Below are 230686 nucleotides of genomic sequence, written 5' to 3' on the forward strand. Positions count from 1 at the left end.
ATGCCGATATTCTCGAGACCTACTGTGTTAGTTTTATCTCCAGATTGTTTCATTGAAAATTATGGGTTTGATTAAAATGATAGGTTTTTCGCAACTATTACACAAAAATATAAAAAATAGTATATACTTACAGGTGTCTATTTTATTTTAAGTGTTTACTCACACTTTTTTACTTATCAAAGAAAAAAAGCCAGGCCTCTGACAAAATCATGCTACACCCTCTGCAAAAGGAATAGCTATGCAGGAGTATAACGTTTTGGTATACAGGCGTATACACGTATGCATACATGCAGATGTTATCTTAGGCAAGACATATCTTTAACGCTTAATACGGGTTACATAGGCATGTGTTTGAGCACGATTTGAAATAAAAAACCGATTTTTTGTTATAGTTATAGGTATATTTAATCGCGTAAACAGAATGCCTTTCTTATTTATACTACTGCTTTACAGCAGGGGTTTTATACTTGCAGGTCGGTTACCGGCCAAAATTATAGCCAATATGGGAGCCGCTGAACTGTGTTCTGCATGAGTAAAGAATTCTTTTGAAATGCTTCTTGTTATTTCATAACACAGGAAGATGTAACTTGTAATAATCGTTCTCACATCGTATTTTTAGCTTTATTTTGCGCTAACCGTTTTTTACAGAAACAACCATTTTATGTCAACATCTCAGAATATCTCTGGAGGGAGAGCGCCGAGTTTTATGGATAAACAAGGCACGTTTTTCGGTCATCCGAAAGGATTGATGATACTATTTTTTACCGAAATGTGGGAGCGCTTCAGCTACTATGGTATGCGCGGCATTTTGGTTCTGTTCCTGGTTTCAAATACCAAAGGCGGGTACGGGTGGACGGACGAGCAGGCATTGCAGCTGTATGGTACCTATACGATGTTCGTGTACCTGATGTCTATACCGGGAGGTATTCTGGCAGATAAGTTTCTGGGTCAGAAAAATGCGGTAATCATTGGTGGCTTCACGCTGGTGGCTGGCCACTTGCTCATGGCTTACCCTCCGGAGTGGGCCTTTTATACGGCACTTGTTCTGATTGTGCTGGGCACCGGTCTTCTTAAGCCTAACATTTCTACCATGGTGGGTGGCTTGTACAGAGATGGCGATGCCCGCCGCGATTCAGGTTTTACTATCTTCTATATGGGTATCAACCTTGGTGCCCTCCTGGCATCCCTGATTGTGGGCTATGTGGGCGAAGTATACGGTTGGCACTATGGCTTTAGCCTGGCTGGCTTTGGTATGGTACTGGGCCAGATCGTGTTTATCTGGGGCCGCAAATACTTGACTGGTGTAGGTAACCTGGAGAAAAATTCTATCAAAGACGAAGACGTAATCTTTACTAAGGACCAAGCGGAGTCTCAGGCTGCCAAAGGCTTTCTTGGTTTTACTAAGCACGAGTGGGATAGAATCATTGTAATTCTGCTATCCTTTATTATTGTGCTTGTGTTCTGGGCTTCGTTTGAGCAGGCCGGGGGACTGATGAACCTGTTCGCTAAACAGTATACAGACCGTACGGTGTTCGGCTGGGAGATCCCTACTGCCTGGTTACAGGGGCTCAACTCTTTCTTCATCCTGACGCTGGGTGGTATTGTGGCTGCCATTTGGGTAGCATTGGCCAAACGTGGAAAGAACCTGCCTTCTATCTTTAAAATGGGCCTTGGTACTTCCATTCTGGGTATTGGCTTCATTTTCATGGTGTTCGCATCGCTGCAGCGTACCTCATCTCCTGATGGACTTTCTTCGCTGCACTGGCTGGTGTTCGCCTACATGTTCCATACTATCGGTGAGTTGGCTCTGTCGCCCGTTTCACTTTCCTTTATCACCAAAGTTGCCCCTAAGCGCATTGTAGCCTCTATGATGGGCTTATACTTTGCGGTAACTGGTTTGGCCAACAAGCTGGCTTCCCTGATCGGCATTTGGGCGGTTAGACTAGGTGAGCTGGAGGTATTTATGTACATCGCTGGCTTTACGATCTTCCTGGGTATTGTGTTGATGGTGCTGACGAAACGAATCAACAAACTGACACATGGTATGGAAGATCAGAAGATGAAGGAGGAGCAAGCGCAGACTGGGCAACTTCTGGAAGCAGAGGTCAGCTAACTTTTATCAAATATAAAATTAAGGAAGCCCCTGATGAAATACATCAGGGGCTTTTTTATAATTTATTTTATACTTGGTGCAGCAGTGTAGAACCAATAAGACTCTGTTTGGTGTTTTGCCGGGGTAACAACACTTAATATTTATACTTTTAGCCATGTTATTTACTGTAAAGCCTCTTCGGGCGCTGCTGTCGTTGTCGTTTATACTTTGCCTGGCCGCTTGCACAACCGAAAAAGCCGTTAGCCCGAAAAAAGAGGAAAAGCCTGCCGTTGTACATACTATCAAAAAGGGGGCACATTATTCGGATAAGAATACGATGAAGCAGGTGAGTGCAACTGCGCTTCGCTTTGAAGTGACATTTGACAACTCGGCCATTTATACTTCGGCAAAGCCTAACAACCAGGCCGACATCAACAAACTGTATGGGTTCTCGGACTGCAGCACCAGCCACCAGGTGAACAGTGCGCGCTTTGGCTGGCGATGGCACAACAACAGGCTGGAAGTGCTGGCCTATACTTACCTGAACAAGAAGTGGGATTATAAATTACTAGGAGCCGTGCCGTTGGGGCAGCCAGTTCCACTGGAACTGCGCGTGGAAGAGGGCAGGTATGTTTTTGTGATGTATGGGCAGGAGGTAGCGATGCCACGCGCCTGCACCGGGGCAGCAGAGGGCTATCAGCTTTACCCATACTTTGGCGGTGACGAAACAGCTCCGCATGATATCACCATCCGCATTAAGGAGCTCCAATAGCCGCGTTGATACTTTACGTATGATAAAAAAAGGCCTAAGCTTATTGCTTAGGCCTTTTTTTATACTTTAAGCGCGGGGGCTTATTACATCATGCCGCCCATGCCGCCCATGCCACCTGGCATAGCTGGAGCAGCACCTTCCTCAGCAGGCTCTTCAGAAACTACACACTCGGTAGTAAGCAGAAGACCAGCGATAGAGGCTGCGTTCTCCAGGGCAAGACGCGTAACTTTAGTTGGGTCGATGATACCGGCCGCAAACATATTCTCATACTTGTCGGTGCGGGCATTGTAACCGAAGTCACCTTTGCCTTCACGCACAGCCTGCACAACCACAGAACCTTCGCCACCAGCGTTCGCCACGATAGTTCTCAGAGGAGCCTCAATGGCAGTTCTGATGATCTGAATACCAGTCTTCTGGTCAGCGTTCTCAACTTCCAGGCTCTCCAGGGCATCAATAGCGCGGATTAGGGCCACGCCACCACCCGCCACGATACCTTCCTCCACGGCAGCACGTGTTGCGTGCAGGGCATCGTCTACGCGGTCTTTCTTCTCCTTCATTTCTACTTCTGTAGAAGCACCAATGTAAAGAATGGCTACACCACCGGCAAGCTTGGCAAGGCGCTCCTGCAGCTTCTCTCTGTCGTAGTCAGATGTAGTTGTCTCCATCTGCGCTTTGATCTGGTTGATGCGAGCCGTGATATCGTCTTTTGTACCGGCACCGTTCACGATGGTGGTGTTGTCTTTGTCGATGATCACTTTCTCCGCCTGGCCCAGGTAATCCAGGGTAGCGTTCTCCAGCTTGTAGCCGCGCTCCTCAGAGATTACAGTACCGCCAGTCAGGATAGCGATGTCCTCCAGCATGGCTTTTCTTCTGTCACCGAAGCCAGGGGCTTTCACAGCAGCGATTTTCAGGGAGCCGCGCAGCTTGTTTACAACCAATGTTGCAAGCGCTTCGCCGTCTACATCCTCAGCCACTATTACCAGGCCTTTACCAGTCTGAACCACTTGCTCCAGAACAGGAAGCAGCTCTTTCATGGTAGATACTTTCTTGTCGTAGATCAGGATGAACGGGTTGTCGAAGTCAGCTTCCATTTTCTCCGCGTTCGTCACGAAGTATGGAGACAGGTAACCGCGGTCAAACTGCATACCTTCCACCGTTTTTACCTCAGTCTCAGTTCCTTTGGCCTCTTCAACGGTAATCACACCGTCTTTGCCCACTTTATCCATCGCATCAGCGATCATCTTACCGATCTCAGCGTCGTTGTTGGCAGAGATAGTACCCACCTGAGAAATCTCAGAAGAATTCTCGATTTTCTTTGACTGCGAACGCAGGTTCTCTACTACAGCCTCAACAGCCTTGTCAATACCACGCTTCAGGTCCATTGGGTTGGCACCTGCAGCCACGTTCTTAATACCGGCAGTGTAAATTGCCTGCGCCAGCACGGTAGCGGTAGTAGTACCGTCACCAGCCTGATCAGCTGTTTTAGAGGCAACCTCTTTTACCAGCTGCGCGCCCATGTTTTCGATAGCGTCTTTCAGCTCTATTTCCTTCGCTACAGAAACACCGTCCTTGGTGATGGTGGGGGCACCGAATTTCTTGTCGATGATAACGTTTCTGCCTTTAGGGCCCAGGGTTACTTTAACAGCGTTAGCCAGTTTATCTACACCAGACTTAATTTTGGTGCGTGCATCGGCATCGAATGTGATGTTTTTAGCCATATCTTTATTTTTTATGGATTAGGTTTAAGTTTGGGTTGATTAGAGAACAGCCAGGATGTCAGACTCGCGCATGATCAGGTAATCATTGCCATCGATGGATATCTCCGTACCGGCATACTTGCCGTACAACACGGTATCGCCAACGTTAACCTGTGGCTTCATCAGGGCACCTTGCTCTGATACTTTGCCTTCACCAACGGCTACCACCTCACCACGCTGAGGTTTCTCTTTAGCAGTGTCAGGAATAATGATACCAGACTTAGTCTTTTCTTCTGCTGCAGCAGGAGCCACAATCACTCTGTCTGCTAATGGTTTGATGTTGATCGACATAGTTTTTGGTTATTTAGTTATGTTATGTTGTTATGAATCTACAATAACTACCGGTGTATTATCATTTCCTGTGCCAATGCGGCAAGGCTGCCATTTTAAGCCAATTTTTCAGTCTATAACGCCCTTTTGCCTGTCAGGTTTGTCATTTTCTGCCACTATCAGGAACTTTTTTGTAATTCTGTCAGACTGCGGCAGGAGGGGAGCAAATAAAAAAGCCGGCTCTTGGCAGAACCGGCTTTTCACCCGATGGGCTATATGTCTTTAGTTGGCAGCGGTGTCAATCATTGTTGGAATTTCACCGGCACCTGGTATGGCAGCAGTCGTATCAGTGGCAGCACCTGGCAGTGCTCCCGGAGCAGCCGGTAACTGAGATTGGCGGGCACGCTCTTCGTTAACACTTCTTACGGCTCCACTTCCAGAGCTACCCAGCATGTGCGTAGCCAGCGTGAGTACCACAAGGCCAATAGCAAAGCCCCATGTCAGTTTCTCGAGCAGGTCGCCGGTGCGCTTAACGCCCATTAGCTGGCTGGTGCTACCGCCAAACTGGCTTGAGAGGCCGCCTCCCTTAGGGTTCTGAGCAAGTACAACCAATACAAGCAGCACGCAGATAAAGATAATGATACTAATAAGGGCGATATACATGTTAGCTTATGTTTTGTAATTTTTCGATCTGTTCGGCAAAGTAACTCTTTTTTTCCGGATATTTCAAAATGAGTTGCTCATATATTTTGATGGCTTTCTTCGCCTTTCCCTGCTTTACAAAGATGTTGGCGAGGCTCTCGGAGGCGATTCCCCGCTTTATTTTGGTGCTTTTCAGCGACAAGTCTTCCTGGGGCTCAGGCTTTAGCTTAATGTTGTTAAGCGTTTTAAGGCGCGGGCTGATTTTGAGGAACTGGTCAATGATGTCCTGTTGCCCGTGCAGGGCAGGCGTGCGGTCGTCTTCCACCTTTAAAAGGCCATGCACCTTGCTGTACTCCAGTATAAGCTCCGGATGGAAAGCAGCAGGCCGCTCGCGCACAAACTCATTTCCTTCTTTCAGCACCAGCACCTCGCCCGTCCGGCTCGACGACATCCAGTAACCCAGCACATCCTGCTGGTACATCATGTCTATCTCATCAAAGGCATACTTCACCTCGGCCTCTTCCGGCTCCGGGCTTTTCGCCTCCGGCTCCGTATGGGGCGGGGTAGGAATAGCCTCTTCTTCGGTATCTTCTATACTATAGTATGTCCTTGCTGCTAAAGCGGCCTCTGTTGCAATGATGGTGGCCAGGTCATCGGCAGGCGGGGTAACAACTTGCGTTTCTTCTTCCTGCTGCGGTTCAATAGCCTCTTGCTGTAGTGTCTGCTGCGGCAGCTCGGTTACTGGCAAGGTCGGTGCTGGAGCTACATCGGGCTTTCGGGCCAGCAGGTCGGTGAAGGAGGGGCTCAGGCTCTTTATGGTTAGCAGCAGGGCAAGCTCAGAGTCAAGCTTCTCCATCGGCTGCTCCAGAATGGCCTTGTCAGACGGGAAGTCGTTTTTTATACTTTCCTCTTCCGGATCCTCCGGCAAGATGGCATCCTCCACATCCTCTTCCTCGTTTATACTTTCCAGTGGTGCCTTCGCTATACTTTCAGCCGTTGTTACTTCTGCCTGCACAGGATCAACTACTTCCGGCTCCTCAACTGACTCTGAAAGTATAACTTCTTCTGTAATAGAATTGTTATGCTCTTCAGGTTCATCTATTACTACAGAAACAGCATGTGGCTGTGGAAGTTCCTCGACCTGGGCTATGTACTGCTCCTCCACTGCGGCCTCGTCAAACTGCGGCTCGGCTACCGGCGAAGTATAAATGATGCGCTTGAGCAGTTGGCGGTTGGTGGCGTAGGCGGAGGCCCGACGCAGGCGTTGCGTGGATAGCATGCTTCCCTTGTCGTAGGCTGACTTAGCCAGCAGCAGGTGCGCCGTCTGGCAGTAGGGGAAGGTAGCCGCCACCTTCTCCAGCTCTTCCGTCTGTTGGTCGGAGATGCTGGAGGCCTGCTTGATCAGTTGTAAAAATGCCGATTTATTCATACTTGCTTAGGTTCCGGAAAAAACGGCATTACCAATCTGCCACGGTTTTGTTGAAAACATCTACCACCAGCTGCTCGGTCAGCTGCTCTATCTGCGCCGTTGAAAGCTGGGTGACGTCCACGTTCTGCGGGAAGTCCTGCGAAATGGTAAATGTTCTCTCAAAATCCTTCTCTGGCTGCTTCACGTTGGCGAATCTAATTTGAATACCCAGCGTCAGGCGGTTTAGAGAGGCAATGTCTTGCTGCCCGTCGCGCTGAATAGCGGCCGGAGAGTAAGTAAAGCTAACAATCTGACCGGCTAATTGCAAGTCTCCCTCGCTCTGCACAATGGTAAGATTGGTGTTGCGGCGGAAATAATCCTTCATGTTGTCGGTCACTACCTGCGTCAGGTTTGAAGGCCCTTCTCCGGTGCTGTTCTCAATGTTCTGGATGGACATTGTCCTGATATCCGGGGAGAGGTTGGTGCCGGTAAAGGAATAGATGCCACAGCCACTGCTGCTTATAAACAGCAGCAACAGCAATATCTGGCCTAAAAAGCGGGATTTAATCTTCGATGTCATACTGCTTTAGTTTGCGGTAAAGGGTGCGCTCCGATATGCCCAGGTCCTGGGCGGCATACTTGCGCTTGTTGTTGTGCTTTTTCAGCGCCTTTAAAATCAGCTCGCGCTCCTTATCTTCCAAGGAGAGGCTTTCTTCCTCGGTCTCGTGCGGAATATCCTCCACCTTTTCCTCCTCATACTCCCGCGCCGGGCTTTGCTTGATGGGCAGGTACAGGGGCTCGCTTTGCACAGGCTCGGGTTTGTACGATCGCCCGTTAAACTGCGGCTGCTCCATGTTCTCAAACAAGTGGCTGTGCTCGCGCAGCAGGTCTTCATCGTTTGGCTGATGGGCCAGCATGTTAAAAACAAGCTTCTTAAGCTCAGATACATCGCGGCGCATGTCGAAGAGCACCTTGTAGAGCAGGTCCCGCTCGGAGAAAGCCCCCTCGCCAGTACCCTCTTTCTGTTGTATCACGGCCAGTGAGGAGCTGGTTTCCTTGGGCAGGTAGCGGCGCAGCGTGTCGGCATTTACCAGCCGGTCATACTCCAGTACCGAAATCTGCTCTACAATATTCTTCAGCTGGCGGATATTGCCGGGCCAGCGGTACGCCTGCAGTTCCTGCACCGCCTCCGGGGTCAGCTGGATGGGCTGCATTTTATACTTCTCAGAGAAGTCGGCGGCGAATTTGCGGAAGAGCAGGTGAATGTCGTCCCCGCGGTCGCGGAGGGACGGCACCGTAATCGGCACCGTGTTCAGCCTGTAGTACAGGTCTTCGCGGAACTCGCCCTTCTCCACCGCCTTTAGCAGGTTCACGTTCGTGGCAGCCACCACCCGCACATCAGTTTTCTGTACTTTGGAGGAGCCAACTTTAATGAACTCGCCGTTTTCCAGCACCCGCAGCAGGCGCGACTGCGTGCCCAGCGGCATTTCCCCGATCTCGTCGAGGAAAATAGTGCCGCCGTCCGTCACCTCGAAATAACCCTTGCGGGTATCATGTGCGCCGGTAAAGGAGCCCTTTTCATGGCCGAACAGTTCGGAGTCGATTGTACCCTCTGGGATGGCGCCGCAGTTGATGGCGATAAACTGGCCATGCTTGCGCGGGCTCAGCTGGTGGATGATCTTGGAGAAAGACTCCTTGCCGCTGCCGCTCTCGCCGGTAATAAGCACCGTCATATCGGTGGGGGCTACCTGCGCGGCCACCTGGATGGCATAATTCAGCAAGGGCGAGTTGCCGATGATGCCGAACCGTTGTTTTATACTTTGAATATCGATATTGCGCATGTTTTAGATTTGAAGATTAGACTATTTGGAAATTTGAAGATGAGGTGTTGTGAAGACTTTTATGTTCAAATCCTCACATTTCCAAATCTCCAAATCTAATCTACCGCCTCGCCAAACAGGGTGCCTACAGAGCAGTCGTTCACGAACACGTTCACGTAATCGCCTTTCTTGTAGTGCTTTTTCGGGAAGATAACCACCTTGTTCTGGTCGTTGCGGCCGCTCAGGAACTCGTCTGATTTCTTGGAGAAGTTCTCTACCAGCACCTTGTGCACCTTGCCCACGTCGCGCTTGTTGCGGTTGTGCGACGTTTCGCGCTGCTTGTCGATGATTTCCTGGAGGCGGCGTTTTTTTACCTCCAGCGGCACGTCATCCTCCAGTTTGCGCGCTGCCAGCGTGCCGGGGCGCTCAGAGTAGAAGAACATGTAGGAGTAATCGTACTGCACGTAGTCCATAAGCGAGAGCGTATCCTGGTGCTCTTCCTCAGTTTCGGAGCAGAAGCCTGCAATCATATCTGAGGAGATGCCGCAGTCCTCGCCCAAAATGCGTCGGATGGCGTCCACGCGGTTGATGTACCAATCGCGGTCGTAGGTACGGTTCATAAGCTCCAGCACACGGGAGTTTCCGCTCTGGGCCGGCAGGTGGATGTATTTACAGATGTTGTCATACTTTTTCATCGTATACAACACCTCGTCGGTAATGTCTTTCGGGTGGGAGGTGGAGAAGCGCACGCGCAGATCCGGCGATACCAAAGCCACCTTTTCCAGCAGCTGGGCAAAATTTACGTGCTCGGAGCCGTCTTCAGAGGCCCATTTATAGGAGTCCACGTTCTGACCCAGCAGTGTCACTTCTTTATAACCCTGTGCTACCAATGCTTCTGCCTCTCGCACAATCGAGTGCGCATCGCGGGAGCGCTCGCGGCCGCGGGTAAACGGCACCACGCAGAAAGAGCACATGTTATCGCAGCCACGCATGATGGAGATAAAGGCGCTCACGCCGTTGCTGTTCAGGCGAATCGGGTTGATGTCGGCATACGTTTCCTCGCGCGACAGGAGTACGTTCACGGCTTTCTGGCCACCGTCCACATGATTCACCAGGTTCGGCAGGTCGCGGTAAGCGTCCGGACCTACTACCAGATCCACAATCTTCTCTTCTTCCAGCAATGATTTTTTGAGGCGCTCGGCCATACAGCCAAGTATGCCCACCATCATTTCCGGCTTTTTCTTCTTATAGTAGTTTATCTGGCCCAAACGGTTGCGCACGGTTTGCTCCGCCTTCTCGCGGATGGAGCAGGTGTTCAGAAACACCAGGTCGGCCTGCTCGATGTCGGAAGTCGTGTCGAAACCCTGATCAAACATAATCGATGACACAATCTCGCTGTCAGAGAAGTTCATCTGGCAGCCGTAGCTCTCAATGTATAGTTTGCGGCTTTTACCTGTGTTTGTTTCCTCGGTTACTTTGGTATCGCAGGAGGCGGCAGCGGCTGCGGCCTGCTCCGGTGTGCGGTTATCAATAAAGTCTAAATCTACTATTGGCTCCATAATACGTTAGTATAGCTGCAAATATACTATAATGAATTCAAAAACGTGACAGAATGGCAGAGAAGAAGTGGTTAGTAATTGATAATGAAGGATGAATAATGAGGAATGAACTGATATGGAAGGAGAATCCCGGCTTCTGGCATTCTAAATTGGCCTGTTAAATGCCTTCTTAGTCTTCCGGGCACAATGGCTACTTATTAATCATTACTCATTATTGGTTATTCATTAGAAAGAACCTTAAACATGGCTTTTGCCTTGAGCAGGCACTCTTCATACTCCAGTTCCGGGTCAGAGTCGTAGGTGATGGCGCTGCCCACCATAAAACTAAGATAGCCGCTGCTGGCGTTGTACTGTATACTCCGGATTACCACATTAAAATCGCAGTCGCCGTTGGGTTTGATGTAGCCGAAAGCGCCAGAGTACAGCCCGCGCCTGGTGTCTTCCAATTCCTCAATCAGTTGCATGGCGCTGATTTTAGGGGCTCCGGTCATACTTCCCATCGGAAAAGCACCCCTTAAGGCGTCCACCAAGTCCTTCTGTGGCTTCAGCTCGCCAACCACCGTCGAAATCATCTGCCAGACCTGCTGGAAGCCATAAATCCCGAACATTTCTTCTACGTGCACGGTTCCGGTGGCGCAGGAGCGGCTTAAATCGTTGCGGACCAGGTCCACGATCATCATGTTCTCGGCAAGTTCCTTCTCGTCATGCCGAAGCCGGTGCTTTAGCTCTAGATCTTCCTCCGGTGTATTGCCTCGGCGAATAGTGCCCTTGATGGGTTGGGAGATCAGCTTTTGGCCTTCTTTTTTGAGGAAACGCTCGGGCGAGGCACACAGGAGGTACTTGTCGTGCAGCTTCAGGTAACCGGAAAAAGGAGTGGGGGAAGCGGCATTCAGAGCCAAATAAAGTGGCAAAGGTTGCAGTCGCACCTGCTCCGCAAAGAACTCCATGCAGTAGTTCAGCTCATACACATCCCCCTCTAAAATATGCTGCTGTACCCGTTTCACCTGCGCTACATACCGCTGCCTGGATACCCGCTGCCGCAGTTTTATACTTTGTGGTGCATCCGGTTTGGCCGTGGGAGTGGCGAGTATGGTGTCAAGTATAGAGGAGGTATTATTATGTAAAGTATAGATAGTTATACTTGATGCGTTAAAGTATAAATATACTTTTGGGGCAAAGAAAGCCAGCAGGGGAAAGCCAAGACCGTCAGGGTTGTGGCTGCTGAGGCGCTCGGTCTGGTTTTTAAGGTCGTAGCCCAGGAAGCCGCACAGCAGCGGGTGTTGCGCATCCAGGAGCCGGTGCAGGTCCTCAAAAGCGTTTTCCTGCTGCAGCGGCAGCAGTTCGTCAGACACAGCCAGGATCTCTTCAAAGCCGTGGTGGGGATAGGCGATGCCGTTGGAAGTATAGTATGCCGCCAACGGGTGCGCGTCTGCCCAGGCAAGTGCCTTCAGCCGGAACTCCGCCACTGGTACCGGTAAATCAGTTAGCCTTATGTCTATTTTATACTTCATGAACCTTGCATGGCCGCCAGGGCCAGTTTTGCTTTGGCGTCGATACTGTTTTTATACTCGTGGTTTTTATAACTGATTGCCTGCTTAAAATATACTTTGGCTTTTTGTGGTTGATGTAGCTCCTGGTAAATATAGCCTGCCTGCAGGGCAGCACTCGGGGCAAAGTATAAATCGGTGCCCTGGCACAGTTCGATGGCTCGCTTATATAATGGTAGTGCCTGCTGCAACGAGTCGGTGCCGTGGTAGATGCGGGCCTTGCGGTAAAAATACTCCGCCTGCACAGCTGCCGGTGTGGCCGGAGTAAGTTCTAACTGCTGCAGGGCCAGCAGCGCCTCCGGAAAGTACCCGCCATCGGAGTGGAGACGGGCCTGCATGAGCGGCTTTACCAGGGCTTCCTGTTTTTGGGCATACTTGGCTGCATAGCGGTCTTCTTCCGTGTCTTCAATGCCTACTTCAGTTATTTGCTGAAAATGCCACTGTGCCTGTGGTTTATGGTTGCTAAGTGCATAGGCCAGGTATAGTTTATAGTTGGCCGACTTCAGGTAATGCTGCCCCTGATGCAGTTTCAGAAACTGCCGGTTCTCCCGGATAGACTCGTTATAATCGGCGCGGTACAAGTATAAATCGGCGGCCATGTGGTGGAGGTACGGGAAGGTAAGGTAAGCGCTTCCCTGCGGACGGCGCAGGTAAACTTTCAGGGCCGCCTCGCTGGCCTGCGTTTTCTTGAGCAGGTGCATCGCCACAAACTGAAACAACAGATTGTCGGGCTCTTGCTTAGCCAGGGCGGTTGCCTGCCGTACGGCCTGCTCCTGTTTCTCCGGTTCGGTCAGGTGAAGTATAACGGCGTGCAGTAACCGGGCCTCCTGGTAAAATGGGTTATCAGTGGAGGAGGCTGCCTTTAGGTTGGCCACTCCCTGTTTTATACTTCCCTTTAAACCGATGATGTTCAGGAACCATTTATACTTGTCCGGTACAGAACCGATGAGCACTTGTAATACCCCCAGGTTCTTTTTATTGGCGAGGAAGTCCGGGTACTGTTGCTCGTTGTGGCGGTACTGCAGGTAGGCTTTCCGGATATCCCATGCAGCGGATAACCTATTTCCGAATAGCAGTTTAGACATGCCTGTATGAAGTCTTACTTCGGCCAGCGTATAGTCGCGCCATACTTCCTTAGGCAGGTCTGCCAGTTTCTCGAGTCGTGCTTCCTGTGCCGCCAGCAGTGGCTCGTACTTTCTCTGATCCTGCTGCACGCAAAGCTCCAGGAAGTCGGCGTAGTTGGCCAGCAGCAGGGTAGTGGACTTGTGTTGGGCCTGCTGCTGTAGCAGGGCACGGGCCTGAGGTACTTTCAGCTTCAGCACATGCTGGTAAATGCCGTTGTGCTGGGGGGAGATGGTCGGAGAGGCGAACAAAGTATGGCTCAGGAGCCAGAGGGCTGGCAACAAAAAAAAAGGATGGGGTTTAGCCATCCTTTTTCTGTTTGTTGTATGCAAGCGGTGTTCGCTCAAGATAGATACAAATTAATAAGCACGCAGCTCCACGCCAGACAGAATACGACCGCAGTGCTCGCAAACGATGATTTTCTTCTGAGCCGCGATGTCAGCCTGGCGCTGAGGCGGCACGGTGTTAAAGCAACCACCGCACGCGTCGCGCTTCACCGTTACCACGGCCAGTCCGTTGCGCACGTTCTTGCGGATACGGCTGTAGGCGCTCAACAGACGGTCTTCTACCACAGAGGCAGCCTCCTGGCGCTCTTCCTCCAGTTTTTTCTCCTCCTCCTGGCTCTCCGCCACGATCTGTTCCAGCTCTTTCTGCTTGTTATCCAGGTCTTTGCGGCGCTCTTCGAGGCGGTGCTTTGTTTCTTCTATTTCAGAGTTTTTCTGCTCTATCTGGTAGTGGGCTTCCTTTATCTTCTTCTCCGAGATCTGGATTTCCAGTTTCTGAAGCTCAATTTCTTTTGTGATGGCGTCGTACTCACGGTTGTTGCGTACGTTCTGCTGCTGATCCTCGTACTTGCGGATAAGGCCTTCAGAATCTTTGATAGCCTGACGGCGCTGCGCGATGGCATCGTTCAGGGCTGCTACCTCATCATCAAACTTACGTACCCGCACCTCATAGCCTTCAATTTCGTCTTCCAGGTCCTGAACCTCCTCAGGCAGGTCTCCTCTGACTCTTTTAATTTCATCAAGCTGCGAATCGATGCTTTGAAGCTTAGATAGTGCTTCCAGTTTGCTGGCTACAGTACTTTCCATGTATTAAAAAGTGTATCTGACGGGGTTAGTGTTTACTTGCGATATTAAGACTGCAAAATTAGTAAAACTTTTTGAAATAGCGTCATAAAATATCTCCTTTGTGTATACCTCGCTTTCGTAGTGGCCAATGTCTGCAATCATTAATTTCCCCTCGGCATCGAAGAATTCGTGGTATTTTACATCGCCGGTTACGAGCGCGTCAGCCCCTTGCCGCAGAGCGTCTTTTATCAGGAAACTTCCGGCACCGCCGCAAACGGCCACACGCTTCACCTTTTTGCTCCCGATGGAAGTATAACGCAGTCCCTGCAGCCCCATTTTCTCCTTCAGGTAAGCCAAGAACTCCTGCTCTGTCAGCTCCCGTTCCAGTTCGCCAATCATGCCAATGCCCACTTCCTGGTTCTGGTTCTCCAGGTTATAAAGGTAATGGGCCACCTCCTCGTAAGGGTGTGCCTGCTTTAGTGCCGCCATGATTTTACCTTGTAGCACAGCCGGGAAGAGGAGTTCGAGTCGGTCTTCCTGCACCTGCTCCGGCATGTTGGCGCCGCCTATCGTGGGGTTTGCCTGCTCTGAAGGCGTAAAGCGACCGGTGCCGGTAACGCTGAAGCTGCATTCGCTGTACTCTCCGATGTTCCCGGCGCCAGCCGCATGCAGGGCCGCCAGTACCTCTTCCGTATGCTCTGCGGGCACAAAGGTTACCAGTTGCATGAGCGTGTTGGGCTTGTTTACCAGTATCCGCTGCTGCTGCAGGCCCAGTTTATCAGCAATTTTGGTATTCACCCCGTTCAGCACGTTGTCCAGGTTGGTGTGGCTGGCGTAGATGGCGATGTTGTTTTGGATGGCCTTAATGATGGTGCGCTCCACGTAGCTGCGGCCTGTCAGTTGCTTTAACCCTTTAAAGATAACCGGGTGATGGGCCACCACCAGGTTGCAGCCGTTTTCGATAGCCTCTTCCAGCACGTCCTCCGTGCAGTCCAGCGTTACCAGCACGCCTGTAACTTCTGCGTTGGCGTCTCCGGTTTGCAGGCCGGCATTGTCGTAGCTTTCCTGGTAGCGGAGCGGAGCGAGTTGCTCCAAAAGTGCGGTTACCTCGTGTATCTTTGCCATAGTTTTTCTCTTTCGTTGTACCCTTCGGCTCGTTAAAATTAACGTAAATTGCACGCGTTACAAAACCATGCACAAATATCTGCACATACCACTCTGGCCTTTCGCGCAGCTGTACGGGGGCATTATGCGGCTCCGCAACCTGGCGTATGACAAGGGAGTGCGCCCGTCGCGGCGGTTCGGCCTGCCTGTAATCGCAGTCGGGAACCTGACTGTGGGGGGCACGGGCAAGACCCCGCACGTAGAGTACCTGCTGCGCCTGCTGCATAAGTATAAGGTAGCCACGCTTAGCCGGGGCTATAAGCGAAAGAGCAAAGGGTTTATACTTGCCGATGATACAGTAACGGCTTCCATACTAGGAGATGAGCCCTTTCAATACCACCTTGACTTTAAAGATGTTGCCGTGGCTGTGTGCGAGGATCGCGTGAAGGGGGTAGAGCAGCTGCAGCAGCAGGTGCCGGGGCTGCAGGTAGTGGTGCTGGACGATGCCATGCAACACCGGCCGGTAGCACCCTCGCTTAGCCTGCTGATAACGGATTTCAACCGGCCTTTCTACCAGGACCATGTGCTTCCTGCCGGCAGGCTACGCGAGCCTAGAACCGGAGCAAGGCGAGCCGATGCTGTCATTGTCAGCAAGTGCCCGGCGGGGTTGGCGCAGCGGGAGCGTGAGGAGATGGCGCAACAGGTGGCGCAGTATACTAGTGCAGGCACTCCTGTCTTCTTCTCTACATTTACCTACGGAGCACCCGTGGCAGTGGGGGCTGTCGCCATCCCGGGGCAGAAGGTGGTGCTGCTGACGGGCATCGCCAATGCCGAACCGCTTAAAAAATACCTGAGCGGCCAGGGCTATACGTTGCTGCGGCATATTTCGTACCCCGATCATCACCCGTATACTGCCAAAGACCTGCAGGAACTGGAGGCACTGCTGCAGCAGGAGGATTATAAGGGGGCCGCTGTGCTGACGACCAGGAAAGACGCCGTGAAGCTGACGGATGCCGGTTTGCAACCTATTACAAAGCAACTGCCCATCTTTTTTGTGCCGATTGAGGTACAATTCCTGGCAGACGGTGATACGTTTGACATGCTGGTGCTGGAGCACGTAAAACAGCTGTTACCAGCCTAGGGCTGCAGATTTACATTATTATTTCACTATTTTTGAGACGTGAAGAGAAAACTATCCGCCTTTATACTTTTAGTGCTGGGCCTGCTGCTGGTAAACACTGTCAGCTTTGCCCAAATCATCGATGATACCACTAAGATGCTCTACGGGCCTAAAACGGTTCTGAGGTTCTATGAGCAGGATGTGCTGATGGGGCGTTATGAGGCGGTGCCCATCGATACGTCACTGAACAACCACCATAACGAGCGCTACTGGTATAACGACACGGCTTTCTACCAGCACTTGGGTAACATCGGCACGGCGGCCACGCCTATATTTTTCCAGATGCCGGAGAAGATTGGTGTGCGGCTGGGCAAAAATATCTTTGACCGCTATGCCTATGACCCTCACAAAACACTCTACTACAACACCCGCTCCCCTTATACGCACCTAAAGTATGTGCAGGGCGGGCGCGGCGAAACAGTATTCGAGGCCCTGCATACGCGCAACATCAACCCCAACTGGAACTTTGGTGTGGCGTACCAAATCCTGTCCGCCAACCAGCAGATAGGACCTGCTTCGCGCAACAGGCAGCTCCGCGACTTCCTGGACAACCAGTCTGTGAAGATTTTCACGCACTACCGTTCCACGAACGAGAAGTATGACCTCTTCTTCAACTTTACGACCATGAAGGTGGAGCAGGTAGAAACAGGGGGCGTGGACACAACTTTAGTTAATGGCAGGGGTAGAGGCGAACTGGAGCAGTTTGAGGAGGCACCCGTCTACCTGAACCAAGCCCTGAACAACGAAGCAAGAAACAACTTCCACCTGACACACATTTACCGGCTCGCCCAGGAAAACCTGAAAGTATACCACACCTTTGATTTCGGCCGCCAGAAGAACGAGTATGTAGACGATGCATTGCCCAGACGCCTTGTAGTTCCGCCTTCCTATCTTTACCCCAAAATAACTTTAGATTCTATCCGCACCCGCGATGCGACGAATTACAGGGAGTTAGAGAACACCTTTGGACTAACAGGTAATAACAAGCTCTCGTCCTACAAGGCGTATGTGAAGTTGCGGAATGCCAACATCAAGTACAGCGCTATTCAGCAGGTTCCTGAGGAAGAATTGCCAGACACAGTACAGGCTGGTTCGGTATACCGGGACATAACCACAGATGGAAGCTTTAATCAGGTATTGATTGGTGGTGATATCAGGCTGTTCTATAAAGAGCTGGCCGAATTGACGGGCAGCGCTGAATACCAACTACCCGGTGATTACCGCATCAAAGGGATGGCCAGGTTAGGAGGTGCCTATGGCTCGCTTGAACGTGTGTTGTACTCTCCTTCGCGCGTACAGCGCTATATGCTGAGCAATCACTTTACTTGGACTGAAGACTGGGCCAATATTGCTGTAAACCGCATCGGGGCGGGCCTTCATCAGAAAATTGGTAAACGCCAGTACCTGAAGCTGGACGGCCGTTATACAGACATTAGGCGCTGGATATACTTTGATAAGGACGCTAGACCCGATCAGCTAAGCGGCAACCAGTATTTCTGGGGTGCCAGCCTGGCACATAAAATAAACTTTGGTCCGCTATACTTTGATAACTATTTAGTCTATACTAACACCGACGAAGCTAAGTATATCCGGACGCCGGATTGGCTGGTGGAGTCGAAGTTATACTTGCAGGGGCCGCTGTTCAAGAACGCCTTGTTTGTGCAGCTGGGTGTGCAGGGTACATATATGTCTGAGTACTATGGCTATGGCTATATGCCGGTTATTCAGCAGTTCTATGTGCAGGATAACTTTGCCGTGCAGGGCTATCCTGTGGCGGAGGTTTTCCTCAACGCCGACATCAAAACTGTAAACGTGTTCCTGAAAATGAGCCACATCAACCAGGGTTTAACCGAGCCGGTATACTTCCTGACGCCGTTATACCCTGGCCTGCGCCGCAGCTTCACCTTCGGCGTAACCTGGAGGTTCTTTGATTAATAATGGCTATTTGTTAATTGGCTGAGCTGCTACAGGTGGATCAAGGATTTCAGAAGTATCACGAAATGAGGAGCACTGAGGCACTTACCTTATACTTCTAAATGAGCGCTTCTAGTATTCACGCATTCACTCACCCACTCATTCAAAATTAATTACCCATGTCCACGACACAACCAACCAAAACCATACTTCGGCTGGAACTGCCTACCGACCCGCGCTGGGTAAATATTGCCGAGAAGAACATCGAGGAAATTCTGGTAGACCATGCCTATTGCGAGCAGAAAGCGGCTACGTCTGGCATTTCGCTGATTGTGAAATACCCCGACAAGGAGCGCCTGGTAGACGAGATGACGGAATTGGTGGCCGAGGAGTGGAGCCATTTTGAGCGCGTGATGGAGCAACTGAAGAAGCGTGGCTACAAGTTGGGCCGTAACAGACCCGATGAGTATGTGGTGGAACTGGCCAAGCACATTCGTAAAGGCGGCGAGCGCGAGCGGCAACTCATGGACCATCTACTGGTAAACGCCCTTATCGAGGCTCGTAGCTGCGAGCGCTTTAAACTACTCTGGAAGAATATCCAGGACGAGGAGCTACAGAAGTTTTATTACGAACTGATGGTGTCTGAGGCAGGGCACTACGTGAGTTTCGTGAAGCTGGCCAAGGAGTATATGCCTGCCGACGAAGTAGACGCCCGCCTGAAAGAATTGCTGGCCATAGAAGCCGATATCATCCGCAGCCTGGAACCCCGCCCGGACAGGATGCACTAAGTATAGTTTAAAGCTAAGAGTTATGAGTTAATAGTTATCAGAACAATTTAACTCAAAACTTTTAACTCATAACTCTTAACTAAAAATCACGTTTTCTGCTTCTTCTTCTTGGCTGCCGGGAAGAGGATGTTGTTCAGGATGAGGCGATAGCCGGGAGAGTTGGGGTGCAGGGCCAGGTCGGTGGGCTCTTCGCCTACCAGGTGCTGGTAATCCTCCGGGTCGTGGCCGCCATAGAAGGTCCAGGTGCCGCGGCCGTAGGTGCCGTGCATGTAGCGTATCTCGCCCAGTTCCTTGTTCTCGCCCATTACCACCACCTCAGGCTTTACCAGGCTGTTTCGGAAAGCAGTCGTCTGACCCATAAAGCCTTTGATGGTTTTGGCGTGGTTCTGGGTCAGCATCGTCGGGATCGGGTCCCACTTGGCGGAGAAGGTGAAGAGCTGGAAAAAGTCGTTGGCCTCCGTTACAGGCCGCTCCTGCGGTTGCATGTCAATGTCAGAGTACTCATACTCCAGCGGGTTGCGCGAAATCCGGAAGTTATGGAAAGCAAAGGTCTTGCTGAAGTCCAGCTTCTCTTGGGCATTTGGGTCGGCGGCATCACCGTCAAACATGGCCTCCACAATGTCCACGCCCTCGGCGGCCAGGGCAATGTCATACGTGTCGGTGGCCGAGCACATGGCAAACAGGAAGCCCCCGCCCGCGGTAAACTCCTTTATCTTCTTCACCACCCCCAGCTTTAACTGAGATACCTTCGCAAAGCCCAGCTCGGTGGCAGATTCTTCGGACTCGCGTTGCTGTTCCTGGTACCAGGGGTAGTGGCGGTAGCTGGCGTAAAACTTGCCATACTGCCCGGTAAAGTCCTCGTGGTGCAGGTGCAGCCAATCATACTTGGGCAGGGCGCCCTCTATAATCTCCTTATCATAAATGATGTCGTAGGGAATCTCGGCATAGGTCAGAACCAGCGTTACGGCGTCGTCCCAGGGCATTTTGGACTTCGGCGTATACACGGCCACTTTCGGTACCTTCTCCAGCTTCATGATGTCCATGTTGGCTTCCGGGTTGCCTATTTCGCTGAGCACGCCGTTATACTGTGCGTCCGAGATAACGGTATAGCTCACACCGCGCACAATCAGCTCGTTCTCCAGCTGCGGCATGTGGGTAAAGGCAAAGCTGCCCCCCCGGTAGTTCAGCAGCCAGTCCACGGGGATGTTCTGTTCCAGTACCCAGTACGCCATGCCATAAGACTTCAGGTGATCCTTCTGTGTCTCGTCCATCGGAATCAGGATGGTGCTGGCCCAGCCCGGCAGGCAGAAGGTGAGGAGGCAAAGTATAAGAGCGGTGGTACGGAAAAACATCTGTTTGGTCTTTAAAAAGTCAATTACTGTATAAAAGTGGTTCTTTTTTCAGAAAATGCCACTAACTTAGAAGCAGCGTGCCGATTTTTATACTTAACGTAAAAGAAAACAAAAGCGCACATCTTTTCAACCCATGAACCTAGCCGAAAACATTTTAGAGGGCCTCCGGGCAATCCAGAGTAACTTGCTGCGCACTATCCTGACGGGGCTTATCATCTCCATTGGCATCATGTCGTTGGTGGGCATACTTACGGCGGTGGACGGGATGAAGCAGTCGCTTACGCAGACGTTTTCTAACCTCGGCGCCAACGCCTTCGACATCCGCAGGAAAGGAATGGATAACCGGGGAAGCCAGGGAGGGCGTACCGAGCGGGTATATCCCAATATTACTTACGAGCAGGCTATCCAGTACAAGCGCATGATGGAGGGGGACGCGCGCGTGAGCCTCTCGGCCTTTATTTCGGGGGCTACGGTGGTGAAAAGCCAGACCGAGAAAACCAACCCAAACATCAACGTGGTGGGCGTGGACGAGAACTACATGCTCAACAACAACCTGAACCTGGCCAAAGGACGCGATTTCTCAGTTTTTGAGCAGGAGCAGGGGATAAATGTCGCCGTGGTGGGGGATGAAATTGCCACGACACTTTTTAAAGACAAAGACGCGATAGGCGAGTACATTACATTTTTGGGGCGCAGGTTTAAAATAGTGGGACAGATAGAGAAAAAGGGGACCAGCATGGGCGGCGGCAGCGACAGGCGCATTCTCATTCCGCTGGAAACCGGGCGGCAAATTCCCCGCAGCGGCAACGCCCTGCTTAATTTCGATATCAAGACAGCAATCTATAGAGCCGATGAGCTGAACTATGTGATGGGGGAGGCGACAGGCAAAATGCGCAGTATACGGCAGGATGGCCTGGGGCAGGAGGATTCCTTCGAAATTCGCCGCTCCGACTCGCTGGTGCAAAGCCTGGATGAGATTTCCGGTTACCTGAAGCTGGGTGGCGGTGTGATTGGCTTTATTACCTTGCTGGGTGCCTCCGTGGGCCTGATGAACATTATGATGGTGTCGGTGAACGAGCGCACCCGCGAAATTGGCGTACGTAAGGCCTTAGGTGCCACCTCTTTCCAGATTCGCCAGCAGTTTCTGATTGAGGCAATTGTGATTTGTGTACTGGGTGGACTGGTGGGGATATTACTTGGTATACTGATGGGCAATGGCATTGCATCCCTGATTGCGGAAGGTTCAGGATTTTTCGTGCCTTGGCTGTGGGTTATCACTGGCCTCACTATTTGTGTGCTGGTAGGGGTAGTATCCGGATATTACCCGGCTTATAAAGCTTCCAAGCTTGATCCGATTGAATCGTTGCGGTATGAGTAGTGCTTTTACCAGCTAACAGCCAAACAAGAAGAGACGCATATACTGCGTCTCTTTCTGTTTGGACCCTTTATACTTTAAAAGTATAACTTACTGAGCTACGGCTATTTTCCCGCTGCTCCCTGCCATTGAGCCAACAACTCATCCAGGCCTTCCATGGCCATGGTCAGTCCTTCCTTGAAGCCCATTTGGATGGTGGTTTCCAATTGTGCCAGGTCATCAAACGTTATGCTATTCTCTACCAAAGTGACATTGCCGTTGTCGGTAAAAGTCACTTCCCATCTTGATTGGGGCAATTCTTCGTTGATGTTCCCTTCAGCGTCTGCAAATGCGTCCAGAACGGTAAAGCCTTTATGGGGCTGAATGCGTTTGTAATTGGCCAAAGCCCAGTGCTCTTCTCCCTCTGGCCCGACCATGGCGTAAAGCCACGAGCCGCCTTCCCTGAAGTCCATCGTTTTGGTTTTTGCCTTCCATGGCTTGGGTGCCCACCACTGGTCAAGAAGCTCGCTTTTGGTGTAGGCATCCCACACGAGCGCAAGCTCCGCTGCAAATTCTCTTTTCACGGTAATCGTTTTGCTTTCCTTGTCCACAGAAAAGTCAAAGGCTAATGCTTCTTTCATCGTTTATTTTGTTTTAAAGTGGATAATACATTATCGAGCTCCTGGAAGCGGCCTTCCCAAATACTCCTGAACTGCTCCAGCCACTGATCCACCTCCTTCATTTTACTTGCTTCGAGGTGATAGTATACTTCCCTTCCCTGCTGCTCTTGCTTTACCAGTTGGCACTCGGTCAGTATTTGCAGGTGCTTTGACACGGCTTGTCTGCTGCTGTTAAAATGCGCTGCTATGGCATTGGGTGTCATCGCCTGCACCGCAATTAGGCCGATGATGGCCCTTCGGGTAGGATCTGCTATGGCTTGAAATACGTCTCGTCTCATGTAGTATAATACGCAACTGAATGGTTGCAAGTTATGTGCAACTAAACGATTGTGCAATATTTTTTTAGATTTTTTCGGAAGAAGTATAGCTAAGGCAAAATGGACCTGTTATCGGTGGGGGATGCTAACTTTTATATTGGCAGCATGAACTGCAGAACAGTTTGGATCTTGTACCGATATTATACAAGCTGATGTGCGCCATACTGACTTAGTAAAGGTATAATATGCTGAAAGTATAAATAGAAGTATAAAATGCCGAAGGGTTAGGGGATGTGATGCCTCAGATATGGCATGTACAGCAGAAAACAAAAAAGCCTGTAGCACTTAAGCTACAGGCTTTTTTATACTTGCTTCAGGAAAGCTATTTCTTCTTTTCTGCTTCTTTCTTCTTGTCGGCCTCGGCCTTCTCAGACTCGTAGGTCTTGTTCAGGGCGTCCACCACTTCCTTGGTCACGTCCAGGGTAGAGTCGCCGTACAGGATGGCGCTGTTGCCGCGCTGGTACGTAAGCACCATTTTATAACCTTGCTCGGTGCTCAGTTGCTTCAGATACTCTTCTACACGGTCGTAGATTTTATTCATCTCCTCAGACTCCTCTGTCATCAGCTCGTTGCCGGAGCTCTGCTGGAGTGCCTGTAGTTGCTGCTGCTTCTGCATCAGGCGCTGCTCGGTGGCCTGAGCCTGTTGCTGCGTCATAGTAGGGGCGTTCTGCTGGAAGCGCTGCACTTCTTTCTGGAAAGACTCGGCCTGGGTGCGCAGGTCTTTTTCCTTCTGCTCAGCCTTCTTCTGCAGGCGGTTGCGCACATCTTTAAAGTATTCGTAGTTGGCCAGCAGCGAATCAGAGTTTACGTAAACGATATCCGGATTGGCGGCTGTGGTTGTCTCAGTGGCAGGTGATGCAGCTGTTGGGGTGCTATCCTTCTGGTTGCAGGCTACCATCATGGCAGAGGCAGCAGCCAGACCTAATGTCATTTTTAAAAGTTTCACGCTTTAGCTTAATTTTTGGTTGGAATATTTCGCAGCCTAAATATAAATGATTTCTGAGGCAAAAACCTAATGCCGGAGCACCTCCTGGTAAGTTTCCTCGGCTTCCATCAGTCCCTGGGCGTTAATTTGGGTCAGGCGCACGTGCTTCATTTCGTTTACCAGCACAGGGTCATACTTGGCTACCACGCGCACGTAGTTCTCCGTCCAGCCCTCCATTTGCCCGTCTTTCACATCGTCCTCGAACAGCACCGTAAACTCACGGCCAATGTTTTGTTCGTAGAAGCGGCGTTTTTTCTTCTCAGAAAGTATGCGGAGCATATCGGCGCGGCGGTTGCGGTCTTTTATACTTACCTTGCCCTCCATTTCCGGGGCCAGGGTGTTCTCGCGTTCCGAGTAAGGGAACACGTGCAGGTAACTCACATCGAGGCCGTTGATGAAGTTATAGGTCTCCAGGAAATCCTCCTCCGTCTCGCCCGGGAAACCCACGATCACGTCCACGCCAATGCAGCAGTGCGGCATCAGCGATTTGATTTTGGCCACACGGTCGGCGTACAGCTCGCGGAGGTAGCGGCGGCGCATGAGCCTGAGGATTTTGTTGGAGCCCGACTGCAGCGGGATATGGAAGTGCGGCATAAAGCGGCGGCTGCCGGCCACAAACTCAATCACCTCGTCTTTCAGCAGGTTTGGCTCGATGGAGGAGATGCGGAAACGCTCAATGCCTTCCACCTTGTCCAACTCCTGAATCAGCTCGTAGAAAGTCTCCACACGCTTTCCGTCCTGCAGGCCGAAATCGCCGGTGTTCACGCCGGTCAGCACAATCTCCTTCACACCCGACTCTGCAATCTCGTTTGCCGATCTCACAACGTTTTCGATGCTGTCGGAGCGGCTGTTGCCACGCGCCAGCGGAATGGTGCAGAAGGTGCAGGAGTAGTCGCAGCCGTCCTGTACTTTCAGAAAGGTGCGGGTGCGGTCGCCGAAGGAGTAGGAGTTATGGAAAGTATTGGCCTCCGATATCGGGCTGGCGTAGATTTCGGCCTTGTCTTTCTTTTCGAAGGTTTCCAGGATGTCCACCAACTGGAATTTCTCGGCAGCGCCCAGCACGGCATCGACCCCCGGAATCTCGGAAATTTCCTTCGGCTTAAGCTGCGCGTAGCATCCGAGGATGGCGATAAAGGCATTAGGGGAGTGCTTCTGCGCCTCCTTCACAATCTTGCGGCACTTCTTGTCGGCGTTATCGGTTACCGAGCAGGTATTGATAACGTAAATATCCGGCGCATCGGTAAACTCTACTTTCTCAAACCCGCGCTCCTGGAAAATACGCCCGATCGTGCTGGTTTCGGAGTAGTTAAGCTTACAACCTAAAGTATAAAAAGCTACTTTCTTCTTCATAATCAGGGGGCAAAGTTACGAAAATTAATTTTTAGATGTGCGGATTAGGGAATTGAAATGAACGCTGTTACAAAGTATAAACTAAGTATAGTTGGGGCCATACTTCAGCCAAATCCATCAGCACCTTATCCGCATTCCGATCTCCTGAACAACCCTACTTCCGCACAAAATCCTCAAACGACGCCTGCATGTACGCCTGCCCTTGCTTTAGCTGCGCGTCCGTTACGCCTTCTTCCCAGATGATGGGCTGTTTGGCTACGTTGTCATAGGTGAGCACGCCGTTGGGGGTGATGTAGCCAAAGCCATCGTTAAAGACATAAAAGGCAAAAGGTAAGGCCGTAGGCGAGAGCAGGTTGCGGCTCCAGGTAAACTGCTGGTGCGGCAGCTGCAGTTGCGCGAGTAAGGTCGCGGCAATGTCAGCCTGGCTTCCGATGGCGTCTATGGTAATGCCTCCCTTAGCCAATGCCCCTCCAGTAAGTATAAACGGAATCTTGAACTTAGAGGGAACGTGGTTGGGGTCGTTGCCCGGCAGGCGGTGGCCATGGTCGGCGGCCAGCACCACAAGCGTGTTTTGCCACCAATCCTGCTGCTTAGCTTCTTCTATAAACTTGCCCAGCGCCCAGTCGGTATAGTATACGCTGTTGCGGAATTGCGCCTCCTCATCGGTGCCCGGAAATTTGGCCGGTATTGGAATCTCGAAGGGCTCATGGCTACTCAACGTATAAACGGTGCAGAAAAACGGCTGCTTTTCCGTTTTTAGATCCTCTTGCACGCGGGCAAACAGCACATGGTCGTGGGTGCCCCACTTGGAGTTATAGGTGCTCGGGTCGAAGTCATACTTGTCGATCAGCCGTTTGTAGCCGCCGTTGCGCAGGTACGACTTGATATTGGCAAACTCCAGCTCGCCGCCATAATAATAGCTGGTGCTGTAGCCCTGCTCCTGCAAAATCTGGCTCAGCTGGGGTAGTTTTTCCGTTTTCTGCGGATACTTTATAATAGAGGTCGTCGTCTGCACCGGGTAACCACTTAACAGGGCTACCATGCCTTTCTCGCTGCGGTCGCCGGAGGCGTAGATGTTAGTAAAATTAACCCCTTGGGCAGCGAGTTTGTCCAGGTTTGGCGTTACGCCCTTCTCGCCGCCCAGGCTCCCTACAAACTTAGCGGTATAGCTTTCCAGGATAATGAAAAGCACATTCGGTTGCTGCACCCGCAGCAGGTTTTCAGCAGAATCTGGTGAGGCAGAAGTATATAGCGCCTGCACCAGTTCCGCAGCCTCTCCCTCGGGCATATATTGATAGGGGTTACTGCCCGATTTCTCATACTTGAGCAGGGCGTGCATCAGGTTCCAGGGCATGTTGATGCCGGCGTGGTTGGCGAAAGGCTTCTCCGAGAAGTATACCACGCTCTGGTTTATCGGAATCTGCTGCCACCCGCCGCGCAACGGGAGCACCAGCAAGGCAGCGAAAAGCAGCGAAAAGCCGGCCAGCACCCATGGCTTGGGGTCTGGTTTATACTTTGGCAGGTCGAAGAAACGGCGGAAGAAGAGTATAAATACCGCAGCGACGGCAAAAGTTACGATGAAAAGTATAAACAGGGGGGCGGCGGCAGCGGAGGCAGCCATTTCGGCCGGGGAGCTCAGGTACTGCAGCGGCGAAGCATCCAGCCTAAACCCCCAGTGGCTATACAACTCCAAATCCACCGTGAGCAGGGCAGACAGCAGCACCAGTAGGATGGTGGTGTAGTAGCGGATAATTTTTGCTACCTGCAGGCGCTTCCACAGGCTTGCAACCAGCAGGAGCAGGAAGGGCACTATACTTATATAGGCGGCAAAAGAGGCATCCATCCGCAGGCCATACACAAAAGTATAGAGCACTTCCGAGGAGCTTAAGTCGGCGCTGCGGTCGAGGTGGTAAACCAGGAAGATGGCTCTGGCTACTATAAAGTAAAGTATCCAGAACAGAAAGTATAAGGGTTGGTAGAAGATACGGCGTTTCACGACACAAATATAGAGTATAACTCTGCAGCCGTCTACAAGAGTTTCCTGAAAGCGTTTGTTTATGCGAAAGTATGGAGGGTTATCTTTTAATAGGGGTATTTGGCAAATATGAGAGCTTTGTTGTGATAGGGGTATGCAAAGAAAGGGGGTGTTAGATGTTAAGTCAAAAAAAATGCAGATACCCCCTAAAAAAATAGGGGGTAGATAATTTGGTTTTAAATTTTGTGCTTAAATTTGGTGCAGATTTAAAACCCAAACCCACACGCCCATGGCAACCATCCGTATCAAAGCGCTGGAGCAGGCTAACCAGCACAAACCAGGAGAGGTAAAACTGCCTTCTCACATCATCTCGGACTTTTTCGGCGAAAACGTATTTGGCAACGGTGCCCTGCGTTCTACCATGTCCTCGGAGAACTACAAGCGCCTGCAGCGCACCATCGAGGCAGGGGAGCGGGTAGACCGCGACCTGGCCGATGCTGTGGCTGCCGCCATGAAAACCTGGGCTATCAGCAAAGGGGCCACGCACTACACGCACTGGTTTCAGCCACTAAATGGCGCCACTGCCGAGAAGCACGACTCCTTTTTCGACCTTTCCGGCGATGGTGAGGCCATCGAGACCTTTAAAGGCAGCGCGCTGGTGCAACAGGAGCCCGACGCTTCTTCGTTCCCGAGCGGTGGCATCCGTAACACCTTCGAGGCACGTGGGTACAGCGCCTGGGACCCGTCTTCCCCTGCCTTCCTGATAGAGAACGCCGGATCCAAGACCCTTTGTATCCCAACCATCTTCGTTTCTTACACCGGTGAGGCCCTCGACTATAAAACGCCGCTTCTTAAATCGCTGAAGCTACTCAATGATTCGGCTGTTCCGGTTTGCCAGTACTTTGACAAGGACGTGGTGAAGGTAAACACTACACTGGGTATCGAGCAGGAGTACTTCCTGGTAGACAAGGCGCTGTACGAGGCGCGCCCGGACCTTGTGATTACAGGACGCACCATTTTCGGACACGCGCCGGCAAAAGGGCAGCAGCTCGAGGACCACTACTTCGGCAGCATCCCAAGCCGTGTGCACGCCTTCATGGTTGACTTCGAGAGATCGGCCCTGCGCCTGGGCATTCCCCTGAGAACACGCCACAACGAAGTGGCCCCCAACCAGTATGAGTGCGCCCCAACTTTTGAGGACGCCAACCTGGCCGTTGACCACAACCAGCTGCTGATGGACATTATGGGCCGTGTGGCGGAGCGCCATAACTTTAAGGTGTTGTTGCACGAGAAGCCCTTTAAGGGCGTAAACGGCAGCGGTAAGCACAACAACTGGGCCATGAGCACCAACACCGGTGTAAACCTGCTGAGCCCGGGCAAGAAGCCGAAGGAAAACCTGCAATTCCTGACTTTCTTCATTAATACCATCATGGCCGTGCATAAGCACGCCGACCTGCTGCGCGCCAGCATCGCCTCTGCCAGCAACGACCACCGCCTGGGTGCCAACGAGGCACCTCCGGCCATCATGTCGGTTTTTATCGGGCAGCAGCTTTCTGCGGTGCTCGATGAGTTTGAGCGCACGTCCAAGATTCCGATTGAGAAAGGCGACAACATGTACCTGAAGCTGGGTATCGACAGGATTCCGGAGGTATTGCGCGACAACACCGACCGCAACCGTACTTCTCCGTTCGCCTTCACGGGTAATAAGTTTGAGTTCCGTGCTGTGGGCTCTTCTGCCAACTCTTCTTCGCCGGTTACGGCCCTGAACACCATCGTGGCCGATCAGCTGCAGGAGTTCCGCAAGTCGGTGGATGAGCTGATTGAAAGCGGCATGAAGAAAGAGCTGGCCATTATTCAGATACTGCGTGAGTACGTGGCAGCCTCCAAGAACATCATTTTCGAAGGCAACGGTTACTCCAAAGAGTGGGAAGAAGAAGCTGCCAGTCGCGGACTTTCCAACATCAAGTCGACACCGCGCGCGCTGGATGTGTACGGCAGGGAAGAAGTGAAAGAAGTTTTCAGTAAGCACGGCATCTACTCGGAGCTGGAGCTGGAGGCCCGCCACGAGATTCTGCTGGAGGAGTACGTGAAGAAGATTCAGATCGAATCACGCATTATGGGCGACCTGGCCATGAACCACGTGGTACCGACAGCCATTGCCTATCAGAACAAGCTGATCCAGAACGTGCGCGGCCTGAAGGAACTTGGTCTGGAGGATGAGTACACTGAAAGCACCATCCAGGGAATCAAGAAAATGTCCGGCTACATCACCGCCATTCAGAAAAACGTGCGCGACATGGTGAATTCCCGTAAGGTGGCCAACAAGATAGAGGATGCCCGTGAGCGTGCGATCATGTACAACGAGGAGGTGCTAAGCTACTTCGAGCCTATCCGCTACGCTGTAGACAAGCTGGAGCTGATGGTAGACGACAACGATTGGCCGCTGGTAAAATACCGCGAGCTGCTGTTCCGCCACTAAGTCTATACTTTACGATGAAGAAAGGCACCCGCACCGGGTGCCTTTTTTATTGCCTGATGCGCCTGAGCAGCTCACCGGCCACTTGGGCAAGTATAACCGGAAGCAATACCATGGCCAGGCCAACCGCAATAATCTTGCGCAAACCCAGCCGCATGATCAGTTTTCCAATTACCCGGTCGCGGAGCTCGTGGTAGAGGAACTGTCCTGCCCGTGTCATAGGCTTGCCCCGAAGCACCTCCTGCACCTCACGCCAGTTGCCGCGCTCCAGCTGCCGGCGCAGAAACTGAAGCACGGTATCTTTGGTGAGATAGTAGGCCTGGCCAACCTGCTCTTGCCGCAGCCGGCCCCAGTGCTGCAGCTGCTGCAGCCGATGGGATGCATTTCGGGGGATGAACTGGTGCATGTAAATCATGGTTTTTGTCGTTTTATCCTTTGTACGTAAATCAGGCAGCATCGGGGAGGAGGCTTTTATGCTATACTTCCGTAGGTTCAGCTATACTTTAATCCAGCCTTTTAGCAGGAGGTTGCCCGGAAAATTACGTATTTTGCCAATTGAACAAAGCAGACGATACATTAGTTAGAGACATATGGAGTGTCAACTTGATCGCACAGATAAATCTTACTGCCCTAGCCTGGTAGAATATAAGCGCCGCAGAACGCGCGTTGTAAATATTGGAGGAGTACCCGTGGGAGGCGATTACCCCATCCGGGTGCAGTCGATGACCACGGTAGACACCATGGACACCATGGGCTCCGTGGAGCAGTGCATCCGCATGATTGAGGCGGGCTGTGAGTATATCCGCATCACGGCGCCAAGTATAAAAGAGGCCGAAAACCTGCAAAACATCAAGGACGAACTCCGCAAGCGCGGCTATAGTGTTCCGCTTATTGCCGACATCCACTTCACGCCAAACGCCGCCGAGGTGGCCGCCCGCATCGTAGAGAAAGTGCGCGTAAACCCCGGCAACTACGCCGACAAGAAGAAATTCCAGGTCATAGAGTATGACGATGCTTCGTATCAGGCCGAGCTGGACCGGATCCGGGAGCGCTTTGTGCCGCTGGTGCGCATCTGCAAGGAGCACGGCACGGCCATGCGCATCGGTACCAACCACGGCTCGCTTTCGGACCGCATCCTGAGCCGCTACGGCGACACCCCGCTGGGCATGGTGGAGAGCGCGCTGGAGTTTATCCGCATCTGTGAGGATGAGGGGTACTACGACATTGTGATCTCGATGAAGGCCTCCAATACGCAGGTGATGGTGCAGGCGTACCGTCTGCTGGTGCAGAAGCTAGACGAGGAGGGGCTGCAGCCATACCCGCTGCACCTGGGCGTAACAGAGGCCGGTGAGGCAGAGGACGGGCGCATCAAGTCGGCTGTGGGCATTGGCACTTTGCTGGAGGACGGTTTGGGCGATACCGTACGCGTGTCGCTGACAGAGGCGCCGGAGGCGGAGGCACCCGTCGCGCAGGCGCTGATAGACCGTTATACGCACCGCGCTGAAAAGGCACAGCCTATTAAACCTATCTGCCATAACCCAATTGACCCGTTCCAGTACCATCGCCGGGAGACAATAGAGGTGGAGAATCTGGGCGCGCTGAACGTGCCGCGCGTGGTAGCCGACCTGAGCCGACTGACGGATGTAAAGTATGCTGACCTGAAAGCCGTTGGCCACCTGTACTCCATGCTGCTCGACAAGTTCAACATGAATGACCTGGGGGCGGATTATATCTTTACCGGCGATAACCCTGTCTCTTTTATGCTGCCCAACGGACTGAAGGAGATAGTGAATTACACTGCCTGGCAGCAGGCAGAGCACCAGGAGGATCGGCATCCGCTCTTGACTCCGGAGGTATACCTGAGCGACGCCCGCAGGCACAGCAAGCTGAACTTTATACTTGCCACCGTGCACGATCTGACGCCGGAGCTAATGGACGCACTGAAGAAAGACAACACCGCCGTGCTGGTGCTGCACACGCAGAATGGGCACGCCATGCCGGAGTTGCGCAAGGGCTTTATCCGCCTGATAAATAACGGGGTGCAAACGCCTTGCATCGTGAAGCGGGGGTATGGCCAACTGACACCGGACCAGGTGCAACTGTACGCCGCTACTGATGTAGGTGGTTTGCTTATTGATGGGTTGGGCGACGGCATCCTGCTGAGCACCGAACTGCTGCCCGCACAGGAGAAACAGGACGAGCTGCAGACCATCGACACCCTGAACAAACTGAGCTTCGGCATCCTGCAGGCGGCCCGTACCCGGATGAGCAAAACGGAGTACATCAGCTGCCCGAGCTGTGGCCGTACCCTGTTCGACCTGCAGGAAACCACCGCCATGATCCGCAAACGTACCGATCACCTGAAAGGCGTGAAAATCGGCATCATGGGGTGCATTGTAAACGGGCCCGGCGAAATGGCAGACGCAGACTATGGCTACGTGGGCGTGGGCAAAGACAAGATTGCGCTCTATCGCGGGCAAACGGTGGTAAAGAAATCGGTGCCTGCCGAGCGAGCCGTGGACGAGCTGATTGAACTGATTCGGGAAGATAACCGCTGGATTGAGCCTGTTAAACTGGAGGAGGAAGTATAAACCTTTTTTAACAAGCCATCCTGGCACAAAGAACACAGTGGAAAGTATAAGGCAAACCGAACGCTTTATACTTCCTCAACATACAAAACACCATATAATATGAAAAAGGGACTTTTTGACCTGACGGAGGTGGCTACTTATTTTTTCCGGAAGAAGGACCCCAACCGCAAAACTAATTTTAACCTGCGCACGATGCATACCATCAATAAAATATCTATCCTGATGTTTTTGGCAGGAGTCATTTACTTCATCATCAAGCACATTTAAATCAAGTACAAGTATAAAAGCCGGTGCCTGCTAAGAGGAGAGGACGCGAAGGAGGCAGGCAGCTTTGCTATTGAAGGGAAAACACTGATGTAATCACATCAATGTTGTAATGTTAAACGCCTGGCTTTCAATGTTATGGTAGCAATATAACGTTATTGCGATTAATTTATTGTGTTAAAAGTTCATCAATTGTTTTTTTTTTCTTATAATTGGTAAACTCACCTTAACACAACCATGAACCTTAACGAACAACTAAGCATTACAACTTTCCGGAATGACTGGCAAAAAGCCAGTATGAGCCTGTTGTACACATATGGCTTCTTAAGCAACGGGTATGAGAACTTCTTTAAAAAATTCTCGCTGACAAACCAGCAGTACAATGCCCTGCGCATTCTGAGAGGTCAGTATCCCACACCTGTCTCTACTTCCTTCCTGCGTGAGAAGATGCTCGACAAAATGTCTGATGCCTCTCGCCTGGTAAGCCGCCTGAACGCCAAAGGATTTGTTACCGTAGCACAGAACCCGGCCGACAAGCGTCTGGTAAACATTGTGATCTCGGATAAAGGCCTGGAGTTGCTCGAAGCGATAGACATAGACTTATACCAACTGGATGGCCTGTTGCAAGGGCTGACCGAGCAGGAGGCCAGCGTTCTGGTGGACCTGCTGCAGAAAGTACGCGACTCTATTGTGACGGCTGAAGAGAGATTAGCCGCCTACGAAACCTTAACCGCATAAACCATCTCACTTTACTAACCTTACACCTTAAAACAAACCAGAGTTGACCAGAGAGGCCATGGCTTCTTTCGTCAACTCTTTTTTGTTGCATGCTCTCTCCGATAACCTGCATAGGCGGAAAATGAAGAAGCCGCTTTCGCTAAATCTGCGAAAGCGGCTTCTTGATAAAAGTTAGTTGGTATAATGGGGATCCTTTATACTACCACGTTGATGATTTTGTTAGGCACGATAATTATTTTCTTTGGTGCTTTTCCATCAAAAAACTTGGTAACCTGTTCTTCCGCCAATACTGCCTTCTCAATCTCCTCGCGTGGCGCATCTAAAGCAAAGGAAAGCTTGGCACGCATCTTACCATTCACCGACACGGGGTACTCGAAGGTGTTCTCCACCAGGTACTCTTCCTTCCACTGCGGGAAAGCGGCGTTGCTTATACTTTCCTGATGCCCCAGCTGCTGCCAAAGCTCCTCGGTGATGTGTGGCGCGTAAGGGGAGAGGATAACCGTGAGTGGCTCCAGAATAGCGCGTTTGTGGCACTTGAGCTGGCTCAGCTCGTTCACGCAGATCATGAAGGTAGATACGGAGGTGTTGAACGAGAAACGCTCGATGTCTTCCTCCACTTTCTTGATTGTCTTGTGCAGCGACTTCAGCTCCTCAGCCGTCGGTTCCTCGTCCGTTACCTGCAGGTTGCCTTCCTTGTCGAAGAACAGCTTCCAGTACTTTTTCAGGAACTTATGCACGCCGTCCATACCGTTGGTGTTCCAGGGCTTGAACTGCTCGAGCGGGCCCAGGAACATTTCGTACATGCGCAGCGTGTCTGCCCCCTGGCGCTCCACAATGTCATCCGGGTTCACCACGTTATACTTCGACTTCGACATTTTCTCGATCTCGACGCCACAGATATACTTGCCATCCTCCAGTATAAACTCCGCATCGGCGTTCTCTGGTCGCCACTTTTTAAAGGCTTCCAGGTCCAGCACGTCGTTCTCCACAATGTTCACGTCTACGTGCAGCGGCGTTACCTCATACTGTTCTTTCAGGCCGAAGGAAACATACTTGTTCGAGTCTTTGATGCGGTATACAAAGTTCGAACGGCCCTGGATCATGCCCTGGTTGATGAGCTTTTTGAAGGGTTCCTGCTCCACCACCAGGCCCAGATCAAACATGAATTTGTTCCAGAAGCGCGAGTAGAGCAGGTGGCCGGTGGCATGCTCAGAACCTCCGATGTATAAATCCACGCTTCGCCAGTATGCCACTTTGTCTTTCGCGGCAAATGCAGCGTCGTTTTGCGGATCCATGTAGCGGTACCAGTACCAACTGCTGCCCGCCCAACCTGGCATGGTGCTCAGCTCATACTCATACTGTCCGTTATACTTCCAATCCACGGCGCGGCCCAGCGGCGGCTCACCAGTTTCGGTAGGCAGGTAAGCGTCGATCTTAGGCAGCTCCAGCGGCAAGTCCTCTTCCTTAAGCAGGTGCGGCACGCCGTCTTTGAAGTATACCGGCACCGGCTCACCCCAGTAACGCTGGCGGCTGAACACGGCATCGCGCATGCGGTACTTCGTGCGGCCTTTGCCTACGCCCAGTTCCTCAGCCTTAGCGATACCTGCCTGGATGGCCTCTTTCACGTCCAGCCCGTTCAGGAAACCGGAGTTGATGATTTTTCCTTCTTTGGCGGCATAAGCCTCTTCTTCCAGGTTTCCGCCTGCTACCACCTCTCTTATAGGCAGGTTGAAATGTTTGGCAAACGCATAGTCGCGGCTATCGTGGCCCGGAACGGCCATTACAGCGCCGGTGCCATAACCGGCCAGCACATAGTCTGCTGTCCAAATCGGAACGCGCTCGTTGGAGAGCGGGTTGATGGCGTAAGCACCGGTAAATACCCCGCTCACGGTTTTCACGTCCGTCATACGCTCGCGCTCCGAACGGTTTTTGGCCACATTCACGTAGGCTTCCACCTGCTCACGCTGCTCATCCGTAGTAATTTGCGCCACCAGGTCATGCTCCGGAGCCAGCACCACAAACGTTGCCCCGAAAATCGTATCGATGCGGGTCGTAAAGACCTTGATCTTTTCTTCGTTGCCTTCTACCGCAAAATCCAGCTCAGCGCCTACGGATTTGCCAATCCAGTTGCGCTGCATTTCTTTGATTGGCTCCGGCCAGTCAATCTCTTCCAGGCCTTGCAGCAGGCGCTCGGCGTAGGCAGTGATGCGCATCATCCACTGGCGCATTTTCTTGCGCTCCACCGGGTAGCCGCCACGCTCCGACACGCCACCCACCACTTCGTCGTTGGCCAGCACCGTGCCCAGGGCAGGGCACCAGTTAACCACCGCTTCGGCCACATAGGTCAGCCTATACTTCAGCAGCATCTCAGATTTTTGCTGTTCATCGAACCCAGCCCAATCTTCCGAAGAAAAAGCCGGGGTATCCTCGTCGCAAGCGGCGTTTACTTTCTCGTTTCCGCTTTGCTCAAACACACGCACCAGGGCATCAATCGGCTCGGCCTTATCGGTGCTATAGTTGTAGTAGCTGTTGAAAAGCTGCATGAAGATCCACTGCGTCCACTTGTAGTAGCTGGGGTCTGAGGTGCGCACCTCGCGCTGCCAGTCAAAGGAGAAGCCAATGTTTTTGAGCTGCTCCACGTAACGGGCAATGTTCTGCTCGGTCGTGATGGCCGGGTGCTGCCCGGTTTGGATAGCGTACTGCTCAGCAGGCAGACCGAAGGAGTCGAAGCCCATCGGGTGCAGCACGTTGAAGCCTTTGAGGCGCTTGTAACGGCTCACGATGTCAGAGGCGATGTAGCCGAGCGGGTGACCAACGTGCAGTCCGGCGCCGGACGGATACGGGAACATATCCAGGGCATAGTACTTTGGCTTATCGTCACTTTCCTTGGCTTTAAACGTCTGGTTTTCTTCCCAGTAGCGTTGCCATTTCTTCTCAATCTGATTGAAATTATACTCTGACATAGTTTATCGTGTATTCGCTTGTTCCTAGTTAAGCTGCTAAGATAATTGTTAATTGTTGGATTGTTAAATTGCTGCCCGGCTAAAATGTGAAGTAGCAGGCGCTGGGGCTGTTTTTCTTAGGTTGTTAGTGTTGGTTTGCCAGCAGAGAAGTACAAGTTCGAGTGCCTGGAGCAGGGGAGGAGCTTTGGCAGTACCGGATCCAACTACAACTGCGCGAGCATTAACCCCAGCCCTCCCCTAAGAACAGGGTGGGAGTTCTATTACTTCTACTGTCATCTCGAACATTTTTGAGGCGAGAGCCGAAATGAGCCAGCGTAGCAGTGAGAGATCTATTGGGAATTTATGCGGAACTTTTCCAAAGGGCGAGGTAACATCAGGGGTGGAGATTCTATGTCTTAGGTAAGCAATTTACAGCATTACCGGGTCCAACCACCCCTAACCCCTCCTTGTCTAAGGCGGGGAGTTTATACTTCATACTTTCCCTGTCATCTCGAGCAGCGCGAGAGATCTATCCGGAATTCTAAAGAGATCTCTCCCGATGGTCGAGATGACAGTAATGGCCATGGCTATCGATTCTCTTCCCAGCCTTTGGGTTGAGCGCCTCGAGAGGTTCCGGTGCCTGCAAGGCAGCCCGAGGCACGAGGGCAGGAAGCGAAAGCAGCGCGATGCCTGAAGGCGAGCCCTCTCGGGCTTGAGAGCTCCAAAGCCAGAGATGCAACAAGACGTTTGTGGGAACTAGAGGATGAACGGTAGTTTGAAAGGATAGCTTGCCTCAATTGGAAGGAAGCAGGGGCACAGCAAGTATAGTATAAATCAGCAAGTATAAAAGTATAGCCAAAGTATAAGTAGGCACAAGCGGACGCTTGCGCCAGTCTTGGCAGATCATTGCAATTAACCACTATCAAACCACTCCACAGCCATTCCCAACGTAAAACCAAGTATAAATCCTCCAAAAAGCTACCTTTGCGCCATGGAACAGAAGAAACATGATTTACTCGACGTCATCCACCTGATTTACGTGATGGACCCGATGTGCTCCTGGTGCTATGGGTTCGCGCCGGTTTTCAAGCAACTGGTGGCTGAGAACGAGGATAAAATACAGTTCAAACTCGTGATGGGCGGGCTGCGACCGGGCACGGAAAAGCCGCTGGAAGAGCAGATGAAGGAGGGGATAAAGCAGCACTGGCAGGACGTGGAGAAAATAACGGAACAGCCTTTCGATTATACTTTCTTTGACCGGGATGACTTTGTGTATGACACAGAGCCCGCCTGTCGCGCCGTGGTGACGGTGCGTTACCTCAAGCCTGAGCAGGAGCTGCAGATGGCGGAGGCCGTACAAAGCGCCTTCTACGCCAAGAACAACGATGTTACCCGGCCGGAGGTGCTAGCCAGCATCGCCACCTCACTGGGCGTAGAAGAAGACGAGTTTCTGGAGAAGTTTAACTCCGAGGAGATGCAGGAGAAGACAAAGCAGGACTTCACCATCGCCAGGCACCTGCAGGCAACAGCCTTCCCGAGTTTATACTTGCTCAACGGCACCAGCATCCACCTCATCAACCGCGGTTACCGCCCTTACGACGGCATGAAGGCCCACCTGGAGCGGGTGCTGCAGGAGCTTGCCCCGGATCAGAACCCTTTAGGCGCCTAAACTGGTATATAGTAGCGTCAGGGCTCTTTCTTTCTGTTTATGCGCCACCATCACGATCCGTTCGGTATTTGCCAGATTACCAAAAAGAGGTTGCCGCAACACCTCCTGGTTCCTGGTAAAGCCATCCGGCCGGGCCTGCTCAAGCTTATTGTAGCCGATTACCCGGATTTTGATGAGTCGAAGCCGGTTGCCTCCCATATTCTTACCAAGTACCGCAAACTATACCTGGAGCAAATGCTGCGGCAGGAGCTGGGCGAGCTGACAGAATTGGAGGAAGATGTTGTAAAAAGTATCAACCAGCAGGAGCTTCTGTCGAGCAACGTGGAGGAGGAGCTGGAGGAGCGAATCAGCTTAGGAGATCGCGCGGCAGACAGGATTGCCAGTTTCGGGGGCAGTTGGACGTTTATCCTGCTTTTTTTCTCGTTCCTGCTGCTGTGGATGGCCGTGAACGTGTACTTGCTGGTAAACAGGCCTTTCGACCCTTACCCGTTTATACTTCTAAACCTGATTTTGTCGTGCCTGGCAGCCATTCAGGCGCCTATCATCATGATGAGCCAGAACCGGCAGGAAGCCAAAGACCGCCTGCGCTCAGAGCACGACTACAAAATTAACCTGAAAGCCGAACTGGAGATACGCCTGCTGCACGAAAAGCTCGACCACCTGCTGATGCACCAGAACCAGCACCTGGTGGAGATACAGCAGCTGCAGCTGGACATGCTGGAGGATATTATGGAGCACCTTAAGAAGCACAAGCATAAATAAATTACCCTTTCTGCGTCTTTTATGGTCTGCCGCCGTCTTCTGATCAAAAAACAAGCTCATGGAAGTATTGAAAGCATTCGTTTTCGGGGTGACCTTGGCGGTGGCGGTTGGGCCCATCGCCATACTTATCATCAACCGTGGCCTTACCCTGGGTCTCAAAAGCGGGCTGTCTAGTGGCCTGGGCGCGGCGCTGGCCGATTTCACCTATGGCCTTGTCGCCTTCACAATTGGTTCTGTGATAGTCGGATACCTTAACCTGAACGCTCGTCTTTTCGAACTGCTAACTTCGTTCATACTTTTGGTATTCGGCCTCTGGATGTTACGTGGCAGCCTGAAAGCGACAAAAGATGCGCAGCCTGAGCAGCACAGCGGCAAGAAGCGAAGCGATATCGGATACCTGCTGTCGACGTACCTGCTGACGGTGGTTAATCCCCTGACCATTGTCGCATTTGTCGGGTTTTCAGGGCAACTCGTTTCTCCGGTGAGCGGGGCGGGGCACATAGTTATACTTGCCCTGGCAATTTTTGCAGGAAGTGTTCTGATTCAGTTTGTGCTGGCCCTTTTCGGGGCTACGCTGGGCCGATTCCTGAAAAACCAAAGGGTGGTGAGCCTCTTAAACATGGGCAGCAGCATCTGTATTATACTTTTTGGCCTGGCAGGGATGTTTTAGACATAGCGGTTTGCCAACGCAACCTGCAGCGGGTCTACGCCATTCCAGGAGCCGGAGCTGCCGATAGGTTTGAAGCGGGCGAAAAGCTCCTCGCTGTACCAGTTCTCGGCGCGGGTGCGGCGCATCACCTCGCGGTGCAGAGGGTTTTTGTACGCATAAGCTTTCATCGCCTCCTCCGACTCCCACACACTGAAAGTCGCCTGCCGCACGAGCGGCAGTTCGCCAAGTCCGATAGAGCAAAGCAGGCCCTCTGCCGCGTCCAGCGCCCGGCTTGCCTGGGGTACAAAGCGCCAGAAGGAGGGAAGGGCGCGCCAGTTTATACTTGCCCGCGTCAGCACGGCCATGGGGCCGCCCGTATACTTTTCCGTCAGCGTGGGGGCGAAGGGCTCCTGCCCGTCCCACTGCCCATGCGATTGGAAAGGCAGCAGCTTCACGGTCCATACTTCGTCTATATGAAGTTTATACTCCTGCATCAACGCGGATTCCTGCAGAAAGGCGTCTGCGGCGGCTTCGTTCTCCCAGGTGCACAGCAAGCCGTACCTTCTGAAGTTGGGTTTCATACTGAAGCCTTTGCCATGCCCGCTCCCCAGCAGTTTGAAGAACTGCAGCCCGGGTACCTGTTGCAGTTTTGGGCCGGAGGTACCCATCTGAGCCAGCCCCCAGGGGAGGTGCCCGCTCCGGATGCCAAAAAGGGTGAGGGTGGTGAGTCGGGGTGCGGAGGTTTGCATGCCGGGTTTATACTTTAGGGAGAGGCTTAGGTCCAAAAAAACACCTGCCGTTACCAAGGTAAGGCAGGTGCTGCAGAGAGATGCAATCTTTATCCAAATTACAGGTTTATTTTCTTGTTTTCGCCGCCTTTAGATGGTTCACCGGTGATGGCGGCTTTGGCTATGCCTATCAGGGTCACCATGGTGTTGCTTGGTGTATCCCAATACTCGGCTTTCTCAATCTTCACGCGGATTAAACCAATGTTCTTGTCTTCTTTGCCGTTCGGGAACCAGGCTTTCAGGTCGGGACTCCACAGCTGGTCAATCTTTTGCTGGTCGCGCAGCACCTGCGCTCTGCCCGAAACCGACACGTAGAGGTTGTCATCGGGGTTGGCGTAGCTCAGGTTCACGTGGGCATCATGCCCAATCTCGTGCGACTTGCCCGATTCATAGCCTGTAAAAAACCACAGGTTGCCGTCCGCCTCCGACTGCTGGGTTTTCATGGGGCGGCTGCGCAGGGTGCCATCATCATCCACGGTGGTCATCATGGCGATTTTCACATCCTTGATTCTCGATATCAGTTTGTCCAGGTTTTCCTTCGTATTTGGATCGTTATTCATAGCTTTATCTTTTTCTGTTGAGTACGGGGCACCGCAAGCAAGGGTTTATACTTTGCCGCCCGGCCAGCTCCCGCTGAAACCTTAGGAGCCGAAGCGGGTTTATACTTTTAACCTTATTGCAACACCCTTGAACTACCTCGCACATATCTACCTTTCGGGCACTGACGACGAGCTGCTGCTGGGCAATTTTATGGCCGACGCCGTGAAAGGCAAAAAGGCCGAGCTTTACGCGCCCGGGGTGGCCAAAGGCATCTACCTGCACCGCCTCATCGACACCTACACCGACACGCACCCGGTGGTGGCCGAAACCAAGGCCCGGCTGCGCCCCAAGTATAGAAAATTTGCGCCGGTGGTGGCCGATATGTACTTCGACCATTTTCTTGCCCGCAATTTTGAGCAGTATGCCCGTGAGCCGCTTCATGCGTTTGTGCAGCGTTCCTATACGTTGATTGGCAGGCATTACGAGCTGCTGCCGCAGCGGGTGCAGCACCTGTTCAGCTACATGCGCCGCGACAACTGGCTGGTGTCGTATGCCGAACTGCAGGGGATTGCGCAGGCGCTGGAGGGCATGAGCCGCCGGACTTCCTTTGCCTCAGGTATGGAGACAGCCGCACAGGAGCTGGAGGAGCAGTATGCGCTATACCTGGCAGATTTTCAGCGCTTTTTTCCGGACCTGGAGCGCTATGTGCAGGAGGTAAAGGAGCAGCTATAGTTAGTTAAGCGGAAGAGGGTAAACCTTTTAGTGACTTATACTTATACTTTGTAAAAGTATACTTTTCTATCCCTTTTCTATGAAACAAACTGACTTTTACTTCCGCCATAACCGCAGAGAATTTCTGAAAGATTTTTCCCTGGCCCTCGGGGTAACGAGCCTTGGGCTTCCGCTTGCCTCCTTTGCTACTTCCTGCCAACCCAAAGGCGAAGAGAAACAAGCGCAAACCACACAGGGCACCTCTCAAAATAAGAAGCTAGGCATTGCCTTAGTAGGCTTGGGCTCTTATGCTACCAATCAATTGGCTCCGGCCCTGCAGGAAACAGAGCACTGCTACCTGGCCGGCATCGTAACGGGTACCCCCGCCAAGGCCGAGGAGTGGAAGCGCAAGTATAAAATCCCCGACAAGAACATCTACAGCTACGAGACCTACGACCAGATAGCCGATAACCCGGATATTGACATCATCTACATTGTATTGCCCAACGGCTTGCATGCCGAGTATACTGTACGGGGTGCAAAGGCCAGGAAGCACATCATCTCGGAGAAGCCCATGGCCACCTCCGCAGCCGATTGCCAGCGCATGCTCGATGCCTGCCGGGAAAATAACGTGAAGCTATCCATCGGGTATCGCCTGCATTTTGAGCCGCACAACCAACGGGTGATGGAGCTGGGCCAGCAGCAGGTATACGGGCATGTAAAGGAGGTGGAAGCCGCCGACAGTTTCGTGTTTACGGGTAACCCCAAGGCCTGGCGCCTGGATAAAAAGCTGGCAGGAGGAGGGCCGCTGATGGACCTAGGCATCTACTGTGTGCAGGGAGCTATTTATACCGTGGGGCAAGCACCGGTAGCCATCACGGCAAAGTATGGTCAGGTGACCAGGCCCGATTACTTTGATGATGTGGAGCAGTCGATCAGCTGGCAAATGGAGTTTCCGAATGGCGCGGTAGCCAGGTGCCGCACCAGCTACAATGAAAACGAAAGCTTACTGTCCGGCAAAGCGGAGAAAGGCTGGTGGAAGCTGGACCCGGCTTACAGTTATTCAGGCATCCAGGGAGAGACCAGCGAGGGACCTATGGACCTGCCCCAGGTAAACCAACAGGCGCGGCAAATGGACGATTTCGCCCTATGTGTGAAAGAGAACAAGGAAACCCGGGTACCCGGGGAGATGGGCCTTCGGGACATGAAGATTCTGGAGGCAATTTATGAGGCAGCCAGAACGGGCAAGCGGGTGGAGGTTAAAGTATAAGCTATAGTAACGTTATTACCAAGATGTAATTCACATGTTTCTTTTTATTAGTTCGCTCGTTATGGCGCGAGCGTCCACGCTCGTGACTGGCTATCGTTGGGCCTCTGGCCCAGTCGGATTACAAATCCGACCTCATAGTTAGGCACGGGTTGCAAACCCGCGCCAGCAAATGGAGTTACCATTCTTGAGGGATAAGCTGTTTCGTTCTGTTCACAACAGCATTAAACTATCTGCCATTCTTTGTAGAAACCTGGTAGAAGGGAGGTGAAGCTTTTGCCACTTGCCACCAAGATCCTTTCAGGATGACAAAATGAAAAGAATGAGTCGGCCCTGCCCCCTGAGGGGATAGGGTGGGGTGGGCAAATGGCTTGCAAAAGAATCGTTAGAAGCCCTAGGGTGTGTCTGAAAAATATGGTTTGAGGCAGATTTTCATAAAGGCTAGTTGAACGAAAGCCAGATAGCTGTCAGCGAGCTTTTCGAATCTGCAGGCAAACCGCCTCATTTCCTTGAGCCTGCCAAAGAGCCTTTCAATGATGTTTCTTTGGCGGTACATCTGCCTGCTCACTTTGGGCGGCCTTCCTTTTCTTCTGCGTTTGTTTCCCTCCGGCAGGCCCCTTTCCGGTATCTGGGCCCTGATGGACTGCTCCCGCAGCACCTTGCGGACGACCTGGCTGTCATAGCCTTTGTCAGCCACCAATACTTTAGGCTTTTTCTCTTCCAGTTCCAGGAGCCTGGGCAACTGTGGGGCTTCACCGGCCTGGCCACCGGTCAAGAGCACCTGCAGCGGGAAGCCCCTGCCACAGCACAAAAGGTGCACCTTCGTAGAGAAGCCACCCCTGGACCTGCCTAGAGCCTGGTCTTCTTTTTTTTAGCCCCCGCGGTAGCTTTGTGCGCCTTGTTGATGGTGGCGTCCACAAACCAGGTGTTCAGGTCCAGGTAACCGTCCTGCAGCAGGCGCAGCCTTAGCTTCTTCAGGATCTTCTCAAACACTCCCAACTGCTGCCACTTCCTGAACCTGTCATATACCGTCTGCCAAGGGCCATACTTGGCCGGCAAGTCTCGCCAGGGGCTGCCAGAACACAGGATCCAGAAGACACCGTTGAGGATTTTCCTATCAGACCGGCTGGGCCTGCCCCTGCCGTCTTCTCTGATTACTGGCTGCGGCAGCTCCTCTTCTATAAGCTCCCACTGCCGCTGACTTAGCTCGTATCTGCCGTGACTCATCCGCTATCCTTCCTCCAAATGCTAAAACCACAGCAGATTTAACTAAATTCCATTTTTCAGACACAGCCTAGGACAACCAATGGTTCACAAAAAAAAACGGCGCGGCAGAAATATCCTGCCGCGCCGTTTCTATACTTTGAATTTATACTTCTTAGTGATGCACACCGCCTTCGCCGTGTACGTGGCCGTGTGATAGCTCGTCTGGCGTGGCTTCGCGCACTTTCTCCACCTTGCCTTTAAAGTAGAGTTCTTTGCCGGCCAGCGGGTGGTTAAAGTCCATCTTTACGGTATCAGCGGTTACTTCCACAACACGGCCCTGCAGCTGGTTGCCTTCTGCGTCTGTCATTGGGATGTAGTTGCCGATTTCCAGCATATCCTCAGGCACGGCGCCTTCCACCTCGAAAGCGGCCTTCGGCAGGTCCACAATCGCCTCAGCGTCCTGGCTGCCGTAACCTTCTTCAGCGTCCAGTTTAAAATCAAATGTATCGCCAGCAGACAGACCGTCCAGCTTCTCCTCGAACTGCTCTGGCAGACCGCTCATGCCGAAGATAAACACCATCGGGTGCTCGTTGTCGGCGGTTTCAATCAGGCTTGGTTCGCCCTGCTCGTTCATGATGCGCAGTTCATAGGTGAGCGTGACTACTCTGTTTTTTTCAATTTTCATCTTGTGTTGCTTTGTTCTAATTTCAGAAAGGTATGGATTTATATGCATACCTCTAAACGATGCACAATGTTTTACGCCATCAACTCCTGTAGCTCCCAGGCACTACGGTAGGCATTTATACTTTCAACGTATTGCAGGAAAGCAGCATAAAACGGGTGCTGGCTCAGCGTAGCGCTGTCGCCCACAATCACCATTTTTTTCTTAGCCCGTGTCATGGCCACGTTCATGCGGCGGATATCGCCCAGGAAGCCAATCTCGCCCTGGTCGTTGCTGCGCGTCATGCTGATGTAGATGATGTCGCGTTCCTGCCCCTGAAAACTATCCACCGTACCCACCGACAGGTGGCGCCGCTGGCGTAGCTCGTGCAAATGCGGCATGTGCTCCACGCGGTCCTCCAGGTAATTTATCTGGGCGCGGTAAGGGGCAATGACGCCAATGCGCAGGTGCTCCACTTCCTCGTCGGCGTGGCTGTAGTCCTTGAGCAGGTGGGCCAGGTGGTTAAGGAGCAAGTTTGCCTCATCGGGGTTAGCCGAGCTGGTGCTCTCCGGCGTCTCCACCTCGTTGTAGCCGCAGCCGGCCGTATCGACGAACTCCACGGCCAGGCCTGGCGTAAAGTGAGCGTTGTATTCGTGCAGGTCGCTACTGTGCACGCTTTCGTGGGCCATCAGCTCGCCTTTGTAAAACTGCTGGTTCGAGAACTCCATGATGTGGTGGTGCATGCGGTACTGCGTTTTCAGCATCACCGACACGTCCTGCTGCCTCTCAATACATTTCTCGAACAGTGTTTTGCCCAGGCCTTTCTGCTCCGCCTCAAATGATTTAACGGTAGGGGGGAGCTGGCAGTGGTCGCCGGCCAGCACCACGCGCTTGGCGCGGGAAATCGGAATCCAGCAGGCGGGTTCCAGCGCCTGCGCCGCCTCATCTATAAACACGGTATCGTACTCCAGGTGACGGATGGCTTTGTTGGCCGCGCCTACCAGCGTACAGGTAATAACCTGCACGTTGTTGAGCAGATCTTCGGTAATATACTCCTCCACACGGTCAGCCTCGTCGAGCAGGCGCTTGCTCTCGGCCCGAAAAAACTGGCGCTGCATCCGCTCCTCATGCCCGAACTTGCGCTTAAACTGCCCGGCCATGCGCTTATACTCTTCGGCTGTTTTGCGGTAATCCTTCAGGCTTTTAAACGAGCGGTGCTCCATTATCTGGGCGTCCAGCGTGTGCTCCAGCAGCACATCCGACACACGCGAGGGGTTGCCAATGCGAATCACATTCACACCCTCGTTAGCCAACTTTTCGGTCAACAGGTCTACAGCAGTGTTGGAAGGAGCCGTCACGAGCAGGCGCTTCTGCGTTTCCAGTGTTCTAAGGATGGCCTGTACGAGCGTGGTGGTTTTGCCCGTGCCGGGAGGTCCGTGGATGATAGCCACATCCTTAGCCTGCACAATTTTGCGCACCGCCTCATTCTGTGAAGGGTTCAGGACCGGAATTTCTTTCGTGGTATCCTCCGTAAAACGGGCCGGTACATCCCCCAGCAGGATGTCGCGCAGCTCGGCCAGCCTGGTTTTGTAGGCTTCCGTCACCTTCTTCATGGCTATCTCCATCTCGCGGTAGCTCATCTCGTCGAAGGTCAGGTCGATGCCCAGGCGGCCGTCCTCCACCCAGTCGGGCAGGTCTTCCTTGTTGGTGGCCAGCTGCACTTTGTTGCGCTTGAGGCCCACAATCACGCCGTTTATACTTTGACGCTCCCCGGAGTTGCTGAAAAGGGCTGCGGTTTTCCCCACCTGGAACAGGTGCAGCTGGTCGCGGTCTTTGGTACGCTCCAGTTCCACTACCACCTTGTTGCCAAAGCCAAGCTCTTCCTTTGCAATCATTACCGGGTACCAGCAGAAGCCCATTTCCTTGCGCTCGGCAATGGTGCTCTTCAGGCTCTTGATTTTATACTGCTGGCGGTCTTCTTCCTGTTCTATTTTAAGCAGTTCCTGTACCTGCTTGAGTTCAAATAATATTTCGCTCATGTATATCAATAAGAAAGGCTGGTCGTGTAGCTCCAGCCTTTATACTTTTAAATAAGTGGTAGCAGGTGTTACGTTGTACCTGCTTTTATACTTTCTCTGTAGCGTTAGTATAACAAAAACCGCACCGGATAAGATTCATACTTACCGAACTATACGTGTACGTATGATGAGAGCCTCCTCCTTTTTTGTCATCCTGTAAGGATCTTGTGGGCAAGTTGTATCAGCATAACTTACCTGCCACCAAGTATCTTTCAGAATGACAGCGTATGATCGTTCAATTAATTTATACTTTAAAACTATGCTTTCTTCTTTTTACGGGCTTTGGAGCTGGCCTTGTTCAGGCGCACCTGCAGGAACACGGCGTACATGAGCAGGATAAAGGCCCCCACGGCCAGCACGCTGATCACCTTATCCTTGCCATACTTGATGTCGTAGCCAGCTTTTACCTGCGTCTTTAAATCGGCCAGCTCTTTGTCTTTCTTGCGGAGAGTGCTCTCCAGGGTTTTTACCTCGCTTTTCAGGCTGCTAACCTGCTTTTCGAAATTGCGCTGGTCTTCCAGGGTGAGCTTGCCCTCACGCTTGGTCTGCACGGCTGTTTTGGCATACTCGCGCAGGCTGCTCTCCTTCACCGCTGCCACCAGCTCAGAATCCAGGTTGATGATTTTTTTGAGGGTTTCGATGATGTTGAGCAGGTCTTTCTTGGATTGAGTGCCCCAGAAACTGCTGTTCTGCTGCCGCAGGTACTGGTACTCCAAAATCAGCTGCTCCCGCTCGCTCATCAGCCGCGACAATTTGTCTTCCTGCTGTACTTCGGTTTGCGCCTGCGCCCCCGCCACCAGGAGGCAAAGCATGATAACGGCAAAAATCTTCTTCATCTTCTCACTTCTATACTTATCCCACAAATTACACGCAAATATGGTCAAGGTTATTGGATTAGGCCTAATTAATTTTTTTAACAAGGTTAGAAAGTATGGCGGTCAGGGGCTTGTAGAGGTATAGGAGAAAGGGATTATACTTTGTTGAAAAATGGCCGTATCGCCGTTAGGAATTAATGGCTATATTTAAGCCTCCACAATAAGACTTTCCGCACCATGAAACAATATTTAGACCTGATGCAGCACATCCTGGACAACGGGGTGAAGAAGGAAGATCGCACCGGCACCGGCACGCTGAGCGTGTTTGGCTACCAGATGCGTTTCGATTTGCAGCAGGGCTTCCCGCTCGTGACCACCAAAAAAGTACACCTGCGCTCCATCATCCATGAGCTACTCTGGTTTCTGAAGGGCGATACCAACATCCAATACCTCAAAGAGAATGGGGTGAGCATTTGGGATGAGTGGGCTGACGAGAACGGCAACCTGGGGCCGGTGTACGGCTCGCAGTGGCGCAACTGGCCCACACCGGACGGCCGCCACATCGACCAGATTACGCAGGTGGTGAACCAACTCAAAAATAACCCGGACTCACGCCGCATCATTGTGAGCGCCTGGAATGTGGCCGAAATTGAAAACATGAAGCTGCCGCCCTGCCATGCCTTTTTCCAGTTTTACGTGGCCGAAGGAAAGCTTTCCTGCCAGCTCTACCAGCGCTCCGCCGATGTGTTCCTGGGCGTGCCGTTCAATATTGCCTCGTATGCGCTGCTGGTGCTTATGATGGCGCAGGTAACCGGCCTGGAGCCAGGTGAGTTTATCTGGACGGGCGGCGACACGCACCTCTACCTCAACCACCTGGAGCAGGCCCAACTGCAACTGAGCCGCGAGCCGCGTGAGCTGCCAAAGATGAAGCTTAACCCGGACGTGAAAGCCATCTTTGACTTCAAGTATGAAGATTTTGAGCTGGTAAACTACAACCCGCATCCAGGTATTAAGGCGCCGGTAGCCGTTTAATGGTTTTTGGTTGAGAGATTATACTTTCTAACTCCATATCGCCTTAAGCGTATGTTAGAAAGTATAAAATTTATACTATGAAACTAAAAACCATACTTACCCTGGCCTTTCTGCTTGCCTTTGCGCAGGTGCAGGCGCAGCAGCTGGCCAAACCGGACACTGTTAAAACCAGCGGAGGCCCACTGGTGATTCAGCCCATTACGCATGGTACTCTGGCGCTAACGTATAAAGCCAAAACGATCTACGTGGACCCATACGGCGGGGCGGAGCTCTTTAAAGGGCTACCTAAGCCAGACCTGATCCTAATCACCGACATCCACCCCGACCACCTGGACACGACCACGTTGGCTGCCCTGGACACGGAAAAAGTACGGATGGTGGTGCCGCGAGCGGTGGCTGAAATGATGCCGGAGCGGTATAAGAAGCAATTGGTGGTGCTGGACAATGGCGGGCAGAGTACGCAGCAAGGCATCGGTATTTTGGCCATGCCCATGTATAACCTGCCTGACACGGCAGATGCGCGCCACCCGAAAGGCAGGGGCAATGGCTATGTATTGCAGGTAGGTGATAAGCGCGTGTACATCTCCGGCGATACGGAGGGTATTCCTGAAATGCGCCGCCTGGAGAATATCGACGTAGCCTTTGTATGTATGAATTTGCCCTACACCATGGATGTGGACCAAGCCGCCGACGCTGTGCTGGAATTTAAGCCGAAGATGGTGTACCCGTACCATTTCCGGGGCCAAAACGGCTTTAGCGACGTGGAGAAGTTCAAGCAGCTGGTAAACGCCAGGGACAAAAACATTGAGGTGCGCCTGAAAGAGTGGTATCCGAAGAATTAAGTTATACTTAAGATGAAAGGAAAAGCACAGGCCTGGGGTCTGTGCTTTTTTTATGGATGTTAGGGATATTCATGCTAGTTTAGGGACGGGTAACCATACTTAATTTGTACCAATTTGAAACAAACTTTACACGTAACATCCTCCAGCAAATTAGCTGTCAGCTTTTCGCTTTGTTTTAGTTTTCTTAGCCTCTCTGCATCGGCACAAACCACTGCAGCTGATAGCCTTGTCACGGGGCTTGGCACACATAGAGTAAGCGAAATTACAGAGTCTGTCAGTCAGCTACGGCCCGAAAATTTAAATAAAGGATTCATTACCTCCCCAGAGCAATTGCTGGTTGGCCGGATACCAGGTTTACGGGTTATTTCAAATGGAGGAGCCCCAGGGGCCGGAGCTGAAATGCTGCTGAGAACCGGAAGCTCGCTCACAGCCAGCAGTTCACCTCTGATTATTTTAGATGGCGTCCCGTTCTCAGGGAATGGTGCATCTGATCATGCAGGTGTGCTCACCTTCCTGAACCCTGCGGATATTGCCTCAATTACTCTTTTAAAAGATGCCCCACAGGCAGCAATGTATGGTGGGAGGGCGTCAAACGGTGTACTCTACATTACAACCAAAAAAGGAGCTAAAAATGAAAAAATAAGGCTGCATTACAGTGCAACAGCAGCCATATCGACACTACGCCGGAAAGCCCCTGTGCTTGATGCGAACAGTTTCAGGGACATCGTAAAAGACCTTTACCCGGACCAGGACCACTTGCTGGGCGCAAGCAACACCGATTGGCAGGATGTCATTTACCGCAAGGCCTTTAGCCACGATCAACACCTGCAAATGAGCGGTGCCCTTCTTAAAGCAGTGCCTTTTAGTATGTCAGTAGGGCATCTGAAGGAGAACGGCATCCTAAAGGGTTCGAACCAAAGGAGGAATTCTTTCTCTGCATCGCTTAACCCAAGCTTACTGAAGGACCACCTGAGCCTGAATTTATACTTTGCGCAGGTAAACCAGAAGCTCCGGGTGGCAGACAAAGAGGCCATAACCGGCGCCTGGGCTTTCGACCCAACACAGCCCGTGCACCAGGATAACAAGTATGGCGGATATTTCATATACCCGAAATACGGCGTCGAGAATCCGCTGAGTATGCTGGAGCAGCGCCACGATTCAGATGAAACCAGGCACCTGCTGGGGCAGGCGCACCTGCAGTATAAGTTCCATTTTTTCCCTTCGCTTAGCATTAACGCGCGCCATGCTTTCCAAAAGCAGGATAACGAATTTGTAACTTTCAGACCTGCAGACATGTACGCTGTAGCGCACTATAAAGGGTGGGTGCAACGCAACACGTGGGAGCATAACTGGCATCTAACGGAGTTATTTCTGAACCTGGAGCACGAAATTAAACTTTTGCAGAGCCGCCTGCAGGTAACTTTTGGCAGTAGGGGAAGAGAAACGGTTCAAAGAGGCCACGACTACGCTCCCCATACTGAAGAGGGCAAAATTATTATGGACCAAGCACGTGAGCGCCACTACCAGAGTGAATCGGCATCAGCAGGGATGTTTGGAAGTGCTTCGTTCACCTATAAAGATAAGTATACGCTGCATGCTGCAGGCTCCCGGCATGATTTCTCAGCGTTGAACATGCATACAAAACCTTTGCTCTCCGGAGGTTTGGGCGCATCCTGGGACATTGCCAGCGAAACTTTTCTCAAGGGCAACCCCTGGCTTTCGGAGCTCCGGGTATACACGAACTATGGCAGGCATGCAAACCCCGATGCCATGGGACGCAAGCATTTTAGGGACAGGCAAATAACGGCAGAAACTACCACTAAGTGGAACGCAGGCATGCATGGAGCTTTCTGGGATGGCAAACTGCAGGGCAACATAAACTTTTATACTTCTATAACCGATGATATGGTGCTAAATGCACTCGTACCCTTTGCATCAAGCCAATTCCGTCTTCCTTTAAACTTAGGTAAGTATAAGGCAACAGGAGTAGAGGTAGACTTGAATTATGTGCTTCGGGAATCCTCTTCTTTTTATTGGCAGGTTGGGACTCATTTAACCACAACCAACTCTGAGGTGCTAGAACTTGCTGATGGGTACCGTTATTTCCAGTATCCTGATGAAAGGTTTGCATTAGGCTTGGAGAAAGGCTCCCAGGTGCGTGCCTTTTACCTGCTGGAGCAGCTTTACGACGAAGAGGGATTACCAATACCGGGTAAGTATAAACCAAATGAATACGGCCACGTTCTTCCGCGCTTATCTCGTTCGTCGGATCCGGCTTATTTGGTTGGGTTCAGCACTGATGTAAAGTATAAAAAGCTCGGGGCGAGCTTGTTGCTGAACGGTGCGGTTGGTCAGCATATTTACAATCATGCCGGTGATAGGGCGAGTCGAGTTTCCCCCAATTTTGATAAGGGGTACCTTGTAAACGGTACAAGAACCTTCGTGGAGACTGAGTACAGAAGCCCACTCTATCAAAGTGATTTTTATTTAGAGAAAGGCTCATTCCTGCGCTTGCAGTACCTTAACTTTAGCTATGACTTCAGTAGTGGCTCTTCAGAAAAAGTCGGGTTGAGAGGAATGGCCACAGTGCAAAATGCCTTTGTTTTGACAAAGTATAGCGGCCAGGATCCCGAAGTTAAAGATGGCATCGACTATGGCCAGTATCCGCAGCCAACTACTTTCTCACTAGGCATTAGCATGCAGCTGTAAAGCAACAGCCTGAAGCGATAACTTCAGGCTGTTGCGTTTTTATACTTTAGAAGAATAAGCTTACGGATTAGTAGACCAGATACCGGCCTCTTTCACAAACACGCGACGGTTTAGCTTGAGCTGGGCGATGATGAGTTCGGCGAAGTCCTCGGCTTGCATCACGCGGTCTGGGTTGCCGTCAGTCAGCTTCAGGTCGATGGCCATGTCGGTGGCAACGGTGCTCGGGGTAAGGGTGCTTACGCGGATATTGTGCTTGCGCACCTCCTGCATCAGCGACTCCGACATCCCAATCAAACCGAACTTTGACGCGCTGTAGGCGCTGGTTACCGGGGCACCTTTCTGGCCGGCGGTAGAAGAGATATTCACGATGTCACCGGTCTGGCGCTCGATCATCTCCGGCAGTACGGCACGCGTAACATAGTATGGCCCCAGCAGGTTTACCTTGATGATGCTTTCCCATTTCTCCGGCTCCAGCTCCAGGAACTTGCCAAAAGCGCCCACGCCTGCGTTGTTAATCAGGATGTCGATGGCGCCTAGTTGTGCACGGGCCTCATCCACGGCCTTGTTCACCGCGTTTATATCGGTCACATCAGCGGTTACAACAGCAGCTTTTACGCCTTTGGCCTTCACTTCCCCGGCCACTTGCTCCAGTTGTGCGGTGGTGCGGGCCATCAGCGCCACGTTTACGCCTTCCGCAGCCAGTGCTATCGCGATAGCCCGTCCGATGCCTTTTCCGGCGCCGGTTACCAGGGCGTTCTTACCTTTCAATGATTCCATATGCTTTTATTAAATGTTTGTTACTACAAAGATACTTCAAGATGGGCAGCAATGTTAGTTGCGTCGCGAAAGAAAGGGGTGAAAATCTAAGAAGGCCTCTTATACTTACCTTGGAGCTGGATGCGGAAAGCAGCCTTTTCTTTAACGAGCAGCGGCGTTTATACTTTCCGAAAGAGCGAAACTTCCTGGAGGCGCACCTGACCCTGTTCCACCACCTGCCGCCGCAGCACCTAGAGGAAATCCAGCAGGAGATAACGCAGCTGTGCCAGAAACAGGAAATTATGCTTTTGCAGGTGGCTGAGGTGCGGATGATGGGAAGGGGAGTTGCCTACAAACTCGAGAGCGAAACCTTGCAACAGCTGCACAGGCACTTGCAAGAACTGTGGCAACCCTGGTTAACACCGCAGGATAGGCAAAAGCTATGGGCGCACGTAACGGTGCAGAACAAGGTAGCGCCAGACAAGGCAAGGGAACTGCATCAACACCTTAACGTCACCTTTGAGCCTTTTGCTGCCACCGGCGTGGGGCTGCAGCTTTGGGCGTACCAGGGCGGCCCCTGGCAGTGGCTCAGCAGCTATCCGTTACAAAAATCAGATTTGTAAACCGTTGCGCAGTTCTTCCAGAAAGGAATTTCGTTGGTTTAGCTCCCGGCCATTTATACTTGCCACGGCCCTGATGCCAGTCACGTTGGCCGCAAAAACAGCATCAGCTAAGTATAAACCATCCGGATTGTGTTGTACCTGCGCTACGGCTATACTTTTGCCACTGCACCAGGCCAGAATATTGCGGCGCAAAATACCATTCACACAGCCGGTGGACAGCTCAGGAGTATAGAGCACGCCCTCTTTCAACCAAAAGATATTGGAGGAAATCAACTCAGCTACTTTACCCTGCGGATTGAGGAGCAGCATGTCGTCTTGACCTTGTTTTTCGAGTCCGGCCATCACATAAAGCGGCGCGTTGGGCCCTTTAAAATGCGAAAGCGAAGTATAAGCAGTGCGCACGTGTTGGCAGATGCCCAGGTGCAGCGGCTTGTCTGCCGCAGGCGTGGCAGGGGCAGCGGTGGCCAGCCAATTCACCTGGTTGGTTTGCGGGGTATAAAGCCCGGCGCCGGCACGCCATACTTTCAGCTTGAGCCGGCCATACTTTTCTGCTTTCTGCAGCCGTGCCAGTACCAGCAGTTTTGCTTCCAATTCCCCGGAAAAAAAATAGGAGGGAAGCTCGAGTTGCAGCGCCAGAGCGGCCTCCCCGATGCGCTCCAGGTGGCTGTGCCAGAAGCGGATACGCCCGTCCTGCAGGATAGCCGTCTCAAAAAAACCGTCGTTATACTGAAAAGCCCGGTCGTGGAGCGGCAGGCGCAGCTCGCTTTCGGGCAGCTGCTGGTTGTTGTAAAGTATAAACAAGTGCCTGTTGCGTTGGTTAAGGTATAAAAGTAAGGTATAGCTGCCATACTTCCACGGGGCATTCCTAAAAACCGACCCGCCCTGAAAGCGTACTATAAAGTATAAGCTCCCACTATGATTACCAGAAGTATACTCGTTTACGTGGTCTTGCTTTTCGGCCTGGCCTCCTGCTCTGAATACAGCGCGTCCGAACGCCTGATGATGACCGGCAGCGAAGCGTCCGCAGAACAGGAAGCAGATACCGTTGGCCTGCCCAGCGCTGTGTTTGCCGGCGGGTGTTTCTGGTGCACCGAGGCTTACTTTGAGCGCCTGCAGGGCGTGACAGCGGTTATCTCCGGTTATTCCGGTGGCAAGCAGAAAAAGCCGACCTATGAGCAGGTTAGCTCCGGCCTGACAGACCATGCGGAGGCGGTAGAAGTGTTCTATAACCCGCGCCAGATAAGCTACCAGGAGCTGCTGGAGGTGTTCTTCGCCACCCACGACCCGACTACCCTCAACCGACAGGGCCCCGATGTGGGCAAGCAGTACCGCTCCATTGTCTTTTATAAAACGCCGGAAGAGCAGAAGCAGGCAATGGCCTATATCCGGCAACTGGAAGAAGCAGGCGCTTATAAAAACCCCATCGTAACGAAAGTGCAGCCCTTTGAAAAATTCTGGCCGGCCGAGGCGTACCACCAGGATTATTACCGCCGCAACCCCGACGACCCCTATGTAGTTTCGGTGGCCATGCCGAAAGTGACCAAGTTTGAGGACAACTTCCGGGACAAGCTGAAACCGGAGTATGTAGAATAGGGTATCCGCTATACCTATTTTGCCTGATGCACGTAGTAAAGTCAGAATTTATTATCCACTATATCATAAAACTATGGGATTTATAATTGATTTACTCGTGAGCGCCGGCGTTATACTTCTGCTGTCGTATCTTCTGCCCAGTGTGCATGTCAAAAGTTTCTGGACCGCCCTGTGGGTGGCTTTTCTGATTGGCCTTTTCAATGCCACCATCGGCTGGATCCTGGGAGGCATCCTCAACCTGGTGTCTTTTTTTCTGATTGAGGCCATTGTGAGCATCATCGTGACGGCGCTTATGATCAAGCTCGTTGATAAATTGGTCGGCAATTTTAAGGTGGATGGGTTCCTGCCCGCCATTATCATCGCCATTGCCACGGCGCTGGCCCTTTACCTGGTGGGTATGGCCCGCGGCGAGGATGAGGATTACTCGCTCAAATATCCTAATGATCAACCTAAGGTAGAATATGTGGCGCAAGCCTAACTGTAAAGTATAAAGTATAAAGGCCTGTGCCGCAGTAAGCAGCACAGGCCTTTATTTTCCCCATTAAACGATACTATACCTGTGGCAGCTGCTCCATTTCCTCGGGCGTGAAAATCCGGGAGCGGATGTGAAAACGAACCCCCAGCGGAATCTCCAGCGAGAAGCTGGAGCCGCGGCCAGGTATGACGTCCAGCGTTAGCTGCGTGTGTTTCCAGTACTCATACTGATCCCGGGCGATGTAGAACTTGCAGCCGTGTACCTCGCCGAGCAGCACGTCGCTTTCGCCCACCTTAAATTCGCCTTCCGCAAAGCACATGGGCTGCGAACCGTCGCAACAGCCGCCACTTTGGTGGAACATCAGCGGACCATACTTCTCGCGCAGCTCATCAATTACGGCCTCGGCGGCCTCGGTCACTTTCACGCGCTCAACCTTTTCCATACATTCTGCTTTAAAAAAGTAGCCCCGCCGATTTTGCACCGGCAGGGCTATACTTAACTATCCATTAAAAGAAGCCCAGCTTGTTCTTGTTGTAAGAGATGAGCATGTTCTTGGTCTGGCGGTAGTGGTTGAGCATCATCTTGTGTGTCTCGCGGCCAAAACCCGACTTCTTGTAGCCTCCAAACGGTGCGTGCGCCGGATAGGCATGGTAGCAGTTCACCCACACGCGGCCTGCCTGTATGGCACGCGGTATCTGGTAAATCTCGTGTGCGTCGCGGGTCCAGAGACCGGCTCCCAGGCCGTAGAGCGTATCATTGGCAATGGACACAGCCTCTTCCGCAGTCTTGAACGTGGTGGCCGATACCACCGGTCCGAAGATTTCTTCCTGAAACACGCGCATTTTGTTGTGGCCCTTAAAGATGGTCGGCTCGATGTAGTAACCGTTCTCCAGTCCGTTGTTGAGTTTGGCCACGCCTCCGCCTACCAGCACCTCTGCGCCTTCCTGCTTACCGATGTCCATGTAGGAGAGGATTTTCTCGAACTGGTCGTTGGAGGCCTGGGCGCCCATGGTGGTGTCTTCGGAAAGCGGGTTGCCCACTTTGATGGCCTTGGTACGCGCCACCACGCGCTCCATAAAGCGGTCGAAAATGCTCTCGTGGATAATCAAACGGGATGGACAGGTGCAGATCTCGCCCTGGTTGAGGGCAAACATCACCGCGCCTTCCACGCATTTATCGAAGAACTCGTCGTCGGCCTGGGCAATGCTGGGCATGAAAATGTTCGGCGACTTGCCTCCTAGCTCCATCGTTACCGGAACCAGGTTTTCGGAGGCATATTGCATGATTAGGCGGCCAGTCGTGGTTTCGCCGGTAAAAGCTACTTTGGCTACGCGTGGGGAGGAAGCTAAAGGCTTGCCCGCTTCCGGTCCGAAGCCGGTGACCACATTCAATACACCTGGGGGCAAGAGGTCCTGGATAAGCTCCATCAGCACCATGATGCTGGTCGGCGTTTGCTCGGCAGGCTTCAGCACCACGGTACAGCCGGCAGCCAGGGCAGGGGCCATTTTCCAAGTGGCCATCAACAGCGGGAAGTTCCAGGGAATAATCTGGCCCACCACGCCAATCGGCTCCTGCAGGTTTATACTTACGGTGTGCTCATCCAGCTCCGACATGGTACTCTCATCGGCGCGGATAACGCCGGCAAAATAACGGAAATGGTCAATGGCCAGCGGAATATCGGCTGCGCGGGTTTCGCGGATGGCCTTGCCGTTGTCCACGGTTTCCACGCGGGCCAGCATCTCCAGGTTCTTTTCCATGCGGTCGGCGATTTCGAGCAGGATTTTACTGCGGGTGCCCGCCGAGGTTCTGGACCAGGAAGGGAAGGCGCGGTGGGCGGCATCCAGGGCCCGGTCGATGTCTTCTTTGGTGCCGCGGGCGGCTTTGGTAAAGGGTTTGCCGTCGATGGGCGAGATGTTGTCGAAGTACTCCCCGTTGGCAGGGGCCACCCATTCGCCGCCTATAAAATGCTCATACTTTTCTTTGAACTGCGGCCGCTCCAGTACGGCAGACTGTTCCTGTGGCATTGCTACTGAATCCATAGGTTATAGTTTTTTAGGTTAAAGAACGATACCCCAAGGTCAGCTTTTCCCTTATTTCTTTCTCAACTTATCGTCTCATTCTTTCTTCTTATCGTATCATGTTAAGTATAAAATTTTAGACTTTGCTTATGCCCATCAAGTATAACCTGCAACCAGTGGCCCTGCGCGAGGAGCGATCTCTGTTCACCTTGGTCGAAAACAGGTCGGTGTATAGTATGGATTCCTGTGAGCTGAACGTGTTTGAGACGCACCAGCAAGCAGAAGGTGTGCAGCTGCAGTTTGATGATTGGGTGCTGACCAGCATGTTGCGCGGCAAAAAAGTCATGCATCTCTCGGATGGCCCCGGCTTTGACTACCTGCCCGGTGAATCGGTGCTAGTGCCGCCACGCGAGCTGATGACGATTGACTTTCCGGAGGCAAAAAAGGAGACGCCGACGCAATGCCTGGCCCTGGCTATCTCCGCGGAACAGATACAGGATACGATTGGCTTGCTGAACGAGCGGCATACCAAGGCAGAGGCAGGAGAGGAGTGGCAAATCAGCAAGGAGCACCTGCACCTGGCCAACAACCTGGAACTGGCCGAGATCATTAACCGCCTTATTCGGCTCGGCCTGCACGAGCAAAGCCGTGAGAAAGACATCTTGGTGGATCTGGCGCTACGGGAACTGCTGGTGAGGCTGATGCAGACGCAGGCGCGGGCATTTTTTGAGCATAACTACAAACGGCTGGCCAGTAGCAATCGCTTCGGCTACATCATTCAATATATTAAGGAGAACATCACCTCCAAGATTGATGCCGACAAACTGAGCGAGAAAGCTTGCATGAGCCGCGCCAATTTTTTCCGCAAGTTTAAAGAGGAGCTGGGCTTTACGCCCGCCGATTATATTCTGAAAGAGCGCATCCGGCTGGCCAAAACTTACTTGCAGAATCCGCTAAACTCTGTGACCCAGGCCTGCTATATGGCCGGTTTCCAGAACCTCAATTACTTTATCCGGGCCTTTAAAAAAGAAGTCGGCCTGACGCCTAAGGCTTTTCAGCTGAGTTATTTGAATTGAGGGAAAGTATAAAAGTATACTTTTAAATAGGGTGCTGTTCGTGAAATTGTTTCGGCAGTAGAAGCCTTGCTATTTGCCTGGCCATCCAGCATAATCATGTCTGCTCAGCTAAAACTATACGCTGTTTCCCTTCATGGTCAATGTAGATTTTATAAAAATTACACCAATCCGTGTCCGGTACACATACAGTGGCAAACAGGGTAATGATATTTTCTTCCCGATTGAATTCATTCAGCCAAATTTGGTTGAGCCGTGAAGCTCTTCCGAATTCATCCGTAAAGTCAATGCTTGGCAAATTTTCTTTGGTGAAAGTCTCCGAATAAATCAATGAATCTCCCAGACTCAATTTTATGTCGGATGCATGATGCCTGAAATGGATTCTCTCCCTGGTGCCGTTCTCATAGACATACACTGTGTCAATTCCTCTATCCATTAGGCTATAGTTTTTTAAGACTAACCTTAGGTTTGCCTCTTGGTTAAGAACTGTGTCTACTATGTCTTCTTCATATTGCTCCGGATGATAGGTGATTTTTTCACTTTTGAGCCCCAATGGAGCAAGGTCAGAAGCTTGAAGAGGAGTTATTTCTGCATCTTGATTCCCTTTTACAATGTTCTGAGAACTTTCTGAACAGCATGTAAAGAAGAAACTCAGAATTACAAAATAGACAAAGGTGTTTGCTCTCATTTAGATGAATTAGATAGGGCTATCGTAAGGATTAAGAACCTTAGGCAACGGACTTCTAAAGTATAGCAATTCAAGAAGGATGTCAGGCTATTCTATACCTAACTATACTTTTACCCTACGCTTTTCCGAGCTGCTTTGCATGGCCAGCTCAATAATGCGGATGGTGTTGCGTGCCTGATCCGGTTTTACCACTAACTCCTCCTGGCCCAGTATGGCTTTGTATACATTATGGTAGAGGCCGGTATAGTCGCCGGGTTCGCTGGTGAGTTTGCCTTTGTAATGCATGCCCTGCACGGTGGTGTTTAGCGTGCCCCACAGGTGCTCTGGCTCCACGCCCCAGTTTGGGGTATCGGCGGGAAAGCGGCTTGCCTTCAGGTTCTCCTCCTGCACATCCATGCCATACTTTATAAAGGAGCCCTCGGTGCCATGAAGTATAAAATGCGGTCCCTGCTCGCGCACCAGCATGCCGGCTTTCAGAATGGCCTTCATGCCTTCATAGAAGAGCACCACCTCAAAATAATCCGGCACCTGCGAGTGCTCGCGCTGCACCTGCACATCGGCGAATACTTCCAGCGGTTCCCCGAACAAGTATAAAGCCTGGTCGATGAGGTGGGCGCCCAGGTCGTACAGGATACCGGCGCCGGGCAATGGCTCCTCTTTCCAGCTGTTGGGCTTTAGCTCGTTACGGTAGCGGTCGAAGTGGGCCTCATACTCTACCAGTCTGCCCAGTAGCCTTGCCTGCACTACCTTCTGCACCGTTTTAAAGTCGGAATCCCAGCGGCGGTTCTGGTACACGGTCAACACTTTTTGCTTTTCCTGTGCCAGCGCGATTAACTCCTCGGCTTCAGCGCTGGTGATGGTGAAAGGCTTGTCGACCAGCACGTGCTTGCCGGCCTGCAACGCGGCTTTGGCCAGGGGATAATGCGTAGGGTTGGCCGTGGCAATCACCACCAGGTCTATACTTGCATCGCTGAAAATATCCTCCTCGCTTGGCACAATCTGCGCCTCCGGGAAACGGGTGCGGGCCAGGGCTATACTTTCTTCGCGGTTGACTTTTATCTTTTTCAGGTGGAGGCCCGGCACGTTCGAAATAAAAGGAGCGTGAAAAGTTCTTCCGGCCATTCCGAAGCCCAGCAGGCCGACGTTTATAGATTGATTCATGTGGTTTCTGGTTCAATTTTAGCGAAGCCCCGGCAGAAGCAAGCCAAAGGCGTGTATTCCTTCAGACGCCTCCGAGGCATCCGCGTAAACTATAGCTGTCCTTTTAAAGGGCGCGTGTAAATTTCACCTACAAGATACTAAACTACGGATGAAAAAAAGAAAGCTAGGAAAACAAGGATTGGAAGTATCGGCACTGGGGCTGGGCTGCATGGGCATGTCGGACTTCTACTCGGACCGCGATGATACCGAATCGATTGCCACCATTCACCTGGCGCTGGAACTGGGCGTAAATTTTCTGGACACCGCCGATATGTATGGCGTAGGCGCCAACGAAGAGCTGGTGGGCAAAGCCATTGCCGATAGGCGCGACCAGGTGATTATTGCCACCAAGTTTGGCAATGTGCGCGGCAAAGACGGCAGCTTTTTGGGCATCAACGGAAAACCGGAATATGTAAAGCAGGCCTGCGAGGCTAGCCTGAAGCGCTTGGGGGTAGAGTATATTGATTTATACTATCAGCACCGGGTAGATAAAAACACGCCCATAGAAGACACCGTGTGCGCTATGGCCGAACTGGTGAAAGAAGGCAAGGTGCGTTACCTGGGCCTCTCTGAAGCCGGGGTAGAAACGATCAGGCGCGCGCACAAAGTGCACCCCATTACAGCCCTGCAAACGGAGTACTCGCTTTGGAGCCGCGATGTGGAAGACGAAATACTCCCTGCCTGCCGCGAGCTGGGCATCGGCTTTGTGCCCTACAGTCCCCTGGGCCGGGGCTTCCTGACGGGGCAGATTAAGCGGTTTGAAGACCTGGCCGAAGATGATTACCGGCGCCAGTCGCCGCGTTTCCAGGGCGAGAACTTCCAGAAGAACCTGGACCTGGTGCAGAAAATTGAGGAACTGGCCGAGCACAAAGGCTGCACGCCGTCGCAGTTGGCGCTGGCCTGGCTGCTGGCGCAAGGGGAGGACCTGGTGCCGATACCAGGTACCAAACGCCGTAAGTACCTGGAGGAAAATGTGAAGGCGCTGGAGGTATCGCTGACGCAGGAGGAATTGCAGCAGATTGATGCCATTGCCCCGAAAGGCGCAGCCGCCGGCGGCAGGTACCAGGACGCGCAAATGGCCCATGTGAATGTGTAACCCGTGTCTTTTAAGTTAAGCCCAGCGTCTTAAAGTATGGCCCTGGGCTTAGCTTACTTCCTTCTGGGTCGGATCAGGCTCAAGCAGTTCTTCTTGTTCAGCTGCCGGCCGTTCTGTTTCCGAAACAATACGGCGCAGGTCAGTGAGGATGCTGCCCATGTCCTGCAGCACAGGCAGCGAAGTGATGTTGGTGAGCGTTTCCAAACTGCGGGCTTGTTCCTGCCTTGCCAACCGGACAGCCTCGTTAAGCCTGGCTGTCTTTTCTTCCGAAGGATTCACTATTGTTTCGCCGAATGCGTCGATGCAGTCGGCCGTGGCGTGCAGGCTCTGTATCAGTTGCTCCCGTCCGGTGTAATCAATCAGGAAGGAGGTGTTCAGCTGCAGGTCGGCCAGGCTTCTGCGGATGCCCCGGATTTGTATCATGATGCTGTGGAGCAGCCGGATGTCAGCCGCCAGGCGGCTCAGCTTTTCGCGTTTGTGGGTGAGCAGGGGGTTATACTTCAGGCTTTGCTCGGCCAGCTCAAGCGCCTTGCGGCTCTCCGTCGCTATTTTGGTGAGTGCCTCCACTTCGGAGCGGCCTGTTTTCCGGCGGCCGCCGGAGTCTATCAGCAGCGCGGTAAGCCCTCTCAGGGTGGCAGCAGCCCGCTTGCTGTACGTCATCATACTTCTCTCCACATCCGGAAGGGCATCCTGCGGAATGATCAAGGCGTTAATGAGGACAGCGATTCCAGAGCCCAGTATGGTTTCGATGATCCGCTCGTAGGCGTACCCGGACTTGGCCTCACCAAACGCCAGCACCAAAAGCGAGCTAATCGCCACCTGCGATATGATCTGCGGGTTCATCCGGAAGGCCTTGGCAATTCCCATTCCTATCAGAATGATAAAGAAGATGGACAGGGCGCTGACCTGGAACCAATGCCCCAGGAGCATGCTCAGCAACACACCGCCAATAATCCCGATGATGCGCTGCGTAGCCTTGTTCACGGAATCAGCCACCGTAACCTGAACCGTAATAATGGCCGCTACCGCCGCGAAGTAAGGGTACTCGGAGTGCAGCAGGCTGGAGGCTATAAACCAGGAAAGAGCCGCGGCAAAGGCCGTTTTTACGATCTGCAGCGTCAGCCCGAGTTTGCCAAGTATTTCTAAAATCCTCTTCACAGGAGTAAATACTTATACTTTAGCGTTAAGTTAGGTTTGCATGGTTTAAAGCAACCGGAGAAGAGGGCTAAGGTGAAAGTATGATACCCCCGCTTCCACTAAAAAGAAAGTATAAAAGTATAGTTTTCTGGCACGAACTGATTCGAATTGCCCTTGGCTGATTTGCTTATTGCTTTGTAAAAAGGTAGCTGAGGCTTACTTGCAAAGCATTATACTTAAGTGATGAATTCATGCCTGGTTTTAAGCTATAGAAATACGTAACCCCCAGGTCATATTTATCTGATTTGACAACGCCAGCTTTCAGCGGCACCGTATACCACAGGCTGTACAAACCTAAGTAGTTATCCCGGGTGGTAGTATAGTCTGGTTCCCCTGTGATGTCATCATGATAAAACCTGCTGGTCGTATTCTTATTCTGGGTGTAATGCGAGTAGTGTACGCTAAAGCCTCCTCCCACATATACTTTCAGAGCATCTGTGCTGTAGGCATGGTAAATAAGTTGGGGGCTATAGGTGAAAGTATAGGAATCCAGTTCATAGTCGTTGTGCTCCCGACTTTTGGTACCGGGCCAGGTTCTCTCTTTGTGCAGGTTGTAGCTGGCTTTGGCAGCGTATAGTTCGGAGCGGACAAGCAGGCGCCTGGTATTCCGGTTCAGAAAAGTATCAAAGCCCAGGAGGAGGGCAGGAGAGTAGGCAACCGAGGCCTCTTGTGTTTCCCTGGAGGCATCCAGGGTCTGGTAACTCAGAGTGGATCTGTTTATACCCATACCAGCCAGAAACCGAATTTTAGAGTTGTTCTTTTTGAGCTGTTTATGCTCGTGCGCGCTAAGGCCATTAATCTGGCTCACGATCTGTCGCAGGTCTGACTCGCTATACCTTATGCGTTTAATATTGCCTTCCAGTGCTGCTGTGCCGCGTTCATACTTAGTAGCTAATCCCCACAGTTGTCCCCTGTATGGTGTCAGCACTTTTATATCCCGTCCCATCTCATAGCTAAAGTACCTTACATAAAGCATTTCTTGCACGGCATCACCTGCTACATCTTTCAGAAAATACCGGGTTTTAACGGCATCTGCGTAGGAAAGCAGGGCAGCGTAAGGGCCATGTACCAGCTCTTTCAGGAAGACAGTATCGGTCACGGCAGCAATGTCCGGGCTGGAGGGGAGGTTGGCTGTTTTCAACTCATTCATACTTACCGGACCCACGTAGCGGTGATATGCCTCCAGCCCCGTTATTTCAAAGTATGTGCAATTGTGTACGGTAAACGTCTGCTGCTCTTGGCTAGTTAGTGCGTGTTTGAAAAGTATAGCCTCCGGGTTTTTAATCCATTCCTGGTAATTGATGTATCCCTTTAAGGTATCGCCGTTTGTCACGACCAGCCCAGGTTTGAAATTCACTTGGCCGAGGCTTAGGAATGGGGCAGCGAGGAGAAAAAAGAGAAGCGTAAAGGTTTGTCTCATAGGTTATGCTTGTTTGCGTTTTAACAGCTGATTCACTCAGACTTAAGTGGCTCTCTAGTGCAGGTTTTCCTCAAGTACGATAAATAGAGAAAATATTTACCTGGCACAAATCCCTCGGTAAGCACACCACTGGCATACGTCCAGATCGCGTGTTTTCTGAATGGGTTCCTCCGGGTCCAGCATGCGGCGCACGAAGTCTCCCAGCAGTTCTTCCGAGGCCGCTACAAAATCCTTTGGCGTGGCACCGCCCTCTTCCACAAAGTTAAACTCTGACGAGAGCACGCCCGGCTCCAGGTTTCGGAAAGAGATAATGCCGGACTTCGGGGCTATACTTAATGGGGAGATATGGCCGGCATTGCGAAGTATCGTTTCGGGTTGATCCTCCAGCACCCGCTTCAGCACGTACTCGTAGAGCCACAGCTGGCGCGCTTTGCCATACTTGGGGTCGGTGAGGAAATGCAGATCCACATCCTCCGGCTTCACCTTTAGCTGGTTCTGCTCCACTTTGCCGGTTTTATAGTCAATCACGCGTAGTTCATGGCCCGTCAGGTCGATGCGGTCCGCTTTACCGGCGATGCGCACGTTTACCACCTCCGAGCCCACCTGCACCGGAAGTATGGTCGCCAGCGTGTCCTCCAGGCGCAACACGTACAGGGGTAGTTCGTCGGAGTCTTTAAGCTTTTGCAGGTATTTTTCCAGCACCTCCACAGCCACTTTATACAGCAGGTAATTCATGCCGCGTTCCGGTTTGGCACCCAGCGTTATCTTGCTAAACTCTGCTTTCACTTTCTCCGGCAGCGCCTGCAGCATCAGCTCCACGTGTTCGGCAAGTATAGGCTCGCCGCTTTGCGCGTGGGGGCGGAAGAAATCCTCCAGCACCTGGTGCACGATGGTACCGAACTGGTCGGCGCCGAGCTGTTCCTCCACCTCGTCCATCTCCTGCATTTTGGCGATGCGGGTAAAGTAGTACTGCAGCGAGCAGTTGATGTACATGTTCAGGTGCGAAGGGTAGAGGCCGCGCTCCAGTTCCTGCCGCAGTTGGGCAATGGTCTCCGGCGACTTGGGTACCACAATATCCTCCTCGTACTGCCGCATCTCCTGTTGCTCCACCGCCGCAATCATATCCCGGAAAGTTATTTTCGGGTTGCGCAGCGCCAAATCGTTCTGCAGCTGAAGTATAAACCGGCTCTTCTCGCCCGAGCCGTAGGTGTCGGAGGGGAGCACGTAGAGCAGGTTGATTTTTTTGGCGCGCTGCAGCAGGCGGTAAAAGTTGTAGGCCATAGCACCTTCGGTCTCGGCATAGGTCGGCAGCCCGAACTCGCGCAGCACGTCATACGGCATCAGGCTCTCCTGCCGCTTGGGCGCCGGCAGCACGTTCTCGTTTACCGACAGGATAATCAGGTTCTCAAAGTCGAGCGCGCGCGTTTCGAGCATACCCATAATCTGCACTTCGGAGATAGGCTCCCCACTAAAAGGCAGGCGCGTTTGCCCGATCAGCTCATAGAGAAACTTGCGGAAACTGCGCACCGATATCTTATGCTCGCGGCAGTCGAAAATGGTGTCGAGGCGCTTGACTAACGTATAAAAAATGTACAGGTACTCCGTTTCGATGCTGTTGCGGCCGTGCGTGTAGACCTGGCGCAGCAGCTCGATGAGCTCGTACAGGGCCACGATGATGTCGTCGCAATCGCGCCAGGTGCGGAAAAGCGTTTCGAAGAGCGGGTGGTGCTGGCTCAGGTCAATGAGTTCCTGCGCCGTGATGAGTACCCGGTTCTCCTGCACCATTTTGTCCAGCACCTGCTGAATCATACCGTGGTAGCGAGCCTGCTCCGGGTCATCATTCAGGGATAGCTCATAGCGCCGGATGAACGGATGGGTGAGCAGCTTGGTGACGCTCAGGTGGTGGTACTGGTATACTTTGTAACCCGAACTTTGCAGCTGCGTGACGCCCGTCAGGTGCACCTCAAAAAGCAAATCGATGAGGTTAAAAAGGGGCGTGCCCCGGAAACTGAGGCCCATGGTGACGTTATAGGTCGGCACATCTTGCGGAATAGAGTGCAGCACCGGCAGCAAAAGTGTTTCGTCGGGCAGCACGATGGCCGTTTGGGCATGCGGGTTTTGTTCGCGTATTTCCTGCAGCAGCTGCCCCGCCAGCTTGCCCTGCATGCTGGCATTGGCCACCCCAATTACGTCGATTTCCTTCTCATCCGTTAGCAGCAGATTTTGTTGCCAGCGCCATTCGGGTAAATTCCAGGTGCTTTTATACTTGCGCAAAAAACTTCCGGCGCGGTTACTCTGGCCCTGCTCGTCCATGTAAAAGTCATCCGTATCAAACAGCACCTCGGCCTTCTCGTGCTTAAGCAGCGTGCGGATAATCTTTTCCTCAGAAAGGGTGAGGCTGTTCAGGCCGATGAAGATGAACTGGTGGCACTCGCTTTCCTTGGCGATCCGCTCGATGTCTTTGGCCACTTTCCGGAAGGCCATTCCCGTATAGGCCTGCTTGTTCTCCAACAGACGCTTCTGCAGGTTGTGGTACGTTTTTTCAATATTATCCCAGAGACTGAAGTACTTTTTTAGGGTAGGAGAGAGTTCTTTGCCCAGGAATTTTGGGTCCCACCGCTCCAGTGCCTTGGCCTCGCCCAGGTACTCGAACAACTTCTTTGTGTCCACCAGGTTCTGATCGATGCGGCTGAAGTCCTCCAGCAAGGTGCCGGCCCAGGTCACAAAGTTATCGAAGTCGAGCTTGGGGTCCTGCTCGCGCATGAGGTCAAAGAGCTCCAACTGTAAGTTAATTGGCTCCAGTACCTCGGTTTTGGAGAGGCTGCGGATAAAGTCCTCCATCGCATATACCTCCGGCGACCAAATCGGCTCTGGCGAGGCCTGTGCCAGCGCAGTTTTAAAGAAAAAGCTTGCACGCCGCGACGGCAGTACAATGCACAGGTCACTGATGTGCTCTTTATACTTCTCGAAAACGTATTTGGCCGTTAGCTCCAGAAAAGTTGGACTAGGATTCATGGGATATAAGGATGAATAGGATATATGGAAATAGGGGGCACCCTTTTTTGTCATCCTAAAAGGATCTTGTGGGCGAGCTGTGAAGGCCTTAGCTCAATCAACCAAGATCCTTTCAGGATGACAATTTAAGATATAGCTTTTATATTATACCGCTGGCGCAAGCGTCCGCTTCTGCCAATTATATTAATCTTGTAAATTCTTTAATCCTGTAAATCTTAGTCTAGTGAATAGAAGTGTGCCTGTGCCCCTTTGGCTCATCCGGCAGCAGAAACGGGTTGTAAGCAATCTCCCACAGGTTATCATCCGGGTCAGAAATGTAGCTGCTGTAGCCGCCCCAGAAAACTTTCTCCGGCCGCTTTACCACCGTAGCACCTTTCTCCTCCAGTTGCGCCACCAGCTCATCCACTTCCTGCTCCGAGCGCACATTGTAGGCCAGCGAGAACTTTTTAAATCCGCTGCCTTCCGGAGACACGCCTGCATCGTCAGCCAAAGATTCCTGCGGGAAAAGGGCCAGCTGCATGCCGTTCAGCTGAAAGAAGACTATTCCCTCGGAGTCGCTCTCCGTAGGTTGCCAGCCAAATACGTTCTGGTAAAATTCCCTGGCGCGTTGCAGGTTCCGCACCCCTAAGGTGATGAGTGTTAATCGTTGTTCCATGGTTACCTCCCCCTTGCCCCCTCCTAAAAACAGGAGGGGGTGTTCCGGTTTACTTGTTATTTATACTTATACTTTTGTTTACTATTTTCTCAACCTCTCCTGCTTTTAGGGGAGGGTTGGGTTGGGGTTAAAATAACCCCAACTGCTCTGCTTTTTTACCGCCATACTGCCACTCCAGCACCTGTTCAGTCTCGAAGTAGTAGAGCACGCATTTCACCTGCTGATACCCCAGCTGGCGGAAGCGCACGGCATAATGGTCGAGTTTATACTTGTGCTCCGGCTCGGGTGGCGGCGTTTTGAACTCCATCAACACCACAGCCTCACCGTCGAATACGATGCGATCCGGTTTGTAGAGGTAGGCGCGGGCGTCAAGCACTTCCTTTTCATGCTCCACTACCACCTGGTTGGTGAAGTAGCGGCCCAGCTTCGGGTGGTTGAGCACCTGCGTCAGTTTCTGTTTCAGCTCCGGTTTTTCGCGCTCACTGATAATGCCTTCGTAGCCCATCTGGCGCAGCACCTTATCCAGCTCTGGGGCAAAGGCGATGCGGGCCAGGGCGTAGTGCAGCTTGCGGTTCTGCTGGCGCTGCACGGTCTGCGTCTCAAAGTCGAACACGTTATTGGCGTGCTGCTTTATTTTCAGGCGCTGCTCCCAGTCGGCCGAGGTCAGGTGGTCGAGGAAGTAGGCTTTCTCATCAGTAGGACGATGATTTATACTTTGGGGCCTGCCTTGCGCCAGCTGGTAGCAGTGCTGGCCGAATGCCCACACTTCTTTATACACCAGGTAGCGGTACAGGATATGGCTCACGTTTTTAGCCTGGCCGTCCAGCTTGGGTGCCTTTCGCTCCTCCAGCAGGTCCTTGGCATTGCCGATCAAGTATAACCTGTCGATAGGGCGGGTGAGGGCCACGTAGAGCATGTTCAGGTTCTCGATAAAAGTTTTCTCTAGCTCGGTGCTGTACTGTTTGGCCAGTGTCGTGTTCTCCAGTTTGGAACTTATGTTAACTGCCACGCTGCGCAGCTTGCCCGTCACGCTTACCTCCTGTGGCAAGGCGCTCCACATCAGTGAGCCGCGCTTTGGCTCCGTGCTCCAGTCGGCAAAAGGGATGATGACGATCGGGTAGGCCAGGCCTTTGGACTTGTGGATGCTCGTAATCGTGACGGCGTCACGGTCCTTGGGCGTATTTATACTTAGCTTTTCCTTCTGCACATCCCAGTAAGCCAGGAAGTTGTTGAGGTTGTTGCTGTGCTTGAGGCTATACTCCAGCACCAGGTCCAGGAAGCGGAAAAGGTACTCACTTTCGTTGTTCTTGCCCAGCAAATCAAAAATGCGGATCAGCTTCTCCGTCAGCTCATAAATAGAAAGATTGCCCGTTTCGCGCTCCTGCACCTCAAAACCGAACACGCGCAGCTGGTCGAAAAACGATTGGTTCTCCCTGTCGTTGGCAATGTCGGCAATGGTTTTGGTCATCTCCACATCCGGAATCACGCCCAGCGATACTTTGCAGACTAAGTACAGCGCCTCTGATTTGGCCAGTGAATCGTTGGGGCGGTTGAAAACCCGGAACATGGCAATGATCAGGTTGATGACCTCGGCAAACTGCAGCGAGAGCGAGTCCTGGGAAATGATGTCATACTTGCGCTCCTTCAGAAACTTGGCAATGAGCTTACTCTTCTGGTTGGTACGGCAAAGTATGGCGATGTCTTTCAACGTATAGCCTTCGGCTTTTGCCTGCTGCACCAGCTGCAGCACCATGTTCAGCGTGCTTTCGTCGTAGGTAAGCAGCTCTTTGTGCTGATAGCCCTCATACAATTCCCCCGTACGCTCACAGTTGTTGAGGTTATACTTGTAGTTCAGGTCATCGTCGTGCGTGAACATGATCTGGATATGGCCGCCGCTCTTGTCGCTGCCCTTGGGCACCTGCTGCGTAAAGTCCTTGTCGTATATGGACGTGAACATACCGAACTCCTGGTGTCCCTGGCTGATGAAGGTGAAGAGCTCGTTGTTAAAGTCGATGATCTCGGAGCGGCTTCGGAAGTTCACGCTCAGGTTCTGCGGCTGCAGCGCCTGGTCCACCGACTCATAGCGTTCGCGAATGAGGGGCCCGTGGCGGCGGTTTTCGTAGAGCTGGCGCGTGGAGTTTTTATACAGGTGCAGAATCTGCTCCATCTCGCCGCCGCGCCAGCGGTAAATGGCCTGCTTGGCATCGCCCACCACCATGCTGAAATGGCCCGAAGCCAGGGCGTTGTCTACGAGCGGCAGCAGGTTGTTCCACTGCAGCACCGAGGTATCCTGGAACTCATCAATCAGGATGTGCCTGTACTTCTCGCCCAGGCGCTCATAAATAAAGGGCACCGGCTCTTTGAGCACAATATCGATGATGCGCTTGTTAAACTCTGAGATGTGCACCGTGTTCTTGTCGAGCTTGATTTCCTGCAGGCACTTCTCCAGCTCGTTCAGCAGCGATACTTTATAGAGATGCGGCACCACCTGCTGCACCAGCGTAAAGGTGGCGGCGTACTGTTCTTTTATACTTTCGATGTGGTAGTATAAATCGGTCAGCGGCTGCTTTATACTTTCTATCTGCGCCTTGGCATAGGCAGAGGCCTTGCCGGCATACCATTTATCATCTTCTATGGTCTGGCGGGCGTAGTTGTTGCCATAGTTCAGGTCCACCGACCTGAGCCAGGTGTTAAAGTAAGACCAGATGCCCCGGTTGCCCTGGTAGAGGTCGGCAGGGGAGACGTCGGCCTGCTCGAAAAGCTGCATGGCCTGCTGCGCCGCCTCCTGCACCGTTTCGGCTACTTGCTGCTGCACCAGGTATAACTGTTCGCGCACTTCCTTAAAGTCCTCCAGGCTCAGCTGTTGCAGGTCGGTGATGGCCTCGTATACTTGCTCGTTGAGCAGGTTGCGGGCAAAGTCCATCAGGTCATCGGGCAACAGGGTCCAGCTTTTGCCTTCGCGCGCCTTCTCCAGCGCATACTGCTCCAGCGTCTGCGAGAGCAGGTCGTCCTTCGAGTCCGTTACTTTGTCCAGCAGCAGCGACACGGCCGTGCTAAGCAAAGTGTTGGAGTCCAGGTCCACCTCAAAGTTCTGCGGGATGTTCAGCTCGCGGGTAAAGGCCTGCACAATCTTGTTCACGAAGCTATCGATGGTGCTCACGCTGAAGTCGGAGTAGTTGTAGAGAATCTGGCGGAAGAGGGTGGCTGCGCGGCGGCGTACTTCCTCCAGGTCATACTGCTCCTGCGGGTAATCGGCCTGCAGTTCTTCCGTTATCTGTCGCAGCAGGCTTTCACTTTTTTGCTTCTCTTTCTCTGAAAGCGTGGCATCATTGAAATTACGCAAGGCCCCCAGGATACGCTCCTTCATCTCAGCGGCCGCGTCGTTGGTGAAGGTGATGGCCAGTATGCCGCGGTAATAATCCGGATCCGAGGTGTGCAGGGCCAGCTTCAGGTATTCCTTCGTCAGGTTATAGGTTTTGCCCGAACCGGCAGAGGAGGAGTATATCTTGAAAACAGATGGCATGGCGTTGTATCTATACTTTAAAGATACAGTTTTGCCAGCTCACCAATCAAGTGTTAAGCTAAAAATATTAGCAAGAACTATAAAGTATAAAGCCACATAAAAGTATAGCAGCCTCTGCCAGTTGCGCGACAGAGGCTGCTATGCTTTTCTTTAGCAGGCGTGGTTAGGCTACGTATACCAGCTCGCCCTTGGACTCCTGCATTATTGGAGCGAAGTCTTTTACACATACATGGTACATGATGCGGGCCATGGAGAGCGAGTAGTCCGTTATCAGGCAGTGTTGCTGCTCGGCGCTCATCAGTACCTTGCCATTTCCGAAACTGAACTTGTTCAGTTCAATCACCTCATCAAAATTCTGGCGGAGTGTTTTCAGGGCCTTGAACGAAGGCTCGTTGTAGTAGAGCGGGATGACCTGGCACACGGCATAACTGCCTTTCTTGCGCTCCTGCGCAATCATCTTGCAAAGGTCCTCCACATTGGTGCGGTCAACATCCGAGAGGATAACATAGAAGACATTGCGCTTGTCTGCCGTCATGGCTTTGGCAGGCACACTGCCCAGCAGCATGTTCCGGCTGATTTTGGTTCCTTTTGTGAACGTGTCATCCTTGAGGATTTTGTTGTGAATTTTAAAGGCCAGCGCTCCAGACGCGATCAGGTTGAAATCCTTGCCTTTAGAGGAGATTTTGGAAAAGTGCAACATAGTAAAAAGCTTAAGGGATTAGGGATGTTTATTATATCTTTTCTCATGCTGCATGGGGATAGGGCATACGCCTCCCACACGATGCAATAGTGAATACTCTGTTATGGTTACCAGTAGTAATAGCCTGCAAAAGTTTTTGCTAGTAGTGCAATGAGAGAACGCGTGCATAGCGCATATGAATACGCGATTGCTAAAAGTTTTTCTTTATATGTTTCTATTACGCTGGTTTGCCAAAAGTAATTCCCGGTAAACCTTATATTATGGCGAATAGGGCTTTTCTGTTAGCGAATATAGCTATTTAACGTGCGACTCTCTCAGTTGTTGACTTATTTGGATAAATTTTTATAAATAAGGCGTAATTTAAGCATAAAATTTAAGTATATATATTTTTTTTATAAATACTGGTGAAAGTACTGATTTTTAATCTGTTATTTGTACAGATCTGTCCTATACTAGCTTATACTTATTTTGGAGTGGTTTTGAAGATTTGATTAGTTTTTATGAGGGATATGTTGTAACTTTGCGCCCGATTTGGAACAGTCTGCGTTCTTGGATAACTGGTTACTACACTGTTGGCTACTTAGTTGTTTTTATTTTGTCGTTCTCTTGAGTAAGGGAAATTCGGTATAGACAGGCTGCCTCCAGAAGTACAGTTATAACATATTAGATGAACAAGATCAGATTTGACGAGCTTCCGCTTTCGCAGGAAGTACAGCGTGCTATCGCTGACATGGGCTTTGAAGAAGCCTCTCCCATCCAACAAGAAGCCATTCCGGTTGTTTTAGAAGGAAAAGACATCATTGGCCAGGCCCAGACAGGCACTGGAAAAACGGCCGCTTTCGGTATCCCTACCGTTGAGACCATTGACCCAAACAACCGTAGCGTACAGGCGCTTATACTTTGCCCCACCCGTGAGCTGGCCATCCAGGTGTCCGGCGAGATTCAGAAGCTGGCCAAGTATAAGCAGAACATCAGCGTGGTGCCTATCTATGGCGGCCAGAGCTACGACCGCCAGCTGCGCGCCCTGAAGCAAGGGGTGCAGATTGTGATCGGTACGCCGGGCCGTGTGATGGACCACATCAACCGCGGCACCCTGGTGCTCGACAACGTGAAGAAGATTATCCTGGACGAGGCCGATGAAATGCTTGACATGGGCTTCCGCGAGGACATTGAGTACGTGCTGGAGCGAATCCCGGAGGACAGACAGACCATCTTCTTCTCGGCCACGATGTCCAAGCCGATTATGGAGCTGACCAAACGCTACCAAACCGACCCTGTGCTGGTAAAGGTGGTACGCCAGGAGCTGACAGTAACCAACATCGACCAGGCCTACTTTGAGGTGCGTAACAGCGCCAAGCAGGAAGTATTGTCCCGCTTGCTGGACATGTACAACATGAAGTCGGTGATTATTTTCTGCAACACCAAACGCATGGTGGACGACCTGGTAGCAGGCCTGCAGGCGCGTGGCTACTTTGCCGAAGGACTGCACGGTGACCTGAACCAGAACCAGCGTACCACCGTGATGAATAAATTCCGAAACGGCACCCTCGAGGTACTGGTGGCGACTGACGTGGCTGCCCGTGGCCTGGATGTGGAGAACGTGGAGGCCGTGTTTAACTACGACCTGCCGCAGGACGAGGAATCCTACGTGCACCGCATTGGCCGTACCGGCCGCGCCGGCAAGTCAGGCAAGGCGTTCTCGTTTGTGGGCGGCCGTTCCGACGGCTACAAGCTGAAAGACATCATGCGCTATACCAAGGCCAAGATTGTGCTGCAGCAGGTGCCGTCGCTGGAAGACGTGAATGAAATCCGCACCAACATCTTCTTCGACAAGGTGAAGGAAGTACTGGATAAAGGTCATCTGGCCAAGCACGTAGCACGCATCGAACGCTTCGTGAACGAGACAGAGGGCTTTACTCCGCTTGATGTGGCCGCCGCGCTCCTGAAAATGAGCCTGAAGGAGCAGAAAGTCAAGGAGAAGGGCGCTGAGGCGGAGAAAGAACTTTCAGCCACGAAAGAAGGCATGGACCGCCTGTTCATCACCATCGGCAAGAAAGACCGCGTGCACCCGCGAGACCTCATCGACCTGCTGGCCCAGAACTCCAGCATCCCGGAAGGGCGCGTTGGCGACATCGACCTTTACGATAAGTTCAGCTTTGTAGAGGTGCCGAGCGAGTATACGGCAGAGATCGTGGAGAACATCGGGCGCGTGGAATACGATGGCCGAATGGTGATCGTTGAGAAGTCGCAGAAGAAAGGCTCCGGCCCGAAAGAAGGCCGTGGCGATAAGGAAGACTTTGGCTTTGGCGGCGGCGGAGACCGCGACAGAGACAGGGGCGACCGCAGAAGTGGTGGCTTCCGCGACGGCGGAGGTTTCCGTGGCGGTGACCGCGACAGAGGCGGTTTCAGGGACAGACGCAGTGGCGGCGACCGTGACCGCGGCGGTGACAGAAGAAGTGGCGGAGGGTTCCGAAAAAGAAGATTTTAATCTTATTTATTCCTGAAACACTGCAATTTGTTTTGCGTAAATATTAATGTAATCAGCGCAAGAAGTTTAAACTTCCGAGCTTGAAGAAAAAGCCGGCCGAAAAGCCGGCTTTTTTGATGCAAAAATTTTCGGAACCATAACCTTTCTTTCGGGTGCCCGTTAAAGAGGGTATCATAAAAAGGTTGGAAGATTAAGCTGACTGTTTAAACAGTTAGATAAGACAAGGGTAATATCAGACGGATGTTACCCTTGTTCTTTTTTAGGGCCAGCCGGTGAGGTTATATTTTATACTCTTTATACTTGCCCTGAAGTACTCATAATCGTGCCCGCCGGGCATGTGCCACACGGCCCGCACCACGGTAGGGATCTTACATTCTCCCAGTGGTCTGTACCTGTCCAGCAAGGCTGACCATTCCCAGTTCTGATAGCTTTTTCCGTCTGTAGAATAGTACCTGTCCCTGGTGCGGAACGAGGTTATCTCGCCACGGCCGTTAAATTGGAACGCTCCACCCACTGTTATGCCCGCATCCGTTATACTTGCGCCAATGCGTCCGGGGCTCAACGCTTGCCAGGTGGTGTGCTGCTGAAAAAAAAGGCCCGGGAGCAGGGGAGCCTCCGCCAGAAAAGTAACGAGTGCCGCCTGGTCCATTTTAGGCCCGCGGGCATTGCTGATGGTCAGCCCTGCCAGCTTTATGAGCATGTTGCCCTGGCCGTGCTGGTACTCGTCTCTGGCCCCGAACGGAACAAAGTCATACATTTTCGCCTGCATCAGGGCAAGCCGGGTAGCGGGAGCCACCGAATTAAACTGCATGCAGCGCAAGTTCAGCCATTCTCCTGCAGGGTTAAGTTTTATCTGGGCATGGTCATACTCCACGAAGAAATTGCGGATGCGGGGCTTGCCCACGTAGCCGCAGGAAGAGAGGTAGCCCTGAACAGCAGCGGGCAGGGGAGCTAGCGCCTCCGGTGTGACGGTTTCCTGGCCAAGCTGCTGGCTATACTGGGCGAGCGCCTGCCGTACCTCTGTTTCGAATAGATTTTTGAGCGACACGGAACGAGGAAGTATACTTGTTCAACTGTAGGAAAACTGTGCTGGCGGGAACTAAAAAAGAGCCCCGAAAGGCTCTTTTATACTTCACAGAAATCATTGCCTATTCTCTTGCGGCGTCACGGAGCGCGCGAATGTGATCGTGCGCATGTTTTACGTCGCGGTACTGCTGCTCCACAATCTTCTTCAGATCGGCGGGCAGGTTCTTTTGCAGCGCCTCTTCGTAAGCCTTCACGGCATAGTCCTCGCCACGCTCGCATTCTTCCAGCACCCGCACGCGATCCTTTGAGGTCAGAGCTGATTTCAGGTCTATCCAGGCGCGGTGCAGCGTGCCCTCTATGGAGCTCGATTCATCATCGGTGTGGCCCAGGCGGTGCATTTGGTCCTGTAGCTCGGTAATCATGCTGTCGCGCTGCACGGCATACTTTAGGAAGAGGTCCTTCAGGTCCTGGTCTTCAATATCCTCCGAAGCGGTTTTATAGCCCTTGGCCCCATCTTTACAGCGCTCTATCAGGTGGTGCACAGTGGATTTAAGTTCTTTATTAATTTCCATAGTTTTATCAGTTTTGTTCTAATATGCATTCATACTGATATGGCTGTACTTTGGTTTCCAAAAACCTGATCTACCGTGGGTTAAGCCATGGCTTTCCCGGCCAGGTAGCCTGTCGTCCAGGCGGCCTGGAAGTTGAAGCCACCGGTGATGCCGTCGATGTCCAGCACCTCGCCGGCAAAGTATAGACCGGGCTGCAGACGGCTTTCCATCGTTTTCATGTTTACCTCTTTCAGGTCGATTCCGCCGCAGGTAACAAACTCCTCTTTAAAGGTGGTTTTGCCGTTTACCGCCACCGGCATCCGAAGCAGCGCCTCCACCAGCTTGTTTGTGTTTTTGGCCGGCAGCTCTGCCCACCGTACCTCCTCCGGCACCTCGGCCAGTTGTGCAAGCCCCTGCCATAGCCGCTGCGGCAGCCCGAAAAGCGGGTTGCTGCTTACGATTTTCTTGGGGTGGGATTGCCTGAAGGTTTGCAGCTCCTGCCGCAGGCGCTCTTCCGTTTGCCCGGGCACCCACTGGATAAGAGCCGTGAAGTTATACTTCTGCTCATGGAACAGCCGGGCTCCCCAGGCCGACAGCTTTAGAACGGCGGGGCCGGAGTAGCCCCAATGGGTAATCAGCAGCGGGCCTTCATACTCCAGTTTTTGCCCGGCAATGCGCACCCGCGCCTGCGGTACCGACACGCCCAGCAGCTCTTTTAGCGGAGAGCCTGGTACATTGAACGTGAAAAGGGAGGGAACGGGCTCCTGAATGGCGTGCCCCAACTGCCGCAGCCAATCGTAGCCCTGGCTCTTGGGGTTGCCACCGGTGCTCACCAGCACTTTGTCTGCTTTTATACTTTCGCCACCGGCCAGCTGAAGTATGAAATGCTGGGTACCATCCTGCTGCACGGGTAAAATGCTCTCGACGCTGGCGCTGGTCCTAATGTGCACACCTGCCCGCCTGGCCTGTTGCAGCAGGCATTCAATGATAGTCTCAGCGTTGTCAGTCACCGGAAACATACGCCCATCTGCCTCGGCCTTGAGCTTGACACCGCGCTGCGCAAACCAATCCACCGTTTCGCGGGCACCGAACAGCTTGAAAGCCTCTTTCAGTTGCTTGGCGCCGCGTGGGTAGTTTTGGGCAAACACAGCAGGAGTGAAGCAGTGGTGGGTAACGTTGCAGCGGCCTCCCCCGGAAACGCGCACCTTGGCCAGTAGCTTACTCGTCTTCTCCAGCAGCAATACCCTGGCCTTTGGGTTGGCCTCTGCACAGGTGATGGCGGCAAAGAAACCGGCGGCCCCACCGCCAATAATGGCTATCTGCATTAATTTCACGTTAATTGTTTTTGTTGATTGCCGGTATTTTTCCTGCCCTTGATTGTGAAAAGGGTGGAATCACTGCTGTCATTTTGGTTATACTTTAACCATGAGGCAATGCAACCATTCAGCCGCAAAGTTACGAAAAGAATGCCATCGGGTCGGGGTGGATGAAGGTATAGGAGAGATCGTCCTTTAGCTTTTGGCTGCTGATGAGCTTGAACTTTGTCTCCACCATGTCCTGGAACTGCGGCGGCGTAAGCCCCAGCGAATGGGCAGCCGAAGTATAAAGTTCTTTCCGGAGCGGGTGCAGATCGGAGCAGGCGTTGTACACAGCGCCCCATTTTTCCTGCTCTATGATGCGGTAAAGTATGCTGACGCAGTCCTCCAGGTGGATCAGGTTTACCGGGGCGTCGCCGTCCGGCACATTTTGTTTTCCTGCCAGCCAGCGACCCGGGTGCCGCGCGCCGCCTACCAGTCCGGCGAAACGCACTACGGTTGTTACCCAATCCTCACGGTCCTGGAACATCCTTTCGGCCTTCAGCAGGGTATTTGCGGGCTCCAGCTCATCTGTAAAAACAATGTCCTCTTCTGTTACCACGCGGTTCAGGTCCTGGTACACGGAGGTGGAGGAAACGAACAGCAGGCGGCTAACCGGCGAGCTGAGCAAGGACTTCAGGAGGAGCTGCATCTGGTTCATATAGGCCTCCCCGCCATCCGAGCGCAGGTGCGGCGGGATGTTGAGCACAAGCACGTCTGTTTCCAGGAAGTTCTCCAGGGCGGCGCGATCCAGCTGCTCCTCATTTGCCAGGTTGAGCAAGTAGGGCTGAATGCCCTTTTCGAGCATCACCTCTATTTTGTCCGGCGAGGTGGTAGAGCCTTTTACCGAATACCCGTGCCGTAGCAGCTGCTCTGCCAGCGGCATGCCGAGCCAGCCGCAGCCCATGATGCTAATCCTTCTTTTGTCCTCCATTATACTTTCAAAGTCTATACTGCTACAACATTACAAACGCCACTTGGTTATTAGTGGCATATACTACTGCTTAAGCCGCCACAAAGTAAAGTATAAATGAGGTACGATGTAGCCATTATCGGATCAGGATTTGGATCGCTGACGGCCGCGGCCCTGCTGGCCAAGTATGGACTGAGGGTTTGTGTGCTGGAGCAGGCCAAATATCCCGGCGGCTGTGCCACTTCTTACCGCCGGAAAGGCCACTGGTTCGAGACCGGCGCCACCACGCTGGTCGGGTTAGACGAGCATATGCCCCTGCGCTACCTGCTGGACCAGACAGGCATTAAAGTGCCGTTGCAGGTGCTGGAAACGCCCATGCAGGTGCACCTGCCCGATGGCCAGTTGCTTACGCGGTATGGCAACCTGGAGTTGTGGATAGCGGAGGCGGAGCGGGTGTTTGGAAAGTATAAGCAGCGGGAGTTCTGGGAGCATTGCTACGGCATCAGCCGGGAAGTATGGCGCACCTCCCTGCGCCAGCGCAGCTTTCCTTTCTCCAACACAAAGGACCTGCTGCTTTCGGGCATGCGCGTAACCCCTGGCCAGATTAGGTTGCTGCCCGGCGCCTTCCGGACCATGGAGCAGGTCCTGCAAAAGTATGGGCTGCACCAGAACGGGCTTTTCACCCGGTTCGTGAACGAGCAGCTGCTGATAACGGCGCAGAACTACCTGCCGGAAGTGAATGAGCTTTTCGGGGCCACAGCGCTGTGCTATACGTTGTACTCCAACTATTACGTGCCGGGCGGCCTGATAAACCTGGTAAAGCCCGTGGAGCAGTTTATACTTGCCAAGGGAGCCACGCTAAGTTATGGCCACGAGGTGCAGGAAGTAATAACCTTACCGGAAGGCTACCGGCTGAAGACAAGCAGGGAAGAGGTGGAGTGCCGCTTCGTTATTTCCGGCATCCCGCTGAACAATACAGCGCAGTTATTTCAGGAGGAGAAAATCAAGCGGAGCCTGACGCCATACTTGCTGGAGTCTGACAAGCTGAACGGGGCCTTTACCATGGCGCTGGTGCTGCAGGCCGGGGAGGCCAGGGAGGTACTCCACCACCAGGTGCTCCTACCGCAGCCGCTGCCACAGACGGGCAGCAAAAGTATCTTCATCAGCTTCAGTCACCCTTCCGACAGGTTGAGGGCACCGGATGGAACCGTTGTGGCAAGTATAAGCACGCACCTGCATCATCCGCAGGCGCACCTGATTGAGGATAAGGCTGCCCTGGAGCAGGCGATTGTGCAGGAACTGGAGAGGCGTGGCCTGGTGCGTCCGGAAAGTATACTTTCAGTGCAGTCGGCCACGCCGGGGGGCTGGATTTTCTGGACCAAACGAGCCTTCGGGGCTGTGGGAGGTTATCCGCAGTACCGCCACATAAAACCCTGGCAAATGAAAGACGCGCGCCTCGACCACCGGGGCGCTTACCTCTGCGGCGATACGGTTTATCCCGGGCAGGGCATTCCGGGCGTCTGCCTGAGCGGCATCATCGCGGCGAATAAATTATTACAGGACCACTTTTAGCTTTCGTCCCGTTCTTCAATCGAGGACTCGTCGAGCACCACCATACTTTTGTAGCCGGCGTAATTGCCATCCTCCGCTCTGCCAAGTATATAGGCCTCTGTTCCGATTTGGGTGATGGTGTATACTTTCACATCCTGCAGCAGGCGCTGCAGGGTGCCAAACAGTTGCCGGGTCGCTGAATCGGGCCCTTTGCGGGCGTCTGAAGTAATGCCCTGCAGCAGCTGCATGAAGCCTTCGAGGTCATACGCTTTCACGGCCATTCCTGAGGGTTTGCCGGCGTACTCCACCACATCCTCGGGTGTTAGTTGCCGCCCCTGCTCCGTTTCCAGGTACACAAACTCCAACGGCGACTCTATCTCGCTGCGCAGCAGAATCCCGTCTGCAGCCTGCATCAGTTCTTTCTGTAATTCTTCCTTGCTCATCTACTTTAATATTTGCTGAAAGTATACGTATGAGTTCAGGGGCTATACTTATATTTAGAGAGATTTGGTTACGTATAGCCGCTTCATTTTAAACGCGAGACCCATGATAAAAGCTGAACCCATGCTAAGGGAGGGAGCCCTGAAAGGCAAAACCATTATTGTGACAGGCGGTGGAACCGGCCTCGGCCGCTCCATGGTGAAATATTTTCTGGAGCTGGGCGCCAACGCCGTTATCTGCAGCCGCAAGCTGGAGGTGCTGGAGCAAGCCGCCAAAGAACTGGAGGCGGAAACTGGGGGTGCTGTGCTGCCCATCGCTTGCGATGTGCGCAAGTATAACGAGATTGAGGCCATGCTGCAGGCCACGCTGGAGCGGTTTGGCAGGGTAGACGTGCTGGTAAACAACGCTGCCGGCAACTTCGTGAGCCCCACCGAACGCCTGAGCCATAAGGCCTTCGACGTGATCACCGACATCGTGCTGAAAGGCAGCTACAACTGCACCCTGGCCCTCGGCAAGCACTGGATAGAACAGAAGCAGGAAGGGACTATCCTCAACATCGTCACGACGTATGCCTGGACGGGCTCCGGTTATGTGGTGCCCTCTGCCTGCGCTAAGGCCGGCGTGCTGGCCATGACGCGCTCCCTGGCCTCCGAGTGGGCCAAGTATGGCATCCGCTCCAACGCCATTGCCCCGGGGCCTTTCCCAACCGAGGGCGCCTGGACGCGCCTGTTCCCCAAGCAGCTGGCCGATAAGCTGGACCCGGTAAACCGCATTCCGGTGGGGCGCTTCGGCGAGCACCAGGAGCTGGCCAACCTGGCAGCTTATCTGGTATCGGACTATGCCTCTTTTGTAAACGGGGAGGTGGTCACGATAGATGGAGGCGAGTGGCTCTACGGCGCCGGCGAGTTCAACGGCTTCGACCAGATACCGCAGGAGATGTGGGACGTGGTGGAGAAGCAGGTGCGCGGAAAGGCGCAGTAACACCGTGTTCAAAGTTAGAAAGACAGGCGAAGTACGGCATCAGTTATACTTCGCCTGTTTGCTTTAAGGAAAATGCAGCCCTTGCCGTTGAGGCCGGGTTATGTTACAACGTGAGGAAAGTATACGTTTTACTAGTTACGGCTGGAGAGCCAAAACCACTCTGTTTATAATTTAAGAACTCAAGTTCTTCTCTACAATTTTGGTAAAGGTGTAAACCCACCCCTAACCCCTCCGAGGAGGGGAATTCCTCCAAGTATATTATGATTCCCATCTTGGAGCAGCGCTATATACTTCTTTTGATTTTGTCATCCTGAAAGGATCTTGGTAGCGAGTTGTATAGGCTTAACCTCCCTGCTACCAAGTTTCTTTACAGAATGACAAGTAGATTAAAACTTTGTATAAAGGATGAAATGGCTCGGAATACAGGAGGCATATGTTCTAAGTAACCTGTGTTATTATACTTTTGAAATGGAGCTTGCCCAAAACCTTGCCTACTTTGGCTGACGACATCATTCCCAAGTAAAGGACGACTTGCAGTAACTATAAAAAACAGCCCCGACTTTAGAAGCCGGGGCTGTTTGCATATGATAGCGATTTAAGATCGTCCTTTATTACGGGTTTACGTAAGCCGGGTCGCCTCCCTCATCTTCATCGGGTTGGCTGTTGCCTTTGGCGCGGAGTTCTTCCAGGCCTTTTTTGCCGTAGGCTAACCTGGTGATAACCACGTAAAGCACCGGCACCACGAAGATGGCCAGGAAGGTTGCGGCCAACATACCGCCAATTACCACCCATCCAATCGTCTGGCGCGACACGGCACCTGCACCTGAGGCCATGGCCAGCGGCGTCACGCCAAGTATAAAGGCCAGCGAGGTCATGATGATAGGACGCAGACGGAGTTTCACCGCCTCAATGGTCGCCTCAATCAACTCCATGCCCCGGTCCACACGCTCCTTGGCAAATTCCACAATCAGAATGGCGTTTTTAGCAGCTAGACCAATCAGCGTAATCATACCTACCTGGGCGTAGACGTTGTTGTCCAGCTTCGGAAGGAGCGTGAGGGCAAGTATGGCGCCGAACATCCCCAGCGGAATCGCAAAGAGAATGGAGAACGGTACCGACCAGCTTTCGTACAGGGCGGCCAGCAAGAGCAGCACCAGCACAATTGAAAGGGCAAAGATGTAGATGGTCGTGCTTCCGGCAGCCTGCTCCTCGCGGCTCAGGCCCGTAAACTCATATCCATAGCCGGCTGGCAGCACCTGCGCCGCCACTTCTTCCAGGGCCTGCAGCGCCTGACCGGAGCTATAACCAGGAGCCGCGCTACCGTTGATGTCCACGGAGCGGAACAGGTTGTAGTGCGAAATCACGGCAGCTCTTTCCTCCACCTCAGCGGTTACGAGCGCGCTCAGCGGCACCGACTGGCCCTGGCGGTTCATCACGTAGTATTGCTTCAGGTTGTCGATGTCCATTCGGTAAGCCGTATCGGCCTGCGCCACCACCCTGAAGTTACGGCCGTAGCGCGTGAAGTCGTTCACGTAGCGGCTACCCATGTAGGTAGAGAGCGTGGTGTAGACATCAGCCACGTTCACGCCCAGTTTCTTGGCTTTCTCGCGGTCAACCTCCACGTGGTAGCCCGGGGTTCTGGTGTTGAAGAAGCTGTAGGCCATGGCGATTTCGGGGCGGGCATTGGCTGCTGCCAGGAACTGCCCCATTACCTGCTCCAACTCCTTAGTAGAACCTGCCTGGCGCTGCTGCAGCACAAAGGTGAAACCACCCGAGGCACCCAGACCAGGAATGGCCGGTGGAGCCACCACAAGCACGTTAGCTTCCTTGATGCCGGCAAACTTCTGCTGCAACGTTGCCATCACCCCCTGTAGCTTGTCCTCCTCATTCTTGCGTTCTGCCCAAGGCTTCAGCTGCATGAAGAAGGTACCACTGTTCGATTTGAAGGAGAAGTTGATGGCGTTCAGGCCGGAAATGGCCGTATAGTTTTGCACCGCCGGCACTGTAGCCATAATCTGGCCCATCTCGTTCAAAATAGCCTCTGTTCTGGCCTTAGAGGCACCTTCCGGCAATTCTACAGACACAAAAAGACGACCCTCATCTTCAGTCGGGATAAAGCCCGACGGCTTGGTCATGAACATAACTGTTGTACCCGCATAAAGCAGGATCAGCAGGATAAGCACCAGCGGGGCGGCTTTGATGCTTCGGCGCACGCCCATCGAGTAAGACTCCGTCGTGCGGGCAAACCAATTGTTGAAACGGTAGAAGAACTTGTTAATGCCTTTAGAGTCCTTTCTTACGTTCATCGGCTTCAGCATAAGCGAGCAAAGCGCCGGCGTAAGGGTAAGGGCCACAAAGGCAGAGATCAGTACCGAGATCGCGATGGTGATGGCAAACTGCTGGTACAAGCGACCCACAATGCCTGGGATAAAGCCCACCGGGATAAACACAGCCGCTAATATAAGGGCAATGGCAATTACCGGGGCCGTAATCTCTTTCATCGCTTTCCGCGTGGCTTCCCGGGCCGAGAGCCCCTCATGGTCTATGTGGTGCTGCACCGCTTCCACCACCACAATGGCGTCGTCCACCACAATACCAATGGAGAGCACGAAACCGAAGAGCGTCAGGGTGTTGATGGTAAAGTCCAGCGGAATGAAGAACACGAACGTACCGATAATAGAAACCGGGATGGCCAGAATCGGAATCAGGGTAGCCCGCCAACTCTGCAGGAACAGGAACACCACCAGGATCACAAGTATGAGCGCCTCTACCAGGGTGCGTACCACCTCGTTAATGGAAGCCTCCACCACCGACACGGACTCGAACGATACGATGTAGTCCAGGTCGGCAGGGAAGGAGCGTTTCAACTCTTCCAGCGCCGCATAAATGCCGTCCGCCGTTTCAAGGGCGTTGCTGCCAGGCGCCTGGTAGATAAGCATCATGGTAGCCGGGTTACCGTTCACCTTCGCACCCCTGTTATAGTCAAAACGACCGAACTCGATGCGGGCAACATCGCGCAGGTATACCAGCGAGCCCGTGGCCGGGTTGGTCCGCACGATGATGTTGCCGAACTCCTCCTGGGTCTGCAGGCGGCCTGTTACCGTGATAGGGTACTGGAACGTCTGATCGCCGTATTGCGGGGCAGAGCCGACGGTACCGGCACCCACCTGCAGGTTCTGCTCCTGGATGGCGGCAATTACCTCGTTTGCACCCATGCCGTACTGCGCCAGCTTGTCAGGCTGCAGCCAGAGGCGCATACTGAAGTCCTGGCCGATGGCGAAAATGTCACCCACGCCCTTCACGCGCATCAAGGCATCCCGGATGTAGATATTGGTGTAGTTATCCAGGTACTCAACGCTGTGCGTTCCGTTCGGGGAGTAGATACCGGCCACCATCATGATACTCGGGTTACGCTTCCGCACGGTTACCCCCAGGCGGCGTACGTCCTCCGGCAGGGCCGGCTCCGCGATACTGGCCCGGTTCTGCACGTCCAGGGTGGCAATGTCGATGTCGGTCCCCACCTCGAAGGTTACCGTCATGCTCAGCATGCCGTTGGTGTTGGTGGAGGTAATGTAGGCCATGCCCGGCGAACCGTTGATCTGCGTCTCCAGCGGTGTGGCAATAATCTGCTCGATTGTCTGGGCATCAGCGCCCGTGTACATGGCCGATACAGATACCGTAGGAGGGGAGATGTCCGGATACTGTGTGACTGGCAAATTCATCATGGCCAGCGTACCCACCAACACGATCACAATCGAGATCACCATGGCGGTGACGGGCCGTCTTATAAAAACATCTGATATCATCTTACTATGCTAAATCTCCTCTTAGTTAGAAATTATTTCTGGCCCGAGGCCTGCGGCTCTTGCTGCGGATCGCCAACCTGTACTTTGGCACCCTGGCGCAGGCGCTGCACGCCTTCCGTCACAATCTGCTGGCCTTCTTTCAGCCCCTCGCGCACCACAACGTCGCGCTTAAACCTGGTACCCAGCTGCACGAGCTGCTGCACCACCGAGTCGCCCTGCACCACGTACACGTAGAACTCGCCCAGCTGCTCGGTCACGGCCTTAAACGGAATCACCAGCTGCTCGCCGATGTCCTGGTTCAACACGTTCATGGTTACCGTCATGCCCGGTATCAGCCGCTCTTCCGGGTTAGGGAACTGCACTCTGACAGTGGTAGTACCAGACTGACGTCCGATAGCCCGGTCGATGGCCAGGAGCTTGCCGTTATGCGGGTAAACCTCCCCGTTGTTCAGGGTGATGGTAAACAGGGAGTCAGGCTGGTTGCCCTGGCGGAGACGGTTAAAACGGCCTATTTCCTGCTCGTTTATCACAAAGTCAACCGAGATGGGATCGGTGGAGGAAATGGTGTTCAGCAGTGGCTGGCCAGGAGAAACCTGCGCACCCACGCGCACCTGCGAAATACCGATCGTTCCATCAAACGGGGCGTTTATCACCGAGTATCCCAAATCAGTGGAAACGCTGCGCACCTGCGCCTGTGCCGAGGCTACCTGTGCCTTGGCGGTCTGCACCTCGGTGCGGGCATAATCGAGCTGCTGCTTGGCGATCGCATCGCGCTCTGCCAGGCGCTCGTAGCGCTCGAGGTCTTTCTGCACCCGGGCCAGGTTCGCCTGCGCGCTTGCCACGTTGGCCTGTGCCTGCTGGTAAGATGCCTGGTACTTGTTGCGGTCTATCTCGTAAAGTTTCTGTCCTTTTTTGACACGCTGGCCATCCTGTACATAGATATCAGTGATATAACCGGAAACCTGCGGACGAAGCTCCACCTCCTGCAGGGCCGTAACCGTGCCGGGGTAAGTGTCTTTGCCTGTTACGCTTTGCTCCGTAACCTTGTAGGTATTCACAGGAACAGCCATGGCGGCTGGGTTCATCTGCTGGCCTGCCTGATCACCACCGCACGACATAAGTATAGTTGGGCTGATGATGGCTGCCGCCAGCCATACGTATTTGCTCTTCATTCTCTTTTTCACTGATTTATGGATTGATATCTATGTTTCCTAAAGCTCTCTGGTAGTCCAGCTTGCTGGCCAGCAGGTTATACAGGGCGTTGTAGTAGTTAATCTGGGTAGCGCGCAATTCGCTTTCAGCCACCACCAGGTCTACGTAAGCTTTCACGCCCTCATCGTACTGCAGCTTAATGATGTCGTACACCTCCTGGGCTATTTCCAGGTTGCTCTGCAGCGTGCGCCAGTCGGTATAGTCGGCCTTGTAATTGGCAAGTGCGGCCTGATACTCGGTGTTGATGGCCTTGCGGGTATCTTCGATGGCTACGTCCAGGCGCTCTTCCTGTAGTTGGGCAATGCGCACGTTCTGCACCCTGCGCATACCCTGGAAGATAGGCAGGGAAACACGCAAACCAACCACAGAGGTAGGGTAAGCCTTGTTGTAAAGATCTTCCAGGCCAGCGCTGCTGTAGTACTGGGAGTTATAGTTGATAAAGGCAGACACCGTTGGCAGGTAGCTCCACTTGTTGTAGGCCGTGTTCAGCTCGAGCAGCTGGCGCTGTGTCTGCAGTTGCTGCAGTTCTATTCTGTTGGCAAACTCCATCACCGTAGCCGTATCCACGAGCACGGTCTGCTCCATCAATTCATAGTCGTACACCAACTCCAGCTCACTCTCAATCGGATAACCCATCAACTGCTTCAGGTAGGCCGTTTTGGCTTTTACGCCTTCCTGGGTACGCTTGATGTCGCTGCGGATGTTGGCCAGGGTGATGGCCGCACGCTGGTAGTCGGTTTTGTCTACCAAGCCTACCTCATAGCGGCTACGGGCATCGTTGTACTGCTTTTCCTGGCGCACCAGGTTCACGTTCAGGATGCGGTACTGCTCCTGCGTCAGCAGCACATCGTAAAACGCCTTGCTCACCTCTACCACCGTGTTTATTTTGGTGTTGGTGATCTGCTGGTCGAGCTGCAGCCTGGAGAAACGGGCGGCCTTGGAGGCCAGCAACAGATCGCTGTTAAACAGGTTCTGGTTCGCTTCAAAGAGGAGGTTGGAGTTATAACGCTGCGCCGAGGTTACAATCTGGTCGCCAACCGGAAACTGCTGCGGCTTGATGTTGTAGGAGCCCCCGAAGCTCGCATTAATCTGCGGGTACCAGCCCGAGAGGTTAGCCCTGATCTCGCGCTCACCAATAGCCTCGTTCAGCAGGGCATTCTCTACGGTGGCCCCGTTCTCCAGCGCATAGTCCACACATTGCTCCAGGGTAAGGCTTGTCGCGGCAGGGGAGGTGCTTCCCTGCGCCCACGCCAGCGCGGGACTTAGCAGGCAGCCCAGTAGCAATGGTTTTAGTTTAGTAATAAATTTCATGTATGTAGTTAATATACTTTTGGTGTTGGGAATAAACTGTGGGGAGGTGCGGAGGCCTGTGCTAGTTAGGCTTTCCACGGGAGCACTCATTCTCTTTTCTCATAGTTAGGCGATTTTTGGGTTGTATACTTTAGCATTATCGGTACTGGTGATGTGTGATTTATACTTTGGTAGTTCTCTCGCCGCTCCTCATACCGTCCCACAAAATCTGCGGGAGCTGCTTTAACTCGCCTTCTTCCAGCACCAGGTGGCCGGAGGAGTACATTTTAACAGTAGAGATGATGTTGGCATGGGCAAGCGTGCCCAGTATCTTCGGGCTAAGCGGCTTCAGGTGGCCTTCCCGTATGCCCCGCTCAAAGAAGCCGAACAGGTGCTTATGAAACTCGCTTTTGCTCGCATCGTTCAGGCAGGTGTTGTAGGGTGAATTAACAAACTGCTCGAAGAACATCAGCACATTCGGGTTCTGGCTGTAGTAATCGTGGAGGCCGTACCAGATGTTGAAAAAGCACTTCTGGAAAGGTACATGAGGGTTGTCTTCACGCTTCAGAACAGCAATTATCTGGTCACGGATGTAGAAGAAGAGTTCTATAATCAGATCCTGCTTGCTTTCGAAGTAGTGGTAGATAGTGCCTGCCGCCACGCCCGCACGTTTGGCTACCAGGCTCATAGGGGTGCCATGGAATCCTTTTTCCCGTACCAGCTCCAGCGTACTCTCAAAGATGGCTTTCTTTTTATCGGCTATAGGCTCCATGCGGCACTAGTGTATTGAACATTCATTCGGTTTGCAAAAATAAAGAGGCAGCGGCAGCGAACAAAAAATTATACTTTACCAAAACGTTAATTGCTGCTGCTCCTGCTGCAAGTATATAAAACCGGCTACCGGGGTGCAGGTTTAAAAAAAGTTAAGATTGTTTTTCCAGCAGGCGCTCCAGCCAGAAGATCAGGAAGAGGGCCACCAGGTTAACCCCCACAAACTTCTGCCCCAAGTCGGAGCCGGCGCTGAAGTGGAAAGAGGAGAGGGCGAATCGGAACTTAAAAATCCACCCCCCGACCATGTCTACCCCCACACCGATACGCAGGCCCGCCACGTACTGGAAGGCCCAGGCCCCAATGCTGAAGTATACCACCTGCAACACCTGGTTCACGAGCGATAGCCGGAGCCCTTTTCTGGGGTTGCGGAAAAGCATGCGCCCGCAAAGGATGGAGAAAATGTACAGCAGACCGGCCAGTATACTAAAGCGAAGCACCTCCTGGGTTACGGTGACCTCCCCGCCAAACATGACCAGCACTAAAAGGGCTATACCAATAACTCCACCCAGTATCTGGTAAATGGCAATGGCTTTGATCTGGATATTTCTACTCAAGGTGCTCAGAAACTAAAAGTTATGTGCAACTACATTTATTGTAGCTACAAAAGTGTGACAAAAGTAAAGAAAATAAGCTTTTGAAGCAGGGGGAGGCTTGCAATATTTGACGAATAGCGGCAGGAGCAAGACGAATAGGAAGCTCAATAATATAAAAGGCAGGTATGCGTACCTGCCTTTTATACTTTGGGGGCAAGTATACTTAGCCTCCGTTCGCACGGAAAACGCGCAGGAAGTTCTCTCCAAGTATTTTCTTCACATCGGCCTCGCTGTAGCCACGGGCCAGCAGGCCTTTGGTCACGTTCGGAAAGTCCTGCACCCCATCCAGTTCTTTGGGAGCGGAGGTAATGCCGTCAAAATCAGAGCCGATGCCCACATAATCCACGCCCACCAGCTTTACGATATGGTCCAGGTGGTCGAGCAGCACGTCCAGGTCCGGACGGATGGCCAGGAACTCCTCGGGGTATTTTTTCTCCATGTAGCCGGCTATGTTGGAGCTGGACCAGCCCTGCGCGCGGAGGGAGTCGAATTCGGGTTTATACTTGTCCCGGAACGCTTTTTCGCGCTTGCTGTAGCCGGGGTCGAGGAAGCCGGAGTAGAAGTTAAGGTGAATCACGCCGCCGTTTTTGGCCACAGCCTTTATCTGCTTATCGGTTAGGTTACGCGATACCGGGTTTATACTGTGCACGCAGCTGTGGGATACAAGTACAGGTTTAGAGGTGGTAGCCATGACATCCCAGAAGGTTTTCTCGCCCACATGGCTCAGGTCCACCAGCATGCCCATTTCGTTCATGCGTTTCACCACCTGCTTGCCAATTCCTTTCAGGCCGCGCTTTGATTTTGGCATTTTACCCGAGGTTTCATCGGCGGCAGAGGAGGCCCAGGGGGTGGAGTTGTTCCAGGTGAGGGTGAGGTAGCGGGCACCACGGTTGTACAGCTGCTCCAGCTTCTGCAGATCGTTGTCGATCATGTGTCCACCTTCCACGCCAATCAGCGCGGCCATCTTGCCTTCCCGCACCGCCTGTTCTATTCCTGCCACATCCGTAGCCAGCATCAACTTATCCGGGTTCCGCTTCACGATAGCCTCCAGAGAGTCTATCTGCTGGTTGGCATAGGCAAAGTTACCCGTTTCGTCGCTCCACACCGAGAAAAACTGCGCATCCACGCCACCTTCCTTAAACCGGCCCAGGTCCGAGTGCGTGCGGCCGCGAAGATCCTTGCTGATATCCATGCCTTCCATCACCGAAATCAGTACATCGTTGTGGGTGTCAATCAGGATGGCCTCCTGGTGTACTTGCCTGTAGTCCTGCGCGGCGAGCGTATGGCTGCCGAGTGCAAGGCCCAGTGCGGCGCTTATACTTAGGTAACGTTGCTTCTTTCTCATAGGGGGAGCGTGTGGTTTATACTTCCGGCTGGCCTTCGCCAGATTTCCATCCTTTAAATATAAGGTTTCTGGAATAATTTACCTAAACACGCTAAGGAATGGCTGGCTAAAGTATAGGAAGTATAAACTGAAGCTCACGTATACTTTACAAGTATAATTGCTCTTCGAACCTCCAAGTAGCAGGGGAGTTTTTTTCTGCAAACGCGCTTGGTATGGCGCGAGCGTCCACGCTCGTGACCGGTTATCGTTGGGCCTCCGCCCAGTCGGATTACAAATCCGACCTCATAAACAAGGCACGGGTTAGAAACCCGCTCCAGCAAAGTAGATGGGAGGTTATGCCTTTACTACTCGCTACCAAGATCCTTTCAGGATGACAGAATAAAGATAAGGAAATGACCATGCTCCAAAGAGGGGAAGATCAGGGAAGTGTTAGAGAGTGCCCAAACTAGAAAGTATAAAGTGTGCCGATTTTTCCAGTACCTGCTCCGGCGCCTCTCGGTGCGGGGTGTGGCCGATGTCCGGAAGTATAAGTTGTTGTACCGGCCCCTGTGCCTGTTGCACGACTGCCTCCACCTGGGCCAGTGTGCCATATTCGTCTTTCTCACCTTGGATGATAAGCGCCGGGCAAAGTATGGCCGGCAGGAAATGCTCAATGTTCCAGCTGCGGAAACTGCTCGAAAGCCAGGTGTCGGTCCAGGCGCGGAAAACGGCCTCAGTTTTGGCACTATGGTATTTCTGTAGCTTCTGCGGCAGGTTGGTCGTTTGGTAAGCTTCCACGGCTTCCCGTATGCCCGCCAGCGTAACCTCTTCCACAAAAACGTGGGCCCCTTCGGTAATGATGGCTTTGATCCTGGATTTATACTTGGCAGCCGCAATCAGGGCGATGCTGCCGCCATCGGAGTGACCGAAAAGTATAGCCTGAGAGATTTGCAGCTTTGCCAGCAGCCTTTCCAGCACATATGCCTCCTGCTCCAGGTAATCCTGCCCGCGGTCTACGCTTCTGAAAGGAGAGGACTCGCCATAGCCTTGCCGGTCGTAGAGGAGGGCGGGGCAACCGGCGGCCTGTGCCAGCTTCTCCGGAAAATCGCGCCACAGCCTGATGCAGCCCAGCGAATCGTGCAGAAAAACCAGCACGGTCTTACTGGCTGTCGCTGCTTCGGGGTAGTACCATTTCAGGCAGATCTCGGTATCATCTACAAGTATAAATTCTTCTTTGGTATAGATGGGAGTGGAGGTCATGGAAAGTATCAGTCGGTGTTAAAGACTGTGAAGATAGCATGGGTCGGGGCGAATACAAAAAAATCCCCACCCGTAGCGACAGGTAGGGATTTTATACGTTATACTTTAAAAAGCTTAGGCCTCAACCTCTGCTTTTTCTTTTTTCTTCTTTTTCTTCAGCTCTTTCTCCAGCTTCTTTTTTTCTTTCTTGGAGAGCTCTTTTTCGGGTTGCTGTTGCTTTCGTGCATCAACCTGCGGCAGGCCGGAAGTATCATCCGTCACCAGTGTCATTTCCTCTACCAGGTGACCAGCACCGGCAAACTTGTCTACAATAAAGAGCATGTAGCGCACATCCACCGAGATGTTGCGCACCTGGTCCGGGTTGTAGACGATGTCGCTCATGGTGCCTTCCCAATTACGGTCGAAGTTGGTGCCAATCAGCTGGCCGTTGGCGTTGATGATCGGGGAGCCCGAGTTACCGCCCGTGGTATGGTTGGAGGCGATAAAGCACACCGGCATCTGCCCGTTTACGCCATAGCGACCGTAGTCCTTTTTCTCGTACAACTCGCGCAGCCTAGGCGGAATGGCATAGTCTTCGGCCACACCAGAGGCAGCTTTCTCCATCACGCCTTCCAAAGTGGTGTAGTACGTATAAATCACGCCATCTACTGGCTTGTAAGGCTCTACTTTGCCATAGGCCACGCGTAGGGTGGAGTTGGCATCCGGGTAGAAGTTCTTGTCGCTCTGCATCTGGCGAAGCCCGGCCACATACTTGCGGTACAGCAGGTTCAGGTTATCGTTTACCGAAGTATACGTCGGCATCACGTTCGCGCTGTAGTAGTCTGCCACACTGCTGGCCAGCACAAAGGCAGGGTCGTTTTTGATGGCGTCCTTGCCTTGTCTTGCCTCAGCCAATACCTTCTTCACGCCTGCCTCAGAAACAAAGGCCGACTTGGCAAACACGTCCTCGGCATACTTGGCAAAGTCGCCTTTATACTTGCTGCGCACCATGCTGAAGATCTCCGGGTGCAGCTTCTGGTCGATGTTATTGTAGTATAACTCCAGCAGGGCGGCAAACACCTTCTTGTCTGATGGGGCGTGGTAGTCTTTAAAGTAACCAGCTGCGTACGTTTCCAGCTTCGCCACCTGCGCGTTGATGTCGCTCTGCGGGGACTTTTTAGCCAGCAAAGCCTGCAACGTGGTAAAGTTATTGGCCAGTTTCACAATCTCCACGCCAAAGGCTGCTTCGTTGATGTAGTCGCGTGAGATGGTGATGCCATCCAGCGCCTTGTAGTTCTTCTCGAAATCGGCCAACAGGCTGCCATACTCTTGCTGGCGCGCCGGGTCGGCAGCCACCCACTGGGCAAACTGCTGCTCCAACTGCTGCTTGTTCTCAATGGCATTGGCCTTGCGGATACCGCGGTTCTCGCCGATCCACTTTTTCCAGGCATTGGCGATGCTGGCATACTTGGCCGCATACTTGATGCGCACCTCGTCAGAGGCCTTCATGTCCTTGTCCAGGATGTTTAGCTTGGTTTCGCGGATGTTGATCTTGTGCGGGTTGGACACCTCGTATATCTCGCGCACCGCCTGCGAAGTAAGGTACTCGTTCGTACGGCCCGGGAAGCCAAACACCATGGTAAAATCGTTTTCCTTGATGCCGCTCAGCGAGATAGGCAGGTGGTGCTTCGGCTTGTACGGCTTGTTCTCTGGCGAGTACTCGGCTGGCTCGTTGTTTGGGCCAGCGTAGATGCGGAACAGCGCGAAGTCGCCGGTGTGGCGTGGCCACATCCAGTTATCCGTATCGCCACCGAATTTACCGATAGAAGACGGCGGGGCACCTACCAATCGGATGTCCTTGAAGGTTTCGGTGATGTACATGTAGTACTCGTTGCCATAGAAGAACGGACGGATAACAGCGTTGTAGTGCGTGCCAACCGTAGCGTCTCTGCCTACTTTGGAGATGTTGCGCTGCACGATGGCCTCGCGCTCAGCCTCGTTTTTGGCAATCTCCGTACCGGCCAGGATCTGCTTGGTTACATCCTCCATGCGCACGATGAAGGTGGCGGTAAGGCCTGGGTTGGGCAGCTCCTGCTCCCGGTTCATGGCCCAGAAGCCCTCAGTAAGGTAATCGTTTTCTACGGAGGAATGCTGCTGAATCTGGCCGTAGCCGCAGTGGTGGTTGGTGAGCAACAGGCCCTCCGGCGAGATCATCTCTCCGGTACAGAAGCCACCGAACGAAACAATGGCATCCTTCAGGCTCGACTGGTTGACGCTGTAGATGTCCTCTGCCGTGAGCTTCATGCCCTTGTCCTGCATCTGCGCCTCGTTCAGTTGCTTGAGCAGCATAGGCAGCCACATGCCTTCATCGGGCACGGCCGTGGAAACGCCAACGCTCAGCAAAGCAGCCGCAAAAAAGGATAATATGCGTTTACTGATCATGTGTAAGTAGATTGATTGTTGTATATAAGTGCCTAAAGTTAGCCATTTTTTACCTCTGATGGATGCGATTTACAGGCTTATCAGGGCTAAGGTGCGCTGGCGACGGAAATGTGACAGCCTCGAAAGCAGGAAATCTTCTAATCCCTACTAAAAGAACAAGGGGCACCTGGCCTGAAGCCAGGGTGCCCCCGTAACAAAAGCGTGTAATCAGCGCTTTACGTTATACTTTTAAGATGCCGCTATCAGAAGCGCCCGATGTTCTCGTAGCTGGTTTGCACCTCCCACTCGCGGTACTTGGTAATCTCTTTGCTGAATGCATCCACAAACCATGCCATTAGGCTGATATCGTCCATCAAACCAAACACAGGTATAAAATCGGGGATAATGTCGAGCGGGGTCACCAGGTAGAGCAGCACTGCCACCCCAATCAGCATTGATTTCCTGGAGATGTCGCGGTAATCGCCCCGCATATAGGCCCTTACCATCCGCATAAAGGTCATCATCACCTCCCGCAGTTGCAGGAATCCGTTTTCCGGTCTGTTTACATCCACCAGCTTATTGTAGGCTGTCGTCAGCAGCAACCCTACTTTCATGGGCTTGGAAAGTAATGCCCCGGCTTTGCCTGTAAACCTCCTGAAAATGGGGTTTTGGGAATACTTGTACCCTTTCTGTATCCAATCTTGCAGCATATAGCATTTCCTATTTAATATCTATCAATATCAATACGTACGCCAACACAGGGAGTTAAGGGAGTTGGGGAGTTTAGGAGTTAGAGAGTTGGGGAGTTAGAAAGTTAGAGGGTTAAAAAGTTAGAAAGTTAAAAACTCATGAGTTATACTTTCCAGCTTTCTAAATATAAAGGCAGGTTATATATCTTTCAATTCCCAAATTCTCTAGCTCTCCGTTTCCACAACTACTAAATTCTCTAAGTCATAAACTCTCTAAGTCATAAACTCTCTAACTCCTAAACTCCTAAACTCCCAAACTCACCCAACTTTCTAACTTCCAAACCTTCTAACTTTTTAACTTCTACAGCAATTCATTTGCCAGATTTGCCAGCTCGGAACGCTCGCCTTTTAAAAGGGTGATGTGGGCGTAGAGCGGGTGGTTGCGGGCACGGTCGATGAGGTAGGAGAGGCCGTTGCTCTGCGAGTCGAGGTAAGGCGTGTCGATTTGATAAATATCCCCGGTGAAGATGATTTTGGTGTTTTCACCAGCTCGGGAGATGATCGTTTTCACCTCGTGCGGCGTGAGGTTCTGGGCCTCATCCACGATAAAGATGATGTTGGAAAGGCTGCGGCCCCGGATATAAGCCAGCGGTGTGATCACCAGTTTTTCCAGCTCCACCATCTCGCGCAGGCGCTGGTATTCCTTACTGGTTTCGGGGTACTGGTTCTGGATATACTTCAGGTTGTCCCAGAGCGGCTCCATGTAGGGGTTCAGCTTAGATTTGATGTCGCCGGGCAGGTAACCGATGTCCTTGTTGCTGAGCGGCACCACCGGCCGGGCCAGGTAAATTTGCTTGTACTCGCGGCGTTGCTCCAGTGCGCTGGCCAGTGCCAGCAGGGTCTTGCCCGTACCGGCCACACCCTGTACACTCACCAGTTTTATCTGCGGGTGGGTGAGGGCATGTAGCGCGAAAGCCTGCTCGGCGTTGCGTGGCTTCACACCGTACGCGGTAATCTTATCCACCCGCTCCAGGCGCTTCTCGGTTCTGTTGTAGAAGCCCAGCACCGAGTTCTTGAAGCTCTTCAGCACAAAGTAGTGGTTGTCTTCAGGCTCTTGCTGCAGCACCTTGTCCATGTCGCAGAAGCCATGCTCGTAGAGCTCGTTTACTGCCTCTGCAGAGATATCCTCCAGGGTGTCGCTGCCGGTATAAAGGCCTGCCACATCCTGGATTTTGCCAGTCTCATAATCCTCTGAAATGATGTTCAGGGCGCGGGCTTTCAGGCGCAGGTTGATGTCCTTGGTAACCAGCACCACTTTTTTGTCCGGCGTTTGCTGCTGCAGGCCAAGCGCTGAGTTGAGGATGTGGTGGTCGTTTTTGTCGCCGAAGGTATGGATGGCATCCACGCCGGAGACGGTGTTGTTCATGAGCACCTTAAAGTTGCCTTTGTTGCGGCCGTTCAGCGGAATCCAGTTCTGCAGTTTGTGCTCGGCCGAGAGCTTGTCGATGAAGCGGATAAACTCCCTGGCCTCAAAGTTCTTGATGTCGTTTCCTTTTTTGAAGTTGTCCAGTTCCTCCAGCACTGTGATGGGTATGGCCACGTCGTGTTCTTTAAAGTTCTGCACGGCGCTGTGGTCGTAAAGTATGACGGAGGTGTCCAGGACGAAGATTTTTTTGTCGTCTGTCTCTGCTGCTTTGGTTTTAGAGGTGCTTGCTTTTGTACGGGTTTTGCTGCCTTGGTTTTTTGGGGTGCTATTAGATTCAACGGCAGCGGCACTGGTTTCGGTTGTTGCTTTGGGCATAAGCGTGTGGTTAGGGTGAAACCTGATTTTAAGTATGTCTGCGAGGCGCTGCCGGTGGGCAGCTATATAGTTGTTTACGATTTATTCGCCTGCCCGGCCGAACTTCCGGAGCTCAGGAGAGGAGATTTTTATAGTTGCTCCTCCTATGCCAATCTATAGACTTGTTATCTAACGCTTTATACTTTCAGTTGAAGTATAACTAAATATTTAGTTACACGTAAAAATTTTTATACTTTAGCCGGCAATCATATCTCAAAACCTCAGGCTCATGGCACATCTTCGGGTTTCTATACTTTGCTTAGGCATGCTGTTGCTGTTCCTGCCAATAGGAGCAGCAGGTCAGGAAAAGGAGCTGCCCAGGCAAGGGGCGTTGAAGGAGAGGCTCGCCTTCTGGAAAAACAACCGCTTTGATAAGGAGGGGCGCTACCACGGGCGCTGGAAAGTATACTTAGGAGATGACAAAAAGCTGATACGGAACGGCCGTTTCCGGCATGGGGTAGAGGTGGGAAAGTGGAAATACTATTACCCGAGCGGCACGCTGTACATGCTCGAGAAGTACAACCGCCGCGACAACAGCATTCAGGTTAGCAAGTACTATGAAAACGGAAGCCTTGCCCGCACCGGGACAGCCCGCATCATCCGCAGCACGTTTAAAGACCATTATTTCTGGTTTGGGGAATGGCAGGTGTACGACGAGCAAGGTGCTTTCTCCCACACCGAAACCTATAAAGAGGGCAACCTGGTGAGCAGCACTAAAAAGTAGAAGTATAGCTAAACAAGTATAAGGATACGGAAATCAGCTTTAAACCAGCGTGTAGTAATCCTCTTTCTCCTTATCGTGGAGCAGCAGGTAGCCGTGGATCACCAGCTTCACCAGGGTACGGTAAGCACGCCGCTCTGACAGGTTGGCCAGCTTCATGAACTGGCGAAGCGTAACGCGCTGGTGCAGGCGCAGGTACTCCAGCACAGCCTCTTCGTGACGGTTGAGTGGCAGGGGCTCAAACTGCTCAGGCTCCTGTTGCAGCACCTTGTCAACCATTTTGCTTGTCTGCACACTGGTATCCTTTACCCGCACGTAGCCGCGCCAGTCGTCCTCTTTTAGCTTGGCAAAGTGCGGTTTGTGGGCGCTCTCCGGAATCGTCACTTTCAGCACCACTTTGCCGCTATCCTGCTCCATCTCCTCATACAGCAACTGTACCGGCGGGTCGCAGTAGAAGTCGGCGGCCAGTTGCAGCGTGTGCTTCTCCTCTTCCGGGTCCACGCCGGTTACGTAACCGTTATCCTTCACACCCACCAGTATAACGCCACCGCGCGTGTTGGCAAAGGAAACCATGGTCCGGGCAATTTTCTCTGGCTTCGTCACGCGTTGCTTAAAGTCTACGCTGTCGTTTTCGCCTTCCCAGATCAGGCGTTGCAGTTCGTCCATAGTTGTAGGAGGGATTTAGATAATAAACTTAAAAGAAAAGCTATTGTTGCAGGGAAAACGGGCGATTCTTTGGTGTGGAAGTATAGTCTGAAGTGTGTATAATTCGATATAAACAAAAAGCGAGCCGAAAAGGCTCGCTTTCAATGTTATACGAATAATGGTTTGCCTTAGAAAGGCAGGTCGTTGTCTGCGTCGCTGCTGTAGAAGGACGGAGCGTCCTGCTGTGGGGCACCCATGCCGGCACCACCGTCAAAACCGTTAGACGCTGGCTCCATTCTCCAGGCCTGCAGGTTGGTAAAGTACATGGTCTGTCCGTTTTTAGTGAAGGGCTTTCCGGTCAGGTTAAAGGTAACTTTCACCTCGTCGCCGTTCTTATAGGAGTCCAGCAGGCTGCACTTGTCCTGCGTGAGTTGGAACTTCACATACTGCGTGTAAGAGCCATCCGGAATCTCCAGAACAAACTCGCGCTTTCTGAACTTGTCGCTGATCTGTTGCTCTTCAAAGACTTCGTACAGCTTACCTTGGATATCAAAAGACATAGTAATTAGGTTATTTTGTGTGTTGTCAATACAGACAAAGATAACTAAAATCCTGCTTATTTAGGTCCATTTCCCGGCATCAAATGTATAAAAAAGTAAACCCGTAAACGCTGCCCGAACGGGTGAGGCTAAAAAGGCGTACAGGGTAGCAAACAAAGTATAAACTGACAAACCATGCATAAAACAGCGATTGCCATACATGGCGGGGCGGGCACCATCACCCAGGCAAACTTATCTCCCGAGCAGGACAAGGCGTACCGTGCCGCCCTGAAAAAAGCGGTGGAGGCGGGACACCAGGTGCTGGAGCGTGGCGGCTCGGCGCTGGATGCGGTGGAACTGGCCGTGGTGCACCTGGAGGACTCGCCTTTGTTTAACGCCGGGCGCGGGTCCGTTTTTACCAAGGAGGGCAAGCACGAGATGGACGCTGCCATTATGTGCGGCAAAACTTTGGAGGCAGGTGCACTGGCCGGCGTGAGAAGTATAAAAAACCCGGTGAAATTGGCCCGTGCCATTATGGAGCATTCCGACCACGTGATACTGAGCGGCTACGGAGCAGAGGAGTTTGCGCTCTCCTACGGGTTGGAGTTCGCCCCCGAGGCCTACTTCTTCGACAAGTATAGGTATGAGCAGTGGAGCGAGGTGCGCGATTCGGATATTTTCATGCTGGACCACACCGCGCAGCGGGATGAGAAATTTGGGACAGTAGGGGCCGTGGCGGTGGATCAAGAGGGCAATGTGGCCTCGGCAACCTCTACGGGTGGCATGACCAACAAGCGCTACAACCGCATCGGCGATACGCCTATTATCGGGTCGGGAACCTACGCCAACAACCAAACCTGCGCCATTTCCTGCACCGGCCACGGGGAGTTTTTCATCCGGGCGGTGGTGGCCTACGACGTGTCCTGCTTGATGGAGTATAAAGGTTATACCTTGCAAAAAGCCTGCGAGGAAGTTGTGCTGAAAAAGCTGGTGAAATTCGGGGGAGAGGGAGGCCTGATCGCGGTAACCCCATCCGCAGAGGTGGCCCTGGTGTTTAACTCCGAAGGCATGTACCGCGCCAGCAAGAGCACCGGCGAAGAGACGCTGGTGGCCATTTACAAAGAGTAGATTTTATACTTTATTTATTGGCTAACAGCTCCCCAAGCTCACTGAAGTGGGAGATGGCATGGGTGGCGTGCGTGGAGTGGTTGCCGTTTTTGCTATAGAGTACGGTAGTCAGGCCCAGTTCCTTTCCTGCCTTTATTTCCGACTCCGGATCGTCGCCCACCACCCATACTTCCGAGGTATCTAAGGTATAACGCTCCAGTATACTTTCAAAGACATCCTTCTTGGTCTGCTTCGTTTTGCTGGGGTCCACGATATGGATTTCGGCAAAGTCCTTTTCCAGACCGAGTTGGTCTACTTTGCTTTGCTGCATTTTGGTGTAGCCGGTGGTTACCAGAAACTTCTGATGCGGCAGCTCGCGCAGGTGGGCGTAATCCTCAAAGGGAGGAAATTCCTTCTCATAAGCCAGGTTCTGCAGAATGCTGTCGCCCTCTTCCTTTAATTCCTTGCTGAACTTATATTTCGCCGCCACTTTCTGGAAAGGGATGCGCATCATGTCCTGCTTAATGTCCTCCAGTTCTCCTTCATAGTCCGAGCTTTGTTGCAGTACATCGAAAACAGGCTTGAATAACTCCTCGCCGATAGACGGCACAGGGTAAATGGTATTGTCCAGGTCCAGGATAAGGGCTTTAACGCTCATAGTACATACTTTCTGGTAAATAGTTTGTTGCTCTCCCTAAATCCCAAGGGGCGGGATATGTTTTTAGCTTCCCGAATAGCGGTCTTATACTTTATGGTTAACTTCCTGCAGGCGGGTTTCCCAGTACGCTTCCTTGCTTTTATAAAAGGTGCGGGCGTTGATGTCATACAGGTTGCCCTTGGCCAGTACGTGCATCACCATGTGGTCGATGGCGACCGGACGACCTTCCTCCACCTCCTGTATGTTGGTGTACCTCACCTCGTGCCCATCGGCAATGACCACCAGGTTTGAGCCAATCGTTTCAATCTTGTGGCCCTCGGTTATCAGTACGCCTGTGTCTTCGCCCAAGCCAATGCCGATGGTTTTAGGGTGTGTTACCACAGCCTCCATCAAACGACCGAAACGGCCCCGGATAACGAAATGGGTGTCGATGATCACGCCGTCGATAAGGCTGAGGCCATGGCCCATTTTCACTGCCCCGCGCAGCAGCGATTCTGTCGCACTGCCGCCCTTTATCATGTGTTTTGACATGGCCATGGCCCCGGCGCTGGTGCCGGCATACACAAAATCCTCGTTCTGGTAGCGGTCTTTCAGGGTGTCCAGCAGTTCGGTGCCCAGGAACATGCGCGTGATGCGCGACTGGTCGCCGCCGCTGAACATGATGCCGTCGCAGTCGCGGACGCGGCGCAGGTACTCCGGCTTCAGGGCATCGTCCTCGTGGCGGATGTGCATCAGGTGCACGTTTTCCACGCCCAGAATGCCAAATGCGCTGGTGTAGCGCTCGCCCACTTCCTCCGGAATCATGGAGGCGGTGGTAACTACTTCTATATGAGGTTTCTTTGCCGGAATCTCTTTCAGAAAACGCTTCAATATGCCCAGCTCAAAAAAGTCGAGGTAGTACTTCTTCTTTGATTTAGGGTTTGGGTAAGAACCTTTATCCTCGTTACCGCCAATCGCAATCAGTTTTCCTTTTGGTTTCTCCACGGGTGTCGTTTTCTCTGTTTTAATTCTTGCCTACAAAGCTGTGGCGCGCAGGGCGAGCACACACTATGATTACAGTATTCCGCCAAAATCGTTTCATTCCGGGCAAAAGTATGGGCAGAGGGGCAGGGCTAACGGGAGAAAGAGCAAAGGTTTATAAAGTCCATATATATGATTAATCATATTAAAAGGTATGTTACTGAGAAAATAAATGTGTTGGCGAATAAAAAGTGATATTGGTAAACCCACCCGACATGAGCCCGTATAGTAGGTCTAAACAAGCAAAAAGCTTATTTAACAAACGCGTAACCTTTCCAAGCTATGAAACTAAACAATTTACAGGATCTCCTGATCCACGAACTCAGAGACATCTACAACGCCGAGCAGCAAATCACCAAAGCGCTGCCTAAGATGATCAAGGCGACATCCTCTACGCAGTTAAAGAGTGCCTTTGAGGAGCACTTGATGGTTACGGAAAAGCAAATAGAGCGTCTCGATAAAGTGTTTGAGATAATAGGAGAGAAGTCCACCGGAGAGAAGTGCAAGGCCATGGAAGGAATCATTCGGGAGGCCGAAACGATGTTGAGCGAGCGGGCCGATAGCAGTGTAATGGATGCCGCCCTGATTGCCTCCGCCCAGCGCGTGGAGCACTACGAGATTGCCGCCTACGGTACAGTTTGTACCTATGCCAAGCAACTGGGTATGAACGATGTGCTGGACCTGCTGCACAAAACGCTGGAGGAAGAGAAAATGACCGATGAGAAGCTTACCATGATTGCAGAGAAATCTGTGAACCTGAAAGCGCAGTAAAGAACCAAAGATACGTAGGAAGGCTCTGTACCTTCACCTGGCTCCACCAAGCAGGTCAGAAGGTTACAGAGCTTTCCGTTTTCAGAAACAAGTATAAAAAAGGGGCTGCCATACGTTGGCAGCCCCTTTTTAGTGTTATGGTACTTGGAAATTATTTAAGCATGTCGTCCAGCGAGACGGTGGCTACAGCGTGGTAGTTCGGACGGGCCTTGGCATAAATGGCCAGGGCTTTTTTCTTGCCTTCCGGCGTGGCAGCCAGCGCCTTATAAATCGGCACCAGGAACTTGCGTCTGCCCACATTCGTCAGGAACGTTTCCAGCGCTTTGTCGGCGGTCGTGTACTTGTTGTTGATGGCGTGGATGAACCAGGCAGCCAGCACCTCGGAGTTGCCGGAGTTGGTGAAGTTAAAGGCCTTGTCCAGGTCAGCCATCTGCTGTTGGCTCATGCCGGCAGGCAGCATGCGGATAAAGTGCAACCACTCGTGGCTCGACCAGTCCTTGGTGTTCAGCTGCGCGGCGGGCGTGCCGCTCTGCCAGCTTCGGAAGGCGTCCTCTACCTTGGCAAAACGTGTGCTGGTAGGCGCCTCAAATCCTTCCGGTAAGCCCGGAGAGAAAATCCAGCCCTCAACATTAATCTGCTTGGCCAGCTGCTCATCACCTTTTATCAACTCGGTGCGCAGGAAGTTCAGGAACTTGTCGGTGTCGGTGCTCTGGAAAGCAAACGTATTGAAGTAGCTGTTCAGGAACGCGTCGAATTTCTCGCGTCCTACTGCTTTCTCTATGTTCTGCAGGAAGAAATTCCCTTTCTCATACGCGATGTCGGTCAATCCTTCGTCCGGGTCGCGGCCTTCCAGGTCCAACTTCAGGCGGGTGTCCTCGCTGTTTGCGCCCAGATCGTTGATGGTGTTTTGCAGGTCCTGGTAGCCCAGCACGTTGAGCATGTCGGCGTAGTCCTTGCCGTATACTTCCTCCATGATGCGGCGCTCAAAGTATACGGTAAAGCCCTCGTTGAGCCAGAAGTCATCCCAGGTGGCGTTGGTAACCAGGTTGCCGCTCCAGCTATGCGCCAGCTCATGCGCAATGAGGCTTGTCAGGGAACGGTCTTTGGCCAGCACCGTAGGTGTCACAAAGGTTAGGCGCGGGTTCTCCATCCCCCCGAACGGGAACGAAGGCGGCAGCACCAACAGGTCGTAGCGGTCCCATCTATACTTGCCGTAGAGCTTCTCGGCGGCTTCCAGCATCTTGTCCATCTCGGCAAACTCGTGGGTAGCGGCTTTAATGGTGGCAGGCTCCGCGTAAATACCTGTCTGCGGCCCGATTTTCTCAAACACCAAATCACCCACCGAAAGCGCCATCAGGTAAGAGGGGATCGGCTGCTTCATCTCAAAAGTATAAACGCCTTCCGCATTCTTTTCCACCGGGTTCTCGGCGCTCATCACGGCCAGCAACTCTTTTGGCACTTTCACCTTGGCACTGTACGTAATGCGTACACCGGGGCTGTCCTGGATCGGAATCCAGGTGCGGGCAAGTATGGCCTGCGACTGCGTGAACAGGAACGGGTGCTTTTTACCGGCTGTCTGCTGCGGGTTGAGCCACTGCAGGGCGGCTGCATCCGGGGAGGTTTTATACTTGATGGTTACCTTCCTGGTGTCCGGCTTAATGGTCACCGTTAAGGGGCGGCCCAGGTACTGCTGCTCCTCACCCAGTTCAAAGGCAGTTTCCTCCTGATTATCGCCCAGGTATACTTTCTCAACCTGCAGGCCCCGCGTGTCAAACACAATTTTGTCGGTGCCGGTCTTGTTTTCGATTAGGTAGGAGGCGGTGCCGCTCAGCACCTTTTCGTTAAAATTAACGTCGATGTCCAGGTCCAGGTGGGTGGCCACGGCCTCAGCCGGTTTGGCGAAGCTGTGAACGTCGTTCGGCGTTTGCTGCGTAGCATTCTGCGCTGCGGTCATAGTCTCAGTTTCGTTAGTGGTGCTGGAGGAACAGGAGGCAAATTGCAAGCTTCCCGCCAGGCCAAGCCCTAGTAAACAACGGTGGTAGTATTTCATGGGTTTTGTTGCGGTAATTTTTGGGTAAGATAGCTAATCCGCGCGAATACTTAAAACAAGGACTGGCGCCGGTGATGGGGCAGGAGGCACTGCAAAGTATAAATCCGCAGCCGGCAAGGGTCCTAACATTGCATCCTGAAAGTATAAAGTATAGCCTGCCGAAGACCGGAAAACATTTTGCCGGATTTTGAAGTACTAAAAGCTAAAATGCATCTGTAACCTTACTCAGCAACTTTAGCATTGCACTAAAATTATATTCTTTCGAAAGTATAAGCTACCCTGGCGGTTGCCGCAATAAAGTATGGCTGAGCAAAAATAATTAAAATGAGCCCTTATACAAGATATACCTTCCTGGCGGCACTAACCCTGCTGCTGTTCGGCTTTATGGCCGGATGTAACCAGAAAGACTCTGGGGATAAAAAGTCTGGCGGGATAGCCGACCTGTTTAAGAAAGACGAGCTGCCGCAGGCCACCACCGACAGCCTCTTTGTAAAAAGCTACCTGGCCAAGCGGCCTGAGTTTAAAGAGCACGAGGAGCTGATGTATCAGTTCTACAGCGACCGCAACTACAAGCTGGCCTGGTTTAAGGAGAACGAGCTGGTGCCGCAAGTGGATAAATTCCTGGGCGTGATAGACTCCTCCTACGCCGAGGGCCTGGACCCAAAGCGCTACAAGCTGGTGAACTTCAACGAGCTGTTTAAAAAGTATGAGGCGCTGGATGCCAAAGACTCCACCCGCCTGCAGCTGCAGCAGGAAATTGACGTGGCCCTCACGGCCTCCTACTTTAACTACGCCTCTGATTTTTACCGTGGCCGCGTAGACCCCACCTCGGACAACAGCGTGAACTGGGAAGTAAAGAAAAACAAAATAAAGCTGCACAAGGCTTTGCAAACCATCCTGGAGGAGCGCGAGAGCACGTACCCTTACTATGAGTTTGAGGCGCTACATGCCGGCTATATCCGGTTGCGCGATGTTCTGCAGGAGTACCGTGCGCTGCAGCAGAAAGGCGGCTGGCCTAAGGTGGAGCTTGGCGGCAAAAAATCCCTGCAGAAAGGTGATAGCGCACAAGCTGTCGCGGTGCTGCGTAAGCGGCTAAACCCAGGTCAGGCCATAGACCCGAGCGACAAACGCTACTGGCACTTTGATGAGAAGCTGGAGACGCAGGTAAAGAAATTCCAGCAGCTGCACGGCCTGAAGGAGGACGGCGTAGTTGGCGGCGGCACGCTGGCCACCATGAACGTGCCCATCGACAGCCGCATCGAGCAGATCATGATCAACATGGAGCGCTGGCGCTGGATTCCGAAACGGATGGTGCCGAAGAACCTGGACCAGAAGTATATCTGGGTAAACATCCCGGAGTATAAACTCTATATCTACGAGGATCCTGACAATGACCCGGAGGCGGAGCGGGATTACAAGGAAGTGCTGAGCATGCGCGTGGTAGTGGGCAAAACCATGAACGCGACGCCGATCTTCAGCGAGAAGATGGAATATGTGGTGCTGGCGCCGTACTGGAACGTGCCCAACAGCATCGTGGAGCGCGAGATAAAGCCTAAGATGCTCAACAATCCCGACTGGCTCGACACGCAGAACATGGAGATCGTAACCAAGGAGCGCAACCCCAAACCAGTCTCACCTTACGACATCGACTGGGAGAGCGTGAACGAGAAGAACTTTCAGTACATGGTGCGCCAGAAGCCGGGCCCTAAGAACTCGCTCGGAAGTATGAAATTCCTGTTCCCCAACGAGCACGCCATTTACCTGCACGACACCCCGGCCAACGCCCTCTTCAGCCAGACAGAGCGTAACTTCAGCCACGGCTGCGTGCGCCTGGAAAAGCCTATGCAACTAGCCAAGTATGTATTGCGGGACATGCCGGAGTGGGATGAGCAAAGTATAGAGGATACTATTAATGCGGGCGAGGAGAAATGGATCACGCTGCCTAAGAAGATACAGGTATACCTGGTATACTTTACCAGCTGGGTAGACGCCGAGGGCAACGTGCATTTCAGGGAGGATCTTTACGGCCACGACAAGGCCCTGAAGAAAGAATACTTTGGATAAGAAACGGGGTAGCCCGTAAGCAGCCCACAGCTTTTAAGTTTATGAAGAAGTTATTGTTAAGCATCCTACCCTTAATGATGATACTTTGGAGTTGCGGCCCGCAGGAGCAGGAAGGTGAATCCGAGGTATTCTCTACCCTGAAAGATACCGCAACCGCCTCCAGCGCCCCGTTGGTAGAGGAGAAGGACACCACCAAACAGGAGGTACAGGAACTGGAACTACATGCCCTCGGCAACACGCTGGAGGAAATAAAGTATGGACAGGATACGCTTCGCGTGAAAACCGGCGCGCTGGTAAAGCTAACCTTCGTGAATGAGGGCATCGACATGCCCATGGTGCACAATGTGGTGTTTACCGCCCCGGGCAAGTATAAACAGGTGGCTTTGGCTGGGGCAAGTATAGGGGCCTCAGGAAACTACGTGCCTGAAAGTGAGGCCGTGATTGCCGCCACTCCGATAGCCCTGCCCGGGCAAACGGTGGAACTGGAGTTTACGGCCCCCACCACGCCCGGTTATTACGATTTCGTGTGTACCTACCCCGGGCATTGGAGCAAAATGCATGGCGTGCTGGAGGTAAAGTAGTATAAACGAGGGCCATCGAACGGAATCTTTAGAAAGCATGTTACCGGGAGTAGAATTTATGGCAGTATTTTGCCTAATTTTGCACCCAACATACTTTACCCCCACATGAAGTTCACACCACCGGATTGCCAACAATGTTTGAGCAGAAAGAACTCGCTTCTGGGCTGTTGCCACGGGCAGGAACTCGAGGACTTATCTGCCAGCAAGTCGAGCTGCCTGTATAAGAAAGGGCAGGTTATCTTTAGCGAAGGCTCCAAGCCTACGGGCCTGCACTGCGTGCATTCCGGCAAGGTAAAGGTGTGCAAGCTGGGCAGCGACGGCAAGGAGCAGATCATACGGCTGGCAAAGCCGGGCGACGTGGTCGGTTACCGCGCCCTGATGGCCGACTCCAACTATTCAGCGTCTGCAGTGGCCCTGGATGATGCCGTGGTGTGCTTTGTACCGAAGTCGCAGTTCATGGACCTCATTCATGAGAACATGGATTTCTCGAACGGCCTGATGAAGCTGCTCTCCAAAGCCCTTGGCGAAGCCGAGGAACGCATGACGCAGATGGCCTACAAGCCGGTGCGCGAGCGTTTGGCCGAGGCGCTGCTGCTGCTCCAGAAGACCTACCAGCAAGGGGAGGGGCAGGACAATTTCACCATCTCCATCTCCCGCGAGGATCTGGCGGCCATTGTCGGCACTGCCAAGGAGACGACTATCCGGCTCCTGTCAGAGTTTAAGGAGGAGCAAATCATCACGACAAAGGGCAGCAGCATCACCATCCTCAACCCGGATAAGCTTTACAGCATCTGCCACCTCTACGATTAAAAGCATAGCCAGGCTGGCATTATGAAGTATACACAAAGCAAAAGGCCGACTGCAGAACAGTCGGCCTTTTTGCGTTCGCATGGTCTATACGATACGCCAACACCATGTATACTTAACTAACTAAACACTAAACTAATCTTTTCTAAGTTGGCTTTGCGCCAAAGCTGTGTCAGAAGTACGGTACACCTCAACAGTTCACTCTCGACCTCTTTCACAGCTTTGGACTTGTAAGCAGCTCTTTGTCTCACCTTAAACCACTGCAGCAAAGCACTTATCTGTAGCTAACCCGGCGCTCGCTTCTCGGGCCGTTATCGTTAACCTTACTGTGACAAAAGTCCGCGTTTTTTAGAGCCTGTGCACTGACAAGGATCAACTTCGAAGCTGATTATTATCATCATTTGCGCGGGGGGCGGCCTCTACCTTTGCAGAAACCATAAAAACCGACAATTGAGATGGAAGCCGCACTCCAAACCAATGTTCAGACCTGTTACCATTGCGGGTACTCCTGCGTGGAAGAGACGATTGTAGCGCATGATAAAACGTTTTGCTGCGATGGCTGCAAGACCGTTTATGAGCTTTTAGAAGAGAACAACCTTTGCAATTACTATAACCTGGAAGAGAACCCGGGGATTACCGGTAAAAAGCCGGTGGCAGAAGCCCGTTTTGCCTATCTGGATGATGCCGGCGTAGAAGCCCAACTGATTAACTTTAAGAGCGACAACATTGCCAAGATCACGTTTTACATTCCGCAGATGCACTGCAGTTCGTGTATCTGGCTGCTGGAAAATCTGTTTAAGCTCAACCCCGGCATCTCGGAGACAACCGTAAACTTCCTGCGAAAAGAAGTGTCGCTGACCTATTTCCCGCAGAAGACGACGCTCCGTGAGGTGGTGACCCTGCTGGCGCGCATCGGGTATGAACCGGAAATAACGCTGGCCAATACCGATGGCAAGAAAACCAGCAAACCAAGCCGAACCATTATCTATAAGTTAGGCATCGCGGGTTTCGCCTTTGGCAATGTCATGCTGCTGGCCTTCCCCGACTACGTGGACTTTACACAAGGGCTGCAGCGCACGTTTGGTTCTTTCTTTGGTTACCTGAGCATTCTCTTGTCGATACCGGTGTTTTTCTACAGTGCCCGGGGCTTTTTCACGTCGGCCTGGGAAGGAATTAAACAGCGCATGGTCAACATCGATTTGCCTATCTCCACTGGTTTGCTGGCACTCTTCTTTGTCTCCATCTTTGACATCGTTACAGGGCGTGGCCCAGGCTACCTCGACTCGTTTACCGGCCTGGTGTTTTTCATGCTGATTGGTAAATACTTCCAGCAGCGCACCTTCGACAGTTTGTCCTTCGACCGGGATTATACTTCCTACTTCCCGGTTTCGATTACAGTACTGAAGGAGGATGGCGAAGAGTCCTCTACAGCGGTACGAAACCTGAAGGTAGGCGACCGTATCCGTATTCGGAACCAGGAGCTTATACCAGCCGATGCCATGCTGCTGCGCGGCGGCGCCATGATAGACTATAGCTTTGTGTCTGGTGAGTCGGAGCCTGTGGAGAAGGTGGTGGGCGAAGTGATTTATGCCGGTGGCCGCCAGATAGGGGAGAGCATCGAGCTGGAAGTTGTGAAAGAGGTATCGCAGGGATACCTGACCCAACTCTGGAACGATACGGTCTTCTCTAAAGACGAAAAGCAGAACCTGCATACTTATTCCAACATAGCGGGCAAGTGGTTTATCATCGTGACCATGATGGTAGCGGCCGGCGCGCTTATTTACTGGGTGCCCCGCGATATGGACATGGCCATGCGCGCTTTCACCTCGGTACTCATCATTGCCTGTCCGTGTGCACTGTCGCTGGCAACACCGTTTGTGCACGGGCACACCATGCGGGTGTTTGGCCGCAACAAATTCTACCTCAAAAACACGGGGGTGGTAGAGCGCCTGGCCAAGATAGACACCGTTGTATTCGACAAGACGGGTACCCTGACCGAGCCGAGTGAAGCTGCGTTAACCTATACAGGGAAAGCACTTTCGCAGGAACAGGAGCAAGCTATACTTTCAGTGCTGCGCCACTCCACACACCCGCTCAGCCAGCGTATCAGTCAGCACTTAAAGGGTACCTCATCTCCCGTAACCAATTTCCAGGAGTATACCGGCAAAGGCCTGGCAGGTGAAGTAAACGGCTTGTTGGTACGGGCGGGCTCTGCAGCATACTTAGGCGTGCCTGCAGAGAAGCAAAAGGACACCCTCAAAACTACGGTCTATGTTTCTATCGACGGTGTGGTGTTGGGTTACTTTACCTTTTACAACGTGTACCGCGAAGGGGTGAAGCAAGTGTTGCAGGAACTGGGCGATAAAAAGATAGCTGTGTTGTCTGGGGATAACGATCATGAGGAAGCCCGCCTGAGAGAGCTGCTCGGTAAGGAGGCTGAGCTAAGCTTCAACCAATCTCCGGTGCAGAAACTGGAATACATTCAGCAACTGAAAGCCCAGGAGAACCGCCAGGTACTGATGGTGGGGGATGGCCTGAACGACGCCGGCGCCCTGAAGCAAAGCGACGCAGGCATTGCCCTGAGCAACAGCGTCACCAACTTCTCGCCATCCTGCGATGCCATCCTCGATGCCAGTGCTTTCGATAGGCTGGGGACTTTTCTCAACTTCTCTAAAACGACCATGACCCTCATCCTGTTGACCTTTGCCGTTTCGCTGGTCTACAACGTGATCGGGTTAACCATGGCAGTGATGGGTCTTTTCACACCTATCGTGTCTGCTATTCTGATGCCAATAAGTACGCTCAGCGTGATGACCTTCGCCACGCTCTCGGTGAAATATGCCGCCAGAAAGGCTGGGTTGTAATGACTAATGATTAGTAAATAATGAGTAGTGACTATTCCAAAGATTGTCCTTCATCACTCTCAACTCTCAACTCTTAACTCTTAACTCTTAACTCTTAACTCTTAACTCTCAACTCTTAACTCTTAACTCTTAACTCTCAACTAGCATGTACATCATATTCTTAATGATAGCTATAAGTGTAACGGTAGCCGCCTGTTTCCTAGGCGCTTTTCTCTGGGCAGTTCGTTCCGGGCAGTACGACGATGACTACACCCCCGCTGTGCGCATGCTCTTCGAGAATGACACGGCGCAGCAGGATACCGCCAGGCAACAGAAAAAAGGGGACAAACTTTATCCTGAGGCTAAAACCTGACAATCCTATACTTTATAAATCATACGTTCCGCCTGCTGTTTTCCTCAGCCCCAGGCTGGCCAGGTGGATTGTATCCTATATAAAAGCATTATGCAGGGGTAGCCGTCAACCTTTGATACTGCTTACTTTAGGGTACGGCATCATAGGTGTAAATCCTGCTATAAACTGAGAGCATGTCACTTACCTGTAACGAGTTCCACCCTTCTTCTAAAGTATAGAATTAGGTTAAGTTGTGTTGGGTACGGCAAAGGCAACTGATATCAATCACCTGCTAAAGTGACTTACGTCATCTTTTAAAAAGGCAAACCTGCCCAATTTTGAATCCTGAAAAAACACAGTATTCCAAATACCGACTTTCCTTTCAGACCGGGTACTGTGACTTTATAGAGTACAAATAATTAACTAGGACACAAACAATTAAACAAATCGGAGGACACCGCACATGTCAACTAATGCAGCTGAAGTCTTGGAGAATGCGCCCGACCGGGTAGTGCCGAAAGGCACGGACCGGGGCGTGACCGACACGTTCTTTTATGACAATAAGATCGTTCGGGATTTTGGTATAGCCACCGTGTTCTGGGGCGTAGCCGGTATGCTGATAGGCGTCATTATCGCCTTCCAGCTGGCTAACCCGGATATGAACATGGGTACACAGTATACCACCTTTGGTCGGGTTAGGCCGCTGCACACCAACGCAGTTATTTTCGCATTTGTGGGCAACGCCATTTTTATGGGTGTCTACTACTCGCTGCAGCGCCTTTGTAAGGCCCGCATGTATTCAGACCTTCTCAGCAAAATTCACTTCTGGGGCTGGCAGCTGATTATTGTGGCCGCAGTTATCACGCTTCCGCTGGGCATGACCTCCTCCAAAGAGTATGCTGAGTTGGAGTGGCCTATAGATATTGCTATTACCCTGATTTGGGTGGTGTTTGGCTGGAACATGTTCGGTACTATTTCCAAGCGCCGCGAAAAGCACATGTACGTAGCCATCTGGTTCTACATTGCCACCTTCTTAACGGTAGCCGTACTGCACATTGTAAACTCCTACGCCCTGCCAGTTGATTTCTTCAAGAGCTATTCTGGCTACGCTGGTGTGCAGGATGCGCTGGTGCAGTGGTGGTATGGCCACAACGCGGTGGCATTCTTCCTGACCACGCCGTTCCTGGGCCTGATGTACTACTTCCTGCCTAAAGCGGCCAACCGCCCGGTATACTCTTACCGCCTGTCCATCATTCACTTCTGGTCCCTGATCTTTATTTACATCTGGGCCGGCCCGCACCACCTGCTTTATACTTCCCTGCCTGACTGGGCACAGTCGCTGGGTGTGGTATTCTCCGTGATGCTGATTGCTCCGAGCTGGGGTGGTATGATTAACGGCCTTTTGACACTGCGCGGCGCCTGGGATAAGGTGCGCGAGGAGCCGGTGCTTAAGTTCATGGTGGTGGCTATCACCGCCTACGGTATGGCTACTTTCGAGGGCCCGATGCTGTCGCTGAAGAACGTAAACGCCATTGCCCACTTTACCGACTGGATCGTAGCACACGTGCACGTGGGTGCCCTGGGCTGGAACGGCTTCCTGACCTTTGCCATACTTTACTGGCTGTTCCCACGCATCTACAAAACCGAGCTATACTCTAAGAAGCTGGCCAACACCCACTTCTGGCTCGGCACACTGGGTATCCTGTTCTACGCCATTCCGATGTACTGGGCCGGATTTACACAAGGCCTGATGTGGAAACAATTCACAGCTGAAGGTACGCTGCAGTATTCTAACTTCCTGGAGACCGTGCTGCAGATTGTGCCGATGTACTACCTGCGTGGTATCGGTGGTATCCTGTACCTGGGTGGTGTGTTCCTGATGGTGTACAACCTGTACAAGACAGCCAAGTCCGGCAGCCTGGTAGCCAACGAAAAAACCGAGGCCCCTGTAATTGTGCTGTCTACTTCCAAGAACGCCGGTCACTGGCACGCCTGGATTGAGAAGCGCCCAACACAAATGGCTATCTGGGCAACCATTGCCATCCTGATTGGCGGTCTGGTAGAGTTCATCCCTGCCTTCGTGATTAAATCCAACGTGCCGACAATCGAGAGCGTGAAGCCTTATACTTCGCTGGAGCTGCAAGGGCGCGACCTGTACATAAAAGAGGGTTGCGTGAACTGCCACACCCAGATGGTACGTCCATTCAGATCCGAGACCGAGCGATACGGAGAGTATTCGAAAGCAGGCGAGTTCGTGTATGACCACAACTTCCTGTGGGGTTCCAAGCGAACCGGTCCGGACCTTCACCGCGTAGGTGGCAAGTATCCGCACAGCTGGCACTACCACCACATGATGGACCCAACCTCTATGTCGCCAGGCTCTATTATGCCAGCTTACCCCTGGTTGTTTGAGCAGGACATCGACCTGAGCTCAACCGAGGCCAAACTGAAGACCCTGAAAAAGCTGGGCGTACCTTACGAGGATGAGTACATCGCCAACGCCAACAAGGAGTTGATGGCACAAGCCACCGGGATTACGGAGCAACTGGCAAAAGAAGGCATCGAGGTGAAACCAGAGGCTGAGATTGTGGCCCTGATAGCTTACCTGCAGCGCCTGGGTACGGACATTAAGGTGAAAGAAGTAACGGAGTAGTTAAAAGCGACACTCGTATTGCGTATCACGACACACGACAAAAAATCGTGATACTTGATTCGAGATACGTGATACGGGTGTCACAAATTCTAAAGAAATGTATAAGAACGTTTTGCAAGCCATAGAAGGCATCGAAATATACCCGCTTATCTCGTTTGTCATCTTCTTCCTGTTCTTTCTGGGCCTGATTCTCTATGTCATCCTGATGGACAAGAAGTATGTGCAAACTATGAGCAGCCTTGCCTGCACCGACGAAAACGAAGACACTACCACTGAATACGCAAGACAATGATCGCTGTAAAGAAAGTACTTGGTAAAGGCAGTCTGGGCCTGGCGGCCGGGCTGCTGCTGATGGGGGCGTCAAACGCCCAGGCACAGGACGCCGTGGCAGGAAAGGCCGTGTTTGATGCGAACTGCGCCGTGTGCCACAGCATTGACGCAGACGTGGTTGGTCCGGCGCTGAAGGACGTGCACGAGCGCAGGGGCGATGAGTGGTTGGCCAAGTTCATCTCCAACTCGCAGGAGATGGTACAAACCGGCGACAAAGACGCAGTAGCGGTGTTTGAGAAGTTCAACAAGGTGCCGATGCCTGCCTTCAACACCTCGCTTTCAGAGGGAGATATCAGCAACGTAATAGCATATATAAAAGAGGCTAGCGCTGCGCCAGTTGCTGCAGCTGTTGAAGAGCCAGCTGCAGAGGCCGCTCCTCCTGCTGTAGCCGCTGAACCGGCCGAGGTAGCCTTCCTGGACCTGCCTCCGGTGCTGCTGTTCACCTTCGCGCTGTCCGCTGCCATTATCGTACTGATGGTGCTGGTGGTCGTGCTGTTGTTCCGCCTCTTCATTCCAATGCTGGGCGACTCCATCTACGATGAGGACTTCCGCAGCTCCTTTGCTGGCCGGGTGCTGTTCCTGCTGCGCGGCGATGCGACAGTAGTGACGGGTAAAGCCAAGGACCACATCCACTCAGACCACGACTTCGACGGCATTCAGGAGTACGACAACGACCTGCCACCATGGTGGAAAGCCCTTTTCTATGTCACCATCGTGTTTGCGGTGGGCTACATGCTGCATTACCACGTGTTTAAGACAGGCGCACTGCAAACCGAAGAGTATGAAATGGAAATGCAACAGGCGGCATTGCTTGCCGCCAAAAATGCCGAAGACCCTAATGCTGAAACCAACTACGAGGTACTGACGGATGCCGCCGCCCTGGAGTCTGGCAAGAGCATCTACACGGCGAACTGTGCTGCCTGCCACGGCGCAGAGGGCCAGGGTACGGTAGGGCCAAACCTGACAGATGAGTACTGGTTGCACGGTGGCGATGTAAACGACATCTTCAAGACAGTGAAGTTTGGTGTGCCGTCCAAAGGCATGGTGCCATGGCAGGGCAAGCTCACCAAAGACCAGATGCTGGAAGTATCCAGCTACATCCTGAGCCTGCAGGGAACCAACCCGGCAAACGCCAAAGAGCCGCAGGGCGAAAAGATGTAGTTATTGCATACCCTAAAGTATAAGTATGGCAGGCCTTTCCCCGGAAAGCGCCTGCCATACTTTTTTATACTTACCTACTGACGATAATCACCTGTGTTCATGACAAAGGTCATCTTTTACCAGTGCCGGAATATGGAATTTTGTAGCAGTAATTTTGAAGTGCGGAGGATGGTTTTCCGCTGTTATTCACGCATTCAAAATTCAGTCATTCAAAATTAAAAACAGGCAGGAATAATATCCGCACAAATTACCACTGCCATGGCAACTAAAGCAAAACCTACCGATGAGTTTCGGGACCACATCTCTACTGTGGATGACCAGGGTAAACGCATTTGGGTGTACCCTAAAAAGCCGAAAGGCAAACTATACAACTACCGCAAGTATGTAAGCTACCTGCTGCTGGCACTGCTGTTTGCAGGGCCTTTTATCAAGATAAACGGGCTGCCGCTGCTCATGCTCAACGTGGTGGAGCGTAAGTTCGTGATATTCGGGGTGTTGTTCTGGCCGCAGGATTTCTTCATTCTGGTGCTGGCTTTCCTCACGCTCGTTGTCTTTATCATACTTTTCACGGTGGTGTACGGCCGCGTGTTCTGCGGCTGGGTCTGCCCCCAGACCATCTTCATGGAAATGATTTTCCGCCGTATTGAGTATGCCATCGAAGGAGACTATACCAAGCAGCGCGCGCTGGACAAAATGCCTTGGAACACGGAAAAGATTCTGAAGAAAGGCTCCAAAATCGGGGTTTTTCTGCTGATATCCTTCCTTATCTCCAACCTGTTTCTGGCCTATATCATTGGCATAGACGAACTGAAGAAGGTGATACTGGATGGGCCGCTGGAGCATAAGGCCGGGTTTGGAGCCCTGCTGCTCTTTACCGGGGTGTTCTTCTGGGTGTTTGCCTGGTTCCGGGAGCAGGTATGTACCATTGTTTGCCCTTACGGCCGCCTGCAGGGGGTGATGCAGGACAAGAAAACCGTGGTAGTGGCCTACGACTATACCCGTGGCGAACCGCGCGGCAAGCTGCGCAAAAACCAGGAGCGCACCGAGGGCGACTGCATCGACTGTAACCAATGCGTGCAGGTTTGCCCTACGGGCATCGATATCCGTAACGGGGCGCAGCAACTCGAGTGCATTAACTGCACAGCCTGCATCGACGCCTGTAACGACATTATGCGCATGATCGACAAGCCGGAAGGACTGATACGCTACGAGTCGGAGGAGGCGCTGGAGACCGGTAAGAAATGGACTTTCTTTACAAACCGCGTGATGGGCTATACGGCTGTGCTGGCTATACTTCTCACAGCGCTTACCACATTGCTGCTCACCCGCGACGAGGCCGAGGCAACCATCCTTCGCACGCCGGGGCAGCTGTACCAGAAAGCGGAGAACGGCCAGATAAAGAACCTCTACAACATCTCCGTAATCAACAAAACAAACCACGAGATGCCGCTCACCCTGAAGCTGCTGGACAAGGAGGGCACCATTAAGGTGGTGGGCAACACGCTTATACTTCCGGCACAGGGCATTGTGGAAGGCGTGTTCTTTGCCGAAATAGCCCAAAAGGAGCTGAAGGGCATGAACTCAGAGATAGAGATTGGGGTGTATAATGGCGAGGAGCTGATTACCTCTACCGATACCAAGTTTTTGGGGCCGGCCAACTAAAGAAGTATAAAACCCTCTTAGAGGGATACAGAAAGTATAAATAAACATCGAGATGAAAACCGCACAAAAAAATAAAAGCTTCACCCTATGGCCCTACATGATTGTGGTGTGCATGGTGAGCTTTATGGGCTATATAGCGCACTTCGTGTACCAGGCCATGAACCAGGATGTAGACCTGGTGAGCAAAGATTACTACGCGCAGGAAATAAAGTATCAAGACCAGATTGAGCGCGTACGGCGCACGCAGGCTTTGGGTGATGTGATGCTCACCTACAAAGCCGGGGACGAGACTATACTTTTGCAGATGCCGTCTACGTACCAGGGCATGGACTTGAGCGGTAGCATTACGCTGTTTCGCCCATCGGATGACAAGCTGGACAAGCAACTACCGCTGCAGCTGGGGCGCGACCACAGCCAGCTGTTGGAGGTAGCCGACCTGGAGAGCGGCCTCTGGAAGGTGCGCGTGAGCTTCAGCGCCAACAACGAGGATTATTACACCGAGAAAACGATACAAATCAAGTAGCCATGGTCTGGGCTGGTTTTCTCTTCGGACTTTTAGGCAGTTTCCATTGCGTCGGGATGTGCGGCCCGATAGCCATGGCCTTACCATTTGGCAGGAGCAGCGGCTGGCGCTATTATGCTGGCCGGCTCCTGTACAATGGGGGGCGCTTGGTTACCTACGCTTTGTTAGGCGCGCTGGCAGGTGCCTTTGGGCAATCGCTACAACTGGCAGGGCTACAGCAGGTAGTCTCCATCATTTCTGGATTGCTCATACTTTTCTTTCTGGTTGCCCCGGCCGCCTTTAAGGGTAGGGCAGGGGCCCTGCTGGGCACCGACAAAGCCGTGGTCTGGGTGCGTCGCAAGCTGGGCTACTTCTTCGGCCGCGACAACCTGGGCGCGCTCTTTATGGTAGGGTCGCTGAACGGATTGCTGCCATGCGGCTTTGTGTATATAGCCCTGGCCGGTGCTATCAGTGCGCCGGGCATACCGGGTGCCATGCTCTACATGGCCTTGTTTGGCCTGGGTACTTTCCCGCTCATGTTTCTCGTCTCGCTCTCGGGTAAGTTTATCAGCCTGAAGCTGCGAGGCACCTTTAACAGAATTGTGCCTTACGTGGGCATGGCGCTGGCTATACTTTTTATAGTGCGTGGTTTAGGGCTGGGCATCCCGTACATAAGCCCTAAGGTAGTGCAGACATCAGCGCACACAACCGAAATGAGCTGCTGCACCAAACCGGGCACGACCGCACAAAAATGACAAAAGTCACCTTTGCGGCTGACATTGCTCAGCACCTGAAATATTAAGTTGGCGTAATTTTACCACAGGTAATTCATCCTGGGCTTAAAAGAGAACACGTCAAGAACTATGAAGCAACTACTGGTACCTGTACAGTTTGATGATGCGAGCGGGAAGCTGGTTTCGTATGCGGGGTCGCTGGCCAAGGCAATCGGGGCTGAGCTTGTACTGCTCCACAACACCGGCACCACTACGCTGACCTTTACGCAGCAGAGCCGCGCGATACAGGCACTACGCGCGTTTGCCGATCACCACTTAAACAGGCACGCTCATTCATGTTATAACCAATTTGAATGTCTGGTAAAGCCTGGGATGCTGCACGAAAGTATAAAAAGCGTGGTGCAGGATTATGCAGTGGATATGGTACTGATGCACGCCCTGCCGGTAGCGGAGCATAAGCAGGCAGACAATGACCACGCTGCCGCCATCATGCACCTGGTGGATGTGCCGGTGATGGTACTGCCTGAAGGAAAAGATTATCAAAAACTGAAGCACCTGGTTTTCGCAACCGATTTCACGGACCGTGACCCGAAGGTACTGCAGCGCATCCTGGCATTTGCCACGCAGGCCAAAACAAAACTCACGCTGGTACAGGTGTATACACTGGCAGATAAACCGCAGCTCAGTATCATGAACCAAGCCATGCGGGAAGTGGAGGCGCTGCTCAACAGCAAGAAGGTAAGCGTAAGGCTGCTGGAGGAAGAGGACGTGCTGGAAGGCATCAGCGACTTCGCAGAACGGGAAAGGGCCGATATGCTGCTAATGGCCACGCAGGACAATTACCTGATGCAGCGTCTATTTAGCAACACCTACCTGAAAACCAGGGCGTACCATACACAGATTCCATTGCTCACCTTTAGGCAGGTAAAGCGCAAACCCTGCTCCGGATGCTGCGCCAACTGCAAAAGCAAAACCAAGCAAGAGGTAATTCCGGGTTTAGTGACGCTGGACAATTTTAAAATATAAATGTAAGTGGCTGTCTGCAAGTAGTTGTGTGTCTTCGCTTATAAGGAAATGCTGAAGAAAGCGATTGAAGAAGGAAAGCTACAGGTACAACAGCGCTGCTTTAGAGCAGGTGCCTGCCTGTACAGGGTGGGCCAGCCGACGGAGCGTTTTTACCTGCTGCTGCAGGGAGCAGCGACGCTAAGTCTACCAAACCTGCCGCACGACACGCTTGTAGCGCAGGGAAACTTACTGGGAATTCAGGATCTGCTGAAAGAGCAGCACAGCCACACGGCTATACTTGCTGAAGACGCCCAACTTGTCGTAATACCGAAGCAGGAGCTGTTGAGAGCCATCCAAGCCATGGCACCCTTGCGGCTGTACCTGATGAGGCTCATGAGCAAACAGCAACACCTGAGCCCCCTGGCATATGAATAATTAATGGCGATTGATTATACCCTGAAGCGGCCGCATCAGCTTGTCTGGTGTGGCTGCTTCTTTTTTACGCCGGCAAATAGACAAAGACTTCAACATCTGCTTCTTATGGCAGAGCTGCAACGTCGTTTTCTGTACAATTGAGCCAACTTAAACTAGGTGCCCTGGCTATTTTTTTTATTTTTGTAGCTCCTACACCACCCAAGTATGCTGCTACAATCCCTTAAAAGACTGCTGAACAACGTGCTGAACATCCAGCACGAAACCGACGAAGAAGGAACAATACGTGAGATAAACGATAAAATTCCAATCCGGGGCAATAACACCTGGATGCTGATCTGCTCGGCTGTGCTTGCTTCCATCGGGCTCGATACCGGCTCAGGCGCTGTGATAATCGGAGCCATGCTTGTCTCCCCGCTTATGTCGCCTATACTGGGTGTAGGGTTGGCGGTAGGCATCAACGACCGGGAAATGCTCATCGACTCGGTAAAGAACCTGGCCCTGGCCGCTGCCGCAGGGCTGGTGGTTAGCTTTTTATACTTTAGTGTCACGCCGCTTGGGGAGCCCACCAATGAGCTGCTGGCCCGCACCACCCCCACTTTGTTAGACGTAGGCGTAGCGTTTTTCGGGGGCGTGGCCGGTATTGTTTCCATTTCCCGCTCCGACAAGTCAAACGCCATTCCGGGGGTAGCCATTGCCACAGCGTTGATGCCCCCGCTCTGTACGGCAGGCTTCGGACTGGCCGTAGGGCGCTACGATTACTTTTTCGGTGGCTTCTACCTGTTCTTCATCAACGCCGTCTTTATCAGCCTGGCCACCTACATGATTGTCAAGTACCTGCATTTCCATACCAAGGCATATGTAGACGCAGCCAAGCAAAAGCGTGTGGCACAGGCCATGGCCGTGGTTTTAATTATTGTGGTGTTGCCAAGCGTATACTTCCTGTATAACATTTACACCGAAATCAAGACAAAAAAGCAGATTGAGCAGCTGGTTATAAACGATTTCACCAAGCGCAACAACGAGATCATCAAGTGGGAGATGCAGACGGAAGACTCGTTAAAGTATGTGAAGATTTACAGCTTAGGCAAGCAGGTGGATGAAAAGTTGGTAAAGCAGTATGACGCGGTACTTGCCGAAAATGACCTCAGAGATTACCGGGTGAAACTCGTTCAACTGGATATATCGCCGGAAGAGGTCCAGAAAATAGCCTATGACGTGACCAACAACGTGACACAGGATTTCCTGAAAGCCCTTGAACTGCAGAAACTGCAGGAGCAACGCGCAGACAGTATACGCAGGCAGCAGCAGCTGGACTTGCACCTTGCCGCCGACCGCGAGCTAAAGCAGCTTTTCCCGGAGATCCAAAATGTGCAGCTAGGGGACATGATCAGCACGACAAACCCAGTAAAGCCTGATACCGTTGCGCTGGTAATGATAGACTGGAGACAGCAGGAGCCATCCGGGCCAGAGAATGCCGGGCAAGGTAAAAAGGCTGCTCTAAGACCGCCAAAACCGAAGCTGCAGCTCCACCAGATTCAGGAGTATGAAGGCCGCATCAGGGGCTACCTAAGCCAGCGATTGCAGCGCGACTCCGTGCATGTTATCTCCACTATGTAGTTTGACAATAAGATTTTATGATTTGTAGTTTAACTTATACTTTAAGCAAGTATAGGTGTCTGTGTAGCTTTGCCGCTAGCCAACCGTATATCCTTTGATTAGATCCCGAATAGCCAATGGTTGCGTTTAGCGAGCGAAGAAAGAAACTTTACCGGATTATTTTTGAAGCTGATACGGCGGCAGGGAAAGCCTTTGATGTTGCCCTGCTCATACTCATTATATCGAGTGTCGTGGTGGTTTCCCTCGAAAGTATAGTTTCCCTGCGCCGCAACTACCTGCAACTCTTCCTCATCCTGGAGTGGGCCTTCACCGTTATCTTTACAATAGAGTATTTCCTGCGCATTTACAGCACTCCAAGGCCTGTAAAGTATATCTTCTCCTTTTTCGGCCTGGTCGATCTGCTGGCCATCCTCCCGACGTACCTGAGCCTGTTTATACTTGGCTCGCAGTATTTGCTGGTGGTGCGGGTGCTCCGTTTGCTGCGCATTGCCCGGATTTTTAAGCTGACGCGGTTCATAAACGAGGGGCAGGTGCTCACCAGAGCATTACGGGCCAGCGCGACTAAAATAGCTGTTTTCCTGGGCACCGTGTCGCTGCTGGTGGTGATAATCGGCTCGCTGATGTATGTGATAGAGGGGCGGGAAAATGGGTTTACCAGCATCCCCAAGAGCATTTACTGGACCATCGTTACCCTTACCACCGTTGGGTACGGCGATATTGCCCCGCAAACGACCCTCGGGCAGTTCGTGGCGAGCCTGGTCATGATTATGGGCTATGGCATCATTGCGGTGCCAACAGGCATTGTAACCGTCGAAATGTCGCGCTCGGACAGAGCCAATCTGACGCAACAGGTTTGCCCCAACTGCCATGCCGAGGGACATCAGGCCGATGCAGCATACTGCTACAGATGCGGGTACAAGTTCTCGGAATTAGCCTGAGCTATACTTTGTAGGCACGTTTTACAAGTATAAAAGTATAGCCATCCCATACTTTTATACTTATAAAACATGCCTGGGAATCAGGAGCGGAAGTAGGCGTAGCGGTCTATTACCCTGAAGTATGCCAGCGAGGCCAGGTAGGCCAGCACCGAACCCAGCAGTGCCCCCAGCAGCACATCGGAAGGGTAGTGTACCCCGAGGTAAATGCGGCTATAAGTCACTATTACGGCCCAGGTTACCAGCAGCACCTTAAAGATAAGGTAGCGGTGGGGGAGCACCATGCTGAAGAAAACCGCCAGCGCAAAGGTGTTGGCCGCATGCGAGGAAATAAACCCGAACTTGCCGCCGCAGTTACGCACGATATTTATGACATCGGCGAGAGCCGGGTCGTGGCAGGGGCGCAGGCGCATAAAGTATGGCTTCATGATGCCGGAGGCAACAAAGTCGGCCAGGCCGATGGAAATGATCACCAGCAGGATCATGGCTATACTTTTCCGCTTGTAGCGCCACACCAGGTATCCGATGAGCCCCAGGTAAAACGGAATCCACACATACTTATCCGACATGAACACCATGATGGTATCCCAGATCGGGCTGTGCATGCCGTTGAGGGAGATAAACAGCTCCCTGTCCAGCTGCTTGAGCGTTTCGAGCATTACTTTCCGGCGTTAATCCAGTCGATGTCTTTTTTGAGCAGGTTGAGCGTCTGCTCTTCGGGGCTGCCCGGCTCTGCCTTAAAGTTGTATACCCAGGATGCATGCGTCGGCAAGCTCATCAGGATAGACTCGATGCGGCCTTTGGTCAGCAGACCGAACTTGGTGCCGCGGTCATACACCAGGTTAAACTCCACGTAGCGGCCCCGGCGGATGAGCTGCCACTGTTTCTCGCGCTCGCCGTAAGGCAGGTCGCGGTTTTGGTTAATGATGGAAGTATAAAACGGGATAAACGCGTAGGCCACGTCGCGCACAAACGCAAAGCGCTCCTCCATGCTGATTTCCCCGGTGGCCATCAGGCGGTCGAAGAAGATGCCGCCCACACCACGCGTCTCGTCGCGGTGCTCGTTGTAGAAATAGTCGTCGGCCCATTTCTTAAACTCGGGGTAGTAGCTGGGGTGGTGCTTGTCGCAAACGGCTTTCATCTGCTCATGGAACTCCCGCGCCTGCCGCTCGTCCACGTAAATCGGGGTCATGTCGATACCGCCGCCAAACCAGGCCTGCCCGTTACCGGCCTCAAAGTAGCGCACGTTCATATGCGAAATGGGCACCATGGGGCTGTGCGGGTGCATCACCACCGACACGCCGGTGGCAAAGTAGTTGGGGTCTGGCATCTGCAAGGCTTTCAGAAACTGGGGCGACAGCTCCCCGCTAACGGCCGAGAAGTTCACGCCTCCTTTCTCCAGCACGCTCCCGTGCTCAATCACCCTGGAAACGCCGCCACCGCCGCCTTCGTGCTCCCACGTATCGGCACTAAACACAGCGCCACCGTCACAGTTTTCAAGGGCCTGGCAAAGGTCTGCCTGAAACTGGCGCATGAACGCCTCAACTTTTTCTCTGAACATAGTCTCTCAAATGATTATTAGACAAAAGACAAAGGACATCACTTTTAGAGATGCCTCCCGCCTATATCATCCTATACTTTGCAGGCACAGGTAAATCGAAGCCTTTTAAAGTTTAGGCGGGTCTCCCAACCTATACCTTTGCTGCCAAGTATAGCTATGCAAAAGTACCTAATCTGACTGGTCTACCCAACTTTACTAAAACAGGGAAAAATTGTATATTCGGGCAAACCTAATCCGAACTATGTCTAAAGAAACACTGGAAGCCACTAAACTAGATCTGGAATTACTAAGAAGGGCTTACCTACTCATGAACACTGCCAAAACCATGGCAGAGACTTACGAAGAGAACAGGGCCATTTGCAGCAAGTATGTGCACAGCACCTCCCGAGGACACGAGGCCATCCAACTGGCAGCCGCCCTGCAACTCAAACCTTACGACTACGCCGCGCTCTATTACCGCGACGACTCCATGTTGCTGGGGATGGGCCTGCAGCCCTACGAACTCATGCTGCAGCTCATGGCCAAGGCCGATGACCCTTTCTCGGGTGGCCGCACTTACTACGGGCACCCATCCCTGAAGCGTGAAGGCTTCCCTACCATTCCGCACCAAAGCTCAGCCACGGGCATGCAAGCCATTCCGGCTACCGGCATGGCGCACGGCATCGCTTACCTGGAAGGACAGGGGCTGCTGAAAGGAGAGGAGAAACCCATCGTACTTTGCTCTTTGGGGGATGGCTCCGTAACAGAGGGCGAAGTAGCTGAGGCCTTTCAGATGGCCGTGCTCAAGGGGCTGCCCATTGTGTACCTGGTGCAGGATAACGACTGGGGCATCTCGGCCACGGGCAAGGAGATGCGCGCCATGGATGCCTTTGAATATGCCGCTGGCTTCAAAGGCATGGAGCGCCTGCGTGTAAACGGCTCCGACTTTGAGGAATCTTACGAGGGGATGCGCGTAGCAATGGAGTATGCCCGTCAGGTGCGCCGCCCGATATTGGTGCACGCCAAAGTGCCGCTGTTGGGACACCATACTTCCGGTGTGCGCCGCGAGTGGTACCGGGGTGATAACCTGCAGCAACACGCCGTAGACGATCCCATCCCGAAATTGCGCGAAGTGCTGCTGAATGCCGGCCTGGAGGTGGACGAGGTGAAGCTGCTGGAGCAGGAGGCCCGAAATATCGTCGCCAGGGACTACGAGAAAGCCCTGAATGCGCCTAACCCGGACCCGGAGCAGTACGACACGCACGAATTTGCCCCAACGCCTATTACCGAGGAAAAAGGTGAACGCAGCCCGGCCGGTGCTGAGAAAGTGATCATGGTGGATGCCGCCTTGCATGCGGTTGATGATATCCTGCGCACGTATCCGGAAGCGCTTTTCTACGGGCAGGACGTAGGCGGCGAATTAGGCGGCGTTTTCCGGGAGGCAGCCATGCTGGCCAAAAAGTATGGTGATGCCCGCGTGTTTAATACCCCGATTCAGGAAGCGTACATAGTAGGCTCAACTGCTGGTATGTCTGCTGTAGGAGCTAAAGCGATTGTTGAAATACAGTTTGCGGATTATATCTGGCCTGGCATCAACCAATTGGTGGAGGAATTGTCGAAGAGCTGCTACCTGAGCAAGGGCAAATTCCCTGTCCAGTCGCTTATCCGGGTGCCGATTGGTGCCTACGGCGGGGGCGGACCTTATCACTCCGGAAGTATAGAATCTACGCTGCTTAACATCAGAGGTATTAAGGTGGTGTACCCGAGCAATGCCGCCGATATGAAAGGCCTGATGAAAGCCGCCTTTCTGGACCCGAATCCGGTGGTGATGCTGGAGCACAAAGGCCTGTACTGGTCTAAGGTACCGGGAACAGAAGATGCTAAAACTGTTGAGCCGGATGAGCACTATATTCTACCACTAGGCAAGGCCAGTATCGTGCAGCAGGCCAGCGCAGAGCAGATGCGCCTGGGCAACAGCATGACCGTCATCACCTATGGCATGGGCGTGTACTGGGCTAAAACAGCCTCCAAACAGTTTCCGGGCAGCGTAGAGATTGTGGACCTGCGCACGCTTAACCCGCTTGATTATGAAACGGTACGTACATCGGTGGAGCGCCACGGCAAAGCGCTTGTGCTTACAGAGGAGCCGCTGATGAACTCCTTTGCTGAGTCACTGGCCGGGCGTTTGTCTAAGGACTGTTTTAAGAAGCTGGATGCGCCGGTTTATACCTTAGGAGCTGCCAACCTGCCTGCCGTACCGCTTAACGTGGAGCTGGAAAAAAGAATGCTGCCAAACCCGGATAAAGTAGCTGCTAGAATGCAGGAGTTGCTCAACTACTAAGTATAAAGATTAGCAAAGTATAAAAGTATAGATTTATAATTGCCTCCATAAAATGCTTAAGCCCTGCTGTTTAAATGGCAGGGCTTTCTTTTTCTGATATCGTAATGCGAGTCTGGAGACTCGCGGCACACGGTGCGGCACTGGTTGGATACCGGCGCCAGGAGCAGGGGAAGGTCTCTTGATAAACTGTTTTAAAAATCACTGTAATCTGTGTGGTCCCTGTAATCCGTGGTCTTAGAAAGGATACCCAATGCCAATTTGCAGGGTGCTTTGGCTGTTGCGGCTCCTGGAGAAGAAGTCGGTGATATTAAACCGAGGTAGCACGAAGCGATCTTCTTTCCAAATGGCCGGGTCGTATACTTTGGTGGCAAAATCAAACCGAAGTATAAGCACCGACAGATCGAAGCGAAGGCCGAAACCCGTGCCCACGGCCAACTCTTTGTAGAAGCGGTTGAACTGGAAATCGGCACCGGGTCGGGCCACGTTCGGCTCCAGCAACCATACGTTGCCCGCATCCACAAAAAAGGCTCCGTTAATAAAACTGAACATGTTGAAGCGGTACTCCACGTTCGCCTCCAGCAGCACCTCGCCGGGTTGCTCCATGTTGTAATCGCGCTCAATTCTCAGGTTTCCTTCATCATCCTCATACGTGCGCAGGGCAGCGTAAGAACCAAGCCCCAGGCGGCGCGATTGCCAGGCCCGCACGCTGGAGGCCCCGCCGGCAAACAGAAACTTGTCGTAGGGCAGGGTGTTCCCGCTCAGGATGGGCGTGGCCACCCCTGCGTTAATGCGGTAAACGAAATAGCGCTGGCCTCCTAGTGGGATGTAACGTCGGTAGTCCGGGTTAACGCGGGCGTACTGGTAGGTGCGCAGGTTGTTGATGTTCAGGTTGAGCCCCAGCTCCTTTGTAAGGCCGCCAACCTCCACCATCGTCCGGAAAAAGTGCGCGTTGCGTGTCTGGGTGAAGTCGTTGGTGTTGTAGATAAAGTTCATCCCCACAAACGAGATGATACCGTCGTCGAAGCTGCCCAGCAACGAACGGCTGCCGGTGGCATTGCTTTCCAACGTTCTCCTGAAATTCAAATCCTTTATGTCGCCCTGCACGATGTTGAAGTTCACTGGCGAGATGATGAACTGCATCACCGGCGGCTGCATCGGGTTGCGCGAGCGTTGCCAGATATAGTCCAGTCCCAGCTCGTAGGTAGAGCGCACGTATTCCTGGCGGTCTTCGCTGTTGTAGCCGGTATAAAAGCGCGTGCGCGGGCTAAAGTCAGAGAGCAGGTTCTTGTTGGTGAAGGGCAAAAGTATAACCGGGAAGGAGAGGGAGGCGTTGGCGCCAAACTCCTTGATCATTACGGCCTGGTCCGGGTCCGAGATGTTGGCCTGGTATTCAATACCGCCCCTGATTCCGAAGTCCAGGTTCTCTGCGCCGCCAAAAACATTGCGCACGCGCAGCGTCAGGCTGGAGAAGGGCCCCGGCCGCTTCTCGGTAAAGTTCATACCCAGCTCGGCCGTTTCCTGAAACTTCTTGGCCGGCAAGGCATTCACCAGCGCAATTAACTCATAGGTGGAGTCGGTGGGGGTTTGTACCTTGTTGTAGAAGACGTTATTGAACTGAAAGGCGTCCAGGTCGGCTAGCTTGCGCTGGGTGGTAAGCGTGCGGAACTGGCTGTAGCGCTGGCCCGGGTAAATGTCCACTTTCTTGTCCAGTATCACTGGGTTATACTTGTGGGTGTAGGCGATATACTTCACGCCGTTGTAAACCACCGTGTCGCGGGGGATGCCGAAGCGGTCTGCATCGGTTTTAAAGTATACATCCTTGATGGTGTATACTTTGTGGGCAGAGTCGTTTTCGGGGCTGTTGATGATGGTTTTTACGCGTGCCGCATTCTCGGCCCAGCTGGTGTCCACCTCAAACTCAATGTAGGCGCGGGCAAAGTCGTAGTAGCCACGGTTTTTGAGCATGTCGTAAAGCCTATCGCGCTCCTGCGTGATCAGGTCCTCATCATAGACGTCGTTCAGCTTCAGCAGGGAGCGCGGCTCGTTGCGCTGCACAATCTCCAGAATGCGCGGATCCTGAATGTCGTAGCTCAGCTCCGAGTAGCGGTAAGGCTGCTTTTCCTCGATGTTGATGTCCACGAAGAGTAGTTTCTCCCGCTTCACCTGAAGCGTGTAATTCGCCTCATGGTTAAAGTAGCCTTTGGAGTTGAGGTAGATGCCGATCTGGTCCATCGTCTCCTGCAGGCGAAGTGAGTCGAAAATGGCCGGGGGCTCGCCCAGCTGCATCACAAAGTTGCCTTCCTGTAGCTTGTTCTCCAGTCGCTCGATGCGGTTGCTATACTTCTCGCGCAGCTTGTTAATCTTTACCGTGTCCGTGCCCGCTTCCTCAATTTTCGTTTTGCGCCGGGCTTCCTGTTTCTCGATGCGCGCCTGAATATTTTGCGGGTCGTAAAACTTTTTACCGAAATTGTAGAGCGCCAGATAGGGGGTGGATCGGAGCACCATGCGGTTGGGCCGCTGCTGGTAAAGGTTCTCAATGGCAGCCGGATCCACCGTTTTCAGGCCCTTGGGGTCCATACTTACAAGCAGCTTCTCGTTCTCGCCCAGTTGCTTTGTCGGGATGCAGGCTTGCAGCAGCAGCATTGCAAAACTCAGGGCAGCTATGTATACTCGTGATCTCAAACGTTTCCTTTAGCTATGTTGTCGAAAGCAGTTGTAAAGTATATCAAATCCTTGCAAGTAAAAAAATACCGCAACCAACACCAAGCCTTTGTGGTGGAGGGAGCCAAAAGTATACTTGAACTGCTCCAATCCGATTTCCGGCTGCAGCACCTTTTTATTACCAAAGACTTCCTGCAGGAGCATGCCGCCATACTTAGCCGTGGCCTAACCTATGAGGTGGTGAAAGAGGAGGAGCTGGTGAAAGCCGGTACCTTTGCCAGCAACAACGCCGGACTCGCTGTGGCAAGTATGCGCCAGCTGCCGCCGCTCCATCTTAAACCCTCTGACCTGGCCATTGCCCTGGACGATATCCGCGACCCCGGCAACCTGGGCACCATCATCCGCATTGCCGATTGGTACGGCATAGAGCATGTGGTGTGTTCGGAAAACTGCGCCGATTTCTATAATCCCAAAGTAATTTCGGCCACCATGGGCTCTTTTACCCGTGTGAAGGTGCATTACCTGGACCTGCCCGCCTGGCTGCAGCAGCTGGGCGGCAAGTATAAAATATACGGCGCAGCCCTTAATGGCGAAAACCTGCACCAGCTGCAGCTCAAACCGGAGGGCATCATCGTGCTGGGCAACGAGGCCAACGGCATCCGCCCGGAGGTGGCGCGGCAGGTAAACCAGCTGATCAAGATCCCGGCTTTCGGCAAGGCGGAGTCGCTGAACGTAGCCACTGCCACGGCCATCATCATCGACAATTTCCGCCGCCACGGCTAAAACAACGAAGGAGCCCAGCGGGGCTCCTTCGTTGCTCTTACCTTCATTTTATACTTTATACTTAGTAGAACAGGCGGATACCGAAGCTGATCACGTTGGTCTGCGGGCCGCGGTTGTCCTTGAACAGGTCGTTCATGTTATACTTGGCGAACAGATCCACGCCTCCGTAGCCAAGCACACCTTCCACGCCATACTGAAAATCACTCAGGTTAAAGCTGTCGCGGGTCTTGTCTTTCTCGGTTTTACCGTCTTCTTTATACTTTAACTTGGTGTGCGCGCCGAGGCGGTAGCCTACAAACGGACCTGCGCCAATCTTCAAGCCTTCTTTGCCATTGTTGCGCTTAAACTCCAGGGTAGCCATCAGCGGCAGGTTCACAGAGGAGTGCGTAAGTTTCGACTTTTCATAGCTGCGCTCCGGGTCCAGGGCGAAGAAGGTTGTTCTGTCAATTTCCTGTAGCACGATGTCATCCTCGAACATGTAGTTGTTGAAGGCAAACTCCAGGCCTGACACCAGGTGGAAAGGGCTCTTCTGGCCACCAATCTGCGACTTGAGGCGGAAGTTCAGGCTCACGTAGCGGGAGCCCCACGGCCGCAGGTCTGCCACATCGCTGCCCTGTTCGGTGAAGGTGTTGAAGCCAAGGTCCACGTCGAAGCCGGTGCGGGTAGCCTTATAGGTTTCCATTTTGTGCTCCTTGCGCAGGCTGTCGCGCTCGTGCCTGGACGGTACATCCACATTCACGCGGGTGTTGCCATCGTTTTCCTCCACATCCACTTTAATCTTGAAGTGCTTATTAACCACCACTTCGTGCGTTTCCTTGTGTGTTTTGCCGGTTTTCGGGTCCTGCTCCTGCACTGTGATGGTTACCTGCTCGCCCTGGCCGCCTTGCTGCTCCGATTTATTAAAGGTCACGGTCATTTCTCTGGACTCCTGGTTGGAGTTCTCCATCTGCTCCACGCGCTCCACATATTTGGTCAGTTCGCGCATCAGCGAGTCGAGACTGTAGTTCTGGAAAGCCTGCAGCTGCTGTATGTTTTCCAGGTGCAGTATCATGGTGGCGCCGTTTGCCATTTTCACTACGATGGTGTCCTGTTCTGCTGAGTTTAGCCTGTCTTTAAGGGTAGTGCCGCCTTTGGCAGACACACCGGTAGCGGCGGCCATGCAAATGGCCATTACGAGTAGTAGTATCCGTTTCATGTTTTTGGATTTAGAGGTTGATCACTTTTGAGATTTTCTGTTTGCCGATCTGCGTTTCGAGCGCCACCCGGTCGGCCCGGATGCCCAGTTCTTCCAGCTCCACACCCTGGCCGGAGGCAAGGTTGCGCACCTGTTTAAAGATGTTCTTGGCCAGTGCCTTCTTGTCGCCGCGGCTTTCCTGTGTGCCTTCCACCGGCATTTCGGTCTGGGCGGCTACCGCGCGCTTGATGATGATCTCCACCGGCTCGGCATTCAGGTTGGCGTTAGTAACGCTGGCAGGCTGTGTTACAGGTGCCTCTGGGTTAATGTTTGCTGCGATGGCCGTCTGCACATCTGTCTTAGAAGCTTCCATTACCGGATCTTTGGTCTTGAGCTGCTCCGGAGTGGCTTTGGTCGTCACCTTAGCCATTGTTCCTTTGCTGGCAGGCTTCTTTGTTAGGGTAGATGCGGATGCTGGTTGGGTGGTTGCCTCGCTGGAAGAATTTTTTTCAGTTTCTGCCACTTTTTCCTTTGCGGGCTCCTGCTGGGCCATCATACCTTCAGCCGGATCGCTTTCTGGCACCGGAAGAAGTATGGGTTCTGCAGCTGGGTTGGTTTCCGGCAATTGGTTGTCATACTTGGTGATGGTGCCGCTGATTTCCGGCGTGCCGGTGTTGATGTTGTAGAACACCACGCCTACGGCCAGCAGGAGCGATAAGGTGGCTGCCACCGCGGAATATACCCACATGAAGCGCTGCTTGCCTTCCCTTTTCTGTTCCGCCTCGGGCGTCAGTATCACAAAGGGCTTTTCCTGGCCTTCCTCCATGCGCTCCTGCAGGCGGGCCCACAGGTCGGCCGGGGGCGTGGGAGAGGAGTTGCCGAGGCGCTCCTTAAATAATTTGTCTATCTCTTCTGGTTTCATGTCTTGTCCTCCTTCAATTTTCAGGCTACAGCCTCCTGCCCCTCCAGGCGGCGTTGCAGCATGGCGCGGGCCTTGCTCAACTGCGACTTGGAAGTGCCCTCGGTAATGGAGAGCATATCGGCTATTTCCTTGTGTGAGTATCCTTCTATGGCATACAGGTTAAAAACAGCCCTGTAACCGGCCGGCAAGGTCCGGAGCAGCTCCAGCAGTTCGCCCTCTGCCAGGTCATGGTCAGCACCGGTGGGGGTGGCTACCTGAATGTAGCTGTCCTCAATGGCCAGGTGCAGGGGCTCCTTCTTGCGCAGAAAGGCCAGCGACTCGTTTACCATGATGCGGCGTACCCAGCCCTCAAAACTTCCCTTGGCCTCAAAGCGGTCTATGTGCTGGTAGATCTTCATAAACCCGTTCAGCAGTGCTTCTTCGGCATCCATCTGATTTTTAAGGTAACGCAGGCACACGCCGTACATCTGCGAAGCAAAGCGCTCGTACAGGAGCTTCTGCGCCTTCCCGTCTGCCTGCTGGCATCCTGCTATCAGTTCTGCTTCTGTCACGCCTGGTAAAAGTTTGGTCTATACGCCTGGTTTTTTTCTGCTCAGAGCATTCGTTGCTCTTTACCCTCTAGATGCACACCTGATGAAGGAGGTTGCCTGGGGAAGTATAAATTTTATTCTTTTTTTTTAACCACCCAAGATGCCTACTATAAATAGTTGAACATCAACTATAAAAAATTGAACGCAGTGTTTAGAATATGTCTGAATGAAGTATAAAGTATGGATATGTGGGATGTGCGTTGTAACTTTACATGTATGAGGATTGCCACCATTTTCATGTCGCTGCTGTTGCTGGGTATGTCCTGGTTGCCTTGTACCGATATGGTGCCGGACCAGCATGAGCACGCGCACCAGGTGGTGGACCCAACCCAGACGACTGGGGAAAGCCCCTTTCACGAGGACACCTGCCCGGTGTTCTGCTCCTGCGGCTGCTGCGCCACGCTGATCGTCACCAACGATTTCACCCCGCCGGTTTTCAGGTTTTTTGTAGCGCCGCAGAGCCAGCCTGTGCAACTGCAGGAGCAACAGGTAAAGAATGTTGCCTTTGTGTGGTGGCACCCGCCACGGCTTCTGGTTTAATTCATCTCCTTTTCCGGCCAAGTATAAACCTGCTTTATACGTTGTGCCTGCCGCCTGTTGCGGCTGGCTTATACCTTGCGCCGGTCTTTTACATTTCGAATTAAACTATACCTCATGTTTCAGAAGATAATTAGTTTCTCCATCCATAACAAACTGGTGGTGGGGCTGATGGTGCTGGTGTTGGTAGTGGTGGGTATCTACAACCTCACCAAACTGCCCGTAGACGCCGTTCCCGACATCACCAATAACCAGGTGCAGGTGGTTACCTCTTCGCCTACACTGGCTGCTCAGGAAGTGGAGCGCTTTATTACCACCCCCATTGAAATAGCCCTGGCCAACACCCCCGACGTAATCGAAATGCGCTCGGTGTCGCGCTTTGGCCTCTCTGTAATTACCGTTGTCTTTGATGACGACGTGGACATTTACCTGGCCCGCCAGCTCATTAAAGAGCGCCTCGATATGGCCGTGGAAGAGATTCCGCCGGGGGTGGGCAAGCCGGAAATGGCTCCGGTTAGTACGGGCCTGGGCGAGATTTACCAGTACACCATCCACCAGAAACCCGATAGCCCGAAAGAATATACCCCGATGGAACTGCGCACCATCCAGGATTGGATAGTGCGGCGCCAGTTGCTGAGCACGCCCGGTGTGGCCGACGTGAGCAGCTTCGGTGGCTTTATGAAAGAGTATGAAGTGGCCCTGAACCCCGACCGCCTGCGCAGCTTTAACCTGACGGTGCCGGACGTGCTGGAAGCCATCGGTACCAACAACGAAAACACCGGCGCCGCCTACATCGAGAAAAACAACAGCGCCTTCTTTATCCGTGGCCTGGGCATGGTGAACGAGCTCGAGGACATTGGGCAGATTGTGATAAACAACCGTAACGGCGTGCCGGTGCTGGTAAACGATGTGGCGGAAGTAAAGTATGGCCACCCGGTGCGCTACGGCGCCCTTACCCGCAACAATGAGGGGGAAGTAGTGGGTGGCATTGTGCTCATGTACAAGGACGCTAACTCCTCGCAGGTAATAAAGGACGTGCAGCAGCGCGTGGCGGAGATACAGAACTCCCTGCCGGAGGGACTTGTGATTGACGCCTACCTGGACCGTAGCGAATTGGTGGAGCGGGCCGTGAACACGGTCACCAAAAACCTAATTGAGGGCGGTCTGATTGTGGTATTCGTACTGGTGCTGCTGCTCGGTAACCTGCGGGCCGGTCTGGTGGTAGCCTCGGTTATTCCGCTGTCCATGCTGTTTGCCATTACCATGATGAATTTGTTCGGGGTGTCGGGCAACCTGATGAGCCTGGGCGCTATCGACTTTGGCCTGATCGTGGACGGTTCGGTAATCATCGTGGAATCGGTGCTGCACTTTATCGTCAGCAAGAACGCCAACCTGCCGCTCCGAAGGCTCACCCAGAAAGAGATGGACCTGGAAGTGGAAAGCGCTGCCTCCAAGATCATGAACTCCGCGGCTTTCGGCATGCTCATCATCCTCATAGTTTACCTGCCCATTATGGCGCTGGTAGGCATCGAAGGAAAAATGTTTAAACCAATGGCCCAGACGGTGAGCTTTGCCATCCTGGGTGCTTTCATACTTTCGCTGACCTACGTGCCGATGATATCGACGCTGGCCCTGAGCAAAAAGACAAAGCACAAGCGCAACATTTCCGACCGCATCATGGAGAAGATCATGGCTGCCTACCAGCCGGTTATCCGTTTTGCGCTGCGCAGCAAGGCCCTTATACTTGGCACTGCCGTTGGCTTGCTGGCCGTTAGTTTGGTGGTGTTTAGCCGCATGGGCGGGGAGTTTATTCCGCAACTCGACGAAGGCGACTTTGCCATGGACCTGCGTCTGGTGCCCGGCGCATCGCTGGAGCAGACGATTCAAACCACTCTAAAAGTCAGCGAGATACTGCAGGAAAACTTCCCGGAGGTAAAGGAGGTGATCGGTAAGATTGGTACAGCCGAAATCCCAACCGACCCGATGCCCATAGAAGCTGCCGACGTGATGATCCTGCTCAAGGACCGCGACGAGTGGACGAGCGCCAGCACCCGCGAGGAACTGGCGGCCAAGATGGACTCGGCGCTGCAGGTGATTCCGGGCGTAAACTATGGCTTCCAGCAGCCGATACAGCTGCGCTTTAACGAGCTGATTACGGGTGCCCGCCAGGATGTGGCCGTGAAGATCTACGGTGAGGACCTGGACAAATTAAGCGAACTGGCCGCCGAAGCCGAGCGCCTTATCCGTCCGGTGCGTGGGGCGCAGGATATGTTTGTGGAAGAAGTGACTGGCCTGCCGCAGATTGTGGTGGACCTGAAGCGTGAAAAACTGGCACAGTATGGCCTGCACGTGCAGGACGTGAACCGCGTGCTGCGCACCGCTTTTGCCGGAGAGGCTGCCGGTTCGGTTTACGAAGGCGACCGCCGCTTTGACGTGGTAGTGCGCCTGCAGCAGGATTACCGGCAGAACCTCAACGATATTGAGGACCTGTTTGTGCCGCTACCGAATGGCGGGCAGGTGCCGCTGCTGCAGGTAGCCGACATCCGCTACGAGAACGGCCCGATGCAGATTTCCCGCGAAGAAGGACAGCGCCGTATTGTGGTTGGTTTCAACGTCCGTGACCGCGATGTGGAATCGATAGTGGAAGAGGTAAGGCTGAAACTGGAGCAGGAGCTGAAGCTGCCGGCCGGTTACTACATAACTTACGGTGGTCAGTTTGAGAACCTGATCAATGCCAAGCAGCGCCTACAGATAGCCGTGCCAGCTGCACTGCTCCTCATCCTGGTGCTGCTATACTTTACCTTCCACTCGGTGAAGCAAAGCCTGCTGATTTTTACGGCTATTCCGTTGGCAGCCATTGGAGGCATCTTTGCGCTCTGGCTCCGCGACATGCCATTCAGTATCTCGGCAGGAGTAGGCTTTATCGCCCTCTTTGGGGTGGCTGTACTCAACGGCATTGTGCTCATCGGCTACCTGAACCAGCTCAAAAAGGAAGGCTGGGACAATGTGTATGACCGGGTGATAGAGGGCACGACGGTGCGCCTGCGTCCGGTGCTGATGACGGCGTCGGTGGCGGCACTGGGCTTCCTGCCGATGGCCCTTTCCACCTCTGCAGGTGCGGAGGTACAGAAGCCGCTGGCCACCGTGGTGATTGGCGGCCTGGTAACCTCTACACTTCTAACGCTGGTGGTGCTGCCGGTGCTGTATTACATCTTTACATCCCGAGAAGAGAGAAAACTGAAGCCGGTGAAAGTGCACCCGGTGGTGGCGCTGTTGCTAGGCGTTGGTTTATACTTTGGAAGCACCTTTACAGTGCAGGCACAGCAGGCGCCACAGCAACTGGACCTGCAGGGGGCGCTGCAGTATGCCCGCGAAAATAACCCGACGCTGCAGGCCGCCCAATTGCAGACAGCCCAGCAAAAGGCGCTGAAAGGCGCGGCGTTTGATCTGCCCAAAACCAATCTGAACTACAAGCGCGGCCAGATCAGCACAGCTGAAAGAGATGAAGAAATTACCATCTCTCAGCAGTTCGCCTTCCCGACTGTTTACGGGCGGCAGGCAAAGCTGACGGATGCTCATGCAAGTCAGGCAGAAGTACGGCAACGGATTACGGAGCGACAGGTGCTGCGTGATGTGAAACTGGCATTCGAGCAGTGGCAGAACGTCCAGAGCAGAACACAGCTTTTACAGGCCCAGGATTCCCTCTTTGCCAATTTTGAGCGTGCCGCCCGGGTACGCGAGAAAGCCGGCGAGACAGGGGCCCTGGAACGAGCCACCGCTGAAGCCAGAAGGCTTGGGCTGCAGGCCGAACTGGCGCAGGCCAATGCCGACGCCAGGATAGCGGAGAACAGGCTGGTGCAGCTGCTTCATGCCCCTAAAGGTGCGGTGCAGTTTGTCGTTACGCCGCAGCAAAAACATAGCTCTGTGGTGTTAGCCGACACAGCCGCCGCGCAAGTATGGCTGCAACTGCTGCAAAGCGAAGTACAGGTGGCCAAGCAACAGACGAAACTGGAGAAAGCCCGCCTGCTACCGGATTTCAGCATCGGCTATTTCAACCAGACCTTTATCGGCGAGAGTCCCGCGCGTGACCCTGGTTTGGTATATGGCAATTCTGACCGTTTTACGGGCGTGGAAGCAGGCATTTCGGTGCCGTTGTGGTTTGGTGCGCAGAAGTCCAAAATCAGCGCTGCCCGCCTGAACGAGCAGGCCGTGCAGAAACAGGCCGACGCCCAGGAAAAGCAACTGGAGACCGACCTGCAGAACGCCTTGCAGGAGCTACAAAAGCAAGCGCAGCAACTACAGTACTACGAGCAGGGAGCACTGCAACAGGCAAACCAACTGGAAAAGGCGGCCAACCTGAGCTTCAGGCTCGGGGAAGTGGACTACGTGGAGTTTGTGCAAGCCATGGATCAAGCCTATACCTTGCGACTGCAATACCTGAACGCGCTGCTGCACTATAACCAGAGCATCATTAACCTACAGTTTTTAACCGGAGAAGAATAACATGACACGATATATTGTACCGGCTGCCCTTGCCGCTATACTTTTAACGACAGGCTGCTCATCAGAGCAAGGTGAGCCTGCCACCCAAACAGAAGCTACAGAAGCAGCACCTGCCCCTGTAGCAGCTCCAGACATGGTGAATTTCTCGAAAGAGATGCAGCAGGTAAGCAAACTGGAGATTGGCCCATTGCAGGAGCGAAACCTGTCCTCCAGGGTGCCTGCCAAAGGACAGCTCTCGCTACCGCCGCAGGGCATGGCCAGCGTGAGTCCGCTGGTAGGCGGCATGGTGCGCAGCATCCATGTCATTGAAGGGGATTATGTGCAGAAAGGCAAAGTGCTGGCGACCATCGAGAACCCGGACCTGCTTAACATGCAGGAGTCCTACCTGTCTACGCACAGCCAGCTAAGTATGGCCCGGCAGGAGCTGGAGCGGCAGCAAATGCTGGCCGACGAGCAGGTGGGTGCCCTGAAGCGCTACCAGCAGGCGGGTGCTGAGGTGAAGGTACTGCAGGCAAAGCTCAACTCCCTGAGAGAGCAGCTGCAAACACTGGGCATCTCCCTGAAAAGCGTGGAGAATGGCCGCATTACCCGTACCCTGAACCTGACAGCGCCTATCTCAGGCTATGTGCAGACGGTGAGGGCAAACCTGGGCAGCTATGCTGAACCGAACCAGCCTATCCTGCAGATCATCGACGACAGCCATTTGCACCTGGACCTGAATGTGTTTGAGAAAGACTTCGCGAAGCTGGAAAAGGGCCAGCGGGTGGTTTTCACTCTGCCAAACGTTTCTAATCAGGAAGTAGAGGCCGAGGTCTTCGCTATCGGGAAATCCTTTGAGGGAGAGACGCGCGCCGTGCCGGTGCACGCCGAAATCAAGAACAACAAAAACAAGGGCCTGCTGCCGGGCATGTACATCAACGGGTTTATCCTGACTGGCAAACACCAGGCGCTCTCAGTACCGGAGGAAGCCATTGTGCTGTATCAAAGCAAACCGTACATCTTCCAGCAGGTGGAGGAGGCTACCTTTAAAATGATACCGGTAGAGACTGGCGTAACAGAAAGCGGTTTTACGGAGGTAAAGTTGCTCGGCGAACTGCCCAAAGACGCCCAGGTGGTGCAGAAAGGCGCTTCGTTTATACTTTCCGAGAAGCTCAAGTTTGAGGTGCCGGAAGAGTAACCAGCAAGTATAAAACCCTGAAAAAGCAGAAACGGCTCCCGAATATATCAGGAGCCGTTTCTTTTTTCTGAAAATAAATTTTCAACTTTTAGCCATACATAATAACGGAAGTGGGTATGTAAGGTTACAATACGGCTAAAAATTTCTTAAATATTTTTTAAGAACTGATTTATACTTCAGAGGCGGTTGCCTGTTCCTGAAGCATTGGCCCCAGTACAGCCCATACATTTTTTGCCAGTATATGCTGGCCTTCTGCCGTAGGGTGGATGCCGTCTTCCTGATTCAGGTCAGCCACGCCGCCCACACCTTCCAGCAGGAAAGGCACCAGCGCTACATTTTCTTCCTCGGCAATGCGGGTAAATACCTGCCGGAATTCCTCCGTATACTTTTGCCCCATGCTGGGCGGCATCTGCATGCCCGTCAGCACTACCTGCACATCCGGGTTGTTGGCGCGTACTTTCTCAATGATGGCTTTCAGGTTAGCGTACGTCTCGTCAGTAGAGATGCCGCGCAGGCCATCATTGGCGCCCAATTCGAGCACAAACACGTCCACCTGTTGTTTTTTCAGGAGCCAGTCGATGCGGCTCTTGCCACCGGCTGTGGTTTCGCCACTTAGGCCGGCGTTTACGGCCTTGTAGGGCAGGCCCAGCGAGTCAATTTTCTGCTGGATAAGGGCCGGGAAGGCTTCTTCCGTACCCTCCAACCCATAGCCTGCAGTCAGGCTGTTGCCAAAGAAAAGGATGGTTTTTGTTTCGGTGGCGGTAGTTGCTTTTTGCTTGCTGCCGGACGTGGTGCCAGTGGTTTGCTCATTTACGGTTTGGTCTGATGTCTGGGCATCGCCGCAACCGTAGAGGACGGTGATGGCGGCCATGCCGAATGCTATTATTTTATTCCTTATCGTCATCGGGTAAAATTTTTCTAAATTTATACTTTGCCAAAGGCTAAACCTATAACGTAGGCAAAGAGTTATTTTGTTCGGGAAGGAAAAGACAGCACTAATCGAAGTGGTTTTCCTTTTTTATCGTCCATTAAAAGCTTATAAAAATCTGTGTCGACCATACTTGAGATCAAAGACCTGAAGAAGACCTACGACAGCGGCGACCGCCACCTGACGGTGCTGCAAGGTATAAATTTTTCCTTAGAGGCAGGGGATGTGTGCTCCATTGTGGGGCCCTCCGGAAGCGGCAAAACCACTTTGCTGGGCCTCTGCGCCGGCCTGGACAGGGCCTCCTCCGGCTCAGTTGTACTGAATGGGATTCCGCTGGATAACCTCTCCGAGGATGAACGGGCACAGGTGCGCAACCAGTACGTGGGCTTTATCTTCCAGAACTTTCAACTCATACCTACGCTAACAGCGCTGGAGAACGTGATGGTGCCGATGGAGTTGCGCGGCGAACGGAACGTGCAGCAGCAGGCGATGGACCTTTTGGCCCGCGTGGGCCTGGCCGAGCGGGCCGACCATTACCCGACGCAGCTGTCGGGCGGGGAGCAGCAGCGCGTGTCGCTGGCCCGGGCTTTTTCGAACAAGCCCGCCATACTTTTTGCCGATGAGCCCACGGGCAACCTGGACGAAGAAACCGGGGATCGCGTAGAAAAACTGCTTTTCGACCTGAACCGCGAAGCCGGCACCACCTTGGTGCTCGTGACCCACGACCTGGACCTGGCCGCTAAAACCGACCGCATCATCCGAATTAAAGGCGGAACGGTGGTGTCAGACCAGTTAACGGCAGTAGTGAGTAATGAATAATGATTAATGATTAATGATTAATGAGGAATTAATAATGACTAATAAATCGTGAAGAACCATTATTCATTATTCCCTACTCATTCTTAATTACTCATTCCCCCAATCTCTCATTCAAAATTAGTAACCACGTGTCTGAAAACACTGAATTTATACCTGGCAAGCGACCGTTGCATGTGCGCTGGCTCCTAAAAATGGCCTGGCGCGACAGCAGGCGGAACAGGGGCAGGCTGGCCTTGTTTATCTCTTCCATTATACTTGGGATAGCGGCGCTGGTGGCCATTAACTCCTTTGCCGATAACCTGCGCGCCGATATCGACAAGCAGGCAAAATCGCTGATAGGGGCGGACTTGGTTATCGCGGCCAACAAGGAAATTGAAGCCAACCAGCAGCAACTCCTCGATTCCATTGCCATTGGCGGCGACCGCTCCGACGAAGTGCGCTTTGTGTCGATGGTGCAGTTCAAGTCCTCCGGCGGTACCAGGCTGGTGCAGGTGCGGGCGTTGGAAAAAGGTGGTTTCCCATACTACGGTGCTATCGAAACTGAGCCCAAAGAAGCCAGCCATACGTTCCGGGAGGGAGGACGCAAGGCGCTGGTAGACCATACTTTGCTGCTGCAGTATAACTCCAAGCCCGGCGACTCGATTCAGGTGGGGAATATGACCTTTGAGATTGCCGGCGCTTTGCACAAAATTCCCGGCCAGACGGCCATGACGGCCACGATTGCCCCGGCAGTATACATTCCGCGCCACCTCCTGGAGGAAACCGGGTTGGTGCAACGTGGCAGCCGCGTAAGCTATTACCACTATTACAAACTGCCTGAGACCACGGACGCGGATAAACTGGTGAAGCGGCTGGAAAAGCGCCTGGATGAAGCCGGCTTTGGCTACGACACCATCGAGAGCCGCAAGGAGAGCACTGGAAAATCTTATGAGGACCTGGCCAGTTTCCTGGCTTTGGTAGGTTTTGTGGCTTTGTTGTTGGGTTGTGTGGGGGTGGCAAGCGCTGTGCATGTGTACATCCGCGAGAAACTGGCTACCATTGGCGTGCTGCGCTGCCTGGGCGTGAGCGGCAGCCAGGCTTTCCTCATATACCTGTTCCAGGTGGTGGCCATGGGCTTGATTGGCTCTGTGATTGGGGCCATACTGGGTAGCCTGATACAGCTATACTTGCCGGAACTGTTTAAAACCTTTCTGCCTGTGGATGTGACGGTGGCCGTTTCGTGGGGGGCGGTGCTGCAGGGCATTGCTATCGGCGTTATCGTGGCCGTGCTGTTCGCGCTGCTGCCGCTGCTTACTATCCGCAACGTTTCCCCGCTCATCACGCTTAGGGCCGGTATAGAACATGTATCCAAGAAACCCGATAAGCTGCGTTGGGGCGTATACTTTCTGATTGTAGCCTTTATTTTCCTGTTCTCATACTTCCAACTGGGTACCTGGCTCAGGGCCCTGGCCTTTACGGGCGGTGTGCTGCTCGGCTTTGTGGTCCTGGCGCTGATTGCCAGGCTGATGATGTGGCTTGTGAAGCGCTTTTTTCCGGTGCATTGGGGCTACGTATGGCGGCAGAGCCTGGCTAATCTCTACCGTCCTAACAACCAGACGCTGCTGCTCACTGTGTCTATTGGCCTGGGCACGGCCCTGATTGCCACGCTTTTCCTGATGCAGCGCATCTTGCTGAGCGAGGTTGCCTTTGCCGCGAGCGAGAACCAGCCGAACATGGTGCTTTTCGACATCCAAAACGCGCAGAAAGAGAAGGTGGCAGCACTTACCAAAGAAGAGGGATTGCCTGTGCTGCAGTTGGTGCCGGTGGTTACCATGCGTCTGGAGGAGGTCAATGGCCTGACCGGGGCCGACGTGCGGGCCGACACGACGCTGGGCATTTCGGAAAGGGCCTTTACGCGGGAATTCCGGGTAACCTACCGTGATTCCCTCATCAGCTCTGAGAAGACAGTAGAGGGAACCTGGCAAGGTGTCGCCACAGCGGAGGATGAAGTTATACCTGTCTCATTGGATGAGCGTTATGCAGAGCGGCTTAAAGCAGGGCTTGGAGATACGCTCGTGTTTAACGTGCAGGGCGCCAGAATCCCAACGGTCATCACCCACCTGCGCGAAATCGAGTGGAACCGGGTGCAGACAAACTTTACCATACTTTTCCCGAAGGGAGTATTGGAGGAGGCGCCGCAGTTTCATGTGCTCATGACGCGTACCGACACCGACGAGCAGGCTGCTAAGTTTCAGCAGACGCTGGTAAGGCAGTTCCCGAACGTGTCGGCCATCGATCTGGGCCTGATTCTGGAGACGCTCGACGATATCCTGGGTAAAATTTCCTTTGTAATCCGCTTTATGGCCCTGTTCAGCATTACGACAGGTTTGCTGGTGCTGATAGGTTCCATTAACAACAGCAAATACCAGCGGGTGCAGGAAAGTGTGCTTCTTAGAACCCTGGGCGCCAGCCGGAAGCAGATCCTGAGCATCAATGCCTTTGAGTACCTGTTATTAGGTGCCCTGGCCGCCGGGACCGGCGTTATACTTTCTGTTGGTGCCAGTTGGGCGCTGGCCGTGTTTAGCTTTGAGGTTGCCTTTGTGCCGGATCTGACGCCGCTGCTGCCCGTGTTTTTGGGCATTACCATACTTACCGTGTTCATCGGCATGCTCAACAGCCGCAGCATCCTGAGCCGTCCGCCCCTGGAGGTGCTGCGCCGCGAGGCTGCCTAAACTTTTCGAATCAGGTATAACCAAAAAATGCCTGTGCTGGTACAAGAAGAATCATGGTACCAACACAGGCATTTATATTTTTATACTTTGAGCTATGAAAACTAACAAAGAGAACAGCGGCAAGACCGTACTCATCACAGGGGCATCTAACGGATTTGGGATGGAGTTTGCCAGGTTGTTTGCGCAGGATGGCTTTAACCTGATCCTGGTGGCGCGCAGCACCGAGCGCATGCGCAAATTAGGCTATTTCCTGCAAGAGGAGCATCAACTCAAGCATGTGTGCATCATCACCGCCGACTTAACCCGGCCGGAGGCGCCGCGCGAAGTATATGAGGAGGTGAAAGAGGCCGGACTACAGGTAGACATCCTGGTAAATAATGCGGGAGCGGGTGTACATGGCATGTTCTTCGACACGGACCTGGAGCGGGAGAAAGCCATCATTCAGCTCAACGTCACTACTCCGGTGGAACTGACGAAGCTGTTTCTGAAGGAGATGAAGCAGCGGAACTCGGGTAAGATCCTGAACCTGGCATCAGTGGTGTCTTTTATGCCGTCGCCGCTGATGGCCGTATATGGTGCCTCCAAGGCATTTATACTTTCCTTTTCAGAGGCGCTGTCTAATGAACTGAAGGACACTGATATTACGGTAACGGCGCTGTGCCCGGGTGCCAGCAACACCATGTTCTTCCGCAGGGCAGGGGCTGCCCATACACGCGCTGCCAGCGGAAACCTGTCGGAGCCGGAGGAAGTGGCCCGCGAAGGCTACGACGCCCTGATGAAGGGCGAGACACGCGTGGTATCGGGGTTTGCCAATAAGTTGCAGACCGCCAGCACCAACTTTCTGCCCGATACAGCCTTGGCCGCCACCATGCGCTACCAGATGGAGGAGCCCAACCAGGAGGAAGGCTCTAACCTCGTACCAGAACCATCGTTTGCTCTGGAAACCACGGCTCCGCGCAACACCACAGCCTCAGAGCCGCGCGATCAGGAACCGCCGGCAATACATAACCCGTAAGCGGCAAGTATAAAACAGGTATAAAAACAAAGCAGGGACCTTTATACAAGATCCCTGCTTATTTAGAGCATAGACAACAAATGCCATCTGCTCTTTTCCTTTTTATACGCCGGTATTTTGGGCAGGTTTCATACTTAAAGTATAAAATCCGTTAGTAGCTATCGGTGGCAAGCATCACCAGAGTGCAGTGGTGCAGCGTTTCAATATTAGCCTCTTTTGCCTTCTCTTCGAGCTCTGGGTTCTCCGTGCCCGGGTTAAAGATAATGCGTTTTGGCTTGAGGTTCAGGATGTAATCATACCACACCGGCTGGTTGCGCGGGCCAACATAGAGCGTTACCGTGTCTACCTCCTCAATCGGCTGCGCTTTATCCGTAACAATGGATAAGCCGCCTACTTCTGCCTTTTTTATGCCTACAGGCACCACCTCATGCCCATGCCGCTGCAACTTGTGCACTGCCTTGTAAGCATAGCGGTCTGGGTTGTCGGAAGCGCCTAATACAACTGTCTTTTTCATTTATAGGAAAATCAGGTTCTACAAATTTCTACTGTCTTGTACTATGCTCCGGATACGAAGGTTAGCGCGTCAGGTATTTTAACAAAGTATAAGCAGCGATAAGGGCTTTAAATAAAGTATCTTATGTTGCTATACATTATACTTTGATTGAAGTATAAAATTATACCACACCGGCCCTTACGGCTGCTTTTTCAGCGCATCTTTCACCGTCCATCGCCGCCGATACAATGCCCCCGGCATAGCCGGCTCCTTCGGCACATGGGTACAGGCCCTTCACCTGCACATGCTCCAGGGTATCCCGATCGCGGGGGATGCGGACAGGGGAGGAGGTGCGGCTCTCTACGCCCACAATTTGCGCCTCGTTGGTCAGGTAGCCGCGCATTTTGTTGCCAAAGGCCTTAAACCCTTCGCGTAGCCTGTAGGCCATATCGTCTGAGAAAAGCTCGTTCAGATCCACCGAAGCCAGCCCCGGCTGATAGGACGTCTCAAGTAGCTCCTGGCTAACTTTGCGGTTCACAAAGTCCTTGAGCAGCTGGGCAGGTGCGGCTTGCGTGCCACCGGCCATGGCACAGGCCTTTTGCTCGAGTGCCTGCTGCATGTGCAGTCCGGCCAGCGGGCCATACTTCTCCAGCTCCATGTCCTCCAGCTCAATGGCTACCACAATGCCGGAATTAGAGAAGCGTGAGTCGCGGCGGCTCGGTGACATGCCGTTAACCACCACCTCGCCGGGAGCGGTGGCCGAGGGCACAATAAAGCCGCCAGGGCACATGCAGAACGAGAAAATGCCGCGCTGCCTGCCTTTATAAACTGTTTGATGCACCAGCGAGTAAGAGGATGCCGGCAAGTAGGGTCCACGGTCCTCGCATTTATACTGTATGCTGTCTATCAGCTGCTGCTGGTGCTCCACGCGCACGCCCATGGCAAAGGGCTTAGCCTCTATGGTAATGCCTTTTTGGTGCAGCAGCTCAAAAATGTCGCGGGCGCTGTGGCCGGTGGCAAGTATAACCGACTCGCCCAAGTATTCCTGACCGTCCTGCGTGATCACGCCGCGCATTTCGCCTTGCTCCAGTATAAAATCGGTAACGCGCTTATCGAAGTGCACTTCGCCGCCGGCTTTCCGCACCGACTCGCGCAGGGCTTCTATGATTTTAGGCAGTTTGTTCGTGCCGATGTGCGGGTGGGCGTCGAATAGGATATCGGGGGTGGCGCCGTGCTGCACAAAAATCTGCAGAATGCGCTGCAAATCGCCGCGTTTTTTGGAGCGCGTATACAGCTTTCCGTCGGAGTAAGTACCGGCACCGCCCTCCCCGAAGCAGTAATTAGAGTCCGGGTTTACCACATGATCCTTGTTAATGGCTGCCAGGTCGCGGCGGCGGCTTCTGACATCCTTGCCGCGCTCCAGCACCACGGGCTTCACGCCCAGCTCAATGCAACGCAAGGCCGCAAAAAGCCCGGCTGGGCCGGCTCCCACAATCACCACACGCTTGGCATGGGAAACGTCGAGATAATTATACTTGGGGGAGAGGACATCGGCAGGGGGATTGTCCAGGTAGACATCGGCTCGCACGCGCACCTGCACCTGCCGGCCGCGTGCATCAATGGAGCGCTTGACGCGATGGAGGAATTTCACATCCTCGGGCTGCACGTTCGCGCTTTTGAGTATTTCTCTTTCTAATTGCTGGGCATCAAAAGCCAACTCTGGCGGAAGCACCAGGTCCAGTTCTTTCTTTTTCATGAGTAGTTAGTAAGGTAGTTAACCTTAAAGTCGTTATGGGTTGTTCGTTAATCGTTAGTAGAAGGGTAAGAAGTTATTCTGTCCTTCGAACAGGTATGTAACATTGGAGGTGTGCGGCAAATTCACTCTGACAGTATAATTTCTGAAGTATAAGTATAAGTATAAGTATAAGTATAAGTATAAGTATAAGTATAAGTATAAGTATAAGTATAAGTATAAGTATAAGTATAAGTATGGCGGCTTAAGTCTCACAGGCCGTGTCGTATCTGCGAGGTTAGCCAACAACTAATAACTATAAACCAGCCACTTAAATATCACCGTTCAGCACCTTGTCCACCCAGCCTTTGCCCCATTCCGTTGTTTCCTGCTCGCTCCACAGCTCAGGGTAGAAAATGCGTTTCTGGAAACGTGGCGGCAGGTACTTTTGCCAGTTGGTGCCACCGGTGGCAGCTATCACATCTGGGTCGCGTTGCAGGTAGCGCACAGCGGACTTGTAGTGCATCAGCGGCCAGTTGACGTTTACGTTGCTGTCCAGGTCGCGCATGGCCTGCTTCAGTTTCGGGTTTTGCTGGTCTTCCTCGGGCAGGCGCTTGTACACACTCCACACGTTCTTGTCCGTGTATTCCTTGGCAAAGCTGATGAGTTGGGCGGTATACTTCTCCTCGAACTGGATCAGGGTGAGTGTCTTGGCGCCGGAGGCCACCTCGGTGGCGCCTTCCTTCCAATAAATGCAGCCAATCATTTCCTCCTGGGTGCTCTCCAAGCCCAGCACGGCGCGCTTGGCCTTGTCCACCAGGTTGCGCAGGTCCGTGGAGGCGATTTCAATCAGGCGATACTGCACCGACTGAAAGCCGCTGGCCGGCATCAGCGCCATCCGGAACTGCAGGAACTGCTTCGGGTCCATGCCATCTACCATCACATCGAAGGAGTTGATCAGGTTATCGAAGTAGCGGTTGATGCGTATCAAGCGTTTCTTTAACACCTCGCCTGTAATTTCTTTGTCCTCACCAATTTGCCTGTACTCCTCCAGGCAGAGTTTAAAGTATAGCTCCGTTATCTGGTGGTACATGATAAAGATTTTTTCATCCGGAATGTTGGTGCGCGGGTTCTGCAGGCTCAGCAGCGTATCCAGGTGAATGTAATCCCAGTAGGAGAGGAACTTGGTATGGTATAGGCCCTCCAGGTAAGCCGCCAGGTCCTGTCCCAGCGGCACGTATTTTTCTTCCAGCCGCCTTAGCTGCTCCAGCACTTCGGGTTTGAAAGTATGCTCCATCGGTTTGCTGTAATGGTGAGGTGATGTGCGCAAAAATAATAAAACATTGACAGGCCACGCGGCCACGGAATACAATAAAGCTCTAATTAATCGTACGGAGCTAATCCACAGCTCGTTGGGGGTGGCTCCATGCCCAACCTGCCCCACGGCTTCATAGGGATCGCGTACGGTTTTGTAGATAGAAACCTAAAGTTTGTAGAAATAAACCTAAATTCAACCACAAAAAGCGCAAAGCTTGCGCGAAATTACTAAATTTGGTTTTTACGATATTGAGGTATGGCAGAGAAAAGCAGTGTTTTTGATATGATTGGGCCGGTGATGATCGGGCCGTCCAGCTCACACACAGCGGGGGTAGTGCGGATTGCCAGGGCTGCCATCCGCATTCTGGGCGCACAGCCGGAAGAGGCGATTATTACCTTCTATAACTCTTTTGCCCGCACGTACGAGGGCCACGGCAGCGACCGCGCCATTGTTGCCGGCCTGCTGGACTTTAAAACGGACGATAAACGCATCAAGGAAGCCTTCGACCATGCCAAGGAGCGTGGCCTGAAGTATACGTTCCGTTCCATCGGTAACGCCTCGACCATGCACCCCAACACGATCAAGCTCAACCTGAAGGCCGGCGACCGCGAGGTGGAGGTAGTCGGGCAGAGCCGTGGGGGCGGCGTAATCAATATTTCTGAGGTGGATGGGTTCAACTCCAACTTCTCGGCCACGCTGCACACGCTCATTATTGATGCCGCCGACGTGAAGGGAAGTATAGCCTTTATCGCCTCAGTACTGGCTCACGACGACTGCAACATTGCCACCATGAACGTTTCCAGGAAAGGAAAGCATGACCGGGCGCGGCAGTTCATCGAAATGGACTCAGGCATAAAGCCCATCACACTGGAGTACCTGAAGCAGCTGAGCTGGGTGCATCACGTGACTTACATCCCGAACATCGACCTGTAAAAAGTATAGTTTATAGTATAACTATGAGAAAAACATCCAAAACCCTGCTGTTGGCTTTGGGCATATCCCTAGCAGGCACCTCAGCGGCATGGGCCCAGCAAGACCCGAACGGCGACGGCGTATGGTCGCTGCTGGAGGCGGTGGAATACGCCAAGGTAAACAACCTGCAGGTGCGCCAGAGCGGTCTTAACCGCAAAATAAATGAGATTGACTACCGCCAGGCGCAGTTCAACCGCTTCCCTATCCTTAACGGAAACGGAAGCTACTACTTCAACACAGGTTCTTTCCAGGACCCGGTAACATTCTCGGTGCAGAACCAGGAGGCCCAGACGGCTAACCTCTCGGCAAGTGCCTCCGTGCCGCTTTTCCAGGGCTTTAGTCTGACTAACCAAGTGAAGCAGAACAAGCTGGAGCTGGAGGCAAGCCACCAGGACGTGCTCTCTGCCCAGAACGACATCACCATTCAGATTGTAACCTCCTACCTGAACATCCTTTTTGCCGACGAACTGATCAAGACCTCGGAGTTACAGCGCGAGGCGACCACCCAGCAACTGGAGCGCACGCGCAAGCTTTTTGAGGCGGGCAGTGTGGCCGAAAACTCTGTGCTGGACCTGGAGTCGCAGCTGGCAACGGACGAACTGAACCTAATCAACGCTGTGAACCAGCGCGACATCGCCCGGCTGAACCTGATGCAGCTGCTGAATGTGCAGGCACACGATGATTTTGCGATTGAAATTCCCGAGCTGCCTGAGCCTGACGAAGACCCTACCATTCTGGAGGGGCCACAAGTATATGATGCTGCTGTGCAAACCTTGCCAGCCATCAAAGCGGCCGACCTGCGGGTAAGAAGCTCTGAAAAGGGGGTGGATGTGGCCAGGGGAGCCTACTTCCCGCGGCTGAGCTTTGGGGCGGGCATTAGCTCGAGGTACAACAACACGGCACAGTTCGCTATTGCGGAAAACTTTATCTTTGTGCCTCAGGATTTATACCTGAACCAGGAGGGGACCAACAAGCAAACCGTTTATTTCCGGCAGCGCAGCCTGCTGTACGACGACTACTCCTTCACCGATCAGATGAAGGACAACGTAGGCAAGCAGTTTGGCTTTAACCTCTCCATTCCAATTTTCAACGGTTTCCAGGCGCGCAACAACGTGCAGCGGGCCATTGTCTCGCAGGAAAATGCCGCGCTGAATGCCGATATTGCCCGCAATAACCTGCGTCAGACCATCGAGCAGGCCCAGGTAGACGCTGTGGCAGCCCGGCGCAAGTATATCGCGGCCAAGGAGCAGGTGCGTGCAACGGAGCGCAACGTCCGGAACGCAGAGCTTCGGCTGAACTCCGGCATCATCAACTCCGTGGAGTATGTGATTGTGGCCAACACGTTTCGTGGCGCACAGTCCGAGCTGCTTCAGTCCAAGTATGAATACATCTTTAAACTAAAGGTTCTGGATTTTTACCAGGGTAAAGACATATCTTTCTAAACAACTATGGCGAAGAAAAAATCGAAGCTGATCCCAACCCTTATCGGCGTACTTGGCTTGCTTATCATCTCTTTAATTGTTGCCAAAAAAGCCGGCTGGATTGGCAAGGACGAGGGCATCGAGGTAGTGCTGGCAGAGGCCAAGCCCGCTGACATTGTGGAGAAAGTGAGTGCGTCTGGTAAGGTGCAGCCCGAAACGGAGGTGAAAATCAGCCCGGATGTGTCGGGCGAGATAATTGAGCTTAATGTGGAGGAAGGAGACTCAGTGGTGAAAGGCCAGCTGTTGCTTCGCATCCGTCCCGACAACTACCAATCCATGGTGGATGCGCAGCAGGCGATGGTGAACACGCAGCGCGCCAACCTGGCCCAGGCAAAGGCCAGGGTAACACAGGCAGAGGCTAACTTTGTACAGATAGAGCAGAACTACAAGCGCAACCAGCCGCTGTTTGAGCAGAAAGTGATCTCCCAGGCGGAGTGGCAGCAGATAGAGTCTAACTTCCTGGCAACGAAGGCAGAAGTGGAGTCGGCCCGCCAAAGCGTGAGGGCGGCAGAGTATAACGTGCAAAACGCACTCGCCTCGCTGAAGGATGCCCGCGAGAACCTGAACAAAACCACAATCTATGCCCCTGTAAGCGGCACGGTTTCCAAGCTGAACGTGGAGCGCGGGGAACGCGTGGTAGGTACTTCCCAGATGGCCGGTACCGAAATCATGCGCATCGCCAACCTCAACAACATGGAGGTACGCGTAAATGTGAATGAGAACGACATCATCCGGGTAACGCTCGGCGACTCGGTGGAAGTGGAGGTAGACTCTTATGCCAGCCGCGACGAGAAGTTCAAGGGTGTGGTAACTGCTATCGCCAACACGGCTAAAGATGCCACCACCCTAGAGGCCGTAACTGAGTTTGAGGTGCGTATTCGCTTGCTGAACGAGTCCTACGAGCACCTGCGTGGTGCTACCGTGCGTCCTTTCCGCCCGGGCATGACGGCCTCGGTGGATATATTAACGGAGCGCAAGCCTAACGTGCTTTCTGTACCGCTTTCTGCCGTTACAACCCGCTCGGCCAAGCCAGAGGGTGACAAGGAAAAGGAATCCGAGGAAGGTGCGGAGCAGAATGGCCAGCAAAACCAGCAGGGGCAACAGCAGAAAACGACGGCAGCCGCTCAGGTAGACGAGGTGGTATTTGTGTATGACGAGGCAAACAATACCGTGAAATCCGTAAAGGTTAAAACAGGCATCAGCGACTTCGAGAACATCGAGATCCTGAGCGGTATTGAGAAAGGGCAGAAAGTAGTAGCCGGTCCGTTCAGGGCTGTTTCAAAAACCCTGGAAAATGGCTCTAAAGTGGCGGTAAAGGATGAGAAAACGCTCAATAAGCAGGCGCTTGTCGCCGAATCAAAATAAGTAACCATCTTGGAGAAAATAGCAGTACTGGGAGGGGGAAGCTGGGCTACAGCGCTTGTTAAAATCCTCTCAGAGAATAAATCACAAGTGAACTGGTGGATGCGCAACAGCAACGATGTGCAACACCTGATTAAATTCAGACATAACCCGCGCTACCTGAGCCAGGTATCGTTTGATCTGGACTATGTAAAGCCTTCCACGGACATACAGGCAGTGGTCGCCTCGTCTGACTGGGTGATACTGGCCGTGCCGGCGGCCTTTGTGCAGCAGGCCCTGGCCGATCTGCCGGAGGATGCCTTTTCCGGGAAAGTGGTGGCTTCGGCCATCAAAGGCATGATCCCGAAGGAGAACGTGCTGATAACCGACTATGTGAAGAGCAGGTACGGTGTGGAGGACGAGAACCTGCTGGTTATCGCGGGGCCTTGCCACGCCGAGGAAGTGGCGCTGGAGAAGCAGTCTTACCTCACTATCGGCTCCCACAACCTGGCCACCGCCGACCGTTTTTGCGAGTTGCTCCGCAACCGCTACGTGAAGGCCAACCCGCTCGATGATCTGGATGGGATAGAGTATTGTGCTGTGATGAAAAACGTCATTGCGCTGGCTTGCGGCATTGCCCGCGGCCAAAACTACGGCGACAACTTTCAGGCGGTGCTGGTGTCCAACGCCATGTTCGAGATCGAGCGGTTCCTGGATGCGATAATGCCGCTCCACCGCGCCCTGGCCGGTTCTGCCTACCTCGGAGACCTGCTTGTAACAGCATACTCCCAGTTCAGCCGGAACCGGACGTTTGGCAACATGATTGGCAGGGGCTATACCGTGAAGTCGGCGCAGGTGGAGATGAACATGGTGGCGGAGGGCTATTACGCGGTGCAGAGCATCTACGAGCTGAATAAAAAGCTAAAAGTGGATATGCCTATCACCAGGGCGGTGTACCACATCCTCTATGAGCGGATATCGCCGGCAGTGGAGTTTGAAATCCTGAAGGACAAGTTTAAATAAGGGCATTCCGCCTCCATAAAGGGCACACCTGCAAACGGGTGTGCCCTTTTTTATACTTTTAAATCCTGGAGTGGCGCAGAATGTTATCGCTCAGGGCGCGGTAAACGGCCATACTCGTAATAGCAACCGACACGCATACGCTGTAGATGCCGGACAGTAGCATAAAGTCGAGGTAAGGAATGGCCTGCAACTGCAGGGTATCCAAAAGCATGACCAGTATTGCCGCCATGGAGAAGCCGGACAGGGAGAACATAAAGGCGCGGTTAAACGTTTTGGAGGGAAGCTTATCAATCAGGGTTTGGCTTTTGAGGTGCCAGTGCAAGGGCAGCACACGACCGATTCGGAGCGCTTTCCGGGTAACCTTGGTGGCTACCCAGCCTACCACAAACCCAATTGACATCGTGAAAATAAAGAAATATGTGGCGATGCTATGTTGCCCCCAAAGCGGCAGTATACTTTTGGGTAGCCAGAGCAGCAGCGTCAGCACCGTGTTCAGGCCCAATGCCAGGAACGCCATGACACTTTGTAGCAGGATCAGGAACTTATAGTTTAGGCTCAGCTGCATGTCTTTAATATCTTATGATACAAAAGTTTATACTTCAATAGTAGCTAAAAGGATTTGACAGAGGGTTTGATCACTACCCAGGGGGCGCACCTGCATAAGCCATCTCCCATGAAGCAGCACCTACAGCAGATAGATGTAGTGAAGGGATTTGCCATGGTAGCGGTACTGCTGCTGCACTCGTTTACCCGCAAGGAGTTGGAGAACAGTTTTGCCGTTTACCACATATGGCAGGCTGTTCCCTTGTTTTTGGTGGTGATGGGGTTAAACCTGGGACTTTCCGTTCAAAAAAAGCCGCAGCACCTGCAGCACCTCTACAACCGGAAATATTTTACCAAAAAGGCCGCACGCATCTTGGTGCCTTTCATCCTGGTTTTTATACTTTCGATAGTGGTAGGTTTGCTGTGGGAGTGGGTAAAAGGAGAGGAAGTGCTTGCGTTCAGCGGCTATACCTGGCTGGGGGTGCTGCCTGTAACCGGCCGTGGCAACTATTTTATCACGATGTTGCTGCAGTCAATCCTTTTGCTGCCCCTGATAGGCTACGGCTTCCGGCACTGGCCTAAAAGCACGATTGCCGTACTGGTGCTGCTGGAGGTGTTGTTTCAGTTATGGGCCGCAAACCTGCCATACTTTAAGGAGGATGGCTACCTGTATGATGCGGCATTTCCGCGTTATTTTTCTGCCATTGCCCTTGGGCTTTGGTTGTCCACACTGGTCTGGAAGCCCCTGAAGTGGGACGATGTGATACTGGTATTGCTACTGGGTGTGGTCGGAGCCGTTTGTTTATACTTGCTGCAGTATGAACGTCTGCCACTTGAGGGGTATATCAGGCCCGAGTGGCGAACACAGCAGGTTTTTACCTTTGGCTATTCCGCCCTGTTGGTATGGCTGGCCTTAAAATTGCTGCCCAACTTTACTAACTTCATCCCGGTGCGCCTGCTGGCCGAGCTGGGAAAAGCTTCATACCATATTTTTCTGGTGCAGGTAGTATATTTCGGGCTTGCGCAGCAGGACCTGCCGCTGGTGGCGAATATTCTTGTTCCGCTTAGCATCGGCTACCTTTTTTACAAGTATGAGCCCGCACTTTTATTCGGATCCTGAAAGTGCAGGGGTAAACAGATATATACCTTAGTATAAAACTGAATTTTCCGCCTATGTCCGCTAACAAGATGATAGAGGTAGTTTGTGCGATTGTGGAGCAGCACGGTCGTGTTTTGCTAACGCAGCGAAGCGAGCAAATGCGGGAGCCTATGCTGTGGGAGTTTCCGGGAGGTAAGCTTGAATCAGGCGAAACAGAGCAGCAGGCCCTCGTGAGGGAAATAAAAGAGGAATTGGGCATTGACGTGGAACCTTACCACAGGCTCGAGCCTGTGCAGCACCCGTACCCTGGCCACACTGTCGTGCTTATTCCTTACCTATGCCAGTATAACGGGGGCGTAATAAACCTGCTGGAACACCGGGCCTACCGTTGGGCAACACCAGGCGAACTACCTGGCTTTAACTGGTGCCCTGCCGATGTGCCCATTGTTGAGACCTACCTTAAATTGGTGAAAAACAGAGGGTAATTATACTTCCGAAAGCGCGTTTTCCCGTACCTTTGCCTATGATTTACCCAAAACCATTTACGGACCGCATGCAGCGCATGCTCGGGGATGAGGAATTTTCAATCTTCCTGGAAGCACTGCAGCAGGCCCCGCCTGTCAGCGTACGCATCAACACCGCCAAGGCAGCGCCAGCTCCCGGCCTGCAACCTGTACCCTGGACGGAGACAGGTTTTTACCTCCCTGAACGCCCCCTCTTCACCCTCGATCCCGCCCTGCATGCTGGTGCCTACTATGTGCAGGAAGCCAGTTCCATGTTTGTGGAGCAGGCCCTGCGACAGGCCGTAAACCTGAGCGAGCCCTTGCATGTGCTGGACCTCTGCGGGGCACCCGGCGGCAAGTCCACGCACCTGGCCAGCCTGCTTTCCCCCCAAAGTTTACTAGTATCCAACGAAGTAATCCGCAGCAGGGCCTCTATACTTGCCGAAAACATAGCCAAATGGGGCAGCGGCAATGTACTGGTCACCAGCAACGACCCCCGCGACTTTAACAGACTTCCCGGCTTTTTTGATGTGATGGTGGTGGACGCTCCCTGCAGTGGCGAAGGCATGTTCCGGAAGGATGCGCATGCCATGGAAGAGTGGTCGGAGGAAAACGTAAACCTGTGTGCCCAGCGCCAGCAGCGTATCCTGATGGATGTATGGGATTCACTGAGGCCCGGAGGGGTATTAATCTACAGCACCTGTACCTGGAACGAGCAGGAAAACGAGCAAAATATTGCCTGGCTGGCCGAGCAAGAGGGCGCAGAAAGTATAAAACTGCAGCTAGAACCGGAATGGGGCGTAGTGCCGGGGCAGCTGAAGGGCGTGGAAGGCTATCGCTTTTACCCGCACCGCGTGCAGGGAGAGGGCTTCTTTTTGGCGGTCGTGCGAAAAGCAGGTGAGGAGCAGCCACTGCATGGCAAGAGCAAAAAGAAAAAGTATAAACTAAGTATAGCGGGCAAAAAAGAGCAGGCCTTGGTGGCAGACTGGCTGCAGCAGCCCGGGCAGTATACGTTTGTGCAGCACGGGGAAAAAATCTCAGCCATCCCTGAAAACCTCTTCGAAGCTGCCGATGAAGTATACCAGCACCTGTACGTGGTATACGCCGGTACCGAATTGGCCGAGATTTATGGCAAAAAGCTGAAACCGTTGCAGGGGCTGGCGCTTTCCCAGTATCTGGACAGATCGGTTTTCACATCGGCAGAGCTGAGCCTGGAGCAGGCGCTGCGGTATCTGAAAAAAGAAGACACGAGCCTGGGCACCAGCGGCAACGACTGGCTGCTGCTGGAGTATAAGGGGCTTCCCTTGGGCTGGGCCAAGCAAATCGGCAACCGAATCAACAACTATTACCCAAAGGAATGGCGCATCCGGATGGAGCTACCCTCAGAACTGCCCCCCGGTAGTGTGGTCATTGGTTAAAGCGGTAAGTATAAACCGAAGCTTTATACTTTTGCTACTGAGGCAAGTATAAAATATACTCTCCGCCATTCCAGGCAACCTTAGCTGGAACGGCGGAGAGTTAAAGTATAAAGAGAACACATTGATTCAGGGAGCCGACAAAATCATGCCCAATCCTGAAAATCATACTTAATCACTGGTCCTACTCCACAAAAAGCACCAGTCCTTTCAGGTACTCGCCTTCCGGATGGAATATGGAAATGGGGTGATCAGCAGGCTGGGGGAGATGGTGCATGATCTTGATGTTACGCCCCGCCTCGATGGCAGCTGCCATCACAGTGCTGCTGAACAAGTATTTGTCCACCACCTGCGAGCAGGAGAACGTGAAAAGGATGCCACCGGGCTTTATCTTCTTCATGGCCTCCGCGTTAAGCCGTTTGTAGCCCATCAGCGCATTGTGGCGCACGTTTTGGCTTTTGGCAAAGGCGGGCGGGTCCAGCACAATCACATCATACTTGTCTTCTTTCCCTTTCAGGAACTCGAAAGTATCAACGGCAAAGGCCTCGTGCTTCTCCGGTGCCTGACTCAGCTCCCCATTTTTAATCGTTAGGTCGATTGCTTTCTTCGATACGTCTACGGAGTGTACTTCGCTAGCTCCGGCATTCAGGGCGTACACCGAGAAGCCGCCCGTATAGCAGAAAGTGTTCAGCACCGACTTGCCCTTCACGTACCGCGCCAGCAGGTCGCGGTTATCGCGCTGGTCTATAAAGAAGCCTGTTTTCTGGCCGGTTTCCCAGTCGATGTAAAACAGATTTCCGTTTTCCGTCACCACCACGCCGCCTTCCGACTGACCGTAGAGATAACCGTTCTGCGCCTGCACCCCTGCCTTGGCTGGCAGCGACTCAGCGCTCTTGTCGTACACGGCGCGCAGCCTGTCGCCGTAAATCTCCTTCAGTGCCTGCGCCACGAGCTCGCGCACGTTATACATGCCCACCGAGTGCGTCTGCACCACGGCCGTGTCTTTGTAAAAGTCCACGATAAGCCCCGGTACGCCATCGCCTTCGGCATACACCAGGCGGTATACATTGGTGCTCGGGTTGTCGGTGAGGCCAAGGCGCTGGCGGTAATCGTAGGCTTGCTGCACTTTGCGCTTCCAGAAAGTATAATCCGGCGCTACCTGCTCAAAAGAGAAGATGCGCACGGCAATAGAGCCCGGGGCGTAGTGGCCCATACCCAGAAACTCACGCTTGCTGGAGTATACTTCCACCACGTCTCCCTCAGCGGGCTCCGCGTCGGCTTTCTTGATGGCGCCGGAGAAAACCCAGGGGTGTTGACGCTTGAGAGAGTGCTCTTTCCCGGGCGCCAGGTATAATTTAATAAAAGACATTCAGTTGATGTTCGGTTGCTTTTTTATTGACAGATGCTTGTAAATGGCATTAGCCGGATAATTCGTTCCCCTGAGGAGAAAAAAATCTGGCGTTACAAAGGAGAACGGGGCGATCTCCCGCTGCGGTCAATAAAAGTAGTGGGCGTACCGAAACATCAATCTTCTGGCAGTGTTGATTATGGCGGCGAAAGTGCCTGGCAAATTTTTATAGGGTCACGATCCCGAGTTCTTCCAGCTTGGCGTACAGCTTTTGCACCGGCAGGCCTACCACGTTAAAATAGGAGCCTTCGATGCGCGCTATCCCGACCATCCCAATCCATTCCTGAATACCGTAAGCGCCGGCCTTGTCGTAGGGCTTGTAGTGGGTGATGTAGTGGGTAATCTCGGCCTCCGACAGCTGCTTAAAGTATACTTTGGTGATGTCGTGGAAAACGGTTTTCTGCTCTTTGATGAGGATACAAACGCCGGTAATCACCTCATGGTGCGTGCCTGATAACGCCTGCAGCATTTCCTTTGCCTCCTCAAAGTCGGCGGGTTTGTTGAGCACGCGGTCGCCGAGGCAAACAATTGTATCCGCCGTTATCAGCGCTTCGTTTGTGATGTCGGAAGTATAAGCCTCGGCTTTGTGAGATGCTAAATACTCAGCGATCTGTTCCCGTTTCAGGTGGTCCGGAAAATCCTCGTTCACCTCCTTTACCAGCACTTTATACTTCAGGCCGAGGCTGGAGAGCAGCTCTTTGCGGCGTGGCGAGTTAGAGGCAAGCAGCAGCGGCCGTTGTAAATTCATCTTCTTTGATCGAGCTAAATAAAAATCCGCAGATAACTTTTGGGTAGAAGAAAGTCGACTTCTGAGGCATCACGGCGCCGCTGTTGCACACGCGCTTTACCTGCTCCATCGAGATTTCGTTTGTGATCAGGGCCAGGTGCGCCTCGCCCTTGTCTACCTTCCGGATGCAGGCCGTGAAGTTGCGCTCATAGCTAAGGCCTTTATAGTCGCGCTGTTCCTGCCGGAAGATGCCCAGTATTTTCTCAAAGATAAAGTAATGCATCACCGTCAGGTCCAGCTGCTTTACCTCCTCCGGAAAATTCCAGTCGATGAGCTGGTGCATCTCCGGTTTCAGGCGGAGCTTGTAGGCGTTGCCATTCAAGTATAAGCCAAAGGCCCAAAGCTTGCCCACTATCACCTCGTTCAGCTCATAGGGGTCTTCCTTGGGCAGGATGATGAAATACTCCCGCAGCCGCTCCAGGAATTCCTCGTCCGGCATGGGCAGGCTCTTGAGTAAGCGGTGCGTGGGCAGGATGCGCAGGTCGTCGTGCTCGGAGTTGGTCAGGTACATCAGGTGGTAGTTGTAGGGCTCCAGGCCGGTGTGGCCAGGGTGCTGCGCCATCATTTTGCGCCTGTAAAACAGGGAACCCTCGTAGCGATGGTGCCCGTCGGCCAGCAGAATCTTCTTATCGGCCAGCGTCTGCAAAAACAGCTTTATCACCGCATGGTCATGTATCACGGCAAGCACATCGCGCACGCCCTGGTAATCCTCCGTTTCATAGATTGGCGTACGGATGCTCTCATCCATGTAGGGCTCCAGCACATACGCCGGATCGGTGTACAACCCATGGGTAGGGCTCACGTTCAAAAGCGTCTCTTCCAGTAGCTCGATGCGGTCGTTCACGGCGCTGGGGATGGTGTTCTCGTGGCGCAGCAGTACCTTCTCGTGCCAGTCGTAAGCCTTAATGTTGCAGATGAAGCCTTTGCGCACAAACTCCTTGTCGCTGCCGGGCAAACGGAAATACTGGTAATACACGTAGATGCCAGGCAAGCCGTCCTGCAGTAGAATGCCTTTTTCTTTCCACTCCTGCAGCAGCCTGGCCGCATCCCGGGAAGCATTTTCGCCACGCGGCACGGATAGGTGTATGCTGTTAAGCGGAGCCTGGTAGAGCGCCTCCCGCTGCTTGTCCGACACCACGTCGAAGAGCGGAGAGGTCAGCTGTTCTATACTTGTACTCAGGTTATCGTTGTAGCGCCAGGCGCGCAGGGGTAGTATTTCAGCCATTTTTATTCATGCAAAGTATAAGTGAGCCCTGGAAGAGCAACAAGCGTTGCCCTAATCAGGGTGCGAGGCGCTTTACCTGCCAGAGGCCGTTCTCCAGCTCGTAGGCAATACGGTCGTGCAGGCGGCTTGGACGTCCCTGCCAGAACTCTACGTAATCCGGCTCCAGCCGAAAACCGCCCCAGTGCTCCGGCCGTGGTACCAGCTCGGTGCCGGCAAACTTCTCGGCCAGTTCTTTTTCGCGCTGCTCCAGCACCTGCCTCGAGGGGATAACCTGGCTCTGTGGTGACACCCAGGCGCCGATCTGGCTGCCCTTGGGGCGGCTGTGAAAATAGGCGTCAGACTCCTGCGGGCTAACCTTGCCAACTTTGCCCTCTACACGCACCTGCCTTTCCAGCGCCGGCCAGAAGAACGTGAGCGAGGCGTAGGGGCGCTGCTCCAGCTCCTGTCCTTTGCGGCTGTTATAGTTAGTGTAAAAGCTGAAGCCCTGCGCATCCACACCCTTCAGCAGCACCACGCGGGCAGAGGGCCTGCCGGCAGCGTTGACCGTAGACAGCACCAGCGCCGTAGGCTCCTCTGCCTGCGCCTCGATAGCCTCCTGAAGCCATACTTTAAACTGCTCAATCGGGTGGCCGGCAACGGAGTCCTCGGTGAGAGCGTGCTTCCTATAGTTTACCCGGATAGCTGCGATGTTGTGTGTTAAAGCCATAGTGGTTGTTTTGCCCAAAATTATAAAAATATACGTTGGGGCTAAACTAAATACGAGGGCTTTGCGGATTTCGGGTTCCGGATAATACAGTAAGCAAATGTAAATGAGCAAACTGTTAAGCGGTTAACTCAGTATAGCCACAAAAATAAAGAGCGCAGAGCCTTCTGATACAATATTCCACCATTTGCGTATGACAATAAAGATGGTTATTTTTATATGAAAATTTGTAATATAGAAGGCTGTTGTGCTGTCTAGTGTACTGGAAACTACAAATGCGACGAAAGAATGATGGCAGATAGCAAAACGATAAAACCAAGAAGTGGCAGTATTCTGATCTCTGAGCCATACCTGGGCGACCCGAATTTCGAGCGCAGCGTTATCCTGTTGTGCAGCCATGAAGAGGAGGGGTCCTTTGGTTTGGTGCTAAACCGGCCTTCGAACCTTCACCTGTCTGATGTGCTGGATGTGTTTGAGGAGGACTTCGACATGGTGCTGGGGGTTGGCGGGCCCGTGCAGTATAACACCCTGCACTACATACACCGCTTGGCAGACTTGCCTCAGGCAGTGAAGCTGAACGACAACCTGTACTGGGGCGGCGATTTTGAGGTGCTGCGCACCATGATTGACACCGGCCAGGTGGCCAAGGAGGATATTCGTTTTTTCCTGGGCTACTCCGGCTGGACGCCCGGCCAACTGCAGGAAGAGGTAGACAAAAATGTTTGGATAGTGAACAACAATGCTGCAAATAAATTATTTACTTTGGATACCGAAACCCTCTGGCGGAGCATTCTGCGCCAAATGGGCGGTAAGTTTAAGGTGCTGAGCAACTACCCCGACGACCCGCGCCTGAACTAACCCTTTAACGTTGTACCTAACAAGCGAGACATGACAACTGACAAAGAGCATATGGACACCACCGGAGCTGAGGCTAACAAGCCAGAGAACAAGGCGACAGCCGATGAGCAAAAACAGGTTACGCCAAAGCAGGAACCAGCCACAGAAGAAGGCCCTGCCGGGGCAGGGCAGGAGGTGCCGAAGGAGGAGCAGCCGGAGGTAAAGCCTGAGTTGGCAACGGCCGAGGAGGAAGCCACCAGCGAGCAGATAACCGAGACGTTTGCCGAGGCGAACACCAACGTTACCGAGCCGTCCGGGCAGCCAGCCAACACTTCGGACGCTGCTGCAGGCACTGCCACGGCTGACCACCACGATGAGGAGGAGTATGAGGAGGATGACCATACCGACTATAGCCAACTCACACAGGAGGAGCTGCGCCAGCGCCTGTTTGCTGTTCTTAAAAGCCCCGATGCGCTCCGCAAGTATAAAACCATAAGCGAGCTCCAGAGTCAGTACGACCATAAGTTCCAGGCTGAAAGGCACGATGCGCTGGATAAGTTTAAGGAAGAGGGAGGCACGGAAGAAGACTTCGACTACCATACTTCCAAAGAGCACCAGGACCTGGAGAAAATGCTGGCCGCTTACCGCGAGTCGCGCTACCAGCACCGCCAGAGCCAGGAAGAGCAGCGTCAGCGTAACCTGGAGCGCAAGAAAGAGCTACTGGGCAGGCTTCGGGAGCTGGTGGAGTCGGCGGAAACGCGCAACAGTGGCGATGAGCTGAAGAAGCTGCAGAGCGAGTGGAAATCCATTGGCCCGGTACCGGCCGGTGAGGCGCAGGAGCTGTGGGACTCTTACCACGCGCTGCTTGACATCTTCTACAACAACCGCAGCATGTTCTTCGAGCTGAAGGAGCTTGACCGCAGGAGAAACCTGGAGGCCAAGATGCAGCTGATTGAGCGTGCGCAGGCGCTGCAGCAGGAGCCAAGCATCAACAAAGCCCTGCAAGAGCTGCGCCACCTGCACGAGGAGTGGAAAATCATCGGCCCGGTGCCAAACGACCAGCGCGACCCGATCTGGGAGCAGTTCACGCAGGCTTCGGAGAAAGTGCATGAGCGCAGACGTGCCTACCACGAGGAGAGGTCGGTGCGTGAGCAGCAGAGCCTGGTGGTAAAGCGCGGTTTGCTGGAGCGCCTGCAGGAGTTCGCCAACTTCAATACCGACCGCATCAACGAGTGGCGCGATAAAACAGATGAAATCCAGAAACTCAAAGAGGAGTGGGATAAGGCCGGATTGGTGCCCAAAGAGAATGCCGAAGAGGTAAACAAAGCCTTCTGGGGTAACTATAAAGCCTTCTTCCAGCACAAAAACCAGTTCTTTAAAGCGCTGGACGAACAGAAAATGCATAACCTGCAGCTAAAGACGCAGTTGTGCGAGGAAGCCGAAAGCCTGAAGGACAGCACCGACTGGGCCTCCACGAAGGAAAAGCTCATCCAGCTGCAAAAGAAGTGGAAGACGATAGGCCGCGTTCCGGACAAATACTCCGACAAGATCTGGCAGCGCTTCCGGTCGGCTTGTAACGAGTTCTTTGACCGCAAGCAGGCGCAGGAGCAGCACAAGGCCGCTGAACTGGAAAAACTTTCTGCCGAGAAAATGGCTATTTGCGACAAGGTGGCCGATAAGCTTTCGCAGCCAAGCGCTACCGGATCGGTGGAGGAGTTCCAGAGCCTGGTGGAGCAATGGCGTGAGACGGACAAAGACAACAGGCGCACCAGCCCGAAAGCGGAGGACAAGTTTATACAGCTGATGGAGCGCTACCTGGAGCGCGTGCCGGAGCTAAGCCTGGACGAGCGGACCGATATGCTGGTAAAGCTGCAGGTAGAGCGCATCAAGCATAGCCCGGATGCCAGCCAAAAGCTGTACCAGCGCGAGAACACGCTCCGCCGCGAGATTTCCCAGCTGCAGAACGACATCCAGACGCTGCGTACCAACATCGAGTTCTTTGCCCGTTCGAAGAATGCCGACAAGCTGCGCGAGGAGTACGAAGGCCGCATTGCCGATGCCCAAAAACGCATCGCGCACCTGCAGCATCAACTGGATGCTTACAGAGGCTAAAAATTTTTCTCCTGACTCTCAATTTTTTAGGGATGGTCAGGAGAAAAATTTGAGACGGGTATTTGCAGAATTAAATCTAAGCTATACCTTTGCATCGCTTTAACACAATAAAGCAGCACAAAAAAGGTTAAGCCTCCTTAGCTCAGCTGGTAGAGCAACTGACTTGTAATCAGTAGGTCGCTGGTTCGATCCCGGCAGGGGGCTCTTTTTTAGATTTGCAGATTTAATAATGTGCAGATTTGGAAATTAAATTTGGAGCCTGAGGTTGATTGCCTCCTTTCAAATTCACCAACCTTCAAATTAGTGCATGCCTCCTTAGCTCAGCTGGTAGAGCAACTGACTTGTAATCAGTAGGTCGCTGGTTCGATCCCGGCAGGGGGCTCAAAAACGGAAAGCCTTCAGAGAAATCTGAAGGCTTTTTTCATGCCTATACTTTTTGCTTCCCCATACTTTATCCACCCGCTTTCATCCCGGCAGTTTTTCTTTTTTACGCGGATAATGGTTTATTTAGCACTTCCTTTTTAACGCATACTATGAAACTGATAGAGGTAAACACACCCGAGCTTGCCCAGGAGTTCCTAATGCTGCAGGTGCGGATGTATAAAAACGACCCCAACTATATTCGCCCGCTGGATAAGGACGTGAACAATGTTTTTGACCCTGCCAAGAACAAGCTGCTCCGCGACGGAGAGGCGATCCGCTGGATACTGCAGGACGAAAAAGGCAAGTCTATAGGCCGCGTGGCGGCTTTCATCAACAAGCGCACCGCCAGGTCTGCCGAGCAGCCCACAGGCGGCATGGGTTTTTTCGACTGTATCAACAACCAGGAAGCAGCCAACATGCTGCTTGATGCCTGCCGTGAATGGCTAAAGGAGCGCGGCATGGAAGCCATGGACGGCCCGATAAACTTTGGGGAGCGCGATAAATGGTGGGGTGTGCTGATCGATGGCTTTTACGAGCCGACCTATTGTATGCACTACAACTTTCCATACTACCAGCAACTGCTGGAAAATTATGGCTTTCAGCTATACTTTAAGCAGTATACGTACTACCGCAAAATAAACGAAGCGATTCCGGAGAAGTACCGGGCAAAAGCCGATCGGGTGCTGGCCGACGAGAACTACCATTTCCGCCACCTCGATAAAAAGAACCTGGCAAAGTATACCAACGACTTCCGCGAAGTATACAACAAGGGCTGGGCCAAGCACGAAGGCGTAAAGGCCATGACAGAGGCTCAGGCAGCGGCCATCATGAAGCAGCTAAAGCCTATCCTGGACGAGCGCATCATGTGGTTTGCCTACTACAACAATGAGCCGGTGGGCTTTTTTATCGCTATCCCGGAACTGAACCAGCTTTTCAAGTATAACAACGGCAAGCTGGATTTGTGGGGCAAGCTAAAATTCCTGTTCAACCGCTGGAGGGGCGCCTGCAAAACGATGTATGGCATCGTGTTCGGCATCACCCCGGAGCACCAGGGCAAGGGCGTGGAGGCAGCCATGATCGTGTCTGCCGGCAAATTGGTTATCGGAAACCCGAGCATCCCTTACTACGACCTGCAGATGAACTGGATCGGCGACTTTAACCCCAAGATGATGCGCCTGGTAGAGCAAATCGGTGGCAGGATCTACAAAACGCACGCCACTTACCGCTACCTCTTCGACAGAAACAAGGAGTTTGTGCGCGCCAAGATAATGCACTAAACAAGTACAGCACGAGCCCCGGCGAAGTATAAGCCGGGGCTCGTCGCTTTAACGCACGCTGCGCAGATCCAGATCGGTAATGAACTTAGGTTTCGATACCTCTTCCCATTCCCAGCCCAGGTACTGCAGCATCGCAAGTAAAGCCCTGCGCCGCTTGTCAACCTCCTCCGGCAGCTTCTCCTCCTGCAGCTGTAGCGGAACACCAGCCTCCTTTAGCTGCTTCATGTCCAGGTGCGGTTTCTCTGAGTCTTTTGGTGTTGGCGTGATGGCGGTAAGCGACTCTAAGAACGTGGTGATGGCGTGGCGCACCGGCACCAATGACTGGTCTGAAGGCCGTTTTTCCTTGGGCACATACAATAGCAGGATGGTAAGGGCCTCATCTAAAGCGACCAGGTTTAGCAGCAGCGCTACCGATCTTTCAGCGTGGTAAAAGTAATGCAGCAGCGGATAGGCTAAGTGCAGCTGTCCCTGCTTTGCCACTGGCTGGGCCAGCCCACTAAGGTGCTGCTCAAGGCTTTTAAAGTCTTCTCCATTCCAGCTGTTTAGCAGCATCTGCTGCGGACTATCGCCTATAGCGGCAATGTCTATACTCAACGACCGGCGCTCGGTTGTAGCCGAAAGGATAGGCACCATATAGGTGATAGCTGTGGTGATGAGCACGAGCCCCGTAAAAGAAATAAAAGCCGTCAGAATACGCCAGGCCTGGGTGCCTCCCTTAAAATCGCCGTTGCCCAGCGTGGAGAGGGTGTACCCTGTAAAGTATATCCTGTCCCAGCTATCGGCCGGAACCTCTGTGGTGCTATCTACCACAGCTCTTGCGTCAGAAAAATACAGCAGCGTGTAGCCCGTCCATAACAGAAGCAGCCAGCCGAGGATGGTGCTCATGATGATGACGATGCCTGCCCCACGAAGTGCCTTGCGGGTTTTCAGCAGGTCGCTTGCGACGAGGAACAGCCGCCAGAGGAACGAAGACAAAGAATTGCTCACCGGCCCAGCGCCCCGCGGCGCAAAAGTGGTGTACAGTAAATCGTAAATCCCTAAGCCGATAATTAAGATACCCAGAACCAGGTAAAGTGCTTCACTCATAAAGTATCAACCTCAGTTTTGCCTTGGCAGCAAGCCAGCTTGTTTATACCTTTACAGGATGGGCCCGGTTGCAAGAGCTACCAGGCAGAGGCAAACTTTACTTGTTGGGAGTTGTTGTAAGAGCAGTTTTGCGCAATTCTCATTTTATCTCAGATGGATTCTTTAACACAGATAGTTTTAGGTGCCTCGGTGGGCGAGGCAGTAGCGGGCAGGAAACTGGGCAATAAGGCGCTGCTGTGGGGAGCCATTGCCGGCACCATTCCGGATTTGGACGTGCTCCTGAACCCGTGGCTTGACACGGTGCAGCAACTGAGTTTTCACAGGGCCGCCACGCACTCCTTCCTTTTTGCGCTTGTCGTTTCGCCTATACTTGGCTGGCTGCTGCACCGGCTCTATAAAAACCAACCGGCCACCATGCGCGACTGGACGCTGCTGTTTTTCCTCGGCTTCGTAACACACGCCCTCCTCGACAGCTGTACTACCTGGGGCACCCAGCTATTCTGGCCCTTCTCTAACTATGGTGTGGCCTTCTACAACATCTTTGTGGTCGATCCCCTGTACACGCTGCCTTTCCTGGCGCTGGTAATACTAGCGGCCTTCCACAGCCGCCTGAGCCCAAGGCGACGCTACCTGAACAATGCCGCCCTTGCCATTAGCTCGCTGTACCTGCTGTGGTCTTTTGCAGCAAAGGGCGCGGCTAACAATGTGTTCGAGCAAAGTATGGCTGTGCAAGGCGTACCTTATTCTTCCTACATCAGCAAGCCAACGCCCATGAACACGGTTTTCTGGTCGGTGACGGCCAAAGGAGAGGACGGTTTTTACAATGGCTTTTACTCATTGTTAGATGAAGACAAGCAGGTTAAGTATGATTTTGAACCTCAGAACGCAGCACTGCTGGATCCGCTTCGCGGGCACCCGAAACTGGAGCGCCTGCTGGAGATAACCAAGGGCTACTACACCGTGGAGCAGGATGACAATGGCGCCATACTTATCAACGACCTGCGGTTCGGCAAGTTTGATGGCTGGCAGGAGAGTGGCGGCGGCTACGTGTTTGTTTACAAAGTATGGAAGGATGCGGACGGGGAGCTACGGTTCGAGGAAGTAAATAACAGGCCGAAGGTCGATCAGCAGTACCTACAGATGTACTGGAACCGCATACTGGGCAGGTCCGTCTAAGCAGGTGCGGTTATACTTTGCCAACACAATTCTGGTTTATACTTAACATCATTTAAGAAAACGAAAATGGCTGATAGCAGATGGGGATTGCACGGCAAAAAAGCCGTGGTTACCGGTGGCTCCAAGGGCATTGGAGAGGCTACGGTTAAAGAGTTGCTGGCGCTTGGCGCCGAAGTACTTGCCGTGGCCCGCAAGCAGGAAGCGCTGGATAGTATGCAAGAGCAATTCCCGCAGGGGCTTTATACGTTGGCGGCGGACGTGAGCGAGCCAGCGGGCCTCGAGGCGGTGGCCGCTTGGGTGCAGCAGGAGTGGGGCAAGCTGGATATCCTGGTGAACAATGCCGGCACCAACATCCGCAAGCCCACGGCAGACTATACTTCTGAGGAGTATGACTTCATCATGCAAACCAACCTGCGGTCGGCCTTTGAGCTGAACAGGCTGCTCTACCCGCTGCTGCAGCAGTCGGAGCAGGGAAATATTGTGCATATAACCTCGGTGGCCGGGTTGGTGCACGTGCGCACCGGCAGCATCTACGGGATGACGAAAGCCGCCCTGACGCAACTTACCCGTAACCTGGCCGCGGAATGGGCAAAAGACGGCATACGCGTAAATGCCGTGGCTCCCTGGTACATCAGCACCCCGCTGGCGCAAACCGTGCTGCAGAACCCCGAGTTCTACAACAAAGTCATCAGCCGCACGCCTCTGCAAACGATCGGAAAACCGGAGGATGTAGCCGGTGCTGTGGCCTTCCTGTGCATGCCTGCGGCAGCCTATATTACCGGCCAAACCATCGCCGTGGACGGAGGCTTCACCGTGAATGGATTTCACCCGCTCTAAGGGTGTTTTTCAACGCCTGACGAGGCGCTAATTAAGTGGCAGATTACTGTTTAATGTCAGCAAAAATGCTTATTTTTGTATGATATGGATTTGCGTGCGCGGCAAGTATGGCTGGCGCTCCTAATTTGAAACCATGACACACAAAAAACCACTCTTCATCCTTAGCCTCGCGCTTCTCTCCGCTTCTTTAGTTTCCTGTAAACCAGCCTGTCCTATCGGTCCCTGCCAGGTGCGCATGGAGCACATCCACGGCGACACCGAGTACCGCGGCCAGCCTATCTGGAAGAAACAGAACCCCAGGGTGGGAGAGAAGTTGGATAAGGTTTCTCAGGAAAAACAGCACGTAGGCCGCTCCAAAGCCAAAAATAAGGAATAAGCTATATAGGCAGTGAGGCCAATTTTGCCTAACTTGCCCTTTCTTACATACCATTTAATTTTACACCTTTTAACATGCAAGAAGGCGAAAGAATAATACCGATTAACATTGAGGACGAGATGCGCGGTGCGTATATCGACTACTCAATGTCAGTTATCATTTCAAGAGCCTTACCCGATGTTCGGGACGGACTAAAGCCTGTGCACCGCCGCGTGCTTTACGGAATGTCTGAACTGGGGGTATCCTATAACAAGCCGTACAAGAAATCTGCCCGTATCGTTGGGGAGGTGCTGGGTAAGTATCACCCGCACGGCGACTCCTCCGTGTACGACACCATGGTGCGTATGGCCCAGGACTGGTCGCTGCGCTACCCACTGGTTGATGGCCAGGGTAACTACGGCTCTATCGACGGCGACTCGCCGGCAGCCATGCGTTACACCGAGGCACGCCTGAAGCGCATTGCCGATGAGCTCTTGGCTGACTTGGACAAGAACACGGTAGACTTTGTCCCGAACTTCGACGACTCGCTGAAAGAGCCGAGCGTGATGCCTGCCAAGTTCCCGAACCTGCTGGTGAACGGCACATCGGGCATTGCGGTAGGTATGGCCACCAACATGGCACCCCACAACCTCACCGAAGTTGTAAACGGCATCATCGCCTACATCGATAACAATGAGATTACCATTGCCGAGCTGATGCATCACATCACCGCCCCCGACTTTCCGACGGGCGGTATTATCCACGGGTACGACGGGGTGAAAGCCGCCTTCGAGACAGGACGTGGACGCGTGCTGATGCGTGGCCGTGCTATTTTTGAGACAACCCCAAGCGGTAAGGAGCAGATCATCGTAACCGAGATCCCTTACATGGTGAACAAAGCTTCGCTGATTGAGAAGACAGCCGCGCTTGTAAACGAGAAAAAGATAGAGGGCATTGCCGATCTGCGTGATGAGTCTGACCGTGAGGGCCTGCGCATTGTGTATGACCTGAAGCGCGATGCCATCCCGAACGTAGTGCTGAACAACCTCTACAAGTATACAGCGCTTCAGTCGTCTTTCGGGGTGAACAACGTGGCCCTGGTAAAAGGCCGCCCGATGACCCTGAACCTGAAGGACCTGATCAAGCACTTCGTAGACCACAGGCACGAGGTAGTTGTCCGCAGGACACAGTATGAACTGGATGAGGCCAGGAAACGCGCCCACATTCTGGAAGGCTTGCTGATTGCGCTTGACAACCTGGATGAGGTAATCAACCTGATCCGTTCCTCACGTGACCCGGAAATTGCCAGAACAGGCCTGATGGAGCGCTTTGCCCTGTCGGAGATTCAGGCTCGTGCAATTCTTGATATGCGCCTGCAGCGCCTTACCGGCCTGGAGCGCGATAAAATCCAGCTGGAGTACCAGGAGATCATGAAGCTGATCGATTATCTGACCTCGGTGCTTAATGACGAAGGTCTCCGTATGCAAATCATTAAAGACGAGCTTGCCGAGATAAAAGAGCGTTATGGTGACGTGCGACGTACCAGCATTGAGGCCAGCACAGGCGATATCTCCTACGAAGACATGATTCCGGAGGAGAACATGGTGATCACCATCTCCCATGAAGGCTATATCAAACGCACCTCACTGAGTGAGTACCGCAGCCAGAGCCGTGGCGGTGTAGGCTCCAGAGGAGTGGCCGCTTCCAAGGAAAGCGACTTTACTGAGCACCTTTTCATCGCCAACACGCACCACCACATGCTGTTCTTTACAGAGTTCGGGCGCGTGTTCTGGCTGAAAGTATACGAGATTCCGGAAGGAGGGAAGACGACCAAAGGCCGGGCCATCCAGAACCTCATTCAGATAGAGAAGGATGATAGCGTACGTGCCGTGCTAAACGTGCACGACCTTAAAAACCAGGATTACGTACTCAACCATAACCTGGTGTTCATCACCGAGCAGGGCACTATCAAGAAAACTGTTCTGGAAGCGTATTCGCGCCCAAGAACCAATGGTATCAACGCCATCTCCATTAACGAGGGCGACCGCCTGCTTGACGTGCAGCTGACAACGGGTAACAGCGAGATTGTTATTGCGTTGGAGTCGGGTAGGGCCATCCGCTTTAACGAGTCGCATGTGCGCCCAATGGGCCGTACGGCGGCGGGTGTGCGTGCCGTAACCCTGGCCGGACCAGACGACAAAGTTGTTGGTATGGTTTGTGTAGAGAATGAGAGCACGAACCTGCTGGTGGTGTCGGAGCATGGCTACGGAAAGCGCTCACCGCTGGAAGAGTACCGCATTACCAATCGCGGTGGTAAAGGTGTTAAGACACTGAACATCACCGATAAAACGGGTAAACTCGTTGCGATAAAAGGCGTAACGGATACAGACGACCTGATGATCATCAACAGGTCTGGTATCACGATTCGCCTGCACGTGAATGAGCTGCGTGTAATGGGCCGTGCCACACAAGGGGTGCGCCTGATTAAGTTAATGGAAGGAGATCAGATCTCATCGGTGGCGAAAGTGGAAGTGGAGCCGGAGGAAGATGTTGAAGAAATGGTGCTGGAGCAGTCTGACCTTGCGCCTGATGATTCGCTGCAGCCGGACACGATGATAGATCCTGAAACCACTGACGAAGTATAAACCAGTACTTACGGCTTATTTCTCAAGTATAAATACATTTAAGCAAACAACACAAACCATTATCTACGTATGAAAAAAGTTCTTTTGACAGCCTTAGTAGCCGGTACCATCTCGGTTGCAAGCGCTCAGAACTCGGCTGTGAACAGTGCAGTCCTGAACCATAAGAATGGTACGCTTGACAAGGCACTGGCTGACATCGAGAAGGCGACAGAGCATAAGAAAACAAAAGACAAAGCAAAAACATGGTTCTACCGTGGCGTTATCTACCAGGACATGATCGGCAACCCGATCTATGGCAAGATGACAGATGAGAACACGCCAATGGTAATCCTGGAGTCTTTTGACAAAACAGTGGAGTTGGACGGCCAGAACGGCGAGTTTGCCAAGCAGGTGCCGGAGCGCAAGCAGATGCTGTACGGCCAGGTGCTGAACCAGGCGGTTGAATTCCACAACAACCAGGACTGGGCCAATGCCATTGAGAAGTATGAACTGGCGCACAAAATCAGCCCGGAGGATACTACGGCCGTGCTTTATGCAGCCTATGCTTCAACCGCTGACAACAAGTATGACCAGGCTATCGGCTTCTACGATGAGCTCCTGAAAATGGGCCACAAAACCGAGGACGTATACAAAGCCAAAGTACAGCTGCAGCAGGCAACCGAAGCGAGCGATGAGGCGGTAATGGCAACGCTGGCCGACGGCCTGAAAGCGCACCCGAACAGCGTGTACCTGATGCAGGAAGAGCTGAAATACTACCTGAAGAACGACCGTGCAGACGAGGCGCTTGCCAGACTTGACAACGCTATTGCCGCAGATCCTAAAAACGCCAGCCTGTACGCTGTAAAAGGCAACCTGCTGGAGCGCAAGAAGGATTTGGAAGGCGCGACACAGGTGTACAAAAAAGCCATCGAGATTGATCCTAACAACTTCGACGCTTACTACAACCTGGGGGTGATGGAGTACAACAAAGGCGCTGAGGTAAACAATAAGGCAGCCAAGATGGACTACAGAACATACCAGAAACAGGGAAAGGCTTTAGAGGCTACTGCTAAGAAGCATTATCAGGAGGCGTTGCCATACTTTGAGAAAGCGCACCAGATCCAGCCGGAAGATAAGTCTACTATCCAGAACCTGGTAAACATTTACACTCGTTTAGGTCGTAAAGCCGACGCTGAGAAATTCTCTGCCAAGCTTAACTAAGACTTCAATTTAACGAACTAGAGAAGGAGAGGCTGTAAGGCTTCTCCTTTTTTTGTTGGGATAACTTTCTATGAAGTATAGGCAGCCTCGGGTGCATTGAAAGTATAAACAAGGGTTTAGATGGATATTACTTAACATAATATAAATTATAGGACTTATAATGTACGATGAAAATCATCTATTTTAAGTGTCACTCATAATGTGCTTTATGTTAAGTAGAATAGTCGGATTTGGGTGATTGACAATTGTCGCTGTTGCCCAACCACCTGCAGGATTAATCAAACGTAGTATGTGACGCCACCTAAGGCAAAACCGCAACTAAACAAATTGCCGCGTCGTTCATATCAAAAATATAACATCCTTATATAGGCTTCTATTATAGAGCTTCTTAAGGAAGATTATCAAACTAAGGAACTATGAAAAAATATATGTTTAGTGCAGCAATGGCCGGTGTGCTGTTGCTGTTTAATTTCTGTGCCACCAACCCCGTTACCGGCAAAAAAGACATTGTACTCATGTCTGAGGAACAGGAAATTGCCTTGGGTGCGCAGTCCGACCCGGCTGTTTTGGCCCAGTTTGGACTGTATGAGGACAAATCCCTGCAGCAGTTTATCCAGCAGAAAGGTCAGGCCATGGCTGCAGTTTCACACCGGCCCGGGTTAAAGTATGAATTTAAGGTGGTGGACTCCCCTGTGATTAACGCCTTTGCCTTGCCGGGCGGCTATGTATACTTTACGCGGGGCATTATGGCGCACTTTAACAACGAGGCGCAATTTGCCGGTGTGCTCGGACACGAAATCGGGCATATCACGGCGCGCCATTCGGTGCAGCAGCAATCCAAAAGCACGCTGGCACAGCTAGGCCTTATTACGGGCATGATTATCTCGCCTGAGATCGCCCAGCTGGGTAATGAACTTTCTCAGGGACTGGGCTTGCTCTTCCTCAAGTTTGGGCGCGACGATGAGCGTGAGTCTGATGAACTGGGTGTTGAGTATTCGACTAAAATTGGCTATGACGCCTCGCAAATGGCCGATTTTTTCCAGACGCTGCAGCGCCAGCAGGAAAGCAGCGGCCAGATGATTCCGGATTTTCTCTCCACGCACCCCAACCCCGCCGACCGCTATGCCACGGTTCATAAACTGGCTGATACCTGGAAGAAAAAGGAGAACCTGACAAACGCCAAAGTGGGTCGCGACAGCTACCTGAATTTAATAGATGGCATTGTGTATGGCGAAGACCCTAGGCAAGGTTTTGTAGAGAACAGCGTATTCTACCACCCGGAGCTCAAATTCAGATTCCCGGTGCCCTCGGGCTGGGCGCACCACAACTCCCCGCAGGTTTTCCAGATGGCTCCCCAGGACGGCAGTGCGATGATGAACCTGATGCTCGTGCCCGGCGACAACCTGGAGACAGCGGCCCAAACCCTGCTCAAGAACTTCAACCTGGAGCCTGTTGAGTCGAAGAGCGTTACCGTGAATGGTCTGCCTGCTATTGCCGTGGTAGCTGATCAGAAACAGGAACAGCAGGTAATCCGCACCCTGACCTATATTATCCGCTACGGCAACTATAACTATAGCCTGATGGGTATTACTACCGCCAACAACTTCAACAACTACTTTCAGACCTTCACCAATACCATGCAGAACTTTGCCGAGCTAACGGAGGCTGACAAACTAAACCGGAAGCCGGAGCGCATTCGTATCATCACCGTGCCGCAAAGCGCCACCTTGTCGCAGGTATTGCAGAACAACAACATAAAGCAGGACCGCCTGGAAGAGTTCGCTGTCCTGAACGGCATGCAGCTCTCCGACCGCTTGGAAAAGGGTACCTTGGTAAAAGTGGTGTCGCATTAAGAAATTCATTGAAGGCAATCCTTTTACCGGCCTCCTCATTGGAGGCCTTTTTCATGATAGGCTGGCTCCTCTCCTATGCTGGCGTTGCCTCTATTTGTAAGGCTTTACACAAGGTTTCTGTGTGTTTATTTTTAAAAAAGTATAAATTTAGAGTTTCATAGCTTTCAGAGCTACGGCAAGTATAATTTTTCCACTGCCAGTTCGTAAGAGATTATGAACTCCAAAAACTATTGAGCCTTGCGAAAACTATTACTGCTTATCACCCTTTTTCTGCTCTCCTCTCCCCTTTTCAGCCAAAGCCACACGGAAGTGGTTGCCGAGTCAGGCGATGGTATTTACCTGTTGCTGCGCCGCCATGGCCTCGATCCCAGCCAGCACCTGGATTCGTTTGTGGAGCTAAACCAGGAGAAGCTGGGCAGCAACAATAGCCTTTATGCCGGTAGAACTTATTTATTACCGACGGCTTCTGCAGCTGCCGCTCCCATAGAGACAGCGCCTGCCACTGCTGCCACTAAGGCTGCCCCGGCTGTGCTTGTGGAGCCCCTCTTTGGGAAGAATTATGAGCGCGTGGAAATAAAGGACAACCAATTGCAGGGAGCCGTTTTTTACCTGGTCACTGGCCACAGCGGCCCCGATCCGGGAGCCATCGGAAAGTATGGCCCATATATGCTGAGCGAAGACGAGTATGCCTATGATGTGACCATCCGCCTGGCTCGCCGGCTGATGGAGCATGGCGCCACAGCTTACATGATCATCCAGGACCCGGATGATGGGATTCGGGATGAGCCTATCCTGAAGATGGATACCGATGAGGTTGGTTATTTCGGAAACCCCATTCCGTATGGGCAGAAAGAACGCCTGCGCAGCCGGGTGGCCGATATTAACCGCTTAGCGGCCCGTCATAAAGGAGCGCACCAGCGCATGATCTCGGTGCATATTGATAGCCGCAGCCATGGCAAGAACATTGATGTGTTTTTTTACCACCACGAAAACAGTTCTCCCGGCAAAGCCCTGGCGCAGCGCATACACGAAGTCTTTACCTCCAAGTATAACCGGCACCAGCCCAACCGCGATTATTTTGGTACCGTTACGCCGCGCAGCAGTTTGTATGTGATAAAGTATAGCCACCCTCCCACCGTGTTTGTGGAGCTGGGCAACATCAAAAATGACAAAGACCAACGACGCTTCGTGATACCCAACAACAGGCAAGCCCTGGCGAATTGGCTTTGCGAGGGTATTCTGGCAGACTACAAGGCCAGTAGACAAGTAAACTAATGCAGGAAGGAGCGCAACAGTGCTCCTTTTTTATTGCAGTGTGCTGCACCGCCCCGATACCCATGATAACCTTACTTAAACTTCCCCGTTTAAAGTGGCTGTATTGCACTAAAAGTATAGCATCATATTCTAAATATTGCTATAGAGTAATACTTCTTAAGTTTTTATTTCACTTATTTTAATTAATCCAAGCTATGAAGAAGTTGAATTGGTTGTTCCTGCTGTGCCTGAGTTTTGCATTTGTAGCCTGCGACGACGACGATGAGGATGTGGACCTGGACATTACGGCGCCAACCATCACTATTAGCTCCCCGACCGAGAATGCGGTCTATGCACCGGGCGATGAAGTGGTTTTTAGAGCCAATGTGACCGATGATCAGGGCCTGGAGAACATCAAGGTTTTTGTTACCAACCCCACCGGAAACACCAGCGAAATTGAAGACGACGACATCAGTGATTTCCTGAACGATAACCGCCAGAAAAGCCTTGACCTGAATATATCGCTCCCGGCCGATGCGCCGGAGGGTGCCTACATCATGACGATAGAGGCCACCGACGAGCAGGGTAATACGGCAGAGGAATCGGTAACGATAAGCGTTGCGCTCCCTTAATACCAGCGTTATACTTTAAAGACCTTCTATTAAGAAAGCAACCGGCTCAGCACTTTGGGCCGGTTGCTTTTTTTGTGAACCATGGGAGCATATAACCCCGGCACTTAACCGGCATGCGGAAAGCAGCAAGCAAAGTATGTAACCTGAAAAGTATAAACAGCCATTTGAAAGTATAGAAATTAAATTGCCATGAGCCCACGTATAACGCCGTCTTATACTTTTAGGGGCGGCATTTTGCCATACTTAGGTTTATACTTTTACTGCAAGTATAAAGCCCCTTATCCTTACCGAATACAAAAAGTGCAATTATTGTATTCTGAGATCTGCAGATTTTTTCCGTTTAGCGGTGTTTCTGTGCTGATACACAATTCTTTATCTTCAAATCTACCAACTAAGTACGGCCGACCTCGTTAAAATAAGTACCATTATAGTTAAAAATGGTGCAAATACTATGTTACACTTATACAAGGAAGGCTATGAAAAAGGTATCTCTACTCATCGCATTTATTTCAATTTTGAGCTTTAGCGCCAGTGCCCAGATTACAGAAGAAATCCAGGACAGGGCACCGCAGACATCGGCAGCGGTTGCCTATGATGCCATACAGGAAGGAAACTGGATAATCGGAGCCACACTTGGCAACGTGGGGTTCAACTTCAAGTCAGATTTCTTTTCGCTAAACATTAACCCACGTGCCGGCTACTTCATCAGTGATAATGCGGCCATCGGTACGGAAGTGCAGCTGGGGCTGGATATCTACGACGGAGGTGAGACCTTCCGCTACGGCCTCACCCCTTTTGTGCGTTATTACTTTCCGGAAGGAGCAACGGCAACAGGGCGCTGGTTTGGTGAGGGCGTGGTAGGAATTGGCGGTAGCTCTGAAGAGGACAGCGAAGGCGACTCTGTTTTCTCAGGCGTGTGGGGCCTCCGGGCGGGCTACGCGCACTTTATAGCGCAGCACGTGGCCCTGGAGGCTATACTTGGCTACACCCGTACCAGCGCGGATATCTCTGTAGGCAACGGCGAGTCGGGCCTGAACCTGGCTTTGGGCCTGCAGATATACTTGCCCGGCGGCAGATAAGAATTGCTAACCAGCTAAAAGTATAAGAGCCGCTAAGAATTCAGCGGCTCTTTGTTTATTTCTGTTTCAGAACTTGTTTCGAAATGGTATCATCCCCATCTATCTTGTGGGTATACTTTAACCCAAGCAGTTTGGCCACAACATCATACACCTGCACGTTGCTGAAAGGGCCTGTCTTTACGCCTTGCTTAATGTCCGGTCCCCAGGCATAGAACACAGTGTGCATTTCCTTTACAGCCTGCGGGTCGTAGCCGTGGGTGCCGGGCGATGGCTTACGACTGGAGAAATGAAATACCTTCGGCGCGTCGGTCAGCAGCAAGATATCTCCTACGCGCTTATACTTATCGGCCTTCTTGCCATAATGCAGGTGCTTGGGCAGGTTGCCCTTGGTATATACCTGGTAAGCGCCGTTTGCTTCCTTTTTCAGCTTCTTGTAGGTTGGCTTGATGGCTTTTTTGTCTTTGGCGTGAAGTTCCACCACCATCCCTCCACCCGATACCAGGAACTTAGCTGTGTCTACAGCCGCAGGCAGCGGCAAGGTGTTCTCCTGGTCTATCTGTATCATGCCGTGGTCGGATACAAACAGGTAGTTTACCGGTAGGCCTGTGGCGGCCACGGCTTCTGTTAGTTGTCTCAGGCGCTCATCCAGTTCTTTTACTGCCTGCGCGGTCTCGGGGGCATCCGGGCCATACCGGTGTCCGGCATGGTCCACCTCCGGAAGGTAGAACGTTATAAGATGCGGCCGCTGCTCCTCCGGCAGGCTTAGCCATTTCACCACCGTTTTAACACGCTCTTCAAAAGGGATGCCCTCGTGATACTTAAACCAATAGGTGGGGCGGGTATTCTGAACCGGCGCCTCGGAGCCTACCCAGTAGTAGCTCGCCGACAGCATCTGGTTTTGCTCGGCCAGCACCCAGAGCGGCACCCCGCCGTACCAGCTGGCATCCTCCACCTGCTTTCTGTCGCGCATGGAGTAGTGCTCCTGCCGCTGCGGGTCGTAAAAATAGTTGTTGATGAGCCCGTGCGTGGCCGGGTACATGCCCGTTACCAATGTATAGTGGTTGGGGAAAGTCTTGCTCGGAAAAGACGGCACCAGCGACTCGGCCTGCACGCCCTGCTCGCGAAGCTCCTTCAGGTAGGTGGCATTAAACTTATCGGTGTAGTCGTAGCGGTAGCCATCGGCAGAAATCATGATGACATAGGGCTTCTGCATTTGTTCGGGGCTGTTCCGGCGTCCCGGCTCCACATGCTGGACGGTATCTACCTGGGCCCATGCCGGACTTGACAGCAGCAGGGCAAGTATAAACAGGGTGATGCGTTTCATGCCGCAAAGGTAAGCCGAAGCCACAAACAAAGTATAGCCCTTTTGTTATTTCACCGTTAAATATGCTCATTCAAAGTATAATCCTAAGGTTAGGTAGCTATTTATGCTTATTATTGATGTATATCAGTTTTTCTATACGTTCATCTTTTTACCTTCGCCCACGTAAATCTACCAATCTCAGCTTCTTATGAATCCAGAATCCGCACCGATACAACTAGAATTCCTGGGTGGCGCAGGCACCGTAACTGGGTCCAAAATCCTTATCCGCACGCAACGCCACCGGGTACTGATTGATTGCGGCATGTTTCAGGGCCTGAAGCAACTGCGCCTCCTGAACTGGGGAAAGCTTCCGGTGGATGTGGAGCAACTCGACGCGGTTATACTTACCCACGGCCACCTCGACCACTGCGGCTACCTGCCGGTGCTGGTGAAGAACGGCTACTCCGGCCCTATTCATGCTACCACCCCTACCCGCGACGTAGCTGATGTTATCCTTCGAGACAGTGCCCGCATACAGGAAGAGGACGCCTTACAGGCCAACAAGTATGGGTACACCAAGCACCGTCCCGCCCGGCCGCTTTACACGGAAGAGGATGTAGACCGCACCATGCCGCTTTTTGAGATACACAACGCGGGCGAATGGGTGATACTGAACGAAGACTTTAAGTTCTGCTTCCGCAATAGCGGGCATATACTTGGCTCGGCCATTGTAGAGCTGAAGTGCCAGGGGCATAAATTCGTGTTTTCCGGTGACCTGGGCCGCAGAAGGCCCCTGCTGATGGAGCCGCCCGCGCTGCTGCGCGACGCAGATTTCCTTGTGCTGGAATCAACCTACGGCGACAGGCTGCACAGCCAGATTTCGGCGTATGAGGAAATGGCGGAGGTCGTGAACCATACCTATGAGAAAGGCGGCGTGCTGGTGATTCCGAGTTTTGCCGTAGAGCGCGCCCAGGAACTGCTGCTGATTCTGAACACGCTGCGCGAGGAGAAAAGCATCCCTCCCATTCCCATCTATCTCGACACGCCCATGGGCATCGACGTGACCGAGCTTTACCTGCACCACCGCGAGTGGCACAGCCTTTCCGACAGCGAGTGCGAAACCATGATGCGCGATGTACAGGTGGTACGCCAGTTTGAGCAGAGCCTGCGTGTGCTGGATAAAAAAGGACCAAAGATTGTAATTGCGGGCAGTGGCATGGTGACAGGTGGTCGCGTGCTTTATTACCTGGAAAGGCTGCTTGGCGGTAAGGAGAATACCATCCTTTTAGTGGGATTTCAGGCACCTGGCACCCGGGGCAACCTGCTTCGCTCCGGCGCTAACGAGCTGAAGATCCATGGTAACTATCACAAAGTGCTGGCAGAGGTAAGGCAAATTGGCTCGCTTTCCGCCCACGCCGATCAGGGTGAGCTGATGTGGTGGCTGAGCCATTTTAAGGAAGTGCCCCTTCAAACTTTCCTCAACCACGGCGAAGCCCAGGCCAGCGAGGCTTTGCGCCTTAAAATAACGGATGAGCTCAACTGGCCTGTTACCATCGCGCAAATGGGGGTGACGTATGAGTTGTAAGGGTGGTTATTTGTATACTCCATACAACATTGCTTGGAATGAAGGAGGTTGCTGCAGTTTTTAGATCTGTGTAAGTCAACTTTTATACTTTGGCTATATTTCCATTCACTCGCTGGCGCGGGTTTGCAACCCGTGTCTAACTATGATGTTGGATTTGTAATCCAACTGGCTCGCAGAGTCATACTTTTACTTTGGCTATACTTTCTTAGCCGCTGCTTCCTTCCATTTGAACCAAGCTATCCTTGCTAGCCACGGTTCATCCTCCAGAATTACATAAGCTACTATTGCATAGCATACTTTCTGCCCTCCTAGGCCGGGAGGCCTCGCCTTCGGGCATCACGCTGCTTTCGCTTCCTGCCCTCGTACCTCGGGCTGCCTTTCAGGCACCGGAACCTCTCGAGGCGCTCAACCCAAAGGCTGGGAATTAATTCGATAGCCATTGCTGACGGAGCCTCAGCCAAAGTCCCCCTTTGAAGGGGGCAGGGGGATGTGATCGCATGCTGAGTTTATACTTGTAGGGACAGGTCGCGACCTGTCCGCGCGAGAACGGAGGCTATGAAACTTATACTTCAGCTTTAGCAATCACAGGCTCCCCTCCTTGGACTACTGAGAACGGAAGTTGGAAAGTAGCGAGCGTAGCTCTGAGGAGCCAGGGGTGGTTGGACCTAGTACTGCGGGAACTTTCACCTCCATTCCCAAACAAACATATCCAACACTGCCCTGCTTTACTCCTTCACAAACAGCCGCTTATCAAACTCAAAAAGAACAGAATCGAGCACTTTAACCTGGTGGAAATCGGGGTGGCGGGGGTTGAGAAGGTAGTTATAGGTACCCTGTACCGTTGCTGAGGGCACTTTCAGTACCAGGTGCTCGGCTTTCTGCACAAAGGCATCTCCCAGTTCCTGCGTGCTGTTGGCGTGCGGAAAGGACTTCCAATCGGCGGGAAGTTCTGCTTCTGCAAGCTCTTTTATACTTGCTATGTCCGGAATCTCAATCCGGACCAGGTAATAATCCTTGGGAACAATGCCCAACGGCATGTGCACAGCCACTTCCACGGTGCAAAGGGCGATGGATTCGCTGGTGTACAGAATGGCGGTGCCTTTGCTATTCCAGCGGCCCCCCGCTATCTCTGCTCCTCTTCCCGAGAGGTCGTTACGGTAAGGGCCGCGGCTGAGGCGGTATACGATCATGCCAGCACGCCGTGTTCTATGCGCGTAAGTTCATCGCGCAGCAGACCAATGCCGAAGGTGCTGTCGAGGAGTTCTTTTGGCTTCAGCCCGCCCAGGGCGACATTCTTCGCTTCCAGCCAGGCGTCAAAGTTTGCTTTGTCGCCAAATACCTCGATGCCCTTATTATAGATGAGCGTTATTTCAAGAATTTTTTCGGAGTGCAGCGGATCGAAGGTGCGCTTCTCTTTTTTGTAGCGCTGGAACGTGCGCTCCGAAAGGTGCAGAAAATGAGACCACTCGCTTAGGCTGAAGGGAATCATGTCGGCAATTTTCTGAAACAGGCTATACTTTATCCCCTCTCGCACCGTGCTGATGAGCATGAACACATCTTTGTCGTCTATTAACCTGTAGTTCAGGCTGCTGTCTAAAGGTAAGGCTTGTCCCATGGCGTTCATCTTTTATATGTTCAAATATACGAAACTTGTCGATAATTAAACGTCATTTGTCGTAAATTAATTCCTGCCCGCTCCCTGCCAAATCTAAAAAGCGCTGGCCTGCACTAAAGCAGCTGCTGTGGCGTTAGATAACAGAACCAGAAAAAGTATAAAATGCGACATTGGATAGCTGCGGCAGGAATACTACTGATAGGCATGAGCAGCTGTAATATGCAAAACGCCGTGACCGAGGCACCACAGCCGCAGCGCCCGCGCCTCACCATGCAGGAGGTTATCCCGCCCATGGCCCCGGCCACGCAGCAGGCGGTGGCTGCCCAAAACAGTTTCCTGAAAAAGAGTGACGAAACATTTAAGTCGCGCCAGCTGGGCAGCCAGTATTATGTGACGCAGGCCAAGCGGATGTTCAACGAGGAACAGCTCGACTCGGCCATGGTAAACTTTAACCGTGCCTGGCTGCTGGACCGCAACAACATGGAAGTATACTGGGGCTACGGGCTGGTGTACGGGCAGCAGCAGGCGTATGACAAGGCGCTTTACATCTTGTACCGTGCCCTGGATAAAGACAAAACCAACCCGCGCCTGCTTACCGACATCGCCACCACGCACCTCTCCCGCTTCTACAAGTATAGCTCGGTGGATGACTTGCAACAGAGCAAAAAACTACTGGAGCAGGCGCTGAAGCATACTCCTGAAAATGCGGCAGACGTGTACTACAAGCTGGCCATCAACAGCTATTACCTGTATGAGTTCGGTTCGGCCTGGGAGTACCTGCACCGCAGCATCCGCCACGACCAGAGCAAAGAGGACCAGACGTTTATCTCAGCGCTGCTGGAGCAGGAAAAGGACCCGGAGGGGATTTACGTGGCCCAAAGCAAACAGTGACTTGCAAGTATAGCCTGACTGTGTTACTTTTATAGGGTAGTAAAACAGGCAGCTGCTGCCAAAGCAGCTCACCCCGAAAGTATAAAACAGCACATAATGAAACGAATCCTTTTAGCCATTGTAGCACTTTTTATGGCCACCGCTTCAGGCTTTGCCCAGGAGCAAGCAGCCCCATTAAGCCCGCGGGTGCTGCCGATGTTTGGTGAGAAACAGAAAACCGAGGCCGAGCAGAAACAGGACGAGAAATTCCTGACCAGTAGCGACAAGAACTTCACGGACCGCCGCGAGGCCAGCAAGTTTTTTATGGAGCGCGGCTGGGAGTACCTGAACGAGGGGCAGGTAGATACCGCTATGTACCGCTTTAACCTGGCCTGGCTTCTGAACCCCGACAACAAGGATACCTACTGGGCATTCGGACTGGTAACCTCCGCCCGAGGCGATAACCCGACCGCTATCCGCATGTATGAGAAGGCGCTGACCTACGACGGCAAAAACGCACTGCTGCTCTCCGATGCGGCTGCCTCCTACCTAGCCGTTTACCAGGAGAAGAAAAAGAAAAAAGACCTAAAGAAAGCCTCCGGCTACCTGGCTGCTGCCACAGCCGCAGATCCTAACAATGCCTACGCGCTGTATAACATCTCTAAAGTAAAGTATCAGGAGAAGAAGTATAACGAGGCTTGGGACTACCTGCACAAGAGCCGAACTATCGATATGTCAGCTATAGACTATGCGTACATTCTGGAGCTCTCCGAGAAAATGCCCGATCCGCAGGGCTTCTTCAACGCCACCGATGCGGCAGCCAACACCGGACAGTAGAAAAAGTATAAAGAAATCCCCGGCCCTCGTAGCCGGGGATTTTTCTTTTGTATAACCTGAAAAATCCGCAAGAATCGGGTTGAAAGTATAGCGCTGATTTAGCTAATTGCTACCATGAACCATTACGAAACAGTAGCAAAGGCATTGGCTTATATCCGGCAGCACGCACTGCAGCAACCGTCCCTGGACGAGGTGGCCGATTACGTGCACCTGAGCCCGCAGCACTTCCAGCGGGTGTTCAGCGAGTGGGCCGGCGTAAGCCCAAAGAAGTTTCTGCAGTACCTCTCGCTGCAGCACGCCAAAAGTATACTTGCCCAAAGCGCCACGCTGCAGGAGGCAACCTTCGAAACAGGCCTCTCCGGCAGCAGCCGCCTCCACGATTTGTTTGTAAGTATAGAAGGTATCACGCCAGGGCAATTTAAAAGTATGGGCGAGCAGCTGCAGCTAAAGTATAGCTTCGGCACCTGCCAGTTCGGAAATTATGTGGTGGCCTCTACGGATAAAGGCGTCTGTTACCTCCACTTTTACCAGCACCCGGAGCAGGCCCTGCAGGAACTCCGGCAAGCCTGGCCAAAGGCAAACCTGGTAGAGGAGCAGACAAGTATGCACGGGCAGGTAAGCGATTTCTTTGATAATTCATTTTCCGAGGGTAATGGTAAAATCAAGCTGCACCTGAGCGGCACGCCTTTCCAGCTGAAAGTATGGGAGGCTTTGCTGCGCATCCCGGAAGGGCAACTCTGCTCCTACGCCAGCTTGGCCAGAAGTATAAACCAGCCCACAGCCAGCCGTGCAGTGGGCACGGCCATTGGCAGCAACCCTATCGCCTTTCTAATTCCTTGCCACCGGGTTATCAAGAGCGTGGGCGGCATTGGGGAGTACCGCTGGGGCTCTGAGCGCAAAATGGCCATGATTGGCTGGGAGGCAGCGGCCACCAAAGCCGGGGAGCAACAGCGGTCACAATACGAACTCAATTTCCTGAGCAGTTAAAGGTTTTTTACTATATTTGCTTACACCCTATTATAACGTTTAGCTAAAGGAAATGAGAAAACATCTATTCAAAGCCTCTGTCCTACTGCTTGCCGGTAGTTTATCGCTTTCGTCGTGCGTGGTTTCCAAGAAGAAATATGACGACCTGATGGCCCGTAAAAATGCACTCGAGGTGGATAAGGCTGGTCTGCAAAAAGAAAAATCATCGCTGGAGAAAGATAAATCGAGCCTGGAGGCAGCTAAGGCAAGCCTGGAGGAAGAGCGCGCCAAGCTGGAGCAGGAAAAACGAGAGTATGAGGCAAGCCTGGCCAAAGCCCTGAAAGAGGGAAAATCGCTGAGCGAGACCCTGAACATGAGCAAATCGCAGGTGGAGCGCCTGAACGCTGACCTGAAAGCTCGTGAGGCAAGGCTGGCCGAGCTGCAGCGCATCCTGGATGAGAAAGACGCCGCCGTGGCCAACTTGCGCAACCGCGTGAGCAATGCCCTGCTTGGCTTCAACGATAAAGACCTGACCGTAGAGGTACGCAACGGCAAAGTATACGTGTCGCTGGCAGAGCAGCTGCTGTTTAACTCCGGCTCTACCAAAGTAGACCCGAAAGGTGTGGATGCCCTGCGCAAGCTGGCTGCCGTGCTGAAAGAGCAGCAGGATGTGAACGTGGTGGTGGAAGGACATACCGATGACGTGCCGATAGCCAGAGGTACGGTGGGCATGCAGGACAACTGGGACCTGAGCGTGCTGCGCGCCACGGAGATTACCCGCATCCTGGCCAATGCCGGTGTGGACCCAACCCGCGTAACACCATCAGGCCGCTCGAAATATGTGCCATTGGATGAGGCCAAGACCAAAGAAGCCCGCCAGAAAAACCGCCGTACCGAGATCATTCTGACGCCGAAGCTCGACGAGCTGTTCCAGATACTGGAGACAACCTAAGCAGTTATATACTTAAGTATAAAAAGTACAGCCAGCCCCTTTGCAAAGAGGCTGGCTGTTTTACTTTTACATTTCTTTGTATTATGTTGCGCGGCACAGGCAAGCACAGATTCGTGAACGCTTATAGTAGATCATTATAGATGGTTACCCGTAGCTAAACGATACCATTTTAAGCACGCTCTATCAGGCAAACTCTATACACCCTATTACGGATGCACGGATTGACAACAGACCTCATGCACGGGTCAATTTTCATCTTTTTGAAGCGCTACATCGAGAACAGGCAGAATTACAGCACCTGGATTAAGATACTGGAAAGCGAGGGCATCGACCGTGTGCACGAGCCCTACCAGCTAAACGAGGTATACCCTGTGGCAGAGCTTTTCACCATTATGGAGGCGGGCGCCAGGGTGGAGGGCATATCCTATCCGGAGTTTCAGCAAAGCTTTGGCGAGTTCCTGGTCCCCGACCTGCTGCTGGTCTTCAAGAGGTTTGTGAACCCTGCCTGGAAAACCTATGACATGCTACTGCACATTGGGTCTCACATGCATGGAAGTATAAAGCAGGAGAATACAAAAACTAACCCGCCACCGCTTCATGTCACCAAGGTAGGCAAGAACATGCTCATCATCGACTATCATTCGAAGCGAAAAATGGCAGGCTTTGCCATTGGCATTGTGAAAGGGCTAGCCCGGTATTTTCAGGAAACGGATAAGGTAAACGTGATGCCTACCACCGACATGCATAGCGATCGCGTGCAGATAAGGGTGGAGTTTACCTAAACTAAAAAGTTAAAGTATAGCCTAGGCCACACCACCCCCCGCCCCGGAAAGGCCTGTTTTTGGCAGCACCCGGTGCAGCAGCGGCAGCAGCATAAAGTATAGCGCCACCCCTGTCGGCACCGAAAGGATAGCCCATGCCGCAATACCGGCTAGGTTCGCTATCCAGAGGCTGTTGATGGCATCCAGCCAGTCCGCTTTAAACATGGCCCGCATCTCGGCCAGCGTCAGGCGCAGCTCGCCCAAGCCAAAAAAGGAAATGCCCAGCCGGATAAACGGAATGGCCAGCAGCAGCTGCAGGGGCTGCACCAGGTAGCTCACCAATACCGTCGCTGCAATGTTCAGGCGGAAACGCGCCGCCACAGCCGTGCTCAGCAGCGTGGTAACCCCAATGGCCGGGATGATGCCGATAACGCTGCCCACCGCCACGGTAGCGGCCAGCGTGCGCGGGGTCATCCCCTGCCGAAGCAGGTTCGATACCGGCATCACGAGCCTCCGTTTCAGAAAGGTGGATATGACTTGCAATACAGCCATTGGTAGAACAGCAGTTAACGTTTATCTATAAGAAAATGAGTGGTAATGATGATTGCGGAAAGCTCCCTCAGGAAGATCTTCTGCTGGTGCTCTTTATACGCATCCGACTACAAAAGTAACCTGCTGATCTGCCTTTTGTTTTAAGTTTTGCTTAAGTATAAATACTTATTCCCATCCCTCCTGAAACCGCTGTCCCGCCCGGGGAATCAACATTAAAAATATTTAATAGAGTGGATTAAACCAGTCGGCAATATCGGTGTCTAAACCTGCAAGACTTACTCTATAACATTCACACCATTTCATGAAGAGGCTTTTTACCACCTTGTTAATGCTTGTAGCCGTACTGCAGGCATTTGCTCAGGCAACCACAGTAACGGGCGTCGTGCAGAGCAACAGTGACAAAACCCCATTGCCTGGTGCCAATGTCGTACTTACCCGCACCTCCGATGCCGCTAAATCCGTAACCGCCACCGATGGCGAAGGACGCTTCCGGTTCGACCGCGTGGCCCAGGGGCAGTACACACTGGAAATTAATTACATCGGCTTTGAAAACTTTACAAGAAACTTTCAAGTGGCCGGCAACCCGGTAAACCTGGGCCAGCTCATGCTGCGCGACGCGGCCACCGGCCTGCAGGAAGTGCAGATCATCGGCCGGGCACCGCTGGGCGAGCAGAAAGGCGATACGGCCCAGTTTAACGCCAAAGCCTTTAAAACAGCTCCCGACGCCAGCGCTGAGGAGCTGGTAACGAAAATGCCGGGCGTAACCGTTGAGAATGGCCGCGTACAGGCGCAGGGCGAGGACGTGCAGCAGGTAATGATCGACGGGAAGCGCTACGTGGGCGAAGATGTGAACTCTGCTATCCGCAACCTTTCGGCTGACATGGTGGAGAGCGTGCAGGTGTTCGACGCGCAAAGCGACCGCGCCGCCTTTAGCGGGTTTGACGATGGCAACCGCGTGAAGACCCTGAACTTTGTGACCCGAAAAGACAAGCGCGAGGGCTACATGGGCAAGGCGTCGGCCGGCTACGGCACTGACGAGCGCTACATGCTGGGCGCCGTTGTAAACTACTTTAACGGCGACAGACGCCTGACTGTAACCGGGCTCACGAATAATATCAACATGTTCGATTTCTCTATCGGGGAAACTCCGGGTGGTGGCATGCGTGGCCGGAGAGGCTGGGGCGGCGGCTCCCCGAACGGCGTGATCAACACGAACACGCTTGGCCTGAACTACAATGACGTTTGGGGCAAAAGGATTCAGGTGAGCGGTAACTACAATTACTCTAACCGCGACGTGATCAACAACCAGTACCGCTTCCGCGATTTTGTGAACAGCGATACCACTTACACCGAGAACAGCCTGAACCAGGAGCTGACCGATGCGCACCGCTTTAACTTCAGGTTACAGTATAACATCAACGAGAATAACCGCCTGTTGGTAAGGCCAAGCCTGACGGTGCAGCGAAACGAGTCGCTGACGGGACGTAACGCCAGCAACATCCTTAATGCTGAGACTCTGACTAACTCCCTGAACTCGGACAACTCCGAGACCAACAGCATTAACTTTGGCAACAACATCCTGTACTCCCATCGCTTCGGCAACTCAGGCAGAATCCTGACCGCTGAATTTGACACGCGTTATAATACTTCCAACGGAAAAGGCTACCAACTGGAGAACACCTCTAACTTCCTCAACCCGGAGCGCGACGTAACGCGCAACCAGTTTATCGACTCCGAGCGCAACAACTTCTCCTGGTCGGGTAACCTGGATTACTCGCAGCGCCTGGGTGAGAACTCGCGCCTGCAGCTGGAGTACAACATCAGCAACCGCACCAACGACTCCGACCGCAGAACCTTTGACATGGTGGAAGGCGAGGGCTACAACAGCTTTAATATGCCGCTGAGCAACACCTTCACCAGCGACTACATCGCGCAGCGCTTTGGGCCGAGCTACCAGTACAGAACTGATAAGGCCAGCTTCCAGCTGAACGCCCGCTACCAGCTGGCCACCCTGCGCGGGGAAAGCGAGTTCCCGCAGCAGCAGCCCCTGAAGCGCGACTTCAACAACGTGCTTCCGTCGGCCGAGTATGAGTACAAGTTCTCGCAGTCGAAAAACATCCGCGTTAACTTCAGCACCTCTACCCGCGAGCCATCGGTGGAGCAGCTGCAGAACGTGCTCAACATCTCTAACCCGCTACAGCCGCGCATAGGTAACCCAGCGTTGGAGCAGGAGTATGAGAACAGGCTGTTTATGCGCTTCCGTACGTTTAATGCGGAGACGAACCGGGTATTCTTCATGGGCCTGTTTGGTACCATGACGCAGGATTACATCACCAACAGCATTTATACCCGCGACGTACCGTTTGATTTGCCGGAGGATTATTCTTACCGTCCTGGTGCCCGTTTCTCCCGCCCGGAGAACCTGGACGGCTACTGGAGCGTGCGGTCGTTCTTTAACTACGGCCAGCCGGTAAACTTCATCAGCTCCAACTTTAACCTGAACGGCTCGGTGGGCTACTCCAGAACACCGGGTAGGATCGACGAGGAGCTGAACTACGCCAACAACACCAACTTCCGTTTGGGTGTGAACCTAAGCAGCAACATCAGCGAGAAGGTTGACTTCAACATTTCGACCACGGGTAGCTACAACATGGTGGACAACACGCTGCGCACCACCCAGAACAACGATTTTTACACCCACAGCACCAACCTGCGTCTGAACACGATTTTCTGGAAAGGCCTGGTATACCGCACCGAGCTGAACCACCAGTACAACGGCGGCCTTTCTGCCGGGGTAGACAAAAGCTATGTGCTATGGAACATGAGCCTGGGCAAAAAGATTTTCAAGAACCAGCAGGGCGAGGTTAGCCTGAGCGTAAACGATTTGCTGAAGCAGAACGTGAGCATCCAGCGTAACATAGCCGCCGACTATATTGAGGACGTGCAGTCCACGGTGCTGCAGCGCTACTTTATGGTGACCTTTACCTACAACCTACGCAAGTTCATCAGCGGCAGCGCACCAGAGATGAATGAAGGGCGTGGCGGTAACTGGGGTGGCAGACCTGGCGGACGTTAATCCGCAACAAGCACTTGTAGTTTAGTTAGGAAAGCCCGGGCCAGTTAGTCCGGGCTTTTTGTTTGCCCACGGATTTTCCCGAGCCGGCAAGTATAAATTAAAATTTAATTATAGCTTTAGCCTGTAAAAGTATAAACCGTCAACACACGCCATGCCTCCTCAGGAATCCTTTTTCCGGTTCGATTGGTTTGCAGCCATCCTGCTGGTGGGTGTGGTGCAGGGCTTTTTCCTGAGCCTGCTGTTTCTGGCCAGGCGGCCGCACCGACAGCCGTACCACCATTTGCTGCTGGCCGCGCTGGCCTTCACATTCGGGGCGCTGGTGCTGGAGGTCTTTCTTTGCTACAGCGGCCTGATGTTCCGGGTGCTGCCCCTGGTGGATTTCTCTGAGCCGGCTAACTTTGCCATCGGCCCCCTCACCTACCTGCTTTTCCGCAGCCTGAACGGCAACAACTGGACGCGCCGGCAATGGCTGCATTTTATACCTTTCGGGCTATACTTACTCTACCACGTGCTGTTTTACATACAGCCGGAGGCGGTCAAGTATAACGCCTACATCAGTGCTTATTTTCCGGATTGGGAGTATCTGCCGGTGACCATCACACTCGATTGGGACCCGCTGCTGCTGACCAGGTATGTCAATGAGCTCACCATACTGCACGTCATTATCTACATCGGGCTTTGCTTCCGGCTTCTCAGAAAGCAGCGTCCAACTGACGATGCGCCGAATCCATACTTTTACACGTGGGCCAAATTTCTGCTCTACTTTTTCGTGGCCTCCCTGCTCATGATACTTTTCGTGAAGCTAACCTACGAACGCGATCTGGGCGACCACCTGCTGGCCGTTTTCCTGGTGCTGCAGCTTTTCTTTGCCAGCTTCAAAATCATTACCGACTCGGCTTTCTTTCAGCCGGTGGTGCAGGTAAAGTATGAGAAGTCGGCTTTGAGCGAGGAGGCAAAGCTGGATTTGCTCCAGAAATTGAAAGCGGCCGAGCAGGAGAAGTTCTACACCCAACCATCGGCCTCGCTGCCGAGCCTGGCCAAACAACTGCGCACCTCGCCGCATTATCTCTCCCAGAGCCTGAACGAGCGGCTGGGCAAGAGCTTTTTTGAATATTTGGCCGAGCTTCGCATCCAGGAGGCCAAAGCCATACTCTCTGACCCGGCCCAACAGCACCTGAAGGTGGAAGAGGTAGCCGAGCAAGTGGGCTACCTGTCCAAGTCGGCTTTTAGCGCCGCCTTTAAAAAGCTGACCGGGCAGACGCCGGGCGAGTACCGGAAAAAGGCCATTTTGAGCTAACTGGAGTACTTCCCTATAAAGTAGCACCTCGCACTTACCGGCAGATTCTTCTACTTGCGGCCTCCATTGCTAGGTTTGTCCCAAAACCTACTGCTATGGAAAAATCAGAAAAAATCAGACGTTACGAGTTCGACTGGCTGCGGGTGCTGGCCTTTTCGCTGCTCATCTTTTACCACACCGGCATGTTCTTCGTGAGCTGGGAGTGGCATGTCAAGAACCCAGAAATAAGTGAGGCACTGGAGCGGCCGATGCTGTTTATGAACCAGTGGCGCATGTCGCTTATCTTCCTGGTTTCGGGGGTGGGCGTATACTTTGCGATGGGCTACCGCAGCGCCGGCACCTTTGCCAAGGACAGGCTGAAGCGGATTTTCGTGCCGCTGCTGGTGGGCATGCTGCTTATCGTGCCGCCGCAAGTATACTTCGAGCGCGTGGTGCAGGGCACAGCCACCGATTACCTGAGCTTCTACCCTTCCATCTTTGCGCTGGAGCCTTACCCGGAAGGCAACTTTAGCTGGCACCACCTGTGGTACCTGGCCTACATTTTCTGCTACAGCCTCTTACTGTTACCCCTGCTCATGTACCTGCGCCGCACAAGTATAAACGGGGAAAGTATAAAAGGCTGGATGCTGCTGGCCCTGCCGGCCATTTGGCTAAGTATAGGCGGTATCCTTTTAAATCAGCGCTTCCCGGCTACCAACGCCCTCATCGATGACTGGGCCAATCACTTCCTTTATATCTCGGTTTTTCTGATTGGCTTTATGCTGATGAAGCTGCCGCAGCTGCAAGACAAGGTAAGGCGGCTGCGCTGGTATAGCTTAAGTATAGCCATCACCACCGTTACCATACTTTATACTTTCTATTGGTTTAAGAATGTCGATTTAAATGGCGCAGCGCTGGATGTATACTACCTCATCCGGCAGAGCAACCGCTGGTTCTGGCTCATGGCCATACTTGGTTTTGCCATGCAGCACCTCAACCGCAAAAGCAAGTACCTGGCCCAGGCCAACGAGATGGTGTACCCCTTCTATATCCTGCACCAGACCGTCATCGTGGCGCTGGCGTTTTACCTGATGCAGGTAGATTGGAGCATCGGCGCAAAATTCACCTTCATCAGCCTGAGCACCTTCATACTTTGCTTTTTACTGGTGCGCTACGTCATTATGCCCCTCAATTGGCTCAGGGTTCCGTTTGGGCTGAAACCTGTGCAAAAGCGCAGCGTTGCGGCAACCAAAGTGACGGCCAGGGAGATAAAGGTGGCTTCGTGAGCAAAGCTGAGTTAGCGCAACCGCACCTTTCGCAGGCGGAAGGCTTTTTGCCGGGCTGGGATGCTGTAGAGCATGAGCCCGCCCATCACCAGCAGCATGCCCATGTTGGCCAGCGGTCCCGGCCAGGCGATGCCTAAAAGTATAATTTCGCCCACCAGCGTAGCAATAATCTCAATGGATTGAGTGGCCTCCACGGCGGCAAGGGCAGCGGAATTGTGGCGTACCATGTTCATGGCCACAAAAAACAAGACACCGCCAATTACCCCGGAGCTCAGCGCTATGACCAGTGTGCCGGTTATCTGCGACGCTCCGGGCAGGCCCGCCTCGCTGTAACCGTAGAGCATGAGGCAAAGCTGCACCGGCAAGCTGCCAATGGCCATCCCTGCCACGCGCTGCATGGCGTTCAGTTTCTGGCTTTCCTCTTCGGTATGTAGCAGCACCTTGCGGTTTGCCAGTGGCCAAAGCGCCGCTCCTATCAGCACCAGCACCACGCAAATCCAGAGGTCCTGCTGGGTGTAGCTGCCGTTGCGCTGGCTCCATTGCATCAGGGCAATGCCGGCAAGTATAAGCACCGACAGCAGCAGCGCCCGCACCGGGATGCGCCCGCGGGCATCATTGTAAATGAGCGGGGAAAGTAAAATGCCGGCTACAATGGTAAACTGGAACACGCCGGCTACCAGCCAACCGGGGCCAAAGAATGCGGCGGAGGTAAGAAAAATATACACGATTCCGAAAGCCAGGCCGCCCCAGCCCACCCACACCCACAGGTTTTGGCGCATGACATACACGAGAGGCTTTAGCCTGCCTTGGACCATCAGTAGGGGTAGCAAAAGTATAGCCAGAAAGGAGGTTCGCAGGCCTACCGTCCAGGCCCAGTGGCCGCCCTCCGCCGATATGTAGCTGTTGACCGTGTAGGTAGAGCTGAAAAACACACAGGCCAGCGAGCCAATGGCAATCGCTTTTAAATTATTATTCTGGTTCATAGCCGTCATCTCCTGAATTTGCAAATGTACGGCCAGGACCAGCTCAGGTCATGGCATTATCAGCCTCGTCTATGGCACTTTTGGAACCAGCCTGTTGCTGGCGCAGCTGCAGGGGTGTGATGCCGGTCAGGCGGCGGAAGAAGCGCACAAAGTAAGAGGCATCCTCAAAACCCAGCTTATAGGCGATTTCCTTTACCGACAGCGTGCTGAAGTATAGCAGCCGCTTGCTCTCAATCAGCAGCCTGTTGTGCAGCATGTCAGCCACCGTCACACCCAAGGATTGCCTGCAGATGTTGTTTAAGTGCTTAGGTGTAATGCCTATGTGTTCAGCGTAATAAGACACGGGCAGGTGCTCCTGAAAATGCTGTTCCACCAACGTGCTCAGTTGAAAGATGCGCTCGCTGTACCGGGCAGGCGTGAGCTGGGCAATTTGCAAGTGCGCCTCGCGGAGCAGGTACCGGAGCAAGGTATACAGCAGGCGCGAGAGAATGGTATAATCCGGAACTGGCATTTCCAGCTCCTGCTCTAGCAGCTGCACCAGTTGCTCGAATGTTTTCTGTAAATGCGGCGGCAGGTCGAGGTAGGGGTGCTGGTAGGCGGCCCCGAAGAGCACCAGCACCTCATGCGCCGTCAGGCCCGTGGTTTGCAACAGGCTCTCCCGGAAAGCCACAATCTTGCCCTGTTCCTGCCGGGCCACCCGTTGGTGCGCCTGTCCCGGCCCGAGCAGGAACACCCGCCCGGCCAGCATCTCGTAGCGCCTGAAGTCGATCAGGTTATCGCCTCCCCTGGTTTCCTGCACATAAATAAGCTGGTAGGCATTGTGCCGGTGGGGCACAGCCGAAAGCTCGCTGGCAAAATCCTGAAGCGGCAACACGGCCAGCTCCTGCGTTTGCAGCAGTTCCTGTATAGGCAAGGGTTCAGGCTTCGGCTTTTTCATATGAAAGTATAAACCGGCTGCAAGGTAAGTATAAATGCAGCCGGTTTATACTTTGAGGCGGCTGATTTATACTTCGGCCGCTCCTGCTTACAGCCTTCCCTCCTCTTCGCCGGTGCCGGTTCTGCGGTTGCGGGCGGTTTTTACCTTGTTGCTGCCGAATTTGTAGTTAAACGTCAGGTTCAGGCGGCGGCTCTCCCACTGGTTTTGCCAGTACATGTTCACGTTGCTGTACTTCAGGATGGCTCTGGATCGGCTGGTGTCAAAAACATCCCGCAGCTTCAGGCCCAGGCTGGCTTTCCCATCCAGAAAACTTTTCTGAACACCCAGGTCTAGCTGGTAGTTGGCTTTCGCCTGGTACAGGCCCTGCACCGACGGCGACATGTAATAGGCGGATAGCTGCAGTTTATACTCCTTGGGTAGGGTAAAGTTCTCGTCTGCACTAACCGACCAACTGAAACGGGAGATGTTATAAGCCGAACCCTGCAAAGGCGAGGAAACGGTGTTGTAAGACCCTTGCAGTTGCAGCGTATTTGTCCACCACGCAGTTACAGGTAGGGTGCCGCCGCTGCTGGCGCTCAGGTACGTCGCTTTGCTCAGGTTTTCAGGCCTGCTGATGCTCACTTTGGTCTCATCGTTCTGCCGGATTACATCCGTTACAAAGTTATTTGACTCGATATGGCTCAGGCTCAGCAACTGGAAGCTTTTGTAGGTATAGTTAAACTGCAGCGAGTTAGAGAAAGAAGCCTCCAGAAAGGGGTTGCCCTGCATCGCCGTGTAAGGGTCGGCATAGAAGGTGAACGGGTTCAGGCTGCGGTAAGAAGGGCGGCTGATGCGGCGGCTGTAGGAAGCTGAAAACTGGTTATGCTCGTTGGCGCTGTAACTCACAAACACGCTCGGGAAGAACTTCAGGTAATCCAGGTCTAAGGGTTCGCCGGTGGTGGCAGAATAACCCTCTGCCGAGGTTTGCTCAGCCCGCAGCCCGGCTTTCATACTTAGCTTATCACTGAACTTGCGGCTCAGGCTCAGGTAGGCGGCATGGATGGTTTCGGCGTAGGCAAAGCTGTTGGTGCGGCTGGTGTCGTTCACCCATCCCTGCTCCTGCTGCGCCTCAAACCGGATGTCGCTGTCGTTGCTGACGCGGCTGGTCTTTAAACCGGCCTCGGCCTTGTAGCCTTTCCCGAACGGATGCACATAATCCACCTTTAGGGCTTTTATACTTGCCGCTGCCTTGCTATGGCTGCGCAACTGCAAAGGTGCCTGCGTCGCCTCGCCGGAGGCTGCAAAGAAGTGGTTCGTGAACTGCTCATCAGCATAGCTGCTGTAGTTCACAAAGTCGGCATCCATGGACAAACTGCGGCCGGTGCTGTCGATGTCAAATTTATAGTTCAGGTTGAGGCTATAGTGGTCGGTGCTCGATTCCTTGGGGTTGTGCATGCGCATGCTTCCAAAAGCGCTGCCGGTGGCGTCGTAGTTAGTGGAGTTGCTGGTGGTAAGCGTGTTCTCTGGTGAGGCATACCCCTTTGCCATCACGCCCACGGTGTGTTTTTTGCTGATGAAGTAATCGGCGCCTGCCGTGAGGTTATAGCTGTTGGTAACCGGGTGCCAGTAGTTTACCTGGTTGTAGAGGCTGTCGTTGATGTTTCGCTTTAAGGTAAGGCGGTTAAAGGAGTTATAATGACCGGCACTCAAACGGGTATAGAGGCTCACTTTGCCGGTGTTATAGTTCAGGTTCAGGCCTCCCCATACCTTCTCATACTTGCCATAGCCTACGCCCAGGTTCGCAGATCCTTTCATGCCCAGGGTTTCGTCCCGCTTTAGTTTGATGTTGATAATACCGGCCGTTCCGGCGGCATCGAACGAAGCGGGCGGGTTGGCCATCAGCTCTACTTTGCTAACAGCCGAGGCTGGCAGCGACTTCAGATAGTTCTGCAGCTCTGTACCTGACATGTAGGTCATCTTGCCGTTAATCATCACCTGCACGCTGCTGCTTCCCCTGTAGATGATGTTGTCGTCTTTGTCCAGCCTCACGCCCGGCGCATACTTGAGCACCTCCAGTGCGTTGTCACCGGCCGTGTTCAGCTGCTCCACGTTCAGCACCACGCGGTCGGCCTCCTGCTCCAGCAGCGGCTTCTGGCCTTTCACCACCACCTCCTGCAGCGCATTTGCTTTTTCATGCATGGCTATACTTGGCACCTGCACCGGCTGCTGCCCCACCTCAAAGGCCTTACTGGTGGCCGGGGCAAAACCCACCAGCAGGGCCTTTATCGTATAGGAGCCCGGCTTTACCTGCGCAAAAGTATAAGCCCCTGCTTCATCCGTCATCTCCGAGGCCACAACCGCTGAATCGGGCAGCTGCAGCAATACCACCGACACATAGTCCAGCGGCTTTTGCGTGACAGCATCGGTTACGGCTCCTGTTACGGTTGCGGCAGACTGTGCCCAGGCAGATACCACACAAAAGCAAAAAGCTATTGTTAGTACTATACCTCTGAGCGTCTTTTGTCCTTTGTCTTTTGTCGCCGTAGTAGATGTGTATTTCATGGCTCGGATTTTTTGTTTGTAGATGATGAGCCAAAGGTGCAGCACAGCTGTAAGTATATAAATTATACTATCCGAACAGGCTGGAATATTATCCGAAGCCTGGGCAACCGCTTTACCCTGGTTAATCCCCACTAGCCGGGGGGTTAGATAATAAAACTCAGGGGTCGGGATAAAAAAAGTGCAGGAGGTTTAACTTATTTCTAGCTTTAGAACATGAATGCACTACAAAAAAAGATAGGGCTGCACCTGCTTGGCTGGACGCTTTACATTGGGTATAGTATCCTGGGCTACTTTCTCTACACCTGGCGGATTGAAGTACTGCTACTGTCGCTTTCGCAGTGCGTGCTGCACATCGTGCAGGTATATGTCTGCTACCTGCTGGTTTTCCCGCTTTGGCTGCGGTACCGCCACTGGCTGGTGCTGCTTAGTGGTATACTTGGGACCATGGTGCTCTACATCATACTTCGCTACCTGCTAGAGCAAAAACTTTTCCTGGCGCTGTTTGGGTTCAGCAACTACTCCGAAGGCACCGCGCTCAGCTACTTCTTCTTCGACAATATTTACTGGGCGCTTCCAGGTATTTTTATTGGTGCTGTAGTATGGGCATTTGAGGCCACAATACAAAAGGAGCGCGAGAACCGCAGCCTGAAACAGGAAAAAGTACAGGCAGAGCTGGCCTTCCTGAAAACGCAGATAAACCCGCACTTCCTCTACAACACCTTAAACTATTTATACTCCTTGGCTTATCCTGTTTCCGATAAGCTGGCTGATGCCATTATCAGGCTATCCGACCTGATGCGCTACATGCTGCACGAGAGCAAGGACGGCAAGGTAGAGCTACAGAAGGAAGTGGATTACCTGCACAATTACCTCGAGATTTACCGCCTGCGCTTTGAGGATAATTTCTTTGTGAACTTCAACATCCAGGGCCATGTAAATGGACAGCGGGTACCGTCACTGGTGCTTATACCTTTTGTGGAGAATGCGCTGAAGCATGGGGTGGTGGATGATGCCTCGGCCCCGGTTACCATAAATTTGCAGCTCGAAAACGACAGTTTATACTTTGACGTGAGCAACCGCATCAACAAAAACCAGAAGGACCAAACCACCGGTATTGGCCTGCCCAACATCCGCCGAAGGCTGGAGCTGATTTACCCCGGCAAGTATAACCTGGACGTGCAGGAGGACGGGCAGCATTTTAAAACTATGCTCAAGCTGCAGGAAATCTGAATCAGGATTTACAGGATTTGAGGATAAACAGGATGCCGCAATATTCTGCCATACATATAGTGTATGTTAATCTCAACTAAAGTATATTAATCCCTGACTTAGGCAGCACTCCCAAACTCTCTAACTCCAAAACTCTCTAACTTAACATGATCCGCTGCATTGCCGTTGACGACGAAGCCTACGCTGCCAATATCATTGCTGATTATATCAGCAAAATCCCTTTTCTGGAGCTGGTGGGCAAAACCACAAGCCCGATAGAGGCCATCAACTGGGTGCAGGAAGGCAAGGTGGACCTGGTTTTTCTGGATATACAGATGCCGGAGCTGACGGGGATACAGTTTCTGAAAATCTGTGGCAGCAGGTGCAAAGTCATTCTGACCACCGCCTATCCGGAGTATGCCCTGGAAGGCTATGAGCACGACGTGATCGATTACCTGCTCAAGCCCATCCCCTTCGACCGGTTTTACAGGGCGGTTACAAAAGCGCAAAATATACTAAAGGCACCCAAGCAGCCTGAGCAAACCGCACTACCACCGCAGGAAAACATACCAGCCGCTACGGCACCCACGCCCGATTACATGTTTGTAAAGGGGGAGAGCAAAAACAAGTTCCTAAAGGTTGCCTACAGCGACATCCTGTATGTGGAAGGCCTCAAGAACTATGTATCGCTGTACCTGCCGGGGCAGCGGCTGGTAACCTACCAGTCCTTAACCGATTTGGCGGAGCAGCTGCCGCAGCCGCCTTTCTACCGCGTGCACCGCTCGTACATTATTTCTATTGACAAGGTAAGTATGGTGGATGGCAACACCGTGTACATTGCCGATAAGGAGATCCCGGTTGGGGAAACGTACCGCGACGGCTTTTTTAGCATGATCCGGGAAAAGAGCAGGCTGTAACTTAACTCCGCATGTTAAACACCCGCTTTATCTTGTCGAAGGTAAGGGCGTGTTCTTCTGTTCCCTCGGTGCCCAGCATATACGACCAGGCTTCTAACCGGGGCGTATAATCGCAGTATACTTTAAACATGCCCAGGTACGGGACAGCCAGAAACATGCCCGGCAAACCCCAGATCATCCCGCCTACAATAATGATGAGAATCGTAAACATCGGGTTGATGTTCACCTTGCTGCCCGTAATATTCGGCGTCAGGATGTTGTTTTCGGTAAACTGAATCACCAGGAAAAACAGCACTACCATCAGGGCCTTGTTCGGATCTCCCTGTACCAGCAACGTATAAAGCAGTGGCACAGCGCCTCCTATCAGGGTTCCAAAGTATGGAATGAAGTTGATGAAGGCCGAGATGATGCCCAGCAACAAGGCATACTCCACCCCAATCAGGTATAGCCCGGCTGTGTTGAGCACGCAAAGTATAAGTATAACGATGACTACTCCGGCCATGTAATGCTTCGTGACATGGGAGATTTGGTCAATTACTTGCCTGGCCCTGGCATGCTGGACATCCGGCAGCTGGCGGTACACAAAGCTTTCGAACTTGTTGCGGTAGTACAGCGCCAGGAAGATGTAGACCGGCATCAACCCAAACTTGGCTATCGTGCCCGTGGTGGCCATCAGGATCTCGCGCAGAAAATTACCGCTGAGCTCCAGGGCGCTGCTCACCTGTGTCTGCAGCCAGTGCTCGTCGTCGGGGTCGCTTTCGCCAAAACGCCTGTCTATACTTTGCTGCAGCCTGTCCAGGTTTTTCATCGCCTCCTCCTGCAGACTAGGGAAGTCTCCCAGAAAGCCGATAAGCTGCCGGTACAGCAGTACCAGGGCCCCGATAAAAATAGCCATCGCTGCGATAACTGTGATAAAGTTGGCCAGAATGCGCGGCAGCCCTCTTTCCTCCAGCCACTTCTCTACCGGGTATAAGAGGTACGCGAAAAGTATGGCCATGAAAATCGGGTACAGGAACTCCCTGGCTACTATCAGCACGTAGAGGAATAGTATGCCGAAAAGTAGCACGAACGTATAGTACCGCAATTTAACACCTGGTTCTCTTGTCATACCCCCTCATACTCTGTTTAGGGTTGTTTTTGTTCTGTTAAGGGAGATTTTAGATGTTCGAAACATAATAGAGCTGCGTAGCTGTAATTGCCGTACCTTTGCCCTTCCCGTAAAAAAACACCATGGTGACTTTTGAGCAACTGAAACTGAATGCGGCACTCCTGAAGAGCCTGGATGCCCTGAATTATACTTTGCCCACTCCGGTGCAGGCACAAGCCATACCCTTGCTATTACAGGGGCATGATGTGGCCGCGCAGGCCGAGACGGGCAGCGGAAAAACGGCGGCCTTCGGGTTGCCGCTGCTGCAAAGTATAAACCCCGGGCTACAGCAGGTGCAGGCGTTGGTGGTGGTGCCCACCCGCGAGCTGGCCGTGCAGGTACGGCAGGAGCTCAAGCAGTATGCCCGATTTATCCCAAACCTTAAAATCACGGCCTTTTACGGGGGGCACTCTTTCCGTCTGGAGGAGGATTCGCTGGCGCACCCGCCGCAAGTCTTGGTAGGTACCCCCGGCCGCCTCACCGACCATCTCAGCCGCAGAACCTTAGATTTAACTAACGTGGCGCAAGTGGTGCTGGATGAGGCGGATAAATTGTTGGAAATGGGGTTTGAGGAGGAGCTGGATGATCTTCTAAGAGCCATTCCACGAAAGCGCCAGACGATACTTTTCTCGGCCACTATGGAGGAAGACGTAAAGGAACTCATCGCCAACTCCCTGCAGGACCCCAGATTTGTGCAGGCTTCCGCTACTGCCGTACCAGACCGCATTGTATACTATGGCCTGAAGGTGCAGGACGAGCAAAAACCACAGGCCCTGGTACGGCTGCTGCAAAGTATAAACCCGGCCGGCACGGTGGTTTTCGTAAATGCACGCCTTACTACCACGGAGGTGGCGCAGCACCTGCAGGAGCATGGCTTCCAGGCGCGCGCCCTGCACGGCAAGCTGGAGCAAAGCGAGCGCGATAAAACCATGACGCTGTTCCGCAACGGAACGGCTTCTATACTTGTCGCCACCGATCTGGCCGCGCGAGGCCTGGACATGGACGTGGTGCAGCAGATTATCCATTACGAACTGCCCCAACACCAGGACGCCTACCAGCACCGCAGTGGTCGCACGGGCCGGGCCGGTAAGTCGGGCACAGTTTATACATTGCTTAGCTCCCGCGAAACGCAGAAACTGGAGCAGTGGCCGGACGTGCAGGTAAACGAGTGGCTGGATTTGACAGAGCTTGCCGCCGATACTTCTGTGCCTATGGAGGCCCCAGCCCTCACGACGCTGCACATCAGCGGCGGCCGCAAAGACAAGCTCAGTCCCCGCGACATTGTGGGTGCTCTGATTGCAGAGGTCGGTTTGAAGGCCTCTGAGATCGGCAAGATAGAAATTCAGGACCGTCATAGCTTTGTAGCCATTCCCGAAGAGGCTGCCAGTGCTGCCGTGCGTAAACTCAGCGCCGCCAGGATTAAGGGCAAACGGTATAAGGTGAGTTTTGTGCGGTAGAGGAGTGTTTTATAGGTTGACTTTACTGCTTGCTGGCGCGAGTTTGCAACTCGTGCCAACTTTCCGCTGTTCCGGACATCCTTGTCCGGAACCACTCTGCTGCGGACTTCCAAGTCCGCGTAAATCATACTTTTATACTTGCCCACCGCTGGCGCAAGTCTTCAGACTTGTGTCCTATTATGGTGTCAAGTTTGTAACTTGACTGGCTTGAAAAGCCATACTTATACTTTGGCTATACTTCATGATTCCTTGGCGCAAGCGTCCGCTTGTGCTTTTTATACCTCCGTAGCCACTTCTTCCCGTAGTTGGACACAAGCTATCCTTGCTAGCCACAGCTCATCCTCTAGTTCCCACAAACCAATCGTTTTATCTCCTGCTTTGGGGCTCTCAAGCCCGAGAGGGCTCGCCTTCGGGCATCGCGCGGTGTACATTTCCTGCCCTCGTGCCTCGGGCTGCCCTTGGCGGGCACCGGAAATCTACAAGGCGCTCAACCCAAAGGCTGTGAAGCATTCGATAGCATCTGCCTTGGCTATGCAACAGCACTAACTGTCCCCTTGAGGGGACCACAGGGGTGTAATCGTTAGTCGAAAAGCTCCCCTCCTTAGACAAGGAGGGGCAGGGGTGGTTGGACCCGGCGTCATTACCTCCACTCGTCAAATTAAACTTATTTGTACTATCACAACCCTCCTCACTTCCTTAAAACTAATTTCATTAGCAAAACCATTGGTAGCGATGCTAAAATACTTTACCTTTACCCCATGGAGATCTTAATTGGTATAGCGGCATTTCTGGCAGGATTGGTGGTGGCCTTCCTGATGTTGAAGGGGAAGCTGAACGCGTTGCAACAAACAGCTAACCAGGCGGCTGTGACGCAGGGGGTGCTGGAGGGCCAGGCCAGGGAAAAGGCGCGGGAACTGGAGCAGCTTAAAATGCAGTATCGGGAGGCCCAGACGGAAACCCTTGACCTGACCAACGCCCTTACGAAGGCAGAGACCGATTACGAGCACCTGAAGTCCCGCTTGCAGGAGCAGGGCCGAGAATTGGAGCAACTCCGGGAGAAGTTCCTGCAGCAGTTCCAGAGCATCTCCAACCAGGTGCTCATGACTAACGCCGAGCACTTCAACAAAGCCTCTTCCGAGAACCTGGAGCGTGTGCTGGCCCCTCTGAAGGAGCGCATCAAGGAGTTTGAAGTAAAAGTGGAGCAGACCTACGAGAAAACCTTAAAGGACAGTGTTTCATTAAAAGAGCAAATTACCCAGTTGGCTGCGCTGAACCAGCAAATGAGCCAGGACGCCATAAACCTGACGAAGGCACTGAAAGGCGAAAGCAAAACGCAGGGTAACTGGGGCGAGTACCTCCTGGAGAGTTTGCTGGAGAAATCCGGCTTACGAAAAGGGGTGCATTACGAACGCGAGGAAGTACGGCTGAACGACGAGAAGCAAGTATACCGCCCGGATGTGATTGTGAGATTGCCTGAGGGCAAACACCTGATTATCGACTCCAAGATGTCGCTGGTGGCGTATGAGGCTTTCTGCAGCTGTGAGGAGGAGCACCAGCAGGAAGTATACCTGCGCGGCCACATCAACTCGGTCCGCACCCACTTCTCCGATCTGAGCCGCAAGAGCTACCACCGCCTCAACGGCATCAACTCCCCGGATTTTGTGCTCATGTACATCCCCATCGAGCCGGCCTTTAACCTGGCTGTACAGCACGACCACGACCTGTTTACCGATGCCTTCGATAAGAACATTGTGCTGGTAACGACCTCTACCCTACTGGCCACACTCCGCACGGTGGCCGGTGTTTGGCGGCAGGAAGACCAGAAGCGTAACGTGCTGAAGATTGCCGAGGAAAGCGGTAAGCTTTACGACAAGTTTGTGAACTTTGTGGAAGACCTCAAAACCATTGGCCGGCACCTGGAAAGCAGCCAGACCTCCTACAACGCTGCTATGAACAAGCTCACAGAAGGCCGCGGCAATTTGATCCGTAGGGTTGAAATACTGCGCGAACTGGGTGCCAAAACGAGCAAGACGCTTGACGAACACCTTTTGCAGGAGGCACAGTTACCGGAGGAGGCTGAGTAGTAATATATTAGCTGCAGCCTTGTAAGATACCTGCCACATCTACTTTTGTTAGCGAAATATTCTCCCTGCTCTGCAGTATAAGCATATTATTTATTATATATTTGGATCTGCAGACCAGCCTTTTGTCTGGATAAATCCATTTGCACTAATTTTCCTACTATAAACAACTTAACCCCCTTTTATGATTAAAAGATTTACTCAGGCTTCCTTACTGGCATTATCGCTGATGGTGATGAGCTGTGCCACTATTGTAAATGGATCCAGGCAAACAGTTGATTTCTCAAGCCAGCCTGCCGGCGCCAAGGTAAGCATTAATGGAGCCGACCACGGTACCACGCCTACACAGGTTAGGCTGAAGCGCAACGCCAACATGCCGGGATCCCCTTCTGGCAGAGGATATTATGACGTGAAAATTGAATTGGATGGCTATTACCCTTACGAGGTGAAAGTAAAGCGCGAGTTTAACGGCTGGTTTATCGGCAACATCGTTATTGGTGGTTTGGTAGGCATAATCGTTGACGCAGCAACAGGTAGTATGTATAAACTATCTCCTGATCAGGTGATTGCGCAAATGGGTCGTCAGACGGCGGTGAACACTGACAATAAGGATGGTAACATTTTCATTGCGGTGACGCTAGATGTTGACCCAAGCTGGGAGAAAATCGGACAATTGGAGCGAAAATAGCAGCAGCTATGATTGGCAATAAAAGAAAAGCACCATCAGATAATGATGGTGCTTTTCTTTTGGTATGATGCTTCTAGAAGAATTTCAGAATATGTAATTATTGACTGTACAGGTGTCTACCGGTAATACATACTTATAAAGCTCTTCAGGGCTTACCAAAGCTTATTACTTACAATTCGGGGCGCCAGTAATCTCAAAAACTCTGTCCACTGCAAAATTAGCGTCTGTGGCTGCCTCTATTCCTCTCACTATGCCCGAAATCGTTACTCTGTAAGAACCATTCTCCAGGTTAAGTTTCAGTGGTTCGATCAGCCTTAGAACTGCCGCCTCTGCCTCCGGGTTTTTGCTGCCAAAGCCCGGGGTGTTAAGTTGCAGCACGTGGCTCATGGTCATGCCTTCTTTCAAGATATCCAGCGTATTACCTGCTTTACCAGCATTCGTGATATAAGGCAGCATGTACAGGTAAGGGTTTTCTTCGCCAGTGGCTATAGCATAGTCCTCTGCAGCGATGGGGAAAACGATTTCCTCCGAGGTTGCTTCATTGACCACCTTGACCGTCAGGTCCACCACTCTGTCGGCAGAAAGAGCAAAGTTATACTTGGTGCCCTTGTTGCTGTTGATGACAACTGCCTGGCTAGCAAGGTCAAAATTGATGCTGACCTCACGCGGTCCGCTTCCTTCAGCCGAGGAAGGTACAAAGTCCCAGGCAGTGCCAGCTTCTACAACACCGTTGCCAACAGGTACTGCGTTACCTTGAGTAGATAAAGTTCCTCCGTAAAAGAAGATGCATTTGACTGCATTAGCATTAACTGCGCCACTAACATCGCCATTTTTCGAGGTAAAATACGTTTTGGCTACTGCAGCGTTATACCTCCATTCACCGCCTTCTACAACAATTACATCTTGGGCATCGATGTTGATCATCACAGACTGGGCAGTTTGGGCAGACTTGGTATTGCCCACTTTGGCATCTTGTATGGCAGAAGTGGCAAAGCCATCCTGCTCCATGTCTTTTTCACATCCTCCCAGCAAAAACGCAGAGGCAAACATGGCCGAAATTAAAACGGAACTGCGGAAATACTTTTTCATATAGTTTATAAGGGTTAGGTTTTAATTCTAAAGCAAGGGTAAGCAAGAGCATTACAAAGTATAGGCACTCCAAGTCTTCAACAGCGCACCTCAGCAAGGTTGAGATATATCTGTCTGCCAAACACGCTCTGGTTATACTTCAAATATTTGTGTGAATCAAACAAATATACGTATCAATTATTATATAGATACATATTAATCTTTAATTATTTTAAACAGTTGGTAGTGCAGCTCTACTTCCAATTGCTATAGCAAAGCTGAAATAAGGCATCACTGAAAATCATCTCGGTTGTTGGATGTTCGGTACCAGTTTACTTATATTTATCCTTTGCTTAACCCGCAAAACCACACCTCAGACAAACCACCCATGAAAAAACTAATCTTTACCGGCCTTACTGCGGCGGTACTTCTCTCCTCCTGCTCCAGCCAGAAGACGGATACAGCCGGGACTGAACAAACTACAGCACTGACCGAAGTACAGCAGGAGGCGCAGGCCTTTTTGGATCAGTATTCCAAGAAGTATCAGGAGCTCTATACTAATTCTGCTGAGGCAGAGTGGAATTCCAATACCAAAATTGTAGAGGGAGATACCACCAACGCCGCTGCCACACGCCGCGCCAACGAGGCCTTCGCTGCCTTTACCGGAAGCGAGGAAAACATCGAAATGGTGCGCACCATGCTGGAGAAAAAAGACCAGCTAACGCCTCTGCAGGTGCAGCAGTTTGAGGCCATACTTTTTGCGGCCGCCAACAACCCGCAGATCATCCCGGATGTGGTTAAGGCGCGTATTAAGGCCGAGACAGAGCAGACTGAAAAGCTGTACGGCTTCGACTACCGCCTTTCCGGCAAATCAGTTAGCACCAACGACATCGACAATATCCTGAAATCAGAAAAGGATGTTAAAAAACGACTGGATGCCTGGAATGCCAGCAAGGAAGTGGGACCTGGTTTGCGCGAGGGGCTGCTGAACCTGCGCGAGCTGCGCAACAAAACGGTGCAAAGCCTCGGTTACGACGATTACTTTACCTACCAGGCCTCCGACTACGACATGACGCGTGAGGAAATGATGGAGCTGATGCAGCAGATAAACGAAGAGCTGCGTCCGCTTTATCGCGAACTGCATACGTATGCCCGTTATGAGCTTGCCAAAAAGTATGGCGTAAAGGAGGTGCCGGACTACCTGCCGGCGCACTGGGTGCCAAACCGCTGGGGTCAGGACTGGAGCTCGATGGTGGAGGTAGAAGGCATTGACCTGGACGCGGCGCTTAAGCCCAAAGGTGCCGAGTGGCAGGTGAAACAGGCGGAGCGCTTTTATACCAGCATGGGTTTTCCGGAACTGCCGCAATCCTTCTACACCAAATCGAGCCTCTACCCGCTGCCGCCAAATGCGGGGTATAAGAAAAACAACCACGCCTCGGCCTGGCACATGGACCTGGACAAAGACGTGCGCTGCCTGATGAGCGTGGAGCCCAACGCTGAATGGTATGAGACAACCCACCACGAACTGGGCCATATCTACTATTACATGACCTATACCAACCCGGACGTGCCACTGCTGCTGCGGGGCGGAGCTAACCGTGCTTACCACGAGGCTGTTGGTTCTTTGCTGGGGCTGGCGGCTATGCAGAAACCGTTTCTGGCAGAGCTGGATCTGATAGACGAGAACGTGCAGACCGACGAGGTGCAGGCCCTGCTGAAAGAGGCACTGAACTATGTGGTGTTCATTCCTTTCTCTTCGGGGGTGATGAGCGAGTGGGAGCATGATTTTTACGCCAAGAACCTGCCGGCAGACCAGCTGAACAAGCGTTGGTGGGAGCTGACGAAAAAGTACCAGGGCATCGTGCCGCCAGCTGACCGTGGTGAGAATTACCTGGATGCGGCCACCAAAACGCACATCAACGACGATGCGGCGCAGTACTATGATTACGCGATGAGCTATGTCATCTTGTTTCAGCTGCACGACCACATCGCCAAAAATATCCTCAAGCAAGACCCGCACACCACCAATTACTACGGCAGCAAAGAGGTGGGCAACTTTCTCCGCGACATCATGTACCCGGGCGCCTCGGCTAACTGGCGCCAGATGCTGAAAGAGACAACGGGCGAAGAGCTAAGCGCCCGCGCCATGGTGGCCTATTTCCAGCCGCTGATGGAATACCTGAAAGAGCAGAACAAAGGCAGAAAGTATACTTTGTAGGACCTAACAGTTCTATACTCTCAAAACTAAAAGCCGCAGCAGGATTGTCCTGTTGCGGCTTTTAGTTGATACCTGGTTTAGTCGTTTAAGGAATTGATGCCCTGTTCCTTTAGTTTTTCAAGATGGGCTTTCATCGCGTTCAATTGCTCTATTGGGTGCCCCTGCCAAGCGGTTACTTCGCCTACTACTCTGAATGGATGTTTCGAACGGTATGATTTAGTTGGGTTGCCCGGGAATTTCTTGTCGGTCAGGTCTGGATCGTCTTCTATTTCTCCGGTTGGCTCTACCAGGTAGATTCTTTCACGACCCGGGCCTGTAGCCAGCTCAGCACCCCAAATAGCAGCATCCAGGGTAGCGGTCAGGAAAATGTACCTGGCATTTTTCTGTTGCCCATAGTTAGAACTGTACCCCACCTCAATGAGGTCACCGACTTTGAGGTCCGCCTTCGTCCCATGGAAGTAGGTTTGCGCGAAAGGTGTCGCGGCTGGTGCGCCTAGTTCTTTTTCGATGTTGTTATGATCCATTTTTATACTACTCGTCATAATTTCTCGCTTCACTAATATAGTTATTTCCTGTAAATATCAGTTGGAATGGTAACTATTGGAAAAGAGAGGCAGCTACCACGCACAAGCTGTCAAGTAGGTGCAAACAAAGCGTACACCTTTTTTAATTAGTGCCTCTGAGGATGATGACAACCTTGCTCCTCTTCTTGCAAAGTATAAGTGCCGTACCGTAACTTTAGTAGCTGTAACACATATAAATAGCTGTTTACCATTTCAAGTATAAACCGAATGCCATGAAGAAGAAACTTGTGGTGCTAACAGGCGCGGGTATCAGTGCGGAGAGCGGTATCGCAACCTTCCGCGACGCCAACGGCCTCTGGGAAGGACACGACGTGATGGAAGTAGCCTCGCCGCAGGGCTGGCAAAAGAACCAGGAGCTGGTGCTGGATTTCTATAACCAGCGTCGGAAAAATGCCCACACCGTTAAACCAAACGCGGCGCATGAGGCCCTGGCCGATCTGGAGAAAGATTTCGACGTGCTTATCATCACCCAGAACGTGGACGACCTGCACGAGCGCGCCGGTTCTACGAACATCATTCACCTGCACGGCAAGCTTTTCGAAAGCCGCAGCACCCTGGATCCCAGCCTTGTGTATCCCATCGAAGGCTGGGAATTGAAAAAGGGCGACAAGTGTGAGCGCGGGTCTCAACTGAGGCCAAACATTGTCTGGTTCGGAGAGGCAGTGCCCATGATGGAAAAAGCGATTGAAGAAACCCTGCAGGCTGATATTTTTCTGGTAGTTGGTACCTCGCTGGTGGTATACCCTGCCGCTGGCCTGGTGGATTACGTGGATGAAGGTGTGCCGATATTTGTGGTAGACCCTCATTTGCCTTACATGCGTGAACGGCCCAATCTGCACCGCTACGAAGAAAAGGCCAGCACCGGCATGCAGAAAATTGCTGCCTTGCTGCGTGAAAAGTATACTTAAGACGGTAATCCCGAAGAATTACAGCCCTGCCAGTGTAAAGCTGGCAGGGCTTTTTTATGCAGCTGAATTATTGAGAACTGTTAAATTTGTTTTTTAGACAAATCTAAAAGTATAGTTTTGCGTTTCAAACTATAGCTCTTAAAGATCCTAGACTATGAGAAATGCATTACTCCTGTTATTCCTGCTCCTGGCCTCCACTGTTCTTGCCCAGACAGGTGCTATCACCGGTAAAGTATCGGCAAACGAGAGGCCTGTCCCCTATGCCACGGTGATGCTGGTAAACACCAGGTATGGCACTTCAACCGATTTGGAAGGAAAGTATAGGTTGGAGAACATACCTGCCGGAACGTATGACCTTATAGTCTCAGCTATAGGTTACCGAAAGGTCCAACGCGCTGTGCAGGTATCTGACGGGGCTCCGGTTACGCTGGACATCCTCCTTCAGACGGCAGACGCCACGCTAAACGAGGTGGTGGTGACCGGCACGCGCACGGAGCGCCGGAGGTTGGAAAGTCCCGTGGCCGTGAATGTGCTCGACAGCCGTACCTTTAACCTGACGCAATCCAATACGCTGGCTGAAGGGCTCTGCTTTCAACCGGGCCTGCGTATGGAGACAGATTGCCAGACCTGCAACTACACCCAGCTACGCATGAACGGCCTGGGGGGCTCCTACTCCCAGATACTGGTCAACAGCCGCCCGATTTTCACCTCACTTATGAGTTTGTATGGCCTGGAGCAAATTCCGGCCAATATGATTGACCGTGTGGAAGTGGTTCGTGGGGGCGGCTCGGTGCTCTACGGCTCCAGCGCCATCGCCGGCACGGTGAACATCATCACCAAAGAGCCTAAGGAAAGCACCTACACCCTTTCCACCAACTCCTCCCTGATCGACGGCACCGCCTGGGACCACTTTCTCAACGCAAACGTGAATGCCGTGAACGAGGAGCAAAACGCCGGTGTCTCCTTCTTCGCCTCGCACCGCGACCGGGAAGCCTATGATGCGAACGGGGATGGGTTCTCAGAAATATCCCAGCTCAAGAACAACTCCTTTGGCTTTAACGCCTTCTTTAAACCCTCTGAACGGGACCAGGTAAACGTAAACGGCTGGAGCATTTACGAAGAACGGAAAGGCGGCAACAAGCTGGACAAACCTGCCGACCAGGCCGACCAGGCAGAATATCGCCTACACAATATCCTGGTAGGTGGCTTTAACTGGGATCGTCGCCTGAGTGACCGATCTTCCATCAGTGTCTACGGCTCGGGGCAGAACACCAAACGTACGCACTACACGGGTATAGATCAGTCAGATGGATGGGGTGAAACCAAGAGCAACACGCTGCAGGGAGGGCTTCAGTATAACTATACTTCCACCTTGCTGGGAGGCAGCAATACCTTCACCTCCGGCTTGGAGCACCAATACGATGATACCTTTGATGAGGTTGAGGCCTACGGTTACCTGATAGACCAGGAGAATAACCTGACGGGTTTATACTTGCAGAGCGACTGGGAGGTAAGTCCTGCCCTGACCATACTTTCCGGGGTGCGGGCAAACAAACACAATAGGGTTAGCAACATCATCTTAACACCGCGCCTTAGCGCCCTTTACAAAATCGGAAGCACCACGCAGCTGCGCGCTTCCTATGCCCGTGGCTTTAAAGCGCCCCAGGCTTTTGAAACGGACCTGCACATTGCCTTCGCCGGAGGCGGCATTTCCCTGATACAACTCGACCCGGAGTTAAGAGAGGAAACGTCCAACGCCTTTAACGCCTCGCTGGATTTTAACAAGCCCGGTGAGTTTATGATCTATGGTTTTACGGTGGATGCCTTCTATACCCGCCTGCAAAATGCATTTATACTGGAGGAAATCGGCACCGATGCGCTCGGTAACCAGCAACTCCTCCGCCGGAACGGAAGCCACTCCACGGTGAAGGGCATCACACTTGAGGGCCGCCTCAACTATGACCAGAAGCTCCAGCTGGAAAGCGGCCTGACCCTGCAGCGCTCTACCTTTGATGCACCCGTGGCCTGGTCTTCGGAGCTGCAAGGCACCCGCGATTATCTCCGTACCCCGAATGTGTACGGGTACTATGTGCTCACGCTCTTGCCGCAAAGCCGCTTCACCACTGCCTTTAGCGGTGTGCTGACAGGCCCGATGCAGGTACCCCACTTCGGCGGAGCGCCCGGCGTGGTGGAAGACGAGCTTTATACTTCCCCCACCTTTTTTGAAAACAACCTGAAACTGGCCTACCGCTTCACCCTCCGAAGTATAAAGCAGGACCTGCAGCTAAGCGCCGGGGTGCAGAACATGTTCAACGCCTACCAAAATGACTTCGATACTGGCCCCTACCGCGACAGCAACTATGTCTATGGCCCGGCGCGGCCACGTACCTTCTACTTCGGGCTCAAGTTTGGGTTGATGTAAGCTAAAAGTATATGACTTCTGTTGGGATCAATCAACCTTGTCCCTCCCAAAAGGGGATCTCTGAACGATTGACATCCCTTAAACCTGTGCCTTATATATGAGATTGGATTTGTAATAAGACTTGGCCGGAGGCCCAACTATAGCCGGTCACGAGCGTGGACACTCGCGCCATAAAAAGTGAGTTCATTAGCATTAAAGAGCCTTGCTGCTTCAAGTTTTCAACTGGCGAAAGTATAAATGGCAGCTCTTTTAAGCCAAAAGCTTGCGGCTATGGTTAACCACGAGCTGAAAGCTCGCTGGAGAAGAAGTAGGTTATACTTGTGTCCTAATGGTAGGCTTCGGCAGCAGGGGATTTATACTTTGGTTTACCTATATTATAAAACTCTCGTACTGTGTGGAGTAATAACCACACGTATAGCATATGGCCTTTTTCAAAGACAGAATTCTGGCTACACATGATACCTGGAGCCTGACCATTTTGCGCATCTTTCTAGGGCTGATGATGTGGCCGCACGGGGCTCAGAAATTGTTAGGCTGGTTCGGAGGGGCCGGGCCAGCTGCTTTTATGCAGTCTTTCGAGAAAGTATCCGGCTTACCGGGCTGGCTGGGTTGGCTTGTGATTATCATCGAGGCCGTGGGCTCCATCTGCTTGTTACTTGGTTTTTGGGTGCGCCTGTGGGGGCTTGCCTTTATCGGGCTTTTTGTGGGGATTATACTTGCTATACACCTACCCTACGGCTTCTTCATGAACTGGGGCGGCAACCAGGCTGGTGAGGGGTACGAGTACCACCTGCTGGTCATAGGCATGGCCTGGGCACTCGCAGTTGGCGGTGCCGGCAAGCTCAGCATCGATCAAACCATGGCCAATCAGGAAAGAAGGTTTTGAAAGTTAAAGAGTTTGGGAGTTAGAGAGTTTAGGAGTTAGAAAGTTAGAGAGTTAGAAAGTTTAGGAGTATAAAAATCTATTAACTATTAACTATTAACTAAACCTTCCCCAGCAGCCTGGCTACGTACTTGCCGATGATGTCGAACTCCAGGTTTACGGTGGTGCCGGGCTTTACGGCGTGTAGGTTGGTGTGCTCGTAGGTATAGGGAATGATGGCTACCGAGAAGCGGTCCTCCTGCGAATTTACAACCGTCAGGCTGATGCCGTTCACGCAAATAGAGCCCTTCTCCACGGTTACATTGCCCTTGCTGGCATCATAGCGGAAGGTAAAAAGCCAGCTGCCGTTTTCGTCTTTTACCTCCTCGCATACCGCTGTTTGGTCCACGTGACCTTGTACCACGTGCCCGTCAAAGCGGCCGTTGGCCAGCATGCAACGCTCCAGGTTCACCACATCCCCAATTTGCAGCTCGTTCAGGTTCGTTTTCTTCAGCGTCTCGTCGATGGCCGTTACCGTGTACGCATCCCCGTCTATACGTACCACCGTCAGGCAGACGCCGTTGTGCGCTACACTCTGGTCTATCTTCAGCTCGTGCGTGAAGGGGCTGGTAAGGGTAAAGTGCTTGTTGGTGTTCTCCTGCCGGATATCGGTTACGCGCCCTAGCGCCTCTATGATGCCTGTAAACATAGTCTCGGGTTGAAGTATGAAAGTATAAACCGTGCCTTTGCTAAAGCAAGTGCGCGGGAGTTTTGTTTACCAAAATTAGCAGGTTTCTTGCTATGGCAGGAAGCCAGGGCAAATTAAAAGCGAGAAAAAGGCAGAATACCGGGATTAATTGCCCCCGGATGCTTATTTTCGCAAACCTCCCCTCCCAAGGGGCAGTAAAGTTACAGTAAGGACCTCACAGTTTTAAAGATCATGCAAACCGACACGTACAGACACAAAGGCATGCGCCGGGCTTTGGTAAAACAACTGCGCGACAAAGGCATCCGCGATGCGCGCGTGCTGGCTGCCATCGAAACTGTACCGCGTCATTTCTTCTTCGACAAAGCTTTTCTGGAGCAGGCCTACCAGGACAAGGCCTTCCCGATTGGCGAGGGACAAACCATTTCCCAGCCCTATACCGTGGCTTTCCAGTCAGAGCTGCTGCGCCTTCGGCCAACCGACAAAGTGCTCGAGATTGGCACCGGTTCGGGCTACCAATGCACCGTATTGCTCCAGATTACACCCAACGTGTATACGATAGAGTATAACCGCCCGCTCTACGAGAAGGCCCGCCTGTTTTTCCGCAAGCATAACCTGAAGCCTCATACCTTTCATGGCGATGGCTCCCAGGGCCTCCCTGCTTATGCCCCGTATGATAAAATTATCGTGACAGCCGGTGCGCCCATCGTACCGAAAGAGTTGTTGCGCCAGCTAAGTATAGGCGGCATCCTGGTGATTCCGGTTGGCGACGAGAAATTGCAGAAGATGCTGCGCATTACGCGCGTGGAGGAAAACGAATTCACCAAAGAAGAGTTCAGCGACTTCAAGTTCGTGCCTCTGTTAGGCCGATCCGGTTGGAGTGGCGCAGAATAGCCAATCCGAAGTATAATTTTATCCTTTGCGGCAGGCAGCGTATCTTTGCGCCGATCATACAACAATCTGGAATGCGTAAACAAAAGAAAGTATCTGATTCCTATGTCATCATGACGGAGCTGGTGCTCCCCAACGACACCAACACCCTGCACAACCTGATGGGTGGTCGCATGATGCACTGGATGGACATTGTATCGGCTATTGCGGCGCAAAAGCACTCAAACCGCATTGTGGTAACTGCCTCTGTCGACAATGTTTCGTTTGCTGAGAGTATAAAACTAGGCAACGTGGTGACGCTTGAAGCCAAAGTTACCCGTGCCTTTAACTCCTCTATGGAGGTGCACATTGTAGTGTACGCCGAGGATATCCCGAGCGGCAAGAAAGCCATGTCCAACCAGGCCTTCTTCACCTTTGTGGCGGTAGACCAACTGGGCAACCCAATTGATGTGCCGGAGGCTATTCCGGAAACGGAGGAAGAAATCAGGTTGTATAACGATGCCCTGCGCCGTCGCCAACTGCGCCTGGTGCTGGCTGGCCGCATGAAGCCACGCGAGGCTACCGAGCTTCGCTCCCTTTTTGACATCAAAGAAGACGAGAAAAATTAAGTATAGATGACTAAGCTACAGGCCGATATCAGCCACGAGTTTCTGAAGAACTTTATCACTGAAACCATTTATGTGGTGGAGGGAGATATGGCTGCGCCTGTACCCGAATCAGTTCCAGAGGAAGTGGACGCCACTTCCCCGGCTACCGTAGCTGCTCCCACACCAACTATAGCACCTGAGCCTGCGCCTGTAAAGCAGGGCGTGCACGAGCTGCCCCGGATTCCTAAAAAAGAGCCGGTGGCTGAGCCGCAAAAGTATAAAGTTACCGGCCAGAACGGGAAAGGCGTGGTGGTACTGGTGACGCTTCCTGAAAACGAGTTTGTACAGCTGCCGCAGTTGCAGTTCCTGCAGAAGATACTCGCGGCCATTGGCTTGCAGCCATCGGATGTAGCCTACGTCAACAACGTATCCGGTGAAATTGCCCTGTTTGAGGACTTGCAAAAACAGCTACAGGTTAACTACATCATCAGCTTTGCCAGCCGCATCGAAACTTCGCTCCCGCACGAGCGCTTTACACTTTATAACCCGGTTACCGTTGGCAATGTGCCGGTGGTATTCTCGCAGGCGCTGAACATGCTGGAGCATAACGTAGAGCATAAGAAACTGCTGTGGGGAGCCCTGCAAAGGGCTTTCGGATTGGTATAGCAAGTATAAATCCAGGTTGCAGACCTAAGGTTAAAGTATAAAAAGAGCGGCCTCCAAAACAGGAGGCCGCCCTTTTTATACTTGGTTTATACTTTGCTTTGGCTTAGTTCTGCCCCAGAAGCAATGACTCCAGTTTTTGCTCCAGCTCCTCGCCACGTAGCCCTTTTGCAATGATCTTTCCTTCCGGATCGAGCAGCACTGTTTGCGGGATAGCGGTTACGTTGTACAGTCCGGCGGCGGCACTCTCCCACCCTTTCAGGTCCGATACCTGCGGCCAAGTCAGTTTGTCTTTCTCAATAGCTGCCAGCCATTTCTCCTCTGACTGATCCAGCGAAACGCCGAAGATTTCAAAGCCTTTGCCTTTGTCTTTCAGCTTGTTATACATGCGCACAACGTTGGGGTTCTCCTTGCGGCACGGACCGCACCAGCTTGCCCAGAAGTCGATCAGCACATACTTACCCCGTAGCGAAGAGAGGGATTTTGTACTTCCGTCCGGACTTGGCAGTGTGATGTCAGGCGCCATTTGGCCGATAGCGGTGCTGCGGTGCGGCTGCAGGCGCTCGTTTACCAGGGTGGTATACTTTGAGTTCGGGATATGCTGGTTGTAGAGGTTAGCCATGCTGTCGGCAAAGGCAAAATCATTTACCGGATCTATCAAGCTGGCTGTGCCGAAAGCGGATACTACTGATTTCGGGTGCTTTGCCAGGAACTCCTTGATCTGGTTTTGCAGCCTGAAGTACTCGCTTCTGAGGCGTTCTGCCTCCTCATTGTTGCCCTCCTGCATGGCCTTCGCGAAATCCTGCTCCAGCCCTGCCTGCTGCTGACGGGTGTCGTTCACCAGCTTGTTCAGCTCCAGAAACAACTTCGACTCTTCCGAGCCTTCCACCTTGGCTGTCCCGTTCAGGTCGCTGGCATCGGCCTCTACTTCAATCTTGCCCTCTTCCAGCACCAGCATCACCCCGTTCTGCTGGTCCAGCGCGATACGGTAAAAGGTCGGCTCCTGCACTTTCCCTGTAAAGGAAAAAGTACCTTCTGCGCTCAGTTCGGCGGTGTCGCGGGGTTCGAAGCTACGCTCACCCAGCTCAAACAGGTAAATCTGGCCGGGAGTTGCGTTGCTGAGCTTGCCCTGGATAGTATAGCTGTTCTCGCCGTTGGTGGCGGGCTTGTTACCCTGGCAGCTTGCAAGTATGGCAGCAGCGGAGACCGCAACTACAATAGACTTTAGGTTCTTATGCAGCATGTCTATGCGTTTAGTTTCTCTCTTAATATCTGGTTGGTTACTTTCGGATCGGCCTTGCCTTTGGTTTTCTTCATGATTTCGCCCATGAACATGCCTATCAGCGACTGTTTGCCGGCCTTGTATTCGGCTACCTTGGCTGGGTTCTCATCCAGTACTTCCTGCACTAGCTGCCCTAGTTCGTCAGAGTTTGACTCCTGCAGCAGGTTTTGCTCCTCGGCCACGCGCTGTGCAGTGTACTCCGGATGCTCCAGCAGGTAGGGGAAGATCTTCTTGGCCGCCACCGAATGGCTTACCTTGTTCTCATCTACTAAAGCAATTAACTGGGCAATTTGTTCCGGCTTCAGCGGGAAGTCCTTGATGTGCAGTTGCAGCTCGTTAAGGTAAGATTTTACCGGGCCCATCACCCAGTTAGAAGCAGCCTTGTAATTCTGTGTATGCTTGGCGAGCTCTTCAAAGTATAAAGCGATTTCCTTGGCATCGGTCAGAACGGCTGCGTCATACTCCGGCAGGCCCAGCTTCTCTACAAAGTTCTTGTAAAGCTCCTGTGGCAGGCTAAGCATGGCAGCTTTCACAGACTCCAGCCACTCCTGCTCGATTATCAATGGCGGCAGGTCCGGCTCCGGGAAGTAGCGGTAATCGTTCAGCGTTTCCTTTGAGCGCATGGCCGTGGTAGTTCCGGTGTTGGCATCGAAGTTACGCGTCTCGCCCTCTACTTTGCCGCCATTCTCCAGCACCATAATCTGGCGCTCGATCTCGTGTTCAATGGCGCGCTGCACGTTGCGGAAGGAGTTCATGTTCTTCACCTCCACCTTGGTACCCCACAGCGAGGAGCCTTTCAGCATCACCGAAATATTGGCGTCGCAGCGCAGCGAGCCCTCTTCCATGTTGCCGTCGCAAATTTCCAGGTATTTCACCAGGCGCTTGATCTCGGTCAGGTAGTTGTAGGCTTCCTCAGAGTCGCGGATATCCGGCTCGGATACGATCTCAATCAAAGGAACTCCGGCGCGGTTAAAGTCCACCAGTGTTTCCACCTCTCCTGGCAAGTGCATCGATTTACCGGCATCTTCCTCCATGTGGATGCGCGTGATACCGATTTTCTTTTCGTTACCCTCCGCATCTTTGATCAGGATATGGCCGTGCGTACAGATAGGCGTTTTATCCTGCGTGATCTGATAGCCTTTCGGAAGGTCCGGGTAGAAATAGTTCTTGCGGGCGTACACGTTGTGCTTGGTGATCTCACTGTTTGTGGCCAGACCCATTTTCACGGCCATCTCCACCACACGCTTGTTCACGCGCGGCAAAGTACCCGGGTGGCCCAGCGTAATTGCGCTCAGGTTGGTATTGGGCAGCATGCCATACTCTGTTGAGTCGGAGGAGTAGGCTTTGCTATCAGTGAGCAGCTGTGCGTGTACCTCTAAACCAATAATGGCTTGGTATTTATCTCTTATCGCTTTATCCATTTGTTTATAATGACTAATGAATAATGAGGAATGACTAATTGTTCATTCCTCATTATTCATTATTAACTATTCATTAATAATTGCCTTAATCAGTTCTACCGCCTTGGCAGGTACTGCGTTTAGGCCAGATACGTCTTTACCACCCGCTGTGGCATAAAACGGCTGTCCGCCGCCTCCGCCTTTGATTTCCTTGGCCAGTTCACGAACCAGTTGGCTGGCGTTCAGGTTTTTCTCCTGCACCAGGTTATCCGACAGCATCACGGCAATCTGTGGCTTGCCATCAATCTCGGCGGCAAGTATAAGCACGAGGTTCTCCACCACCTGGCGCATGTCGAAGGCCAGCTTCTTCAGGTAATCGGCCGAGCTCAGGTCTACCCGTTCGGTAATGAGGTTGATGCCATCAAAATGCTGTGCTTTCTGTGCCAGCGTGTCTTTCAGGCTGCCCAGCTGCTTCAGTTCAAAAGCTTCCAGCTGCTTCTGCAGGGCTTTCAGGTCTTCCTGCATTTTCTGCACTGCGCCCGATACATTACTCTGCGTGTTCAGTACCCCGCGCACTGCGTTCAGCTCATTTAGTTGCTGCTGCATGTACTCTTCTGCTGCGTCCGCTGTGATGGCCTCTATACGTCGTACCCCAGCGGCTACTGAGCTCTCAGAGATGATCTTAAAATAGCCGATGTTGCCGGTGTTGTGCACGTGCGTACCGCCGCAAAGCTCTACGGAGTAATCGCTGCCAAAAGTAATCACGCGCACAAAGTCGCCATACTTCTCACCAAACAATGCGGTGGCTCCCATGTTCTTCGCCTCGTCAATGGGCACATTGCGGCGCTCATCCAACGGAATGGCCTGGCGCACGCGCTCGTTCACGATGTGCTCTATCTGGCGCAGTTCGGCGTCCTCTACTTTGGCAAAGTGCGAGAAGTCGAAGCGCAGGATTTTTTCGTTTACCAAAGAGCCGCGCTGTTGCACGTGGTCCCCTAACACTTTTCTTAAAGCCGAGTGCAGCAAGTGCGTAGCCGAGTGGTTCTTACGGATCAGGTTACGGCGCTCCGCATCGATCTCCGCCCGGAACCCAGCCTCTACGTTTTGCGGAAGTTTGCTGGTGATGTGAAGTATAAGATCGTTTTCCTTCTTCGTGTCCAGCACCTCCACGCGCTCTCCGTTAGCTACCAGGTAGCCCACGTCCCCTACCTGACCACCGCTTTCGGCGTAGAATGGCGTTTTATCGAGCACCAGGTGGTACTCGCTCTTGTTCTTGGCTTTTACCTGGCGGTAGCGCACAATGTGTGAGTCGGTGGTATCACAGTCGTAGCCCACAAACTCGTTTACCACGTCCGGCTGAAGTATAACCCAGTCGCTTTGCTCGGTGGCAGAGGCGTTACGGGAGCGGTTTTTCTGCTGCTCCATCTCCTTGCCAAAACCCTGTTCATCCACTTTCAGGCCTTTTTCACGGGCAATCAGGGCGGTCAGGTCCAGCGGGAAACCGAAGGTATCATAAAGTTCGAAGGCGGTTTTGCCGTCGATAGTGTTGTTGTTCTGCTTAAACGTCTCCTCCAGCGCATCCAGTCGCTTCAGGCCGTTCTCCAGCGTGCGCAGGAAGGCGTTTTCCTCTTCCTCAATCACACGTTGCACAAAGCCCAGCTGCTGCTTTAGTTCCGGGAATACATGCGCGGTCTGCTCGGCCAGCACCTCTGTCAGCTTGTAGAGGAACGGCTTTTTGAAATCCAGAAACGTGAAGCCGTAACGCACGGCGCGGCGCAGGATACGGCGAATTACATAACCCGCCTTGTTATTAGACGGCAGCTGACCATCGGAAATAGTAAAAGAAATAGCACGGATGTGGTCGGCGATTACACGTATAGCAACGTCCGTTTTCGCGTCTTCCCCATACTTAACGCCGGCCTCGTTGGCCACAAACTGTATCAGCGGCTGGAACACATCGGTGTCGTAGTTCGACTGCTTGCCCTGTATGGCCATGCACAGGCGCTCGAAGCCCATACCGGTGTCCACGTGCTGTGCCGGGAGTTTCACCAGCGAGGTATCGGCCAAACGGTTGAACTCCATGAACACGTTGTTCCAGATCTCCACTACCTGTGGGTGGTCGTTATTTACAAGCGACTTGCCATCCACTTTGGCGCGCTCTTCGTCAGAGCGCAGGTCCACATGGATTTCGGAGCATGGTCCGCAGGGGCCGGTATCACCCATCTCCCAGAAGTTGTCCTTCTTGTTGCCCATCAGGATGCGGTCCTCGGCAATCATGGTCTTCCAGATATCATAAGCCTCCTGGTCCATGGGCAGGTTCTCTGCCTCATCGCCCTGAAACACGGAAACGTATAGCCTGTCTTTTGGCAGTTGGTATACTTTCGTCAACAACTCCCACGACCACTGCAGCGCCTCCTTCTTGAAATAGTCTCCAAACGACCAGTTGCCCAGCATCTCGAACATGGTGTGGTGGTAGGTATCATAGCCCACCTCTTCCAGGTCATTGTGTTTGCCACTCACACGAAGGCACTTCTGCGTATCGGCCACACGCTTGTAAGGGGCGGGCTTGTTGCCCAGAAAATAGTCTTTAAATGGCGCCATGCCCGAGTTGATAAACATCAGGGTAGGGTCATCCTTCACCACGATAGGCGCAGAAGGCACAATCTGGTGTTGTTTGGAGGCAAAGAAGTCCAGGAACTTTTGTCTAATCTCAGCTGAGTTCATGTATGAGTGTTAAGCCTTTAGATACTAAGTGCTATACTTGTTGTTTAAGAGAGAAAAATATCTAATTTTTGCCAATCGGTAACGCCATACCTTTAGCGCGCACCGGATAGCACATTAGAGGCAAAAGTAGCATTTTTAGCCGGAAACAGTAACATTTCGCCCTAAAATTAGCTCCTCGCACCTCCCCAAACAAGCCATTATTATGCCGTATAAGGAAAAAGAGATAGAGAAACAGTATTATACCATTGGTGAAGTAGCCACCATGTTCGATGTAGCCCCTTCCCTGATCCGCTTTTGGGAGACGGAATTTGAGCAAATCCGCCCCAAAAAGAATAAGAAAGGCAACCGCCAGTACACGCCCAAAGACATCGAGACGCTGCGCACCATCTATCACCTGGTAAAAGAGCGCGGCTATACCATACAGGGTGCCCGGGAGGTGATGAAAAACAAGCCCGTACAGGCAAAGGACAAGATGGAGATCATCGAGTCGCTGGAGAAGGTGAAGGCATTTTTGCAGGGCATTAAAGACCAACTGAATACCAAAGCCTAAAAGCTTCGTAGTTCTTTACCTATGGTGGAAGAACATAACATTTACGAAGTAGCCATTACCCGCTTGCCAGGCGTGGGCGCGCAGCTGACGCGCCTGCTGGTGAGTTATTGCGGCTCGCCCAAGGCGGTGTTCGAAGCGCCGCTCGCCAAATTGCAGAAGGTGCCGGGCGTTGGGCCTAAGCTTGTGCAAAGTATAAAGGAGAATGCCAGAACCACTTTACTACAAGCCGAAGAATGGGTGAGACGGGCAGAGGAACTGGAGGTGCAACTGCTGTTTTATACTTCGCCCAAGTTCCCTGATAGGCTCAAGCAAATCCCCGATGCGCCCACGCTGCTATACTTCAGGGGCAACGCCAACCTCAACCAGCGCCGCATCATCAGCATGGTAGGTACCAGGCAGATAACCACCTATGGCCAAACGGTAACTGAGCGCATTGTAGAAGATTTAAAACCCTACAACGTGCTGATCGTGAGTGGCCTTGCCTATGGTGTGGATATTGTGGCGCACCGGGCGGCGCTGCAGGCGGGTTTGCCCACCGTGGGCGTGATGGCCAGCGGACCGGAAACCGTATATCCGGCCGTGCACCGCAAGTATGCCGAGCGGATGCTGACGCAGGGTGGCCTTTTGACCGAAAACCCTTTTGGTACCAGACCGGACGCCCCGCGTTTTCCGGCCCGTAACCGCATCATCGCCGGCATGAGCGACTGCACCATTGTGGTGGAGGCGGCCATGAAAAGCGGCACCCTCATCACCGCCGACATTGCCCACAGCTACGACAAGGAAGTAATGGCTGTTCCGGGCAACATCACCTCCCCTGTCTCGGAAGGCACCAACCACCTGATTAAATCGCTCAAAGCCGTGGCTTATACTTCGGTGCAGGACCTGGTGGAGCTACTGAACTGGGATTTGCAGGACGAAGCAGCCGCCCGAAAGTCCTCTAAAGTTTCTTTCGATCCCGCAGAGTTTAATGAAGACGAGCTGAAGGTACTGCAAGTGCTTCAACAAACCCGTGAAGAGCATATGGACAACCTCAGCTGGAAGGCGCAGGTGCCGATAAGCCACTTAGCCTCGGTGCTTTTGGGGCTGGAGTTTAAAGGGGTGGTAAAAGCCCTGCCAGGGAAAAGGTTTATGCTTCTTTAGGGTCGTTACCCGTTGTTCGTTAATCGTTATTCGAATAACAGATTTTACTGGAAACAGCACAGGTAGAGACGACTTTAAAGTTACTACTCTCGCTCGCCTCCGGCGAGTGTGTGCAATCTGGTGGCGTCTCGCCACTGTAGGCAGCAGGTATAAAAAACGTAAACTATAGCAGATAAGCACGGCCAGAGGCCGCTTTATACTTCTCATTTGCCGGAGGCGAGCGAGGAATCATTTAATATTCAAACACCCTTGAGTTCTTGGTACACCTGCTCATACTGTGGCACGGGCACGCCATACTTTTGGGCTTCGCGCACCACATAGCCGGTCAGATTTTCCAGTTCCGTTTCTTTTTCCTGGGCGAAATCGCGCTCCATTGAGGAAGTGACACCCCGCTGCATCCGCTCCACCACCGCCAGGTTTCGCGTTATAATGTCTTCGGGCAAGGAGATTTCCTTGGCATGAGCCACCTGCACCAGTTCCTGCATCAGTTGCTGCAGTTGCGCTGCCAGTTCCGGCTTCTCCATTATCTGGCCCATGGTTTGGTGCGTGAGCGAAGTAAGACTGGCCACCGGCGAGATGAACGAGAACTTCTCCCATACTTTGCTTTTCACCTCCTGCCCGTAGTGTTCGTGGTTTATCCCGGCTTCGCTGAAAAGGGTTTTGATTCGCTGCAGCGTTTGCTCAGGAAGCTCCGGGTTGCCCCAGATCAAGCGGTTATACGTGCCCTGCACCTGCACCACGCCGGGTTCTTTTATACTGGCGATGATGTACACGCAACCCCACAGCACCTGTGCCTCCGGAAACCGCTCTTGCAGGTAGGCTATACTTTCCACACCGTTAAGTAAAGGAAGTATAACAGTATCAGGTCCGATATTAGGAGCCATTTGTTCAGCCACCTGCTGCAGACTGTAGCTCTTGACACAGAAAAGGACAAGGTCAAAATGGCCAAGGTCGCCTGTTTCATCCGTTACCATACTTGGCCGGACCACCAGCTCCTCCCCATCCAGCGCCAATTTCATCCCTTGCTGTGCTATTAGCTCTTTGTGTTTGCCTCTTGCTATAAAAACAACCTCATGTTTCTCATCGTTGGCAAAGCGGTTCGCCAGCAGGCCACCATAGTAGCCCCCCACGCCGCCAATGCCCACTACGGCGATTCTATACTTTTTCATGTGTTTTAATAAGTTCCGTGTTTGCGGTCTGCAATAACTTTTTCGAAGTCCCATTCTACGCGCTCCTGGAATGGCTGCCGGCGCACTTCGCAGTTAGCCTTGGAACAGATGGCGCAGGACGGCATGATGCAGGGATCGGTATGAATAAAGAGTTCGATGCTCGGGTCAATCTGCTCTCGTACTACCTGAGCAACCGCCTCTACCTCGTCATGGGCCTCCTGCACGTTCAGATACCAGGGCACGGTTAAGTGACAATCGATGTGCAACGTGGAGCCATACTTGATGACGCGGAGGTTGTGGATGTCTATCCAGTTCTCGCGGCGGTTCTCGTTGAGTACCCGCACGATACGCTGCAGCAGCTCATAGTCTGCCTCATCCATAATGCCGGCAATGGAGGAGCGCAGAATGCGGTAGCCGGTATACCCGATAATTAACCCGAAAATGATAGCCACCACGCCGTCCAGCCAAACCATGCCGGTGAGGTAGATCAAAAGCAACCCGATGAGGATGCCTGCCGTTGAATAGGCGTCGGATTTGAGGTGCTTGCCCCCTGCCGCCAGCACCAGGGAGTTGTTTTGCCGGCCTCTCCGCTCGGTTACAAAACCAACCGCGTAGTTAACCAGACCAGCCGCTGCGGTAAGTATAATACCCACATCCAGTTGCTGCAGCGGCACAGGGTTTATGAGGTTGGCGATAGACTTGAAGATGATGGCGCCTCCGGCCACCAATATAAGCGATCCCTCCAGTGTGGCAGCCACAAACTCAATCTTACCATGGCCGTAGGGATGGTTCTCGTCGCGGGGGCGGGCCGAGAGAAACAGGCTGTAGAGCGAGAATGCCCCTGCCACCACGTTGATGATAGACTCCAGAGCATCTGTTAAAATGGCGTTGGAGTTGGTGAGCACGAACGCGGTGAACTTGGTTACCAGCAACAGCAGGCCCACCAACACCACAAACAATTGTAGCCGGATGTTCTCGCTCAGGCTATTGAATTTAGCTCTCAAACTATGCTTTATCGTTCAGGGAAAACTAGCTGCGGCAACCTCTGCCTGTGGTAAAGATACAAAGACAGGCCGCAATTGCCTAACCGTAAGCAGCGGGTTAAAGTTGCCTGAGACCTTAGTTATCGAGCGTGTCGCTGAGGTCCAGCCAGTTCGGGTTCACCGACTCGATGAGGTAGATGGCGTGGTCGCGGCTGTCGTGCTGGAGCTGTTCCTGGCGGTGTAAGGCATCCCTTTCGGCGCTGTAATGCTCATAGTATACCAGCCTGGCCGTTTTGCTTTCTGGTCCGGGTACAGCCTGGGTATGGGTGAGCTTGTACAGGTCTCCCGCTACGCCTATCTCCACGCTCTGGTGGGTTTGGTCGCCAAAGATATAGACAAAGTAATGTGGCTCTCCTTGCATCATATCATACCTCCTTTTACGGATTACATATACGTGGCACCGGCTCCTGCGTTTAAACCTGCGGCTGGTTTGGGCAAATTAATTCAGGTAAGGTTATAGCATGTTTTTGTTCTATTTTATACTTCCTGCTGCCAGCTGCGTAAGTATGATTTAACTCAACGCGCCCTGTCTGATTTTGCCTATGGAAATCCTTAGAAAAAACTACGTAACGATAAGCCTGCACCGTCCGGAGAGCCTGCTGGAAGTGAACTGGCTACGCCAGCCGTCGGATAAGGAGTTTAAGCATGCCTACAAACTTAGCCTGGAGATTGCCGCGCAGGAGCAACTGCGGTATTACCTCTCCGATAACACAATGGGGATAAACCTGGCGATGGCCCTGCAGCATTGGGTATCCGCCTACGGCAGCGATATTATTGGAAGTTTGAAACTGGAACGCTATGCCCGGGTTATTCCGCCTGATGCCTTTCAGGAAATCGTGTCGTATAAAATGTTTGAGTTTCTGAGCCAGCAGCAACAGGCTTCGCTGGAGTTCCGGGTATTTTATAACAGAGCGGAGGCTATGAGCTGGCTGCAGCACGGAACACGACAATTCGCTTAAACTAGAACTTACAGCCATGCCCCTGAACCCTAAGCTAGAGAAGCTGTTAGCGAAAGAATACGAGCCGAACCATCGCCACAATCAGAAGTATGGAGGCAAGGATATTACCTTTATTACAAACGAATTGGGTGAGCCTGTTACGCTGTTTATCGGGAAACGAAATGAAGACGGAAGTATAGCCGGCGAGCGTTACGTACGCACTATCGTGCGCCAGCCGCAGGGCAACGTTATCCTGAAAAGCCACTGGGAGTTAAAGGGAAGAGTCAGCCGCAGTTAACTCCTACAGTTCCTCCAGGTCGAAGTCTTTGCCCCGGCCATACTTTAGCAGGTCGTGGAGCAGGAAGGTATCCAGCGTGAGCAGGTCTTTCACGCGGTATTCGTTTTCGGTGGGCATCTCCAGCACCTGAAACTCAAAGGTTTCGCCGTGGTTGGTGAGTTTATACTTTTTGCCTTTACGTAAATTATCAATGGAGATAGCCATACCCTGCCCTGTCTGCTGTTAACGTGAGAGACAAATATACGAGGCCTAGTGGCAAATCAGCCTACATTAGTTTATACTTTGTTGAATTTATACTTGCCGCTTTCTCCCACAGCCGCTGTCTCGCATGCCAGAAAGTATATAGTATAGAAGCATAATAGAAGTATAATACCATTTCCTAGGTCAGTATGGCGTACATCAGTGCCCTCGCTCGCCTCTGGCGAGTGTGAGCTATAGGGCGGCCTTTGGTCATTTTAAGTTTTACAGTATAAGTATAAGTATAAGTATAAGTATAAGTATAAATGGCGGGACGCCACCAAATCATGCACACTCGCCAGAGGCGAGCGAGGGTGCAAGCTAAGGCGCGCAGCTTGTACAGTATCGGTATAAAGTCGATGGTCCTGGGGATTTATACTTTCAGCCTCCCTATAACGTCTGGTTTGCCTATCTTTGCCGAAAAACGAAGTATAGGTGCTAGAGATAATTTATGAGGATGCGCAGTATGTAGCCATCAACAAGCCAAACGGTTTGCTGGTGCACCGCACGCGTATTGCCGAGGAGAAGAAGGAGTTTGCCCTGCAACTGCTGCGGGACCAATTGGGCTACCATGTCTACACCATCCACCGCCTCGACCGCGGAACATCAGGGGTGCTGCTTTTTGCCAAATCGCCGGAGGCGGCTGCGCCCATAGTGCAGGCTTTTGAGGCCCGGGAGCCGGATAAAACATACTTTGCCATTGCGCGAGGCTATACTCCTGAAGCCGGGACCATAGACAATCCCATCCGCCCGGACAAAGACCACCAGCACAAGGAGCCGCAGGATGCGGTAACGCATTACAACCGCCTGGCCACTGTGGAGCTACAAATACCCGTAGGGCGCTACCAGACCTCCCGTTACAGTTTGGTAAGGATAAAACCTGAAACCGGCCGCATGCACCAGATACGCAAGCATTTTGCCCACCTGCGCCACTACATCATCGGCGACAAACGCCACGGCGACTGGCGCCACAACAAGATGTTTCTGGAAGAGTTGGATAGCCCTTTCCTGCTGCTGCACGCCGCCGAGCTTCGCTTCGTACATCCGTTTACCGGGGCGGATACCAGTATAAAAGCACAGCTACCGCTAAACATGCTGCGCTTGTGCCGGCAGTTTGGTTGGGAAGGTGTGCTGGCCGAGCAGGAAGCCCTGCCACAGCCGTTGCCTGATGCTACACTTTGTTAAGGAACCGGCGCACCATTTCGAGCTGTGTTCGCGCCACCACCTCGCTTTTGGAGTCGGCGTTGAGCATGGTGAGCATGTACGCCATCGGTGACAGGCGCCAATCCTGCACCACCTCCCCGTTACGGGATCGGTAAACCGGTTTGAAGTTTTCATGCAGGGGCACGTGCATGCAGCTGCATACTTCAGAAGCGCGCCTGATGGCATGGCTCAGCTCATCCATACTTTCGCAGCCTTGCTGTTGCAGCAGGTCTGAGGCATAGCAAGTCAGGTCTTTCTCGGCGAGGCTCTCCAGAAAATTCTCCAGTGGTGCGTAGGTGCGCGTTTGTTCAATGGTTACTAACATGGCAACGTTTGGCTATAGGTTCGCAAACAATCAGACTGCCCGCGCCTTGCGCAGTTCCCGGAGTCGCTCCAGCAGGTCGCGCTCCTCTGTGCTGAGGTTGGTGGGCAGTTTTACCTCTATCTTTACGTAAAGATCGCCGTGTTGGCTGGCATGTCCGTAATGGGGCATCCCTTTCCCACGCAGGCGTAGCGTTTTGCCGTTCTGGGTTCCGGCCGGTATTTTCAGCCGCACCTGGCCGCTCATGGTGGGCACCTGGGCCTCGCCGCCGAGTATGGCTGTGTACATGTCTACGGGTAAGGTAGTGGTCAAATCGTCGCCGCTGCGCTCAAAACGCGGGTCGGGCAGTACGCGCACGTTAATGTAGAGATCTCCTGCCGTGCCTCCGCCTGGTGCCGGTGCTCCCTTGCCCTTGATGCGCAGCACCTGTCCGTCCGAAACGCCGGGCTTGGTGGTAATGCGCAGCTGCTGCTCATTCACGTTCAGGAGGCGACTGGTTCCGGCATAAGCCTCCTGCAGACTTATCTCCATATCGGCCTGGTAGTCCTGGCCTTTTGTGGGCCTATGGCCACCAAAACCGCCGCGCGACCCGCCCCCAAAAAACTGCTCAAAGAAATCGGAGAAGCCGCTGCCACCGCCACCACTGCCAAAGATATCGCTGAAGTCGCCCTGGTAGCCGCGGAAACCGCCGCCCGGTTGCCCGCCGTAGTACTGACCGCCTGTGCCGCCCTGCTGAAACTGTCGCCAGTTAGCTCCCAGTTGATCATACTGCTTACGTTTCTCCTCGTCGCCCAGCACCTCATAAGCCTCGCTCACGTCCTTAAACTTCTCCTCGGCCTGTTTGTCGCCTTTGTTTTTATCCGGGTGATACTTCTTGGCTAAAGCACGGTAGGCTTTCTTTATCTCCGCCTGCGGTGCTTTCTTGTCAACGCCCAGGATTTTATAGTAGTCCTTGTAGTCCATACTTCTCAGTTTTCTATTTCATACGTTTCCCACTACGGCAGTTGTTTTCCTGTTGCCTCCTTCCCAAAGGCCATATTCGTAGGGTCTGTTACAATCACATACTTTGACTGCTCCGGAACCGGTAGAACGAAAGAAGCACCGTTCTCACGGTGCTTCTCCCTTTTTTGCTATACTAACAAATCGCGTTAGATCGTATCTGTTACCACCAACAGTGCGTGAATGATACCTGGTATAAAGAACAGGAGCGTCAGGATGATGTTGATCCAGAACGAAGTACCGATGCCATCGTGCAGGAATACAGCCAGCGGCGGGAGGATAACTGCCAGGATGATCTCCACTACGGAGGTACGTGAGCCACTCTGGCGCATCATCTCCTTCACTTCCTTCTTCAGTTCTTTTTTCTCAGCCTTGGTCATGTCCGCCAGGCGCTCTTTGGCAAGGGCAAGTGCTTCGGCCTCAACAGAAGTCATCTCGCGATCTTCCAGTTTCACTTCTTCCTTCGCGGCTGGTGCTTTTACCACAGCTGCAGATTTACGTGGGGCCACAGCAGGCTCGGCTTTAACACTTGCTTCCAGCACAGGCTCTGCAGCAGGTGCAGTGGTTTCTATTTCGGTAGCCATGGCCATTGCCAGGGACGGGGTAAGGTCTTCCACTTCCTCCACCTGAGGGGCTGGTTTGGCTTTTACAGGAGTGTTATAGGCCTCTGGTTTGGCCGGCGAAAATTTATAGTATTCTGTTGAGTTACAGGAGAAAAGGAATTGTCCTAGTGCCAGTACCACAACTAAATGAAGTAGATTCTTAATTCTCATAGTCTTTCCTTAAAGTTAAAAGTATGTTGTCTCACTTTGAAACCTACACGTGCACAGGGAGTTGCCGCACCTGTAGGCAGATGCTAGTTTAAATACTACAAATGAAGATATTTTGTTTTCCTAATACACAAATTTAATCATTATCTGCATTCGTTTTATACTTTGCCTGCACAAGCTTCAGGCTTTGTTTTACGCTTCGCTGCAACTGCTTCCACTTTGCCCCGCCCTCCAGCGGGAACTTTTGGTTCACCTCCAGCTCAATGCCAATGTATTGCCGATCAGTGAATTTGCGGCGTAAATAAGTCGTAAAGCCATCGGAAACCCCTAAGTAGGGGTAATTAAACCGTACCACCAGCTCGGGCTGCTGCTCGCGGAAGGCCTCTTTCCAGTCACGGCAAAAATTACGCTCTCCCTCCCGCTTCGGGTCGTAGAGCAAGCCGATGTCTGCCTGCCGCTCCTCCCCGTCCAGCACGGGCGTAAAGCTGTGCACGGAGATATGGAGCACCTGGTGCCCCACCATCACCAGATCCTGTATGAGCTCCTCCACGCGCTCCCGGTACGGATGGTAATGCGCCTTGAGGATCTGCTCCTGTTCCGGCTGGGGCAGCTTCCTGGTTATTTCCGAGAAGAGGTTCCGGTGGTGCAACGAGCGGTTAAGCTCCACGAGTAACCTTGAGATAGTAGCGTAAAATGTTTTATCAGCTAAATCGGTTAAGTTTTCTAACAGCTCCTGTGCGCCTATGTCATATCCTCTGTGCGATTGCAGGAGCTCTTTCGCATCGGTAAACAATCCTGCGTGTGCCGGCGGAATCTCGTTGCCGCCGTGCTCGCAGGTAATCAGGGTTTTCAGCATGGTTCATTTTGTAAGAATACGCCACCTTTCTGCAGGCATACCGCCAACTGATGGTATACTTCCCGGATCTTCTCCTCCGTGGGCGAAGCGCCCAGGGCCGTCAGAATCCGCTTGGAAAGGTTGCCACGGGAAACAATAATATTTAAAGCGTTCGCCACTTCCGGCTGCTCGTCCAGCGAGATAACGTCCTGCACCAGGTGCTTCCACAGCTCCCCCACCGTGCAGTCCTCGCTACAGTCGTAGCCAAAAAGACGGATGTAATCCTTATCGGCAAGTATGGCCTCCTGGCCTTTGGCAATCACTTCTAAAAGTATAGCCGAGAGACGGTCTTCGCGCCAGGACTTGAGCTCCTGCAGCGACACCCAGCGCTCGGCAATTAGCGCTTGCAATACCCTAACAATGGCCTGTAGTATAGCCAGGTCAGCTAAGGGGCTTTCCTGTATGTCCAGCAGACGGATTTCGATGGTATTGCGTTCGAAGCGGGCAATGGCACCGCGCGAGTTGAGGAACTCCTCCTGCAGCGTACCCTCCGGGTCGTAAGGCGCCACCTCACGGTACATGGGCTGCAGCACCTGCTCCTCATAAGCTGCCCTTGAGAACACGGCTTCCGGCACCACCTGGCCTGTTATGCTGGGGATTTTCGCCTGGTTCTTCCGGTATACTTCCAGGCGCGTGTCCTTAAGGCCGGTGATGGCTCCATCCAGAATGGGCGTGGAGGCGCTGAGGGCCGGCATAATGGGCAATAGCACCCGGCTGGCTGCATGAAGTTTCTCAAACTCGGCGTCATCATAAAAGGGCAGGTTCAGGTGCGTACTCTGCAGGTTGGCCCAGCCATGGCCCCGGCAATCGAAAATGCGGTTATAGGCTTCGTAGACGGCGTTATGCTCGTGCGGCCACAGCTTTGTTTCGGTAAAAGGGTTCATGAGCGGATGCGCCCCGGTGGGCAGCAGCATGGCGTTATACTTAGCCAGCATAGCGTTAATCTTCTGCACATGCTCCTGAAACTTCTCCTGCAGGTTCACCAGGCTTTTCACCGGTCCCTGGGTTTTTAGCTCCACCACGTGCAGCACCAGCTCATTGCTCCAGGCAATATCCCCGAACTCTACATCCGAGAGGTACTCCCCCACCTCGTCATAAATAAGCTTATCGGTCATGGGCAGCACCTGCAACGTGTCGCGCTGCACGATCATGTACTCCAGCTCCACCCCAAATCCCTCGAAGAGGTGCAGCGGCTTTCTTGGTTTATCCTTCGGTTCTGCCATTTCCGTTTTTGTGGTTATCGATGCGTTGCTTTATGGATTTTATGATGGATGCGTAGAGCTCCTTTTTGAGAATTTTGTCCTCTACCCCGGCGTCTATACTTGGGTTGTCGTTTACTTCGATCACGTAGGCTTTCCCGTCGATTTCCTTCAGGTCTACACCGTAGAGGCCGTTGCCGATCAGGTTGGCAGCCTTCAGGGCCGTGTGCAGCACATGAAAAGGCACCTGCTCAAACGGGATCACCTCGCCGTCCCCTTCCTCGTCCTGCTTCCGTTTGCCGTTCCAGTTATATATCTGCCAGTGCCCTTTGGCCATGTAATATTTACAGGCGTAGAGCGGCTGCTTGTCCAGCACCCCGATGCGCCAGTCGAACTCGGTGGGGGTATATTCCTGCCCGATGATCAGCTCGGACGTTTCCAGCATCTTATCCAGCTCCTGCTGCAGCTCCTCTACATCCTTGGCTT

195 protein-coding genes, 2 tRNA genes and 1 pseudogene (2 of these 198 running past the window's edge) are annotated in these 230686 nt (G+C 52.7%); 100 read left to right on the forward strand and 98 right to left on the reverse strand.

What is annotated here, in order from left to right; all coding sequences use genetic code 11:
* A protein-coding gene (gene pckA, locus C8N40_RS07365) for a phosphoenolpyruvate carboxykinase (ATP) (protein WP_108211140.1) crosses the window boundary here: on the reverse strand, positions 1 to 53 show its beginning. It extends 1561 nt beyond the left edge of the window; only the first 53 of its 1614 coding nucleotides appear in the window; its start codon is at positions 51 to 53; the stop codon falls past the left edge of the window.
* Between the two features lie 653 nt (positions 54 to 706).
* On the opposite strand from pckA, the gene C8N40_RS07370 reads away from it, so the two are divergent.
* Entirely contained in the window at positions 707 to 2113 is a 1407-nt protein-coding gene (locus C8N40_RS07370; protein ID WP_281259497.1) for a peptide MFS transporter, read from the forward strand.
* 154 nt (positions 2114 to 2267) lie between these two features.
* Complete coding sequence (locus tag C8N40_RS07375; RefSeq protein WP_108211142.1) at positions 2268 to 2864, forward strand: hypothetical protein; 597 nt, start codon at positions 2268 to 2270, stop codon at positions 2862 to 2864.
* Positions 2865 to 2947: 83 nt separating this feature from the next.
* Here the strand turns inward: C8N40_RS07375 and groL are convergent, their stop codons facing one another.
* The 11 genes from groL to C8N40_RS07430 form a co-directional block, all read right to left on the reverse strand.
* Entirely contained in the window at positions 2948 to 4582 is a 1635-nt protein-coding gene (groL, locus tag C8N40_RS07380; protein WP_108211143.1) for a chaperonin GroEL, read from the reverse strand.
* Between the two features lie 39 nt (positions 4583 to 4621).
* The gene (groES, locus tag C8N40_RS07385) at positions 4622 to 4912 is read right to left on the reverse strand and encodes a co-chaperone GroES (RefSeq protein ID WP_092097918.1); all 291 of its coding nucleotides are present in this window, start codon (positions 4910 to 4912) and stop codon (positions 4622 to 4624) included.
* Between the two features lie 261 nt (positions 4913 to 5173).
* Positions 5174 to 5554, reverse strand: a complete 381-nt coding sequence (secG, locus tag C8N40_RS07390; protein ID WP_108211144.1) for a preprotein translocase subunit SecG — start codon at positions 5552 to 5554, stop codon at positions 5174 to 5176.
* A gap of 1 nt (position 5555) precedes the next feature.
* A complete protein-coding gene (locus tag C8N40_RS07395) occupies positions 5556 to 6962 on the reverse strand; it encodes a tetratricopeptide repeat protein (protein ID WP_108211145.1) in 1407 nt (468 codons plus the stop codon).
* Positions 6963 to 6990: 28 nt separating this feature from the next.
* Positions 6991 to 7521, reverse strand: a complete 531-nt coding sequence (gene lptE / locus C8N40_RS07400; protein ID WP_108211146.1) for an LPS assembly lipoprotein LptE — start codon at positions 7519 to 7521, stop codon at positions 6991 to 6993.
* Entirely contained in the window at positions 7505 to 8782 is a 1278-nt protein-coding gene (locus C8N40_RS07405) for a sigma-54 interaction domain-containing protein (protein WP_108211147.1), read from the reverse strand. Before C8N40_RS07405 ends, lptE begins: the two co-directional genes overlap by 17 nt.
* 95 nt (positions 8783 to 8877) lie before the next feature.
* The gene (gene miaB / locus C8N40_RS07410) at positions 8878 to 10320 is read right to left on the reverse strand and encodes a tRNA (N6-isopentenyl adenosine(37)-C2)-methylthiotransferase MiaB (protein ID WP_108211148.1); all 1443 of its coding nucleotides are present in this window, start codon (positions 10318 to 10320) and stop codon (positions 8878 to 8880) included.
* Between the two features lie 218 nt (positions 10321 to 10538).
* Complete coding sequence (gene pabB, locus C8N40_RS07415) at positions 10539 to 11831, reverse strand: aminodeoxychorismate synthase component I (RefSeq protein ID WP_108211149.1); 1293 nt, start codon at positions 11829 to 11831, stop codon at positions 10539 to 10541.
* Positions 11828 to 13273, reverse strand: coding sequence for a tetratricopeptide repeat protein (locus tag C8N40_RS07420; RefSeq protein ID WP_245905037.1), 1446 nt, complete (start codon positions 13271 to 13273; stop codon positions 11828 to 11830). Before C8N40_RS07420 ends, pabB begins: the two co-directional genes overlap by 4 nt.
* Before the next feature lie 75 nt (positions 13274 to 13348).
* A complete protein-coding gene (locus C8N40_RS07425) occupies positions 13349 to 14080 on the reverse strand; it encodes a zinc ribbon domain-containing protein (protein ID WP_108211151.1) in 732 nt (243 codons plus the stop codon).
* Between the two features lie 3 nt (positions 14081 to 14083).
* Positions 14084 to 15184 carry a Nif3-like dinuclear metal center hexameric protein gene (locus tag C8N40_RS07430; protein ID WP_108211152.1) on the reverse strand — a complete coding sequence of 367 codons (1101 nt, stop codon included), beginning with the start codon at positions 15182 to 15184 and terminating at the stop codon, positions 14084 to 14086.
* 67 nt (positions 15185 to 15251) lie between these two features.
* On the opposite strand from C8N40_RS07430, the gene lpxK reads away from it, so the two are divergent.
* The 3 genes from lpxK (at position 15252) to C8N40_RS07445 (ending at position 19045) form a co-directional block, all read left to right on the forward strand.
* The gene (lpxK, locus tag C8N40_RS07435; RefSeq protein ID WP_108211153.1) at positions 15252 to 16304 is read left to right on the forward strand and encodes a tetraacyldisaccharide 4'-kinase; all 1053 of its coding nucleotides are present in this window, start codon (positions 15252 to 15254) and stop codon (positions 16302 to 16304) included.
* Positions 16305 to 16343: 39 nt separating this feature from the next.
* On the forward strand, positions 16344 to 18278 hold the full coding sequence (locus tag C8N40_RS07440; RefSeq protein ID WP_146173531.1) for a putative porin: 1935 nt from the start codon (positions 16344 to 16346) through the stop codon (positions 18276 to 18278).
* A 158-nt stretch (positions 18279 to 18436) separates the two neighbouring features.
* A complete protein-coding gene (locus tag C8N40_RS07445; RefSeq protein WP_108211155.1) occupies positions 18437 to 19045 on the forward strand; it encodes a MiaE family protein in 609 nt (202 codons plus the stop codon).
* A gap of 86 nt (positions 19046 to 19131) precedes the next feature.
* On the opposite strand, the gene C8N40_RS07450 is transcribed toward C8N40_RS07445, so the two are convergent.
* The gene (locus C8N40_RS07450) at positions 19132 to 20397 is read right to left on the reverse strand and encodes an asparagine synthetase B (RefSeq protein ID WP_108211156.1); all 1266 of its coding nucleotides are present in this window, start codon (positions 20395 to 20397) and stop codon (positions 19132 to 19134) included.
* 133 nt (positions 20398 to 20530) lie between these two features.
* Here C8N40_RS07450 and C8N40_RS07455 point away from each other — a divergent pair, with 133 nt between their 5' ends.
* Complete coding sequence (locus tag C8N40_RS07455) at positions 20531 to 21775, forward strand: ABC transporter permease (RefSeq protein ID WP_108211157.1); 1245 nt, start codon at positions 20531 to 20533, stop codon at positions 21773 to 21775.
* 101 nt (positions 21776 to 21876) lie between these two features.
* On the opposite strand, the gene C8N40_RS07460 is transcribed toward C8N40_RS07455, so the two are convergent.
* The 5 genes from C8N40_RS07460 to C8N40_RS07480 form a co-directional block, all read right to left on the reverse strand.
* Complete coding sequence (locus C8N40_RS07460; protein ID WP_108211158.1) at positions 21877 to 22392, reverse strand: SRPBCC family protein; 516 nt, start codon at positions 22390 to 22392, stop codon at positions 21877 to 21879.
* Complete coding sequence (locus tag C8N40_RS07465; RefSeq protein WP_108211159.1) at positions 22389 to 22709, reverse strand: ArsR/SmtB family transcription factor; 321 nt, start codon at positions 22707 to 22709, stop codon at positions 22389 to 22391. The genes C8N40_RS07460 and C8N40_RS07465 overlap by 4 nt, the downstream gene beginning before the upstream one ends.
* A 361-nt stretch (positions 22710 to 23070) precedes the next feature.
* Positions 23071 to 23679: an OmpH/Skp family outer membrane protein gene (locus C8N40_RS07470; protein WP_108211160.1), complete on the reverse strand. Its 609-nt coding sequence runs from the start codon at positions 23677 to 23679 to the stop codon at positions 23071 to 23073.
* Positions 23680 to 23760: 81 nt separating this feature from the next.
* Positions 23761 to 25083 (reverse strand): tRNA (N(6)-L-threonylcarbamoyladenosine(37)-C(2))-methylthiotransferase MtaB, encoded by a 1323-nt coding sequence (gene mtaB / locus C8N40_RS07475; RefSeq protein ID WP_108211161.1) that lies wholly within the window; start codon positions 25081 to 25083, stop codon positions 23761 to 23763.
* Positions 25084 to 25237: 154 nt separating this feature from the next.
* Entirely contained in the window at positions 25238 to 27079 is a 1842-nt protein-coding gene (locus C8N40_RS07480) for an LTA synthase family protein (protein WP_108211162.1), read from the reverse strand.
* Between the two features lie 268 nt (positions 27080 to 27347).
* On the opposite strand from C8N40_RS07480, the gene C8N40_RS07485 reads away from it, so the two are divergent.
* Complete coding sequence (locus C8N40_RS07485; RefSeq protein WP_108211163.1) at positions 27348 to 29537, forward strand: glutamine synthetase III family protein; 2190 nt, start codon at positions 27348 to 27350, stop codon at positions 29535 to 29537.
* Positions 29538 to 29583: 46 nt separating this feature from the next.
* Here C8N40_RS07485 and C8N40_RS07490 read toward each other — a convergent pair whose 3' ends face one another.
* A complete protein-coding gene (locus tag C8N40_RS07490; protein ID WP_108211396.1) occupies positions 29584 to 29949 on the reverse strand; it encodes a hypothetical protein in 366 nt (121 codons plus the stop codon).
* Between the two features lie 175 nt (positions 29950 to 30124).
* On the opposite strand from C8N40_RS07490, the gene ispG reads away from it, so the two are divergent.
* The 3 genes from ispG to C8N40_RS07500 all read left to right on the forward strand — a co-directional run bounded on the left by ispG (position 30125) and on the right by C8N40_RS07500 (position 33127).
* Entirely contained in the window at positions 30125 to 32125 is a 2001-nt protein-coding gene (gene ispG / locus C8N40_RS07495) for a (E)-4-hydroxy-3-methylbut-2-enyl-diphosphate synthase (RefSeq protein WP_108211164.1), read from the forward strand.
* A gap of 99 nt (positions 32126 to 32224) precedes the next feature.
* Positions 32225 to 32392 carry a DUF6728 family protein gene (locus C8N40_RS22615; protein WP_170114042.1) on the forward strand — a complete coding sequence of 56 codons (168 nt, stop codon included), beginning with the start codon at positions 32225 to 32227 and terminating at the stop codon, positions 32390 to 32392.
* Between the two features lie 234 nt (positions 32393 to 32626).
* A complete protein-coding gene (locus C8N40_RS07500; RefSeq protein WP_108211165.1) occupies positions 32627 to 33127 on the forward strand; it encodes a MarR family winged helix-turn-helix transcriptional regulator in 501 nt (166 codons plus the stop codon).
* A 194-nt stretch (positions 33128 to 33321) separates the two neighbouring features.
* On the opposite strand, the gene leuS is transcribed toward C8N40_RS07500, so the two are convergent.
* Positions 33322 to 36090, reverse strand: coding sequence for a leucine--tRNA ligase (gene leuS, locus C8N40_RS07505; protein WP_108211166.1), 2769 nt, complete (start codon positions 36088 to 36090; stop codon positions 33322 to 33324).
* 538 nt (positions 36091 to 36628) lie between these two features.
* On the opposite strand from leuS, the gene C8N40_RS23275 reads away from it, so the two are divergent.
* From C8N40_RS23275 to C8N40_RS07520, 4 genes are all read left to right on the forward strand, one after another.
* A complete protein-coding gene (locus tag C8N40_RS23275; protein ID WP_281259498.1) occupies positions 36629 to 36763 on the forward strand; it encodes a hypothetical protein in 135 nt (44 codons plus the stop codon).
* Between the two features lie 297 nt (positions 36764 to 37060).
* Positions 37061 to 37738, forward strand: coding sequence for a DsbA family protein (locus C8N40_RS07510; protein WP_108211167.1), 678 nt, complete (start codon positions 37061 to 37063; stop codon positions 37736 to 37738).
* 39 nt (positions 37739 to 37777) lie between these two features.
* Positions 37778 to 38500, forward strand: coding sequence for a DUF1003 domain-containing protein (locus C8N40_RS07515; protein ID WP_108211168.1), 723 nt, complete (start codon positions 37778 to 37780; stop codon positions 38498 to 38500).
* A 58-nt stretch (positions 38501 to 38558) separates the two neighbouring features.
* Complete coding sequence (locus C8N40_RS07520) at positions 38559 to 39170, forward strand: LysE family translocator (RefSeq protein ID WP_108211169.1); 612 nt, start codon at positions 38559 to 38561, stop codon at positions 39168 to 39170.
* On the opposite strand, the gene C8N40_RS07525 is transcribed toward C8N40_RS07520, so the two are convergent.
* Together C8N40_RS07525 and C8N40_RS07530 are read right to left on the reverse strand one after the other, a co-directional pair.
* Complete coding sequence (locus tag C8N40_RS07525) at positions 39167 to 39898, reverse strand: DUF3291 domain-containing protein (protein WP_108211170.1); 732 nt, start codon at positions 39896 to 39898, stop codon at positions 39167 to 39169. The genes C8N40_RS07520 and C8N40_RS07525 overlap by 4 nt on opposite strands.
* 98 nt (positions 39899 to 39996) lie before the next feature.
* Complete coding sequence (locus C8N40_RS07530) at positions 39997 to 40497, reverse strand: pyridoxamine 5'-phosphate oxidase family protein (protein WP_108211171.1); 501 nt, start codon at positions 40495 to 40497, stop codon at positions 39997 to 39999.
* A 127-nt stretch (positions 40498 to 40624) separates the two neighbouring features.
* Between C8N40_RS07530 and C8N40_RS07535 the strand changes: the two genes are divergently transcribed.
* On the forward strand, positions 40625 to 41209 hold the full coding sequence (locus C8N40_RS07535) for an acyl carrier protein phosphodiesterase (RefSeq protein ID WP_108211172.1): 585 nt from the start codon (positions 40625 to 40627) through the stop codon (positions 41207 to 41209).
* Positions 41210 to 41288: 79 nt separating this feature from the next.
* Positions 41289 to 42458 (forward strand): Gfo/Idh/MocA family protein, encoded by a 1170-nt coding sequence (locus tag C8N40_RS07540; RefSeq protein ID WP_108211173.1) that lies wholly within the window; start codon positions 41289 to 41291, stop codon positions 42456 to 42458.
* A gap of 391 nt (positions 42459 to 42849) precedes the next feature.
* Here C8N40_RS07540 and C8N40_RS23085 read toward each other — a convergent pair.
* The 4 genes and pseudogenes from C8N40_RS23085 to C8N40_RS07565 all read right to left on the reverse strand — a co-directional run.
* A pseudogene (locus C8N40_RS23085) lies at positions 42850 to 43668 on the reverse strand (IS5 family transposase); the annotation flags it as partial.
* A gap of 165 nt (positions 43669 to 43833) precedes the next feature.
* Positions 43834 to 44346: an FKBP-type peptidyl-prolyl cis-trans isomerase gene (locus C8N40_RS07555; RefSeq protein ID WP_108211176.1), complete on the reverse strand. Its 513-nt coding sequence runs from the start codon at positions 44344 to 44346 to the stop codon at positions 43834 to 43836.
* Between the two features lie 71 nt (positions 44347 to 44417).
* The gene (locus C8N40_RS07560) at positions 44418 to 46361 is read right to left on the reverse strand and encodes an AAA domain-containing protein (protein ID WP_108211397.1); all 1944 of its coding nucleotides are present in this window, start codon (positions 46359 to 46361) and stop codon (positions 44418 to 44420) included.
* 296 nt (positions 46362 to 46657) lie between these two features.
* A complete protein-coding gene (locus C8N40_RS07565; protein ID WP_108211177.1) occupies positions 46658 to 47236 on the reverse strand; it encodes a hypothetical protein in 579 nt (192 codons plus the stop codon).
* 216 nt (positions 47237 to 47452) lie between these two features.
* Here C8N40_RS07565 and C8N40_RS07570 point away from each other — a divergent pair, with 216 nt between their 5' ends.
* The 3 genes from C8N40_RS07570 (at position 47453) to C8N40_RS07580 (ending at position 51798) form a co-directional block, all read left to right on the forward strand.
* Entirely contained in the window at positions 47453 to 48247 is a 795-nt protein-coding gene (locus C8N40_RS07570; protein ID WP_108211178.1) for a thymidylate synthase, read from the forward strand.
* A gap of 77 nt (positions 48248 to 48324) precedes the next feature.
* Entirely contained in the window at positions 48325 to 49089 is a 765-nt protein-coding gene (locus C8N40_RS07575; protein ID WP_108211179.1) for an MBL fold metallo-hydrolase, read from the forward strand.
* A gap of 114 nt (positions 49090 to 49203) precedes the next feature.
* Complete coding sequence (locus C8N40_RS07580) at positions 49204 to 51798, forward strand: TonB-dependent receptor plug domain-containing protein (RefSeq protein WP_170114043.1); 2595 nt, start codon at positions 49204 to 49206, stop codon at positions 51796 to 51798.
* A 60-nt stretch (positions 51799 to 51858) separates the two neighbouring features.
* Here the strand turns inward: C8N40_RS07580 and C8N40_RS07585 are convergent, their stop codons facing one another.
* Complete coding sequence (locus tag C8N40_RS07585) at positions 51859 to 52575, reverse strand: 3-ketoacyl-ACP reductase (protein WP_108211181.1); 717 nt, start codon at positions 52573 to 52575, stop codon at positions 51859 to 51861.
* Positions 52576 to 52685: 110 nt separating this feature from the next.
* On the opposite strand from C8N40_RS07585, the gene C8N40_RS07590 reads away from it, so the two are divergent.
* The gene (locus C8N40_RS07590; protein WP_211318057.1) at positions 52686 to 53177 is read left to right on the forward strand and encodes a 2'-5' RNA ligase family protein; all 492 of its coding nucleotides are present in this window, start codon (positions 52686 to 52688) and stop codon (positions 53175 to 53177) included.
* Here C8N40_RS07590 and C8N40_RS07595 read toward each other — a convergent pair.
* Positions 53166 to 53978: an aminotransferase class IV gene (locus C8N40_RS07595; protein WP_170114045.1), complete on the reverse strand. Its 813-nt coding sequence runs from the start codon at positions 53976 to 53978 to the stop codon at positions 53166 to 53168. The genes C8N40_RS07590 and C8N40_RS07595 overlap by 12 nt on opposite strands.
* Before the next feature lie 114 nt (positions 53979 to 54092).
* Between C8N40_RS07595 and msrA the strand changes: the two genes are divergently transcribed.
* Both msrA and C8N40_RS07605 read left to right on the forward strand, forming a co-directional pair.
* On the forward strand, positions 54093 to 54770 hold the full coding sequence (gene msrA / locus C8N40_RS07600) for a peptide-methionine (S)-S-oxide reductase MsrA (RefSeq protein ID WP_170114046.1): 678 nt from the start codon (positions 54093 to 54095) through the stop codon (positions 54768 to 54770).
* A 73-nt stretch (positions 54771 to 54843) separates the two neighbouring features.
* A complete protein-coding gene (locus C8N40_RS07605) occupies positions 54844 to 55248 on the forward strand; it encodes a phage holin family protein (protein ID WP_108211184.1) in 405 nt (134 codons plus the stop codon).
* 73 nt (positions 55249 to 55321) lie between these two features.
* Here the strand turns inward: C8N40_RS07605 and C8N40_RS07610 are convergent, their stop codons facing one another.
* Positions 55322 to 55687 carry a DUF779 domain-containing protein gene (locus C8N40_RS07610; RefSeq protein ID WP_108211185.1) on the reverse strand — a complete coding sequence of 122 codons (366 nt, stop codon included), beginning with the start codon at positions 55685 to 55687 and terminating at the stop codon, positions 55322 to 55324.
* A 64-nt stretch (positions 55688 to 55751) separates the two neighbouring features.
* Positions 55752 to 57284, reverse strand: coding sequence for an aldehyde dehydrogenase family protein (locus C8N40_RS07615; protein ID WP_211318058.1), 1533 nt, complete (start codon positions 57282 to 57284; stop codon positions 55752 to 55754).
* Positions 57285 to 57412: 128 nt separating this feature from the next.
* On the opposite strand from C8N40_RS07615, the gene C8N40_RS07620 reads away from it, so the two are divergent.
* Positions 57413 to 58339, forward strand: a complete 927-nt coding sequence (locus tag C8N40_RS07620) for an AraC family transcriptional regulator (protein WP_108211187.1) — start codon at positions 57413 to 57415, stop codon at positions 58337 to 58339.
* A gap of 94 nt (positions 58340 to 58433) precedes the next feature.
* On the opposite strand, the gene C8N40_RS07625 is transcribed toward C8N40_RS07620, so the two are convergent.
* Positions 58434 to 59024, reverse strand: a complete 591-nt coding sequence (locus C8N40_RS07625) for a DUF4738 domain-containing protein (RefSeq protein ID WP_108211188.1) — start codon at positions 59022 to 59024, stop codon at positions 58434 to 58436.
* A gap of 102 nt (positions 59025 to 59126) precedes the next feature.
* Complete coding sequence (locus C8N40_RS07630; RefSeq protein WP_108211189.1) at positions 59127 to 60185, reverse strand: oxidoreductase; 1059 nt, start codon at positions 60183 to 60185, stop codon at positions 59127 to 59129.
* 148 nt (positions 60186 to 60333) lie between these two features.
* Here C8N40_RS07630 and C8N40_RS07635 point away from each other — a divergent pair, with 148 nt between their 5' ends.
* Positions 60334 to 61320, forward strand: a complete 987-nt coding sequence (locus tag C8N40_RS07635) for an aldo/keto reductase (protein ID WP_108211190.1) — start codon at positions 60334 to 60336, stop codon at positions 61318 to 61320.
* Positions 61321 to 61368: 48 nt separating this feature from the next.
* Here C8N40_RS07635 and C8N40_RS07640 read toward each other — a convergent pair whose 3' ends face one another.
* From C8N40_RS07640 to C8N40_RS07665, 6 genes are all read right to left on the reverse strand, one after another.
* Positions 61369 to 62478: an FUSC family protein gene (locus C8N40_RS07640; protein ID WP_108211191.1), complete on the reverse strand. Its 1110-nt coding sequence runs from the start codon at positions 62476 to 62478 to the stop codon at positions 61369 to 61371.
* A gap of 166 nt (positions 62479 to 62644) precedes the next feature.
* Positions 62645 to 63874 carry a porin family protein gene (locus C8N40_RS07645; protein WP_146173532.1) on the reverse strand — a complete coding sequence of 410 codons (1230 nt, stop codon included), beginning with the start codon at positions 63872 to 63874 and terminating at the stop codon, positions 62645 to 62647.
* A 159-nt stretch (positions 63875 to 64033) separates the two neighbouring features.
* Positions 64034 to 66952 carry a PD-(D/E)XK nuclease family protein gene (locus tag C8N40_RS07650; protein WP_108211193.1) on the reverse strand — a complete coding sequence of 973 codons (2919 nt, stop codon included), beginning with the start codon at positions 66950 to 66952 and terminating at the stop codon, positions 64034 to 64036.
* A gap of 220 nt (positions 66953 to 67172) precedes the next feature.
* Positions 67173 to 67607, reverse strand: a complete 435-nt coding sequence (locus C8N40_RS07655) for a VOC family protein (protein ID WP_108211194.1) — start codon at positions 67605 to 67607, stop codon at positions 67173 to 67175.
* Between the two features lie 127 nt (positions 67608 to 67734).
* Complete coding sequence (locus C8N40_RS07660) at positions 67735 to 71130, reverse strand: UvrD-helicase domain-containing protein (RefSeq protein ID WP_108211195.1); 3396 nt, start codon at positions 71128 to 71130, stop codon at positions 67735 to 67737.
* Positions 71131 to 71293: 163 nt separating this feature from the next.
* Positions 71294 to 71830: a hypothetical protein gene (locus tag C8N40_RS07665; protein WP_108211196.1), complete on the reverse strand. Its 537-nt coding sequence runs from the start codon at positions 71828 to 71830 to the stop codon at positions 71294 to 71296.
* Between the two features lie 667 nt (positions 71831 to 72497).
* Here C8N40_RS07665 and C8N40_RS07670 point away from each other — a divergent pair.
* The gene (locus C8N40_RS07670; RefSeq protein WP_108211197.1) at positions 72498 to 74318 is read left to right on the forward strand and encodes a DEAD/DEAH box helicase; all 1821 of its coding nucleotides are present in this window, start codon (positions 72498 to 72500) and stop codon (positions 74316 to 74318) included.
* Between the two features lie 259 nt (positions 74319 to 74577).
* Here the strand turns inward: C8N40_RS07670 and C8N40_RS07675 are convergent, their stop codons facing one another.
* The 4 genes from C8N40_RS07675 to C8N40_RS07690 all read right to left on the reverse strand — a co-directional run bounded on the left by C8N40_RS07675 (position 74578) and on the right by C8N40_RS07690 (position 78184).
* The gene (locus tag C8N40_RS07675; protein ID WP_108211198.1) at positions 74578 to 75366 is read right to left on the reverse strand and encodes a DUF6544 family protein; all 789 of its coding nucleotides are present in this window, start codon (positions 75364 to 75366) and stop codon (positions 74578 to 74580) included.
* Positions 75367 to 75466: 100 nt separating this feature from the next.
* Positions 75467 to 75916 carry a ferritin-like domain-containing protein gene (locus C8N40_RS07680; RefSeq protein ID WP_108211199.1) on the reverse strand — a complete coding sequence of 150 codons (450 nt, stop codon included), beginning with the start codon at positions 75914 to 75916 and terminating at the stop codon, positions 75467 to 75469.
* 80 nt (positions 75917 to 75996) lie between these two features.
* Complete coding sequence (locus C8N40_RS07685; protein ID WP_108211200.1) at positions 75997 to 77220, reverse strand: BaiN/RdsA family NAD(P)/FAD-dependent oxidoreductase; 1224 nt, start codon at positions 77218 to 77220, stop codon at positions 75997 to 75999.
* 130 nt (positions 77221 to 77350) lie between these two features.
* Positions 77351 to 78184 (reverse strand): SDR family oxidoreductase, encoded by an 834-nt coding sequence (locus C8N40_RS07690; RefSeq protein ID WP_108211201.1) that lies wholly within the window; start codon positions 78182 to 78184, stop codon positions 77351 to 77353.
* Between the two features lie 96 nt (positions 78185 to 78280).
* Between C8N40_RS07690 and C8N40_RS07695 the strand changes: the two genes are divergently transcribed.
* A complete protein-coding gene (locus C8N40_RS07695) occupies positions 78281 to 79735 on the forward strand; it encodes a phytoene desaturase family protein (RefSeq protein WP_108211202.1) in 1455 nt (484 codons plus the stop codon).
* Here C8N40_RS07695 and C8N40_RS07700 read toward each other — a convergent pair.
* Positions 79732 to 80157: a nuclease A inhibitor family protein gene (locus C8N40_RS07700; RefSeq protein WP_108211203.1), complete on the reverse strand. Its 426-nt coding sequence runs from the start codon at positions 80155 to 80157 to the stop codon at positions 79732 to 79734. The genes C8N40_RS07695 and C8N40_RS07700 overlap by 4 nt on opposite strands.
* A 103-nt stretch (positions 80158 to 80260) precedes the next feature.
* Here C8N40_RS07700 and C8N40_RS07705 point away from each other — a divergent pair, with 103 nt between their 5' ends.
* Entirely contained in the window at positions 80261 to 81136 is an 876-nt protein-coding gene (locus tag C8N40_RS07705) for an SDR family oxidoreductase (RefSeq protein ID WP_108211204.1), read from the forward strand.
* A 611-nt stretch (positions 81137 to 81747) separates the two neighbouring features.
* Here C8N40_RS07705 and C8N40_RS07710 read toward each other — a convergent pair.
* The 10 genes from C8N40_RS07710 to C8N40_RS07755 all read right to left on the reverse strand — a co-directional run bounded on the left by C8N40_RS07710 (position 81748) and on the right by C8N40_RS07755 (position 96342).
* Positions 81748 to 84942 carry an efflux RND transporter permease subunit gene (locus C8N40_RS07710; protein WP_108211205.1) on the reverse strand — a complete coding sequence of 1065 codons (3195 nt, stop codon included), beginning with the start codon at positions 84940 to 84942 and terminating at the stop codon, positions 81748 to 81750.
* 32 nt (positions 84943 to 84974) lie between these two features.
* Positions 84975 to 86114, reverse strand: a complete 1140-nt coding sequence (locus C8N40_RS07715; protein ID WP_108211206.1) for an efflux RND transporter periplasmic adaptor subunit — start codon at positions 86112 to 86114, stop codon at positions 84975 to 84977.
* Between the two features lie 16 nt (positions 86115 to 86130).
* Positions 86131 to 87465, reverse strand: coding sequence for a TolC family protein (locus C8N40_RS07720; RefSeq protein ID WP_108211399.1), 1335 nt, complete (start codon positions 87463 to 87465; stop codon positions 86131 to 86133).
* Between the two features lie 160 nt (positions 87466 to 87625).
* Positions 87626 to 88216: a TetR/AcrR family transcriptional regulator gene (locus C8N40_RS07725; RefSeq protein WP_108211207.1), complete on the reverse strand. Its 591-nt coding sequence runs from the start codon at positions 88214 to 88216 to the stop codon at positions 87626 to 87628.
* Between the two features lie 151 nt (positions 88217 to 88367).
* Complete coding sequence (locus C8N40_RS07730; protein ID WP_245905038.1) at positions 88368 to 88829, reverse strand: hypothetical protein; 462 nt, start codon at positions 88827 to 88829, stop codon at positions 88368 to 88370.
* Positions 88830 to 89031: 202 nt separating this feature from the next.
* Positions 89032 to 90213, reverse strand: coding sequence for a dipeptidase (locus C8N40_RS07735; RefSeq protein ID WP_108211209.1), 1182 nt, complete (start codon positions 90211 to 90213; stop codon positions 89032 to 89034).
* A 429-nt stretch (positions 90214 to 90642) separates the two neighbouring features.
* Positions 90643 to 91452 carry an alpha/beta fold hydrolase gene (locus C8N40_RS07740; protein ID WP_108211210.1) on the reverse strand — a complete coding sequence of 270 codons (810 nt, stop codon included), beginning with the start codon at positions 91450 to 91452 and terminating at the stop codon, positions 90643 to 90645.
* A gap of 114 nt (positions 91453 to 91566) precedes the next feature.
* Positions 91567 to 93873 carry a S46 family peptidase gene (locus C8N40_RS07745; RefSeq protein ID WP_108211211.1) on the reverse strand — a complete coding sequence of 769 codons (2307 nt, stop codon included), beginning with the start codon at positions 93871 to 93873 and terminating at the stop codon, positions 91567 to 91569.
* A gap of 242 nt (positions 93874 to 94115) precedes the next feature.
* On the reverse strand, positions 94116 to 94562 hold the full coding sequence (locus tag C8N40_RS07750) for a YkvA family protein (RefSeq protein WP_108211212.1): 447 nt from the start codon (positions 94560 to 94562) through the stop codon (positions 94116 to 94118).
* A 340-nt stretch (positions 94563 to 94902) separates the two neighbouring features.
* A complete protein-coding gene (locus tag C8N40_RS07755; RefSeq protein ID WP_108211213.1) occupies positions 94903 to 96342 on the reverse strand; it encodes a PhoH family protein in 1440 nt (479 codons plus the stop codon).
* Between the two features lie 268 nt (positions 96343 to 96610).
* Here C8N40_RS07755 and C8N40_RS07760 point away from each other — a divergent pair, with 268 nt between their 5' ends.
* Positions 96611 to 97105 carry a toxin-antitoxin system YwqK family antitoxin gene (locus C8N40_RS07760; RefSeq protein ID WP_146173533.1) on the forward strand — a complete coding sequence of 165 codons (495 nt, stop codon included), beginning with the start codon at positions 96611 to 96613 and terminating at the stop codon, positions 97103 to 97105.
* 39 nt (positions 97106 to 97144) lie between these two features.
* Here the strand turns inward: C8N40_RS07760 and C8N40_RS07765 are convergent, their stop codons facing one another.
* Together C8N40_RS07765 and C8N40_RS07770 are read right to left on the reverse strand one after the other, a co-directional pair.
* Positions 97145 to 97768 (reverse strand): AlbA family DNA-binding domain-containing protein, encoded by a 624-nt coding sequence (locus tag C8N40_RS07765; RefSeq protein ID WP_092098044.1) that lies wholly within the window; start codon positions 97766 to 97768, stop codon positions 97145 to 97147.
* Between the two features lie 167 nt (positions 97769 to 97935).
* A complete protein-coding gene (locus tag C8N40_RS07770) occupies positions 97936 to 98307 on the reverse strand; it encodes a DUF3127 domain-containing protein (protein WP_092098046.1) in 372 nt (123 codons plus the stop codon).
* Positions 98308 to 98481: 174 nt separating this feature from the next.
* Here C8N40_RS07770 and C8N40_RS07775 point away from each other — a divergent pair, with 174 nt between their 5' ends.
* Positions 98482 to 99414, forward strand: coding sequence for an isoaspartyl peptidase/L-asparaginase family protein (locus C8N40_RS07775; protein ID WP_108211215.1), 933 nt, complete (start codon positions 98482 to 98484; stop codon positions 99412 to 99414).
* A gap of 10 nt (positions 99415 to 99424) precedes the next feature.
* Here the strand turns inward: C8N40_RS07775 and C8N40_RS07780 are convergent, their stop codons facing one another.
* Entirely contained in the window at positions 99425 to 100051 is a 627-nt protein-coding gene (locus C8N40_RS07780; RefSeq protein ID WP_108211216.1) for an HAD family hydrolase, read from the reverse strand.
* Positions 100052 to 100135: 84 nt separating this feature from the next.
* Complete coding sequence (locus C8N40_RS07785) at positions 100136 to 101035, reverse strand: cyanophycinase (protein WP_108211217.1); 900 nt, start codon at positions 101033 to 101035, stop codon at positions 100136 to 100138.
* A 318-nt stretch (positions 101036 to 101353) separates the two neighbouring features.
* Between C8N40_RS07785 and C8N40_RS07790 the strand changes: the two genes are divergently transcribed.
* Positions 101354 to 101842, forward strand: a complete 489-nt coding sequence (locus tag C8N40_RS07790; protein ID WP_108211218.1) for a YciE/YciF ferroxidase family protein — start codon at positions 101354 to 101356, stop codon at positions 101840 to 101842.
* 151 nt (positions 101843 to 101993) lie between these two features.
* Here the strand turns inward: C8N40_RS07790 and C8N40_RS07795 are convergent, their stop codons facing one another.
* The gene (locus C8N40_RS07795) at positions 101994 to 103796 is read right to left on the reverse strand and encodes a M1 family metallopeptidase (protein WP_245905039.1); all 1803 of its coding nucleotides are present in this window, start codon (positions 103794 to 103796) and stop codon (positions 101994 to 101996) included.
* Between the two features lie 420 nt (positions 103797 to 104216).
* Here C8N40_RS07795 and C8N40_RS07800 point away from each other — a divergent pair, with 420 nt between their 5' ends.
* The 15 genes from C8N40_RS07800 to C8N40_RS07870 all read left to right on the forward strand — a co-directional run bounded on the left by C8N40_RS07800 (position 104217) and on the right by C8N40_RS07870 (position 121576).
* Positions 104217 to 105956 (forward strand): L,D-transpeptidase family protein, encoded by a 1740-nt coding sequence (locus C8N40_RS07800; RefSeq protein ID WP_108211220.1) that lies wholly within the window; start codon positions 104217 to 104219, stop codon positions 105954 to 105956.
* Between the two features lie 74 nt (positions 105957 to 106030).
* A complete protein-coding gene (locus tag C8N40_RS07805; protein ID WP_170114048.1) occupies positions 106031 to 106537 on the forward strand; it encodes a plastocyanin/azurin family copper-binding protein in 507 nt (168 codons plus the stop codon).
* A 138-nt stretch (positions 106538 to 106675) separates the two neighbouring features.
* Positions 106676 to 107347 (forward strand): Crp/Fnr family transcriptional regulator, encoded by a 672-nt coding sequence (locus C8N40_RS07810; protein WP_170114049.1) that lies wholly within the window; start codon positions 106676 to 106678, stop codon positions 107345 to 107347.
* Between the two features lie 452 nt (positions 107348 to 107799).
* The gene (locus C8N40_RS07815; RefSeq protein WP_108211223.1) at positions 107800 to 110208 is read left to right on the forward strand and encodes a heavy metal translocating P-type ATPase; all 2409 of its coding nucleotides are present in this window, start codon (positions 107800 to 107802) and stop codon (positions 110206 to 110208) included.
* 145 nt (positions 110209 to 110353) lie between these two features.
* Positions 110354 to 110560 (forward strand): cbb3-type cytochrome oxidase assembly protein CcoS, encoded by a 207-nt coding sequence (gene ccoS, locus C8N40_RS07820; protein WP_108211224.1) that lies wholly within the window; start codon positions 110354 to 110356, stop codon positions 110558 to 110560.
* A 442-nt stretch (positions 110561 to 111002) separates the two neighbouring features.
* Complete coding sequence (gene ccoN / locus C8N40_RS07825) at positions 111003 to 113192, forward strand: cytochrome-c oxidase, cbb3-type subunit I (protein WP_108211225.1); 2190 nt, start codon at positions 111003 to 111005, stop codon at positions 113190 to 113192.
* A gap of 97 nt (positions 113193 to 113289) precedes the next feature.
* Positions 113290 to 113484, forward strand: a complete 195-nt coding sequence (locus tag C8N40_RS07830) for a hypothetical protein (RefSeq protein WP_108211226.1) — start codon at positions 113290 to 113292, stop codon at positions 113482 to 113484.
* Positions 113481 to 114683 carry a c-type cytochrome gene (locus C8N40_RS07835; protein ID WP_108211227.1) on the forward strand — a complete coding sequence of 401 codons (1203 nt, stop codon included), beginning with the start codon at positions 113481 to 113483 and terminating at the stop codon, positions 114681 to 114683. Before C8N40_RS07830 ends, C8N40_RS07835 begins: the two co-directional genes overlap by 4 nt.
* A 258-nt stretch (positions 114684 to 114941) precedes the next feature.
* Entirely contained in the window at positions 114942 to 116345 is a 1404-nt protein-coding gene (gene ccoG / locus C8N40_RS07840; RefSeq protein ID WP_108211228.1) for a cytochrome c oxidase accessory protein CcoG, read from the forward strand.
* Between the two features lie 52 nt (positions 116346 to 116397).
* Entirely contained in the window at positions 116398 to 116868 is a 471-nt protein-coding gene (locus C8N40_RS07845; protein WP_108211229.1) for a FixH family protein, read from the forward strand.
* Positions 116869 to 116870: 2 nt separating this feature from the next.
* Complete coding sequence (locus tag C8N40_RS07850) at positions 116871 to 117602, forward strand: sulfite exporter TauE/SafE family protein (protein ID WP_108211230.1); 732 nt, start codon at positions 116871 to 116873, stop codon at positions 117600 to 117602.
* A gap of 108 nt (positions 117603 to 117710) precedes the next feature.
* Complete coding sequence (locus C8N40_RS07855) at positions 117711 to 118607, forward strand: universal stress protein (RefSeq protein WP_108211231.1); 897 nt, start codon at positions 117711 to 117713, stop codon at positions 118605 to 118607.
* A gap of 48 nt (positions 118608 to 118655) precedes the next feature.
* Positions 118656 to 119021, forward strand: a complete 366-nt coding sequence (locus tag C8N40_RS07860) for a cyclic nucleotide-binding domain-containing protein (protein ID WP_108211232.1) — start codon at positions 118656 to 118658, stop codon at positions 119019 to 119021.
* A 204-nt stretch (positions 119022 to 119225) separates the two neighbouring features.
* On the forward strand, positions 119226 to 120638 hold the full coding sequence (locus C8N40_RS07865) for a TIGR00341 family protein (RefSeq protein ID WP_108211233.1): 1413 nt from the start codon (positions 119226 to 119228) through the stop codon (positions 120636 to 120638).
* Between the two features lie 116 nt (positions 120639 to 120754).
* Positions 120755 to 121576: an ion transporter gene (locus C8N40_RS07870; protein WP_108211234.1), complete on the forward strand. Its 822-nt coding sequence runs from the start codon at positions 120755 to 120757 to the stop codon at positions 121574 to 121576.
* Between the two features lie 80 nt (positions 121577 to 121656).
* On the opposite strand, the gene C8N40_RS07875 is transcribed toward C8N40_RS07870, so the two are convergent.
* Positions 121657 to 122232 carry a phosphatase PAP2 family protein gene (locus C8N40_RS07875; RefSeq protein WP_108211235.1) on the reverse strand — a complete coding sequence of 192 codons (576 nt, stop codon included), beginning with the start codon at positions 122230 to 122232 and terminating at the stop codon, positions 121657 to 121659.
* Complete coding sequence (hemF, locus tag C8N40_RS07880) at positions 122232 to 123134, reverse strand: oxygen-dependent coproporphyrinogen oxidase (protein ID WP_108211236.1); 903 nt, start codon at positions 123132 to 123134, stop codon at positions 122232 to 122234. Before hemF ends, C8N40_RS07875 begins: the two co-directional genes overlap by 1 nt.
* Positions 123135 to 123375: 241 nt before the next feature.
* On the opposite strand from hemF, the gene C8N40_RS07885 reads away from it, so the two are divergent.
* Positions 123376 to 125454, forward strand: a complete 2079-nt coding sequence (locus C8N40_RS07885) for an alpha-ketoacid dehydrogenase subunit alpha/beta (protein ID WP_108211237.1) — start codon at positions 123376 to 123378, stop codon at positions 125452 to 125454.
* Between the two features lie 234 nt (positions 125455 to 125688).
* Here the strand turns inward: C8N40_RS07885 and tamL are convergent, their stop codons facing one another.
* A complete protein-coding gene (gene tamL, locus C8N40_RS07890) occupies positions 125689 to 128136 on the reverse strand; it encodes a translocation and assembly module lipoprotein TamL (RefSeq protein WP_108211238.1) in 2448 nt (815 codons plus the stop codon).
* A gap of 15 nt (positions 128137 to 128151) precedes the next feature.
* Here tamL and C8N40_RS07895 point away from each other — a divergent pair, with 15 nt between their 5' ends.
* A complete protein-coding gene (locus C8N40_RS07895; protein ID WP_108211239.1) occupies positions 128152 to 128898 on the forward strand; it encodes a TrmH family RNA methyltransferase in 747 nt (248 codons plus the stop codon).
* A gap of 61 nt (positions 128899 to 128959) precedes the next feature.
* On the opposite strand, the gene C8N40_RS07900 is transcribed toward C8N40_RS07895, so the two are convergent.
* The 3 genes from C8N40_RS07900 to C8N40_RS07910 are packed head-to-tail and all read right to left on the reverse strand — an operon-like array spanning position 128960 to position 131545.
* Positions 128960 to 130093: an outer membrane beta-barrel protein gene (locus tag C8N40_RS07900; RefSeq protein ID WP_108211240.1), complete on the reverse strand. Its 1134-nt coding sequence runs from the start codon at positions 130091 to 130093 to the stop codon at positions 128960 to 128962.
* 10 nt (positions 130094 to 130103) lie between these two features.
* Entirely contained in the window at positions 130104 to 130994 is an 891-nt protein-coding gene (locus tag C8N40_RS07905) for a RodZ family helix-turn-helix domain-containing protein (protein WP_108211241.1), read from the reverse strand.
* Positions 130995 to 131014: 20 nt separating this feature from the next.
* Positions 131015 to 131545, reverse strand: a complete 531-nt coding sequence (locus tag C8N40_RS07910) for an RNA polymerase sigma factor (RefSeq protein ID WP_108211242.1) — start codon at positions 131543 to 131545, stop codon at positions 131015 to 131017.
* Between the two features lie 255 nt (positions 131546 to 131800).
* On the opposite strand from C8N40_RS07910, the gene C8N40_RS07915 reads away from it, so the two are divergent.
* The 3 genes from C8N40_RS07915 to C8N40_RS07925 all read left to right on the forward strand — a co-directional run bounded on the left by C8N40_RS07915 (position 131801) and on the right by C8N40_RS07925 (position 137801).
* Positions 131801 to 132124 carry a hypothetical protein gene (locus C8N40_RS07915; RefSeq protein WP_108211243.1) on the forward strand — a complete coding sequence of 108 codons (324 nt, stop codon included), beginning with the start codon at positions 131801 to 131803 and terminating at the stop codon, positions 132122 to 132124.
* Positions 132125 to 132238: 114 nt separating this feature from the next.
* Entirely contained in the window at positions 132239 to 136624 is a 4386-nt protein-coding gene (locus C8N40_RS07920; RefSeq protein ID WP_108211244.1) for a CusA/CzcA family heavy metal efflux RND transporter, read from the forward strand.
* Between the two features lies 1 nt (position 136625).
* Positions 136626 to 137801 carry an efflux RND transporter periplasmic adaptor subunit gene (locus C8N40_RS07925; protein ID WP_108211245.1) on the forward strand — a complete coding sequence of 392 codons (1176 nt, stop codon included), beginning with the start codon at positions 136626 to 136628 and terminating at the stop codon, positions 137799 to 137801.
* A 169-nt stretch (positions 137802 to 137970) separates the two neighbouring features.
* Here the strand turns inward: C8N40_RS07925 and C8N40_RS07930 are convergent, their stop codons facing one another.
* Positions 137971 to 138705 carry an arylesterase gene (locus C8N40_RS07930; protein WP_211318059.1) on the reverse strand — a complete coding sequence of 245 codons (735 nt, stop codon included), beginning with the start codon at positions 138703 to 138705 and terminating at the stop codon, positions 137971 to 137973.
* A 144-nt stretch (positions 138706 to 138849) separates the two neighbouring features.
* On the opposite strand from C8N40_RS07930, the gene C8N40_RS07935 reads away from it, so the two are divergent.
* The 3 genes from C8N40_RS07935 (at position 138850) to C8N40_RS07945 (ending at position 143274) form a co-directional block, all read left to right on the forward strand.
* Positions 138850 to 139548, forward strand: coding sequence for an ABC transporter ATP-binding protein (locus C8N40_RS07935; protein WP_108211246.1), 699 nt, complete (start codon positions 138850 to 138852; stop codon positions 139546 to 139548).
* Between the two features lie 191 nt (positions 139549 to 139739).
* Complete coding sequence (locus C8N40_RS07940) at positions 139740 to 142259, forward strand: ABC transporter permease (protein ID WP_108211401.1); 2520 nt, start codon at positions 139740 to 139742, stop codon at positions 142257 to 142259.
* Positions 142260 to 142353: 94 nt separating this feature from the next.
* A complete protein-coding gene (locus C8N40_RS07945; RefSeq protein ID WP_108211247.1) occupies positions 142354 to 143274 on the forward strand; it encodes an SDR family NAD(P)-dependent oxidoreductase in 921 nt (306 codons plus the stop codon).
* A 151-nt stretch (positions 143275 to 143425) separates the two neighbouring features.
* Here C8N40_RS07945 and C8N40_RS07950 read toward each other — a convergent pair whose 3' ends face one another.
* The 3 genes from C8N40_RS07950 to C8N40_RS07960 form a co-directional block, all read right to left on the reverse strand.
* Positions 143426 to 143788 (reverse strand): CoA-binding protein, encoded by a 363-nt coding sequence (locus C8N40_RS07950; RefSeq protein WP_108211248.1) that lies wholly within the window; start codon positions 143786 to 143788, stop codon positions 143426 to 143428.
* A gap of 160 nt (positions 143789 to 143948) precedes the next feature.
* Positions 143949 to 145523 carry an NAD(P)/FAD-dependent oxidoreductase gene (locus tag C8N40_RS07955; RefSeq protein ID WP_108211249.1) on the reverse strand — a complete coding sequence of 525 codons (1575 nt, stop codon included), beginning with the start codon at positions 145521 to 145523 and terminating at the stop codon, positions 143949 to 143951.
* A gap of 307 nt (positions 145524 to 145830) precedes the next feature.
* A complete protein-coding gene (locus C8N40_RS07960) occupies positions 145831 to 146796 on the reverse strand; it encodes a tryptophan 2,3-dioxygenase family protein (protein WP_108211250.1) in 966 nt (321 codons plus the stop codon).
* 276 nt (positions 146797 to 147072) lie between these two features.
* On the opposite strand from C8N40_RS07960, the gene sdaAB reads away from it, so the two are divergent.
* From sdaAB to C8N40_RS07980, 4 genes are read left to right on the forward strand one after another with little or no spacing between them, the layout of a single operon-like run.
* Positions 147073 to 147750, forward strand: a complete 678-nt coding sequence (sdaAB, locus tag C8N40_RS07965; RefSeq protein WP_108211251.1) for an L-serine ammonia-lyase, iron-sulfur-dependent subunit beta — start codon at positions 147073 to 147075, stop codon at positions 147748 to 147750.
* 23 nt (positions 147751 to 147773) lie between these two features.
* A complete protein-coding gene (locus C8N40_RS07970) occupies positions 147774 to 149231 on the forward strand; it encodes a TolC family protein (protein WP_108211252.1) in 1458 nt (485 codons plus the stop codon).
* A 6-nt stretch (positions 149232 to 149237) separates the two neighbouring features.
* Positions 149238 to 150635, forward strand: coding sequence for an efflux RND transporter periplasmic adaptor subunit (locus tag C8N40_RS07975; protein ID WP_108211253.1), 1398 nt, complete (start codon positions 149238 to 149240; stop codon positions 150633 to 150635).
* Positions 150636 to 150644: 9 nt separating this feature from the next.
* Positions 150645 to 151634 carry an NAD(P)H-dependent glycerol-3-phosphate dehydrogenase gene (locus tag C8N40_RS07980; protein ID WP_108211254.1) on the forward strand — a complete coding sequence of 330 codons (990 nt, stop codon included), beginning with the start codon at positions 150645 to 150647 and terminating at the stop codon, positions 151632 to 151634.
* A 58-nt stretch (positions 151635 to 151692) separates the two neighbouring features.
* Here C8N40_RS07980 and C8N40_RS07985 read toward each other — a convergent pair whose 3' ends face one another.
* Entirely contained in the window at positions 151693 to 152199 is a 507-nt protein-coding gene (locus C8N40_RS07985) for a hypothetical protein (protein ID WP_108211255.1), read from the reverse strand.
* Positions 152200 to 152307: 108 nt separating this feature from the next.
* Here C8N40_RS07985 and C8N40_RS07990 point away from each other — a divergent pair, with 108 nt between their 5' ends.
* The 3 genes from C8N40_RS07990 to C8N40_RS08000 are packed head-to-tail and all read left to right on the forward strand — an operon-like array spanning position 152308 to position 155197.
* On the forward strand, positions 152308 to 153297 hold the full coding sequence (locus C8N40_RS07990) for an acyltransferase family protein (protein ID WP_108211402.1): 990 nt from the start codon (positions 152308 to 152310) through the stop codon (positions 153295 to 153297).
* Between the two features lie 53 nt (positions 153298 to 153350).
* Positions 153351 to 153761, forward strand: a complete 411-nt coding sequence (locus tag C8N40_RS07995; protein WP_245905041.1) for a (deoxy)nucleoside triphosphate pyrophosphohydrolase — start codon at positions 153351 to 153353, stop codon at positions 153759 to 153761.
* Positions 153762 to 153799: 38 nt separating this feature from the next.
* Complete coding sequence (locus tag C8N40_RS08000) at positions 153800 to 155197, forward strand: methyltransferase RsmF C-terminal domain-like protein (protein ID WP_108211256.1); 1398 nt, start codon at positions 153800 to 153802, stop codon at positions 155195 to 155197.
* Between the two features lie 181 nt (positions 155198 to 155378).
* Here C8N40_RS08000 and C8N40_RS08005 read toward each other — a convergent pair whose 3' ends face one another.
* The 4 genes from C8N40_RS08005 to pdxH all read right to left on the reverse strand — a co-directional run bounded on the left by C8N40_RS08005 (position 155379) and on the right by pdxH (position 159320).
* Positions 155379 to 156563, reverse strand: coding sequence for a class I SAM-dependent rRNA methyltransferase (locus C8N40_RS08005; RefSeq protein ID WP_108211257.1), 1185 nt, complete (start codon positions 156561 to 156563; stop codon positions 155379 to 155381).
* Between the two features lie 205 nt (positions 156564 to 156768).
* A complete protein-coding gene (locus C8N40_RS08010; RefSeq protein WP_108211258.1) occupies positions 156769 to 157350 on the reverse strand; it encodes a Maf family nucleotide pyrophosphatase in 582 nt (193 codons plus the stop codon).
* Positions 157316 to 158614, reverse strand: coding sequence for a DUF1015 domain-containing protein (locus tag C8N40_RS08015; protein ID WP_108211259.1), 1299 nt, complete (start codon positions 158612 to 158614; stop codon positions 157316 to 157318). The genes C8N40_RS08010 and C8N40_RS08015 overlap by 35 nt, the downstream gene beginning before the upstream one ends.
* A gap of 55 nt (positions 158615 to 158669) precedes the next feature.
* Entirely contained in the window at positions 158670 to 159320 is a 651-nt protein-coding gene (gene pdxH, locus C8N40_RS08020) for a pyridoxamine 5'-phosphate oxidase (RefSeq protein ID WP_108211404.1), read from the reverse strand.
* Between the two features lie 285 nt (positions 159321 to 159605).
* Here pdxH and C8N40_RS08025 point away from each other — a divergent pair, with 285 nt between their 5' ends.
* The 5 genes from C8N40_RS08025 to C8N40_RS08045 all read left to right on the forward strand — a co-directional run bounded on the left by C8N40_RS08025 (position 159606) and on the right by C8N40_RS08045 (position 163966).
* The gene (locus C8N40_RS08025; RefSeq protein WP_108211260.1) at positions 159606 to 160175 is read left to right on the forward strand and encodes a YqgE/AlgH family protein; all 570 of its coding nucleotides are present in this window, start codon (positions 159606 to 159608) and stop codon (positions 160173 to 160175) included.
* A 30-nt stretch (positions 160176 to 160205) separates the two neighbouring features.
* Positions 160206 to 162266 carry a DUF349 domain-containing protein gene (locus C8N40_RS08030; protein WP_108211261.1) on the forward strand — a complete coding sequence of 687 codons (2061 nt, stop codon included), beginning with the start codon at positions 160206 to 160208 and terminating at the stop codon, positions 162264 to 162266.
* Positions 162267 to 162397: 131 nt separating this feature from the next.
* Positions 162398 to 162470, forward strand: a tRNA-Thr gene (locus tag C8N40_RS08035).
* A gap of 105 nt (positions 162471 to 162575) precedes the next feature.
* Positions 162576 to 162648, forward strand: a tRNA-Thr gene (locus C8N40_RS08040).
* A 151-nt stretch (positions 162649 to 162799) separates the two neighbouring features.
* On the forward strand, positions 162800 to 163966 hold the full coding sequence (locus C8N40_RS08045) for a hypothetical protein (RefSeq protein ID WP_108211262.1): 1167 nt from the start codon (positions 162800 to 162802) through the stop codon (positions 163964 to 163966).
* Between the two features lie 48 nt (positions 163967 to 164014).
* Here C8N40_RS08045 and C8N40_RS08050 read toward each other — a convergent pair whose 3' ends face one another.
* Entirely contained in the window at positions 164015 to 165052 is a 1038-nt protein-coding gene (locus C8N40_RS08050; RefSeq protein ID WP_108211263.1) for a potassium channel family protein, read from the reverse strand.
* A 153-nt stretch (positions 165053 to 165205) separates the two neighbouring features.
* Between C8N40_RS08050 and C8N40_RS08055 the strand changes: the two genes are divergently transcribed.
* The 9 genes from C8N40_RS08055 to C8N40_RS08090 all read left to right on the forward strand — a co-directional run bounded on the left by C8N40_RS08055 (position 165206) and on the right by C8N40_RS08090 (position 176083).
* Positions 165206 to 166228: a metal-dependent hydrolase gene (locus tag C8N40_RS08055; RefSeq protein ID WP_108211264.1), complete on the forward strand. Its 1023-nt coding sequence runs from the start codon at positions 165206 to 165208 to the stop codon at positions 166226 to 166228.
* A 66-nt stretch (positions 166229 to 166294) separates the two neighbouring features.
* Complete coding sequence (locus C8N40_RS08060) at positions 166295 to 167065, forward strand: SDR family oxidoreductase (RefSeq protein WP_108211265.1); 771 nt, start codon at positions 166295 to 166297, stop codon at positions 167063 to 167065.
* A gap of 133 nt (positions 167066 to 167198) precedes the next feature.
* Positions 167199 to 167441 carry a hypothetical protein gene (locus C8N40_RS22415; RefSeq protein ID WP_146173534.1) on the forward strand — a complete coding sequence of 81 codons (243 nt, stop codon included), beginning with the start codon at positions 167199 to 167201 and terminating at the stop codon, positions 167439 to 167441.
* A gap of 74 nt (positions 167442 to 167515) precedes the next feature.
* Positions 167516 to 170065: a DNA gyrase subunit A gene (gene gyrA, locus C8N40_RS08065; RefSeq protein ID WP_108211266.1), complete on the forward strand. Its 2550-nt coding sequence runs from the start codon at positions 167516 to 167518 to the stop codon at positions 170063 to 170065.
* Between the two features lie 69 nt (positions 170066 to 170134).
* Positions 170135 to 171265 (forward strand): tetratricopeptide repeat protein, encoded by a 1131-nt coding sequence (locus tag C8N40_RS08070; protein WP_108211267.1) that lies wholly within the window; start codon positions 170135 to 170137, stop codon positions 171263 to 171265.
* 416 nt (positions 171266 to 171681) lie between these two features.
* Positions 171682 to 173118, forward strand: coding sequence for a M48 family metalloprotease (locus C8N40_RS08075; RefSeq protein ID WP_108211268.1), 1437 nt, complete (start codon positions 171682 to 171684; stop codon positions 173116 to 173118).
* Between the two features lie 237 nt (positions 173119 to 173355).
* Positions 173356 to 174393, forward strand: coding sequence for an N-acetylmuramoyl-L-alanine amidase family protein (locus C8N40_RS08080; protein WP_245905042.1), 1038 nt, complete (start codon positions 173356 to 173358; stop codon positions 174391 to 174393).
* Positions 174394 to 174587: 194 nt separating this feature from the next.
* On the forward strand, positions 174588 to 175004 hold the full coding sequence (locus C8N40_RS08085; RefSeq protein WP_108211269.1) for a DUF4625 domain-containing protein: 417 nt from the start codon (positions 174588 to 174590) through the stop codon (positions 175002 to 175004).
* 476 nt (positions 175005 to 175480) lie between these two features.
* Positions 175481 to 176083 carry a hypothetical protein gene (locus C8N40_RS08090; RefSeq protein ID WP_108211270.1) on the forward strand — a complete coding sequence of 201 codons (603 nt, stop codon included), beginning with the start codon at positions 175481 to 175483 and terminating at the stop codon, positions 176081 to 176083.
* A gap of 55 nt (positions 176084 to 176138) precedes the next feature.
* Here C8N40_RS08090 and C8N40_RS08095 read toward each other — a convergent pair whose 3' ends face one another.
* Positions 176139 to 177407 carry an alkaline phosphatase family protein gene (locus tag C8N40_RS08095; protein WP_108211406.1) on the reverse strand — a complete coding sequence of 423 codons (1269 nt, stop codon included), beginning with the start codon at positions 177405 to 177407 and terminating at the stop codon, positions 176139 to 176141.
* 187 nt (positions 177408 to 177594) lie between these two features.
* On the opposite strand from C8N40_RS08095, the gene C8N40_RS08100 reads away from it, so the two are divergent.
* Positions 177595 to 178971 carry an MBL fold metallo-hydrolase RNA specificity domain-containing protein gene (locus C8N40_RS08100; RefSeq protein WP_108211271.1) on the forward strand — a complete coding sequence of 459 codons (1377 nt, stop codon included), beginning with the start codon at positions 177595 to 177597 and terminating at the stop codon, positions 178969 to 178971.
* 725 nt (positions 178972 to 179696) lie between these two features.
* On the opposite strand, the gene C8N40_RS08105 is transcribed toward C8N40_RS08100, so the two are convergent.
* Both C8N40_RS08105 and parS read right to left on the reverse strand, forming a co-directional pair.
* Positions 179697 to 180161: an RES family NAD+ phosphorylase gene (locus tag C8N40_RS08105; RefSeq protein ID WP_108211272.1), complete on the reverse strand. Its 465-nt coding sequence runs from the start codon at positions 180159 to 180161 to the stop codon at positions 179697 to 179699.
* On the reverse strand, positions 180158 to 180586 hold the full coding sequence (gene parS, locus C8N40_RS08110; protein WP_108211407.1) for a type II RES/Xre toxin-antitoxin system antitoxin: 429 nt from the start codon (positions 180584 to 180586) through the stop codon (positions 180158 to 180160). The genes C8N40_RS08105 and parS overlap by 4 nt, the downstream gene beginning before the upstream one ends.
* A 204-nt stretch (positions 180587 to 180790) precedes the next feature.
* Here parS and C8N40_RS08115 point away from each other — a divergent pair, with 204 nt between their 5' ends.
* The 5 genes from C8N40_RS08115 to C8N40_RS08135 all read left to right on the forward strand — a co-directional run bounded on the left by C8N40_RS08115 (position 180791) and on the right by C8N40_RS08135 (position 184993).
* Positions 180791 to 181477 carry a tetratricopeptide repeat protein gene (locus C8N40_RS08115; protein ID WP_245905043.1) on the forward strand — a complete coding sequence of 229 codons (687 nt, stop codon included), beginning with the start codon at positions 180791 to 180793 and terminating at the stop codon, positions 181475 to 181477.
* A gap of 96 nt (positions 181478 to 181573) precedes the next feature.
* On the forward strand, positions 181574 to 182293 hold the full coding sequence (locus tag C8N40_RS08120; protein ID WP_108211274.1) for a tetratricopeptide repeat protein: 720 nt from the start codon (positions 181574 to 181576) through the stop codon (positions 182291 to 182293).
* Positions 182294 to 182407: 114 nt separating this feature from the next.
* Entirely contained in the window at positions 182408 to 183280 is an 873-nt protein-coding gene (locus C8N40_RS08125) for a methylated-DNA--[protein]-cysteine S-methyltransferase (protein WP_108211275.1), read from the forward strand.
* A gap of 52 nt (positions 183281 to 183332) precedes the next feature.
* Positions 183333 to 184211, forward strand: coding sequence for an OmpA/MotB family protein (locus C8N40_RS08130; protein ID WP_108211276.1), 879 nt, complete (start codon positions 183333 to 183335; stop codon positions 184209 to 184211).
* A 212-nt stretch (positions 184212 to 184423) separates the two neighbouring features.
* Positions 184424 to 184993, forward strand: a complete 570-nt coding sequence (locus C8N40_RS08135) for a heme NO-binding domain-containing protein (protein WP_108211277.1) — start codon at positions 184424 to 184426, stop codon at positions 184991 to 184993.
* 21 nt (positions 184994 to 185014) lie between these two features.
* Here C8N40_RS08135 and C8N40_RS08140 read toward each other — a convergent pair whose 3' ends face one another.
* Positions 185015 to 185524 carry a DUF2062 domain-containing protein gene (locus C8N40_RS08140; RefSeq protein WP_108211278.1) on the reverse strand — a complete coding sequence of 170 codons (510 nt, stop codon included), beginning with the start codon at positions 185522 to 185524 and terminating at the stop codon, positions 185015 to 185017.
* A gap of 328 nt (positions 185525 to 185852) precedes the next feature.
* Between C8N40_RS08140 and C8N40_RS08145 the strand changes: the two genes are divergently transcribed.
* From C8N40_RS08145 to C8N40_RS08155, 3 genes are all read left to right on the forward strand, one after another.
* The gene (locus C8N40_RS08145; protein WP_245905044.1) at positions 185853 to 188600 is read left to right on the forward strand and encodes a TonB-dependent receptor; all 2748 of its coding nucleotides are present in this window, start codon (positions 185853 to 185855) and stop codon (positions 188598 to 188600) included.
* A 151-nt stretch (positions 188601 to 188751) separates the two neighbouring features.
* Positions 188752 to 189897: a helix-turn-helix transcriptional regulator gene (locus C8N40_RS08150; RefSeq protein ID WP_108211280.1), complete on the forward strand. Its 1146-nt coding sequence runs from the start codon at positions 188752 to 188754 to the stop codon at positions 189895 to 189897.
* Positions 189898 to 189992: 95 nt separating this feature from the next.
* Positions 189993 to 191162, forward strand: a complete 1170-nt coding sequence (locus C8N40_RS08155; protein WP_108211281.1) for an acyltransferase family protein — start codon at positions 189993 to 189995, stop codon at positions 191160 to 191162.
* 11 nt (positions 191163 to 191173) lie between these two features.
* Here C8N40_RS08155 and C8N40_RS08160 read toward each other — a convergent pair whose 3' ends face one another.
* From C8N40_RS08160 to C8N40_RS08170, 3 genes are all read right to left on the reverse strand, one after another.
* Positions 191174 to 192145: a DMT family transporter gene (locus C8N40_RS08160; protein ID WP_170114051.1), complete on the reverse strand. Its 972-nt coding sequence runs from the start codon at positions 192143 to 192145 to the stop codon at positions 191174 to 191176.
* Positions 192146 to 192188: 43 nt separating this feature from the next.
* On the reverse strand, positions 192189 to 193082 hold the full coding sequence (locus C8N40_RS08165; RefSeq protein WP_108211283.1) for an AraC family transcriptional regulator: 894 nt from the start codon (positions 193080 to 193082) through the stop codon (positions 192189 to 192191).
* An 87-nt stretch (positions 193083 to 193169) separates the two neighbouring features.
* On the reverse strand, positions 193170 to 195536 hold the full coding sequence (locus C8N40_RS08170) for an outer membrane beta-barrel family protein (protein ID WP_170114052.1): 2367 nt from the start codon (positions 195534 to 195536) through the stop codon (positions 193170 to 193172).
* 300 nt (positions 195537 to 195836) lie between these two features.
* Here C8N40_RS08170 and C8N40_RS08175 point away from each other — a divergent pair, with 300 nt between their 5' ends.
* On the forward strand, positions 195837 to 196853 hold the full coding sequence (locus tag C8N40_RS08175) for a sensor histidine kinase (RefSeq protein WP_108211285.1): 1017 nt from the start codon (positions 195837 to 195839) through the stop codon (positions 196851 to 196853).
* A 146-nt stretch (positions 196854 to 196999) separates the two neighbouring features.
* The gene (locus C8N40_RS08180) at positions 197000 to 197749 is read left to right on the forward strand and encodes a LytR/AlgR family response regulator transcription factor (protein WP_108211286.1); all 750 of its coding nucleotides are present in this window, start codon (positions 197000 to 197002) and stop codon (positions 197747 to 197749) included.
* 1 nt (position 197750) lies between these two features.
* Here the strand turns inward: C8N40_RS08180 and C8N40_RS08185 are convergent, their stop codons facing one another.
* A complete protein-coding gene (locus C8N40_RS08185) occupies positions 197751 to 198857 on the reverse strand; it encodes an AI-2E family transporter (RefSeq protein ID WP_108211287.1) in 1107 nt (368 codons plus the stop codon).
* A 122-nt stretch (positions 198858 to 198979) separates the two neighbouring features.
* On the opposite strand from C8N40_RS08185, the gene C8N40_RS08190 reads away from it, so the two are divergent.
* From C8N40_RS08190 to C8N40_RS08200, 3 genes are all read left to right on the forward strand, one after another.
* Positions 198980 to 200353: a DEAD/DEAH box helicase gene (locus C8N40_RS08190; RefSeq protein ID WP_108211288.1), complete on the forward strand. Its 1374-nt coding sequence runs from the start codon at positions 198980 to 198982 to the stop codon at positions 200351 to 200353.
* Positions 200354 to 201111: 758 nt separating this feature from the next.
* Positions 201112 to 202437 (forward strand): DNA recombination protein RmuC, encoded by a 1326-nt coding sequence (locus tag C8N40_RS08195; RefSeq protein ID WP_108211289.1) that lies wholly within the window; start codon positions 201112 to 201114, stop codon positions 202435 to 202437.
* A 226-nt stretch (positions 202438 to 202663) separates the two neighbouring features.
* Positions 202664 to 203122 carry a PEGA domain-containing protein gene (locus tag C8N40_RS08200; protein ID WP_211318060.1) on the forward strand — a complete coding sequence of 153 codons (459 nt, stop codon included), beginning with the start codon at positions 202664 to 202666 and terminating at the stop codon, positions 203120 to 203122.
* A 165-nt stretch (positions 203123 to 203287) separates the two neighbouring features.
* Here the strand turns inward: C8N40_RS08200 and C8N40_RS08205 are convergent, their stop codons facing one another.
* Positions 203288 to 204211, reverse strand: coding sequence for a hypothetical protein (locus C8N40_RS08205; RefSeq protein WP_108211291.1), 924 nt, complete (start codon positions 204209 to 204211; stop codon positions 203288 to 203290).
* Between the two features lie 367 nt (positions 204212 to 204578).
* On the opposite strand from C8N40_RS08205, the gene C8N40_RS08210 reads away from it, so the two are divergent.
* Positions 204579 to 206408: a M2 family metallopeptidase gene (locus tag C8N40_RS08210; protein ID WP_108211408.1), complete on the forward strand. Its 1830-nt coding sequence runs from the start codon at positions 204579 to 204581 to the stop codon at positions 206406 to 206408.
* A 77-nt stretch (positions 206409 to 206485) separates the two neighbouring features.
* On the opposite strand, the gene arr is transcribed toward C8N40_RS08210, so the two are convergent.
* A complete protein-coding gene (gene arr, locus C8N40_RS08215) occupies positions 206486 to 206932 on the reverse strand; it encodes an NAD(+)--rifampin ADP-ribosyltransferase (protein WP_108211292.1) in 447 nt (148 codons plus the stop codon).
* A gap of 272 nt (positions 206933 to 207204) precedes the next feature.
* Between arr and C8N40_RS08220 the strand changes: the two genes are divergently transcribed.
* The 3 genes from C8N40_RS08220 to C8N40_RS08230 all read left to right on the forward strand — a co-directional run bounded on the left by C8N40_RS08220 (position 207205) and on the right by C8N40_RS08230 (position 211208).
* Positions 207205 to 207900 (forward strand): SIR2 family NAD-dependent protein deacylase, encoded by a 696-nt coding sequence (locus C8N40_RS08220; RefSeq protein WP_108211293.1) that lies wholly within the window; start codon positions 207205 to 207207, stop codon positions 207898 to 207900.
* Between the two features lie 154 nt (positions 207901 to 208054).
* A complete protein-coding gene (locus tag C8N40_RS08225) occupies positions 208055 to 210322 on the forward strand; it encodes a TonB-dependent receptor (protein WP_108211294.1) in 2268 nt (755 codons plus the stop codon).
* Positions 210323 to 210743: 421 nt separating this feature from the next.
* Complete coding sequence (locus C8N40_RS08230) at positions 210744 to 211208, forward strand: DoxX family protein (RefSeq protein ID WP_108211295.1); 465 nt, start codon at positions 210744 to 210746, stop codon at positions 211206 to 211208.
* A 97-nt stretch (positions 211209 to 211305) separates the two neighbouring features.
* On the opposite strand, the gene C8N40_RS08235 is transcribed toward C8N40_RS08230, so the two are convergent.
* Positions 211306 to 211893 carry a riboflavin synthase gene (locus C8N40_RS08235; RefSeq protein ID WP_108211296.1) on the reverse strand — a complete coding sequence of 196 codons (588 nt, stop codon included), beginning with the start codon at positions 211891 to 211893 and terminating at the stop codon, positions 211306 to 211308.
* Positions 211894 to 212124: 231 nt separating this feature from the next.
* On the opposite strand from C8N40_RS08235, the gene C8N40_RS08240 reads away from it, so the two are divergent.
* From C8N40_RS08240 to C8N40_RS08250, 3 genes are all read left to right on the forward strand, one after another.
* Positions 212125 to 212784, forward strand: coding sequence for a protein-L-isoaspartate(D-aspartate) O-methyltransferase (locus C8N40_RS08240; protein ID WP_108211297.1), 660 nt, complete (start codon positions 212125 to 212127; stop codon positions 212782 to 212784).
* A 71-nt stretch (positions 212785 to 212855) separates the two neighbouring features.
* Positions 212856 to 213389: an acyl-CoA thioesterase gene (locus C8N40_RS08245; RefSeq protein ID WP_108211298.1), complete on the forward strand. Its 534-nt coding sequence runs from the start codon at positions 212856 to 212858 to the stop codon at positions 213387 to 213389.
* Between the two features lie 6 nt (positions 213390 to 213395).
* On the forward strand, positions 213396 to 214034 hold the full coding sequence (locus C8N40_RS08250) for a hypothetical protein (RefSeq protein WP_108211299.1): 639 nt from the start codon (positions 213396 to 213398) through the stop codon (positions 214032 to 214034).
* Positions 214035 to 214137: 103 nt separating this feature from the next.
* Here C8N40_RS08250 and C8N40_RS08255 read toward each other — a convergent pair whose 3' ends face one another.
* From C8N40_RS08255 to alaS, 3 genes are all read right to left on the reverse strand, one after another.
* Positions 214138 to 215274, reverse strand: coding sequence for a TlpA disulfide reductase family protein (locus C8N40_RS08255; RefSeq protein WP_108211300.1), 1137 nt, complete (start codon positions 215272 to 215274; stop codon positions 214138 to 214140).
* A gap of 2 nt (positions 215275 to 215276) precedes the next feature.
* The gene (gene gatB / locus C8N40_RS08260) at positions 215277 to 216734 is read right to left on the reverse strand and encodes an Asp-tRNA(Asn)/Glu-tRNA(Gln) amidotransferase subunit GatB (protein ID WP_108211301.1); all 1458 of its coding nucleotides are present in this window, start codon (positions 216732 to 216734) and stop codon (positions 215277 to 215279) included.
* 66 nt (positions 216735 to 216800) lie between these two features.
* Positions 216801 to 219437 carry an alanine--tRNA ligase gene (gene alaS / locus C8N40_RS08265; RefSeq protein WP_108211302.1) on the reverse strand — a complete coding sequence of 879 codons (2637 nt, stop codon included), beginning with the start codon at positions 219435 to 219437 and terminating at the stop codon, positions 216801 to 216803.
* A gap of 202 nt (positions 219438 to 219639) precedes the next feature.
* Between alaS and C8N40_RS08270 the strand changes: the two genes are divergently transcribed.
* Together C8N40_RS08270 and dprA are read left to right on the forward strand one after the other, a co-directional pair.
* Positions 219640 to 219987, forward strand: a complete 348-nt coding sequence (locus tag C8N40_RS08270; protein WP_092098229.1) for a MerR family transcriptional regulator — start codon at positions 219640 to 219642, stop codon at positions 219985 to 219987.
* A 21-nt stretch (positions 219988 to 220008) separates the two neighbouring features.
* Positions 220009 to 221127 (forward strand): DNA-processing protein DprA, encoded by a 1119-nt coding sequence (dprA, locus tag C8N40_RS08275; protein ID WP_108211303.1) that lies wholly within the window; start codon positions 220009 to 220011, stop codon positions 221125 to 221127.
* Between the two features lie 239 nt (positions 221128 to 221366).
* Here the strand turns inward: dprA and C8N40_RS08280 are convergent, their stop codons facing one another.
* The 3 genes from C8N40_RS08280 to C8N40_RS08290 all read right to left on the reverse strand — a co-directional run bounded on the left by C8N40_RS08280 (position 221367) and on the right by C8N40_RS08290 (position 223703).
* On the reverse strand, positions 221367 to 222296 hold the full coding sequence (locus tag C8N40_RS08280) for a ketopantoate reductase family protein (RefSeq protein WP_170114053.1): 930 nt from the start codon (positions 222294 to 222296) through the stop codon (positions 221367 to 221369).
* Positions 222297 to 222301: 5 nt separating this feature from the next.
* Complete coding sequence (locus C8N40_RS08285; RefSeq protein ID WP_211318061.1) at positions 222302 to 223300, reverse strand: cation diffusion facilitator family transporter; 999 nt, start codon at positions 223298 to 223300, stop codon at positions 222302 to 222304.
* A 115-nt stretch (positions 223301 to 223415) separates the two neighbouring features.
* A complete protein-coding gene (locus tag C8N40_RS08290; RefSeq protein WP_108211305.1) occupies positions 223416 to 223703 on the reverse strand; it encodes a GIY-YIG nuclease family protein in 288 nt (95 codons plus the stop codon).
* A 178-nt stretch (positions 223704 to 223881) separates the two neighbouring features.
* On the opposite strand from C8N40_RS08290, the gene C8N40_RS08295 reads away from it, so the two are divergent.
* Both C8N40_RS08295 and C8N40_RS08300 read left to right on the forward strand, forming a co-directional pair.
* Positions 223882 to 224298 carry a hypothetical protein gene (locus tag C8N40_RS08295; RefSeq protein ID WP_108211306.1) on the forward strand — a complete coding sequence of 139 codons (417 nt, stop codon included), beginning with the start codon at positions 223882 to 223884 and terminating at the stop codon, positions 224296 to 224298.
* A gap of 16 nt (positions 224299 to 224314) precedes the next feature.
* The gene (locus tag C8N40_RS08300) at positions 224315 to 224575 is read left to right on the forward strand and encodes a hypothetical protein (RefSeq protein WP_108211307.1); all 261 of its coding nucleotides are present in this window, start codon (positions 224315 to 224317) and stop codon (positions 224573 to 224575) included.
* A gap of 3 nt (positions 224576 to 224578) precedes the next feature.
* On the opposite strand, the gene C8N40_RS08305 is transcribed toward C8N40_RS08300, so the two are convergent.
* On the reverse strand, positions 224579 to 224779 hold the full coding sequence (locus C8N40_RS08305) for a hypothetical protein (protein ID WP_108211308.1): 201 nt from the start codon (positions 224777 to 224779) through the stop codon (positions 224579 to 224581).
* Positions 224780 to 225247: 468 nt separating this feature from the next.
* On the opposite strand from C8N40_RS08305, the gene C8N40_RS08310 reads away from it, so the two are divergent.
* Positions 225248 to 225997: a pseudouridine synthase gene (locus C8N40_RS08310; protein WP_108211309.1), complete on the forward strand. Its 750-nt coding sequence runs from the start codon at positions 225248 to 225250 to the stop codon at positions 225995 to 225997.
* Here the strand turns inward: C8N40_RS08310 and C8N40_RS08315 are convergent.
* From C8N40_RS08315 to C8N40_RS08340, 6 genes are all read right to left on the reverse strand, one after another.
* Positions 225984 to 226340 carry a hypothetical protein gene (locus tag C8N40_RS08315; RefSeq protein WP_108211310.1) on the reverse strand — a complete coding sequence of 119 codons (357 nt, stop codon included), beginning with the start codon at positions 226338 to 226340 and terminating at the stop codon, positions 225984 to 225986. The genes C8N40_RS08310 and C8N40_RS08315 overlap by 14 nt on opposite strands.
* A gap of 30 nt (positions 226341 to 226370) precedes the next feature.
* Positions 226371 to 227300 carry a DnaJ C-terminal domain-containing protein gene (locus C8N40_RS08320; protein ID WP_108211311.1) on the reverse strand — a complete coding sequence of 310 codons (930 nt, stop codon included), beginning with the start codon at positions 227298 to 227300 and terminating at the stop codon, positions 226371 to 226373.
* A gap of 185 nt (positions 227301 to 227485) precedes the next feature.
* Positions 227486 to 228109 carry a YqaE/Pmp3 family membrane protein gene (locus tag C8N40_RS23420; RefSeq protein WP_425440654.1) on the reverse strand — a complete coding sequence of 208 codons (624 nt, stop codon included), beginning with the start codon at positions 228107 to 228109 and terminating at the stop codon, positions 227486 to 227488.
* Positions 228110 to 228242: 133 nt separating this feature from the next.
* A complete protein-coding gene (locus tag C8N40_RS08330) occupies positions 228243 to 228962 on the reverse strand; it encodes an N-formylglutamate amidohydrolase (protein WP_108211312.1) in 720 nt (239 codons plus the stop codon).
* Positions 228956 to 230224: a carboxylate-amine ligase gene (locus tag C8N40_RS08335; protein WP_108211313.1), complete on the reverse strand. Its 1269-nt coding sequence runs from the start codon at positions 230222 to 230224 to the stop codon at positions 228956 to 228958. The genes C8N40_RS08330 and C8N40_RS08335 overlap by 7 nt, the downstream gene beginning before the upstream one ends.
* On the reverse strand, positions 230205 to 230686 hold the 3' portion of the coding sequence (locus C8N40_RS08340; RefSeq protein WP_108211314.1) for a RimK family protein. Its footprint extends 997 nt past the window's final position; the window shows 482 of its 1479 coding nt (coding positions 998-1479); the start codon falls outside the window, past its right edge; it ends in the stop codon at positions 230205 to 230207. Before C8N40_RS08340 ends, C8N40_RS08335 begins: the two co-directional genes overlap by 20 nt.

The sequence above is a fragment of the Pontibacter mucosus genome, assembly GCF_003054055.1.
GTDB lineage: Bacteria > Bacteroidota > Bacteroidia > Cytophagales > Hymenobacteraceae > Pontibacter > Pontibacter mucosus.

Coding starts and splice junctions, on each gene's coding strand:
- C8N40_RS07800 (WP_108211220.1), top strand. CDS start 104,217: ATGAGCCCTTATACAAGATATACCTTCCTGGCGGCACTAACCCTGCTG.
- miaB (WP_108211148.1), bottom strand. CDS start 10,320: ATGGAGCCAATAGTAGATTTAGACTTTATTGATAACCGCACACCGGAG.
- C8N40_RS07715 (WP_108211206.1), bottom strand. CDS start 86,114: ATGAAGAGCAAATACGTATGGCTGGCGGCAGCCATCATCAGCCCAACT.
- C8N40_RS08140 (WP_108211278.1), bottom strand. CDS start 185,524: ATGGCTGTATTGCAAGTCATATCCACCTTTCTGAAACGGAGGCTCGTG.
- C8N40_RS07695 (WP_108211202.1), top strand. CDS start 78,281: ATGAGGTACGATGTAGCCATTATCGGATCAGGATTTGGATCGCTGACG.
- C8N40_RS07915 (WP_108211243.1), top strand. CDS start 131,801: ATGAGGATTGCCACCATTTTCATGTCGCTGCTGTTGCTGGGTATGTCC.
- C8N40_RS07425 (WP_108211151.1), bottom strand. CDS start 14,080: ATGGAAAGTACTGTAGCCAGCAAACTGGAAGCACTATCTAAGCTTCAA.
- msrA (WP_170114046.1), top strand. CDS start 54,093: ATGATTACCAGAAGTATACTCGTTTACGTGGTCTTGCTTTTCGGCCTG.
- leuS (WP_108211166.1), bottom strand. CDS start 36,090: ATGTCAGAGTATAATTTCAATCAGATTGAGAAGAAATGGCAACGCTAC.
- C8N40_RS07985 (WP_108211255.1), bottom strand. CDS start 152,199: ATGCAGCTGAGCCTAAACTATAAGTTCCTGATCCTGCTACAAAGTGTC.
- C8N40_RS07655 (WP_108211194.1), bottom strand. CDS start 67,607: ATGGAACAACGATTAACACTCATCACCTTAGGGGTGCGGAACCTGCAA.
- C8N40_RS07665 (WP_108211196.1), bottom strand. CDS start 71,830: ATGTTGCACTTTTCCAAAATCTCCTCTAAAGGCAAGGATTTCAACCTG.
- C8N40_RS08075 (WP_108211268.1), top strand. CDS start 171,682: ATGAAAAAATATATGTTTAGTGCAGCAATGGCCGGTGTGCTGTTGCTG.
- C8N40_RS07705 (WP_108211204.1), top strand. CDS start 80,261: ATGATAAAAGCTGAACCCATGCTAAGGGAGGGAGCCCTGAAAGGCAAA.
- C8N40_RS07690 (WP_108211201.1), bottom strand. CDS start 78,184: ATGGAGGACAAAAGAAGGATTAGCATCATGGGCTGCGGCTGGCTCGGC.
- C8N40_RS07660 (WP_108211195.1), bottom strand. CDS start 71,130: ATGCCATCTGTTTTCAAGATATACTCCTCCTCTGCCGGTTCGGGCAAA.
- C8N40_RS08155 (WP_108211281.1), top strand. CDS start 189,993: ATGGAAAAATCAGAAAAAATCAGACGTTACGAGTTCGACTGGCTGCGG.
- C8N40_RS08030 (WP_108211261.1), top strand. CDS start 160,206: ATGACAACTGACAAAGAGCATATGGACACCACCGGAGCTGAGGCTAAC.
- C8N40_RS22415 (WP_146173534.1), top strand. CDS start 167,199: ATGACACACAAAAAACCACTCTTCATCCTTAGCCTCGCGCTTCTCTCC.
- ccoN (WP_108211225.1), top strand. CDS start 111,003: ATGTCAACTAATGCAGCTGAAGTCTTGGAGAATGCGCCCGACCGGGTA.
- C8N40_RS07870 (WP_108211234.1), top strand. CDS start 120,755: ATGGTTGCGTTTAGCGAGCGAAGAAAGAAACTTTACCGGATTATTTTT.
- C8N40_RS08225 (WP_108211294.1), top strand. CDS start 208,055: ATGAGAAATGCATTACTCCTGTTATTCCTGCTCCTGGCCTCCACTGTT.
- C8N40_RS08055 (WP_108211264.1), top strand. CDS start 165,206: ATGGATTCTTTAACACAGATAGTTTTAGGTGCCTCGGTGGGCGAGGCA.
- C8N40_RS07685 (WP_108211200.1), bottom strand. CDS start 77,220: ATGCAGATAGCCATTATTGGCGGTGGGGCCGCCGGTTTCTTTGCCGCC.
- C8N40_RS07795 (WP_245905039.1), bottom strand. CDS start 103,796: ATGACCGCAGCGCAGAATGCTACGCAGCAAACGCCGAACGACGTTCAC.
- C8N40_RS08015 (WP_108211259.1), bottom strand. CDS start 158,614: ATGGCTGAAATACTACCCCTGCGCGCCTGGCGCTACAACGATAACCTG.
- C8N40_RS23420 (WP_425440654.1), bottom strand. CDS start 228,109: ATGAGAATTAAGAATCTACTTCATTTAGTTGTGGTACTGGCACTAGGA.
- C8N40_RS07525 (WP_108211170.1), bottom strand. CDS start 39,898: ATGCAAACCTCCGCACCCCGACTCACCACCCTCACCCTTTTTGGCATC.
- C8N40_RS08320 (WP_108211311.1), bottom strand. CDS start 227,300: ATGGACTACAAGGACTACTATAAAATCCTGGGCGTTGACAAGAAAGCA.
- pdxH (WP_108211404.1), bottom strand. CDS start 159,320: ATGGCTTTAACACACAACATCGCAGCTATCCGGGTAAACTATAGGAAG.
- C8N40_RS08190 (WP_108211288.1), top strand. CDS start 198,980: ATGGTGACTTTTGAGCAACTGAAACTGAATGCGGCACTCCTGAAGAGC.
- C8N40_RS08095 (WP_108211406.1), bottom strand. CDS start 177,407: ATGAAACGCATCACCCTGTTTATACTTGCCCTGCTGCTGTCAAGTCCG.
- C8N40_RS07865 (WP_108211233.1), top strand. CDS start 119,226: ATGCTGCTACAATCCCTTAAAAGACTGCTGAACAACGTGCTGAACATC.
- C8N40_RS07940 (WP_108211401.1), top strand. CDS start 139,740: ATGGCCTGGCGCGACAGCAGGCGGAACAGGGGCAGGCTGGCCTTGTTT.
- C8N40_RS07960 (WP_108211250.1), bottom strand. CDS start 146,796: ATGGAGCATACTTTCAAACCCGAAGTGCTGGAGCAGCTAAGGCGGCTG.
- C8N40_RS08220 (WP_108211293.1), top strand. CDS start 207,205: ATGAAGAAGAAACTTGTGGTGCTAACAGGCGCGGGTATCAGTGCGGAG.
- C8N40_RS07635 (WP_108211190.1), top strand. CDS start 60,334: ATGAAAAAAAGAAAGCTAGGAAAACAAGGATTGGAAGTATCGGCACTG.
- C8N40_RS07920 (WP_108211244.1), top strand. CDS start 132,239: ATGTTTCAGAAGATAATTAGTTTCTCCATCCATAACAAACTGGTGGTG.
- C8N40_RS08070 (WP_108211267.1), top strand. CDS start 170,135: ATGAAAAAAGTTCTTTTGACAGCCTTAGTAGCCGGTACCATCTCGGTT.
- C8N40_RS07975 (WP_108211253.1), top strand. CDS start 149,238: ATGGCGAAGAAAAAATCGAAGCTGATCCCAACCCTTATCGGCGTACTT.
- C8N40_RS08280 (WP_170114053.1), bottom strand. CDS start 222,296: ATGAAAAAGTATAGAATCGCCGTAGTGGGCATTGGCGGCGTGGGGGGC.
- C8N40_RS07930 (WP_211318059.1), bottom strand. CDS start 138,705: ATGACGATAAGGAATAAAATAATAGCATTCGGCATGGCCGCCATCACC.
- C8N40_RS07710 (WP_108211205.1), bottom strand. CDS start 84,942: ATGATATCAGATGTTTTTATAAGACGGCCCGTCACCGCCATGGTGATC.
- C8N40_RS08060 (WP_108211265.1), top strand. CDS start 166,295: ATGGCTGATAGCAGATGGGGATTGCACGGCAAAAAAGCCGTGGTTACC.
- C8N40_RS07625 (WP_108211188.1), bottom strand. CDS start 59,024: ATGAGAGCAAACACCTTTGTCTATTTTGTAATTCTGAGTTTCTTCTTT.
- C8N40_RS07845 (WP_108211229.1), top strand. CDS start 116,398: ATGAAAACCGCACAAAAAAATAAAAGCTTCACCCTATGGCCCTACATG.
- C8N40_RS08125 (WP_108211275.1), top strand. CDS start 182,408: ATGAACCATTACGAAACAGTAGCAAAGGCATTGGCTTATATCCGGCAG.
- groES (WP_092097918.1), bottom strand. CDS start 4,912: ATGTCGATCAACATCAAACCATTAGCAGACAGAGTGATTGTGGCTCCT.
- C8N40_RS08315 (WP_108211310.1), bottom strand. CDS start 226,340: ATGTTAGTAACCATTGAACAAACGCGCACCTACGCACCACTGGAGAAT.
- C8N40_RS07970 (WP_108211252.1), top strand. CDS start 147,774: ATGAGAAAAACATCCAAAACCCTGCTGTTGGCTTTGGGCATATCCCTA.
- C8N40_RS08240 (WP_108211297.1), top strand. CDS start 212,125: ATGCAAACCGACACGTACAGACACAAAGGCATGCGCCGGGCTTTGGTA.
- C8N40_RS07370 (WP_281259497.1), top strand. CDS start 707: ATGGATAAACAAGGCACGTTTTTCGGTCATCCGAAAGGATTGATGATA.
- C8N40_RS07500 (WP_108211165.1), top strand. CDS start 32,627: ATGAACCTTAACGAACAACTAAGCATTACAACTTTCCGGAATGACTGG.
- C8N40_RS07375 (WP_108211142.1), top strand. CDS start 2,268: ATGTTATTTACTGTAAAGCCTCTTCGGGCGCTGCTGTCGTTGTCGTTT.
- C8N40_RS08085 (WP_108211269.1), top strand. CDS start 174,588: ATGAAGAAGTTGAATTGGTTGTTCCTGCTGTGCCTGAGTTTTGCATTT.
- C8N40_RS07850 (WP_108211230.1), top strand. CDS start 116,871: ATGGTCTGGGCTGGTTTTCTCTTCGGACTTTTAGGCAGTTTCCATTGC.
- C8N40_RS07570 (WP_108211178.1), top strand. CDS start 47,453: ATGAAACAATATTTAGACCTGATGCAGCACATCCTGGACAACGGGGTG.
- C8N40_RS08090 (WP_108211270.1), top strand. CDS start 175,481: ATGAAAAAGGTATCTCTACTCATCGCATTTATTTCAATTTTGAGCTTT.
- C8N40_RS08120 (WP_108211274.1), top strand. CDS start 181,574: ATGAAACGAATCCTTTTAGCCATTGTAGCACTTTTTATGGCCACCGCT.
- C8N40_RS07430 (WP_108211152.1), bottom strand. CDS start 15,184: ATGGCAAAGATACACGAGGTAACCGCACTTTTGGAGCAACTCGCTCCG.
- C8N40_RS08005 (WP_108211257.1), bottom strand. CDS start 156,563: ATGTCTTTTATTAAATTATACCTGGCGCCCGGGAAAGAGCACTCTCTC.
- C8N40_RS07560 (WP_108211397.1), bottom strand. CDS start 46,361: ATGAGCGAAATATTATTTGAACTCAAGCAGGTACAGGAACTGCTTAAA.
- C8N40_RS07885 (WP_108211237.1), top strand. CDS start 123,376: ATGTCTAAAGAAACACTGGAAGCCACTAAACTAGATCTGGAATTACTA.
- ccoG (WP_108211228.1), top strand. CDS start 114,942: ATGGCAACTAAAGCAAAACCTACCGATGAGTTTCGGGACCACATCTCT.
- gyrA (WP_108211266.1), top strand. CDS start 167,516: ATGCAAGAAGGCGAAAGAATAATACCGATTAACATTGAGGACGAGATG.
- C8N40_RS08135 (WP_108211277.1), top strand. CDS start 184,424: ATGCACGGATTGACAACAGACCTCATGCACGGGTCAATTTTCATCTTT.
- C8N40_RS08180 (WP_108211286.1), top strand. CDS start 197,000: ATGATCCGCTGCATTGCCGTTGACGACGAAGCCTACGCTGCCAATATC.
- C8N40_RS08115 (WP_245905043.1), top strand. CDS start 180,791: ATGAGCAGCTGTAATATGCAAAACGCCGTGACCGAGGCACCACAGCCG.
- C8N40_RS08025 (WP_108211260.1), top strand. CDS start 159,606: ATGATGGCAGATAGCAAAACGATAAAACCAAGAAGTGGCAGTATTCTG.
- C8N40_RS07700 (WP_108211203.1), bottom strand. CDS start 80,157: ATGAGCAAGGAAGAATTACAGAAAGAACTGATGCAGGCTGCAGACGGG.
- C8N40_RS07735 (WP_108211209.1), bottom strand. CDS start 90,213: ATGAGAAAGAAGCAACGTTACCTAAGTATAAGCGCCGCACTGGGCCTT.
- C8N40_RS08330 (WP_108211312.1), bottom strand. CDS start 228,962: ATGCTGAAAACCCTGATTACCTGCGAGCACGGCGGCAACGAGATTCCG.
- C8N40_RS07835 (WP_108211227.1), top strand. CDS start 113,481: ATGATCGCTGTAAAGAAAGTACTTGGTAAAGGCAGTCTGGGCCTGGCG.
- C8N40_RS07995 (WP_245905041.1), top strand. CDS start 153,351: ATGTCCGCTAACAAGATGATAGAGGTAGTTTGTGCGATTGTGGAGCAG.
- C8N40_RS07765 (WP_092098044.1), bottom strand. CDS start 97,768: ATGGACGAACTGCAACGCCTGATCTGGGAAGGCGAAAACGACAGCGTA.
- C8N40_RS07680 (WP_108211199.1), bottom strand. CDS start 75,916: ATGGAAATTAATAAAGAACTTAAATCCACTGTGCACCACCTGATAGAG.
- C8N40_RS07900 (WP_108211240.1), bottom strand. CDS start 130,093: ATGAAACGGATACTACTACTCGTAATGGCCATTTGCATGGCCGCCGCT.
- C8N40_RS07515 (WP_108211168.1), top strand. CDS start 37,778: ATGCGCCACCATCACGATCCGTTCGGTATTTGCCAGATTACCAAAAAG.
- C8N40_RS07460 (WP_108211158.1), bottom strand. CDS start 22,392: ATGAAAGAAGCATTAGCCTTTGACTTTTCTGTGGACAAGGAAAGCAAA.
- secG (WP_108211144.1), bottom strand. CDS start 5,554: ATGTATATCGCCCTTATTAGTATCATTATCTTTATCTGCGTGCTGCTT.
- C8N40_RS07490 (WP_108211396.1), bottom strand. CDS start 29,949: ATGATTTACATGCACCAGTTCATCCCCCGAAATGCATCCCATCGGCTG.
- C8N40_RS08175 (WP_108211285.1), top strand. CDS start 195,837: ATGAATGCACTACAAAAAAAGATAGGGCTGCACCTGCTTGGCTGGACG.
- C8N40_RS07455 (WP_108211157.1), top strand. CDS start 20,531: ATGAACCTAGCCGAAAACATTTTAGAGGGCCTCCGGGCAATCCAGAGT.
- C8N40_RS07750 (WP_108211212.1), bottom strand. CDS start 94,562: ATGCTGCAAGATTGGATACAGAAAGGGTACAAGTATTCCCAAAACCCC.
- C8N40_RS08050 (WP_108211263.1), bottom strand. CDS start 165,052: ATGAGTGAAGCACTTTACCTGGTTCTGGGTATCTTAATTATCGGCTTA.
- hemF (WP_108211236.1), bottom strand. CDS start 123,134: ATGTTCAGAGAAAAAGTTGAGGCGTTCATGCGCCAGTTTCAGGCAGAC.
- C8N40_RS22615 (WP_170114042.1), top strand. CDS start 32,225: ATGAAAAAGGGACTTTTTGACCTGACGGAGGTGGCTACTTATTTTTTC.
- C8N40_RS08130 (WP_108211276.1), top strand. CDS start 183,333: ATGAGAAAACATCTATTCAAAGCCTCTGTCCTACTGCTTGCCGGTAGT.
- C8N40_RS08290 (WP_108211305.1), bottom strand. CDS start 223,703: ATGATGCAAGGAGAGCCACATTACTTTGTCTATATCTTTGGCGACCAA.
- C8N40_RS07615 (WP_211318058.1), bottom strand. CDS start 57,284: ATGGATTCAGTAGCAATGCCACAGGAACAGTCTGCCGTACTGGAGCGG.
- C8N40_RS07470 (WP_108211160.1), bottom strand. CDS start 23,679: ATGACATTAGGTCTGGCTGCTGCCTCTGCCATGATGGTAGCCTGCAAC.
- C8N40_RS07925 (WP_108211245.1), top strand. CDS start 136,626: ATGACACGATATATTGTACCGGCTGCCCTTGCCGCTATACTTTTAACG.
- parS (WP_108211407.1), bottom strand. CDS start 180,586: ATGGGACAAGCCTTACCTTTAGACAGCAGCCTGAACTACAGGTTAATA.
- C8N40_RS08335 (WP_108211313.1), bottom strand. CDS start 230,224: ATGGCAGAACCGAAGGATAAACCAAGAAAGCCGCTGCACCTCTTCGAG.
- ccoS (WP_108211224.1), top strand. CDS start 110,354: ATGTACATCATATTCTTAATGATAGCTATAAGTGTAACGGTAGCCGCC.
- C8N40_RS07620 (WP_108211187.1), top strand. CDS start 57,413: ATGCCCATCAAGTATAACCTGCAACCAGTGGCCCTGCGCGAGGAGCGA.
- C8N40_RS07950 (WP_108211248.1), bottom strand. CDS start 143,788: ATGAAAAAGACAGTTGTATTAGGCGCTTCCGACAACCCAGACCGCTAT.
- C8N40_RS07445 (WP_108211155.1), top strand. CDS start 18,437: ATGTCCACGACACAACCAACCAAAACCATACTTCGGCTGGAACTGCCT.
- C8N40_RS07520 (WP_108211169.1), top strand. CDS start 38,559: ATGGAAGTATTGAAAGCATTCGTTTTCGGGGTGACCTTGGCGGTGGCG.
- sdaAB (WP_108211251.1), top strand. CDS start 147,073: ATGGCAGAGAAAAGCAGTGTTTTTGATATGATTGGGCCGGTGATGATC.
- C8N40_RS08255 (WP_108211300.1), bottom strand. CDS start 215,274: ATGCTGCATAAGAACCTAAAGTCTATTGTAGTTGCGGTCTCCGCTGCT.
- C8N40_RS07755 (WP_108211213.1), bottom strand. CDS start 96,342: ATGCCCAAAGCAACAACCGAAACCAGTGCCGCTGCCGTTGAATCTAAT.
- C8N40_RS07745 (WP_108211211.1), bottom strand. CDS start 93,873: ATGATCAGTAAACGCATATTATCCTTTTTTGCGGCTGCTTTGCTGAGC.
- C8N40_RS07875 (WP_108211235.1), bottom strand. CDS start 122,232: ATGCTCGAAACGCTCAAGCAGCTGGACAGGGAGCTGTTTATCTCCCTC.
- C8N40_RS08300 (WP_108211307.1), top strand. CDS start 224,315: ATGCCCCTGAACCCTAAGCTAGAGAAGCTGTTAGCGAAAGAATACGAG.
- C8N40_RS08195 (WP_108211289.1), top strand. CDS start 201,112: ATGGAGATCTTAATTGGTATAGCGGCATTTCTGGCAGGATTGGTGGTG.
- C8N40_RS07945 (WP_108211247.1), top strand. CDS start 142,354: ATGAAAACTAACAAAGAGAACAGCGGCAAGACCGTACTCATCACAGGG.
- C8N40_RS07955 (WP_108211249.1), bottom strand. CDS start 145,523: ATGAAAAAGAAAGAACTGGACCTGGTGCTTCCGCCAGAGTTGGCTTTT.
- lptE (WP_108211146.1), bottom strand. CDS start 7,521: ATGACATCGAAGATTAAATCCCGCTTTTTAGGCCAGATATTGCTGTTG.
- C8N40_RS07990 (WP_108211402.1), top strand. CDS start 152,308: ATGAAGCAGCACCTACAGCAGATAGATGTAGTGAAGGGATTTGCCATG.
- gatB (WP_108211301.1), bottom strand. CDS start 216,734: ATGGATAAAGCGATAAGAGATAAATACCAAGCCATTATTGGTTTAGAG.
- lpxK (WP_108211153.1), top strand. CDS start 15,252: ATGCACAAATATCTGCACATACCACTCTGGCCTTTCGCGCAGCTGTAC.
- C8N40_RS08295 (WP_108211306.1), top strand. CDS start 223,882: ATGGAAATCCTTAGAAAAAACTACGTAACGATAAGCCTGCACCGTCCG.
- C8N40_RS08105 (WP_108211272.1), bottom strand. CDS start 180,161: ATGATCGTATACCGCCTCAGCCGCGGCCCTTACCGTAACGACCTCTCG.
- C8N40_RS08250 (WP_108211299.1), top strand. CDS start 213,396: ATGACTAAGCTACAGGCCGATATCAGCCACGAGTTTCTGAAGAACTTT.
- C8N40_RS07760 (WP_146173533.1), top strand. CDS start 96,611: ATGGCACATCTTCGGGTTTCTATACTTTGCTTAGGCATGCTGTTGCTG.
- C8N40_RS08245 (WP_108211298.1), top strand. CDS start 212,856: ATGCGTAAACAAAAGAAAGTATCTGATTCCTATGTCATCATGACGGAG.
- C8N40_RS07450 (WP_108211156.1), bottom strand. CDS start 20,397: ATGTTTTTCCGTACCACCGCTCTTATACTTTGCCTCCTCACCTTCTGC.
- C8N40_RS07530 (WP_108211171.1), bottom strand. CDS start 40,497: ATGAATAACGATCCAAATACGAAGGAAAACCTGGACAAACTGATATCG.
- C8N40_RS23275 (WP_281259498.1), top strand. CDS start 36,629: ATGGTCGAGATGACAGTAATGGCCATGGCTATCGATTCTCTTCCCAGC.
- C8N40_RS07860 (WP_108211232.1), top strand. CDS start 118,656: ATGCTGAAGAAAGCGATTGAAGAAGGAAAGCTACAGGTACAACAGCGC.
- C8N40_RS07585 (WP_108211181.1), bottom strand. CDS start 52,575: ATGGAATCATTGAAAGGTAAGAACGCCCTGGTAACCGGCGCCGGAAAA.
- C8N40_RS07555 (WP_108211176.1), bottom strand. CDS start 44,346: ATGAAAATTGAAAAAAACAGAGTAGTCACGCTCACCTATGAACTGCGC.
- C8N40_RS08200 (WP_211318060.1), top strand. CDS start 202,664: ATGGTGATGAGCTGTGCCACTATTGTAAATGGATCCAGGCAAACAGTT.
- C8N40_RS07895 (WP_108211239.1), top strand. CDS start 128,152: ATGTTGTCGAAAGCAGTTGTAAAGTATATCAAATCCTTGCAAGTAAAA.
- C8N40_RS07605 (WP_108211184.1), top strand. CDS start 54,844: ATGGGATTTATAATTGATTTACTCGTGAGCGCCGGCGTTATACTTCTG.
- C8N40_RS07720 (WP_108211399.1), bottom strand. CDS start 87,465: ATGAAATTTATTACTAAACTAAAACCATTGCTACTGGGCTGCCTGCTA.
- C8N40_RS08185 (WP_108211287.1), bottom strand. CDS start 198,857: ATGACAAGAGAACCAGGTGTTAAATTGCGGTACTATACGTTCGTGCTA.
- C8N40_RS07770 (WP_092098046.1), bottom strand. CDS start 98,307: ATGTCTTTTGATATCCAAGGTAAGCTGTACGAAGTCTTTGAAGAGCAA.
- C8N40_RS08305 (WP_108211308.1), bottom strand. CDS start 224,779: ATGGCTATCTCCATTGATAATTTACGTAAAGGCAAAAAGTATAAACTC.
- C8N40_RS08230 (WP_108211295.1), top strand. CDS start 210,744: ATGGCCTTTTTCAAAGACAGAATTCTGGCTACACATGATACCTGGAGC.
- C8N40_RS08000 (WP_108211256.1), top strand. CDS start 153,800: ATGATTTACCCAAAACCATTTACGGACCGCATGCAGCGCATGCTCGGG.
- C8N40_RS07610 (WP_108211185.1), bottom strand. CDS start 55,687: ATGGAAAAGGTTGAGCGCGTGAAAGTGACCGAGGCCGCCGAGGCCGTA.
- C8N40_RS07485 (WP_108211163.1), top strand. CDS start 27,348: ATGGCAACCATCCGTATCAAAGCGCTGGAGCAGGCTAACCAGCACAAA.
- C8N40_RS08205 (WP_108211291.1), bottom strand. CDS start 204,211: ATGAAAAAGTATTTCCGCAGTTCCGTTTTAATTTCGGCCATGTTTGCC.
- C8N40_RS08045 (WP_108211262.1), top strand. CDS start 162,800: ATGAAACTGATAGAGGTAAACACACCCGAGCTTGCCCAGGAGTTCCTA.
- C8N40_RS07510 (WP_108211167.1), top strand. CDS start 37,061: ATGGAACAGAAGAAACATGATTTACTCGACGTCATCCACCTGATTTAC.
- C8N40_RS07565 (WP_108211177.1), bottom strand. CDS start 47,236: ATGAAGAAGATTTTTGCCGTTATCATGCTTTGCCTCCTGGTGGCGGGG.
- C8N40_RS07725 (WP_108211207.1), bottom strand. CDS start 88,216: ATGGAGCCTATAGCCGATAAAAAGAAAGCCATCTTTGAGAGTACGCTG.
- C8N40_RS08210 (WP_108211408.1), top strand. CDS start 204,579: ATGAAAAAACTAATCTTTACCGGCCTTACTGCGGCGGTACTTCTCTCC.
- C8N40_RS07405 (WP_108211147.1), bottom strand. CDS start 8,782: ATGCGCAATATCGATATTCAAAGTATAAAACAACGGTTCGGCATCATC.
- C8N40_RS07780 (WP_108211216.1), bottom strand. CDS start 100,051: ATGAGCGTTAAAGCCCTTATCCTGGACCTGGACAATACCATTTACCCT.
- C8N40_RS07465 (WP_108211159.1), bottom strand. CDS start 22,709: ATGAGACGAGACGTATTTCAAGCCATAGCAGATCCTACCCGAAGGGCC.
- C8N40_RS07740 (WP_108211210.1), bottom strand. CDS start 91,452: ATGACCTCCACTCCCATCTATACCAAAGAAGAATTTATACTTGTAGAT.
- ispG (WP_108211164.1), top strand. CDS start 30,125: ATGGAGTGTCAACTTGATCGCACAGATAAATCTTACTGCCCTAGCCTG.
- dprA (WP_108211303.1), top strand. CDS start 220,009: ATGGTGGAAGAACATAACATTTACGAAGTAGCCATTACCCGCTTGCCA.
- C8N40_RS07395 (WP_108211145.1), bottom strand. CDS start 6,962: ATGAATAAATCGGCATTTTTACAACTGATCAAGCAGGCCTCCAGCATC.
- C8N40_RS07630 (WP_108211189.1), bottom strand. CDS start 60,185: ATGAATCAATCTATAAACGTCGGCCTGCTGGGCTTCGGAATGGCCGGA.
- C8N40_RS08150 (WP_108211280.1), top strand. CDS start 188,752: ATGCCTCCTCAGGAATCCTTTTTCCGGTTCGATTGGTTTGCAGCCATC.
- C8N40_RS07815 (WP_108211223.1), top strand. CDS start 107,800: ATGGAAGCCGCACTCCAAACCAATGTTCAGACCTGTTACCATTGCGGG.
- C8N40_RS08160 (WP_170114051.1), bottom strand. CDS start 192,145: ATGAACCAGAATAATAATTTAAAAGCGATTGCCATTGGCTCGCTGGCC.
- C8N40_RS07670 (WP_108211197.1), top strand. CDS start 72,498: ATGAACAAGATCAGATTTGACGAGCTTCCGCTTTCGCAGGAAGTACAG.
- pabB (WP_108211149.1), bottom strand. CDS start 11,831: ATGAAGTATAAAATAGACATAAGGCTAACTGATTTACCGGTACCAGTG.
- C8N40_RS07905 (WP_108211241.1), bottom strand. CDS start 130,994: ATGAAACCAGAAGAGATAGACAAATTATTTAAGGAGCGCCTCGGCAAC.
- mtaB (WP_108211161.1), bottom strand. CDS start 25,083: ATGAAGAAGAAAGTAGCTTTTTATACTTTAGGTTGTAAGCTTAACTAC.
- arr (WP_108211292.1), bottom strand. CDS start 206,932: ATGGATCATAACAACATCGAAAAAGAACTAGGCGCACCAGCCGCGACA.
- C8N40_RS07830 (WP_108211226.1), top strand. CDS start 113,290: ATGTATAAGAACGTTTTGCAAGCCATAGAAGGCATCGAAATATACCCG.
- C8N40_RS07805 (WP_170114048.1), top strand. CDS start 106,031: ATGATGATACTTTGGAGTTGCGGCCCGCAGGAGCAGGAAGGTGAATCC.
- groL (WP_108211143.1), bottom strand. CDS start 4,582: ATGGCTAAAAACATCACATTCGATGCCGATGCACGCACCAAAATTAAG.
- C8N40_RS08165 (WP_108211283.1), bottom strand. CDS start 193,082: ATGAAAAAGCCGAAGCCTGAACCCTTGCCTATACAGGAACTGCTGCAA.
- C8N40_RS07650 (WP_108211193.1), bottom strand. CDS start 66,952: ATGAATCCTAGTCCAACTTTTCTGGAGCTAACGGCCAAATACGTTTTC.
- C8N40_RS08235 (WP_108211296.1), bottom strand. CDS start 211,893: ATGTTTACAGGCATCATAGAGGCGCTAGGGCGCGTAACCGATATCCGG.
- C8N40_RS07775 (WP_108211215.1), top strand. CDS start 98,482: ATGCATAAAACAGCGATTGCCATACATGGCGGGGCGGGCACCATCACC.
- C8N40_RS08100 (WP_108211271.1), top strand. CDS start 177,595: ATGAATCCAGAATCCGCACCGATACAACTAGAATTCCTGGGTGGCGCA.
- C8N40_RS07790 (WP_108211218.1), top strand. CDS start 101,354: ATGAAACTAAACAATTTACAGGATCTCCTGATCCACGAACTCAGAGAC.
- alaS (WP_108211302.1), bottom strand. CDS start 219,437: ATGAACTCAGCTGAGATTAGACAAAAGTTCCTGGACTTCTTTGCCTCC.
- C8N40_RS07540 (WP_108211173.1), top strand. CDS start 41,289: ATGAAACAAACTGACTTTTACTTCCGCCATAACCGCAGAGAATTTCTG.
- C8N40_RS07575 (WP_108211179.1), top strand. CDS start 48,325: ATGAAACTAAAAACCATACTTACCCTGGCCTTTCTGCTTGCCTTTGCG.
- C8N40_RS08270 (WP_092098229.1), top strand. CDS start 219,640: ATGCCGTATAAGGAAAAAGAGATAGAGAAACAGTATTATACCATTGGT.
- C8N40_RS08145 (WP_245905044.1), top strand. CDS start 185,853: ATGCTTGTAGCCGTACTGCAGGCATTTGCTCAGGCAACCACAGTAACG.
- C8N40_RS07855 (WP_108211231.1), top strand. CDS start 117,711: ATGAAGCAACTACTGGTACCTGTACAGTTTGATGATGCGAGCGGGAAG.
- C8N40_RS08010 (WP_108211258.1), bottom strand. CDS start 157,350: ATGAATTTACAACGGCCGCTGCTGCTTGCCTCTAACTCGCCACGCCGC.